Below are 230,686 nucleotides of genomic sequence, written 5' to 3' on the forward strand. Positions count from 1 at the left end.
AAATCACTTGGATAAAATTGGTAAAGATTATCTGAATAATATTTTAAAATATTATTATGGTACTTTAATTATAGTAAGTCATGATAGAGCACTTATAGACCAAATTGCTGACACAATTTGGGATATACAAGAAGATGGCACAATAAGAGTGTTTAAAGGTAATTACACACAGTATCAAAATCAATATGAACAAGAACAGTTAGAACACCAACGTCAATATGAACAGTATATAAGTGAAAAACAAAGATTGTCCCAAGCCAGTAAAGCTAAACGAAATCAAGCGCAACAAATGGGACAAGCATCATCAAAACAAAAAAATAAAAGTATAGCACCAGATCGTTTAAGTGCATCAAAACAAAAAGGCACGGTTGAGAAGGCTGCTCAAAAACAAGCTAAGCATATTGAAAAAAGAATGGAACATTTGGAAGAAGTTGAAAAACCACAAAGTTATCATGAATTCAATTTTCCACAAAAAAAAATTTATGATATCTATAATAATTATCCAATCATTGCACAAAATCTAACATTGATTAAAGGAAGTCAAAAACTGCTAACACAAGTACGTTTCCAAATACCATATGGCAAAAATATAGCACTCGTAGGTGCAAATGGTGTAGGTAAGACAACTTTGCTTGAAGCTATTTACCACCAAAAAGAGGGGATCGATTGTTCTCCTAAAGTGCAAATGGCATACTATCGTCAACTTGCTTATGAAGACATGCGTGACGTTTCATTGTTGCAATATTTAATGGATGAAACGGATTCATCAGAATCATTCAGTAGGGCTATTTTAAATAACTTGGGTTTAAATGAAGCACTTGAGCGTTCTTGTAATGTTTTGAGTGGTGGGGAAAGAACGAAATTATCGTTAGCAGTATTATTTTCAACGAAAGCGAATATGTTAATTTTAGATGAACCAACTAATTTTTTAGACATTAAAACTTTAGAAGCATTAGAAGTGTTTATGAATAAATACCCAGGAATTATCTTATTTACCTCACATGATACAAGATTTGTTGAACATGTGTCAGATAAAAAATGGGAGCTAACAGAACAATTTATTTATGATATAACTTAAAAACTAAAGCCAAAGAAAAATGACTTTTTAAGTCATTCTTTTAAAACAACTGTTTGTATAAGTTGTCCATTTTTAGCACAAAATAACTAGGTCATAGTACTGTTATTTTGTGCTATTTTTTATTTTTAAAGTATTTTTTAGAGCTTTTTTATCATAATTTTTTGAAGGGCAATATCATATATTTAACAATCTAAATTAGTTTCTTCTTTAGAAATACCATTAGGCCCAATGCTATCTGTTAATATACAAATACTAGAACCGCAAATACGCTCTAATTTTATAGTCATAACATTCTTTTCTAAACACTTGATTTTACAAAAATGATATAAATAGTATGCTAAATATAGGTTTCATTAATATCTTAAAATGATAATAAATATGTTAGTAATTTATTTGAATAAGGTGATTTAATATAATTATTTTGTCTTAAACTATCTTAAATTACTATTATGGAGAGATTTCATGTTAACGAATAAAGAAATCAAAATAATTAAAGAAACAGTGCCACTTCTAAAAGACGAGGGACAAAATATTACTTCTATTTTTTATAAAAGGTTATTTGAAGAGCATCCAGAATTGAAAAATGTATTTAACCAAACGAACCAGAAAAAAGGTTTACAATCTTCAGCACTAGCTATGGCTGTTTTAGCTGCAGCTGATAATATTGATGATTTATCTCCAATTGTTCCGGTTATCATGCCAGTGGTCTACAAACATTGTGCGTTACAAGTTCAACCTGAGCATTATCCGATTGTAGGTGAAAATTTAATTTGGGCGATTCAAGAAGTAACTGGATTGACTGATGATAGTGAAATTATTCAAACATGGATTAAAGCTTATCAAGCAATCGCAGACGCATTTATTGGCTTAGAAAAAGAAGTTTATAGCCAAATGGCTTGGGAAGGATTTAAACCGTTTGAAGTCACTGATATTCAAAAAGAAACAGAAATTATTAAATCATTCACGATTCAATCAGAGGATATTGATTTAAGTCAATTCACACCAGGTCAGTATATTACTGTAAATATTTCAAACAAGAAATTACCTTATCAGGCTAAAAGACATTATTCCATTGTAGATGGAAATCGTGATTATTTAACATTTGGTGTAAGAAAAGATTTTACAGAAGAACATGAAGGTGAAGTTTCAACGATTTTACATGACGAAGTTAAAATTGGAGATACATTAGAGTTATCTGCACCAGTAGGTGGTTTTGGTTTAGTAAATAAAGATAAAAAACAATTATTCTTAGGTTCTGGCGTAGGTGTAACACCACTTGTTTCAATGTATAGAGAAGCTGTTGAATCTAATTTATCTGCTACATTTATTCAGGTAACTTCAGATAGCGATAATATTGCTTTTGAAGATACAATTAAATCAATTAACGCAAAATCAGAGAAAAGTATATTCCATGCTCATTTACGTGATGAGGATGGTTATATAGAAAAAAAAGATTTAGAGGCATATCTTGATGATGAAACAGAAATTTATATTTGTGGTGGAAGTTCATTCTTAAATTCAATGATGTTAAATCTACAAGCGCTTGAAATTCCAGAAGAACGTATTCATTTTGAAACATTTGTTCCAAGATTAAGTTTTTCTGTATAAGAATATAATATTTTGAAAATCATATTTGATGATGATTAGAAAAGATTATAAAAAACGTCAATTTCTAATGGAATTGACGTTTTTTTATTATGTTTAGTAATTTTAAAAGTCCTTATAGTTTAAGTAACTGAGTTGCTATATGTTACTACTTTTAGTGTAAATGTATTCGTTTCACATGGAACAATTTTATTAATATTAGATTAATCATTAATAAATTAGAATTTTCTAAAATTTCATTGACTAAACATGAGTGGAATGCTAGGATTAATACAACTCAAATACATATGATTTACTCTTATTTAGAGAGGCGGAGGGACGTGCCCGATGAAGCCCAGCAACCATCGTTTAACGAAATGGTGCTAATTCACAGAAAGTAACAATGATTACTTTCGAAGATAAGAGAAGGTGCATACTTTCTCTTTATTTTATTAAGAGAAAGTATTTTTTTACATAATGAGTGAATTTTATTTTTAGATAAAGTTAAGGAGAGATGTTATGAAAAAGGTCATTAGTTTAACTGTTTTAGTATGTTTTGCTGTAATACTTGTAGCTTGTGGTTCGTCCAAAGATAAAGAGAATAAGAAGATTACAATTGCTACATCACCTGCACCTCATGGTGAAGTTCTGAAACATGCGAAAGAGGAAATGAAGAAAAAAGGTTATGATTTAGAAATTAAAGTTGTTAATGATTATAAAGTACCCAATAAACTCTTAGATAAAGGTGACGTGGACGCAAACTTCTTTCAACATGTGCCTTATTTAAAGGCTGAAAGAGAAGACCATAATTATAATATTGAAGAAGTAGGGAAAGTATTTACGACACCAATGGGTGTATACAGTAAAAAATATAAAGATATCAAAGACATCCCGAATGGTTCTACAATTTATGTTTCTAATAATCCAGCTGAAGAAGGACGTTTCTTATCATTTTTCGTAGATAAAGGGTTAATAAAAATTAAAAAAGGTGTCAAAATTGAAGATGCCAAATTTGAAGATATTGTAGAAAACAAAAAGAATCTCAAGTTTAACAATAAACAAGGGGCAGAATTTTTACCTAAAACTTATAAAAGTAAAGAAGGCGCAGCTGTAATCATGAATTCTAATTACGCGATTGATAATGGTTTAACGCCACACAAAGACGCTATTGCAATAGAAGGTAAATCATCACCATTTGCCAATATTGTTGCAGTTCAAAAAGGTCATAAAGATGATAAAAAATATCAAACATTACTAAAAGTTTTACAATCTGAAGATATGAAAAAGTTTATTAAAAAAGAATATAATGAAGATGTTATACCTTATGAAAAATAAAAACATTGATTTATGAATATAAGTTTTAACAAACAGAGGAGGTATGGTTAGACATGTCTAAGTTAGGAATTGTTGGACTTGGTAGAGTAGGCAGTCAAGTATTGACAGACGTTCAGTATTTGAATTTATTTTCAGAAATTGTATTGATTGATAGCAAAGAAGAAATTGCAAGTGGTGAAGCGCTTGATCATAATCATTCACAAGGACTGTTTAATACCAGTCATGTGAGAATTAAAGCAGGCGCGTACCAAGATTTAGCTGACGCAGATTTTATAGTTATTGCCGCAAGTATACAAACAGATAAAAACGATGGCGACCGAACATTATTGGCACAAGATAACCATGACATTATAAAAAATGTGATGAAGCAAATTGCTGAAGTTACGCAAGAAGCAATTATTATTTTAATTTCTAATCCAGTAGATTCGATGGTATATTTTGCCAATCAAGTCAATTATCCATCGCATAAAATAATTGGGACGGGTACAGCATTAGAAAGTTCAAGATTCAAAACTATTGTCGCTCAGCATTACCAAATTGATCCTAAAAATGTTGAAGCCTTTGTTATTGGTGAACATGGTCAGTATGCAGTGCCTGTATGGAGCAAAGTACGTATTCACGGTATGGAATTATCAGAGTATGAAGCTTTAAGTCAAGTGCCAGCGATTGATAAGGCACATATAACGTCTATTATAAATGAAGTTTCAATGGATGTTTTTTATCAAAAAGGGTGGACCAATGCAGCTATTTCCAAGGTGACGACTGCTTTGATACAAGCGATTGCTTTAAACCAGCGTACAATTATGCCATTAACATCAATCAGTCAGGAATATGGGCTAGATGATGGGGCGTATAGTTTACCAACATTAGTTGACCAATATGGCATTGTCCAAAGGTATCCTATAGCATTGGATGAGCAGGAAGAACAACAGCTAATTGAAGCATATCAATATATCAGACAAACAATTAATATAGCACAAAAATAATTTCCTTTAGTATAGAGATAGAAACATAAGTATCTCGTAGCAAATAAAAAATGGCAATTTCNNAAATTGCCATTTTTTATTTGGTATTCATATTTTTGTTTTATTGGGTTAGTATTATTTTAATATTTAATAACATTCAGACGCTATCCAATTTTCAAACTTATGAGCGTTCAAAACCAATAATTAGTAATTGTGCAAACAAGTTTTAAACACAGATTTTAGGTGTTCATATACAAAACATATTAAATATTGATTTTTGTGAAATATGATCATTAAATGTAATCGAAATGATTTATACATCATTTTATCAAAGGTATCTTAGTGTGACTTCTTGCTTTAATGTGAGGGTATGGCTACAATGTATTTAAATATTAATATTGAATTTAATAAAAATTCAAACGATTAGAAAGCGCGGTGCAATCATGTTGGTAAGACATGCTAAACTCATTAGGTTATTGCTAAATAACAGTAATCATTATCTAAGCGCAGATGAAATAGCAAGTTATTTAAATGTTTCAAATAGAACAGTGAGAAATGATATTAAATACATTAATAACGAAATTATAAATCATTTGATTACAAGTGTTAAAGGTAAAGGGTATAAACTCAATGGTGACCATTACGATGAGGCTGAATTAGAGACATTGGTACATTCGTTTTTAACGAAAGAAAATGAAAAATTAATGAAACTCGGTTACGAATTATTAATGTATCAAAAACCAAATACAATTGATCAAATAGAATCAGAATTTGTGATAACAAAAACGGAAGCTTATGATTATATAAATAGAATAAAAGCTTGGTGTGCGTCTTTTGATATTGATGTTGATGTCATTAAGAAAAAAGGTATTACCATAATAGGTAATGAAATGAATATCAGAAATGCGATATTACATTTAAATCAATTATCTAATAAGGAAAAGACAGTAGAAGCTTTTATACTTAATGAAATACCTCAAGCGCACATTAAATCTATCTGTTTTATTATTAAAAACAGATTAGAACAACATCATCTGTTTACTTCTGATATGCGTATTCAACAATTACTTATTCATTTGATTATTATTATAAAAAGGAAAAAAACAAGCGAAGATTCATGGGTGGTAAATAAAGAGGCAGAAGAAATAGCAATGCAATGTATAGAGGATATCAATCATAAATTAGCTTATGGTTTATCTAAAGATACTGCTAAGTTATTTTCTTTTTTTATTAGCTATTATTTTAATAAATATGATTTGGGAATAGAAACACTCTTTGTCGAAAGCTATGTAGCACGCATGATTAAGCACATGGAAAAAATAGTTGGTATCAATTTTACCCAAGACAATATTTTACGCGAAAATATTCAAGCACACTTTAGTAGAGCGTATTTGCGTATTGCTAAAAATGTATATATCAATAATCCATTAACTGATGAGATTAAAAAATATTATCCTTTTGTTTTTAATGCATTGTATGAAACTGTAAAATACCTGGAGAAAGATTCAAATCTAAACTTAGTAGAAGATGAGATTGCCTTTTTAGCATTACATTTTCAATCGTCCATTGACCGTAATAAAAAAGATGAAATTAATATTGTGATAACTTGTTATTATGGTTTAGGAATATCTAATTTGTTGGAAGTTAAAATTGCGAATTTAGATGATCATATAAATATTGTTGATACTTTAAAATTAGAGCGGATGTCTCATTACAACTTTTCAAATATTGATATGCTGATTACTACGCATCCCATTAATACCAAGGATTTACCAGATACATTACACGTGATAGAGGTATCCCCTTTGCTTTCAGATAATGACATAAAACAAATTAAATCATTTATTCATAGTAAAAGAAATCCTGTGCTAAAACAGGATGAAATATCTGCAATTCAATTTGATGTTCAAAAGATGACAGATGACGTAACTGTAACCCATATTTTTGAAAAAGCACAATCGCTTTTAATGAAACAACATGCCATTACGGAAAGTTATATGAAGAGTGCATTGGAACGTGAAAAATATGCTTCAACATATATAGGGAATGGCATTAGTATGCCACATGGTGACCCTGAAAAGGTGTTGCGTTCACAGGTCATTATATTTAAATGCCCTCATGGGTTACTATGGAAACAAAATAAAGTTAAATTAGTATTCTTTTTAGCAATTGCTAATTCTGAAATTTCAGCAATGAAGAAAATAATACATGTGATCGCTGATTTAAATGAGTATGATGTCGATTATCTTATGACTATGGAAACGCAGCATCTAAAACAATACATTATAAATTTAATCAAAGAATAATTGCCACTAGCAACGGCAATTATTCTTTTTATCTATTTTAGAAAGCGTTTACAATTGAATGTGAGGAGGATGAAATGATGAAAATATTAGCGATTACATCGTGCCCAAATGGTATAGCGCATACTTATATGGCACAAGAAAAGTTAGAACAAGCAGCTCAAGAAATGGGCGTAGATATAAAAGTAGAAACTCAAGGTGGCGTTGGGGCAGAAAATGTTTTAACATCAAAAGAAATTAGGGAAGCGGATGGCATTATCATTGCAGCAGATAGACAAGTAGATTTGTCACGTTTTGATGGGAAATTAATCATAAATGAAAGCGTTCGTGAAGGTATTCATAAACCGAAAGAGTTAATTCAACGTATTATTGATAAAGATGGACATATTCATCATGATCGTAACGGGGATACGAAACAAAAAGATGATGAACAAGAGCAAAAAAGCGGGATGCAAATGGTCTATCAACATTTAATGAATGGTGTATCATTTATGGTACCTTTCATTGTAGTTGGTGGTTTATTGATGGCCATTGCCTTAACTTTAGGTGGTGAAGCTTCATCAAAAGGTTTAGTTATACCAGATGATTCTTTTTGGAAATCTATTGAAAATATTGGTTCTCTAGCATTTAGTTTTATGGTTCCAATATTAGCTGGCTATATCGCAGTTAGCATTGCAGACAAACCTGGTTTAGTACCTGGTATGATCGGTGGTGCAATCGCAGCAGACGGTAGCTTTTATGGAAGTGATGCAGGCGCTGGCTTTTTAGGCGGTATTGTTGCAGGATTTATTGCAGGCTATATTGCAAAATGGATAAAGAATGTTAAGGTACCTAAAGCGATGGCACCTATTATGCCAATCATTATTATTCCAATCATCTCTTCATTGATTGTAGGATTAATTTTTATATTCTTGATTGGCGCACCAATTGCGAGCATTTTCGAAGGTTTAACAACTTGGTTAAAGAGTATGCAAGGGACAAATATTGTTATTTTAGCATTAATTGTTGGTGCAATGATTGCTTTTGATATGGGTGGCCCAGTAAATAAAGTAGCATTTTTATTTGGTTCAGCATTAATCGCAGAAGGTAACTATGCTGTTATGGGAATGGTTGCAGTTGCGGTATGTACGCCCCCTATTGGTTTAGGATTGGCTACATTTATTAATAAGCGTAAGTTTAACAAAGGTGAAATTGAAATGGGTAAAGCATCATTTACTATGGGATTGTTCGGCATTACGGAAGGTGCTATACCATTTGCCGCACAAGATCCGTTAAGAATTATACCATCTAATATGATTGGTGCGATGGTAGCTGCTGTAATTGCTGCAATTGGCGGTGTAGGTGACAGAGTTGCGCACGGTGGTCCAATTGTTGCAGTGCTGGGCGGTATTGATCAAATATTGTGGTTCTTTATAGCAGTAATCATTGGTAGTATCGTTACAATGAGTGTTGTTTTAATCTTAAGAAGACAAACACCATCACTTGCAGTTGATACGAACAATATTGAAATTGGCATGGATCAATCAGAAAATAAAGATGAAACAGCAAAAAATAGTGCATCTAAGACGGATAATCAAGCATTAGAAGAACAAAGTGTATTTAGTGAAAAAGTCATTCATATTTCAGAACAAACTTTATCCAGGGATGAAGCGATAGATCAATTAATAGAAAATTTAAATGAACAAGGTTATATTACAGACCAATCACAATTAAAATCTGATGTCTTAAAGAGGGAGATGGAATCAACAACAGCTATTGGAATGAACGTAGCCATCCCTCATGCAAAATCAGATGCGGTTAAAACACCAATTGTTGCAGTTATGAATAATAAGCAAGGCGTGAAATGGGAAAGTTTAGATGGAACATTACCTCAATTGATATTTTTAATTACTGTACCAAGTGATAGCAGTGACACACATCTTAAATTATTACAAAGATTATCAAGAACTTTGATGGATGATGAGACCAGACAAAATTTAATAAATGCAACAAATAGTAAACAGATTTATAATATATTAAAAGATATTTAAGTGGAGGTATCATACAATGCCATTATTTTTAAAACCTGTATTTCAAGAACGTATATGGGGTGGGACAGCTCTAAAAAGATTTAATTATCATATTCCAAGTGCGTATACAGGAGAATGTTGGGCAATTTCGGCGCATCCAAATGGTACAAATATAATAGAAAATGGAAGGCATCAAGGTAAGACGTTAGAAGAAGTGTGGAATGAGGATAAAGCACTTTTTGGTGTCACAGGGAATGCTAAATTTCCATTGTTAACTAAAATTTTAGATGCAAATGATAAATTATCAGTACAAGTTCATCCAGATAATACCTATGCCCAAAAATATGAAGGTGAATACGGTAAAACAGAGTGTTGGTATATATTAGACGCACAAGAAGATGCTGAAATTATTTACGGTGTTAACGCTAAAAATCAAATTGAACTAAATGATATGATAGACCAACAACAATTTGATGAGTTATTTCATAAAGTTAAAGTGAAAGCCGGAGATTTTTTCTATGTGCCTGCAGGTACAGTACATGCTATCGGTGAAGGTATTTTAATACTAGAAACACAACAATCTTCTGATACAACATACAGAATTTATGATTATGAGCGTACAGACAACAATGGGAACCAACGTGAGTTACACTTAGAACAAAGTAAAGCAGTGATCAACCTTGCTGTTACTTCACCTAATACAACACCCAAACAAGAAATAGTACAAGGGCAAACATATACGAAATTTGTTTCAAATGATTTCTTCACGGTTGAACGTTGGATGATCGATGGTGTGTTAAATTATGAAAAATCAAGCACGTATTGTCTTGTATCCATTGTTGAAGGTAATGGTAATGTAGAAACGAATGATGAAGTGTATAAACTACAAAAAGGAACACATTTTATATTAACGACAGAAGATCATGACATAGCATTTAATGGTAATATGACAATAATCATAAGTTATGTATAATGTTTAAGAGGTGAGATGAATTGATTTGTGCCAAAGCAAATTAATTTAATCTACACCTCTTTTATCTATAATCGAAGCAATAATATGAGTGATGGAGTGTATGGATATGTTGAAAATATGTGCAGATATAGGTGGTACGAAAACCATTGTAGGGCTTATAGACCAAGATTTATCAGTGATAGATAGTCAAAAATTCGAGACAGATGTCAATCATCCAGAGGTAGAATTTACAAAAATTATTAATATAGCGAATGAATTTAGCAAAAAATATAATGATATAGCACAAAGCACGTTAAACATTGCGATGCCAGGACCTTGTGATTATACAGAAGGACTGTTTTTGAATCCGCCTAATCTACAAAAATATATTGGTTTTAACGCTGGTGATTACATAAAGCAGCATAGTGCATTTCAACCACGTTTCGTAAATGATACTGATGCAGCAATATTAGCGGAATATCAATATTTAAAAACAGATGCAGAAGATGTCATATACTTAACAATTAGCACAGGTATAGGCATGGCATATATAAGAAATGGTCAACTCGTTACAGGCGTCGATGGTAATTTTGGAGAAATTGGTCATACTATTATTAAAAATAATAGCGATTATCAATGTCCAGTGTGCCATCAGTTTGGATGTGTTGAAAATGAACTGTCAGGCTTAGCAATCAGTCGTAAAGCGAGCGATATTTTACAAAGAACAGTAAGTACTAGAGAAGCAATCGACATCTATATGAATAAAGAAAATGAAAATATCAATAATATGATGGATGAAGTAGTGTTACTAACACAACAACTGTGTACGAATTTATTTAATATATTTAATGTATATCATATTATTCTTGGTGGTGGTGTTACACAAAGTGCATTACCGTATAAAGAAAACATTGAAGCATATGCACAAAGGCATCATTTAATCCAAAATAAACCATTTCATATTAAAGTAAGTGATTTGGCATCAAATGTGCTAACTGGTCTTTATTATGTAAATGAACAATAAAAAAGTTTGCTGATTTATAAAAATAGCGAGTACCTGAAGTGATTTAATGGAAGTTTCAGATGCTCGCTATTTTTTGATGACTAAAATGATGAAGTGGATTTATAGTCTGTTGCGTTTAATTAAAATATATTTTCGTATGTTTAATGTTTTAGATAATTGATCAGAAAGCAATAGCCCTAAAGCAATAGAACCAGCAATTAAAATCGCTCGTATAAAGGTATTGGTAGCATCTGTGAAATTTAAAGTAACCAATTGCTGTGTCGCTCTAAAAGCGATACTCCCTGGGACAAGTGGAATGATGCCAGGAATCATAAAAAGTACAACGGGCGCTTTGAAAATACGACTCATGATATGTGCAAGTAAACCTAAAGTTAAGCTGCCAAGCAAACTGGAATATATACTATCCATTTCAAAGGATTGTTCTAAAATGTAGCTGACAAAATAGCCCATTGAACCTGCAAATCCAGCTGGAAAAAATAATTTTTTAGGGGCATCGTATATCACATTAAAAAAGTATGATGCGCTAAAGCTACATAAAAAAGTAAATAAAATTGTCATCATGTGACCTCCTAAAAAATTAAGTAAGCAATCGCAATACCTGAACCAATTGCAAAGGCAATAACGAGTGCTTCTAAAAATTTTGCTGTGAACATTAACATATGCCTACTAAACAAGTCTTGTATCGCAGTCGTTATCAGTACACCAGGTACAATTGGCATAACGGATGCAATCATAGCTGGCCCAAAAGATTTATTGACTTGAAACAATTCTGATCCAAATATAACGATAGCACCTAAAATAAATGAACCTACAAACTCAGGTATAAACATAGTTAGTGATTTACTTTGCATATACTCAACGATTAAAAACCCTATGGCACCAGCAATAATCGTAGTAATTGCATCAGACCAAGTACCGCCTTGTAAGTATAAAAAACTTAACGAAATAATACCTGCAGCAATTACTTTTTTCCATAATGGAATACTTAAATTGGATCTATCAATATTTTTCAACGCTTCAAAAGCTTCTTCTATAGAAAGCTGATTTCCTGTGAGTTTACGTGAAATGTTGTTTACTTGAAATATTTTAAGTAAATTTGTACTGTTTTTATCAATGCGTAAAATTCGAGTATCATGCTCTTCACTCAATGAAAAATTGATAAATACATTAATGACATACCCTTGACTATTATAATAGCCCATACAAATGGCTATTCGTCTCATTGTATCTTCAACACGAGAAACTTCTGCGCCAGATGATAATAAAATTTTACCAGCAAGCAGTATCACATTCATCGTTACTTTATCTTTGTAGTTATCCAAAAGCGTACCTCCGACTTGATAAATAATTATCATTATTATCCCAATATTAATATGTAATTTCAAAGAGAATTTATTAAATTTACAGATGTTAAAACAATATGTATAGCTAAAGTTAGTCTTCGGGTTGTCTGAGGTTACCCTTTCGAGGTGTCTAAAAGGTGGATGTTTAGCAAATTGAGGTACAAAGATTTATAGGAGTTAAGTAAGTGAAGTAAGTACATAAAAACATATTGAATTTGTATGCTCATACAAATAGAAATTATGCTGTTGAAGAAAACCAACTGTCTCAACTTCTTTAAACATTTAATTGGCAATTAAAGCCCCACTGCTCATGTTATTTGAGTTAATGGGACTTTGCATAAGCTTTAGTTCAAATGAATATTCACTAATCTACCTTATTAACGGAGTCGACATAATCGTTTTAAATGATTTAGATTTCTGTTTTCTGCACTAAAAGCAATGTATTTATTTTTATAATACTTGTAATCCCTGATCAAGATCTGTAATGATATCTTCAATGTTTTCAGTACCAATCGATAATCTTACTAATTCTGGTAAAACTCCAGATGCTTTTTGTTCTTCAGGTGACAGTTGTAAATGAGTCGTACTAGCAGGATGAATAACTAACGATTTTGAATCGCCTACGTTTGCTAAATGTGAGAATAAATTTAAAGATTCAACAAATTTTGCAATATCTTCAACTGAACCATCTACACCAAAAGTTAAAATTGCACCTTGGCCATTAGGTAAATATTTTTCGGCTAGATCATGATATGCATTACTTTCTAAGCCGGGATAATTCACCCAGGAAATTTTAGGATGTTTCTCTAGATATTGGGCAACTTTAAGTGCATTTTCTGAATGACGTTCTAAACGAAGATGTAATGTTTCTAAACCAATTAAAAATTCATGTACATTAAATGGTGACACAGCAGAACCAAGATCGCGTAATAATTGCACGCGTGCTTTTGTAATATAAGCAGCTTCACCTACATCATTTGCGTATGAAACGCCATGATAACTTGGATCTGGTTCGACTAAACCAGGGAACTTTCCATTATTCCAATTAAATTTACCACTATCGACAATGATACCACCGATGGAAGTACCATGTCCGCCTATAAATTTTGTAGCTGAGTGTATTACAATATCAGCACCATATTCAAATGGACGCAATAAATAAGGAGTTGGGAAAGTATTATCAACAATTAAAGGTATCTCATGTTCATGCGCAATATGAGCAACCTTTTCAATATCCAAGACATCTATTTTTGGGTTACCAATCGTTTCGGCATAAACTGCTTTGGTTTTATCAGTTAAGGCTGCTTTGAAATTTTCGGGATCACTTGGATCAACAAAGTGTACTTTAATACCTAGTTTTTTGAAAGTGACATTAAATAAGTTATAGGTACCACCATAAAGGTTTGAAGATGCTACTATCTCATCGCCACTTTCAACAATATTTAACAAAGCTAAGTGAATCGCAGCTTGTCCAGAAGATGTGGCTAAGGCACCCACACCACCTTCAAGCGCAGCAAGGCGTTCTTCAAAAACATTTTGTGTAGGATTCATAATTCTGGTATATATGTTTCCAGGTTCCTCTAAAGAAAAAAGTTTTCTTGCATGTTCAGTATCATCGAATACGTAACTTGAGGTCTGATAAATTGGTACTGCTCGTGATTTTGAGAATTCATCTACTACTTGACCGGCATGGATTGATAAAGTATCTAAATGCCAATTATTTTGAGACATACATTGTCCCTCCTATATATATTTGAATTTTCTGATAATTAACACTATACAAGAGCAATTTTTTATTTTCAAGTATTCTTACTAAAAAAGTAAGAATTAAGTTTACAGTATAGCAATAATGTATTCCTACTAGTGTTAACAAATAACAAAATTAGTGGGGAAGTTTATAAACAAAGTCTTTTTTTCTTGTTTACGATCATTATTTCCTAGGCAATTTCATCCATATATTAGTAATGTTGATGATGTGTATATTGATCGTGTGTGTCATTCATACTTTCATGAGTTAAAATTTCAGCGTTTTGTTGTTGAAGTTGACTGTAATCTCCATCCGGTAGTTTGCTTTCTAGAACTTCGACTTTAGGATAAATGAATAGGGGGATGAAACCAATTAAACCGTAGATAATGAATGTATACATAAAATTGAACATATCAATGAATAAACCTGCTAATGAAGACCCAATAACTTGTCCAATAGCTAACATTAAAAAGGGAATGCCGATGCCTAAAGAGGCATTTTTAACAAATATTTTAATTCCCCAAACTAAAAGCACACCAGTTAAGAATATATAGCTTAAGCCAAATAATGAAGCTGATATAAATGGTATGATCCAAATTTTTGGCGTGAAAGCAAGGGCAATTGTTGCGAGGGCAAGTGCAATAACACCTAAATTAAATGCATAACGAAGCCCCCGTTTGTCAATAATTGCACCAGATATACCACCTATCATGCCGAATAGCCCTATCAAAATCCAAAATAGTGAAAGTCCAAAATCAGAATAATTACCAGTATTTTGAACAAATGATTTGGAAAACGTCCAAAAAGTTGCAGTTGATACACCTAATAAAATAGATGCAGTCATGATACGTGTGCTGGCTGAAATATCACGAATGTTAAACGAACCTGTATGAATAGTAATATTTTGTTTTAATGATGGAATGATTAGATAGTTCCAAACCAAAACGACAAGTGCCAATATGGCATATATAAAATAAGTTTGTCGCCAATCTATAAAAGTGAACATCGCTGTTATACCAGTAAACATAAGGCCAATACTCGTACCAGAATTAATCCAAGTATTTGCTTTTCCTTGTTCATGCACTTTAATCCATAAAGAAATGGTATAGCCATAGGGCGGTGAAATGAGCCCAGTACTGGCACCTGCAAAGATGACGCCGATGGATAAAATGATTGCACTTGTTGAAATACCTATCCCCAATAAACCTATTAGTACAGAGATTCCTGCTAATATAATCATGCGTTTAGGTCCAATTTTATCAGTTTGTAATGTTGAAAAGACAATTGTAAAACAATAGGATAAATAAAATAATGAGGAAATAATACCAGACTGTGATGCAGACAAATGCAAATCATTGGTCACTTCAGGTAAAAACAAACCAAAACTAAAACGTCCTAAACCATAGGTTGTTGCAATCATGGCTACACCAGGAAATACAAGTTTAGAAAATTTCACTATAAATGTCTCCTTTTTTAGATAGAATGTTCATTCTATTTTGTTTTAAAAAAATACGAGATGAGTATACAAAATAAGATGCTCATGCTCGTTTAAAATTTAAATTTCTTTATGTGCTTCGTTGAGTAATAAATCAGCCATAGTTATAGCATGTGATGTCGCTTTTTTAGAACCTAATAATGCTGTCATTGAAGTTGTACCTTCAAGTAATAATGTAAATTGAATTGCTAAATCTAAACCATTGACGATACCAGCATTATTTGCCAGTTGTTCTAAGTAATTTAATAATTTTTGTTTATGTCCTCTAGCAATATTTTCAATTTCATTATCTGTATTCGCATAATCTTCGATTGCTCTCATAAACATGTCACCCTTGTAAGAATGATCATTAAGCCACTGGCAATGCGCTCTGACAGCAGCAATAAAAGGCTGGTGTGGTTGTTTGTCTACATAAATGTCTAAGTAATGCCAATATCTAGATTCACGCTGCTTTAGCACCGCCTCAACCAAGTTATCTTTGGACTCAAAATGATTATACAAAGTCATAGTTGCTACATTAGCTTCTTGAATAATTTGCTTTAAGCCTATACCACGAAACCCATATTCATAAAATAATCGTTCAGCAGTTGATAATATATCTTGTCGCTTTTGTGACAATCGTCTCACACTTTCTAAATAGAATGACCGTTCTACTTGAAATTAACAGTTAAATAGCAAAATGTCAAAAAGCTATAAAAATAATATGATTTTACATTTAGTATATCAAAGTGTAATATAACAATAAAGTGAGTATTCACTCACTATTAGTGAGGTGAGGTGTAAAGATGATTGAAGTGAATAATTTAAGTAAATCTTTTGGTGATAAACAAGTATTAAAAGATATAAATGTTGCTTTTGAAAAAGGTGAAATCGTCGGTTTAATTGGTCCATCTGGAACTGGTAAAACAACATTAATTCAATGTATGTTAGGTATGGAGCGTATTGATGTAGGTTGGGTAACGATAGATGACGTTGAAATGCCCAATAGAAAAATTTTAGGTGATATTGGATATATGGCTCAAAGTGATGCACTTTATACTGACTTGACGGGGAGAGAAAACTTAGAATTTTTTGGCAGTATATACATAAAAAAAAGAAAAGACATCAAGGAACGTGTGGAAATATGTAGTAATATGGTGAAACTTCAAGAGGCATTAGATAAAAAGGTATCGACATATTCTGGAGGCATGAAACGCAGGTTGTCATTGGCTATTAGTTTTTTACAAGATCCTAAAATATTAATACTAGATGAACCTACCGTTGGTATTGATCCTAAACTTAGACAAGCGGTATGGAAAGATTTGGATGCGGCAAAATCAGAAGGAAAAAGTATTCTTGTCACAACACATGTGTTAGATGAAGCTACACGCTGTGACAGACTATTACTTATGAACCATGGTGAAATTATTGCAATGGGCTCACCGCAAGATATTAAAACCCAGTATCAAGCTGAATCAATTGAAGAAGTGTTTTTGAAAATGGAGGACTAAATATGAATGCATTTTATATTACTAAACGAATTTTCAAACAAACAATCAGAGACATACGTACGTTGATGTTATTGCTAGTAGCACCGTTGTTAATATTAACGCTACTGTATTATATATTTACGGTTTCAGACAACTCAAATGGTGTGAAGGTAGGTGTTCATGATATTCCTGAATCACTGAAACAAGAATTACAATCACAAGACATCACGATTGAAAATTTTAAAAATCATAACAATATAGATGACAAGATAAAAGAAGAAAAATTGACTGGGTTTATACACATGCAAAATCATGAGTTAGAAGTCACTTTTGCTAATGATAATCCAACAGATAAGGGAGTCATGGCTTCTACAAACCAAAAGTGGTTAACCAATCATAATATGAGTCAAATGAAAGAAAATACGAAATCATTAAAAAAAGCATTAGAGCAAGTTCAATCGCAAATACCTGACAATGCTAATACAGGTCAAAGTATGACCGAGAATCGTGAACCGATAAAAATTAATACACATTATTTATATGGGGATAAAGATGCTACATATTTTGATACGATTAATCCAATTTTAATAGGATTTTTCGTCTTCTTCTTCACATTTTTAATTTCTGGCATCGGTTTATTAAAAGAGAGAACCTCAGGAACGCTAGAACGATTATTATCTTCTCCTATTAAGCGAAGCCATATTATTTATGGCTATATTATGGGATATGGTATTTTTAGTGTTATTCAAACGTTTGTAGTAGTTATTTATGCCATATATGTATTAAATATAGCTGTTGAGGGGTCGATTTGGTTAGTTCTAGCTACAACAGTATTAACAGCACTCGTAGCTTTAACGTTTGGCATACTGTTGTCTACTTTTGCATCTTCAGAATTTCAAATGATTCAATTTATACCACTTGTAATCGTACCGCAAGTATTATTTGCTGGTTTAATACCAATATCATCGATGAATATAGGCTTACAATACTTTGCACATTTGATGCCATTATTTTATACCGGACAAGCTATGCAAGATGTAATGATAAAAGGATTTGGTGTGCAGGATATTTATATCAACTTGGGTGTATTATTTGGTATTTTTGTAGTATTACTAATATTGAATATTTTAGGAATGAAGCGTTATAGAAAAGTTTAAATATAGGTGGTATCATACATGAATCGGAATATTAAAGATATCGTGGAAGAAATTGTACCTAAATTAGAGCATTTAACTGAAAAGCAACGTTTAGTGATTGAAAGTGCCCTTATACTTTTTAGTGAAAAAGGTTATAAACAAACAAGTACAAGTGATATTGCTAAGCGGGCAGGTGTTGCTGAAGGTACAGTATATAAACAGTTTAAAAATAAAGAATCATTACTCTATGCAGGCCTGGTGCCAATTATAAAAGATAACATAGCGCCTACTGTAGCAGAGGAGTTCTTAAGTGAATTGAATCGCGCAAGCAACTTGGAATCATTTATAAATACATTTGTTGACAATCGTTCTAAATTTATTTATGAAAATAGAATGCTGTTAAAAGTATTCTTTAATGAAGCGATGACAAGTAAAACATTTCAGTCGGTGTTATTAGAAGTATTTAATAAGCGTTTAGTCTCTCATTTGAAACCAATGATCAATAAGATGATAAGTTGCAATGAAATGCGGCATGTTGAAGCGGAGTTTTTTGTACGTAGTTTAATTGCTCAAACGATCAATTTAAATATTGGTTATTTAATTGATTTGAATTATAAACATGACGATGTGTATGAAAACCATTTATTATTTACAAAGGAAAGTCTTTACAACATGTTTACAGCAAAATAACAAAAAGGGTTATTTAAAATAATGAAAGTAGAACAGAAATGAAAGTTGGATTTCCGTTCTACTTTTATTATTTTCTATTTTCTAGGTATGCCAATAACATGACCTAGTTGTGATGGCGCGTTAAACGGCTTTTGCATATTAAAAGCTGCTTGTATTTTCTCTAGAATAGGTTGTGGGAATGCCATGCTACGACGTGTAACTTTACTAACGCCTATCATGATCACTTCATATGTAGCAATACGCTCATCATTATCGTTGTACATTGTCAGGAATAAATGTACTCTTTTCGCATCATAATCGTAAATATGTACTTTAACGTAAAAGTCATCTTCTAATACGAGTTCTTTTAAAAAGGAAATATGTGCTTCCAAACTAAAAATAGTAATTTCATGTGTTTGTCGATAAGAAACATATAAGTCGACTGATTCGAAAAATCCAACGACGACATCACTGAAAATGGAATAATATTGTGCATCATGCATATGGTTATTGTTATCTATCCAAGATGGTTGCACGGTGTTTTTATAAATGTATTCCTCTGCCACAAAATCACTCCTAAAGTATAAATTTAATAGTAGCCTATATTATTGTAACAACATTAAACATTTTAAGTTAGTAATTTGATTGAAACTATACATAATTCAATATTACTTATTGAAAATGTGGAATTGATAAACGAATTCAAGTAAGTTATCATAAAAATGTAAACGCTTGCATTTCGAATGTTTTGAGTTTATATCTTTATTTATAGATTTAAAATAAAAGGTACAGAAATTTTGAATTCAAACAAATTTCAGTATCGGACTAAGGTTTGGATGGTAAGGATAAAAGGGTACAGGATTAGGGTTCTGTGAAAATAGTATGTTAAATTCACAAACATATTTGAAACTTGCGCATCCTTTGCCAATATCAAAGATGCATGCGAGTGAAGTGATATTATAGGCGTTTGCGAATGCTTATAAATGAAATTCAATGTAACTTTAGCGAAGGGGATTTATATGAAAAGGATATTTTTAATAGGTAGTGCATTCATCGGTATTATCGTGGGTGCAGGTTTTGCTTCAGGGCAAGAAATACTACAGTATTTTACTAGCTTTGGAACGGTGGGCATACTCGCGGGTATTGTTTCTACCGTGTTATTTGCCTATGTAGGTATGATGTTAGTATGGCTAGGCAGTATATTTAAAGCTGAAGGGCATAACGACGTGATACATAAATTGACTGGTGGTACAATGTTTGGCAAAGTCATTGCTTGGTTAGTAGACATTGTGCTCATTATTGCATTATTTGGATTTGGTGTCGTTATGCTTGCAGGTGGAGGTTCAAATTTTGAACAACAATTTGGCATACCTGCTGTGTACGGTACTGCACTTATGGTTATATTAGTACTCGTATTTGGTATGTTACGTGTGGATAATGTTGTTAAAGTAATCGGTAATATTACACCTTTATTGATTATCTGTATTGTTATTGTTGCTATATATTGTTTGTTTACGATGTCAGGTTCGTTTAGCGAATTAGATACATTGGCTAAAAGTCATACATCTGCTGTTCCTCATTGGTTTATCGCAGGTGTGAATTATGTTTCGCTTAATGTAGGATTAGGTGCATCAATGTCAATTGTTATGGGAGGTAATGAGAAAAATAGTAAAGTTGCTGCATGGGGTGGTTTAGCCGGTGGTATTGTCTTAGGGTTAATGATTATGATTAGCCATTTGGCAATTTTTTCTAAGATTGAAACAGTTGGCCACTTACCGTTACCAATGTTGGGACTAGTCAATGATATTTCACCTATTTTAGGCGTGTTTATGTCAATTGTTATTTATTTAATGATTTTTAATACATGTTTAGGTATGTTTTATTCATTAGCTACACGTTTTACTGAAATTGAGACGAAACAATTTAAAATATTTTATACGATATTTACTTTAATTGGTTTTGCAATTAGTTTTGCAGGTTTTACAGATTTAATGACATTTTTCTATCCAGTAATAGGTTATATGGGCATCATTATTATAATCGTATTAATTTATGCACCATTTAAGGTGAGAAGAATAAAAAAACAAGGTAAATCATTACAAGATTTGTAAAACATCATTTAGCAATAACTATATATTTTTTGTAGCGTAAATATTAAGATAAAATGTACGGATAAGAAATAATAACTATTGAAATCCGAAAGGAGCCAATCGCATGGTTTATGTGGCATTAATCGTATTAATTATAGCGATTATATTACTGATTTATTCTATTGCACTGCTAATGGGGAAAGATGGGTCATTATTTAGCTTATTTACGCATGAAGAAAAATCATTAAAAAAAGGTCAAAAGTTAGCGATTTATATTGCGACAATTTTATTGTTAGTCATTAGTATCGTATGGTTACTAAATATTATTTAAAGTAAATGGTATGAAAGTTGTTATAACATTATAAGTTCTTTCAGACTGTCGACAAAGTCTCCGACTTTGTTGGCAGTTTTTTTGTGCACGCTTTCCGCGGTCACTGCCTTAGCCTGTAGTCTTCGGGTAGTGCGCTTACCGCAGGAGTCGGCCTAAATAACTGCCAATATTATACGAAGAACATTATATATATATAAATTAAATAGTGCCGGTAATGGTCTGAAAGACCACTGCTATTTGAAAAACAACTATATAAATAAAAATAAACAAACCCTACGCATTAATTTGCACAGGGTTTGTCTAAGTTCTTTTTATTGAGTATAAATTGTATGTTTCATGCTCTTTGAGGTTGGAATTACTATTTCATAATATACGACATGATTAAGGTTAATATTTTCTTAAGAAATTGACTTCTCTGTCAAAGATATGCTGTGCAACGTACGTTTGAACAGCATTTAAAATGCGCTCGATAATTTGTGTTTTATTTGATAAGATTCGAATGCTGAAACCATGCGTTGGTAATTGCGTAATACCAAAACGACAATTATATAGTTTATGATAATGCTTGATGTAATCATAAACGTCATCTATAAAAGTTTGATTGACTTCAGGATGTATGAAATAGCATGAACCTAAATGTGTATAGTCTTCCATATATCCTAGGCCATCAACTTTATTTTTAGTTGGATCAAGTAACAAATTATCAAATGTTACGAGTTCATTTTCAACATAAATTTCATTAAGTAGATGCATATACGTATATGTGAAGGCTTTATCTTCTTTTGAATAACCGGGTGTCAGTATATCTGTATAGAATAGTGAACCGCTAGCACTCAAATTAAACGTATTATGTTGGAAAAACTTAGCGTTTTCAAAGGCAATAATAGGATCGCCGACATATTCAATATAAGCATTGTCTTTAATTTTAAAACTTTGATATTGTTCGACATGATCATTTAATGTTTTATAGATTTTTGTCGCGCCTTGTGAAGTTAAAGTCACATTTGCATTTTCTTCTGCTGTGAAATCCATTTTGTAACGGTCACCATCTAAATAACCACCACCTACATTTACAATATAAAATGTAGGTATATCTGAGCCGTTTAAGTAGACTGGGCGTATGACTTTTAATGCCTTCTCAAAAAAGATATCACGCGCAACAGATTTTCTACCATTATTAAAAACAGTTAAATCTAATACGCCAGTCCATTTTTGCTGTGCATTTGCCATTAAGCTAAACCTTTAAGAAAGACATCCTGATCTATCCATTCGATAACCTTATCTAAGCCTTCATCTGTTTTAAGATTAGTAAATGCAAATGGTCTTTTGCCTCGGAATGTTTCAGTATCTTCAGCCATACGTTCTAATGAAGCGCCGACATACGGAGCCAAATCAGTCTTGTTAATTACAAAGAAATCAGATTTAATCATGCCTTGTCCGCCTTTGCGAGGGATTTTTTCCCCTTGAGCAACGTCGATAATATATATAGAAAAATCGACTAACTCTGGACTGAAAGTCGCAGCAAGGTTGTCGCCACCAGATTCGATAAAGATTAAATCGATATCTTCATTGCGTTCTTTTAATTCATCGATAGCAGCAAAGTTCATTGAAGCATCTTCACGAATTGCTGTATGTGGGCAGCCACCTGTTTCAACACCGATAATGCGATCTGCAGGTAACACGCCTGAATTAACTAAAATCTTTTCATCTTCTTTTGTATAAATATCGTTGGTAATGACACCTATGCTAAATTCTTTAGATAATTGTTTCACTAATTTTTCAATAAGTTGTGTTTTCCCTGCACCTACAGGGCCACCGACACCTATTTTAACTGTCTCTGTCATTGAAAATGCCCTCCTAAGATATGAATATTCTTACATTTACGTTCTCATGTTCCATCTGGTTGATTTCTAATCCGGGTGCAGTGATACCTAATTGTGACTCTTCTAATGTCATAATATGATTTCTTGTTTCTTTCATAAAGGGAATCATTTCATGGACGATTCTTTGACCAGCAGTTTGTCCTAAAGGAATCGCACGAACTGCGTTTTGTGTTAAACTCGATACATTTTGATATAAATAGTAATCGATAATCATTTCAATATCGACACCTAAATAATGACCAAGCATAGTAAAACAAATCGCCGGATGCAATTTTGCTTTTTTATTTTTGTTTTGCGTTTGATACCACTTTATCCATTCACTATCGTAAAGCTCTGCTGCTAGTTTGACCATACGATTACCCATTTGTTTTGAACCTTGTCTGGTTTCTTTAGGCAGGTTTTGTACAAAAAGTATGCGATCTAAATACAATATTTTTTCAGTGTTATGATGATTTAGTGCATCGTAGACTAAGCGCATCGTTAAGCCGTCAGCAAATGAAAGTTGTTCATTTAAGAATAATTCAAGCCATTGTTTAAAAGATGCTTCATCATGGACAATATCTCTTTGGATATATGTTTCAAGACCGAATGAGTGACTGAAAGCGCCAGTCGGAAATTGAGAATCACAGAATTGGAATAAGCGTAAATGTGCGTGATCAATCATGTGAATGACCTATATGTCTAAATGCTTGGTTTACTTTTCTATCTTCGTGGCTGTAGGGTATGCCTAAGTCTTTCAATAAATCTTCTACGAGATAGTCATATTGTACAAGCATCTCTGTTTCTGTGAATTGTGCTGGCAAGTGTCGATTGCCCAACTGATGAGCAATGTCACCCATTTCTTGTAATGTACGTGGCTTGATAACTAATAAATCTTCTGAATTGACGTCTACAATAATCATATTTGTATCGTCTTGATATAGAATATCACCATATTGTAAATCGATTGGCTGTTTTAAACGAATGCCAATTTCATTACCATGATCTGTTGTAACACGTTGGATACGTTTCACTAAGTCAGAATTTTCAAGATAAACTTTTTCAACATGTTTGTTTTTTTCATTTTGCGCAAGATTTGCAATATTACCTTTAATTTCTTCGATGATCATACTTTATCCTCCTAGAATAAGAAATAACGTTGCGTTAGTGGTAACTCAGTAGCTGGTTCACTTGTTATTTTCTCACCATCGACAAATACTTCATAAGTTTGCGGGTCTACATCTAGTTTAGGTGTAGCGCTATTATTTTTCATATCTGCTTTAGTTAAATTACGAATATTTTTAACTGGTCTTAATTTACGTTTTAAGCCTAAACTTCTGCCAATATCATTTTCATAAGCAGTGGATGAAACAAAAGTGATAGCAGTACTTTGCATATTACCACCTAATTGTCCATACATATTACGATACTTGAGTGGTTCAGAAATTGGAATAGAGCCGTTAGCATCACCGTTGATTGCTGTACTGATCATGCCACCTTTAAGCACTATCTCAGGCTTAACGCCAAAGAACGCTGGGTCCCACATTACAATGTCTGCAAGTTTACCTTCATCAATAGATCCAACATATTCTGAAATACCATGTGTGATTGCAGGATTGATTGTGTACTTCGCAATATAACGTTTGATACGGTTATTATCGTTATATTCACCGTCTCCTTCAAGTGCACCACGTTGTTCTTTCATACGATGAGCCACTTGCCATGTACGTGTGATTACCTCACCAACACGACCCATAGCTTGGGAGTCGGAACTTACCATACTAAATACCCCTAAATCTTGTAATACGTCTTCTGCAGCAATTGTTTCTTTACGAATACGAGAGTCAGCAAAAGCAACATCTTCAGGGATAGAAGCGTTAAGGTGATGTGTGATCATAACCATATCTAAATGTTCATCTATTGTATTGTGTGTGTATGGCAAAGTAGGGTTAGTGGATGATGGCAAAATGTTTGAGTAAGAGGCTGACTTAATTAAGTCGGGTGCGTGCCCGCCACCAGCACCTTCAGTATGGTACATGTGTAATACACGGTCTTTAACTGCTGCCATTGTTTCTTCCATAAATCCAGCTTCGTTTAAAGTATCTGCGTGTAAGGCAACTTGAATATCGTAGTCATCTGCGACTTGTAAAGCGTGATCTAAAGCAGATGGTGTTGCACCCCAGTCTTCATGGACTTTAAGACCAATGACACCTGCATGAATTTGTTCGACGAGGGCAGTGTGGTTAACAGCTTGTCCTTTCCCAGTAAAACCAATGTTTAATGGAATTTGTTCTGCTGCTTCCAACATGCGATGAATATACCAAGGTCCAGGCGTAACAGTTGTTGCTTTTGAGCCTTCAGAAGCTCCAGTACCACCACCGATTAATGTAGTTGTGCCACTTTCTAATGCAACGAGTGATTGCTCTGGGTTGATAAAGTGGACATGTGTATCAATGGCACCAGCAGTTATAATTTTACCTTCTGCAGCAATGACATCAGTCGTTGCACCAATAACGATATCGACATTATCCATAATGTCTGGGTTACCCGCTTTACCAATTTTCATAATATAGCCATTTTTCACACCAATATCTGCTTTGATTACTTTGTCATAATCAAGGATTAGCGCATTAGTAATAACTAAATCTGCAACTTTTTTGTCGTCTCTTGTTACGTTAGGGTTTTGAGCCATACCGTCTCGGATGGATTTACCGCCACCGAAAGTAGCTTCGTCACCATATGTAGCGAAATCTTTTTCGACTTTAGCGAATAGGTTTGTATCACCGAGTCTTACTGAATCACCAATTGTTGGTCCATAAAGACTCGTGTATTGAGATTGCGTCATTTTGAAACTCATCTTTTATACCCACTTTCTTTATTAGCATTATCTTCTGATAAATTGGACTCATCGATAATTTCTGATTCTTTAGTGTAATCATCTGGTTTAAATACACGTGTGTCGTCTATAGGACCATTTATTTTTCCGTGGAAACCAAAAATATTACGATTTCCTTTATATTCTACTAATTGAATTTCTTTTTCATCACCTGGTTCAAAACGAACTGCAGCACCTGCGGGTATATCTAAACGTTTGCCATAAGCGTGTTCACGATTAAAATCTAATGCAGGATTCACTTCGAAAAAGTGAAAGTGAGAACCAACTTGTATAGGCCGATCGCCTGTGTTTTTTACAGTGATGACTGTGGCATGAAGCCCTTTGTTAACATCGATTTCTGTACGTTTAACAATAATTTCACCTGGTTTCATCATGTATCCTCCTTTAGACTATCGGATGATGGACAGTAATTAATTTTGTACCATCAGGGAATGTTGCTTCAATTTCTAAATCAGTTAACATATCTGCAACACCTTCCATGACATCATCTGCGCTTAATATTTGTTTTCCATAACTCATAAGTTCTGCTACTGATTTCCCATCGCGCGCCCCTTCTAACAATTCAAAACTGATGATAGCGGCTGCTTCAGGATAGTTTAATTTTAATCCTCTTTGTTGACGTCTACGTGCTAAATCGGATGCAATGACTAACATTAACTTATCTTGCTCACGTTGTGTAAAATGCACGTTGTTCACTCCTTTTCCAAAACTGTTAAAACCAATACCAATGTGTATGTGTCTACATTTTAATAATAAAGGGTTGCTAGGCTAACTACAAGAATTACACATTAAGGAAAAGTGTGGAAATAGCGAATTTAGTAAAATTTGAAAGGCTTTTAATTATAGGTTGTATGATATAAGATGAATAACGTAAATTTTATAGAAATCAGGTGACATTGTGAATGCGATTCAAATATTATTAAAAAATATCGCACAGGTTTTATTGTTGAACAATGCATGGACAGGTTTATTTATCTTAATAGGTCTATTTATAGGTAGTTGGAAAGTCGGTTTAATGGCCCTCATCGCTAGTTTAACATCACTATTATTAGCTAAATATACAAATTACTCGGACGAAGAGATTAATAGTGGTTTAGCAGGTTTTAATCCAGTATTGACAGCAATTGCATTAACGTTATTTTTAGTACCTGAATGGTATAGCTTATTGATAGTCATCGTTGCAATAATTATAACGATGCCGTTAGGATCTGCATTTAGAGAGTTTTTCAAACCTTTTGGTGTACCTATGTTAACGATGCCATATGTATTTGTAAGCTGGGTTGTTTTATTAATGTCTTTTCAATTCAAGTTTGTAAATGCAGATGTAAAAATATTGCCTAATACAGTCAAAGAAATTACATATTCCGGACATCATATCGATTTTATTAGTGCCTTTTTATCAGGTTTTAGTGAAGTGTTTTTATTAAAAAGTGTTTTAGCAGGTATTTTCATTTTGATTGGGATATTTATTGCTTCAAGAAAAGCAGGACTTTACGCTATGATTGCTAACGTCATTGGCTTTGCAGCTGTTACAGTGCTCGGTGCAAATCATGATCAGATTAATGATGGTTTATTTGGTTATAATGTCATTCTTACAGTTTTAGCGTTAGGTGTGGCATTTAAAACTAGAATTCCGCGATATATTAGTATTGTGCTTGGTGTCTTACTCACGGTAGTTATACACGCAGGCATGATTACATTGCTAACACCATTTGGCTTACCTGTCTTTACCTTACCGTTTATAATTGCTACATGGATTATGTTATTCGCAGGAAATAGTATGCGTGTACAAAAATAAGTAACCTCTGAAGCATGAAGTTTAATTAAATGTACAAACTAAGTATAATAAAAGAGGGTGTGCTTTGTGGATAGATTATTATTTAATAAAAATTGTTGGAAAGAGGTATGTTTATGAAAAAAATCATCACAGTATTAGCTTCTACAGCAGTAATTTTGGCTGGTTGTAGTGGCTCTAGCAGCCAGTCTAAAGGAAAAACTTTAGATATAGAATTACCTTTGAAAACGACATCTATCGCACCATATGAAACAGATGTACCTGTGAAGGTTGGTGCTGCAGAATCATTATTTAAAGCGACAGCAGATGGTAAAGTTCAAAAGTTGCTAGTTAAATCTTACGAACAAACATCACCGACTCAATTAGATTTAACATTAAAAGATAATATTAAATTCCAAAACGGAAAAAAAGTGACAGGTGAAGCAGTTAAAGCCAGCTTGGAGAAAAGCATTCAAAAAAGTGATTTAGTCAAAGGTTCATTGCCAATCAAAGATATCAAAGTGGATGGACAAAAATTGCAAATCACAACTAAAACTGCATATCCTGAACTCATTTCAGAATTAGCTAGTCCATTCTCAGCTATTTATGATACTGAAGCTAAAGGAGATATAAATAAAACCCCTGTAGGCACTGGTCCATATCAAATTAAAGATTATAAGCAATCACAGAAAATTCAATTGGACCGAAATAAAGATTATTGGCAAGGCAAACCAAAACTAGACCACATCAATGTTACATATCAAGAAGACGGCTATGCCCGCACGAGTGATTTAGATTCTGGAAAAGCAGATGTTATTACGGATGTACCTGTTGAAAAAGTTAAATCATTAAAAGAGAGTGATAAGTCGAAAATTTCATCTGTCTCTGGTTTCAGAACTGGATTATTATTATACAATCATACAAGTGATAAAATGACAAAGCAGGTTCGTGAAGCATTAGATAAAGTCATTGATCGTAAGCGTATTGCAGATAACGTTTCAAAAGGTTATGCAACACCTGCAACTGGACCATTTAATAAAAAACTGGACTTTATAAAAAATAAAGATGTGCAAAAACAAGATATTGCTCAAGCTAAAAAAATAATGGAAGATGCAGGTTACAGTGAAGCACATCCATTAAAACTGACGATATCTACGTATAATGGACGTCCAGAATTACCTAAAATTGCACAAGTAATTCAGTCAGATGCTAAAAAAGCTAATATTGATATCCAATTACGTAATGTGGATGACATACAGGGTTATTTAAAAGATAAAGATCAGTGGGATGCCTCACTTTACAGTTTTGGTACAATTCCTAGAGAGGATACGGGTTATTTCTTTAACCAAGCTTACAAACCAAAAGGCGCAATTAATGCAGGTGGCTATGATAATCATAAGGTCACAGCATTAATAGATGAGTTAAATAAAACAGTGAACAAAGAAGAACGTAATAACATTACTAATCAAATCATTGATATTACAAGTGATGACATTGCAAACAGTTATATTTCTTATAACGATAATATCGTTGGAATGAATAATGATGTAGAGAATTTAACTTCAACACCAGAAGGTATTTATCTTATTGACTATAAGGTTGATAAAAAAGAATGATATTAAAACATATACTTTCTAGAATTGGACAAATGATCATTGTATTGTTTGTCCTTTCTACTATCACTTTTATATTAATGAAACTCACGCCTGGAGACCCTGTTGATAAAGTTTTGCACTTAGATGTAGCGAATGTTTCAAGTGAACAAATTGAAGCTACGAAAGAACGATTAGGACTCAATCAATCCCCGGTAGTGCAATATTTTCAATGGTTAGGTCAGATAATACAGTTAAACTTCGGTACAAGTTATCAAACTGGAGAGCCTGTGATTAAAGAATTGATTTTTTACACACCTCCAACGTTAATCATTGCAGTATTAACGATTGTTATCGTATTTCTAGTTGCTATTCCTTTGGGGATATTAGCAGCAAAACGATATCATACATGGATAGATACTTGGATAAGAATATTGACTTCATTTACGGTGAGTGTGCCTTCCTTCTTTTTAGGAACGATATTAATTTATATATTTGCACAACAACTAAATATACTGCCTTCATCAGGTTTAGATTCTATCGCCGGTTATATATTGCCTGTAATCGCATTAAGTATTGGCATGAGTGCATATTATGTAAGGTTAATGCGTTCGACTTTAGTTGAACTATATCAATCTAAAGAAGTAGAAGCGGCTAGACTGAGAGGAATGTCAGAGCACTACATCTTATGGAAAGACTTGTTTAAGCCAGCTATTGTCCCCGTGATTACTGTATTAGGTATGTCTGTTGGTAGTTTGATTGGTGGTACGGTAGTGATTGAAAATTTATTTGGTATACCAGGTCTTGGTCACTTTCTTGTAGATAGTATTAGAGCAAGGGACTATCCAGTAGTACAAGGTGCTGTTATCATGATTGGATTCTTTGTGGTGTTGGCCAATACGATTAGTGATTTGTTACTTTTATGGATCGATCCTAAACGTCGTTTTAACAAAATAAATGACACATTAAAACGTCAGGGCCAGGATGGTGATATTGAATGAGACATAAGAATAAAGGGAATTTTATTTTTTATGTGTTTGGTATTTATGTATTGTTACTCATCGTAGCCCAATTTTTTATTTCAACAGATAGTGCATTAGTGGTACATTTGAATCATACACTAGAGCTTCCTAGTAGCACACATTGGCTAGGTACGGATGATTATGGCCGAGATTTACTAGCAAGAGTGATTGTCGGTGCAAGATATACATTAATCATCAGTTTAATCACTTTGTTGATTACCGTAATAATTGGTGTGCCACTGGGACTTTTAGCAGGTTATAAAAAAGGTCTTGTTGATACGATTATTATGCGTGTTATCGACATAGGATTGAGTATTCCAGAATTTGTGTTAATGATTGCTATGGCAAGCTTCTTTAAACCGAGTATATGGAATTTAGTGATAGCAATTACTATTATCAAATGGATGACTTACACACGACTCACACGTTCAATTGTAAGTGGTGAAATAAGTAAACCATATATTCAAATGGCTAAGCTATTTAATGTACCAAAACATCGCATTATTTTAAAACATTTTTTCCCACAAGTGATGCCTTCTGTGATTGTTTTAATGACCGTAGATTTTGGGAAAATTATACTTTATATTTCTTCGTTATCATTCTTAGGTTTAGGTGCACAGCCACCTTCTCCAGAGTGGGGAGCAATGTTAAATGCAGGTAGAGATTATATCAGTTCATACCCATTGTTATTAATTGTACCCGCATTTTTAATCACATTAACTATTTTATTATTTAATTTAACTGGTGATGCATTGAGAGATAGACTTTTAAAAAGAAAGCGTGATGCTGATGGCTAATAATAACCTTTTAGAAATTACAAACTTAACCATCACAGATATCAATGGTCAAAGACTCGTAGACCATCTTGATTTAACATTACGAAAAAGTAAAGTGAATGTTTTGGTAGGTGAAAGTGGTTCTGGCAAAAGTTTAACTGCAAAAGCACTCGTACAACAAGTTCCTAGTATGTTGACAACACATTTTGATTCATTAGTTTACAAAGGACAATCAATCAATGGTGTAAGCAATTTATTAGGAAAAGAAATTGGTTTTATATCTCAGGATTATACACATAGTTTTAATGATCACACAAAATTAGGTAAGCAATTGCTTGGTATTTATAAAATGCATTATAAGGTAGATAAAACTACAGCTAATAAATTTGTAAAGCAAGCACTTAAATGGGTAGATTTAGATTCAGAAGCAGTGATGACACGTTATAGATTTAATTTATCAGGTGGTCAGCTTGCAAGGGTTCAAATCGCCAGTGTTTTAATGTTAAATCCAAGCGTTATTATTGCCGATGAACCTACAGCGTCATTAGATGCAATCACAGGTTATAATGTGATGCATTTAATCAAGCACTTAGCAGAAGTTCATAAAGTGACCTTATTGATGATTACGCATAATTTATCTCACGTGCTTGATTTTAGTGATTGGATTAGCGTCATTCAACATGGCAAAGTCATAGACTTTAATCATGTTCAAGCATTTAAGGATGGAAATGTAAAACCATACAGTCTTAAATTGTTTGATGCGCGTAGTCAGTTAAGGAAGGATGACATAAATGATTAAGTTGCAAAATATAAACTTTGCTTATAAAAATGCTCCTATTTTAAAAAATATTAATTTAACGATAGTTTCAAATGAAAAAGTTGGCATTGTTGGTGAAAGTGGTTCTGGTAAAACGACGTTGGCTCATGTAATGTTAGGATTATTAACCAATTATCAAGGTCAATATTCAACACAAGGACTAAGTATGCTTCCGATATTTCAACATGCATACGATAGTTTTAATCCCAAATTCAAAATACAAACCGCACTAGAAGAACCAATACGATATTATAAAGATTCACAATCAACAGCAGATATTCGCGCAAATCTTAAATATTTAATGTCATATATGCATTTAGAAGAATCATTATTACAAAAGTTTCCAGACGAGTTAAGTGGTGGACAATTACAACGATTTAACACAATACGTACATTAATGCTAGCACCGGATATGTTAATCTGCGATGAAATAACTGCTAGTTTAGATGTGATAGCTGAACAAAGAATGATAAAAGTTTTGAAAGACTACCATGATCAAACAAACAAAGGCATCATTATGATTTCTCATGATATTGCTTTTTTAAATCAATTTGTTGAGCGAATTGTTGTTATGAAAGATGGAGAAATTGTCGATGATTTTCCGATTGCGTATTTATTTTCTGAAGAACGCCACCATTATACCAAAGCGCTACTTTCTATATATTAAGTTGAGTCATCATTCATGCACAATCAACAATTATTTGTGGTTCGTTCAATATAAATGAAGTATAATATATAATTAAGCTCAGTTTAAATTGTAAACATATGAAAAGGGGATATTTAGGAATGAAAAAATTATTATTACCATTACTTGCACTTATTTTGGTATTAGCAGCATGTGGTAATCAATCTGATAATGAGTCATCAAAAAGCAAGAAAGAAACAAAGACGTATGTTCAAGATTCAGGAGATAAAGTAAAAATACCTAAAAAGCCAAAACGTATTGTCGTACTTGGTGCAACTTATGCAGGTGGTTTAAAACAACTTGATGGGAATATAGTAGGTGTAGCTAACATCGTGGATGATAGCAAAGTATTAAAGGATAAATTTAAAGACGTTAAAAAAGTAGACGCAGAGAATGTGGAAAGTGTCGCAAAGTTAAAACCAGATTTAATTATTACTTATAATACTGATAAAAATTTAAAAAAATTAAATAAAATTGCTCCCACAATTGCTTTTGATTATTTGAAACATGATTACAAAGAGCAACATCAAGAGCTAGGAAAAATAATAGGTAAAGAAAAACAAGCAAATGCCTGGATTGATGAATGGGAGAAAAAGACAAAAAATGACGGTGAAACAATAAAAGAGGCTATTGGTGAAGACACAACTGTTTCAATTATCAAAGATTTTGATAAAAAAGTATATGCACTCGGTAAGACATACGGTCATGGTAGTGAAGTATTGTATGATGCATTTGGCTTAAAAATGCCAGAAAATGTTGAAAAAGCTACTGAGAAAAATGATTTAGCTGATATATCTGAAGAAGAAATTCCAGATATGGCAGGTGATTATGTCGTTACACCAGTCGCTAAAGGAACTCAATTATCTTTTGAAAATAAAGATTTATGGAAAAGTACTGAGGCTGTCAAAAATGGACATACAATTAAAGTAGATGAGGGCATTTATTGGTTAAATGATCCTTACTCTTTAGAATATGAACGTAAAGATTTGAAAGAGCAATTATTGAAAAAGCAATAAGCATAAATCGTGTTAATTTAACAAATTAAAACCATTTTAGTCACTATTAACAGTTGAAACACTAATAGAATTGAACTTATTTTATTAGTATTAATTGTTAGTACACTAAAATGGTTTTTTGTATTATGCTCAAGATAAACAATATTATAATTATATGTTGTTGATGTATAAAAAAAGTGGAAATTGGGAGTATCACGTCTTTAGTTCGACATTTTTATCCTTTAAACTAAAAAGTAGATACCGAAACTTATAGAATATTGAATAATATAGTTTATAAAAGCAACGTATTTATATAGGTAGTCATATGAAAAAAGTGCAACACTTGGAAATAATGTTTTTTGTACAACATCATTTCAGAATTAATTAATAAATGACCTAAAGAAACTTTCAAACGTATGATTAGTGGGGAGATATACAATGAAAAAAGAACAAAAAGTGGATAATTGGATTAAAATGACTAAATATATACATTATATTGAAGCGATGATTGAAAGAAAATTGAAAGAACAATATCATCTAAGTATTAAAGAATTTTATGTATTATATGAAATTTATAAGTCAGAGAATAAAAAATACAAAATCAATGATTTGATTAAAGTGGTTGACTTAAGTCAAAGTGCGATGTCTAGACTTATTGTAAGAATGGAAAATACAGAGACGCCACTTGTATATAGACAAGAATGTGTAGAAGACCAACGCGCCATGTACATTTATCTAACTGGTTGTGGAGAAAAAGTAACTCAGACAGCACTAAATACTTACGATCAATTATTAAAACAAGTTAATTTAAAGAGTATCAGCGCTTTGACAAACATGGATGAGAATGGTTAGAGTCTACCGTAATTGAAAGCTAAAATAAATATTTTGAAGCTTTGTGCTATTGAAATAGAAAATGATAATGTCATGTTTTTAAAAGTGATTTATGTTTTACTATAAGTGTGTAATACATTGAAAAATTTGAAAAGGGAGAGGATGGCTAATGGAAATTAATGCTGCATGGCTCAATTTACCAGTACAAGATTTGGAAGCAAGTGAAAAATTTTATGATACGATAGGATTTACAATCAAAAAACATAAAGACATGATGAATAAAATGCGAGGTATTCAAACGAAAGATGGCCAAATCATTATGCTGATAGAAAAAAAGCAATTTGAAAAAGTTTCTAGACTTTCATCTATAGGTAACAATGAAGCATTAGTATCACTTTCAGTTTCAACAAAACCAGAAGTTGATACGTTAGTTTCCTTGGTTGAACAAGCAGGCGGAAAAGTACTAGAAACAGGCACGGAACATGAGGGGTATTACGGGGCCTTATTTAGTGATATAGATGGTCATTTGTTCAATGTCATTGTGATGTAATGACTTATTATATAACCCATCTTTTAATGATTTGTACAGGAATGGAAGGTGTAACATTTGATAAAAGCAATAGCAGTAGATAAAGACGGTACCTTTTTTAAATCGGATAATACCTATGATGAAGCTTATTTCAATAAAATTTTTGAAAGCATGATGGAAAGAGATATAAAATTTATCATTGCAAGTGGTAACCAATATGCACAATTACGTTCATTTTTTTCAGGTAAGGATCATCAGATAACGTATATAGCTGAAAATGGTGCAGTTACGTATCAAAATAACAAATTAGAAGCAGCTGAATATTTTGATCAACAATTGGTATTTGACGTTTTAAATTTGATTATTAATCATTATCATATTGAAGATATTGTGTTAAGCGGAGTTAAAAGTGCTTATGTATTAGAAGATGTGGGTAATGACTTTTTATCATTTTTATATAAATATTATTTTAATATAACGAAAGTTTCTGACTTTAAAACTATTGAGCAAGATGAATTTGTTAAGATTGCGCTTAGAATTAAAGATCCATTACTTTTAGATGAAGTAATGAAAGGTTTGAAAGCACAATATGGTGAAGAAATAAAGCCAGTTACAAGTGGAAATGATAGTTTGGATTTAATATTACCTAAAGTGAATAAAGGTGTAGCGATTAAAACACTTTTAGATAAATGGGATATACAACCACAAGAATTGCTAGCTTTTGGAGATGCAAATAATGATATAGAAATGTTAGCTTTGACTCCAAATAGTTATGCAATGGCTGAATGTAGTCCTGAAGTGGCTGATGTCGCAAATTACAAAGCGCCTTCCAATGATGAATCAGGTGTGTTACAAGTCATCGAGCGATATTTAAAACAAGATAACGATATTACAAACTAAAATAACGACAAAAACTCATTATTCCTTAATAGAATAATGAGTTTTATTAATGATGTTAAATTATTTTATAATAAGTACAGGAATATTTGCGCTATTAGCGATTTTATGAGTAACATTTCCCAGTACATTTTTTATGTCTGGTTTGGCCCGTTTATTACTCATAACGATGATATCATAGCTATTTTCTTCGATTTCACTTAATATTTCTTGTTTAATGTAGCCAGAACGAAACTTCACTTGAATTTTTAAGCCGAGTGATTCTAATTTTTCAACAAAAGGTGATATTTCATTGCCTTTTTCTTCAGCTAATTCTTCAAAATGTTTGCCACCATAGCGAACCGAAGTTTGTAAATCACCTTCAGGTATAACGTTGAAAATAGTGATTTTTGCATTGTCAACGCCGGTAGTTAAATTTTGTAATTCTTTAGGAACGTTATTAAAAGAATTATCAAAATCATATGCTAATAATATATTTTTATACATTGTAGCGCCCCCTTCGGTAATTGTTTACCCTATATAATAAAAAATCATCATAATTTCACAATTAATATTTTACAATAAATAATTCGATAAGAAAAACTAAAATATTTTACGCATCTAATCCTATGATATCATCGATATGTTTGTATCCATTTCTTAGTAAATATTGTGCAAGCTGTTTGTTCATAGTTTTAGTTAATCCAGGCCCTTCAAATACGAGTGAACTATAAATTTGAACCAGCGATGCACCATGACGTAACATTTTGATGACGTCATTCACTTCGAAAATGCCACCAGTACCAATGATTAAAAACTGACCTTGCGTTTCTTTATAGGCATGTGCAATCAGTTTTAAATTCCGCTTAAATAAAGGTTTTCCACTTAACCCGCCAGTTTCTTTTTGATTAACGGAATGTAATTGTTCACGTTTTTGCGTAGTATTCGCTAAAATGATGCCATCAAACGTTTGTGTTATAGGTTTGAGCATTCGAGACAAACTTTCTGTACTAAGGTCAGATGTTAATTTTATAAAAATAGGTACGTTAAGATCATGTTGTGTTTTATAATTTTGTATAGCAGCACATAATTGAGAAAATTCATTTTTATCATGAAAACTTTGTAGGTTTTCCGTGTTAGGAGAACTGATATTAACGGTGAAGAATGTGACGTCATTTTTAAATGTGTCTATGACTTTTATATAATCTTGGTAACGTGCTTCATATGGCGTTGCTTTATTTACCCCAACATTTAAGCCAATAGGCGTATGGTAACTATATTTTCTTAGATTACTCAACGCCTTGTTCATACCTAAATTATTAAATCCCATACGATTGATTAGCGCGTGGTCTTCTACTAATCGATACATGCGTGGTTTAGGATTGCCAGGCTGTGGTTTAGGTGTTACGCCGCCTAATTCTAACGATCCAAATCCTACTTTATCTAGTGCTTTTGGAACTTCACAAGATTTATCAAATCCCGCAGCTAATCCGATTGGATTTTCAAAATGTATACCTTTGATGCTTTGAGATAATATAGGGTTCCTATAATGAAATAATTTTTCGAGTATTGGCAGCAATTTAGTGTACTTTTGAGGGATTTTAAGGGCATTAATCGTCATACCGTGTGCTTTTTCAGGGTCTAATTGAAATAAAATAGGTTTAATTAACTTATACATGTTGTAATCGCTCCATTTGTTTAAATTAGTAGTAGATGAAAATATATGTCTTTAATAGACTAGCATTTTAGTATTCATATGCCTAGTATAAATAAGAAATATTAATATAACCTTCAAATTATTAGAGAAGACCCTGATTTTGATTAAATTTTAAATAAAACGGTAATAGTACAATGATGTGATGGAATAATGGAGGGATATTTTTATGAAAAAACAATGGCAATCACAATTACCATTAGATAATATACAGTCTATTGCACCAGTAAGCGGTGGAGACGTTAACGAAGCCTATCGCGTAGAAACATCTCAAAAGCCATATTTTTTATTAGTACAACGTCAGAGAAGTAAAGCCTTTTTTGATGCAGAAGTTGCTGGTCTCAATTTGTTTGAAAAAGCTGGAATTACTGCGCCAATAGTCATTGATAGTGGTGAAATCGATGGAGATGCCTATCTTTTGCTAAGTTTTTTAAATGAAGGAAACCAAGGTAGCCAAGCTGAACTTGGAGAATTGGTAGCTAAAATGCATCAACAACAGCAGCCAGATGGCAAGTTTGGTTTTGATTTACCTTATGAAGGCGGTGATGTATCATTCGACAATGATTGGTCTGATAGTTGGACGACCATATTTGTTGAACGTCGTTTAGATCATTTAAAAGATAGATTGGTAGATCAAGGTTTATGGATAGAGGAAGATGTACAAACTTATCATAAAGTGCGGGAAGTAATTGTAACTGCGTTAAGTGACCATACAAGTAAACCCTCATTATTGCACGGTGATTTGTGGGGTGGTAATTATATGTTCTTAGAAAATGGTCAACCTGCATTGTTTGATCCGGCACCACTATATGGTGATAGAGAATTTGATTTAGGTATAACTACTGTGTTTGGTGGCTTTACTCAAACTTTTTATGATTCCTATAATAAGCATTATCCTTTAAGTAAAGGTGCCAATGAACGACTAGAATTTTATCGTTTGTATTTATTAATGGTACATTTACTGAAATTTGGAAGTATGTATGCGGGCAGTGTAGATCGATCCATGGAAAACATATTAAATAATTAAACGTAGAAAAAATGCTTCATTGTTGTTATATAGCTATGTTACACATTGCTTTCATTACAAATATTTCAGCTTAAAATGTGTTAGAAAGCATCAACCCTTTAAAATGAAAAGATAAGTATAAAATATGATAAACAAACTCATTAAAACGTTTCAATTTAATGGTTATATAGAAAACCCGTCAAGTATCATTTACTTGACGGGTTTTTTATTAATCTAAATTTAGTGTGCCCATTTCTTCACGCAATTTATAAACTTTATCAGGTGTAACATCTTCACCTAAAGGATCTACAACTTTTAAAGTAGAAAATGTGTTAACGACTTGGCCGCGAATCATTTGAAGATATTCTTGTCTTAACACGTGTTGCTCTTGTTTTTCTTCTACACTCAAAGTTTGCACTTTTTCTTTGTTTGCTAATTGGTTAATTCTATCTAGTAGTTTCATAAATTTTGTCCTCCTGTAAATGTCGAGGTGGAAAGTGTGGAATAATTTCATTACCGACCTCTGTTAATATTTCTTTATAAGTTCTGTCGTTGGCTATAAACTGCAACATTATATGATTGGTTCCGATACGTTCATACGCTTTTAGGATGTTTAACAAAGTGTTTCTTCCTAGGCGATAACCACCTTTAATCGGCTTTACAAGTTCATTCGGATTAACTGATAAATCAATTACCAAAGGATGCATAAAGGGTTTGAATGTATCGTTTTGATGCCATTGCTGTAATAAAGCTTTTTGTTGTTGGAAAGGTTGAGGATAAAATAACCAACCATCCACATGTGTTTTTAACCAATCAATATGTTGTTTGGCGTATCCTGTTGCGAACATAGGAATATGCTTATGCTTTGGTAATACTTGTAAGCCAGAATCTTCGTACAGTTCAAATAAAGTATTTGACGTTTGTGGTGATGATGATTGCCATAATTCTTTTAAAGATGACACAGCTGATTGAAAATGTTGACTTAGATCGTTTGGATTGATTTTAAAAGTTGGAAATTCAAATTGACGATCTCCAGTAGCAATCCCTAATAACAATCGCTCGTTTGATATTAAATCAAGAGAGGCAGATGCTTTAGCAATATGCACAGGATGACGTAATGTTGCAACAATACTAGATGTTCCGAGAGCGATTTTGGATGTGTTGGCAGCGATGAAAGTTAAAAACACAAACGGATCGTAGTTTGTCGTTACATTACCAAGGTGCGGACTATATAAAGGATTATCTCGCACAAATAAGCTTGTGAATCCAAGTTTTTCAGCATATTGAACTAATGCTATTTGTTGATCAATTGGCAATGCGATATTTTCAGGATCATCAAAGGGTAACATTAATCCTAAGGTTAAATGTTCCTGTTGAAAAGTTCTTTGAAAACCATTGTGTGTTTGAATTGTTGTCACGTCTATCCCTCCTCTTCAATTAAATTAAACAACGACTGTAAACTAAGTAACACTTGTTGTTTAGATAGATTATATGGCATGATTTATTATAATGCAAACAACATGTTTATAAATTCATTGTATAAGCGACAAAGTGAGCAATATGTTGTTTAAATCACATAATTAATGTACTAAGTAATAATTGATTAAAATCTTAAAATTCTGTAAATTTAAAAAGTAATATTTTTTAATAGGAGGTAGGTTTTGTTGAAAAACATATTAGTCGGCATCATTATAGGCACATTATTATTTTTATCAAGCACTATCAATGCTGAAGCACAAGCACAAAATCAAAATGATACTATGAAAAGTTCGCAACAGACTAATGAGAGGAATCAAATAGGTACTGCCACACCAAGAGTCATGCTACCAGGTGAAAATAGACATCAAATTGAAAATACTCAATCTGGTCATTACCAATCCATTGGCTACATAGAAAAAGGAGAAACAATCGCTACTGGTGTGGTTGTTGGTAAAAATACAGTATTGACGAATAAGCATGTAGTAAATAACGGTAATGGAAAGCTATCATTTGCACCTGCTGCTGAAAATGAAAATAGTTTTCCGTATGGTACATTTACAGAAAAAGAAGTGGTAGCCTATCCTGGAGATGCTGACTTAGTACTAGTTCATTTTAATAAAAATGGTGAAGGGCAGTCAGTTGGAGATGTTGTGACACCTGCCACAATTGGTGAAACTAGTACTGTGTCTAGTAATGATCCAATAACAGTTACAGGTTATCCAGGTGACAAACCTTTAGCAACGATGTGGGAAAGTTCGGGTAAAGTCATAAGTAATAATGACAGTATATTAACATATAGTGCCAGCACATTTGGGGGAAACTCAGGCTCGCCTGTCTTTAATGCAAATAATGAATTAATTGGTCTACATTACGGTGGTATAGAAGGAGAAAGCAATAATGCAGTAGCGATTACAGGTGAAGTATTGGAATTTATCAATGATCACAATGTTTAAACATTTATTTTACTTAAATAAATTAAGCCCCTCGTTAAATAAGTTACGATAACTTATTTAACGAGGGGCTATATGAATGATTAAAGCATAACTATTTTCATTGTCCAAACGCATTGTGCGAATTATTTTTGATTTGAAAGTTGGGATGTAATGAAGGGTAATGACTTGTTGATGTATGATTCAGCAGGTAAATTACTCGAATGGAACCAATGTTTAGCGATGCCGTATAATCCCCATGATAGAAAACGTGCACTTGTAGCAAGTGTCTCTCTATCTATATCTTTGTGTTCATCAGACATTAATTTTAAAAAAATATCTTCTAATTCTTCTTTAATTCTTTTCTCGACAATTTCCCCATATGCTTCACTATTTAGACGGCACTCTTCATGAGTATCTTGGATATAACTAGTAATTGTAATAAAACATTGGCACAGTGCTTTTTCATTTAATTCTGTAACCATATTGAGCGATTGATTTAAATTTTTTAAGATTGTTTCAGACAGTGTATATTCCATGATGTCATATTTATCGTAAAAATGAGCATAAAAGGTAGCGCGATTGACAGTGGCACGTTCGGTAATATCTTTAACCGTAATTGATACTAACTTTTTTTCTTTTGCAATTTCACGAAAAGCGTCCATTAATAATTTTTTAGTTCTTATAATACGGGGATCTATATGAGTATGAGTCAATTAATTACACCTCTATATTTGTTATTATCATTAGACAAATTATCTTGCTTTACGAACAAGTTGTCAATTAACATAACTAGCTTTGATTTTATTTCAATTCTATTTTACGATCATTTATTTTACTATTTAAAAAACAATAAATAATGATACCTAATGTGATGATAATAATACCGACAATACTTAACATATTTGGTAACGCTAAGCCTAAAAGTAACATTTCGCCAATTAATGTAAAAACGATTTCCATCGCTTGTGTCGCTTCAACAGCAGCTAACTTAGTTTGGTTATGTTTCACTATATTCGTTGCATAGAAGAATAATGTTGTTGCTATGATACCAGAGAAAATCGCAACTAAAAAAGTTTGCGTGATTTGATTTGAAGAGGGTAGCCCTTGAGTAGCTACTCCAATCAGAAAAATAATCAACCATAATGGTAAGGTGACTAAGGTCATGCCATATATCCGTTCGATCGTATTTAAATCGTTGCCAACAACCACCATCATTTTACGATTGCCTAAAGGGTAACAAAATGCTGCAATCATCAACGGTATGACAGATAATAGGAAAATATGTAATTCTATATTCGAAATGTGCGGAATTTGTACAATGATAACACCTAATATCATAATGCTAGATGTAGCAAGTGAACGCCACGGGATACGTTCTCTCATTTTGATTGTGGATTGTCCTTGTTGTATATATGTGTAGAAAAATGGAGCTGTAAAAAGACCGCAAATAATGGTTAATTGCCATGTCGCAGAAATAAGCCAACCTGGGCTATAATTTGATACAAAAGTTATGGGTACATAAAAAAAGACAAAACCAAGTGAACTCCACAATAACCACCTGAAAAAATTTTGCTTAATATGCAATAAAATAATATGATGACGCCCTTTACGGTTCCAAATAACCATCATTAACAAAAAAGGGAACATAAAAATAAAGCGTAGTGACGCACTAAAAAGCCAACTGCCACCTTTGCTAGACATTGCATGATTTAGTATGAATGTAATAGAAAAAAAGAAAGCAGCTAATATACCAATTAAAATTGCTCGCATTAAAGACCACCTCAAGTTGTGTAATGATACTAACTTACCAGTTTTTTTAAATGCAGCAAACATAATTCATACAAAAAATGTGATATTTCTATAAAATTATGTGAATTTTCGGAAAATAAAAAGCAAAACCACTAGAAAAGTAGTATGATAGGTTTAACAGTAGTAAAAAAAGAAAGCTTAATAAATGAAACAATGCCGTTGTAATTAGAGTAGTGATGCTAAATGATAAAATATTTATTACAAAATAATACTTAGATAAAATTGATTTTATTCATATTTAATATACATAAGACGATTGGAGTGTGTTAAATGACTAAAAAGATAATCATGGATTGTGATCCAGGTCATGATGATGCGATAGCTTTAATTCTAGCAGGTGCGAAATATAGTACACTTGATATATTGGCCGTGACCACTGTAGCAGGAAACCAAGCAGTTGAAAAAAACACCAAAAATGCACTTAATGTATTAGAAGTTATGGGAAGACGAGATATTGAAGTATCTGTAGGTGCTTCGCGTCCACTCATAAAACCTGCTTCCTTCGCTTCGGAAATTCACGGCGATTCGGGATTAGATGGACCTAAATTACCTGAAGTGCCATCGTTGAAACCAACTCAATATCACGCTGCAGATGTAATTATTAAGACATTAAAACAAAGCGCTGATCCTGTAACAATTGTTGCAACAGGTCCACTTACAAATGTTGCGACTGCATTAATCAAAGACCCTAGTATTGCTCAATCAATTGATTCTATTACAATTATGGGAGGTGGCACTTTCGGAAATTGGACGCCTACCGCTGAATTTAATATTTGGGTGGATGCAGAAGCTGCTAAACGAGTATTTGAAAGTGGTATTAACATAAATGTTTTTGGGTTAGATGTGACTCATCAGGTCTTAGCAACAGATGAAGTAATTCAAAGATTTAGTAGCATTGATAATAAAATATCTAAATTTGTTGTTGAACTACTAGAATTTTTCAAATCTACTTATAAAACACATTTTAATATGGATGGGGGTCCTATTCATGATGCGTGTACAATTTTATACTTATTGCAACCTGACTTATTTACTATGCAGCAGACACACATCGACATAGAACATCAAAGTTCGCTCACATACGGTACAATGTCAGTCGACTTAAATAATGTCACAAACAAAGAAAAAAATGCATATTTTGCTACGGCTGTAGATGTTGAACGTGTTTGGACTTTGATGGAACATATGTTAAAAAGTTATAACGTGTAAGCTGAATTATGGATAGCCATTATTCTCTAAATTTTGAAAATATTGATTTGTAACATTTGTAAGAGCTTAGGGATAAGTTTTTTTGAATTCTGTTAATACGATAAAGAAAAGTATGGGATATAAGTATTTGTCACTAAAAATAAACGTCAATTTCTAGCGCAGCAATATAGAAATTGACGTTTTCTTTATGTTAATGATATAAAATTTTCGTGTTTGACTTGAGTAAATCTATATTGCAAAAGTTGTTTTAATATTTTCATTACAGTTATTTAATACGAAAGTATGAGATGATTTTAAGTTGAATAATTAGCAAAATACAGATAAAAGCATTTATTATGATATTAATATCATAATTTAAAAGGTGAATCGGATAGTGAAAAATACATTTAAAACGATATTATTATTAGTTATTGTATTAGTGCCGTTAATACTATTATTAACAAATATAGATACTGTACAACGATATGTAAGAGAAAATTTAGTACAACAAAATGATGGAAATAAAGATAGTGGAAAGACAGATAGAAGCATTTTTAATATAAGTAGAGAGACTGAATCTTTTGGTGATTATAAATATAATGACTTCGACGGTAAACACTATGGCATTGATTATGGCATAGCTAAAAACACGCCAGTAACTGCAGCGACAGATGGTAAAGTAACCAGAACTTTTGAAAATGATTTAGGTGGCAAAGTAGTGCAGATTATGGAAGAAGATGGTGTACATCATCAATGGTATATGCATTTAAATGAATTTAAAGTGGAACCTGGTGAAAAAGTTAAAGCTGGAAAAATCATTGCACTTTCTGGTAATACTGGTTCTCAAACTTCAGGGCCGCATCTACATTTTCAAAGAATGGAAGGTGGTGTTGGAAATGAGTATGCGGAAAACCCTAGAAAATTTATAGAATCGTTACCTAATGGTGAAGAGAGTCTGTATAAGAAATAATTGTTGAGAAAATGTATTATACCATCCACGCTTTATCCTAATAATGCGATGTTACCGTAGTGATAGCGTAACGTAATATAGAATGATTTTAGTTATAATTAAAATATTAAGCTCAACGTATTACGAAGATGATTCGTCTAAAAGTGAGTCAATAGAGTCGTAATTTAATAAATTTTGATGAATTGCTTCCCATAAATAAAACGCCCCATATGAAGCATATGGATGCCATCGTTTTGCACATAGAGAGAGTTGTTTTTTCTTTCAGCGTTTGAAGTTTGATAAAGCCATTGAGCAGCTCTCTGTAACCCCACATCAAAAATAGGCAGTATATTGTCACGCTTTAATGTAAATATTAAAAATATTTCTGATGTCCAACGACCAATACCTTTGACCTGTGTTAAAACTTGTTTTACAGTTTCATCATCTAATTCATGTAAATTAGTAAAATCGAGTTTATTTTGTTCTATATGCACTAGCAAATTTTGAATGTAGTTTATTTTAGTTTTAGAAAGACCTATGTGTTTCATTTGTACTTCAGATAAATTTAACACCGATGCAACAGTCCATTGATTGTGGATTGCTTCCGAAAATCTTTGGAAAATTGCTGAAGCGGCAGTATTTGTAATTTGCTGTCCAATGATAGAACGAATTAACGATTTTAGCGGATTAGGGCGCAGTGTTATTTCTACATTGCCAATTTGTCTTATAAGTTTTGCAAGGGTCTCGTCTTGGAGCATGAGTGTCTGGACAGGTGAATCATTTATGTCGATATGCCATTGAGCCATCATATTCACACCTTATTGTAATAATTGTTGTAGCACAACCGCTTGATTATGTTTTTCATCTTTTGCACCATAAAGCAAAATGACATCTTGTTTACTGTTAGCAACAATATCTTGTAATTCATTAAAAGCTTCTTTTTGATCGTTATTTTCACGCAATTCTTTCTCGTATTTTTCTTTAAATGCAGCGTAAAGTTGAGGATCGTGATTAAACCATTTTCTTAATTCGGATGTTGGTGCAATGTTTTTTAGCCAATGATCTAAATTAGCTTGATCTTTTGAGATTCCTCGTGGCCAAACGCGGTCTACAAGTATGCGTACGCCTTCTTTAAGTGGTTTTTCATAAATACGTTGTATTTGAATAGTCATAAAAAGCTCCTTTACTCTTAATAATTCAATTATTTTTCTATAGCCTAAAACGTAATATTAAAAACATTAGAACTCATATATTTTAACTGAAAGGGTATAGATAAATATAATGTTGAAAAGGAGATTTTAATATGACAAATTTTGATCAAGTTCAACCACCTGAACAATTTAAATATCGCAGTAATGCAGTACTTATTAAAAATTATTATGAATTTACTTGTGATAATCGAATATATTTTAGTCAAACAGCGCACAAAGATTTAGCCAATCAACACTATAAGTTCAATATTGAAATTTTATCTAAAATAAACGATACTGGATTGGCATTAGATTTTAATGAAGTCGATAAAATATATAATAAACAAATCGCAACTTATTTGGATGGTCAACTCGTTAATGAAACATTACCATCTATGAATACAACAGCCGAAAATATTGCCTTTTGGATATGGGAGCAATTTGAGCAACACTTGCCAGAAGAAAACACACTTCAAAAACTAGAATTTTTTGAGAATGCAACGCAAGGTCTCGTATTGACGCGTGAATTAATGGAAGCAAAATAAAATGTTTTTAACAATATGATTTAGCAAACACGACGTGTGTATTGGAACATAACAATTACTTTCGACATTAGCGCTAAATATTATTTTAAAAAGCAATGACATTCTACGGATAGACAAGTTCATTAAAAAGCAATGGACGTCTATCCGTTTTTTTTTTTGTGTAATTTTTGTGTTTAGTGAACATAAGGAATGAATTGGAAATTGTAATGATATGATTAACTGTATTTTTATATAGAATGTACAAAAATAAATATTCTGAAAATTGCGATAATATGGTATATTTTATTTATCACAACATAGGAGGCACACAATGATCAAAGTAAGTCCGAAACAATTTATTAATAATGTATTATCTGGCGTAGCAATTGCAATTGTTGCTGGGCTCATACCTAATGCTATTTTAGGTGAGGTATTTAAACTTTTAGCGCCGAAATATGCCGTTTTTGAATCTTTACTACAGGTTGTTTTAGGTATTCAATTTACAGTTCCGCTATTGGTAGGAGCTTTGATTGCAATGCGCTTTAGTTTAACGCCTTTAGCGACAGCTGTAGTTGCTAGTTCGGCTTTTGTCGGAAGTGGTGTTGCACAATTTAAAGATGGCGTGTGGGTACTTGTCGGCGTGGGAGATTTGATTAATACAATGATAACAGCAGCAGTTGCGGTATTTTTAATATTGGTAATCGGTGAACGCTTTGGTAGTCTGACATTGATTATTTTACCGACAATCGTTGGTGTTATTTCAGGTTTGATTGGTTTGACGTTATTGCCATACATACAATTAATTACGACTGGTATTGGTAACTTAGTTAATACATTTACAGAATTACAACCCATAATTATGTCAATGCTTATTGCACTTGTCTTTAGTTTTATAATTATTTCACCAATTTCTACCGTGGCGACAGCACTAGCCATTGGTATTAGTGGTTTAGCAGCAGGTTCAGCCTCATTAGGCATTGTAGCATGTGAAGGTGTTCTCGTCGCAGGTACGATGAAAATAAACAGATCAGGCGTACCTATTACAATATTTTTGGGTGGTGTTAAAATGATGATTCCCAATATGGTTCGACACCCTATTATTTTATTACCCATCTTCACCAATGCGATTATCACTGGATTTTTTGGCGCGTTGTTAGGTATTGCTGGTACCAAAGAATCTGCTGGTTTTGGTATTATTGGGTTGGTAGGTCCCATCAGCGCATTTAAACATATGGAAGCCCCATTACTACTTAATCTATTATATGTATTTATCGCATTTTTTGTCGTTCCGTTTATGATAGGTTTCTTAATTCATATATTCTATATGAAAGTTTTGAAATTATATGATAAAGAAGTATTTAAGTTCCTAGCATAAAATAAGTGAAGATATAGATTTGCTTATTGTAATATATTAAAAATGCGCATTATCAATATATAAGTAAAAAGATTAAAAAGGCCTCAAATCAAAGGCCTTTTTAATTTTGCACAAAATAATTTGCAAGTATGACCCCAATATATAAAAAATGTATCGAAATATATTGTTACAGTTATGTAACAATAAGGTTGTTTGTAATTTTTCAGACTATATAAAAAATGAAGCAAATCAAGAGATAGCATTCTTTTATATCAATAATTATAAATAATAAAAGCAAAATTGATTATTTGAGAATGTTGTATAAAGCAATTACAAAAGATTGCAATGTTACAAATCAGAACAATTTTTGTAAAGTTTTGTTATGTAAGTGTAATATGATTGATAAAAATATATGGTATATTAACTATGGTCAAAAAACAAAACATAAAATTTAAAGAATTTTAGCAAATACGACAAAAAAATTATCGAAAATATATTTTATTAAAAATTAAATTTGGAGGATTTATTTTATTATGAAAAAATCAATTTTAGCTTCATCATTAGCAGTAGCATTAGGCGTAACAGGATATGCAGCAGCATCTGACAACAATCAAGCTCACGCTTCAGAACAAAACATCGACAAAGCACATTTAGCAGAATTAGCATTAAATGGTTCAGCTGAATTAGATCAAAAACCATTACACGCTGGTGCATATAACTACAATTTTGTACTAGGTGGTAACGAGTTTACTTTTACATCTGACGGTAACACATGGTCATGGGAATACCATGCAGTTGGTGCGCAAGCTTCAACACCTAATACTACACAAGATGTAAGTTCAGAAGTAAGTGTCAACACAAATGAAAAATCAGCAAGTGAAGTACGTTCACAACAATCATATACTGCTCCAGCAGCAGTAGAAGCACCAAAAGCTTCAGCAACTACAAATGTTAAAACAGCACAAACAAGTGCAGCTACGCAAACATATAAAACAGCTCAAGCATCTGCGGCTTCAACTGGTGGATCAGTTAAAGCACAATTCTTAGCTGCTGGTGGATCAGAAGCTATGTGGAATTCAATTGTAATGCCTGAATCAAGTGGTAATCCAAATGCGGTTAACCCAGCAGGATATAGAGGCTTAGGTCAAACTAAGGAATCATGGGGTACTGGTTCAGTAGCTGATCAAACTAAAGGTATGTTAAACTACGCTAAACAACGTTACGGTTCTGAAGCAGCAGCGTTAGAATTCCGTAAAAACCACGGTTGGTGGTAAAATCTATAGCACTGAACGTGTTGTGTTTGGTGATATAGATAAGAGTGACTCGCTTGAGTCACTCTTTTTTTTATATTGACATGTTAGAATATTCTGATAAAATTAATATTAATTTAATTATAAAGTGACTTATCCAGAGAAGTGGAGGGACTTGACCCGTTGAAACTTCAGCAACAGACTTATCTATTATCATAAGTACTGTGCTACATTCAACAAGTGGAATACTTGATAGATAAGTGTCATGTGAGAGCTATATGTCACTTATGAGGCATATAGTTTTTTATTTTAAGGAGGACTTTTAATGGTAATATCAGATCGGTTATCACAAATTCCGGATAGTTACTTTGGTAAAACGATGGGACGTAAAATAGAGCCCGGGCCATTACCGTTGATTAATATGGCCGTAGGTATACCTGATGGCGCAACGCCTAAAGGTATCCTTGATTGCTACGCAGAAGCCATCTATAAACCTGAAAATCAAAAATATGTCGCTTTTCATGGGAAAGAAACATTCAAACAAGCAATCGTCGATTTTTATAAAAGACAATATGATGTTGAATTAGATAAGGATGAAGAAGTCTGTATTCTATATGGTACGAAAAACGGCTTAGTCGCTTTGCCTACATGTATCGTTAATCCGGGTGAAAATGTGCTGCTTCCCGATCCAGGTTATACAGATTATTTAGCAGGTGTATTGTTGGCAGATGCTAAGCCACAACCACTTGTGTTAAAGCCACCTTATTATTTACCACAATGGCATATGATAGATAAAGACGTCTTATTGAATACACGCTTAGTTTATCTAACTTATCCAAATAACCCTACAGGTTCAGTTGCTACAAAAGATGTATTTGATAAAGCAATTGCACAATTTCAAGGCACAAAAACTAAAATTGTTCATGATTTTGCCTACAGTGCATTTGGCTTTGATTATAAAAATCCAAGTATTTTACAATCAAAGGGTGCTAAAGACTTAGCAATAGAAGTGTTTTCTTTATCAAAAGGATATAATATGTCAGGTTTTAGAGTTGGTTTTGCTGTAGGGAATACAGATATGATACAAGCATTGAAAAAATATCAAACACATACGCATGCTGGTATGTTTGGTGCACTGCAAGATGCGGCTACATTTGCTTTAAATTATTATGATGATTTCCTTGTGAGCCAAAATGAAATATTTAAAGTCCGAAGAGATAAGTTTACAGCTAAATTGAATGAAGCAGGTATCCCTTTTGAACCGATGAATGGTGGCATATTTTTATGGTTAAAAACACCTAAACATTATGATGGTGAAACGTTTGAAACATATTTATTAAAAGAAAAGTCCATTTTAGTTGCGCCAGGTATTCCATTTGGTGAACATGGGCAGAACTATGTACGTATTTCATTAGCAGTGGATGATGATAGCTTAATGGAAGCGGCAGAACGCATTCAATCATTAAAACATTTATATGAAGCAGAATAGGAGTGAAATGATCAATGAAAAGCATTAAACTTTTTGGTGTCAGAGAAGAAGATATCCCTTTTATTAATGAATGGTCAGAAAAAAATCAGGTGAAAGTAGATTTAGATAGTGACATATTATCTTTGGAAACAGTAGATCGTGTTGAAGGTTTTGATGGGGTATCGTTGTCACAACAAATTGAATTAGATGAAGTAGTGTATCAGAAATTACATGATTATGGTATTAAGCAAATTGCTCAGAGAAGTGCTGGCTTTGATAGTTATAATCTTGAGTTAGCTAAGCAATATGAACTAGTTATAACCAATGTACCTTCTTATTCTCCGCATTCTATCGCTGAATATACTGTGTCTCAAGCATTAAATTTAATTAGAAATTTTAATGATATACAAAATAAAACTGCAGCATATGATTTTAGATGGCAACCGAGTATTTTGTCACGTTCTATAAAAGATTTAAAAGTTGCAGTTATTGGTACAGGTCGTATTGGTTCTATTGTAGGTAAGATTTTTGCAGAAGGTTTTGGTTCAGAAGTAGTAGCATATGATATTGAACCTCAAGTCTCATGTGAAGCGTATTTAACATATAAAGAAAGTATGAGTGAGGCGATTAAAGATGCAGATATTGTAACTGTACATATTCCAGCGACAAAGGAAAATACATATTTGTTTAATGAGGCAGTATTTACAGAAATGAAAACAGGTGCCGTGTTTATTAATTGTGCGCGCGGTACGATTGTTGATACAAAAGCCCTTATAGATGCATTAAATAGTGGGAAAATAATAGGTGCAGCATTAGATACTTATGAAGGTGAGAAAGGGCTATTCCCAAGTGATCAACGCAATACACAATTAGATGATGCAATATTAATTGAATTGATAGAACGACAAGATGTCATTCTATCTCCACATATTGCTTTTTATACAGATGCAGCTGTAAAAAATCTTATTGTAGATGCGCTAGATGCAACATTAGAGGTAATATATACTGGTGATAGTAAGCTTCGTGTTAATTAAATATGTAATATAAAAATAGGGCTAAGACGTTTGATTTCGTCTCAGCCCTCATTTTTTGAATGTGCAGGTTATTTAGCATCATAGCCTTGATCTTCGATAGCATCTTTCATGCTTGTCATTGTAACTTTATTATCGTCAAAATCAACTTCAACATTACCAGCATCAAGGTTCACATCAGCCGTTGATACGCCATCTAGATTTGTAAGTGCAGATTCTACTGCCTGTTTACAATGATCACAGCTCATGCCATCAACTTTAATTGTTTCTGTTGCCATAGGAATCACCTCCTTAAATCAAGGATGTTTATTATTATTATTATTATTACAAAGTTGCGTTATAATTTCATTCGTTTTAATCTGAGTGAATTTGTTACCACACTTACTGAGCTTAATGCCATTGCTGCGCCAGCTACCCAAGGTGCAAGTAAACCTAAAGCTGCGATAGGAATACCAGCAACGTTATAGCCAAATGCCCAAAATAAGTTTTGTCTGATATTAATTATCGTTGAATTACTAGCTTTGATTGCTTTAGGAATTAATAATAATTCTCCGCCTAAAATTGTAACATCAGCTGCCTCTATTGCTACTTCTGTACCTGTTCCAATAGCAATACCGATATCTGCTTGAACTAGTGCTGGTGCGTCATTAACGCCATCTCCAACCATAGCAACAATTTTATCATTATCTTGAAGTTCTTTGATTTTTGAAGCTTTTTCTTCTGGTAATACTTCTGCAATTACAGCGTCTATACCTACTTGTTTAGCAATTGCTTGTGCTGTTCGCGCGTTATCTCCTGTAAGCATTGTTACGGAAATACCTAATTCGTGCAATTGTTGAATCGCTTCATTGGCAGAATCTTTGACTGTATCGGCGACGGCAATCACACCTTGTAGTGTTTGATTAATAGCAATGAGCATTGCTGTTTTACCTTCGTATTCATATTTGACTAAATTATCTTCATACTTTGAAACATCAATATGAGCATCTTTCATGAATTTACGTGTGCCGACTAATACGTCTTGGTTATGAATCATTGCTTGAATACCGTGTCCTGGCACTGCTTCGAAAGATGCTGTTTCTAATAAATCGATGCCTTTATCCTTTGCATAACTGACGATTGCTTCAGCTAGTGGATGTTCAGAATCTTTTTCTGCACTAGCTAAAAGTTGTAGTGTTTCATCATTACCATCAAAGTCCGTCACAATTGGTTTACCGTTTGTGATAGTTCCTGTTTTATCAAGAACGACTGTATCAATTTGGTGTGTACGTTCTATGTGCTCGCCACCTTTAAATAAAATACCATTTTCAGCAGCCTTGCCAGTACCCACCATAATTGAAGTAGGTGTTGCGAGACCTAATGCACATGGACAAGCTATCACTAATACAGCGATTGCTGCTACAAGTGCAGGTTCGAATTGACCAGTTTGGACAAAAGCAATCCAAATGATAAATGTGAGTATAGCAATACCTACGACAATAGGGACAAAGTAGGCAGAAATCGTATCAGCTAAACGCTGTATAGGTGCTTTTGAACCTTGAGCATCTTCGACTACTTTAATAATAGAAGATAAAGCAGTGTCTTTTCCTACTTTCGTTGCTTCTATTGTAATGGTACCATTTTTATTCATTGTTGATCCTATCACATTATCGTTTAATGTTTTTTCAACAGGGATAGATTCACCAGTTAACATAGATTCGTCTATCGCAGTCATACCTTTGATTACTTGTCCGTCTACTGGTATTTTTTCTCCTGGTTTTACTTGGATATAATCTCCGACAACAACTTCACTTAGTGGCACCATTTGTTCTTTGCCATTTCTGATTATACGTGCTTCTTTTGCTTGTAAACTTAACAATTCGCTTAAAGCATTTGTAGTTTGTGTTTTGGCACGGCTTTCTAAATATTTACCGAATAAGATAAGTGTTATTAATACAGCACTCGTTTCAAAATACAGATGAGGTGTATCATTTGTATGGTTCAACCATTTTATCATTTCATAAATACTATAAAAGAATGCGGCACTCGTACCTAACGCGACTAATACATCCATATTGGCTGAACCATTTCGCAGATTTTTATAAGCACCTACATAGAACTGCCAACCAATAATAAATTGAACAGGTGTAGCTAATATGAATTGAAACCAGGGATTCATTAAGAAACTAGGTAATGGTAGTCCGAATAAATGGATAAACATCGTCAATAGTAAAGGTAAAGAAAGTATGGCTGAAACAATTAATTTGTTTCGCTTTCCTTTTAACTCTTGTGCTTTTCGTGAATTTTTTTCTGAAGGAGCTGCTTTGGTTTTTGCATCATAGCCGATGTTTTGTATTTTTTTTATCAATTCATCTATAGATGTCACTTCTGGATTATAATTAATCGTTGCATTTTCGGTTGTGAGGTTGACGTTTGCTTGTTCAACACCGTCAGTGCGGTTAAGTACTTTTTCAATACGATTTGAACATGCGGCGCAAGTCATACCCATGACATCTAAATCAGCTTTTTCAGTGACAACATCATAACCTGTATCTTTAATTTTTTGAGTTAAAGCATCTAGTGAAGTATTATCTGAATTATATTCAATCGTTGCTTTCTCAGTTGTAACATTGACATTTGCTTTGACATCTTCCATTTTATTTAAATTCTTTTCGATGCGGTTCGCACATGCAGCACAAGTCATACCTGTAATACCTAATGTCGTTTTTTTGTTGTTATCCATCTCAGTGAATGCCTCCTTTTGCTTCATAGATTTATAATGAATCGTTATTTGTATGTCATCTGTTAAATTTAATATACCCCCTGTAGGTATAAAAGTCAATGTGTTTGTTTGGAATAAAATAAGCTAACATCAGTATGTATGTAACAAGTGATGTTAGCTTATGATTTAAATCAAAGTTATATTAGATGCTGCTGATTAACTTTGCTGAGTTCAGAAACAATTTTACGGCTGTCTTTATTAAGATGTTGTACATAAATCATATTGTTTTTCTTTTTATAATTTTCTATCAAGGTATCTACTGCATTAACAGCTGAATCATCCCATAAATGTGCTTGGCTAAAATCGAGATAAATTGTTTTATCGCTTATTTCTAAATCTAATTGGTTCATTAAGGAATCGATAGATACAAAGAAAATTTGACCTTCAATTTTATAATAGATGTGATGATCGCGTTCCTCATATTGAACAGAGACATTGGATATCTTTGTAGCAAAACATAATGCACTGACAATAACGCCAACGATGACGCCGAGTGCTAGGTTACTTGTGAACAATACGATAACTACCGTTAGCATCATCACAAATGCATCAGAACGTGGGGCTTTTTGTATAAATTTAAACGATTGCCAATTAAATGTACCTACAGAAACCATCACCATAATGCCGGCCAAAATTGGCATTGGAATTTCAACAACCCAGTCACCAAAGACCATAATCAAGATGATTAAAAACACACCCGCTGTAAATGTGGAAAGACGTGTGGTTGCACCTGAACGCACATTAATAACCGATTGCCCAATCATAGCACAACCACCCATTGCACCGAAAAAGCCTGTGATAAAGTTTGCGATACCTTGTCCACGAGCTTCTTGGTTTTTGTTACTATAACTATCAGTCGCTTGATCGACGATGCGTGACGTTAATAAACTTTCTACAAGACCTACAATTGCCATTGATATGGAATATGGAAATATAATTTTAAAAGTTTCCATGTTAAATGGTACATCGGGGATTAATAAATGCGGTAAACTTTTTTTGATTTCGCCTAAATCTCCAACTGTTTTAACATCTACACCAGTAACTAAATAGACGATCGTTAATACGATGATAGCAATTAATGGTGCAGGTATACGATTGAACACACGAGGTAATAAATAAATAATTAATAATGTGATGATTACAAATAAATATGTAGGTAATGAAATACCAAAGATATGTTTAAGTTGTGTCATAAATATCATTATAGCTAGTGCATTCACAAACCCAATCATCACAGAGTTTGGAATGAATTTCATCAGTCTACCTATTTTTAATAGACCAAAGATGATTTGAATGATGCCCATTAAAATGGTTGCAGCAAGTAAATATTGTATACCATGATCGCGTACTAATGGCACAATGACTAAAGCGACAGCACCTGTAGCGGCGGATATCATTGCGGGTCTACCTCCAACAAATGAAATGACGACAGCGATGATAAATGATGCATATAAACTGACCATTGGATCTACCCCTGCAATAATAGAGAATGAAATTGCTTCAGGAATTAATGCAAGTGCCACAACAATGCCTGCTAATATATTTGTTCCTGGTGCGGTGAGCCATTCTCTCTTTAATTTATTTAGCATAATTTGTGCTCCTTTATTAAAAGTCAATTTTAATAGTATAGCACATAGCATAAAAAAAGTTTATAGTACTTTATGACAAAAAAATTCAAAAATTATAATTTATTACGAAATAAAAATGTGACAGTTTTGTTATTTGAAATTATGTATTTGTTAGTAAAATCAAACGAGGAAATTAAATAAATTCGCTATGATAAAAATATAAATAAAAGTAAAGTGATTGAAGGAGTGTAATACATGTCTATTCTAAAAGTTGAAGGATTAACGAAAAATTATGGCAATAAACATAGAAAGCAAGAAGTACTAAAAGGTATAGATTTTACAATTGAAAAAGGTGAATTTGTAACAATCATGGGACCATCAGGTTCTGGTAAAACGACATTACTTAATGTGATCAGTTCCATTGATTATATAACGAGTGGTACAGTGGAAATTAATGGTCATCAAATTAATAAAATGAGTAATAAAGCATTAGCAGACTTCCGTAAAAAAGAAATAGGTTTTATTTTCCAAAATTATAGTGTACTTAATACATTAACTGTTAAAGAAAATATTATGTTACCACTATCTATTCAAAAATTATCTAAACAAGAAAAAGAACAAAATTATGACGAAGTTACTCAAGCATTAGGTATTAGTGAATTGGGTCATAAATATCCAAATGAAATATCTGGAGGACAACAACAACGTACTGCTGCAGCAAGAGCTTCAGTACATAAACCAGCTATTATTTTTGCGGATGAACCAACAGGTGCGTTAGATTCAAAAAGTGCACAAGATCTATTGAACCGTTTGGAAGAGTTAAACCAAAAAACAAATGCTACTATCGTTATGGTCACACACGATCCCGTTGCAGCAAGTTATTCAAATCGTGTCATCATGCTGAAAGATGGGGATATACATTCTGAAATATACCAAGGTGAGGATAGCAATCAAGCATTTTATAAAAATATCATTCACATGCAAACTGCCTTAGGTGGTGTGACAAATGAATTTTAATCAAATCGTCATCAAGAATTTAAGGAAAAATATTAGACATTATGCCATGTATTTATTTTCCTTAATTGTCAGTATCGTTTTATACTTTAGTTTTGTAACTTTAAAATACACTGACAGTATTAATAATGAACAATCATTAAAGACAATTCAAAAAGGTTCAGAAATTGGGGCAGTATTTTTATTCTTTATTATTGTTATATTTTTAATGTATGCGAATCAACTTTTTATTAAACGTAGAACAAGTGAATTTGCACTGTATCAATTGATTGGTTTAACAAGAAATAACATCATGAGAATGTTAGTCATTGAGCAAGCGATGATGCTGTTATTAACGAGTGTGATTGGCATGCTTATAGGTATATTTGGTTCGAAATTACTGTTGATGATTGTGCTCAAAGTATTAGACATTAATATGAGCGTATCATTAGCGTTTCAATTGCCAGCTGTAATGCAAACATTGATGCTTATTGTTGTGTCATTTATACTCATACTAATACAAAGTTTTATATTTTTACGTAAACGCAGTATTTTAATGATGATGAATGACAATGCACGCACGGAAGCAACCAAGTCTCAAATTACTGTGATGGAAATTATCTTTGGTGTATTAGGTATTGTGATGATTGGTGTTGGCTATTATATCTCTACAGAAATGTTTGGGAAGTTCATCAATATGATCGTCTATTCGCCATTTATCATTTTATTGTTAACGGTATTAGGTGCATATTTATTTTTCCGCAGTTCTGTTTCACTTATATTTAAAACGTTAAAACGTTCAAAAAGAGGTAACGTGTCAATCACTGATGTAGTGTTTACATCATCTATCATGCATAGAATGAAGAAAAATGCCTTATCATTAACTATTATTGCAACTATTTCAGCAGTAACCGTAACAGTATTATGCTTTGGTGCGATTAGTAAATCAACGATGGATGAAAATACAAAGTTAATGGCACCCCATGATTTAAATTTTACAGATAGTAAACAAGCAAAACAATTTGAAAGTAAATTAAAACAAGCAGATATAGATGTGACAAAAGATTATAAAGAAGTAGTGCGTGGTGACATATTAAAAGATCAAGTATTTCAAAAATCCAATATGGGGCGCATGGATAGCTTATTTGTAACGAGTAACCAATACTTTAACGATAAAGCAGTGACTGGAAATAAAGCGAAATTGATTAATTTAGCAGCCGGTAATGGAATAGTAAAATATGACTTAAATAAAGAGATTCAGTTGAAGAATAGCGATAAAGAAACATTTAAGGTAATTGGTGATAGTAGCAAAGCGACATTTATGAGTGAAATAAGTTATGGCGGTCCCGTATTACTCGTGAGCTCTGACAAATATGAGGAAATTAAACAGGGCAGTAATAAGACAAATAAGCAATATGGTTATGATTTGAAACATCATACGGATTTGACTAAAGCAACGAAAATTGCACAATCGATTGAACCAAGCATCCAATCACAAGGTATGATAAAACAAGAAATGAACGAGAGTGTCGGTATTTTATTATTTGTAACTTCATTTTTAGGTTTAGCATTTTTAGTGGCAGCAGGATGTATCATCTATATTAAACAAATGGACGAAACTGAAGATGAAATACCGAGTTTTCGTATTTTAAGAAAAATTGGTTATACGCATCAAGATATGTTGAAAGGACTAGGCTTAAAAGTTATTTTCAACTTTGGCTTACCTTTAGTTGTATCACTGATGCATGCATATTTTGCAGCAAAAGCTTTTATGGGACTCTATAATGCAACGAGTATGACACCTGTTTATATTGTCATGATTGTATATTCAATTGTGTATTGTATATTTGCAATTATGTCTTTTATACATTCAAGTCGAATAGTAAAACACTCAATTTAAACAATATAAAATTTAATAAATCATTTTAAATAAAATGCTGTGGATTAAGTTATGAACATATGACGTTATTCACAGCATTTTTTAAATATGTTTGTTGTTGTCTATTTGTGGTATGTAGTACACGATAGAATTATTACACATGGGGGTATAATGATGAATTTATCAGAATTTCATAAGCAAATTAAAGGATATACACAAAATAAACAACCAGGTATCCAAAAAGATATGGATCCACAACCTATAACGGAAATGGAAGGATATAAAAGTGGTGGCAAATTAACAGGTAAAGTTGCTCTAATTACTGGTGGTGATTCTGGTATTGGACGTTCTGTAGCGATGTTATTTGCAAAAGAAGGGGCGAACGTTGCCATTGGTTACTATGATGAACATGAGGATGCTCAAAAAGTAGTGGATGATTTGAGAGAGATAGGCGTGAAAGCTAAAGCTTATGCACATGATTTAAAGGTAGTATCAGAATCTCAAAAATTAATTGATCAAGTGGTTAAAGATTTTGATGGCTTAAATATTTTAGTGAATAATGGTGGTGTGCAATTTCCGCAAGATAGTTTTCAAGAAATTACGCCAGAGCAAGTGAAAGAAACGTTTGAAACTAATATTTTTGGCATGATGTTTTTATCTCAAGCAGCAGCGCCTCATTTAAAAAACGGTGATGCCATTATCAATACTACTAGTGTTACCGCTTATAGAGGATCAGCGCATCTCATAGATTATTCAGCAACTAAAGGGGCAATCGTTGCGTTTACGAGATCATTAGCGACGAGTCTGATAGAACAAGGCGTACGCGTAAATGCTGTTGCACCTGGCCCTATATATACACCTTTAATACCTGCTACATTTTCAGATGAAAAAGTAGCACATCAAGGTGGAGAAACACCTATGGGTCGTCGTGGACAACCTGCAGAACTTGCACCATCATACGTATTTTTAGCGTCTTATGCAGATAGTTCTTACATTACAGGACAAGTCATTCATGTAAATGGTGGTGATTATATTACTTCTTAAGCATAGTTGGCATCTTAGCTATGATGGTTTAACGTAATAATATATTTTTCTATAACATTGATTGCAAAGCTTACACCATTAAATTAGTGATGCATGTATGACGTTCTCTCTTTTAACAAAATTGAAAATATGTAATTAGACATTATCATTTGATATTCCATAAAGATATACACTTTGATAGTGCTTTCTAGTTATTTTAATAAAAAACACTTTCATATAAATTCATTTAATAACATGAATTTAATGAAAGTGTTTCGTTATATTTTATAGTGATTGTAAAACCATATGAAAAATGAAAGTAGTTTTGCAATATGTGTAAAGTCTTTTAAAGTTGAGCGTGAATTGTTCATATGATATTTAACATAGAATGTTTTGATCTAGCCATGTTTTGAAAGTTGATAGACTACATGAGCAGATAAATCTAAAAGGCATTCCTTTTATTTATAACTAAGGTATCAAGTTTGATGCATACGTTCTAAACTGCTAAAAGAAATCTGAAGGAATGAAGTCATCGACATTTATATTTTTCAAAGAGTCAAAGTTAACATTTTCAATATTTTGTAGTATTTCTCCTTCTTTAAATTGTTGATAATAATTTGTAGTTTCTGCTACGATATCGTGATCTTGAAATGTTTTTACAACACCTAATATCAAGAGGACAGCTATTGCACCTTTGATGATTGTTTTCATAAGTAATGACTCCTTTTAATGATGATACATATATTATATATGAAAATTCAGAATGTGACATGCGTCCATAGTATTTATATATCATCGTACCTTAGTTGTATACGACGTACTTATGAAAATATATAATCATCGACTGTAATTAGAGACCAAAAGCAATCGGTAACCAGAAATAAACAAATAATGATATGACAATAATAGTGAATAAATTTAATATAAATCCAGCTTTTACCATATCTTTCATTTCTAATTCATCAGAACTGAATACAGCTGCATTTGGTGGTGTTGAAATGGGCAACATGAAAGCGCAAGTCGAAGATACTGCAACGATACCCATAATTATGAAAGGGTCTTGGCTGATAGCTGCAGCAAAACCAATACTGATTGGCATTAACATATTTGATACAGCCGTATTAGACATCACTTCAGTAAGGAATAAGATCCCAGTTGTAAGCACGATAACAATTAAAATGAGGGGTAAAGGTTTTACAACCCCCAGCATACCTCCAAACCATTTTGTTAGACCAGAGTCTTCAAAAGCAGCAGCTAATGAAAGCCCTCCACCAAACAATAGTAAAATCCCCCAAGGGAGCTTGCTCATATCATCCCAAATAAGTAATCCACCTTTGTGAGACTTAGCAGGAATTAAAAATAAGAGCACTGCGCCTGTCATTGAAATAATGGTATCAGATAAGTGGAGACTAGCTGGAAGAAGACTACCACTGATCCATAAGACACTGACAAATAGAAATACAACACCGGTTAATTTTTCTTCTAAACTCATGGGTCCTAAATCACGTAATGCTTTTTTGGCAAAGTCAGAAGAAATTTTATCTGCATCTTCAATTTTAAAGAGCCATTTTGTCATTAACAAGTATAATATGATAAGCAATATAATTGTTAAAGGTAAAGCAAAAATCATCCATTGTGCAAAAGAAACTGTTCTATTTAAGCTTGAAGCAGCGATTGCTGCAAACACTGCATTTGGTACTGAACCAATTAAAGTTGCGAGACCACCAATAGAAGCGGAATAAGCGACTGTAAGTAATAATGCTTTACTGAATTTATGTGCTGACTCTGGTTTTAAAAATTGTGCGCTTTGAATTTCATGTATTAAAGCTAATGCAATAGGTAGCATCATTAAAGCTGTTGCAGCATTAGAAATCCACATCGATATAAATGCTGTTGCAATCATGGTACCTAAAATAATACGATTGCTATTAGATCCCATCATAGCGATAATCGTCATTGCAATACGTTTATGTAAGTCCCATTTTTCAATTGCCAAAGCAATGATGAAACCACCCATATACATAAAGACTATCGGATCAGCATAAGCGCTTGCAGCCACTTGCTCATCTGTTCCACCACTTAAAGGTAATAGAATGAGTGGAATGAGCGACGTTGCTGGAATAGGAATCGCTTCTGTAATCCACCATGTGGCAACAAATAGTGTTACAGCAAGTACAGCCCTAGGAGCGTCATCTAGACCAGTAAGTCCAGGAATAAAATAAAATATCAAGAAAAGCAACGGTCCTAGGATCAAACCAATTTTTTGTTTCATAAAAAATCCCCCTTGTTTGTACCCTTGCATTAGTTAGAATATCAATTTGGAAAAGTAATGACAATTTATTTTTCAGAAAATTGTAAAAAAAGAGTGGTTTATTGTTAGAATAAGTTTAAACTTGTGCATTTGAGATATAAAGGGAGTGATTTTATGATATTGGGTACACTGGTAGGTAAAGATGATACATGGGTATTGTGGGCAATTATTATAGTGTGGGCAACAGTAAGTATCTTTTTAGAACAACGCTATCAATGGGCAAGTACGATATCAGGGGCGATTATTGCACTGGTAGGCGCGATGATACTTTCTAACTTTAAAGTTATACCGACGAGTGCGCCAGTTTATGATACGGTGTGGGATTATATTGTTCCTTTATCTATACCATTACTACTTTTTAGTGCGAATATATTAAAAATTTGGAAAGAAAGTCGACGATTGTTGTTTATTTTTTTAATTGCATCAGTAGGGACCATGATTGGAACAACTGTAGCTTTTATCATATTAAATCATTCAGTACCTTATTTATCTAAAATAGGTGCAATGATGACTGGAAGCTACATTGGTGGTGGCGTAAATTTTGCTGCTTTGAGTTCCAAATTAAAAACACCTGGAGAAATGGTTTCATCCACAGTTGTCGCAGATAATAGTGTAATGGCATTATATTTTCTGCTATTAATTGCGATTCCATCGATACCGTTTATTAAAAAACACTTTAATACACATTATAAAAGTGATCATTCACCAGCATCGCAAGCATCATTTTGGCAACCTAAAAAAATTCAATTATTAGATATTGCATTTTCAATCGCTGCAGCGATCGCAATTGTTGCAATCAGTTTTAAACTTTCTGAATTCATACAACAAGTCGTACCTCAAAGTAATTTGGTCTTAACTATACTTGTGTCATTTTTTGGAGATTTCTATCTTTTGCTTACAACTTTAACGCTTGTCATTGTTGCCATTTGGGGAGATTTCTTTGAAAAATTAGCAGGTGCTTCTGAAATTGGAACATTTTTAATTTATATTTTCTTTGTTGTCATAGGTACACCGGCTTCATTTGTTACGATTGTTAAAACGGCACCGCTGTTATTTATCTTTGTAATGATTATTTTAATATTTAACTTAGGGATAAGCTTGTTGTTAGGCAAGTTGTTAAAATTCAATATAGAAGAGATATTATTAGCAAGTAATGCAACCGCTGGAGGGCCCACTACTGCAGCATTAGCGATAGGTAAAGGTTGGACTGATTTAGTCGGACCTATATTAATTGTAGGCACATTAGGTTATGTGATTGGTAATTATGCTGGAACGTTAATGTACCAATGGCTTTCTTATATCGCTTAGTGAAAAGGCATTTATTTAGAAATATCACGACGAGATGATATAGTTAATCTGATAAATTAGTGAAGACGAGTGAGGGATGAAATTTGAGTGAAAAAGAAAAAATGTTAGCTGGACAATGGTATGATGCAAACTATGATGCAAATTTGGACAAAGAAAGAAATATAGCAAAAGATTTATGCTTTGAATTAAACCAAACTAAACCCAGTAATAAAGAGAGACGCCAAACAATTTTGAAAGCATTGTTACATGCTGAACCACATCACTTAGAATTATTAAGTCCATTTTATGTTGATTATGGTTATAACCTTTTTTTAGGTGAGCAGGTGTTTATTAATCATGACTGTTATTTCATGGATGGTGGTAAAATCTTCGTGGGCAATCATGTATTTATTGGACCGAAATGTGGTTTTTACACTGCGATACATCCCTTAGACTATCAAGTTAGAAACCAAGGATTGGAACAAGCGCTACCAATACATATAGGAGATAATGTTTGGATTGGCGCAAATGTTATAGTTTTACCTGGAGTTACAATTGGTAATGGCACAGTTATTGGCGCTGGAAGTATTGTATCTAAAGATATTCCAGAGAATGTAGTTGCAATAGGTTCACCGGCAAAACCAATAAAAACGATTGATAACAACTAAGCGACTTTATGAGCTTAAATTATATATTGAACTTTTTTAATAGGAGTTAGTAACATGAATCAACGTTTGCAACGGATGATGTTACTGCTCCTTTTTATTTGCTTCAAGATAAATAAAATACTATTGTGTGAAATTTTAAAACAAATTAAATTTGTTTTAAAAAATGTTCCGCGGAGCTTAAATAGAAAATAATAAAATTGTTCGGAATATAATGAAAATTTGTGTTAGAATGTATAAATATGGAAATTGAAAAGTTTATATTTTGTTAATTACAAATAATTTAATATTTATTTGTTGCAAGTAGCTTTAGCATCCATATATAGAAAGGATTGAACTATTTATTTCACAAGTTTAAAGAGTGAGTAGTTCAAAGAAAGAGGAGAATTATTCATGGACATTTTAATAGGAACCTTGTTTTTAATCGTTGTTTTAGTGTTATTTACATTATTTACATATCGTGCTCCTAATGGCATGCGTGCGATGGGAGCATTAGCCAATGCAGCGATAGCAACATTTTTAGTAGAAGCTTTTCATAAATATGTTGGCGGAGATCTATTTGGCATTAAATTTTTAGGAGATCTTGGTGATGCTGCTGGTGGACTAGGCGGCGTGGCAGCTGCTGGTTTAGTTGCTTTAGCAATAGGTGTTTCACCTGTTTATGCTTTGGTTATTGCAGCGGCTTGTGGTGGTTTAGATTTAATACCAGGGTTTGTTGCTGGTTATGCAATTGGTTATTTAATGAAGTTTGCAGAACATAAAGTGCCAGACGGCATAGATTTAATAGTAGGCATTTTGATTATAGCGCCACTAGCAAGGTTAGTAGCTACTGTAATCACGCCATTAGTAAATAATTCATTATTGAAAATTGGAGACATTATCCAAAGTTCCACAGAAATTAACCCGATTATTATGGGGCTTATACTTGGTGGCGTCATTACAGTAGTTGGGACAGCACCATTAAGTTCCATGGCGTTGACTGCATTATTAGGTTTAACCGGAATGCCAATGGCAATTGCGGCAATGGTTTCATTTGCGTCATCTTTCATTAATGGTACGATGTTTAATAAACTAAAACTTGGAGATCGCAAATCTAGAATTGCGGTTTGTATTGAACCATTATCACAAGCAGATGTTGTATCTGCAAATCCAGTGCCCGTTTATACTGCCAACTTTATTGGGGGAGCTTTAGCAGGTGCGGTTATAGCAACATCTGGTATGATTAATGATGCTACAGGTACAGCTACACCGCTCGCAGGTTTCCTTGTTATGTTCGGTTTCAATAACCCGATAAAAATCATTATATATGGTGCTATTGTAGGTATTATAGGTTTAATCGTAGGTTATGTTTGTTCTGTTTGGTTTAAAAATTATCCAGTCGTTTCGAAAGAAGAGATAGAAGCACGATAATACTGAGTAATAGATAAACGATATGAAAGATCAATTTAAAACCATCGTATGTATTTTACACTTAACATAAAGTCAATTATATAAATGAAAAAGTAGCAAAATGGCATCCATCAATATTAAATGGATGCCATTTTGCTGTGTTTTTATTTTTATAACATTAAAAATATGTGTTTAAACAAGTTCAAGTTTATATTAATTACTTAGCTGACTATCTGGGACATCAGTGATAAACATATGTCCAGGTGCATGTGTAATCATCAATTCTGGCTTAGCATCTAACGCAACAGATTGTGGAGTAACTCCACAGCCCCAAAATACAGGGACTTCATTTTCTTTAATCGTGACAGGCTCGCCAAAATCAGGGTTTGTTATGTTTTCGATGCCAATTTCTGATGGATTACCTATATGAATTGGCGTACCGTGAACATTTTTAAAATGGGTTGTAATTTCTGTTGCTTTTATAGCTTGTTGCATGGTCATCGGCCTCATACTTACAGTGATATTTCCTGAGAAATGACCACTTGATGCGGCTGGAATATTTGTTATATACATTGGAACATTGTGCTCTTCTTCAATGTGACGAATTGGTAAACCAGCATCCAACAAAGCATGCTCAAAAGTAAAACTGCAGCCAATCAAAAAACTCACCATGTCATCATTAAATAAATGAGCTATGTCAGTAGGAGACTCCACTAATTCTCCATAACGGTATACTTTATATTGTGCTACTTCATTTGTGATGTTAGCATCTTTACCATAAGTAGGAAAAGAAGTTGATCCTATTTCTGATACATCTAAAAGCGGACATGTCTTAGGATTTCTAAAACAGAATTTTAAAAAATCATATGCATAGGCAGAGGGTAATATGACTACATTGGCTTGGACATAACCTTTAGCCATTCCACTTGTATGACCAGTGAGTTCACCTTTACTTATCATTTTTCTTAAAGTACTCGGGTGTTGGTTTTGTAAATTCATTATGTGTTCATCCCCTTAAATTAGCTTCTTAGATATATTTTAGCAAAAATCAACATATAAGTAGTACAAATTGTTCGGAATATTTAGAAAAAATAAAAACAGACGTAGTATTGAAATCGAAATATCGTTAATTTCAATACTACGCCGCTATCCAGTTGAGATTTTTTAAACACGTATAAACATTAATGATTGAGCTAGTTTGATAATTTCGAACAACATGGTCAATTAATCATCTTTGTCTTTGGTATCTGCATCATGGTTTTTATTTTTCGCAGCATTGTGATTTGATTCATTTTCTTCTACTGAAGCATCAGCATCAGTTTCTAAATCATTTGTTTCACGTTCTTCTAACGGTATAGAATAATCTTTATCATCATTGATGTAAGTCATTTTAAAGTGTTCAGTTGGTTCTCTTCTTAATGCGCGCATTAAAGAAAAAATCATGAGTAATAAAATAATTGAGAATGGTAGACCTGTAACAACAGATGCAGTTTGTAAACTTGTCAAACCGCCTGCAATTGTCATAGAAACAGATATAGCACCAATTAATATCCCCCAAATAATTTTATGTTTGATTTTAGGGTTGGCGATCCCACCAGTTGCCATACCTGCAACAATATGTGTGGTAGAATCAGCGCTCGTGATGATAAATATAAAGATGAGTGCAATTGCTAATGCACTTGTGATGTCAGCGATAGGAAACTTGGATAATAATTCAAAAAGTGCAACAGTATAATCCTTGTCGACAATGTTTGCAATGTTGTCGTTGCCATTTAATGCTATTTTCACTGCTGTACCACCAAATCCAGCTATCCAAGTAAACGAAATTAAAGGTGGGATAATTAATACACCAACGACGAATTCTCTAATCGTTCTTCCACGAGATACCCGAGCTACGAAACCTCCTATAAATGGCGACCATGAAATAACCCATGCCCAATAGAAAACAGTCCATTGTTGTATCCAGCTATTATCGCCAGTATAAGGGCTGATACGTAAACTATATTCAATAAAATGACGTAAATAATCACCTATTGCTAATGTATAAGATTCTAAAATAAATTTAAAATCACCAAAAATAAACATGAAGATAAGTAATATTGCACCTAAGCCAATATTGATATTACTTAACCATTTTACCCCTCTATTTAAGCCAGTAATTGCTGACGTTAAAAAGATACCTACCATTAAAATAGTGATTGATATTTTAGTGACATTATTGTTAGGGACATTAAAGACATGTTGAAGACCTCCACTAATTTGCATAATACCTAAGCCAATAGATGTGGCTATCCCCATTACTGTAGCTATGATTGCTAATACATCTATTATATTTCTATATGGTCGTTTATAAGATTCACCAAATACAGGTTCCATTGCGGTTGAAATAAGACCATCACGTTTTTTTCTAAATTGGAAGTACGCCACTGTTAAACCGGCAATTGCGAAGATAGACCATTGAGAAATACCCCAATGGAAAAAAGTATAGCCCATAGCAACACGAGCGGATTCTGCAGAGGCGTCAGGCGTTTTACCAGGAAATGGCGAATGTAAATAATGGGTTAATGGTTCTGCTACACCCCAAAATACAATGCCGACACCCAAACCTGCAGAAAAGAGCATTCCAATCCAAGACATCATAGAAAATTCAGGCTCTTCATTATCGTCACCCAATTTAAAACGACCGTAACGTGAAATGGCTAAAGCAATTAAAAATATATCTAAAATAAAAATAATTACTAAAAATAGCCACCCAAAACTATTTGCTATATAATCGTAGACTTGTTGTGCATGACTCCCAAAATTTTTAGGGAAAATACCTGCTATTAATGTGATAAGTACAATAATTGCAACAGATATCATATAAACAAGATTTCTATGTTTTTTCTTTCTGGCGTGTGCATTCTTGTCATTCATAATAGTATTAAATCATCCCTTTGTTTTAATTTATATTAAGAAATTACCCTAATGCAATGACACTATTCATTGAAAATTCTGATAAAAATTATTATATTGATTAAGTTGCATGATTCATATTTTTATGGGTATAGAAAATATGAAAATTTATAAATTGCTAAGGAGGTTGCATATGAAACGTACTTTAGAAAAAGTACTAGTTTGGCTAGGAATTTTCATACAATTTGTACTAATTTTTTTAATGGCTATTGCTGCACCATTTTTAAATGATCGAAGTTTTAAGCGTTCATTAATGGACTCTTTTGAAAATCAAGAAGCTATTAGCAATAATTTAACTCAAACAGAAACTTCACAATTGTTAGATCATATAAGCCAATTATTTATTGTTGCTTTAGGTTTAGTTATTGTTACGACAATCTTAGCATTAATTTTTGTATTATTAATTAATAAAATACCAAAAACAGTAGGTGTGATATTTATATTACTTGCTATTGTCAGTGTGTTTACATTAAATATTATTACGGCTTTGTTATGGTTAATTGCAGGTATTATACTGTTAGTTAAAAAACCACATAAACATAATAAAAGAAAAAAAGTACATAAAAATTAAATATTGTTCGTTGTCATGATAAAAATGGTCATTTAACAATGAATTAGATGAACTTAGAAACAATTTTAAATCGTCATCATATGAATCATACACTTTCTTTAAGTTCATAATTATATGTATAAAGAAGTTAAAGAAAGTGTTCTTTTAAAGTAATTTGAGCAATATTGAAAAAAGAGAAGTAAAATCGTTAAAAAGATAGATATAAAATGCGATTTATTTTTACAAAAGTTTTTGTAAGCGATTGCATTTGTTGTGTGATACCTATACAATAAAAATAAGAATGGAAGTTTTCCATTTTAGTTTTCTATTTACAAACTTACATGGGGGTAGAAAAAATGGTTGTCAACTATACAAATGAACCAGGCATTGACTTTACTGATAATAGCAATGTCGAATCATTCAAAGAAGCATTAAAGAAAGTTAAAGGTGAATTAAATCAAAAACTTCCGTTAGTGATTAATGGGGAGAAAATTTTTACTAAGGATACATTTCAATCTATCAATCCTGCAAACACTTCTGAAGTTATTGCTGAAGTATCAAAAGCTACAACAAAAGAAGTAGATAAAGCTTTTGATGCGGCTAATGAAGCTTATAAATCTTGGAAACGATGGACACACAGAGATCGTGCCGAATTTTTAATTAGAGTTGCAGCAATTATTAGACGACGCAAAGAAGAAATATCGGCAGTGATGGTGTATGAAGCTGGTAAACCATGGGACGAAGCAGTTGGTGACGCAGCTGAAGGTATTGATTTCATCGAATATTATGCTAGATCAATGATGGAACTCGCAGATGGTAAACCAGTATTAGATAGAGAAGGAGAACACAATCAATATTTTTATAAACCAATTGGTACTGGGGTAACAATCCCACCATGGAACTTCCCATTTGCAATTATGGCGGGTACTACTTTAGCACCAGTTGTTGCTGGTAATACAGTTCTTTTAAAACCTGCAGAAGATACGCCGTTAACAGCGTATAAATTAATGGAAGTATTAGAAGAAGCAGGTTTACCAAAAGGTGTTGTGAACTTTGTTCCTGGTGATCCAAAAGAAATTGGCGACTATCTTGTTGATAGTGTGCACACGCACTTTGTGACGTTTACAGGTTCACGTGCGACAGGTACACGCATCTTTGAAAGAGCTGCAAAAGTTCAAGAAGGACAACAATTTTTAAAACGTGTTATCGCTGAGATGGGCGGTAAAGATGCGATTGTAGTTGATAAAGATATAGATACAGACTTGGCAGCTGAATCGATTGTTTCATCAGCGTTTGGCTTCTCAGGTCAAAAATGTTCTGCTTGTTCACGCGCAATCGTCCATAAAGATGTATATGATGAAGTTTTAGAAAAAGCTGTTAAACTTACACAAGATTTAACTTTAGGAAATACAGAAAACAACACATACATGGGACCAGTTATAAATCAAAAACAATTTGATAAAATTAAAAATTATATCGAAATTGGTAAAAAAGAAGGTAAGTTAGAACAAGGTGGTGGTACTGATGGTGCTACAGGTTACTTTGTTGAACCTACAATTTTCTCTGGTCTTAAATCAAGCGATCAAATCATGCAAGAAGAAATATTTGGACCTGTTGTTGGTTTTGTAAAAGGAAAAGATTTTAATGAGTTATTAGAAATTGCTAATGACACAGATTATGGATTAACAGGCGCAGTTATTACGAATAACCGTGAAAACTGGATTGAAGCTGTTAAAGAATATGACGTTGGTAACTTATATCTAAATCGTGGTTGTACTGCAGCAGTCGTTGGCTACCATCCTTTCGGTGGCTTTAAAATGTCTGGTACAGATGCAAAAACAGGTAGCCCAGACTATCTATTGCACTTCTTAGAACAAAAAGTTGTTTCAGAAATGTTTTAATTATAAAAAATGACTAGGAAATCATCCTAGTATCAAAAAGCCCGTAAATGAATTTTCTGAAATTCATTTACGGGCTTTTTATATATCATATTGCCTACTTACCATATTTAAGGAACTGCACGGTAAGCAAGTTTAGTTTGCTTAGAATTACTTTGTAATACTCACTTTTCATACTATTGTATTAAATACTTACTAAAAATTAAATTAACGTTGATGCAATTCGTCAAAATTATTGATGTGCTAATTTTTTATTCATCATTAACTTGAATATTAATCATTTTATGAAAAAGTGCATCAATGGCTTGAGGTGACATATTGTTACTATGTTCACGCATCCATTCCATAAAACCATATAAAGTAGCACCGTAAACATAAAATACTAAATCTATTGGAACGCTTTGGTCAACCGTTATCCGATGTTCGTTTGCTTTAATATCATTTTGTAGTATACGAATAAAATGATTCTGAACCGTACGTTCAAATTCTTTATCATCTTCTTGTTTATGCTTTATTTTACTAAAATCGTCAATGTGTGTGACGGATTGATCCAAGCTAGTAAAAGGGTTGTTGATACGTTCTTTAATATCTGTTGAAAAGTAATCTTTGGTTAAGTAGGTCATTAAATAAATAAGTAAATCATATTTATCATAAAAATGCTTATAAAAAGTTGTGCGATGAACCAACGCTTCATTGCAAATTTGATTTACTGAAATAGTTGAAAATGCATATTTTTCTAATAATGCATATAAGCTTTGAGATAGTGCCCGCTTTGTTTTGATTACACGCAAATCTTTTTCATTCATTCTACAATTCTCCTAATCTGTAGTTTAAGTATACGGAATTGCATATTTAGTTCTTTTTTAAATAGGGTAAATCATTATAAGATGTCAATAGAAATAATCTACAGTATATGTATAAACTATAACGTTGTTTAATTAAGGAGGCAATAGTTTGGCAAAATTTTTATACAAATTAGGTTCATTTGTTGCAAAGCACAAATGGTGGAGTGTAGTTGCTTGGGTGATTATTCTTGCAGCAATTATTATACCGCTTACAATAAGTTCGCCTAAATTTGATAATGATATAACAATGAATGGCTTACAGTCATTAGATACGAATGACAAAATAGAAGACGAATTTGGACAAGATAGTGAGAAAGCTCAAATTAGAGTAGTCTTTAAAAGTGATTCAGATAATGGCATAGTGAAGCAAGATATGACTAAAGATATCAAAGATACATTGAAAGATATTAAGGATGATGATGAAGATATTAAAAATATCTCAGATCCTTATGACAATAAACAAATCAGTGAGGACAAATCTACAGCAATCGCTGATATTAATTATGATGTGTCTGCAACGTCATTAAAAGAAAATTCAAAAGATAAAGTGAAAGATCAAGTTGAAAAATTAGAAGATGATCATAACGTACAAGTGGAACTAATGGGTACAGGTATGGAATCTACTGAAGTTGGTGGTTCTTCTGAATTAATCGGAATTATTGTAGCATTTGTTGTACTTCTAATTACGTTTGGTTCGTTTATCGCAGCAGGTATGCCGATTATTAGTGCTTTACTTGGTTTAGGTACTGGCGTAGGCATCATATCATTATTAACCTATGCATTTGATATTCCAAATGTGACTTTAACATTAGCAGTCATGATTGGTTTAGCGGTAGGTATTGATTATGCACTATTTATTTTATTTAGATATCGGCAAATTGTTAAAAGTGAGCCCAATCACATTAAGGCAATAGGTTTAGCAGTAGGTACTGCAGGCAGTGCAGTTATCTTTGCTGGTGTTACAGTTATTATTGCCGTTTGTGGCTTGTCACTTGTTGGTATAGATTTCTTAGCCGTGATGGGCTTTGCTTCTGCAATTAGTGTATTTGTCGCAGTGATTAGTGCATTAACTTTATTACCAGCATTGATCAGTATTTTCCATAAACAAATTCATCCTAAACAAACAAAAACAGAGTTTGCAGGAGATGTAGATACGAAATGGTCTAAATTCGTAGTTGGTAAACCACTTGCAGCAGTACTGATTGGACTTATTATTTTAGTCGTAGCTGCTATACCGATTAATGATATGCGTCTAGGTATACCAGATGATGGTATGAAACCAGCGGATACGACTCAGAAAAAGGCCTATGATATTGTATCTGATAAATTTGGAGAAGGATATAATGGTCAAATTGCAATGCTTGTAAATGTGAAAGATCAAAATGATAATCCTGAAGCGTTGCAAAAAGATTTACAAAGTTTGAGTAAAGATATTAATGATATGGATAATGTGAAGATGGTTGCACCGCCACAATTGAGCAAAAGTAAAGATTATGCATTAGTAGCGGTAATTCCTGATAAAGGTCCAAATGCTAAATCTACTAATGATTTAGTTCATGATTTAAGAGATTATAATGATGATGCTAGAGACAAATATAATTTCAAAACCGAAGTATCTGGACAAAGTGTAATTAATATAGATATGTCGCAAAAACTAAATGAAGCTATTCCATTATTTGCTGGCGTTATCGTAGCATTAGCGTTCGTACTATTAATGGTTGTCTTCCGTTCTATCATTATTCCACTAAAAGCAGTTCTAGGTTTCGTACTTTCTTTAGTGGCAACATTAGGCTTTACTACTTTAGTAATGCAAGAAGGATTTATGTCTGAGCTATTTGGCGTAGATACAACGGGACCATTACTAGCATTCTTACCGGTTATTACAATTGGCTTGCTCTTTGGTCTGGCGATGGATTACGAAGTATTCCTTATGTCCCGTATTCATGAAGAGTATAGTAAAACAGGTAATAATGAACACGCGATAAAAGTAGGTATTAAAGAAAGTGGTCCAGTCGTTGTTGCTGCAGCACTTATTATGTTTAGTGTGTTTATTGCATTCGTCTTCCAAGATGATGTGATGATTAAATCTATGGGATTATCACTTGCCTTTGGTATATTGTTTGATGCATTTATCGTACGTTTATTATTGATTCCTGCATTAACACAATTATTTGGCAAAGCATCTTGGTATATGCCAGCATGGTTAAATCGAATATTACCACATGTAGATATTGAAGGGCATGCTCTACAGGGCGAGATGCCGGCATCTAATTATGCACATATCAATCAGTCTGCAGGTAATGATAGCTATGATCGTACATTTAGCATCCGCAAACAACAAAACGCATATAATGAAGAAAATAATACAATATCTGTGGATCAAAAAACGAAAATGCTATATAACGAAATTGCACAACAAACAACGCAACGCGCATTTTTATATGAAGCTTTAAAATCATATAAAAAAGATTTAACACAGTCGCAAAATGAAAGTGATATATCACCGGCCATTTCAACTCGTGTTGATAACAAAAACGAAAATTCGCTTGGTAGTGAAGATGATGAAATTGTTAAGCTACTAGCGCAACAAAGTGAAAATATTCGTCATTTGAATGAATTAATTGAAAAAACAATTAATAAAAAATAAAAGTTTTAGTATGTAACACACATATTTAAAGCAAAAGACTAATCCGTACAACTGCGGATTAGTCTTAGACTGTCGACAAAGTCTCCGACTTTGTTGGCAGTTTTTTTATGCACGCTTTCCGCGGGCACTACCTTAGACTGTAGTCTTCGGCTAATGCTATTCCCGCAGGAGTCGGCATAAATCACTGACAATATTATAATATATTTGGAGACGTGCTCCTTTATGTCTAAATAACGACAAATTAAAAAACAAAATAGCAAATACACATTTATTTTATTAAAATATATTTTAATAAAGAGGTGTGCTATGGAAAAAATTTATAATATCGAATTTAATCACAACAATAATTCAGTGTTTAATTTTAATGATGGTGTACGTATCGTTCTCGTGTTAAAAAATAAGTTGAAATTCGTCAGTGGGACTAGTATTCATAAATTTCAAGCAGGCGATGTTTTTATTATCAATCATAGAGAGCGCTATCGACTTATAGAAGAGGAAGATACCTTATATACCGCCATTCATTTGAAAGAATCGTATTTAAAGCAATATATTAGTGATTACAATGACAAAATATATATTTTAAATCCACAGACATTGCAAAAAGTTATATACCAACAAATTCTGAATGTTGTGGCTAAGATAGGTATCGTCTATATTCGAAAAGGGAAGTTTTATAGATTATATATGGAACAACTGTTAATTGACTTAATGTTTATGATTGTAAGATATTTGCCAGCTTATGAAAATATAAATCATGAACATGATGTTAATGATCACCGCTTAGATTTTGTATGTAAATATATTGAAAGAAATTTCACCAAACCAATCACGTTAAGTGAGGTGGCTGAGAAGGTGCATTTAAGTCACACATATTTGTCAAAGTTATTTACAAAACATATGGGAATTGGTTTCAATCATTATGTTAATCATATTAGAATTGAACATTGTAAAAACGACTTAGTACAAACAAATGATGCTATTACTCACATTGCCTTGAAAAATGGTTTTAGTAACTCTAATATGCTGCTGAAATATTTTAAATTAGACACCAAATTAACGCCTTCGCAATATAGAAAAAGGTATCAGGTTGGAGATATTGTGGACACTGCCAAAACAACAATTGAATCGGAAAACTATCAAATGTATCTATACTATTTAAATACTTATATCCAACAAACGCTTGGTACTATGATTCAATCTCCTTATAATCAAAAAGTCATTGATATTACGCTGAATTACAATCAAACACACGATTTGTCAGATTATGATCATGTGATTCAAATAGGTAGCCTTGATACATTACTTTTTCAAAGATACAGAAAACAACTGATAGAAGTACAACAATTTTTAGGTTTGGGCCATGTGCTTATCAAAGATCCTATTTTAAAAGGCTATATTGAAAATAAAGTTATTGAAAGTGATGAACTTATTCCTACTATACATCCATATATGAAAGTAGATGAATGCTTAAGTTTTTTATTTGAACATCACATTGGTTTAGGAATTGAAATCGATCCTCCAACATTAACATCACAATTTGTACAATATACAAACGAATTAAGATTTTTATTAGAGCATATTTATAATACAGTGCCGAATAGAAAACAATTTAAATTAGTCATTTACTTGAAGGGTAAAAAAGCCAATGTACTATTAAAAATAATAAGGTTATTTAAAGAATATTTTGAGCATACTCAGATTATACTTAATACGGACATCACTGATGTCAATGAATTGGCAACTGCTAAACAAATTTTGGATAAATCAAGTGAAAATATTAATAGTATAGCGTTTAGTGCAAATCAAAATGATATTATCAATTTCAATTCAATTGAAAGTAAACAGTATGATTTAGCTAAACGACATATCATAGAACAGTACAATAAGATTACTGATGTGTTCAATATAAAGGGGAAAGATGTTTCGGTTGTGTTGCTTAATTGGAACACATTAACAGGTAATACAAGTCTTACAAATGGTGAATATTTTAGAGCAGGTATCATTTTTGAACAGTTGATTGATATAAATCCTCAAATACAAGCAATTGGCTACTGGCTTAATCATGAATTACACCATCAATATAATTCAAATGAGATTACCTCCGAATTAAATGGTATTGATTTATATCATCAATTTGATGGGAAAAGGCCTGCATTTTTTACAAGTATGTTTTTTAAAAAGTTATTTAACCAAGTGCTTTTTAAAAACGAAGACTGCATGGTTGTATGGCAGAGGGACCATTTTCAAATCGTAGTGTGGGATGCAGAACATTATAATCCGTATTATACAACAAATGAACAAACAGATTATTTAAGTCATAAAGAGTACCAACTCAATATATCAAATGCCACCACTGGCTCGTATAAAATAAAGCATTTAACATTAGATAGAAATAATGGTGCACTTTATCAAGTTTGGCAGCAGTACAATACACAACATGGCATGGATACAGAGACAATCAATTATGTTAACAGAATCTCTTACCCTAAGTTAGATGTCAGCGAAGTGGATGTCGTAGATACGATTTCTTATCATTTGAAATTACAAACCAATGCAATACAAATGATTGAATTTAAAAAATACTTTTAATTGTAGTTGTAGAGTGACATAAAAATTGATATATCGCTGTGTCGTATGTTTGGCGATAAAATAATCAGCTTATTCATTTGCAGTTTGGTACAAAATGACAAAAATAATATAGTTCATTTTTGTCATTTAAAACTACAATTGTTATTTAGAAAATAATCGATACTAAAAACCACAATTATTATATATTTTAACAAAATATATCCTACTACTATATTTTATAGAGAGGATAGCAAGTATCATTTATTGAAAATGTCGATAATAAGTACATTTTCCAACTAAACTAATCTTCCCTATTTGTCATTTTAAAAATATTTTAGGAGGATGAACAAATGACTCAACAGGGAAATACGAAGAGTTATCAAGGTGACAACAAATTAATATTAGGTATTGTATTAGGAGTTGTCACTTTTTGGTTATTTGCGCAATCTTTATTAAACGTAGTTCCTACGTTACAACAATCATTTAATAGTAATATTGGCACAATAAGTATTGCTGTTAGTATTACAGCACTATTCTCAGGAATGTTTGTTGTTGGTGCTGGAAGCTTAGCAGATAAAGTAGGGCGTGTGAGAATAACATATATTGGTTTATGGTTAAGTATCATTGGTTCTTTATTGATTATAATTAGTAACCTGCCGATATTGCTCATTATAGGAAGAGTAATTCAAGGTTTATCAGCAGCAGCGATTATGCCCTCAACTTTAGCAATTATGAAGACTTATTTTGAAGGTAAAGATAGACAGCGTGCACTGAGTTATTGGTCGATTGGTTCATGGGGTGGATCAGGATTAGCATCTCTATTCGGTGGTATGGTTTCAACTTTTATTGGTTGGAGATGGATTTTTATTTTATCTATTATTATTGCCTTAGTTGCAATGTTATTAATAAAAGGCACACCGGAAACCAAATCTGATAATACAACAAACTTGAAATTTGATTTTACTGGGTTGATGCTTTTTGTAATTATGATGTTAAGTATTAACGTCGTAATCACTCAAAGTGGTACATTTGGCATGCTTTCACCTATAATAATAGGACTAGTTATTGTATTTATTATCACAACCATAGCTTTTGTAATAGTTGAAAATAAAAAACATAATCCATTAATTGATTTTAAATTATTTAAAAACAAAGCTTATACAGGGGCGACATTATCCAATTTCTTACTAAATGGTGTTGCAGGTGCTTTGCTTGTAGCCAATACATTCGTTCAAAAAGGTATAGGTTTCAACGCATTCCAAACAGGACTTTTATCGATTACATATTTGGTTACTGTATTGTTGATGATTAGAGTCGGTGAAAAAGTTTTACAAAAAGTAGGGGCTAAAAAACCTATGTTGTTAGGTACAACGTTTAATATGGTTGGTATTATTTTAATATCATTTACATTTTTACCTAGTGCGCTATATGTCGTTGTATGTATTATTGGTTATTTACTCTATGGATTAGGTTTAGGTTTTTATGCAACACCTTCTACAGATATGGCGATATCTAATTCTCCTGAAGATAAAGTTGGTGTAGCTTCAGGTATTTATAAAATGGCTTCCTCATTGGGTGGCGCATTTGGTATAGCTTTATCAGGAGCTTTATATGGCGTTGTTACAGAAGCTACAAATGTGAAGTTTGGTGCGATGGCTGGTTTATGGTTAAACGTATTAATGGCATTGCTTTCATTCGTCATTATTCTTCTAGCTGTGCCATCGTTTAAGAAGCAAAATAGAGCATAATTCATTAATACAACGTTGTCATTTGAAAAGTATATAATGGCATTAAGGTATCGTATATTTCATTGGAGGAATGATTATAATGAAACAATTGATTGAAACATTGAAAGAAAAAGAAACACGTATGATAGAAATACGTCGTTACTTACATCAACACCCAGAACTATCTTTTTGTGAGAAAGAAACACCTAAATATATAGAAGCATTTTATGAAGGTAAAGATTGTAAAGTTGAAACGAATGTGGGTCCAAATGGTTTGAAAGTTACTATTGATAGTGGTAAACCAGGCAAGACAATCGCAATTCGTGCTGATTTTGATGCTTTACCAATTCAAGAAGATACAGGCCTAGCATTTGCTTCGAAAAATGATGGTGTCATGCATGCATGTGGGCATGATGCACATACGGCATATATGTTAATTCTTGCAGAAACACTTATTGAAATAAAAGATCAATTTAATGGTAAAGTTGTTGTCATACATCAACCAGCTGAAGAAGTACCTCCTGGTGGTGCACAAGCAATGATTAAAGACGGTGTTTTAGATGGTGTTGATCATGTATTGGGTGTTCATGTCATGAGTCATATGCCTGCAGGTAATATCTATTACAGAGAAGGTAACGTGCAAACTGGACGTGATTTCTTTAAGCTTAAAGTCAATGGTCAAGGTGGTCATGGGTCGTCTCCACATACAGCAAATGATAGTATTGTAGCAGGTGCATACTTTGTGAATGCATTACAGACGATTGTTTCAAGACGATTAAATCCGTTTGAAACGGGTGTTGTTACAATAGGTTCATTTGATGGTAAAGGACAATTCAATGTGATTAAAGATAGTATTGAAATAGAAGGTGACGTACGCGCGTTAACCGATGATACTAAAAATACAATTAAAAAAGAAGTGACACGTTTGTCCGAAGGATTGGAAGCAATGTTTGGTGTCACATGTGAATTAGACTACCATGATGATTATCCAGCCTTGTACAATGATCCTGAATTCACAAAATTTGTTGTAGATACTATACAAGAAGCGGATACTGATGCAATTTCAAGTGTTGAAAGATGTGAGCCACAACCGCCTTCAGAAGATTTTGCTTACTACGCTAAGGCAATTCCTGGCACATTTATTTATGCTGGAGCTGCACCAGAAAACGGTGATATTCATCCGCACCATCATCCTAAATTTAATATCAGTGAAAGTTCAATGCGAGTTTCTGCAGAAGCTGTAGGATTAACAGTATTAAATTATCTTAAATAAAATATTTGTGTTCATTTGTGAATGTTACCATGTGTTTACTGTGGCATACACGAGTTTACAATATTATTTAAAGCCAATTAAAATTTGAGATTAAAAGTGTGCGCATACGGAGTTTATTACATGATAAACCATCTGTATACGCACGTTTTTCGTTGTATGAAAAACAAGCATATATAGAAAAAATAAAACTACGATGAAGACTTTTGAGCTATTTCATTAATACAAAAAAGTACGTATGATAACTAAAGGTTTAATATGAGGTCATTTGGTGTATATGTTAAATGAAAAAAGAAAGGAATGATTACATTGAATGGCGAGAAAAAAATAAATACTTTGTTAGAAGACTATAATAAGCAATTAAAAAAATTATTTAAGTATGATAAAGCAAATGCGCTTGCTTTTGATAATGAAAGTAGAAGTAAAGTTGCAGAACAAAAAGGTGTTTTTGTGATTTTTGAAAATAAAACACCAATATTTGTAGGACAAGCTGGTGGATTTATGACTGGTTTTAAATTTACGCAAAAAGATTTATATGATAAATTAGGACAATTTAATTCAGCTTCAGACACTGGAACTACAAAATTTAGAAAGGCTTATATAGAACATCACGGTTTAGATGAAGCGGAAATGAAAAACATTAAAGCAAATGAAAAAAAGTTAAAGTTTCAATATATTAAAGTTAAAGATAATTTAGCTTTTATCAATATTTTAGAAATTTTAGCATTAGAGTATGCTAAGAAAAATAAAATAAAATTATTTAATTTCTCTAGTTAAAGCGTGGTGTTTTTGAACTGCTAAGAAGGTGGTGATTAAAATGAATGTTAAAACATTTAAGATTCATTTTCAAGAACATGTGATTTTTGTGAAATTGCCCAAAGCATATGATGAAAAGAAAGAAAGTGGCTATCCGCTGATATTAGTGCAAGATGGAGACGCGTTATTTAAAGATGTTGAGCGAGATATTATATTTGTCGGAGTGCTTCCCAACAATAGAAATCAGGAATATAGCCCATGGGGAGCAGTCGTAGATGGGATTAATTATAGAGGGGAAGCAGATGCTTATATTTTATGGATAACTAAGCATTTGCTTCCTTATTTAAGAAAATGTTTTAATATATCTCAAAGAACTGAAGATATCGGTATAGCTGGTGCTTCATTAGGCGGATTACTTTCTTTGTATACATTATTTAAAAGTCCAGAAAGTTTTGGCCGTTATATATTAATATCACCTTCAGTATGGTATCCAGGATTTGTGGCATTTATGAAACAACAAACGATTATTAAAGAGGACAAACAAATTTATTGGTATGTAGGAGAGCTTGAAGGACAGCAACAGCTTAGCATTAAACAAGAAATGTTTGTTCAAACAGAATTAGCTGTAGATATATTAAGTGAATTAATGATTTCTGAGAAGGCATTACTCTATTATACTATCAATAAAAGAGGCCAACACAATGTAACGTACTTCAAAAGATATTTTGCTAAAGCGATCAAAAAATTATTTTGATATTGTCAATTTTAAGAAAAAATTAAGTTTTTTAAATTTAATTATCAGAAAATTCATAATAATTAGAGGGTAACATCCCAATTTTCTATAAAATAGTGATAATATTTTAGGTATATGAATTTTTATAAATTGTATTATAACTCATTATAGTATTCAAATTTATAAAATGATGAACGAATGGATTCATCATTATCATTATTTGAAATAGGGGATGCTTTTATGACAATGAAGACAGAAAAAGTCTCAGGTAGCATGTTGTTAACTGGTATTGTTTTATCTATATTAACATATTGGTTATTTGCTCAATCTTTTTTGAATATTGGGCCTAAAATACAAACTACTTTTGATGCGAGTCCAGATATCGTAAATATTTCAGTGAGTTTAACATCATTTGTGACAGGTGTATTTATGGTAGTGGCTGGGAATATATCAGATAAATTTGGTAAAGTGAAATTAACTAGAATTGCTTTAGTGTTGAGTATTATCGGTTCGCTGATGTTGATTGTTTCTGGAAATATTGTGATGCTACTACTTGGTAGAATTGTACAGGGCTTTTCTGCAGCGATTATCATGCCAGCCACAATATCTATAGTGAATGACTTTTTTGATGGAGATGATAGACAAAAAGCACTCAGTTTTTGGTCAATCGGTGCATTTGGTGGTACTGGCTTATCTTCCTTTTTTGCAGGTGCAATGGCTACATTTATTTTTTGGCAATCCATTTTCATATTATCGATTATATTATCAATCTTGGCTTTAGTTTTATTGCGTGAATTACCAGAAAGTCGCATTAATAAAGCGGAAGCGAGCCCGTTTGATTATATAGGTTTAATTATTTTTATTATTATGATTGGTAGTATTAGCTTTGTAATTACACAGGGTTATAAAATAGGATGGCTAAATGCTGTAACAGTAATGTTATTTGTCATATTTTTAATTTGTATATACATATTTTTTAAAGTAGAACGAGTCAAAAAGGTGCCATTTATTGATTTAGATTTATTTAAAAATAGACCTTATATTGGTGCTGTTTTAGCTAATTTCTTATTAAATACTGGCGTTGGAGTAATTGCCTTATTAAATATGTACGTACAAAGTGGTTTGAAATTAACAGCTTTCCAAGCAGGATTGTTAACATTGCCTTATTTAATTTCGTTATTGCTTGTCATTCGCTTAGGTGAGAAAAGTATAAAAAGATTTGGTGCCAAACGTGCGATGATTATTGGACCAATATTTACTGGTTTAGGTGTATTAATGTTTAGTTTGACATTTTTTGATACTGCTATTTATGTTGTTGTAGCGCTAATTGGCGCTGTGTTTTTTGGTGGTGGTACAGGATTATTTGCTACACCAGCTTTAAGTACAGCGGTTTCCACGACACCACCAGAAAAAGTTGGTGTCGCTTCAGGTATTTTTAAAATGGGCTCTACATTAGGTGGTGCATTTGGTATTGCAATTATGACTTCTATTTTTACTGGTATTATTCAGAGTGGTCAAAACATGCATATTGCTGCAGGTGTAGGCTTCATAGTAGGGACTTGTTTAGTATTATGTGGTGTTTTAGCAAGTGCAATCGTTATACCAACACGGAAAGTTAAATAGTGAAGACATTTCTTTTATTCATAGTTACGTTGAGTCTGGGACATCATTGATTTGTTCCAGGCTCATTTATATTGTCAGTAGATGGGTTAAGTGAAAATTAACGCCACTACTCAATTTATTGAATTAATAGGGCTTATGAATGAACTTCAGCTCAGGTCATCATTTTAAATTTTTTAAATACTAGTCCTCTTTGTTGGTATAGGACGACGAAATTTATTTGCATAAAATTAGATTTTTCTCTTGTCCTTTATCATAAAGCAAGTGAATTGAGTGGTCAGGTGGAAATAAATATATCATGGTAAATTGAGTCCAATGTAGTAATTGCGCTTTTTGGTACGCAGTAACTAAGAAGCTATGTATTTACTTACGAGGGCTTTCTATTATGAAGAAGTATCAAGATCTATTTTACATTAAAATTTAAAAGGATTATGATAATTACAAAATATACTAGAAAGAAGTGATACGATGCACTATAAGACATATTATGAATCACCAATTGGTCGGGTTGCACTAACGTCGGATGGCGAAGCAATTACAGGATTGTGGTTACCTAAACATGATGATTTTGAATCAAATTATGATGAATCGTTAACAGAAGCAGACTTACCAATTTTTGAAAAAGCGATTATTTGGCTTGATAAATATTTTTCTGGAAATAATCCTAAAATAGATTTTGCACTAAAACCTATAGGAACCGAATTCAGGGAGCAAGTTTGGGATGTTTTATTGAAAATACCATATGGAGAGACTGTCACTTATGGTGATATTGCTAAAGAAATAGGTATTAAAAGAAATAAACCAAATATGTCTTCACAAGCAGTGGGTGGTGCTGTTGGTACAAACCCGATTTCTATTATAATTCCATGTCATAGAGTAGTTGGCAAAAACGGTAGTCTTACTGGTTACGGTGGTGGCATTGATACTAAAATTGAGTTATTGAAACTGGAAAAAGTAGATATGCAAACACTTTATAGACCGAAACATAGTACAAAACCGTAAATATAACATAGTTTCCTGACTGAAAATTATTGTAAGTAAATATTATTATTTTATACATTTTGTATTTTTTATCAATAAAATTTCCTAAAAATATAAAGTTGTTTCTCTTACTCAGTGTGTTATCCTATAAAACGTCTTTTTATTATTATTAGAGGGGTGGAAAATTTGGATAATACAAAAAAGTCGTTTTCTAGTGTGTTTATCTATTCGGCACTAGTCGTAGGCTTATTAGTAGTTATTGGAGCTATCTTTCCAGCTAAATTTGGAGAAATTACTGGCGTTATTTCTTCTTGGGTAACAAAAACGTTTGGCTGGTATTATATGTTACTGTATACAGTAATTTTAGGTTTTTGTGTATTTTTAGTCTTCAGCCCTATTGGGAAATTGAAATTAGGTAAACCAACAGATAAACCGGAATTTCACACGGTATCTTGGTTAGCGATGTTATTCAGTGCAGGTATGGGCATAGGTCTCGTATTTTATGGTTCTTCAGAACCGATATCACATTATTTAGCGCCGCCAACAGCAGATCCTGAAACAAAGGAAGCAATGGCACAAGCCTTTAGATCCTCATTTATTGATTATGGATTTCATCCTTGGGCAGTATACGGTGTAGTGGCATTAGGCTTGGCATATTCTCAATTTCGTAAAGGAGAAAATGGCTTAATTTCTAGAACGCTAAGACCAGTGTTGGGTGATAGAGTGGATGGCCCAATTGGTGTCGTAGTAGATGTTTTAGCGGTGTTTGCTACTATTATTGGTGTAGCAGTTTCTTTAGGTGTAGGCGCAATACAAATAAACGGTGGTTTAAATTATTTATTTGGTGTGCCGAATAATGCTGTTGTTCAAGGAATTATTATTGCTGTAGTTACAGTGTTATTTTTATATAGTGCGTGGAGTGGCTTGAGTAAAGGTATCCAATATTTAAGTAATTTAAATATGTTTTTAGCAGCATTATTACTTATTGTTATTTTTATTGTAGGACCAACCGTACTGATATTAAATATGATGACAAGTGGTACTGGTGATTACCTTAATTCACTTATTTTTAATAGTTTAGATGTAGCACCATTAAATGAACAAAAAGCTGAGTGGTTGAAAAGCTGGACAATTTATTATTGGGGCTGGTGGATGAGCTGGAGTCCATTTGTTGGTATATTTATTGCGAGAATCTCTAAAGGTCGTAGTATTCGCGAATTTGTAATTGCCGTATTAGGTGTACCAGTTGTGATTAGTATTATTTGGTTTAGTGCATTTGGTGTAACTGGTATAGACGTAGGGCAATCTCATAGCGAGATATTTAAAATGCCACCAGAAACGCAATTATTCGGTATATTTAACGAGTTGCCATTTGGATTTATACTATCAATTATTGCGTTAGCATTAATCGCTTCATTCTTTATCACTTCTGCAGACTCTGCAACCTTTGTTTTAGGTATGCAAACTGCATATGGTACATTGAATCCGTCAGGATTTATAAAAATTGTTTGGGGACTTGCATTAGCAGCTATCGCGTATGTACTATTATTGGCTGGTGGTGACACTGGATTAGATGCACTGCAATCTGCGGCAATTATTTCAGCATTACCGTTTAGTTTTGTAGTTATCTTAATGATGATTTCCTTATATAAAGATGGAAATGAAGAACGTAAATATTTAGGGTTATCGTTACAACCCAAAAGAGATATTGAAACGCAAGATTTAGACGAAACGAACCGTGGTTAAATCTCATAGGTAATCTAATCATAATGTGTTTAACATAATAAAAGAGGATGGCTTTTATGTAAGTGAATTAAAAGTCATCCTCTTTATTTTATATAAAAAAACCCGTAATTGAATATCAAAAAATTCATTTACGGGCTTGAATATTTGGAATTGTATTTAACCTTCGATTTTAGATAAAGTTTTTTAGATACATATACCATTTTCTATGTCACCAATCATACTAAATGAAGTGAGGTAAGATTAAGTGAATTGAAACTTAATTTAATGTATTATAATTACGAATATGATCACTGATGCTTTCGAGATAGAAAATACCTTTTGTTTCATTTGCTAACTCTATATCATGATCAAATTCAAGGTTGTCGAAACGTTTGAAAAATGTTTCATATGTGTCAACAGAGATTTCTGTACGATGATTTAATAGATCTTTATGTTTTTCTATATCAAGTGCATCTTGATAGCCTTCGACTAATTTACCACTAAAGAATTCACCAACAGAACCTGAACCATAGCTGAACAAACCAATTGTATCACCAGCGTTTAATTCAGTATGTGTTTCTAACAATGAAATTAGACTTAAGTACAATGACCCAGTATAAATATTACCTACATAACGATTGTAATAAGTTGCTGCGTCATACCCTGTAGTTAATCGTTCTTTAGTTTCTGTGTTGATATCTTCTGTTAAGATAGAATCGAGTGCTTTTTTACCCATTTTAGTAAATGGTACGTGGAAACATAATGATTTAAATGTATCTAATGTAGTATTATATCTACGTGCATATTCATTCCAACTTTCTTGGAATGAGTGGATATAGGCATCTTTTGATAATGCACCATCCACTAACGGGTACGGTTGTCCACTTGGACGCCAAAAATCGTATACATCTTCTGTAAATGCGACTGCGTCATCATTTAGTTCAAGAATACGTGGGTTTTGTGTTATCATCATAGCAACTGCACCTGCGCCTTGCGTTGGCTCACCGCCAGATTCTAGACCATAGCGAGCAGTATCACTAGCAATAACTAAAACTTTTTCGTTAGGGCGGCTGGCAATATAATCTTTCGCTAATTGAATAGCAGGCGTAGCAGCGTAACAAGCTTCTTTCATTTCAATACAACGCGCGAATGGTTGAATACCTAATAGATTATGTATTTGAACCGCAGATGCTTTAGCAGAATCTATAGCAGATTCAGTAGCAACAATAACCATACTAATTTGTTTTTTATCATCTTCAGTGATGATTTCTTTGGCAGCATTGGCACCCATAGTTACAATATCTTGGCTCATTGGGCTAACTGCCATTTCATTTTGCCCAATGCCAATAAGAAATTTATTTGGGTCAACTTGACGAGATTCGGCAAGTTTAGCCATGTCTACATAAAAATTTGGAACATAAAAATTGATTTGATCAATACCAACTGTCATAAAGTGTATCGACACCTTTCTTTTAATAAATAAGCAATTGTATCATATCAAATCATATGTATAAAAGACAATTATTTACAATATGCTCAAAAGGAGAATAATAATGAAAAAGATAGCAATCGTAAGTGCCAAGCGGACACCTATAGGAAAATTCAGAGGTAAATTAAGTAATTATACTGCAGTAGAATTAGGTACAAAAACGTTAGAGGCTGCTATGTCAGCCATTAATCTCAAACCTGAAATGATAGAGCAAGTCATTTATGGCAATGTACTTCAGGCTGGAAGTGGCCAAAATCCTGCACGACAAGTTAGTATCAATGCTGGTGTGCCTAATACAACACCTGCGATGACGATTAACGAAGTTTGTGGTTCTGGGTTAAAATCTATCATACTTGGCAAGCAACAAATCCAATTAGGAGAAGCAAAAGTAGTAGCTGTTGGAGGTATTGAAAGTATGACAAATGCGCCCAAAATACTATTTGATGAAGAAGCAACATCAGTTGAAAGTTTTATGCATGACGGCTTAACTGATGCATTTCTAAATGTACCAATGGGTGTTACAGCAGAGAAAATAGCGGAAAAATATAATGTCACACGAGAACAACAAGATGCGTTTGCGAACGATTCACAACATAAAGCAGCGCAAGCTTCAGAAGCAGGTAAATTTGATGATGAAATTGTTACATTAACAGATAATGAAGGCGAATTAATGACGGTAGATGAAGGCATTCGTGGCAATAGTAGTATTGAAAAATTAAGTACTTTAAAAACAATATTTAAAGAAGATGGCACTGTCACAGGTGGGAATGCTTCAAGTATCAATGATGGCGCATCAACAATTATTTTGATGGATGCGGATTATGCAAGGCAAGAAGGCTTTGAAATTATTGCAACATTAGGTGAACACGCGGAAATTGGCTGTGATCCTACCTATATGGGGTACGCGCCGTATCATGCAGTGACGGAATTATTAACAAAATCCAAGAAAGACATGGATGATATTGACGTTGTGGAAATGACAGAAGCATTTGCTGCTCAAAGTATACCGGTTAAAAACAATTTAGAGATACATCCTGATAAGCTTAACTTATATGGTGGTGCCATTGCTTTAGGTCATCCAATAGGTGCAAGTGGTACACGATTGGTGACTACTTTAGTAAATATCTTATCACAAGAAAATAAACGAAACGGGATTGCAACTGCATGTATTGGTGGCGGTTTAGGTATCGCATTATATGTAGAAAAGGGGGATGCCTAATGTTACCTTTAGGTAAAGATTTTCGCCATTTATCACGTGAGGAGAAGTTAGATTGTCTACTTGATTATGGTTGGTTGAATAAAGATAATCACGATATGTTATTAACACATCCTTTAATTCCAGAAGAAATTGCCAACAGTTTAATTGAAAATGTGATTGGTCAAGGTGCGTTGCCTGTCGGGTTACTACCTGAAATTATTGTAGACGACAAATCATATGTTGTTCCAATGATGGTTGAAGAACCCTCTGTTGTTGCAGCTGCAAGCTATGGTGCAAAGTTAGTCAACGAAACAGGTGGGTTTCATGTCGTAGCTAGTGAGCGATTAATGATTGGACAAATTGTTTTTGATAACGTAAAGGATACACAACGTTTATCTCAAAATATTAAAGATCTTGAGCCGAAGATTAAGCAAATTGCAGATGAGTCTTATCCTAGTATTATTGAAAGAGGTGGCGGTTACCGTCGAATTGAAATAGATACTTTTCCAGAAGCGGAATTATTATCGCTCAAAGTATTTGTAGATACAAAAGATGCAATGGGTGCTAACATGTTAAATACAATATTAGAGGGGATTTCTGCATATTTAAAAACGGAACTTGAAGATGTAGATATATTAATGAGTATTCTATCTAATCACGCCACTGCTTCTGTTGTTAAAGTACAAGGTGAGATAGATATTCAATCACTATCCAAAGGTGGACGTGACGGTGCCGAAGTAGCACGTAGAATGGAAAGAGCATCTGTGTTAGCGCAAGTAGATATTCATCGTGCAGCGACGCATAACAAGGGTGTGATGAATGGCATTCACGCAGTTGTCTTAGCTACAGGTAATGATACGCGTGGTGCTGAAGCTAGTGCTCACGCATATGCGAGTAAAGATGGACAGTATCGAGGTATAGCTACTTGGCAATATGATGTAACACGCCAAAAATTAATTGGTACGATTGAGGTGCCAATGACACTGGCAACAGTTGGTGGAGGTACACGTGTCTTACCTATTGCTCGAGCTGCTTTAGATTTAATGAAAGTTGATTCAGCACAAGAACTTGGTCATGTTGTAGCTGCAGTTGGTTTAGCTCAAAACTTTGCAGCATGTCGTGCACTGGTTTCGGAAGGTATTCAAAAAGGTCATATGAGTTTACAATATAAATCATTAGCAATTGTTGTGGGTGCGCAAGGTGATGAAATCGCTAGAGTCGCTGAACTGTTAAAAGAAAAACCGAGCGCAAATGCAGCTATGGCAGAACAGATTCTCAATCAAATTAGAGAAGCATATTAGCGATTGAATTATATTTTTGATAGGTATCATTGAGACTTTAAAATATTTAATATGATTGACGGAGTAATGACTCATTGTTTTCATTACTCCGTCTTTTTGCGCAATAAATGACTTTGAATTAAAATATAAATATTTTATTTTGTGATTTGAGTTCCATATAATATAAATTACAAGCTCGAAAGAAAAGATTAAAAGAAAAGAGGGAGTATGATGGGGAATAATCTACCGGCATTATCATATGATCACAAGAATCATTCTGTGGTGCCAATTTTAGCATCGGAACAAAGTCTACAAACAATAACTGCAGAACCTTGGTTGGAAATTTCAGATGAAGGATTACAATTAGAAGGTTTATGCTTTGATAGAAATGGTGATTTAACACTTTGCGAAGTGTTTGGGGGAACTGTTTTTCATGTGACTTTGCCAGACAAAAAAGTAACTCAGCTTTTTACATCACATAAAGAAAATCCTGCAGCTGTTAAAATCCACAAGGATGGAAGATTATTTGTTTGTTATTTGGGTGACTTTGAGCGTTCAGGCGGCGTGTTTGCAGTTAATGCTGAGGGAGAAGCAGAAGAGACGATTGTGTCAGACATTGACACAGAATATTGTGTAGATGATTTAGTGTTTGATAGTAAAGGTGGATTTTATTTTACTGATTTTAGAGGATACTCTACGAATCTTAAAGGTGGCGTATATTATGTTGCGCCAGATTATAAATCCATAACACCTGTGCTTCAAAATTTAGCTGTTGCCAATGGCGTAGCTTTAAGTACTGACGAAAAAACACTTTGGGTAACTGAAACAAATGCGAACCGATTACATCGTATTGATTTACTAGAAGACGGTGTAACCATTGCACCATTTGGCGCTTCTATACCTTACCATTTTACTGGACACGAAGGGCCAGATTCATGTTGTATAGACAGTGATGATAATTTATACGTAGCAATGTATGGACAGGGCAGAGTATTAGTGTTTAATAAAAAAGGTTATCCTATTGGACAAATTTTAATCCCGGGTCGTGATCAAGGGCATATGCTTCGTTCAACCCATCCAGCATTTATCCCAGGGACGGATCAGTTAGTGATTTGTGCTAATGATATTGAACAAGGCGGAGGTTCTTGGATTTATACGGCGAAAGGCTTTGCAAAAGGTCATCATAGCTATCAATTTCAGTAAATATGCCTCATAAAAATGCTTTAGAGCGCGGATAGAAATCTAATTTTATTAAAATAATTTCGTCATCTCAGCTTGGCAAAGATGACGAATATTGAAGAAAGTATAAAATGATTACCTGAACTTCACTTCATGCATAAGCACTACTAACTCAATTACAGACAATATGAAAAAGTCTAGGACGAAGCAATGTCGTCTAGACTTTTTTAGTATATACCACCTTTGTTAATCGCATTTATATTTTATTGTTGTAAAAATCAAAGAATTTAAATCATTATTTGAAGTTTACAGACAGGAGAGTAAGTCGAGTAATGACGCTGATTTTAAGTATAACAATAAATTAATTGAGATAAAATTCATTAAAAATTTATAAATACACTATTGAAAGCGCATACATTTTTAAGTATGATATAAATTAACAAAGGTAGGTGTTTGTTATTTTAAAGCCAAAAGATAAGCATAACGAAGAAAAACATGATTTAAAGAAGCCACTAGGTGTTACGTCGGCAGTCGTTACATTGTCAATTATGATTATTACGATGTTAATAACTGTGGCTGTATTAGAAAAAGAACCTCATATTCCTCTAATGATTGGTACTGCGGTCGCTATCATTGTGACTATGTTGCATGGATATGAATTTAGTGAAGTAGAAGAAATGATGTACAAGGGCATACGGCATGCTTTGCCAGCGATTGTTATTATTATACTTGTAGGTTTAGTTATTGGCTCATGGATTGGTAGTGGTGTCGTAGCAACAATGATATTTTATGGGCTTCAGTTAATAGACCCTCGTTATTTTTTAGCAGTTGTAGTTATATTATGTGGTGTCGTAGCGTTAGCTATCGGTAGTAGTTGGTCGACAATGGCTACTGTTGGTGTTGCATCAATGGGTATTGGTGTTAGCATGGGTATTTCTCCAGGCATGGTCGCTGGTGCAGTCATTTGTGGTGCTTATTTTGGTGATAAGATGAGCCCATTATCAGATACGACAAATCTTGCTTCAGGATTATCTGGTGTTGAATTATTTGAGCATATTAAACATATGTTCTATACCACAATCCCAGCTGTGATTATTGCGTTAATTGCATTTTTCTTTATTGGTATGCAGTATGGTAATAAAAATTTTGATACGAAGCGTATCGATGCAATTCTTAACACTATGCAAGATAATTTTGTGATTACACCATGGTTGTTGTTAGTACCTTTAGTAGTTATTGTATTAGTAACGTTCAAAGTTCCAGCTATTCCAGCAATTTGTGTCGGCATTATATTTGGATTTTTTGCTCAAATTTTTGTACAAGGTGGAAGCATAACGGAAGCGCTGACTGCTTTGCAAACAGGATATACGATTGAATCAGGTAATAAACTTGTAGATGAACTGTTTAATCGTGGCGGTTTAGAATCAATGTTTTATACGATTTCATTGACTTTAGTAGCGATGACTTTTGGTGGCGTATTGGAATATTCGGGCATGCTATCTGCATTAATTTCGGTGATTTTAAAAGTAGCGAGAACAACTGGTTCATTGATTGCATCAGTGATTATTTCTTGTATCGGCACTAACTTTACATGTTCAGAACAATACATATCTATTATTGTACCTTCTAGAATGTATGCGAGTGCTTTTAAAGACAAAGGCTTACATCCTAAGAACCTATCTAGGGCATTAGAAGATGGTGGAACATTAACTTCAGTATTCGTACCTTGGAATACATGTGGTGTATTTATCGCATCTACGTTAGGCGTATCGGTAATGGAATATGCACCATTTGCTATTGTGAATTATACAGTTCCTATAATTTCAGTTATTTTTGGATTTATTGGGTTTAAAATAATTAAATTAAAAGATTCAGATGAAGGAAATACAGACAATGCTAACTTAGCTTAATTTAGCGGAGTTTATGAAAATCTATCATTTACTATAAAAAGAGGAGAAATCAAGTGTGATATTTGGTTTCTCTTTTTTATAGTGAAAATGAGCATAGAAATTGATTATACATATCAGGATGATTTTTCAATAGTCCTAATCATTTCAATACATTAAATAATGCATAAACTAAAAAGATTGAAAAAATAGTATATAACCGTATACTAGGATATACACATTGAAGTTAAGTATAGAGGAGCACGCATATGGATATTAAACATATGAAGTATTTTGTAGAAGTAGTAAACCAACAAGGTATGACAAATGCATCTAAATCATTGTATATCGCTCAGCCAACGATAAGTAAAGCAATTAAAGACATTGAAAAAGAATTGAATATGCCATTGTTTGATCGAAGCAAACGTCAACTTGTCCTAACGGATGCTGGCTCAGTTTTTTATCATAAAAGTAAAGAAATCTTATCATTATACAAAGATCTGCCTAAAGAAATTAATAGTTTATTAGGTTTAGAAACAGGTCATATTAGCATTGGTTTGTCTGCAGTCATGAATATGAATAAGTTTATTCATATTTTAGGTGAATTCCATCAGCAGTATCCTAATGTAACGTATAACTTAGTGGAAAACGGTGGCAAAATGATTGAACATCAATTAATTAATGATGAAATAGATATAGGAATTACAACATTACCAGTAGACCAATCTATTTTCCATTCCTTGCCATTATATCAAGAAGAGTTGAAATTAGTTTTGAATAAAGAACATCGTCTTGCTCAATATCAACAAGTGAAAATGAGCATGCTAAAAGACGAAGATTTTATACTTTTTAATGAAGATTTTTACTTGAATGATAAGATTATCGAAGCGGCAAAAAATGCAGGTTATATACCTAATACAATATCCAAGATTTCACAATGGAACTTTATTGAAAATCTTTTAAATGCTCATTTAGGTGTAAGTATTTTACCAGAGAATATAGTGGGATTATTAAACAGTGACTTTAAAAATATAACACTTGAGGATCCAGGCATGAGTTGGGAATTAGGTGTGATATGGAAACGAGATAAATATTTAAGTTATGCAACCAGACAATGGATAGATTTTATGAAACAACGTTTATAAAGACGTAGGTTAGTATTCATATTATGTGATAATGAAACAACATTTGAATAAAACGATTGAATCAATTGTGTGTTAATAATAGAAATTTCAACCATAGCGTAGAGTAATTTTAGGTATTGGTGGGAGTAGATTGCGCAATCAAACGGATGTTTTGATTCCAATCCTGTTCCCACTATTTTTAGTTGTAAAAGCTATGCTATGAAATCATTTGAAAAGGACACATAGTAAAATAGTTGATTTGTTTTATTAGCTATAGCTAATTGGAATATGTAAAATCGCTTTCATAGAAAAAAGTAATTGGTATTATGAAAAAACAATATTTTTATTATATTTAATGGCGCGTTATACTTAGTCATGTAATCAACAAAGTAGTTAAAAATAGTCAGCAGTTCAAAAGTAATAAAAAGGGTGATGAGTATTGCAGGTAGCGCTAAAGATAATCAAAATTATGTTTCAAGCATTAATTATTATGGGTATTACTTTTATTGGTAATAAAATTCAAATGATTTTTGATATTCCGATTGCAGGTAGTATCGTTGGATTAATATTATTTTTCTTATTACTACAATTTAAAATTATTCCAACAAAATGGGTAGAAGAAGGCTCTAAATTTTTCTTAGCTACCATGGTATTTTTCTTTGTTCCATCTGTCGTAGGTATTATGGATGTCGCTAATATGATCAATTTTAATTTTATTTTATTCTTTATCATGATTGTTCTAGGCACATGTTGTGTTGCTTTAATTTCAGGGTTTATTGCTGAAAAAATGGTTAAAGCTGAACAATACGGGAATGGTCAAGATTAGATGGTACTTCTAAAAGCATTGTTAATGATTCTACTGACAGTTTTTATGTACGTTGGAGCAAAAAAATTACAGTTTCAATACCGGAGCCCATTTTTAAACCCTGCACTTATATCATCAATTGGAATTATCGTTGTATTATTGTTATTTAACTTAGATTATAAACAATATATGGTCGGTGGAAAGTGGATACACCAACTGTTGAATTGTACAGTGGTAACATTAGCGTATCCACTATATCAAAATCGTCATAAAATATTAGCTAATGGTAAAATTATATTTAGTAGTGTGATTACAGCAGTAATTTTGAACTTTGCATTTGTTTATGTCATATTAAAAATGTTTGGTTATTCAAAAGAAGTTATTGTTACGATGTTACCAAGATCAATTACAGCTGCTGTAGGTATTCAAGTATCTCACCAAATGGGTGGTGTGGATGCAATAGCAGTGTTATTTATCGTAGCAACTGGTTTAATCGGGAGCATTTTAGGTGCGTATTTGATTAAATTTGGAAGATTTAAAACTTCTATTGCAAAAGGTTTAACATTTGGTAACGCATCACATGCTTTTGGTACAGCTCAAGCACTTGATATTGATTTAGAAGCAGGTGCGTTTAGTTCAATTGGTATGATTTTGACTGCATTATTAAGTTCAATCGTTCTCCCGATACTCATAATCTTTTTATATTAAGCGTAGTGTTAAAACACAGTATTAACTATTTTAGGGTAAAAATAAATCGTTAAAGTTTGGAAGGAGCAATTTTTACAATGGCAAAAATTAAAGCAAATGAAGCATTAGTAAAAGCATTACAAGCATGGGAGATAGACCACTTATATGGTATCCCAGGAGATTCTATAGATGCGGTAGTAGATAGTTTAAGAACTGAAAGAGATAATATTGAATTTGTTCATGTACGTCATGAAGAAGTAGCAAGTTTAGCAGCTGCAAGTCATACAAAATTGACTGGTAAAATTGGAGTTGCATTAAGTATCGGTGGTCCAGGTGTCGTTCACTTACTTAATGGTATGTATGATGCGAAAATGGATAATGTTCCTCAACTTATTTTAGCAGGACAAACAGATAGTACAGCTTTAGGAACAAAAGCATTCCAAGAAACAGATATTAGCAAAATGGTAGACGATGTAGCTGTTTATAACCGTCAAATCTCTGAGAATGATAAAGATATATTCGGCATTGTTAATGAAGCAATCCGTACGGCTTATGAGAAAAAAGGTGTTGCAGTCTTAATTCTGCCAAATAACCTATTGACAAACAAAGTGAAAGATACAACAAATACACCAGTGGACACTGCACCACCAGCACGTGTTGCACCAAAACCACGTAGCATTAAAAAAGCCACTAAGCTTATTAATAAAAGTAAACGTCCGGTTATGATTATCGGTACTGGTGCTAAACATGCTAAAGACGAAGTGCAAGAATTTATTGAAGCGGTTAAAATTCCGTCAATCATTACTTTACCTGCTAAAGGTATCTTAGCAGATGCTCACCCATATAATTTGGGTAACTTAGGTAAAATTGGTACTAAAGTGTCTTATCAAACGATTCAAGACGCTGATTTACTAATAATGGTAGGTACAAACTATCCTTATGTTGACTATTTACCTAAGAAAAATATCAAAGCAATTCAAATCGATACAAATCCAGAAAATATTGGACATCGTTTCGACGTGAATGCAGGTATAATTGGTGATAGTAAATTAGCATTGCAACAATTAACAGATAGTGCCAAACACGTGAAAAATCGTGATTTCTTAAATAAAACATTAGAAAGAAAAGCAACTTGGGATTCTTGGATGGATAAAGATAAAGCAGATGAAAGTTCACCAATCCGTCCAGAACGTCTAATGGATGCAATCAACCAAGTGAGAACAGATGACGCGATTTTCTCAATCGATGTCGGTACATCTACTGTATGGTCAACACGTTATTTAGATCTAACAGTGAATAATAAATTCATCGTTTCTAGTTGGTTAGGTACGATGGGCTGTGCATTACCAGGTGCATTAGCAGCAAAACGTGCTTACCCTAACCGTCAAGTAGTGGGTATAGCAGGCGATGGTGCGTTTGAAATGGTAATGCAAGACTTTGCAACAGCAGTACAATATGATTTACCAATGACTATATTTGTTTTAAATAACCAAGAACTATCATTCATTAAATATGAACAACAAGCTGCTGGTGAATTAGAATATGCAATCAACTTCACTGATATAGACTTAGCACAATTTGCGGAAAGTTGTGGTGGCGTTGGTTATACGCTTAAAGATCCTAATAGAATTGATGAAGTTGTAGAAGAAGCAATGGCTCAAGATAGACCAACAATTGTCAACGTTTATGTTGATCCAAATGCTGCACCATTACCTGGTAAAATTGTTAAAGACGAAGCAATTAATTACGGTAAATGGGCATACAGATCTATTACTGAAGATAAAAAATTAGATTTAGATGAAATTCCTCCAATGTCAACAGCTGTTAAACGTTTCTTCTAAGTTGATATAAGTAAAAAATTAGAGACTTTAATTTCTCTGACTAAAAATAAACGCCAATTTCTATTGAAATATTATAGAAATTGGCGTTTTCTTTGCTTTGTGAAGTTTTGCATCACGTTCGTCTTGGATCGAAACCTAATAAATTAAAATGATGTCATAGTGTGCTGAAATCTAGAGGAATGATATGAGCGAGAGACTACAGACTCGAATCATATCTCAGGCAAGCATGCACGTTTAAAATCATAATATTTTAAAAGATATAAAATAGCTGCAACATGAAATGATTAGCTTGAATGGATTTAAGTCAAAATATTTTTCATTTGTACTAAATATCTCCCATCGTGATTTTGTAACGTGCTGACGCCTAGGGAAAAGATATGAACGAGAGACTACAGGCTCGAATCATATCCCCAGGCAAGCATGCACGTTCAAAATCATAATATTTTATGATTTAGTTAAAGATATTTAAAAATAGATTGAAAATTCAGCATAATATCTATAAAGTGTATTATTATAACAGTAATTTATTAAATTGATTGATCAGGTTATTTTTTAGATTATGATTTTTTTCAATTAAAAACCATTTAATGGGGGATATTTAAAATGTTCAAATCAATTTTTAAAAAGATAACATTTAAAACACCACATACATATGCATTGTTATTATTTATCATTGTTGTGGCTAGTTTACTTACATATTTAATACCAGCTGGGGAATATGCACGTGAAAAAAAAGATGGACAAACATTAGTTATATCTGGTTCATATCAAGAAGTGTCACAACATGGCGTTTCGTTTTTTGATATATTTCGAGCAATTCCAGAAGGATTACAGAGTGGCGCTGAAATTGTATTTTACATTTTCTTAGTGGGTGGCGCATTTGGTATTGTCCATAAAACAGGCGCATTTGAAAATGGTGTGAATAAAGCAATGAACACATTAGGATCTTATAAAGTACTAATGATTCCATTGACTATGACGATATTTTCTATATTAGGTTTTTCAATTGGATTAGCAGAAGAAACGATTATCTTTGTTCCTATTGGAATTATTATAGCAAGAACATTAGGATATGATGCGTTGACTGGAGCAGCAATGGTTATACTTGGAGCAGCAAGTGGCTTTATTGGTGGTATGTTAAACCCATTTACTGTAGGTGTTGCACAATCTGTAGCGGAGTTACCATTATTTTCAGGTTGGGGGTTGCGTTCGATTATTTATATCTTTGTCTTGTTGGCAGCTATTACAACAGTGATGATATATGCACGTAAAGTGAAACAAGATATGTCGAAAAGTATTGTATACGAACTGGAAAAAGTTGAAGGACAATCTACGGAAGCGATGGATACGCCACGTTTTACGAAGCGACAGAAAGTTGGTTTACTACTCATTGTTGCAGCGATCGTATTAAATGTGTTTGGTATTTTTAATTATGGTTGGTCCTTTAACGAGATGAGTGCTAACTTCTTATTGGCAGGTTTACTTGCAGGTGTCATAGGAGGATTGGGCGTCAACGGTACATTTGAAGCCATGATAGAAGGTATGAAAGATATTTTGTTTGGCGCAATGATTGTTGGCTTTGCTAAAGGTATTATTGTCATTTTAGAAAATGGCCAAGTAATAGATACCATCGTACATGGTATGACAACCTTGCTTACAGATGTACCTTCCTCGGCAGTTATCATCGCGATGTTTATCTTACAATTCTTTTTGAATTTCTTTATACCATCAGGTTCTGGACAAGCATTAACTACTATGCCATTAATGGTACCAATCTCTGACTTATTACATATCAATAGACAAATTACTGTACTTGCGTTTCAATATGGAGATTCAATCAGTAATGTCTTATTTCCAACTTCTGCAATTTTAATGGGTGCTTTAGCTGTTGGAAAGATATCTTATACTCAGTGGCTTAAATTTGCTTGGAAATTAATTTTAGTATGGGTAATCATATGTTGTATTGGTATGTCTATTGCCTTAATAATAGGTTATTAAGTAATAATTTGCTAAGTCATTTAGCTAACTTGAACTTCATGTTATTAGGAGTAGTCTCAGATATTAAAGTATTAATTAGATATCTGAGGCACTCCTATTTTTTATGTCTAATCATTAAAATGTTGAAATATTCAGAAATTACAAATAAGATATGATATAAGACATAATTAAAGAAGGTGAGACAATGCAATATAGACCGTTTATAGAAATACTGCCGAACGTTTCATTAAGACCACCAGATCTTAAAATGGCTGAATCATTATTTGAAACCATTCAAGAAAATTTTACGCATTTATCACGATTTTTAGATTTCATTACTGAAGATCTCACTGTAGATGCGGAAAAATCATATTTAAAAATGATGATACAACATCAAGCTGAAAGTAAAGGTCAATTATTTCTAATCTATTATGAAGATGAATTGATTGGCACAATAGATTTACATAAAATCGATTTAAAAAATAAAAAAGCAGAAATAGGTTATTGGATGGCGAAAAGATATACAGGTAAGCGAATTGCGACGGAAAGTGTTGTGATTATATGTCATTATGCATTTGAAATTTTAGAATTGAATAAACTTACGATTATTGCAGACGTAAGAAATATTGCTAGTAATAAAGTTGCTAAAAATGCAGGTTTTCATTTTGTCGCAACTGATATTCAGGACATGTATGATGGTGAAAATTATCAAGATATGAATCGATATATTTTATTGAAAAATCATTTTGACTTGGCTGAAAGTCATTAAATGCTAGATTGATTGCCTGTATAGCACATGCTTAACAGTATCCGGTGTGTCCAAGTCACAAGCAATTGTTAGTAAACTTATTGTATTGACTGATATTAGCTATGATATGAAACAGACGAAAAGGATATATAAGGAGGATTACGACTTGATGGCTAGAGGTATTAATCATATTGGTTTAACTGTACCTGATATTGAAATAGCAACGGCTTTCTTTAAAGAGGCTTTAGATGGTCGTATTGCTTATGATAGCCAAACTAAAATGGATGAACCTAGAGGTGGCCAATTTGTTGAACATGTATTGGGATTGGAGAATGGCGCTGAAATTGTTAAAAAGAGAATGATGGTGTTCAATGATGGCCCTAATATAGAGATGTTTGAATTTGTATATGCAAATCAAAAAAGCGCAGTAAATTTACAAGACATAGGTTATACACATATTTCATTTTACGTGGACGACTTTGAAGCATCGCTTAATAAAATCAAACAAGCTGGGGGAGAACCTATCTCTGAACCTCACAGTAATACAAAATATGAAGATACAGCTGGTAATCGTACGGTATATGTTAAAACTCCATGGGGAAGTTTAATTGAGTTGCAAACGATACCAAATGGTTATTATTATCCTAGAGATAGCGAGGCAAGTGTATTTATTCCGGACGTGTAAGAAATATTGACGCAGGAGGTTAAAAATAATGTTAAATAGAAAGTTAGATGTCGCCAACTTACCCACGCCTATTCATAAGTTAGAACACTTAAGTAAACGTTTAGGCAAAGAAATTTATATTAAAAGAGATGATTATACTGGTACTGAAATATCAGGGAATAAAGTAAGAAAGTTAGAGTATACAATACAATATATAATTGATCATGGCTATGATACGATTATTACAACAGGTGCAATCACATCTAATCATGCCAGAGCAACAGCAGCACTATGCGCAAAATATCAAATTGAATGTCATCTCGTGTTAGAAGGTACAATGAAATCTTTTGAAGGTAATTTATTCTTAGATGCTATGCTTGGTGCACATGTACATGTGATTGACGACGATCAGTCTCGAGAAATAGCGATGGCACAATTGAGTCATACACTAGAAAGTAAAAACAAAACACCTTTTATGATACCAACTGGCGCATCAGATTGGATAGGTACGCATGGTTATATCAATGCTTTTGAAGAGGTTATAGAACAAGAGGCTGAATTAGGTTGTCATTTTGACTCTATTAATGTAGCTGTAGGCTCAGGTGGCACATATGCAGGTTTATGGTTTGGTAAACACAGTCACAACCTACCGACAAAGATAATTGGTTATGCAGTCAATGAAAGTGCAGCAGCCTTTAAAAATAAAGTGCAAACAATCATTAATCATTTAGATGAAAACATAGATACATTCGATACAATTACCATTAATGATAGTTATATTGGATTAGGTTATGCACAAGCAACAGATGAAGAATTAGCATTTTATATTGATATTGCACAACAAGAAGGTATTGTTTTAGATCCAACCTACACAGGAAAAGCTTTTAGAGGTATGGTTAAAGAAATTCAAGAAGGAAAATATGATGATCAACAAACAATTTTGTTTATTCATACAGGTGGACTACAAGGTTATACAGAGGAAACTAGAACACGTATTCAACGATTACTGCCAAATTTCAATAATGATTTGTAAATATATTTAGATATGATGATTACGTACACATTTTGTAGTCAAAAGCATATAAATTGCGAAGTATACTATATATGGTGCATAATATTAAACACTTTATAATTAAGGAGGGTGTTCTATATGACTCAAACATTAAGTTCCATGGATGAATATCATTCATTTATTAACAAACATCCGCTCGTAGTCATTCATGTAATGAGAGATAATTGCAGTGTTTGTCATGCGGTATTGCCGCAAATTGAGGACATGTTGCGTGAATTCCCAGACATACCATTAGGTGTGGTTAATCAAAGTAATGTAGAAGAAATAGCTGGTGAATTATCTATCTTTACAGTACCGGTTGATTTGATCTTTCTCAACGGTAAAGAAATGCATCGTCAAGGTAGATTTATTGATATGCAACAAATAGAACACCAATTATCCATAATGTATGAAAGTTTAAAATCATAAATGAATATGAAATAGTTGTGCATTATAAGTAATTAGACATCCTGTTGTTAGTTTATTAACATAAAAGTAATACTAATAATAGGATGTTTCAATTTAAAAACCTTATAATTAAAAGTAAATTGTCTAAAATAAAAATGAGGTAAATTAAATCACAAGTATCATATATAATAAAAATAATGTATGATAAGATTAATCTATTGAATTGAGGAGGAGTATTTATGCGCATAGAAAGAATATGTCCGAATGAAGCTGAAGCGCTGTATACTTGCATGAAAAAGATTGATCAAGAGACACAATACATGCTCTATTTACCTGATGAAAGAAGTTTTAATAAAGATAGACTTGTTGATGATATTAAACACAATTTCTATATTGGTGTTAAAACTGATGAAAATGACATTCTAGGATATTTATCTGTACATATTAGTAGATTAGCGAAAATTAAGCATATCGGTTATATTGTGACCGGTGTGATAAATGAAAAACACCATCAAGGGTTAGCAACAAAGATGTTTCAAGAAACAATAAAATGGGCTGAGCGTAAAGGGTTAAGAAGACTAGAATTAACTGTCATTACAACTAATACTCCGGCAGTTAAATTTTATGAGAAATTAGGATTCAAAATTGAAGGTATCAAACATGAATCTATTTATATGGACCATCATTTTTATGATGAATTATATATGTCAATGATGATAAATCAATCATTTTCAATAGATTCAGCTATACTCGAGAGCTAACTTAATACAAATTAACATTACATCATTTCGTAATGAAATGTACAATACATATTAATAAAATGAGTTAACGATAATTCAACTTCGCTCTAGTTTTGGAGAATTGTATCCAAAAGGCGTTTTATAGCATTTTCTTAAAAGGATTATTTACTATATTTTGATGTGTGAAGCGCACTAGTCACACAACATATTTGAGCATGGTAGGCTTGTGTGAGGTGTTAATGTTTAAGTGTTTATTAAACTTATGGATGGAGCACAATATATAGTTTAGTTTATTGTTGATACTAACCAAGTCACGAAGTAATTGTTCATTGGAGGTAATATGAAATGCTAAAAAGAATATTAACCATTGCAAGTGTTAGTGTGATAGCTTCATATTTATACGCCAAGCTTTTAGAAAAACGTAGTTATAAAAGCTTTTTGTATGAAATAATGATTAGAGCAACAAAGATGAAACAACCATTTGAAAAGAAAGCAAACGCACAAAAAGCGCTTGAATTTGTTAAAGAACAAACACAAGGCGAGTACGAAGGTACGAATTATAACTTTGACAATGCTGTTTACACTAAAAAAATTCACAATGTAACCAATTATATTGTGAATGATAAAGAAGATCGTCAACAAAAAGTAGTGATATACATTCACGGTGGAGCGTGGTTCCAAGATCCACTGCCATATCATTTTGAATATATAGATATGTTGGCAACAGCCTTTGATGCAAAAGTAATAATGCCAATATATCCTAAAATTCCACATGCAACATATAAGGAAACTTTTGAATTACTAGAAGAGATTTATAGACGTGAATTAGAACAAAAGGTGAGTTCAGAGCGTGTTGTTATCATGGGCGATTCGGCTGGAGGCCAAATTACATTATCTTTTGCACAGTATTTAAAAACAGTGAATATGTCACAGCCAAGTGATATTGTGATGATTTCACCAGTACTGGACGGTACATTTAGTCATCCTGAAGTTTACAATTATGAAAAAATTGATCCCATGTTAGGTGTTGAGGGCAGTAAATATTTAATTAGTCTATGGGCTGGTGAACTGTCATTAACGGATTGGAGAGTTTCGCCAATTTACGGATCATTCAATGGATTAGGAAAAATAACCATTTCAATTGGTACAAAAGAAACGCTTTATCCTGACGCGGTTAAATTATCGCAAGTGTTAAATGCTCAAGGTATTCATCATAACTTTATCCCAGGATACCAGCTATTTCATATTCATCCTATCTTCCCAATTCCTGAAAGAGCACAATTTATCAATAAGTTGAAAAAAATTATAGACTGATATAATCATGTTTTAACGCGATAGAGAGTCTGGAACATAAATTTCAGAAAAATAGCACTCAGATGATTTAATTCAATTCATCTGAGTGCTTCTTTTTTATGCAATATTTCGTATTGTTGGCTCGCTTTCTTTGGGGACAGTTTCAGACTGTCTTGTTCCCTCAAGAGTCTCCCCAAAATACGTCACATTATTGAACACGAAAAATGTAGTATAGGTTAGGAAAACAAACGCGTCAAAAGCGAACTTGGCGTTGTATTAATGGCACTTGATATAAGAAAGTAGTAGATCAACGAGCTAACTATAATCAAAATAATAATGAAAAAGACAATTTCTATATTATTTCAATAGAAATTGTCTTTTTTCACTTGTCCAAGAACTTTATGTCCCATGCTCATTTGATTTTATACTATTTTATCAAAATGGTATTTATAATCGATTTACAATCATACTTCGTTTGAATTATTTAAGTAAGTAGAGAAGAAATCTGTAAATAAATCAACAAATGTCAGATATATATCTTTTTCCACGTGTTCATCTACTTGGTGTGCTTGGCTTACAGCCCCAGGGCCATACATGATAAATGAAAAGTTTTCATCTTTGTCTACTAGTAAATCAGACGCGTCGGTAACACCAGGTGAAGCTTCAGTTGGTAATGTAGTATTTAAATATTTTTCTCCCATTTCAACAGCAAGTTCAGCTAATTGGTTTTGTCCTGTAGTATAAACAGGTGGTCTAGACATGTATGTGTCAATATCGATATCCGTTTGTTCAGTTTCGACTTGTTTTAAGATTTCGTTGAAATATGAGATGAACTGTTCGTTATCATGCTCAGGAATCGTACGAATATTAAATTCAGACTCAGCATGTTCAGGAATGGAATTCACCTGATTACCACCGTTGAAAATTGTGGCATTCATAATTGCATTGCCTAATAAATCATTACTTTTAGTGAATTTTTCAAAGCCTTCATCAGCTTTATAAACAAATTTTACTAATGGTGAAATTGCATTGAAACCAAGTTGAGGCATAGAACTGTGTGAAGCCTTGCCACGAGAAGTGACGCGAATATCCATTGATCCTTTATGTGCATAAATAATTCGATCTTGAGAAGGTTCAGCAATCACTAGTGCATCAACATCATTCATATATCCTTTATCTTGAAAAGCTTTTGCGCCTTCACCTACAATTTCTTCACCAGCAGTTGCTAGTAAACGAATTTTTCCGTGTTGTAATAAGTTTTGATCATGAATATCTATCATACTGATTACTAATGCTGCTAAACCTGATTTCATATCAGCTGAGCCACGTCCGTAAAGTTTACCATCAACTTCAGTAAGTTTGAATGGATCATACGTCCATTTACTTTCATCGCCCGCAGAGACAACATCCATATGACCGGAGATACCTAATACTGGACCATCTTTACCGATTTCAGCAACTAAATTTGCGCGACTGTCGTTAATTTTAATGATGTCGGATTTTATGTCATGTTCTGCTAATAACTTTTGCAGATATTCACAAACTTCGATTTCATTGTCATTAACTGATTTAATGCTAATCAAGTCTTCTAATATTTGAATTTTTTCTTGATCAGTAAATTTACTCATAATAAAAACCTCATTTCAGATATAATAAGAAAACTAATATCTTTATTATATCTGAAAATTCAGACGCTTTGAAATTATACCCCTTTGTAAAAAATACATAATAACTAGATTTTGAACAAATTGTCAAAAATAGGTGACAAAAAATTAAACATGGTTTTTAGATGCGTCATTATCTAAAGACCATGTTTTTATAGTGTTATATTGATTGATTGTTGGTTGAGCCATGTGTTTAGATTGCAAATGTTTAGGGATAGAGCGGTTTTCTTGTGTAGATGGTTCAGAAGGTTTTGAAGTATTGTTGGTCTCATCTACATTTTCAATATGTCTTGTATTATCTGTATCAAGTACTGCACCACGCATATCATTACCTTGGAAGCTACCTACTAAAATCATGATTAAATAACCACAAGTTATGAGTGCAACAATAATGAGATAAAGTGAAACAGTTAGCTTTACAGGTTTGCTCATGTCCATCCTCCTAAAGTATCTTTAATTCCTTTCACCCTTAAGATAACATTCGAATTTTAATAATGTGTAAATTTCAAGTAAATATTATATTTCATATTTTCGGCCTTTATTATTAATTGATGAAAAAATTTTTATAATATTTTTTACTTAAATTTTTTTATTGAAGAAAAAGGATTAACGTTGATATGAAAGTATTTCATTTAACCTTTAATATAATTTTACATTGAATGTAAATGTGTATTTACATTCAATTAACAGTTAATTTATAGACTTTATATAAAATCAACAACTACGTGGTAGCATGTCAGTATTGAAAGGTATAAAGATTTGTTTATACACAAAGGCCATTTTTTGTGCTAGATATTTTCACTAGATTAATGATCTTTGCACGCAATTAATAAATACGCAGATGAAAAGAGGGACAGAGTTTGCTACTAATCATAATTTGTATAGGCGTAATTCTATGGCTAGGAATTGTCGAAAAACGAAGACATTCTGACAGATTAGAAAAGATTCCTATACGTATTAATATAAATGGTATTAGAGGTAAATCAACGATTACACGCTTGATTTACAGTATTTTGCGGGAAGATAAATACCGCGTGATTGGTAAAACAACTGGTACAGATGCACGCATGATGTATTGGTTTACACCAAGAGAATATCCTGTATATAGAAAACCTCAAGGTGCAAATATAGGTGAACAACGTGATATCGTCAGAAAAGTTGTGAAGCAAAGAGCTAATGCATTAGTTAATGAGTGTATGGCAGTTAATCCAGACTATCAAATTACATTCCAAAAAGATTTAGTGAAAGCGAATATTGGCGTCATTGTTAATGTAATGGAAGATCATATGGATGTGTTAGGGCCAACGTTAGATGAGGTTGCTCAAGCATTTACAGCAACTATTCCATACAAAGGTCATCTCGTCGTAATGAAAGATGATTATACTAAATTTTTTGCTAAAGTAGCTAAACGGCGTAAAACAAAATTAATTGTTGTTGATAAGGAAGAAGTACCAGAATCATATTTACGAGAATTTGGATATATTGTCTTTCCGGATAATGTAGCAATTGCAATGGGTGTAGCTGAAGCATTAGGCATCGACAGAGATACTGCCTTAAGGGGCATGTTAAATGCACCACCTGATGTAGGTGCTGTAGAAGTTAAATACTTTAATGCAAATAATACAACTAATGTGTATGTGAATGCTTTTGCAGCAAATGAGCCACAGTCTACTAAAGCCATTTTAAATAAAGTAGAGTCATATAATTACCCATATCAAAGAATCGTGATTATCTTAAATTGTCGTTCAGACAGGGTAGATAGAACTCGACAATTTGCAGAGAATTTCATAAAAGATGTACCGTTCGATACATTAATTTGTACCGGAAAAAGTACTCAAATGGTTACGGAAGTAATGAGAGAATTACCTGATAAAAAATATTTGAATTTTGAAGGTAAAAATATAAATGAAGTTGAACGTGCGCTTTATGCAGAATCACACAATGCTTTGATTTTCTGTGTTGGTAATATTCATGGACCAGGAAAAGAAATCGCACAATATATAGAAGGGATACATTAATATGATAGGTTCAGAGTTATATTTTTCATTATTCGTGGGGATTGTTTTAAGCCTCATTTTTGCCGAGAAATTCGGTATTAGTCCTGCTGGATTAGTTGTACCAGGATATCTAGCTCTCATATTTGATCAACCAATCATGCTACTATCTGTACTAATCATTAGTTGCATTACATATTTTATTGTGAACCATGGTATTAGTCGCTTTGTCATTCTCTACGGGCGTAGGAAATTTGCTGCAATGATATTAACTGGAATGGTATTAAAATTTATATTTGACTTAATTTACCCCTTAACCCCGTTTGAGATGGTAGAAATGTCCGGTATTGGTGTCGTAATACCAGGTATCATTGCAAATACTATACAAAAACAAGGTGTTGTAATTACTTTATCTACATGTATGTTACTAACATGTATTACATACATTGTTTTATTCTTTTATAGCTTTATTAATTAGTAAGGAGCAGATATATGAAGCAATCTAAACGATTCTCTATCGATGAGCGTGTTTTGAAATGGACAAAACGCCATAAAAGAAGGAATTCCATATATACCGGCTTGATATTAATTATAGCGTTGATTTTGTTAGTATTTGTGTTGAAGCATCAGGATTTTGAGCCTGTTAAAGCTATGAATAAAGGAAAAGATGAAATTAAACTAACATATCTAGGTAATGTGGAATTAAATAGTCATACGAGAAAAAACAATATTAATGATACCTTTAGCGCCGTTGAAGACATGTTAAAAAACAGTGATTATTCAACAGCAAGTTTAAAACTAACCAAATTTTCAGATGATAGAAAAACAAATATTACTAAAAATTTAGAAAATGTAATGTTTTTAAAAGGTTTAAATATTAAAAGTTTAAATATCATAAATCAAGTCACTGATAATATTACAGCAAGAGATTTTAGTAGAGCTGTTGAAGCACAAAATGGTTATAATTTTTTAACTGGTAATGGTTCTAATCCTATTAACAGTAAAACAGTACAACAAACGGTGAAAGGTAAGAAAGTAGCAAACGTTTCCTTTACAGACGTTGAGTCTGATTACACAGATCCATTGAAAAATACTACGTCCATCAGCTTGGAACCCAATATCTATGTTCCATTAATAAAAAAATTGAAAGAAAAAAATGATTATGTAGTAGTTAATGTGGACTGGGGGATAACTGATGAAAGGTCAGTAACAACAAGACAAAAAAAATATGCACACTCTTTAGTAGATGCGGGTGCTGATGTCATCGTCGGACATAATACAGTTGTTCAGGAAATTGAAAATTATAAAGACGCTAGCATTTTTTATAGTTTAGGTAATGTCACCTCAGAAGGTTTCTTATCAAAGAATAAACAAGGCTTAGCTGTCCAACAAAATTGGAATGGTAAAAATTCTAGGTTTATGATCACCCCAATAAAAACAGTGGGTGGTAAATTGACTAAATCTACACCCAACAAAATTGAAGAAACTAAATTATTAAACAATATAAAAGGTGACAACATTAATCTTAAAAAAGAGAATGGAGGTTATATTTATGAACATTAAAGACCATTGGGTAAGTATTACAATCATTGCAGTTGTATTGATAATATTCTTACTAATTGTATTCGCTAGAGCGAATGAAGGTTTAGACCATTATGAACAAAATGAACTTAAATCTTCACACCATCAATATTTGTCTAAAGGAGCTTAACTATGAGTATTTACAATAAAAAAACGCTCATCGTAATATTACTCCTTACTATTATCATATCCTTCACATTTTATATGATTACAAAAAAGGATAATTATAATAAAGATGATTTATATGAGAATAAAATTGCAGATCATCAACAAGACATATCGGATAAAAATTACGGTGTAGCTTCCAATAATCCGATTGCTACACGTGTTGGAGAGAAAATTTTGCAAGATGGCGGTAATGCAGTTGATGCTTCAATCGGTGTCTCATATGCGCTTGCTGTCACTGAACCACACTCATCAGGTCTAGGTGGTGGAGGTGCAATGCTGGCTTACGATGGTCAAGAAAATGTTGCGCCGAAACAATGGCAATATAAAGATATTTCTTCCTTTAATTACAAACAAAAAGATAAAATCGGTGTGCCAGGTTTCGTTCGAGGTCTTGAAGATGCACATAAAGAAGCGGGGAAAATGGATAGAAAGAAAATCATGAACTATGTTATTCCTTTAGCTGAAGAAGGTTTTGAAGTTGATTCAGAACTAGAAAGAAGTTTGAAACTATATGGTTCGGACGTAGATAGAGATTCACCTTTCTTTGAAGGAGAGCAAACAAAAAGAGAAGGTGATGTCATTAAACAACCAGCTTTAGCTAAAACATTGAAAGGTATTAGAGACAATGGCCCTAATTATTTCTATGATAAAGTTGGTAAAAGTGTCACTAAGCAAACGGATGACAAACTAACAGAAAAAGATTTTCAAAGTTATAAAACGGAGAAAAAAGAGCCAGTGAGTACAGATTACTTAAATAATAAAGTTTATGCGGCTTCAAATCCTTTAGGAGGATCATTGATGCTTCAAGGTTTAGAAATTGACGAAGCTACAAATAATCAAGCAGCTCAAGGTAATCGTCTAGATTATATTACTGGTATATTAAAATCTAGAGATTTAATGTATCGAAATAGGGATATTGTAAATGGACAAGATGAAGATTATGATGAATATCTTTCACAAGATTACTTGTTAGGTAGATTAAATGAAATTAATTTTGAAAGTAATTTTAATACCAATAACATCGATAATACAAGTACAACACACTTTGTAGTAGTTGATAAAAATGGACAATTGACAAGTACAACGAATACATTAGCAAGCTTCTTTGGTTCAGGAAAGTATATGAAAGAAGGGTTCTATATGAATAATTCATTGAGCAACTTCTCTTCTAATCCATCTAGTCCAAATTATGGTGCGAAACACAAGCAACCACGTTCATTTACTTCACCGAGCATCGTAGTTGGTCCTGATTATTATATGGGTATAGGAACGCCAGGTGGTAACAAAATTCCGACTACATTAAATGAGGTGATTATTGATTACTTGCGTAACGATGGTACGCTACAAGAATCTATCAATAAACCGCGTTTTTATAACGATGGAGGCAAAATCTTTTATGAAAATGCTACTGACCAGCAAGATATAGACATTTTCAAAAGTTTAGGTTTTGAAATTGAAGAAAAACGTAATGATCCTAACTTTGGAAGTGTACAAGCTGCGCTTTATAATAAAAATGATAAAACAGTAGAAATCGGTCATGATGTGGGGAATAGATAGTCTGTTTTCAATAAACTCAATAAAAAAGTCCAAGGCATAAATTAATGTCTTGGACTTTTTTTATTGAATTTTAACGGCTGTCATTTATGTACTACGTTTATTGACGAAATTATTATATAACGTACGCACAAAAATGATAACTACAACAATTGCTCCTATATAACCTACAAATGGATATATAATGGATACTAATTCTCCAAAAGGTAATGTACCACAAATTATAAAAATAATACCTAACACAACTGTTACAGGAACGCTAAGTTTTGATGGGAAAATCTTCATAAATTCATTTTTAACTAACCAATACATTGGTGCAGTTGTAGAATAAATCCCTAATAAAATACATACTGAAAATATAAATGCTATAAACGGCGCAATCGTATTACCTAAATAAAGTACAGGAACCTCTAATTCAAATACATGATCAGAATGCACTAATAGCGCAATAATCATTACAATTACTGTTAACATCAACACAGAGCCTCCAACAATTCCAGTAATACCAGCTTCTTTTCTACTATTTGATTGTTGACCAAGTTGTGAAAAGAAGATACTGCCTGCTAAGATGTTGTAACAGAAAAATAATCCGCCAGATTGCCACCAATGTGTTGTTGGTTGTAAATTTTTAGCGCTTTCTGGTAAATAGAGCATATTAGATAAACTACCGATATTTGAGAAGAAAACAATTAAGCAAATACCAATTGTTAAGATGACAATAATCGGTCCAACGGTACCAATAATATCGACTAACTTTTGTAATCCTAAAATAACTGTAATCATTGCGACAATGCCCATACCTAGTACACCGACTAGATTTGGGAGATGGAATTGTTCTGCTACTACAGCTCCTGTACCAGCAATCATGATGACAACAATGCTAAAAATAAAAATAATTGTAAAATATTCAATCAGCGTACCCAAGATGTTGCCGCAATAATACTTAAATATTCTGCCTGGCTGTTTTAATTGAAGATCAAATCCCTTCATCATTAAGGTGGAGCCAAGTAGACAGAATAATAATGCGCTAACTAAAGCTCCGAATATACCATATATGCCAAAGGATGCAAAAAATTGCATAACTTCTTGTCCAGTTGCAAAACCAGAACCTATGAGATAAGCGATGTAAGCACCGCTAAGTTTTATAACATTTGTGAGTTTTATTTGTTGTTGCATCATTGATCCCTCCAATTTTACCAACCTTGACCAGCAATGTCGTAATTGTCTAATTTTCCAGATGCTAAATCTTCAATCGCAGATTCTAAGACATTTAATGCTGTATCAAGTTGGTTATACGTTATGACTAACGGAGGTTGGAAACGGAGTACGTTTCCAGCTACTGCAATAATAACAACACCATTATCAAAACAGCGATTGCAAATTTTTAATGCGGCTTCCGCATCACGTGTCTTATTTTCTTTATCAGAAACGATATCTATCCCGATAGATAACCCTTTACCTCTAACATCTCCAACAGCATCAAATCGTTCGATCCATGAATCCATACGGTTACGTACATACTCACCTTTATCTGTACTCGCTTGAAGTAAATTTTCATCCTCTATCATACCAATTGTAGCTAATGCCGCTTCACAGCTTACTGGATTAGCGCCAGTTGTAAATAAATGTGCTGGTGCTTCTAATGTATCCATTATTTCAGCACGACCTACAATTGCAGACATAGGCAGACCGCCTGCTAACGATTTTCCAAATGTAATCAAATCTGGTTCAATATGATAATGTGAAACTGAACTCCATTCACCAGTACGACCAAGTCCTTGTTGGATATCATCCACTGCTAATAATATGCCGTGAGCTTTACATAAATCTTGTAAAGCTTTAAAGTAACCATCGACTGGTTCCAATAATCCACCATCACCTTGTATCGTTTCAATCACGATACAAGCTACTTCATCAGCAGGTACATATTTTTCAAACATTTCTTTAAGTGGCGCAAGATATTCATCGACAGTGTTAGCGTTTGGACTACCAAACATACCTCTGTATCTATCAGGGAATGGAATATGATAGAATCCTGGTAACATTGGGCCATACTTTTTTCTCATGTTTAAACTTATGGCAGACATCGATAATGACCCATATGTAGAACCGTGATAAGCATTAACGAAACTGATGATATAAGGTCTTCCTGTATACGCTCTTGCAAGTTTAACGATGCCGTCGTTTGCATCTGAACCAGAAAGTCCGAAAAGTACACGTTTTTCATAATCCCCTGGTGCAATTTCACAGAGTTTCTTAGCAAGTTTAACTAAAGGTTCATGATACATATAAGCAGGCGTATAGTGTATGAATTTATCTACTTGTGATTTAATAGCATCTGACACTGGTTGAGGTGCATGTCCTACATTTTGTGAACTAGCACTCGCAAGTAAATCGATATATGTATTGCCATCCATATCAACGAGTGTTGCGCCATAGCCATGAGAAATAGCTAATGGATAGTATTTTATTCTTCCCGGTTTCGCAAAATACTTACTATCTTCATTGATTAATTGTGCAGCTCTCTCCATTTTCTCCATAATTTTCAATCCTCCCATGTATTACTTAATATAAGTCTGTTTAATAGTTATACAAATTAAATACACACCTTTTACTTCATATCCCGTTGTTTAAAGAGAAAGGTGTTATTAAATATTTTTCGTTTACTTCAATAATTTTTAAAAATGAAATGAAGTGGTGATACGTATGAATATACTAAGAAAATTCGGAATTGTAAATATATTCTGAAAATTTAAAGTTGAATAACACTTAAAAAATGTAATATGACACATATAATCTTGAGGAATGGATTGTATGATGACAAAATGTATTATCTTTGCTTTTAGAAATGACGTATTGATTTTTGTGAAAAATAAGAATAAATGAATATCTAAATGTGAAATGGAAAGTTAGTTTTTGAGAAGTTTTTCGTTTATAATATAAATAATAGGAGCTATGCAATACGATGTAATTGATAATTATTTTCAATTATAGTATCTTGAGTCTACAATGATGTTATAGCTTAGTTATGTCTACTTGTAATATTAATATTTATCGTTATGTGTAAAGAGGGAGTTTTAGATGAATAATAGTAAGATAGAAGTTAAAGATTTAATAAATATAGGACTCTTTACGGCAATATATTTTATTTTTATAGCACCTCCTGGCATTTTAGGTATTATACCTATATTCATGTTATTGCTTCCTGCAATGGTTGGTTTAGTAGGTGGCATACCTATTATATTACTGATATCAAAAGTTCGAAAATTTGGTGCATTGACGATATGCGGTACGATTGTAAGTCTTATTTTAGCTATAATGGGGCATCCATGGATTGCGTTGATATTTAGTATACCTGTTATATTAATTGCAGATGGCTTAATGGCCATGAAACACTATAAAAGCTGGAAATACAATTGTTTAGGGTATATTCTCTTTTCCTTTTGGCCTATTGGTACATTTATACCATTTTACTTTATGAGAAATTCATATTTATCTTTTATTCAAGACAAATACGGTATTGAATATCAGAATACTGTCGCCACTTTATTTTCTGTTGAAATGATACCAGTTATTATTATTACTACAATAATTGGTGCATGGATTGGCGTTTATATAGCAAAATTAATTTTAAAAAAACATTTCAAACGTACAGGTATGATTTAAAATGTATAGTCAAACTATCCCACAGACCTATTTATTAAATTTAGACCCAAGAATTAAAATTGCGTTAATCTTGATGATATCACTAGTTGCATTAACAGGTGGCGTTACAGGTGTTGAAGTGTATTTAAGAGCAATAATAATACTTGTTCCAGCATTACTATTATTATGTATTAAGAAATATACAATAGGGTTATTCATTTTGATTTTAACTGTGATAGCGTGGTATGGAGAAGCATTTGTAACGATTGGTGGTAACCAAGTTGCCACATTATTGATTTTTGTACCTTCGGGCATCATAACACGCTTTTTACCTTCACTTGCAATGGGCTATTATATTTTTAAAACTACACAAATTGAAGTGTTAATAACAGGATTAGAACGGATGAAATTATCAAGAAAAATCACGATCCCGATTGCCGTTATGTTTAGGTTTTTGCCAACAATTAGAGAAGAGTCGGCTGCTATAAAGGATGCTATGAAAATGAGAGGTATTTCTTTGAAAATCGCCTTTATACATCCAATACAATATGTTGAATATCGTGTTGTCCCATTACTAAACAGTGTTGTGAAAATTGGTAACGAATTAACAATTGCTTCAATTACACGCGGTTTGAATTTAACGCATAGACGTACATCAATTATTTCCCTTAAAATTCGTTGGTTAGATTGGTTGTTATTAATATTATTACTGTTACTTTGTATCATTTATTATGTAATGTGAGGGTAGAATATGATTCAATTAAAAGATGTGTCTTTTAAATACGAAGAAAGCAAAAGCAAGATATTAAATAATATTAACCTTACTATTGAAGATGGTGAGGTTATTTGTTTAACTGGGACTTCAGGCTGTGGAAAAACTACCTTAACGAGGTTGCTTAATGGTATTATTCCTAACTTTTATAAGGGAGACATAGACGGCCAAATTTTAATAAATCATAAAGATGCACAACAGCAAGATGTTTATGAGTTAACACAACAAAGTGGCTCTGTTTTCCAAAACCCAAGGTCACAATTTTTTTGTTTGAATACGACAAGTGAACTTGCATTTGAACTTGAGAATTATGGTATATCACCCAGTCAGATTATGACACGAATCAAAGAAGCTGCTGAACAATTTAATTTTAAACACCTTTTAGATAGGGACATATTTAATTTGTCAGGTGGCGAAAAACAAATGCTGGCTTGTAGTGCTATTCAAGTATATGGTCATGAATTGATTATTTTAGACAAACCTTCGTCAAATTTAGATTTTAATACCATTTTTAAAATACAACAAATGATCAAAATTTGGAAAAATGAAGGTAAAACAATTATCATTGCCGAACACCGTTTACATTATTTAACTGAAGTAGCAGATCGCTTTATTATAATGAAAGATGGGAAAATAAGTGAAATTTATGAAAACGAACAATTTAATGCTTTATCAAATAAACAATTAGCAACTCTAGGATTAAGAAACATTCATTTAGAACAATTGAATGTAAAAGCTAAACGTAATAATAAATTGGGATACTTAAATTTGCAAAATTATTATTTTAAATATAAAAGAAGACAGAAATTAGCTTTAAATATAGATGATGTCAATATTAGTAAGGGCAAAGTGACAGCGATTATTGGTCATAATGGCTCAGGTAAATCAACATTTGCACGTTGTTTAACAGGTGTCGAGAAAAAATTTAAAGGCTTTATTGATACTGGAGAAAAGAGGATAAAGACACAACAAAGCCTAGTAGATACTTATTTGGTATTTCAAGATGTTAATAATCAATTGTTTGCGAAAAAGGCGGGTTGTCAACTTTTAAAGTTATTTCAAAACCTTTGATAAGCAATTGCTTGATCGCTTCAAAGACGTTGTGATAATCTAATTTGTTTAAATCATCGAAATTAGTGTGAAGTAAAATTAAATTTGGCTTTGAAATTAGCGATAGTATTTTAATTGAAAAATTTGAGCGATTAAATGAAATTAACTTATGTAAATCTTCAAATGTGATAAAAGTACGTGTCACATTAAATTTGTGAGTATACTTCAGTTTATCCAAAACGATTTGATTAGACGAAATATGTTGATTATGAGAAAAGTTATACATTTTGTTGATAATCTTAGTTAAGTTAGATGTGCTTAAAGAAACTTGGTACGGTGAATTCAAATCATTTTTCCTGAATTGATGAATATAGTATTTTGGTGGCATTTTTACATAAAATTTGAAGTTTTTAGAATATGTACTAACGTTAGTGTAACTATATTTTAATGCGACATCGTAAATACTTTGTTCCTTTTCTAATAAATCAAATAGGGATAATGCAATTTTAAGAGAACTTGTATATTGTTTGAAATTCATATTTAATATTTTGGAAAATAAAATAGATATATACGATTGTGATATATAAAAAGCTTTAGACACTTGCTTTGTAGTTAAAGGTTCATGGATATGTTTATGTATGTATTGAGTCAGACGTTGAACTAAAGGATGCTTGGTATACAAAGTTGGTAGATATTGATCATCTAAATGGACTTTTGCTTCTTTAAGTAAAAATTCAATAATATTTGATATATAAAGATGCATGTATTTTCGATTTTGAATGTGATTATGTAATTTTTGCAAAATTAAGTTACGAAATTGTTCTATATATTTAACTTGTTTGATATCAAAAAAGGCGTTAACGATGGATTTATCCTTTTCTATAAATAAAGGGAGTGGTATTTTAAGTTCTATTAGATTTTCAATATCAATATATTGATATAAATCTGCATTATTAATTATACAAGCATGGTCAATGGTTATCATCGATCCATTTAAATTTATTTTACACGACTTATTTATAGGAATTAAGATAATGATTTCATTTATGCATCTCGCTAATTCAGTCATATAATGATTTTTTTATTGATAGAGAACTTATCACAAAGATCACCTTTACTTTATTATGTGACACTCACAATTAAATTATTAACGTTATTGTACAACTGACGCATACAAAATAGTTAGGTTACAAATAAAGTTTATTAAAATGATAGTAAGAATTAATAATTCGTATTTAGAATATAAGGGTAAATTGCAAAATCTTTATTTTGGAAAATAAAACACCCTTTGAAGTAATAAAATGATTAGTGTCCATTCAAATTACGCGATAATGAAAAATTTCCAAAATTTATGATAGCGTTTGCATTTATTATTATAAATATATATAATGAATTTAGCTGACAAGAATATGTCGAAACAAATAACTTAAACGTTTAAGGTGGGGGATATGGTAAAAAACAAACCTACACTTCATGATGTAGCAAAAGTTGCTGATGTATCTATTGCGACCGTTTCTAATGTTTTAAATAACAAAAGTACTGAATTAGGAAAAAAGACGAGGCAAAGAGTATTAGATGCAATTGATAAACTGCACTATGAACCAAACCAATTTGCAAGAAGTTTAAAAACTGGACAATCTAATTTAATTGTTTTCATTGTACCTGATCAAAATCCCTTTTTCACAGAAATACTGACAGAATTAAATAACGAATGTCAAAAACATCAATTACATATAGCTGTTGTGTCGTCAGAGGAAAATGAACTAAAGCAACAAGCCTTAATAGAAACGTTTATCGCACAAAATGTAAGCGCTATTATATTAGTGCCTGTAAAATCTAAATTGAAGTTAAAGAAAGAGTGGAAGCAAACACCTATCTTGACAATAGATAGAAAAATAGATGGCGCAGATTTACCTTCTATAAGCGTAGATAACAAAAAAGCAGCGTTTAATGCAACTCAAAGAATTATTGATAGTACCTGTAAAAATATAGGGTTATTGTTAGCAAATCCTGATATTAGCACAACCTCAGAGAGAAAATTGGGTTATGAACAAGCGTTGAAGAAAAATAATATAAAGTTAGATGAACAAATTATTTATTATAGTAATCAGCAACTGGGCACGGATGCGCAAATTGATAGCGGCTATCATGCGACGAAATCATTAATTAATAAACATGTTCAAGCCATTGTGGCAACTAATCATTTATTGTTATTAGGTGCGTTACAAGCAATAAAAGAGAGTGGCAAAAAAATCTCTAAAGATGTAATTATAATTGGTTTTGATGATAGTTATTGGAATGAAATTTATACTCCGAAATTATCAGTCATTTCACAACCTACAAAAGAGATAGGTCGTGTCGCTGGAGAAATGATCAATCATCTAATTCAAGGGGAAAATGTTTCTTCGGTAGAACTAGATACGAAATTAATTATCCGTGAATCATGTTCATTTGCTGAGGATAAGACATTATGATTAAAACTTGAAAACATATTCTTAATCTAATAGCTGTTGATGCTTGTTATGGTTATATACAGTTGAAAAGCTATAGTTATATAGATTATTTAAGCAAGACGGGTTTTTAAAATCATTTGATTTTAATCCCGTTAACTTAATCACTAAAACTTAAACGTTTAAGTTTATTTTAATCATTTTTTAAATAAGGGGGAAATATTTTGGATAACGTTACAATTTCTAAAGATAGTCCAAAAACATGGATGGGTATTCCGAAAATTATTTTTATTGCACTTATAGCTATATTTATTTTTATGACAGGAGATGGTATTGAACAGGCATTTTTATCAAAAAATATTGTTGATATCGGCTTTTCTAGTGGTCAGGCTTCTTTAGTTTTTACAGTTTATGGTGTGATGGTAGTTGTGGGGTCATGGCTAGCGGCTGTTTTATCTGATGTTTACGGTCCTAGGAAAATAATGGCTTTAGGAACGGTGATATGGCTGATTTTCCATGTGCTTTTTTTACTGTTTGGAATAGGAATGGAGAATTTACCCATGATGTTAGTGTTATACGGTATTAGAGGATTGGGTTATCCTTTGTTTTTATATGGTTTCTTAGTATGGGTGACCTATATTACTGATAAAGCAAGACTAGCCACAGCAATAGGTTGGTTTTGGGCAATGTTCTCAGTAGGTATGGGAGTAATTGGTACTTATTTGCCTAGTTTCACTATTCCATTTATAGGTTTTAATGGAACATTATGGATGTCTTTAATATGGATTTTTATCGGCGGTTTAATCGCATTTATAGTTGTAGGAAAACGCGATGTAAAACCGAATATAACGCTTTCAGTTAAACAAAGATATACTAAAGTATTAAAAGATATCGGCGTCGTGTATAAAAATCCAGACATTATTAAAGTTTTTATCGTACGTATCATCAATCAATTATCATTATTTGGGTTAGTTATTATCTTCCCAGTATTATTTACGGAAACTATTGGTTTTTCAATGCAACAATGGTTATGGACATGGGGGACAATGCATGTGACATGTATCGTTGGAGATGTAGTTTGGGGTATTATCGCTGATAAAATTGGTTGGAAACGCCAAGTAATGTTATTCGGTTGTATTGGTTGTGGCATCACGACATTATTATTCTATTACTTACCAATTCTAAGTGGTGATGTGTTTGCAATCGCAATTTTATGTGCAGTATTATTTGGTATCACTCAATCAGCATTTGTTCCTATTTTTGCGATTTTTACAGCCTTAGAGCCCGATCATATTGGTGCTACACTTTCTTCACATAATCTTGCGGCAGGATTGAGTAATTTTATTGCACCATTAATTGCTACGCTTATTTTACCATTATTTAATGAAGTGGGCGTTGTATGGGCTTTTGCAATTTGTTATTTCGTAGGTGCAGCAATCACTTATTATATTAAAGTTCACCAACCTGGCTTTGGAGACGATAAAGTTAGAACATTAAACACACAAGTTGAAAATTATTAAGAAAGGGAGAGGTAAAGTGGAAAATGTTGTACTTGGTGTAGATTTAGGTACGAGTTCAGTGAAAATTATCGCTGTGAATAAATGTGGTCATGTTATTGAACAGTCAAGTATTCCTTTGAAATTGAGTCAACCATATGCTGGTTATAATGAACAGGATCCTGAATCGTGGGTTGATGCAGTAAAAGAAGGTATAAAAAAATTGATAAATAAAGATGCAATGGCAAATATACGTATTAGCGGTCTTTCATTTTCTGGACAAATGCACGGTTTAGTACCATTGGATAAATCATACAAACCTATTAGAAATGCAATATTATGGAATGACACTAGAACTACTAAACAATGCGAAGAACTAGAAAATAAATTTGGAAAAACGCTTTTAAATAATCCTATACTCGAAGGTTTTACATTACCTAAACTTTTATGGATGAAACAGAATGAGCCGGATTATTGGCAACAATTATCTGTGTTTTTGCTGCCTAAAGATTATGTACGCTATCGATTAACAGGTCATATTGCTATGGAATATAGTGATGCAGCAGGTACGCTTCTCTTCAATCCTAAAACAAATAACTGGGAAAAAGAAATAGGTGATAAGTTGAGCTTTGGTGATATATATCCACCGTTAGTACAGTCGCATAGCTACGTCGGTAACGTTACAGAAATTGTAAAAAATGAACTTAACATTACCGAAGATATTGCTGTTTTTGCAGGTGGCGCAGATAACGCATGTGGTGCACTAGGTTCTGGTGTTATAAAAGAAGGTCAAACGTTATGTAGTATAGGAACTTCAGGTGTGATTTTATCGTGTACTTCAAACAATGAAGTAGATTATGGCCACAATATTCATTTCTTTAAACATGCCATGCCTAATATGTCATATGCAATGGGCGTTACGTTAAGTGCAGGTCATAGTTTAAATTGGTTAAAAGAAATGCTTTTTAAAGCGTATTCTTTTGATGAAATCTTGAATTTTGCTGAGAAATCTACAATTGGAGCAAATGGGTTATTGTTTTCACCATATATTCAAGGAGAGCGGACACCACATGGTGATGCATATATTAGAGGAAGTTTTATTGGCATAAATAGTAATACAGAAGAAGCGGATTTTGCACGAGCTACAGTCGAAGGTATTACTTATTCACTGTATGAATCTATTGTATATATGAGAGAAAACGGTAGGCAAATTGATGAAATTATTTCAATTGGTGGAGGTGCAAAAAACAGATTTTGGTTACAAATGCAAGCCGATATTTTCAATACTCAAGTCACTGCATTGAAATATGAAGAAGGACCAGGTGTAGGTGCAGCGATGCTCGCTGCATATGGTTTAGGCTGGTTCAATACAATGGAAGCTTGTGCTGAAACATTTATAGCATTAGGAGAGACATATAAACCTAATAAAGAAAATCATAAAAAATATAAGCAGTATTTTGAAGTTTATAAGAATATATACGCACAGACAAAAACGATGACAGAGAGCTTATTAAAGATTAATTAACTTTTAGGAGGAATTTAAAATGAGTAATAATATTCCAGAAACAATGAATATTTCAATATTAAATAAACCATTTGAGATGGAACTTAAAGAAGTAGATGTACCTAAGTTAGGACCGACAGATGTTTTAGTAAAAGTGATGGCAGTAGGTGTTTGTGGTTCAGATGTTCATTATTATGAACACGGTCGTGTAGGAGAATTTGTAGTTGAAAAACCACTAATTTTAGGACATGAATGTTCGGGAATTGTTGCTGATATTGGTCCAGAAGTAACACATTTTAAACCTGGAGATAGAGTTGCTATTGAACCTGGTGTTCCATGTGGAGAGTGTGAATACTGTAAATCTGGTAAATATAACTTATGTCCAGACGTTAAGTTTTTAGCCACACCTCCTATTGACGGCGCTTTTAGTCAATATATAAGTCATCCTGAAGGGTTTCTATTTCATATTCCTGATGCGTTATCATATGAAGAAGCAACATTAAATGAACCATTCTCAGTCGGTGTACAAGCATGTAAACGTGCGAACGTTCAACCAGGTTCTACAGTAGTAATTATGGGCATGGGCCCAGTGGGGTTGATGGCTGTCGTAGCAGCAAAAGCTTTTGGAGCTACAAAAATTATCGTGTCAGATCTTGAACGAATAAGATTGGATGAAGCATTAGAACTCGGTGCAACACATGCTATAAATATTAAAGAAGAGGATGTTATAACTCGTATCAATGAAATAACAAATCATAGAGGTGTAGATTATGCTTTTGAAACTGCAGGCAATCCTACTGCACTACAAAATGCATTAGCGGCATTGAACAATGGAGGAACTTTAGCAATAGTTGGCTTGCCTCAACAAGAAAACATTGAATTAAATATACCGTTTATTGCTAATCATGAAATCAATGTTGTAGGTATTTTTAGATATGCTAATACTTATCCAATGGGCATTGAAATGTTATCTTCAACTGCAGCAAATTTAAATACAATGTTTACCGATTCATATGATTTAGAAAATGCACAAGAGGCTATGGAAAGAGCGAGAACAAACAAAAGTGGTTCATTAAAAGTTATGGTTTATCCTAATGGAAAATTAAAGTAAGCGCATTATAAGAAGATCTAAAATCACTGCCTGAAAGTGATTTTAGATCTCTTTTCAAATGAGCAATTTTTGCACATTTGTTGAGAATGCAGTGCGATACCATTTGTGTTAATGGGTGCATAAAGTTTAATTCTGGGAATGGAATATAACTATGATGATAGATGGCAATAAAAGCCTAGAGGTATAGCACGAAACATTCTCTTAGAATATTATATAACTTAAAATGTATTGTTACAATATAAAATTCATAAAAATTAAAATAGTTAGATGATACGCGTTATAAATAAAAAATAGTTACTTTACTGTAATAATATAAAATTGAGCTCTGAATGATTGAATAACAATGATATTTACTTTTCTTTTTGATAAAGTTCAAATGCTTTGTACAGAAATAATAGGAAAGAGATGATTAAAAACAAAGTGAATAAACCATTGAAAATAGGATTGCTAAAAAATTGAAAAATGGTAATAGCGCTCAATGATTCTAAAAATACTGAACCGGTTGTTTGTATTTGTAAGAAGTCAAATGAAAATAAAATTAAAGTAATCATCAACATATAACCTGTGGCGATAAAAAAGAGGTTTAATAAATCTAATAGAAACATTCTTCTCATAACAACCAGCCTCCCTTCTTACTGTTCTATAACCGTTTTGTAGTATAATAAAGCTATAATTAAAAAATTTACAAAAAATTAATAAATGATAGAATGCATCACCTTTCAATGACCTTTATCATTTTACAAAAATGATAAGAAACTGTTTGACTTTGTTGAAACGTGATAAAGAATAGTAAATGTGTGTTTTGAATAGGAGGTTTAAAATGTATAAAGCAATTATTTTTGATGTTTATGGAACACTTTTTGACATGTCCTCTTTAAAAAAAGGTATGACCCAATTTGATGATGAACAAGCAACATCTATTTCTAAACTGTGGAGAAAAACGCAATTAAATCACATGTTTTTAAAACAAATTATGCAACGATATATCCCATTTGATGAATTAACAAAAGAAGCTTTACGTTACACAATGGATGAGCACAAAATAAAATATGATCGAGAAGATATAAATCGTTTGTTTGATGCTTTTTTAAATTTAGAATATTTTCACGAAGTACCTAAAGTACTTGCCCAGCTGAACAGCATGAATATCAATGTAGGCATACTATCCAATGGAAACGATAATATGCTTAGACCATTGATTGATAACTCTGAATTAAGTGAAGATATCAATACGGTTATGAGTGTTAATGAAATTAAGCAATATAAACCAAGCCCTGCAAGTTATGCATTGATTTTGAAATATAATCATTTGAAAAGAGAAGAAATATTGTTTGTTTCTTCTAATTCTTGGGATGTAACTGGAGCAACAAATTTTGGCTTTGATACGGTTTGGGTGAATAGACAAAAAGAACATTTTGATTATAATGGACAGAATCCTACAATAACAGTTAATAATTTAAATGAATTAATTAATTGGTTAGAGATGAAAAAATAAATATTCATGTTCATCCATAATGATTACAAGAAACCAAAAGTCTTAGTGACTTGGATGAAAAGATGGCGTACACGCTCGGATTATCATACATCATATTTCAAGCAAGCATGCTACGTTCAAATTTGTAAGGCGTTAAATCTAAAAGGACGAATCCACTTCATATGGATTCGTCCTTTATTTGAGTATGAGGTTTATATTTTAGCCTTTACTTATTGAGCTCATGGTAGTTACATTATGTGTTTTGTTATTTTATTTAGAAGTATTTAAATATTGTGGTAATAATTGGCTATATAAATCTATAAAAGCTAGATAAGTATCTTTATAAACATATTCATCAACTTGATGTGCTTGGCCAGTTTCGCCTGGACCATACATTACAAATGAAAAACGTTCATCTTTATCCTTCATTAAATATGATGCGTCTGTAGTTGCAGTAGAAGAAGTTACTTCTAGGTTTCTATCAAAATAAGAATCACCTAAAGATTTAGCCAATTTTAAGAATTCATTATCCCCTTTAGTATATACAGGGTCACGATTTACATAAGGATTAACAGTAATATCAGCGTCACTTTCTTGTTTAACTTGATCTTTTATACTGTTAAATAGTGCTTCAAATTTATTATTATCGTAATCTGGTATAGTACGCATATTAAACAATGATTCAGCATAAGCTGGTATTGAGTTGACTTGATCACCACCGGAGATAATTGTTGAATTCATTGTTGGGGTACCGAGTAATTCACTTTTAACATCTACTTTGTTATAAGCTTTGTTTAAATAATGAATAAAATCAACCAAAGGATTAATTGCATTATAACCTAATTCAGGCATTGAGCTGTGTGAAGATTTACCTTTGGATATAACTTGAATATCCATTGTACCTTTATGTGTATAAACAATGCCATCTTGTGAAGGTTCTGCAATTAATAAAGCTTCGACGTCATCCATATAACCTTTTTCATGTAATAAAGCAGCGCCATCACTCGTTACTTCTTCTCCAGCAGTCGCCATAAATCTGATTGTACCTTGATTTAATGTACCAGCTTCTTTAATTTCTATTAAACTAATTGCTAAAGCAGCTAATCCAGATTTCATATCTGCAGCGCCACGTCCATGTAATCTACCTTGATCATCTTCTGTGAGCTTAAATGGATCATAATTCCATAAATTTTCATCACCCGTAGTGACAACATCCATATGTCCTGAAACACCAACAACAGGTTTGCCATCACCAATTTCTGCCACTAAGTTAGCTCTCGTAGTTTCACCTTCAAGTTTTTCAATGTTGGTTTGAATTCCGTATTTATTAAATAAATCCTGTAAATAATGTGCGACATCAAGTTCATTTTCATTCACAGATTGAATTTCAATAATGTCAGATAATATTTTTACACGTTCATCATCTGAAAATACTGACATACAAACACATCCTTTATATATATTGAATACTTTAGTATCTACCACATTATGAAATTTTTAAAACTATAAAAGGTTTTATGGAGAAATTAACGTTGTTAGATAATGAGTTGTGCTATACTTACAATGAATATTTTGATTTAGAAAAAGGAGTATTCGTTACATGAAAAAATGGGGAAGTAGGCTTGTCACACTAATTGGTGTAGCACTCATCATAATAGCGATTTATTTATTTATAAAACCAAAAATTGATAATTACTTTGCACAAAAAGACAATGAAAATAAAATAGAACATTATGACAAACAATCTAAAACCTCTGAAAATGAGAAAGTAGAAATACCTAAAGATAAGACAAAAATGGCAGGATATTTATCAATCCCTGATGCAGATATTAAAACACCTGTTTATCCAGGACCTGCCACGCCCAAACAATTAGATAGAGGCGTAAGTTTTGTGGAATCAAACGAAACATTAGAGGATCAAAATATCGCAATTGCAGGTCATACATTAACGGGTCATTCGGATTATCAGTTTTCTAAGTTACCTGAAACAAAAAAAGGAAGTAAAGTTTATTTTAAAGTTGGAGATGAACGAAGAACGTATAAGATTACTAAAATTTATGATGTGAAACCAGATGAAGTCGAAGTGCTAGATGAACAAGCATCGAATAAGAAGCAGTTAACATTAATTACATGTGATAATTACAATGAGCAAACAGGTGAGTGGGAAGATAGAAAAATATTTGTTGCCGAGGAACTATAGCATACTAAATAAAAAATTATATAAAAACCCATATTCATTAACCATGTAGGAACCATGTATTTGAATACGGGTTTTTTAAATTATTAATTTTCAATTGCTTGAATAAATCTTTTAGTGATTTCTTTAGGGCGTGTAATCGCACCGCCGACGACTGTACAGTGAACATTTAATTCTGTAACTTGTTTAAACATTTCAGGTGTGATGACATTTCCTTCAGCTATGACTTTCGCATGAACATGTGATAGCACATCTTTTAAAAATTGGAAATTATCTTCATACAAAATATGTCCTTTTGTATAACCAGTATAGCCACGAAGGGTAGTTCCTATGTAATCAAAACCTAATTTATCAGCATATTGTGCTTCTTCAAGTGTAGAAATATCAGCCATGATTTCTATATTTGGTGCATGCTGACGTATATATGAAACAAGTTCTTTAAGTGATTCTTTAGGACGAGCTTGCTTTGTGGCATCAAGAGCAATGACTTCACATTTACTTTCTAGTAATTCATCGACTTCTTTACGTGTTGCAGTGATAAAAACATCAGAATTTGCATAATCTCTTTTTACAATACCGATGACAGGTAAATTCACTTCTTGTTTTATAGCAATAATATCTTCTTTAGAATTTGCTCTAATGCCTACAGCCCCACCTTCGTATGCAGCTAAAGCCATTTTTGACATGATAAAAGATGAATGTAATGGCTCATTTTCCAAGGCTTGACATGAGACAATTAATCCTTGTGGTAACATAATTATACACTCCGTAACTTTAGTAGATTTAATAAAATACTTTATTATCTAATAGATTTATATTTTTAATATAACACCAAGAAAATAATAATCAATATATTTCATTGTTATGAAAAACATTTTCATTTATAATATAGCTAATATTGGGATGGGAGGATGCACAAAATGAAATTCGAAAATCGCGTTCAACGTTATCATCATTTATTTACCAAAACAGATAAACAAATCGTAGCATATATTCAAAACAATGACTTTGACGACACATTTTCAACAATTAATTCATTAGCATATGCGATTGGTACTTCACCTGCAACAATCACAAGGTTTAGTAATAAATTAAATTACGAGAACTTTCAAGATTTGAAGTTTAATTTACAGCAAGAAATGTCAGAAAGAGTAATAGAAAATAGTCCATTAATTCAACGTATTCATAAATATCATCAAAATATTATTCAACAAACAGGAGAATTTATTTCTGATGAAAAAATTCAAAGTTTTGTAAACCAAATTATTCGTAGTCGGCAAATTATTTATGCAGGACTTGGTAGTTCTGGATTATCAGCTACTGAATTTTACTATCGTATGATGAGAATGGGGTTGAAAGGGAATGTGTCTACAGATGCACATCAAATGAAAATATTTGCTTCTTTATTATCAACTTCCGATACATTTGTTGCAATTTCAAATAGTGGCGAAACTACAGAGCTTATCGCTGCAGCTAAAGTTGCACATGAACGTGGTGCATATGTCGTAGTGATAACAAATTATGAAGGAAGTCCAATTACAGCGTGTGCGGATTTAGTGCTTATTACTACTGATCAATCTAGAAATAAAGACACCCAATTTATCAATACTCAAATAGCTACATTATTTTTAATAGATATCGTCAGTTACTTATTATTGGACGATACGTATATGCATAATGTATATCAACATACTAAAAAAGTAGTATTAAATGAATAGAATCATTGTGAAAATAAATATTTTTGATTAAAACATAAACGCCAAATTCTATTGGGATAATTTAGAATTTGGCGTTTTTTATAGTTTTGACTTTTAAAACGGAGTAACTTTCATTATTATGACAACAAAATGATGACAAAAACTTTTTAAAATCTAGAGACTGCTCCGTATAGTGCAGCGTGATTCTGTGTACTTGTTGTTTGTATTTGAGCATGACCGTATTGTTCAGGTAAATAACATTCGACTTTTGGTATGATGTATTTTAATAAATTTTGACCTTGTGACGAAACACCGCCACCGATCAGTATTAACCCAGGATCATAAATGATTTGTATTTGAGCGATGCCTTCTGCGATGGAATCACTCCATTGATTGAGTATGGCTAGTGCTAGCGTATCTTGTTGATCTGCTAGTTCAAATAATTTTGGCACATTGTCTTGATGAATAAACCCTTTTTCTAACATGAGTGCTTTTAAGGCAGTTGTTGAGGCACGTTGTTCAAAGGTTTTGTTTGTTTTTCTATCATAAAGCAAATAACCAATTTCATTAGCGCGATTTCTTTCGCCATTGTATAGTTGCGCGTATTTGTTATAAAAAGCGCCACCAATTCCTGTTCCCAGAGTTAAGCAAAAAATATTTTGTGAGCTGTAATCATGGAAAGCCAGTTCTCCTAATAATGCTGCATTGACATCATTAAATACATTCACCTGAGCATTTAACGGTTCAAGCAAAGATTTGAAGTCAGTTCCCTTATAATTGGGAATCGTTGGCCCAGCGTATTCAACTATACCGCGCTGTTCATCTATAACGCCTGCGCTAGAAATACCAACATAAAGTGGGTCGATTTGATAAGATTTCTGCAACATCATTACAAGCTCATAAACTTTATCTCTAATAAACGTATCGATGTTATTTGGGGTAGGTGTTTTGATGTACTCTATAAAATTTAATGATTGATCTACCACAGCAGCCTTAATTTCTGTTCCTCCAATATCAATAGCAATTTTATATTGATGCATATTTGCACCCTCCTTAATTTCTACAAGAAAATCAATATTGAAAAAATTTTTCACGCATATCATTATAAAATGATGCATTTTTTCAAAAAGCTATTGCCACACTCTATGATAGCGTTTACAATTTGAACTGTAAATAGAATAAATAAAAGATATTTTTTAAAGCATTATATGTTTATATAAATGATTAAAAATAATAACTTAAATATATAGATGGAGGGTTATAAAATGGAAGAGAATTTAAAAGGTTTATATGCAGCATTATTAGTACCATTTGATGAGGATGGTCAGGTTAAAGAGGAAGGATTGGCGCAAATTGCACAAAATGCCATTGAAACTGAAGGATTAGATGGACTTTATGTTAATGGCAGCTCAGGCGAAAACTTCTTATTAAATAAAGAGCAAAAGAAACAAGTTTTTAAAGTTGCTAAAGAGGCAGTGAATGAGAATGTAAAATTGATCGCTCAAGTTGGATCATTAGATTTAAATGAAGCAATAGAGCTAGGTAAATATGCTACTGAATTAGGGTATGATGCCATTTCTGCAGTTACACCATTCTATTATCCATTTTCATTTGAAGAAATCAAAGATTACTATTTTGAATTAATTGAAGCGACACAAAATAATTTAATTATTTATGCAATTCCAGATTTAACTGGCGTTAACATTTCTATAGAACAATTTGGTGAATTATTTAATCATGAAAAAGTGGTCGGTGTGAAATATACTGCTCCTAACTTTTTCTTATTAGAACGTATTCGCAAAGCGTATCCAGATAAATTAATACTTTCTGGTTTTGATGAAATGTTAGTACAAGCGGCTATTTCTGGTGTAGATGGCGCAATTGGCTCTACATATAATGTCAATGGTAGACGCGCAAGACAAATTTTTGAAAAAGCTAAAAATGGTCAAATTGATGAAGCTTATCAAATTCAGCATGATACTAACGACATTATTGAAAATGTGCTGTCTATGGGCATTTATTCTACATTGAAAGAAATTTTAGCGACACGTGGTATTGATGGTGGATTACCAAAACGTCCGTTCAAACCTTTCAATGAAAACAACAGAGCTAAATTAGAATCATTAATTAACAAATACGATTTATAGGTTACCGTATAAGGGGATGAATTAAATGGAACAAGTTGGTTTTGGTATATGGAACTGGGTGGCAGTAGTTATTTACCTTTTAGTTATGCTTTTAGTCGGTGCATATTTTACCAAACGCGCAAGCCAAAGTACAGATAGCTTCTTTACGGCTAGTGGTCGTTTGCCTTCATGGGCAGTAGGGTTCTCTATTTATGCCACAACTTTAAGTGCGATAACTTTTATGTCTACGCCAGAAAAGGCTTTTTTGACAGACTGGTTATATATTGCAGGTAATATTGCGATTGTAGCAATTATTCCTTTACTTATATACTTTTATGTACCTTTTTTTAAAAAATTAAAGGTGACGTCTGCTTATGAATATTTAGAGGCGCGTTTTGGACCTAGTATTCGTGTTATCGGTTCATTGTTATTTGTGTTATTCCATATTGGGAGAGTAGCCATTGTTATCTATTTACCTACATTAGCGATAACTTCTGTATCAGATATGAATCCATATATAGTGGCAAGTTTGGTTGGTATTTTGTGTATTCTTTATACATTCCTTGGCGGTTTTGAAGGTGTTGTATGGAGTGATTTCATTCAAGGCGTCATTCTATTAGGTGGCGCAGCAGCAATCATTATTTTAGGTGTAGTCCACATTCAAGGGGGAATGGGGACTGTTGTAAGTGATGCATTAGAACATAAAAAAATCATTAGTGCTGATAACTGGAAATTTAATACTGCAGCCGCGGCAATTCCTATCATCTTTTTAGGGAACATTTTTAACAACTTGCATCAATATACAGCAAGTCAAGATGTGGTACAACGTTATCAAGCATCAGATTCTATATCAGAAACAAAAAAATCTTTATGGACGAATGGGGACTTAGCTTTAATATCGGCGCCGTTATTCTACGGTATGGGAACAATGATGTACTCATTTTATAGTCATGAAAGTGCATTGCCTAAAGGGTTTAATACTTCTTCTGTAGTACCATACTTTATACTTACTGAAATGCCACCATTTGTTGCTGGACTATTAATAGCAGCCATATTTGCAGCGGCACAATCAACCATTTCTTCAAGTTTGAATTCAATTTCGGCTTGTATTTCTGTTGATATTAAGCACAGATTCTTTGGCAAGAAAGATGAAAAAAGTGAAGTTGGATTTGCTAGATGGATAATCATCCTTTCGGGATTATTTGGATTCGGTATGTCTATTTATCTAATTGCAGCAGATTCTAACGACCTTTGGGATTTATTCTTGTTAATTACTGGTTTAGTAGGAGTACCATTGGCTGGTGTATTTGCGGTTGGTATATTCACACGTCGTACCAATACGTTCGGTGTACTGATGGGATTAATATTTGGAATTATTTTTGCTTATATCTTTAACGGAATGGGTGGCGGCAATTCACCATTCTATGTATCTATTATTTCGTTTATAGTAGCATTTATTTTCTCTTATATCATAAGTATTATCGTGCCAGGTAAACCAAAAGATATTACAGGTTTAACAATCTATGATATTAAAGAAAAATCTAATTATGTTTCTATTGTTCGTATGAAAGAAGACAATCAAGAAGGCTAAAGCTTTATAAAGTTAGGTAAAATGAATCGTACATTGAACTGTCATAGAACAGATTTTTTCCAATGTTAAGCTAAGATAATTTTTAGAAAATGAATACGTTATTCAAGGCAGATAGAATCAAGCATATTGCGTATGTGCTTTCTATTCTGCCTATTTTTATTTAAAACTTTAAAAATTAGATTATTCACAACTTAAAGGATATAATTCAATTTATTTATTTTAATTTAGCGATGAATATAGATATAATGAATTACAGATATAAGCAGAGCATTTGAGGGGATGATAAGTATGATAAAAGCAATCGCAGTAGATATGGATGGTACATTTTTAGATTCAAAAAAACAATATGATCAAGAAAGATTTAATCGTATATTTCAACAATTGAAAAATGAAAATATTAAATTTATAGCAGCAAGTGGTAATCAATACGCAAAATTAAAATCTATTTTCGGAGATAAAGCTATGTTTTTTGTTGCTGAAAATGGCGCGGTTATTTATGAAGGCAATACGTTATATGATTACCAAGCATTTGAAAAAGATGTTTTCCGTAATATTGTTAATTATTTAAATATCACCCGTGGTATCAACGAAATAATTGTTTGTGGATTGAAAAGTGCTTACATATTAAAAGACAATGAGCAATCATTTAAAAAAGATGCACATTTTTATTATCGACAATTAAAAGAAATTGAATCCTTACAAAATTTACCAGAAGACGAATATGTAAAAATCGCTTTAAATATAGATAGAGCAACACATCCTACACTTGATAAGGATTTGTCAAAACGCTTTTCACAAGATTTGTCACTTGTATCAAGTGGTCGAGATAGTATCGATATTATCATTCCAGGTATGACCAAAGGAAATGCATTAGCTAGATTATTAAAAAAATGGGGATTAGCGGAAGACGAGCTCATGGCATTTGGAGACGCAAATAATGATTTAGATATGTTGCAATTAGCAACATATAGTTATGTGATGGAAAATTGTGAAGATGAAACATTATTCGAAATTGCAAATTATGTAGCACCATCAAATGATAAGCAAGGTGTTTTATCTATTATTGAAGATCAAGTGCTTAAAATGAATAAGTAATATCTTATATCTTAATTTGGTATTAAGCTTAAACATTTTATTTTAATCCATGTAACAACCTATCCTATACTAAAAGGTATAAGATACAAATGGAAAGGATGGCAAACAAGAAATGAATGATATGCAACAAACAATTATAAACGCGTTTAATTTTAGACATGCAACAAAAAGGTTTGATTCAAATAAAAAGATAAATGAAAGTGAATTTGACACTATCTTAGAAGCGGGTAGACTGTCCCCGAGCTCTCTGGGATTAGAACCTTGGAAATTTATCGTAATACAAAATTCAGAAATTAGAAATAAGTTAAAAGAAATAAGTTGGGGTGCAAAAGGGCAGTTAGATACAGCAAGCCATTTCGTAATTATATTGGCACGTAAAAATGTAACTTCTAAATCACCATTTGTACAACATATGATTCGAGATATTAAGCAATACAGCGAAGATAGTATACCTGCTACGGAAGAAAAATTCGATAATTTCCAAACAAGTTTCCATATTAATGATAATGCACAAACATTGTTGGAATGGGCTAAAAAACAAACATACATTGCATTAGGTAATATGATGACGAGTGCGGCATTATTAAATATTGATTCTTGTCCGATGGAAGGATTTGATTTAGATGCTGTAACGCAATTTTTAATTGATGAAGGCTTGATGGATGAAACACATTTTGCACCATCCGTAATGGTTGCATTTGGTTATAGAGAAACTGAAGCAAAAGAAAAAGTGCGTCAACCTCAATCTCATGTTGTATAATGGGTTGAATAATAAGAACGACCATGACTAAAATATTTAAAGTTCGTACAAAAGAAAACCATGACATTAATGTCTTGACTTAAATAAAAAAACGTCAATTTCTATAATTATAATAGAAATTGACGTTTTTATTATTATAAACTTTAATAGCATGTTGAGTTATTATACTGTGCGTGATGTCTTAGCTTTATACTTTATCAGCTATTAATGACATTTGATTGTGTAAAGTAATATTTAAACCGTCTATTAAAAAAGTTTCTTCAACTTCATTGTTTGGTTTATAAATATCGATGTGGACTAATCCATAGCTGTTATCATTTTCAATTCTCGGTAAGCTGGATTGCCAAGTATTTACTGCAATATGATGGTGATAATATTTAGATGACATAAACAGAGCTTGAGGAAAATCGGAAATATGTTGAAGCCCTAACTTATCAATGTAAAAATGTCTAGCTACTGCTAAGTCAGATGTTTTCAAATGCAAATGCCCAATCTTTGCATTATTTGGTATTTTATCCCAACCTATCTCTGTTCTTTGATTAAGTAAATCAGCTGTATCTACTTGTAACGTATCCATTTTCACTTTGTCATTTTCCCACAACCATTCAGATTCAGGTCTGTCGTAATAAACTTCAATGCCATTTCCTTCTGGATCATTAAGGTATAAAGCTTCACTCACAAGATGGTCACCGCCACCAATCGGAATGTTTGATTGTGAAATATGAAATAAGAAATTAGCTAAATCTACGCGTTCAGGTAGTAGAATTGCTATGTGAAATAAGCCTGCTTCTCTTAAGGAAGGCTGACGTCCCTCTTGAATTTCATTTAATGTAATAGTATGGTCGCTCAAACCAACTTGTAAAATAGCAGAAGTATCATCTTTTGATACAACTTTAAGTCCTAAAATGTGTGAATAGAATTCCAACATTGTTTTTAAATTTTTAACATTTAAGGTGATATTTGTTACTTGAATTGCTGCTTTATCGTGAAAAGTCATCATTTTGCTCCTTTATAGTCAGTTATGATTTATAACTATAAGTTAATATAAAAAGTATACCAAGTCAATTTACTTGTCTCGCTATTTAGAATTACACAACGTTTAAAATCACTACTATATTTACATTTAACAACATGTGGTAATATGTGAACATAAACAATTTGGATGATGAAGTGGGTGAGTGTATGCAAGTCTTTTGGAAATTAGGGTGGTTTTTCAGACAGCATAAAGGTAGTTATATTATAGGTTTGAGCACATTATTTTTGATTGCTGTGATTGAAATTTTACCACCACAGATTATCGGTAAGACGATTGACTATATGGTGGCTAATAAATTAACACCGAAATTATTAATAATTTATCTTTCTATATTAGTGTTGGTCGCGATTTTGACTTATGTATTAAGATATATTTGGAGATTATCGATATTTGGGACAAGTCAAAAACTAGGCCAAACATTAAGAACGTATTTATATAAAAAATATACAGTTATGAGTGCTATCTTTTATCAAAATAGAAGAACTGGTGATTTGATGGCACATGCAACCAATGATATCAGAGCAGTGCAAAATGCTGCAGGCGCAGGGATATTAATGATTGCAGATTCTTTGATAACTGGTGGAACCGTAGTTATCACAATGGCTGTAACAGTAAGCTGGAAATTAACACTGATTGCAATGATACCACTGCCTTTTATGGTGTTGTTAACAAGTTTTTATGGTTCATTACTTAGTAAAGGATTTAAAAAAGCTCAAGCAGCGTTTAGTAGATTGAATGATAAGACACAAGAAAGCGTGGCTGGTATTAAAGTCACTAAGACATTTGGTTATGAGGCTAGTGATCAACAAGATTTTAAAGATTTAAGTGATGATGTAGTAAATAAAAATTTAAAAGTTTCAAAAATTGATGCATTGTTTGACCCAACAATTACATTAGTTATAGGAATGAGTTACTTTTTATCAATTTTATTTGGTGCAAAATTAGTTTTCAATAATACAATCACACTTGGTCAACTGATTACATTTACGACTTATTTAGGCATGCTTGTTTGGCCATTACTAGCACTAGGATTATTTTTTAATATCGTTCAAAGGGCAAAGGCATCTTATGAACGAATTGAAGAAATAGGAAACACCCCTAATGATATAGATACAGATTATAAACTTAATACAAGACCATATGGGGATATTGAATTTAATATTAAACAATTTAATTTCCCGGGAAATTCGGAAGAAGGCATTTATGATGTGCATTTTGAAGTGAGTAAAGGTTCTACTGTTGGCATAGTTGGTAGAACTGGATCAGGGAAAAGCACATTAATTAGATTGTTACTTAGAGAGTTTGATACAAAGGAACCGAATGAAATCAAATATGGTGACCATCCTATTCGAGATTATAATGTACAATATTTAAGAGATCAGTTTGGGTATGTACCACAGGAACACTTTCTATTTTCTACTACCATTCGAAATAATATTGCATTTAGTAATGAAAAAATAGATGACAATCAGATATTTGCAGCAAGTAAAGCAAGTTATATTCATGAGGATATTTTATCTTTCCCTTATCAATATCAAACTGTTGTAGGTGAAAGAGGCGTATCATTGTCAGGCGGACAAAAACAAAGAATATCAATTGCGAGAGCGTTATTAATAAATCCAGAAGTATTAATACTTGATGACTCTCTTTCTGCAGTGGATGCTCAAACCGAAGAAGTGATACTAAACAATTTAGAAAAATTAAGAAAAGGAAAAACGAATATCATTACTGCACATCGGATGAGCGCTGTGAAACAAGCGGATAAAATAATTGTGATGGATCAAGGAACAATTGTTGAAAAAGGTACACATACTACTTTGATGAACCAAAAAGGATGGTATTACGAAACATATCGAGCTCAAGCTTTACAACAAAAGCTCACGCGTAATTTAGATGACTTAACGAAAGGGGACGATACTAATGGCTGAAAAAGTTAATTTAACTGCGAAAGACCAAGCCCAGTCTTTGATTAGGTTATTTAAGTATACGACCCCTTATAAAGGGATTATTGCTTTAGCGTTTTTAACATTAACAATATCTACCATAGCAAGTATGTTAACACCCTATTTGGTAAAGGTATTTATCGATGATTACCTTACGCCACGTATCTTTCCTCAGCAAGCAATGATTTGGCTTATTATAATCTTTATCAGCATTCAAATAATAGGTGCAGTAACAATGTATTTAAGTCAATATCTTTTTCAATATCTTGCTTTTAAAGTGATACAACAATTAAGGATTGACGCTTTTAATAAATTAGGGAAATTGGGAATGAAGTATTTTGATAAGGTGTCAGGCGGCAGTATTGTATCTAGGTTAACAAATGATACAGAGACAATTGTTGATATGATTATAGGCGTTTTTTCAACATTTCTTATAGCTATTTTCATGATGATCTCTAGTTATATTATGATGTTTATTTTAGAGATGAAATTAGCTTTAATTTCATTGGTGTTTTTACCAGTTATCATACTCATACTTGCGAGTTATCGGAAATACTCAGCTGTTTTATTTACAAAGTCGAGACAAAAATTGTCCGATTTAAATACAAAGTTAGCAGAATCTATAGAAGGTATGAAGATAATACAGGCATTTAATCAAGAAAAAAGGTTAAACAAAGAATTCAATCATATCAATGATGAACATTATCAATATATGTTAAAAACAGTGAAACTTGATAGCTTATTATTGAGACCTGCAATAAGTTCACTAGCTATTTTTGCTCTAGTTATGATTTTAGGTTATTTTGGTATCATCAGTTTTACAACAGGTATTACAGCTGGTGTTGTATTTGCATTTGTGCAATATATGGAACGATTTTTTGAACCAATCAACCAAGTAAGTCAAAATTTAAATATTTTACAACAAGCTTTGGTTTCAGCGAGTAGGGTATTTACTTTAATTGACGATGAAACGTATGAGCCTGAACAACAACCTGTGCCATCAAATACAATTGACAAAGGAAAGATTGAATTTAAAGAAGTGAGTTTTAGCTATGATGGTGAGACAGACGTACTTAAAAACATTAATTTTACCGTTAATCCGGGGGAAATGGTAGCGCTTGTTGGTCATACAGGTTCAGGAAAGAGTTCCATCATCAATTTGTTTATGCGTTTTTATGAATTTGAGCGAGGTAGTATTGAAGTGGATGGGCATTCAATTAAAACAATACCGAAACTAGAATTAAAGCAGAAAATAGGACTCGTACTTCAAGATGCATTTATATTTTATGGCACTGTAGCATCTAATATTAAATTGTACCACCCAACGATGACATTTGAACAAGTAAAGAAAGCTGCAGAATTTGTTCATGCACACCATTTTATTGAAAAGTTGTCAGATCAATATCAACATAGAGTAATTGAAAAAGGAAGTTCATTTTCAAGTGGTGAGCGACAATTGATAGCATTTGCAAGAACAATTGCGACCAATCGCAAAATACTTATTTTAGATGAAGCGACAGCAAATATTGATTCTGAAACGGAAGAACAAATACAACAATCTTTGAATACAATGAGAAAAGGAAGAACAACTTTAGCCATTGCGCACAGACTATCTACGATTCAAGATGCTGATAAAATACTTGTATTAAATCATGGAGAAATTGTAGAGCAAGGGACACATGAAACACTAATTCAAAAAAATGGTATTTATTATAATATGTATGTATTGCAAAATGGATAAATCATGTATTTTAGTACAAAAATAATAAAGTGCGCGAATTGCTGTTATTTTAAGGTTTAAATGCAGCTAAACAATCAAAACTAAGGTCTTCAGTCAAAGAACAATTGATGTAGATTCAATTGCTATATTTATAAAAGCGGGTTTGAATTTCATTAGAATAGAATATGGATCCGAAAAATAAAAAGAAAAAAAGAGTCTGGGACATCATTGATTCGTCCCAGACTCATTCATATTTGTGATTTAGCTTGAGCTGTTTATATCCAAATTTATTTTGGAACTTAAAGAAGTTTGTAGGCAAGCAATTAACCTGCATAAACATCTTGGAATTCTGGTTTTTTCTCAATAACTGATTTAGCAAAAGGACATGTCGCAGAGACTTTTAAATTGTTGTCTCGTGCATAGTCAACAACTGATTTTACAAGTTGAGAACCTAAACCTTGGCCACCAAGCTCATCTGGTACGCCTGTATGATCAATAGTTATTTGATTATCACCTTGAGGTTGAAATGTAATCTCTGCTTGTGGATTGTCTTCGTTATCGCCTATATAAAACTTATTCGTACCTTGTTTAATTTCCGCCATTCTAACACCTCCATGTTATTAACGTCATATATATTAAATATCACATTTCACCTTAAGTTAAACAAATATTAAAAATAAGCACGTATTTTAATCATCAATGATGTCATTAAATATTGTCGAATAACAAAAAACCATTGAAAAAATGTGAAAATAAGTTTATAGTTTTAACGGAATAATTTCGATTTGGAGGGGCGTTTTTTGAAAAAAATTATGTTACTTATTCTGACCTGTATATTTATCGTATTGTTAAGTGCATGCGGAAATATAAATTCTGAAAAAAAAGACGTCAGTTCGAATAATAAATTAAAAATATATACGACAGCATTTGCATTCCAAAGTTTTACTGATCAAATCGGGGGCAAATATGTAGATGTTGATTCGATTTATCCCCCCGGTGCTGACATGCATTCTTTTGAACCTACACAAAAAGAAATGATTAATATCGCTAAAAGTGATTTGTTTATCTATTCAAATGAAGAAATGGATCCCGTGGCTAAGAAAATTGCAAGTTCAATTAATAATGATAACTTGAAATTACCTGTTGCTGCACATCTTAGTCACCATGATTTAATTGCAAATCACGAAGAACATGATGAACATGAAAACCATGATGAACATGACAATCACAATCATCATGAAGGTCATGATCATGGGGAACAAGACCCACATGTATGGCTAGATCCTGTGTTGAATAAAAAATTTGCTAAGGTGATTAAAAATGATTTAATCGAGAAGGATCCTAAACACAAAACGTATTACACGCGTAACTACAATCATTTGATCAAAGATATCGACGAAATTGATAATGAGATGAAGCGGATTACACAACATCCTAAACGTGATACAGTCGTAATTTCTCATGACTCTATAGGTTATCTAGCAAATCGCTATCAGTTTAATCAGCGAGGTGTTAGTGGCATGAATAATGAAGAACCTAGTCAACGTGAACTAATGAATATCGTTCAGAATATAGATAAAACTAAACAACCTTATGTATTATATGAACAAAATATCACTTCTAAAGTTACAGATGTTATTCAAAAGGAATCTAATACAACCCCGCTAAAATTTCATAATATGGCAACCTTATCAAAAGAAGAAGTAAAGGATAAACAGATTACTTATCAATCTTTAATGAAAGAAAATATGAAATCATTAAATAGAGCACTTAATCAGTAATTACAATCATATTGATGTCAGGATAACAATATTTTGTACTAAATCCTAAACGTCAGATAACATATTTGATGAAAAATTTCGAACTATCCATATAATGATTAAAGAGATTGGGACATAAATACCAGAAAAATAGCAATCAGATGATTTAATTTAATCCATCTGATTGCTTCTTTTTTATTTAATACTTCATATTGTTGGCTCGCTTTCTTAGAGAACAGCTCAACCTGTAGACTTCAGGTTGTCCTGTTCCCTCAAGCGTCTCGCCAAAATACGTCGCATTTATATGTATTTGTCACGACATGTTAATGAAATCGTTGAAGCAATCTCTGAAAATGTATTCGATGAATTCAAACATCATCGTGGTGTTACATCATATCATCCTAAAATGATATTAAAAATTATGCTATATGCCTACACACAATCCGTATGCTATGGTCGTAAAATAGAAAAACTGCTTAATCATCGTATCCGAATGATGTGGCTGTCACAAAAACAAACACAAAATGAAAAAGGCAATTTCTATATTATTTCGATAGAAATGCCTTTTTAACTTGTCCAAGAACTTAATGTCCCAGACTATTTTATTTTTGTAAAAGAAATTGCTGTTACAGTTTGCTTAACATGCATTTAGTCATTTAAACATGTTGTGTATTTTTAAACATTTAACACTTTTAATCATATCTAATGTAAGACACTGTTGTATTGTAATATTCTTCAAGTCCACGAATACCGTCAGCGCCTCCGAGACCTGATTCTCTCCAACCAGCATGATATCCATTCACAACTTCTTCTGCTTCACAATTTGCATAAACTTCACCAAATTTAAGACGTTCAGTGGCTATCATTACTTCTTTTAAATCTTCTGAAAATATATAAGAAGATAAACCAGCGTTTGTATGATTGGCTTGTTCAATAGTTTCTTCAAAGTCAGAATATTGTACGATAGGTAGTACAGGTCCGAAAATTTCTTCTTTGAAAGCTTCGTCGTCTGGACTTACTTGATCTAAAATCGTTGGTTCATAAAAATAACCGGAACGATCAATTATGTTACCACCTGTAATTAATTTAGCACCGCTATGAATTGCATTTTGAACTTTTTCATCGATGCTATCTAATTGTTTTTGATTGATAATTGCACCGAAATCAGTTTGATCATCAAATGGATCTCCTACATTTAAAGTTTCCATTTTGTCTTTTAGCTTATTAATGAACGTTTCATGGATATCATGGTGTACAAAGATTCGTTCAGGGCAAGTACATACTTGTCCTGCGTTATTAATTCTAGCAGTAACAATGTAATCAACGGCCTTATCTAAATTCGCATTTGGTGTCACTATTACAGGCGCATTGCCGCCGAGTTCAAGATTAACTTTTTTAACCGTTTGAGCACTCTTGGCATAAACAGATTTACCAGCACGCATACTACCTGTAATTGATATTAATTGTATATCTGGATGCTCTGCTAATTGTGTACCGACAGTTTCTCCTTTACCAGGGATAATTTGAATGAGACCTGCAGGGATCGTTGATTGGCGAAACAACTCTGCAATTTTTAGAGTGACTAATGATGTTTCCTCACTTGGTTTAATTACTACAGAACAACCTGTGATTACAGCAGGAATGACTTTTCTCATTAAGACCATGATAGGTGCATTCCATGGAACGATACCTGCAGTTACGCCAATAGGTTTTTTTGTTAATTGTATCGTTTCATTTTCGCGACTATTTTGAATGACTTCACCTTTGCTATTCATACTTTGACTTGTCATATAGTCTATAAAGTGTATTGCCTTGTCTATTTCACCGATTGCAGAAATGAGAGTTTTCCCTTGTTCTTGAACATATAATTTTGCAATTTCATCTTTATGTTCTTCTAATAAAGGGATTAACATTTTCACATGGTCTGCCCGTGTTGGCTGAGGGACTTTTTCCCATTCTAATTGTGCTTGTTTAGATTTTTCCACAGCCGAATTAACTTCATTTTCCGTCGCAAATGTAATTGTGTCTATGATTTCTTCTGTCGCAGGATTAATGACATTCATTGTGTCATTAGACTCACTTTCTACAAATTGATTGTTAATAAATAATTTATTCATTATGACACCTCCACATTATGATATATACCACTTATAAGAGAGAAAGAAACTGGTTGAGAAATAATGTTAAGTACTTTTAATGTTGTTGCCATTTTAATAATAAGTATATTTTTTATACCTTATTTGTTGACTTATGTCTGAAGAGATATTATAATTTATCTCGAATTCGAAATAAATTGGAAGTTGGTGATGCAATGAATCGTACTAAAGAGTCGTTGAATACTTTTATTGGTTTAAATCGAACCGTAGATCATTTAGAACAAATCGTAAGAAATGATATCCAACGTTACGGCTTGAATATAACGGAGTTTGCAGTTTTAGAGTTATTATATAATAAAGGCGACCAGCCGATACAGCGTATTGGTGACAGAGTTTTAATTGCGAGTAGCAGTATCACATATGTCGTTGATAAGTTAGAAGCCAAAGGATATGTAGTAAGAATTCGAAATGTACAAGATAAACGCGTAACCAATGCTTCAATAACTGACGAAGGTCAAGCATTAATGAATGATATATTTCCAGAACATGCGGCTACGTTACAATCAACTTTCTCAATACTTTCAAACGAAGAATTAACAATATTACAACTAGCTTTAAAAAAATTAAGTGCTCAACCTATTAATAAGTCGTAGCACTTAAAAATTTTACTCAAAATTACTTCGAAATCGAGATAAATATAATGAAAAAGGAGTTTTATTATGACAAACAATCAATTATTAGGAATACACCATGTAACAGCAATCACAGATGATGCTGAACGAAATTATAAATTTTTTACTGAAGTATTAGGAATGAGACTTGTTAAAAAGACTGTAAATCAAGATGATATATATACTTATCATACATTCTTTGCAGATGATGTAGGTTCTCCTGGTACTGATATGACATTTTTTGATTTTCCTAATGTTCCCAAAGGGCATTCTGGTACCAATTCAATTACACGTCCGTCATTTCGTGTGCCTGATGATGCAGCGTTAGCATATTATGAACAAAGATTTAATGAATATAATATTAAACATGAAGGCATTCAAACACTATTTGGTAAAAAAGTATTACCATTTGAAGAATCAGATGGACAAAGTTACCAATTAATTTCGGATGAAAATAATAAAGGCGTGGCACCTGGACAACCTTGGAAAGAAGGTCCAGTACCAACAGATAAAGCAATTTATGGTTTAGGTCCGATTGAAATAACAGTTAGTTATTTTGAAGATTTTAAAAAGATTTTAGAAAATATATTTGATATGACAACGATTATAGAGGAAGAAAACGTTGCAGTATTAGAAGTAGGCGAAGGTGGCAATGGAGGTCAAGTATTTTTAAGAAAAGATACAACTGGTCCAGAAGCGAGACAAGGTTATGGAGAGGTGCATCATGTTTCATTCAGATTAAAAGATCATGAGGCAATATCTAAGTGGTTAGAAAAATATGAACAGTATGGTATAGGGAATTCTGGGTTAGTAGACAGATTTTATTTTGAAGCATTATATGCACGTATTGGCCATATTTTGATTGAAGTTTCTACTGACGGCCCTGGATTTATGGGAGATGAGCCATATGAAACATTGGGCGAAAGTCTTGCATTACCACCATTCTTAGAAGAACAACGTGATTATATTGAATCAGAAATACGTCCGTTTGACACAAAACGTTCGCATTAAAAATGAAAGATTGTTTAAACCTTGAAATTACAAAATGAGAAGGTGGTTATTTTATGGAAGATATCAGTCATATTCATCACATTTCGGCGATTGTAGGTAATCCAGAAGAGAATATTCAATTTTATAGAGATATACTCAATTTAAAATTAATTAAGAAAACAGTGAATTTTGATGATCCTTCCACGTATCATCTATATTTTGCAAATGGCAATGTAGATAATGGAACGATACTGACATTTTTTAATTGGCCTAACAATTATAAAGGACGGATAGGTTCTGGTCAGGTTCAACGTATAGCATTTCGGGTGCCTAATGGATCATTGGAACATTGGGAAACACATTTACAATCACATGGGATAGAGACAGTGAGAACACAATTATTTGATAAAGCTACGGTCGAATTTTCAGATATACATGAGTTGCCATTAGCACTTGTGGAAGCCGATGAAGGGCATTCATATGATAATGGAGGAAATATTTTAGGTTTTCATGGTGTTAGCATGTTATCAACTGAGCCACATCAAACAGTACGAACATTGAATGAGGATATGGGTATAGAGCTAGTAAGTGAAAACGATCATCATGTTCACCTAAAAACTAAGGGTGAATGGCAACATCACGTGATAGTTAGAAAAGAGGTAGCCAATGTCCGTGTACGATGGGGCGTCGGTGTAGTACATCATATTGCGTGGTCAGTACCTAATGATGATGCTCACAAAGCTTGGCAAATGAAAATGAAAGACAAAGGCTATCATGTAACTGACATTAAAGATCGTAATTATTTCAATGCTATTTACATGAAAGAACGTGGCGGCATTATTTTTGAGTTTGCTACTGAAGGACCTGGATTCACGATAGATGAACGATTTGAAGATTTGGGTACACATCTTATGTTACCACCACAATATGAAGAACGCAGAGAAGCATTATTGAATTTATTACCACCCATTCGAATATAACTATTTTAAAAGGAGATGATGAATAATGGAACACATCTTTAAAAAAGGTGATTTAAACGGACCAACTTTTATCCTATTGCATGGTACTGGTGGCGATGAAAATGATCTTTTACCTTTAGCGCAAGCGTTAAACCCTAGCTATAATGTATTAAGTGTAAGAGGTGAAGTATCGGAAAATGGTATGAATCGTTTCTTCAAGAGATATGGTGAAGGTCAATATGATGTTGAAGATTTGAAATATAGAACAAACAATTTAATTCAATTTTTAAAAGAAGCGGCTGCAACTTATCATTTTGATTTAGCTAAGGCTGTCCCAGTAGGTTTCTCTAATGGTTCTAATATAGCTATAAGCATGATGTTACACCCTGATATTTCATTTAACAAAGCGTTACTGTATGCACCTTTATATCCTTTAGATTCAATAAATGATAAAGATTTATCTTATACCAAGGTATTATTATCAATGGGTGAAAATGACCCAATTGTTTCTGTTCAGGATAGTCAAAATGTTATTGATATATTTAAACAAAGAGGTGCAACAGTTAAGGAACTATGGGTAAACAGTCATGAACTCACACGAGAAGGTATCATTGCGGGCCAATCATTATTAAAAGATTAACCAATATCAGTTTGCTTAGCGTTTTATATAAAAGGCGTTGCTAACAAAATAGAATACCCCTAGACTCATTCAATATTTTGATCACATCTGATTAAATGAACATAATATTGAAACACTTGTCTAGGGATTTTTATTATGATGAATGAGATTTATAAAAGATGCCTTTAATTAATATAGGTATTAACAAAATAAAACCGAAGAGACCCATTAATGGAAATACTTTTCCAATTAACTCAATAAAGCCAATAAATGTAGTAGCAAATGTAATGATTGCGATAATTATAATTAATATATAATAGTTTTGTTGGTATGGTTCTGTGAAACGAGAAGCAAATGCATACATTAAGCCCACAACCGTATTATAAATAACTAATATCATGATAATTGCCATAAAATGACCAATCACAGGTGAAATATGGTTTGCCAATAATAACGACGGTAATGATACGTTTATTATGTTTGTGAATTCTGTTACCATTCCAAGGTTCAACATTAATAATAAAAACGTTATAATGATGCCACCTAAAATACCGCCCAAATATGTTGCCTTCTCAGATTTCATGCGTCCTCCCATTACAGAAAGAAAACTAAACGCAGCTGCAATTTGTAAACTGCCATAGTTAATTGCATCAAACCACCACCATCTATCTGTCCGATTGCCACTATTGGCGTATTGTGATGCTGAGTTAAAATCAAAGCTTCCAGTAGTGAAATAATAAATAGCAATCAATGAGACAATAATGACTAAAAATGGTGTGACCATGCCTAAAACAGTTATTAAACGGTCGAATTTTAAGAACAAAGTAGCCAATATAATAATTACTAAAATTAAAGCGCTAATGGCATATGGTATACCAAAACTTTCATGAATCGTTGAAACTCCACCAGCTGTCATAATCATTGCTAATGCAAGTAAAAACAGAGTTAATATAATATCAAAAATTGTTGCAATTGTTCGAGGAAGATAATACTTTATGGGCTCGGTATGGCTGTGAGAACGCAATCGATATCCTGTATTTAATACAAGTACACCGGCGATAGTAATGATAAGTCCGGTTATAATAACGCCTAAAACACTGTATCTACCATTACTCGTAAAAAATTGAAAAATTTCTTGTCCAGTTGCAAAGCCAGCGCCCACAACAACACCTACAAACGCAAAAGCGACCGCGATACTTTCTTTTAAATTAGACATATAGTTGGAATCCTTTCTTGCCATTCATATGGTGAACATACTTATTTAATAAACATCACAATGATTTATTTTATCTTAAAAGAAAATAGAAATAAATGGAAAAGTTTATATCGAATATACATATGTATTTTTTGAAAGAACGAAAACGATAATATGGTTGAACAAGTGAAGTGAAAATAATTAAACGGTTAGCATTTAATAAAAATTAGGCTGCTAATTCCCTGTGGAATTTAGGGAGTTAGCAGCCTAGAAAATAGCATTTTTATTAGGTTTACAATTTTAGGGGACGGTGCCCATAAAAATTGACGTTTCTTTTATTTTTATGAAACATAGTAGTGTTTGCTGAGCTATTGTTTTTTGAATTTTAAGTCACACGATAATAGCATCACGTGAATAGCACCTTATGAAAAAGTGATTGATAAAATTAATTGACGAAGCGATCATGCATTAATACTTTTAAAACATCAATTTTTTCTTGTATGTCTTTGCCAGTATTGGTATCACGTATTTTTTTACGTTTTAATTCTTTGTCTACTACACGGCGTATAGAAAGCTCGTCTGCCCCATTCAGTAAGACGTGTTTTTTCGAATTAAAGTGTTGGTGTGCCACAAGCTGCATTCCAAAAGAATTATAGAGTAAAGTATAGCCAGCAATTCCAGTTGTAGATTGGTAGGCTTTTGAAAATCCACCGTCGATAACAATCATTTTTCCTTCCGCTTTGATTGGATTTTCACCATCAATTTCTTTGACTGGTGTATGACCATTGATGATATGTCCTTCTTCTGGGTCTAAACCGAAATCTTTCAACATTTTTTTGCACATATTTACGTCTTCGCGTAAATAATAATAAGGGTTTTTAGTTTCTTTGTGTGCTGATTTATCATTAATATAATAACGTTCAAATGTTGTCATTGCTCTTTTTCCAAATAATGATGAATATTTACCTGTCCATAAATACCAGACGAGATCAGTTGCTAAATCATCATGTATATCTTTATGGTCGAATGCTTCTCTTACAAAGTGTTCAAAATGATCAAGTAAATCTCTGCCATAGCATTTTTCACCATCAATAATCATAGATTCCATTTCGCCATTTTCATCCACAGGTATACAACCATGTATAAGTAGATTGCCATTATAAGGGAGATAAAGTTTGCCTTTTTGCATTAAAAATGTCATATGTCGTTTTAATTTTTCTGATTGTTGTACTGACAATAATAATTTTTCTATTACCTCGTGTTCGTCTTCAGTTAATGCGTTAGGGTTGTTTGGATCGATAGTTTGGAAGCAAGTATTTTCTAAAGTGTAAGTTTTACCATAAAGTGTTGCTGTATTATTTTCATAGTCGATACTCTCTAATACTAAGCGTTCTTCCATTTCAAAATTAGGTCTGCGCTTAATGATAGGCGCTTCCAATTTAAATTGAATGATGGCGATTGCCTGATGGATTTTAGTGATTTGCTCTATTTCAGATTGAGACAGTCCTTCAGCATTTTTAGGTTTGAAAGCGGGATTGTCACCTGAATAATACTTTTCAGCAAGTGTCAATAAAGGACGTAAATTAATACCATAAGCATCTTCTATAATATCTAAATTATCATAACGTGCACAAATTCTGAGTAAATTTGCTAAACAAACTTTAGAACCAGCATAGGCACCAATCCACAAGACATCGTGATTTCCCCATTGCACATCAACGGAAGGATAGTCAATTAAAGTGTCCATGATTTTATCAGGTTCTGGACCACGATCATAAATATCGCCTACAACATGTAAGTGGTTCACTACAAGATGTTGAATTGTAAAGGACAGGCCGATAATCAGGTCATCTGATTGTTCGAGTTCAATAATTTGATTCATTAAAGTTTGATAATACGAATGTTTATTATTATATTTATTACTTTTATATAACAGTTCTTCTATTATAAAAATATAATTTTTAGGTAAAGTTTTGCGTAATTTCGTGCGTGTATATTTAGAAGAAGCATAAGTTATTAATTTGATAAGACGATTAATCGTTGTGATATACCATTCATCTAAACGCTCTTTTGAGGTGAAACTATTTTTAATTAATTTTAATTTTTCCTCTGGATAATATACAAGTGCTGAAAACTCATTTATTTCTTGGCGTGTTAATGTATCTTGAAATATATCACTGATTTTAGATCGAACATTTCCTGAACCATTCCTTAATACATGCTGAAATGCATGGAATTCACCATGTAGGTCACTGACGAAATGTTCCGTGCCTTTAGGAAGTTCTAAAATAGATTCAAGATTTATAATTTCAGTTGCTAATTCCTCTCTGTTATTAAATTGTTGAGATAATAAATCTAAATATTTTTCTTTTACGCTTTTTTCTGTTGCATCATGCATTATTTATGTCACTCCAATTAGGTAGTTTTGTTACTCATTATATTTAGTAAAACGTTTCCATTGTATGTGTAATATTGTAGCATTAATTTTGGGGTGGGTGTCTAGTATTGATTATATTATTTAGACTATATTTTAATTAATATAAATGACTTCATTTTTTTGTCAAAAAAGCGATAAAATTCTTATAAATAATGATGTTACTCAAATACATTAAATCGCATATAAATGTAAATATTGCAGAAAACATACATTTTTTTGAATTTAAAAAATGATTATTTAACCCTGTAATTGTAAAAATACACATATTATTTCAAACGGTAAAAATAGCTTAATAACAATTGTTCAAAGCGTGTTATAGGCGTTTTGAAATACATTTATAAAAATTATTTTTAAAATAGCGGTTTAAAAAATTTTTAACTTTTGTATAATAAGTGCATGTAACAAAATTATATAAAGGGAGTTTATTTTATGTTTACATTGGGAGCATCGTTATCGAGTCAAGTAAATCCAAACTGGCAGACATATATTATGCTTGGTGCTTATTTTGTTGTGTTATTAGTCATTGGATATTACGGCTATAAACAAGCGACAGGTAATATCAGTGAATATATGTTAGGCGGTAGAAGCATAGGACCATATGTTACAGCATTATCAGCTGGGGCCTCGGATATGAGTGGTTGGATGATTATGGGGCTGCCTGGTGAAGTTTATACGACAGGATTATCAGCTGCTTGGTTGGCAATTGGTCTGACAATTGGTGCATACATAAATTATCTCGTTGTGGCTCCACGGTTACGTGTGTATACAGAAAAAGCTGGAGATGCTATAACATTACCTGATTTCTTTAGAAATCGTTTAGATGATCAATCGAATGTGATCAAAATTATATCAGGTGGTATTATTGTCGTGTTCTTTACACTTTATACACATTCCGGAATGGTCGCAGGCGGTAAATTATTTGATAGTGCATTTGGCTTAAACTATCATTTTGGATTATTATTAGTTGCTATTATTGTAATTGCATATACTTTCTTTGGCGGCTATTTAGCCGTGTCCTTAACAGACTTTTTCCAAGGGGTAATCATGTTAATTGCTATGGTAATGGTACCAGTAGTAGCAATGATGCAATTAAGTGGGTTGGATACTTTATCGCAAGCGGCAGATTTGAAACCGACAAACCTTGATTTATTTAAAGGTACAACAGTCATTGGTATCATATCATTCTTTGCTTGGGGCTTAGGTTATTTTGGACAGCCACATATTATTGTACGTTTTATGTCTATTAAATCAGTGAAGCAATTACCGACAGCAAGACGTTTTGGTATAGGTTGGATGGCAATTAGCTTGTTAGGTGCAGTTGGAGTTGGCCTTGTAGGTATTACATTTGTCAATCGCGGTGGAGTAACACTTGAGGATCCAGAAACATTGTTTATATTAATGGGTCAAATATTGTTCCATCCACTTGTTGGTGGTTTCTTACTTGCAGCTATTTTAGCGGCTATTATGAGTACGATTTCGTCACAACTATTGGTGACATCAAGTTCACTAACCGAAGATTTTTATAAATTGTTCCGTGGTGAGGAAGCAGCAAAAAAACATGAAAAAGAATTCGTTTTTGTTGGACGTATGTCAGTTATTTTAGTTGCAATTGTATCAATTATAATTGCATGGTCACCTAATGATACAATTTTGAATCTTGTAGGTAACGCTTGGGCAGGTTTTGGTGCTGCATTTGGACCACTTGTATTAATGAGTTTATATTGGAAAGGTTTAAGTCGTACTGGTGCAGTCAGCGGAATGGTATCAGGTGCAATTGTTGTAATTGTTTGGATTGCGTTTGTTAAACCATTAGGTGAAATTAATGATTTCTTTAATTTATATGAGATTGTTCCAGGATTTTTAACAAGTTTAATTGTTACAATTTTAGTTAGTAAAATGACGAAGAAACCTCAAATTGATATAGAAGGCGATTTAGAAGAAGTTCGTCAAATAGTAAAAGGTAATAATTAATCGTTATCAGTGTAGTTTGATAAAGGGGTAGTATTTTAATTATATAAATATTCAATGAGCACATAAATAATAGAAAATTTTCTGCTCAAAAGTTTAGGGAGAAATTAAAGTTCGTGAAAGGCTAACTTCGAAGGGGGAAGTTAGTCTTTTTTTTATAAAAAAAATCAGACAAAAACCCGTTTGGATTTTGTCTGATTGCTAAGATAGATATAAGTCATATGACCATGTGTTGTAAAAGTTTTCTAACTACTTCAAAGCATACATTTATTGATGTGTGCGGTTTTTTTTGTAGATTCGAATAAAGAGATATATCACAGCTATAGCGATGATGACATACATAATATATGAATAAGTGTGTAAGCCATTCATTAACATATCAAAACTGTTGCTCAACATGCTACCTAAGAAAATGAGTGCAATGTTCCAAATTGTAGTACCTATCAACGAAAGGATGGTAAATACAAAAATATTCATTCTATTAATGCCTGCTGGTATAGTGATTAATACACGTAAAACAGGAATAAAACGACAAACAAAGACTGCAACTGCACCATATTTTTTAAACCATTCATTAGCGCGAGCGATATCTTTTCCTTTGAGTTTGATCCATTTTCCATATTTATCTACAAAACGATATAAACGTGCTTCGGAGACAATGCTACTGATGTAATAAAGTATGATTAAACCGATTAATGATGAAATGGTAGATATGATAAAAAGTAAAGGTATAGATAAATCAGATTTAACTGTCATAAGCCCAGCAAATGTCAAAATAATTTCAGATGGAATAAAAGGTAATATATTTTCTAGTAGGATTAATATTGCGATTGCAGTATAACCCCAAGCATTTATAAAGTTTGTCAGTATTTGTTCCATAGTGATAAATGTTGCTCCTTTTCATAATAAAACGTGATGATATTTTATAATTACTTCTGTATTATAATCTAAATTAATGCTTAATGCATATTTTAAGGTGGCACAAAAGTAATTAAATGATTTATTGCGGTAAAGTCACACTAAACTATATGCCTATGAGGAACATAGTTTAACTAATGTGATAGCTAATACCTAAGATTTTTAAAAGTAGAAATAGAAATGCTCCCAATATTTGTCACATAAACGCTGTATGTTGATCACACGAATTTACAGCGTGTTATAAAAAAATGAAAAAAGTTATTGTAAGCGATTTCATATTGTGGTAATATCTAGAAACACAATAGGTCATATGATGACTAGTGATATAGGGAGAGAGTGTGGGTAAAAAAAATGGAACAAAAAAGAACAAATATAAGATGGTATTTTGCTATTGCGTTTTTTATTATAGGTGTAATTGCTTATATGGATAGATCGAATATTTCAATTATTGCAGGACCTATGATGGAAGATTTACATTTGACAAAAACACAGTTTGGTTTATTAGCATCATTTTTCTCGTTAGGTTATGCGTTGATGCAAGTACCTTCAGGCTTTTTGGCAGAAAAGTTTGGATCTAAAAAAATGTTGACAGTCGCGCTCGTATGGTGGAGTGCTTTCACGATTTTAACTGGTGTTGTTAAAAATCATGGTTTATTGTATGCTGTACGTTTTTTATTTGGTATAGGTGAAGCACCTATGTATCCTTCGAATGCAGTGTTTAACTCATTTTGGTTTGCGAAAGGTGAAAAGGGGCGTGCTTCGAGTGCATTGTTGGCAGGTTCATATTTTGGGCCAGTGATTGCACCTGTAGTTACGATTGCTATCGTTAATATGTTTGGATGGCAAGCTGTATTTTATATTTTTGGTGCTATTGGTATCGTCATTGCATTATTATGGATTATTATTTCAAAAGATTTACCGGAACAACATAAAATGGTTAATGAAGCAGAAAAAAGATATATTATGGAAAATCGTGATATCATTAAAACAGAAAAAAGTAACGCTCCGTGGAATATTTTCCTAAGAAGATTTAGCTTTTATGCATTGGCAGCACAATATTTTGTTGTTCAATTTGTTGTGTCACTATTCTTAATATGGTTACCTACATATCTAACCGAACAATATAATGTTAAATTAACTGATCCTGATATGGCTTGGGCAGCGGGCGCACCTTGGATTGCTATGTTCTTGTTAATATTATGTGGCGGTGCTATCTCTGATAAATTATTACAAAATGGAAAATCAAGATTTGTTGCGAGAGCGTCTATTGCGATTATTGGGTTTGTGGTATTTTGTATCTCATTATTCATGTCAATTCAAACAAACAATTTAGTAACAAATGTGCTATGGCTGTCATTATGTTTAGGCGGAATAGGAATTGCTACAGGAATGAGTTGGGCAGCAGCTACAGATTTAGGACGTAATTTCTCTGGTTCAGTATCTGGATGGATGAATTTATGGGGAAATATCGGTGCATTACTGAGTCCTTTATTAGCAGGTATGATGGTTGATATTGTTGGCTGGACAGTGACGTTAGAATTAGTTATTATCCCAGTAGTATTTGCAATAATTATGTGGTTTTTTGTTAAACCAGATCAACCGCTAATCATTGAAAAAGAAGAACTTTAATATCTCTAAAAATTAGTTTTGCAAAAACGATTATCACAGGAGGTTATACATGATTCTAGTAACTGCAGTAATGAAGATTAAAGTGGAGCATAGAGAAAATTATTTAGCAGAGGTTGAACGTTTAGTCATTGCAGCAAATAAAGAAGAAGGCGCATTATATTATGATCACTTTGAAAATACGAATGAACCTCAAACTTTTGCTTTTATAGAAAAATATAAAGATGAAGCTGCTTTGGAAGCACATAATCAATCTGAACATTTTCAAACATTTTTTAAAGAAATAGAAAATTATTTACTTGAAGCGCCTAAAATAGAAGTTGCTTCAATTAAATAATTATGAAAATAAGCCAATAGAAGATAATCATCTGTGAATAACGCATAAGCGTCCATTTCTAATTCAATTGAATAGAAAAGGACGCTTTCATTTTTTTGAAATATTGTAGCGTAAGGATTGAACTTGTGGGCATCATCTTGGCGAATCGAAGTTTGTGTTTACTTATTTAGTACTTGAATGTATATAATTAGTGAAATCAAAGTTTATTTTTATCATAATTTTAAAATAAGCATATAAGATTGATATCGATAAATATTCAGGGTTCGCATAACACTATGTGAGCACAAAGATATTGAAAAATGCAATTATATTGTATAATAATATGTTGTAAATAATTGTAAAGAGCGAAATATTTAAAATTAATATTGATATAAGGAGAGAAAATATCATGCTATATCAACATGGCACGCTTGGTACTTTGATGGCTGGATTATTAGAAGGCACTATGGAAATGAATGAAATTTTAAAACATGGTGATTTAGGTATCGGCACGTTAACAGGATCAGACGGTGAAGTTATTATATTAGATGGTGTCGCTTATCATGCTGATGCTCATGGTAATTTCAAACAGTTGGATGGTAGTGAAATGACACCTTTTTCTACTGTGACACCATTCAAACCAGATGTAAGCTTTGATGTGAGACACATTACCGATTCTGAAAATTTATTAAATAAAACAAAAAGCCACGCTGCCAGTGAAAATTTATTTTTTGCAGTTAAAATATCTGGGAAATTTGAAAATGTACATGTCAGAATGATGCCAAAGCAAGAAAAGCCATATACTAAATTAATTGAATCTGCTAAACAACAACCTGAATATCATTATGACCAAATTGACGGTACAATAGTAGGTTTTTATGCACCAACACTTTTTCATGGCATAGCTGCTGGAGGTTTCCATTTGCATTTTGTAGATAGAGATAAAACAGTAGGCGGGCATGTTTTAGATTTTGAAATGAATCATGGCGATGTAGAAATAAGCAATATTGAAACACTTGAACAACATTTCCCAGTAAATAACGCAACATTTTTAGAATCTGATATTGATTATTCTACAGTGCATGAAGATATCAAACAATCAGAATAAAAATACGAGTTATAGCAGAATATAGTCATGATTTAACATTTTCATTTAAACGATTTGTAGGAAATGCTCTAGCAGAATTCAATAAAAGTGTTAAAATAGTTTAGTAATCGTTAAATAAAATGTATATGATTTCTCAACCAAAATTTGTGAAATGAACAATTTTACAATTAACTTCCCCATTTGTAGATACATGTATTCGTTAAAGTGAGCTGAAGGATAAATTAAATATCTATAATATTGTATAGCAACAGTGTATTCATATTTAAATCTATGTATAATAAGCTTTTCACAAAATAAAATGACCTTAACGGGGACGGGACTATGAAATCGAAATATAAATTTTAGATTTCTAACACCCGTCTTTTTTATGTTTTGCTATTATTTCATACGCTATATCATTGCTAAAATAAAATGAAAAGGAGATGTGAACCGCCATTGATTAAATATTTAAAGTCACTCACAAAATTTAATGCAATGAAAATCGATGTTGCTAAAGGTATTAGACAGGCTATATTAATGTTTTTGCCTTTAATGATTGGCTATTTAGTCGGTTATTTTTCAATCGGTCTATTAATTTCAACAGGTACGTTAGCACATATTTATGTGTTTGGCGGTACGGCAAAATCTAAACTTCGTACGGTATTCTTTACATCAATCGTATTTGCAATATCGATGATGTTAGGTACGTTGACTGTCAATCAACCAATCATATTTGGAATTTTGTTATTGATTGTAGCAGTAGTACCATATTATGTATTTAGTTCATTAAATATTCCTGGACCTTCGTCAACTTTTTTCATTGTGGCATTCAGTTTGCCAATCAATTTACCAGTTGCTCCAGATGAAGCAATAACAAGAGGTATTGCAGTATTTATTGGAGGTTTATTAGCAACATTTGTAGTAATTGTTGTGATTTTACTTTCAAAAGAATCAGCTGAAGTTAAATCAATTAAAAATGACTATAATATTATAAAACAGTTAGTTTATAATTTTGATGATCCAAAAGCATTTTCAAAAGCATCTCGGTTTGCGGTGACGGCTTTTAGAAATACAGATAACCAGCTCATCACTGCAAGTTCTGCCAAATCTCAAAAGTCACCGCAATTCCAGCGGTTAATCTTGTTACATAATATTGCGCAAGGTATACATTCAGAATTACTGGAATTAAATGAAAAAAATGTGCGCCCTTTACCTCAAGATATTAAATTGATGGTGGACTATGTTATCAATTTAGTATATACGCAAGGTAAGACAAATAAAACATGGACACAACAAGTTGATATTGATGAAGCTTATCAAAAACTTGTAGATAATATATTTAAAGTTGATGCTATTATGAATGCAAATGATGCACAGCTGGAACACGAAGTAGATATACGTGTACCTATTTACGGTCATCGCTTAGTTACAAATTTGACAATAGATTCATTTGTCTTTAGAAATACAATCCGCTATATCGTTATCATGGCAATTGCAATTTTTATCGCATTGATGTTTGATTTTGACAAAGCATATTGGATTCCGCTTAGTACACATACAGTATTATTGGGCTCAACAACATTACACAGCTTTGAACGTGCAGGATCAAGAGGCATTGGTACGATTATTGGTGTGCTTGTACTGTCATTAATATTATTATCTACGCCACCTGTACCTATCGCTATCATACTCCTTGCGGTTGCAGCAGGGGTAACAGAAATGTTTGTAGGTGCAAATTATTCATTTGCAGTTATATTTATCACAATCCAAGTTATATTATTAAATGGCTTAGCATCAAACCATCTTTCAATTTTAATAGCACTTCCAAGAATTATCGATGTGATTGTTGGTATTATTATTGCCGTTATTTTGTTACTTGTAATAGGTAGAAAGACTGCATCTTCAATGTTACCGGGCACGCTTGCCACAGTGGCACGTAATGAAGCGGTGTTATTTCATTACTTGTTTTCAAGCAACAAATACTCATCCAGAGAACGTGATAAAACAAAAATGTTGCATTTAAGTGTCCAACTAAATAATATGAAACAAATATATAACAGTGCGAATGGTGAAGTATTTAGTAATAAAATGGTTATACAATATTATTATCCTAGTATATATGCATTAGAAGAAATTAGCTTTATGCTGACGAGAGCGTTAAGTAATGAGAAACGTTACCATATTGATGATGAAACCATGGGAGAATATTTATTAGTATTTGAAAATATAGCAAAACATTTTGAAATTGGTTCTAATATCAATGTTCAAGAAATTACAACTTTACCACAATACACGCACATTAGAACTTCTTTAATGAGTATTCAACATAATTGTCAAAATGCTAGACAAGCAATTAAATTATCTTATGAATAATACAATATAAGCCAATGTCACGATAGTTAAAATCGATGACATTGGCTTGTTTTATATTTAAATCTTATAATTTAATGTAGTTTTTGTGAAGTCGCTATAAATTTGAAAAATTAATAGTAGCATAATAAATATTTCTACTTTTTATATCTAGTTGGAATCTTGTTGTTTTCTAACTTTTTGTTCTTCTTCTTGTCTTTTTTCCTGTATATCTGCTTGCGCTTTTCTTTGTTGTTGTTCTTGTTGCTGTTGTTCTTTGTGTAATTGCTTGTATCGTTGTTTTTGTCTATATCCATAAGTACTTTCAAGTATGAGTGTTTCATTATTTAGACCAACACCTATTGCACCTGCTACTGTCGAAATTGATGCAGCAAACCAAGCTAAATTTATGTAAGTTATTAAGCTTGCAGATGTCTTAAATTGTAATGCTTGGCCTAAATAGTCCGATGGGAGTACGATTAAACTTGCGACCAAAAAGAGCGAGAATAAGATGACATAATAAATCATAACAGAAACAGTTAAAGTCATCGTTGTAGTTAAGTTATATAAGGTGGTAATCTGCTTATTCGTGCTCTCTTTTTTGGACTCCCATAAATTATGTGCAATAATCATCCAAATCATCATACCAAATATGGCTACAAGCATCATTAATAACAAGCGCCACTCAGAATATACAAAGCTTAAATTCCACATAGTCGTAAAGATAATTCCGAAAGCACCAGTAGTGAATGCAATTGCCACAACATTACTTAAGCTTTTTAACATATTAAATGGGTTATTCGCAAATGTCATGCCACTAACCAGACGAAATATACCTTTTGATCTTGAAGACACATAGTATTGTGTATGTTGAGAGGTAGTATTTTCAAAATAAACAGTTCGAGATTGTAAATTGGTTAAAGGAAACTGTGCATTCATTAGTGGCATTGCATGTTCGTTATTATTACTTTTTTCTGAACGCTTAAATTCATCTATTGCTGTTAAAATAGCCAATATAGAGTTTTGAATTCTTTTTTTAATTGGGCGCCATCCATAAGCAGGGATAGAAATTAAACTAGCACCATTTTGTCTATTGATATCAAAGGCAACTACTTTTTGTTGTTCAATCATCGGTAGGTCAGTGAGTCCGATTGTAAAATGCCAATGATTATGTTCTTGATAATCAGCTATTTTACTAAAAATTTGTTGGATGCTTTCAGCTGAACCAGTTAAAGGATCAATAATTGTATCGATTTCCCATTTAACTGAATGATCATATCGCTCACTAAGAATATTAGGTAACTCAATTTCAAGGTTACGAGCAATTTTTTCAGTTACTCCCGGTGCAGCAATGATACCTATTTTAGCTGTTGTTGTGTTCATTTAATCCCTCCTCGTGATGTGATTGTTTTTCGCCTTCGTAGTAATCAGCTTTAGCATAGGCACTAGAGCTGTCTTCATCTTCTTGTTCCAATGATTTAGATCTATAGTATTGTCTGAAAGAATAAGTCACGCGTTTAATTTTTTCAGCGTTTTCAACAGTGGATCCCATAGCTCCAGCAAGAATACCTAATGATGTAATAAACCAAATTAAATTAATATAGTTTAAAATAGTTGGATGCTTACTGTTTAACGATGTCCAATTTGAAAATAACTCCGGCGGTACAAATAGTATTGTACTTAAAGATAGTAAAATATATAGTACTATAAAATTTAAAAAGGTAATGGTCAATAAGGTTGTAAAAGTCGTAATGTTATAAATAAAGCGATAAAGTTTTTGTGTATTAGCACTAGGTCTTTCCCATAATTTATAAGAATAAATTAACCAACCAACCATGCCTAATACAGAGAGTAGCATCAGTAAAATAAACCGCCAATAACTATAATCTAGACTGATATCCCAAGGTGTAGAAAATATTGCAATATAAGTTCCTGTGGCAAATGAAACAGAAATGATTTTTTTGAAATCAAAAATTGCAGACCAAGGTTCATTGGCAAAAGTCATGCCGCAAATTAAATGGAGCCAACCTAAAAATGTAGATTTGGCGATAATGCGAGATCTATGATTTTCATTATGGTCCTTAGGAATAACTTCTTTAAATTGAGTTAATTTAAAATGTTTAAAGTTTAAAGTGCTTTTGTTTCTACCAGAAGAATGCAAGTATTCAACAATAAATATTAAGCATTGTCTTAATTTCTCTTTTAACTTAACTGTTCCTAACGCTGGTAATGATAAAAGCGCTGTTTTAGTATCAAAATCAATATCATATAATGCACTTTTATTTTTAGAAAAGTTAGGTAAATCCGTAATACAAATTGTATAATCCCAATTTTTTTGCTGTTTCATATTGGATGCAATATCCAAAACTTTATCCATATGTTCTGCAGTCCCAATCATAGATGCAACATGTATGTCGAATTGCCATTCCACGCCATTATCTACATGTTTTGTGAAATCTTTTGGAAGTTCTGAATAAATTTTATTAATTAATTTATGAGGCATATCAGGAGAAGGGATTAATCCAATAGATAGATTCATGTTAGTTAAACCTCCTTTTACTTAACACTGATTCTTACTCATCATTCCCTTTCAATTAAAGAACAAATCATGGTTAACTTAAATAATTATATTATTTTTTGTGAATTTATTTAGTTTGTTAAAGGGAAAAGGTGGTAAAAGAGAATTAATATAAGTTATGAAGATGGAGGTTTTATCACATGCCTTGGACAATGGAAGATTATCCGCAAAGTTGGAAAAATATGGAAAAATTGGAAAGAAAAAAAGCAATCGACATTGGAAATGCGATGCTTAAAGATGGATATCAAGAGGAAAATGCGATTCCAATCGCTACCAAACAAGCTGAAAATTGGTATGAGAATGCGACTGAAGATGAATTGAAAGCGCTAAAAAATAAAAAAATCACGGTACATGAACGTGATCAATCTGCGAACCCACAATTAAATCACAAAGATGTTCATGTCTATTATGAGAATGAAGAATGGAAAATAAAATCTGATGGTGCCAAACAAGCTACAGATAGCTTTGATAAAAAAGCAGATGCTATGAAGCGGGCGCGTAATATTGCTGATAATAGAAGGACTCAAATTATTGAACATAAAATGAATGAATAGCGTAGAAAATCATTGTGAAGACGAAGTTAAAAGTTTTTTATATAAATAAAAAAGTGTCACGCAATTGAAATAGTTGCCTATTCCCTAATGTTAGGCAACTATGGATTTTTGTGAGCTGAAATAACCAAAACCAAAAATGTCATTGCCATCACACAAATAACTTCTGAATCGTGTAATGCATTGTAAATATCTACTGTATTATTTCAAGTATCCTTTTAATTTAGCTATAATGTTTGAAGAGAGAAGAATTATTGGAGGTACGATTTATGTACATTGAACGTAAACCAACGCTGAATATGGATGATTTGAAAGAAGAATTTAAAGAGAGTTTATCTTATATAAATAATTACGAAGAAGCATTCGAAATGGTCATTGATTTTGTTGCTTTAGAGCAACTCTATTCTTCTGCACTAAAAGAAATTAGCACTAAGCTCGATATTTTAGACGATCATTTTCAACAATTATATAAACACAATCCAATTCATCACATGGAACGTCGTGTTAAGGAAATGAGAAGTCTGATTAAAAAATTAGATAGAAAAGGTTACCAAATCAACACAGCATCAGCGAAAACATATATATACGATATTGCAGGTATAAGAGTTATTTGTAATTATATAGATGATATTTATGTCATTGAAGAATTATTGTTAAAACAAGCAGATGTGCAGTTATTAAAAAGAAAAGATTATATTATGAATCCGAAAGATAACGGTTATAGAAGTTTGCATATTGTAGTCTCAATACCAGTATTTTTAGCGAATTCTGTAGAAAAAGTACCAGTAGAAATTCAAATTAGAACAATAGGTATGGATATGTGGGCGAGTTTAGAACACAAAATACGTTACAAAAATAATAAAAATACAGAGGACTATAGAGAAGTTTTAAAACAATGTGCCAATGAAATTACAACTGTTGAAAGTAAAATGCAAAATATTCATTCCGAAATTTTTGATAATTAGAGGCACGAACAAATATCCCGCACTAAAAACGATTGTTACACTTGCTCGTTACGTTAGGTCACCATGTATGATTAACGTCAAGGAGGTTATTTTATGACACTATATCAAACAGGAGAACTAGCTAAACATTGCAATGTAACAGTAAGAACAATTCAGTATTATGATAAGAAAGGATTGTTACAATCGGTACCATCATCAAGTAATGGTAGACGTCTATTTGATGAACAAAGCAAAGTAAATTTAGAAATTATCTTAATATTGAAATCGATGGGATTTTCGTTAAAAGATATAAAAAAGCTATTAACTGAAGACAAAAAATTACAAGCAGTAAAATTCATGTTATATCAAAAGAGATCTGAGATTACTGAAGAAATTGATAAAATGAAGCTTACTGCTTATGAAATCAAACAACTGGAAAACAGTATCAGTGACAATACGCAAGCGCCGATTGAAAAGTTGGTTAACACACATAAATATACCATTCAAAATCAGCGGGGCACGGCGTTATACATGTCGCTACTATATAAATTAAGTCCAGCCATCATAATACAGTATACATCAATCATGGCTAGTATATTACTAAAAAAATGGGTGCCATTTTTAGTAACATTACCTATTTTAGTGGCTTATGCTGGGGTTATGACAAAAGCGATATATCAACGCGTGAATTATTTATGCCCGAATTGTCAACAAATATTCAAACCTAAATTGGCGACGTGGATGTTTGCTACACATACACCTAAAACCAGAAAATTACAATGTCCGTATTGTCATCAAACACATCATTGTGTATCGCGGTAAAAATATAAAACCATTAAAATAAAAAATTTCGGTATGTCTAGTGAAAACTTGGCATGCCGCTTTTTTATGGAATTAAAAGGATATCTATACAATTGCAAGCGCTTGCAATCAAGCGGAATGTATATTACTATACTTGTATACAAGTATATCGATTAAGTGGAGAGGTGAAGTCGGTTGGAATATATTTATCCAGAACAATGGCTTGAAGGTGTTTCTAAAGGTGAAATGATTGCTTCAGAAATACGCTTAAGGATTGTTGATGGGATGATTACACCAGACACATTGTTAACTGAAAACCAAATTGCTCAAGAATTTAATGTGAGTCGTTCTCCAGTAAGAGATGCATTTAAATTATTAAAACAAGATCAGTTAATTCATTTAGAACGTATGGGTGCCTATGTCTTACCTTTTAAAGATAATGAAAAAAAAGAACTGTATGATTTAAGAATTATGTTAGAATCATTCGCTTTTAATAAGATAAAAAAAGATAATCATAAGCAAATAGTTAAAGAAATGCGAAAACAACTAGAAATGATGAAAGTTGCTGTTAAATTTGAAGACGCTGAGGCATTTACAGAACACGACATGAAATTTCATGAAGTGACGATATTAGCTTCAAAACATCAATATTTAAAAACATTTTGGAATAATTTAAGGCCAGTAATGGAAGCGCTTATTTTATTATCTATGCGCAAGCGCATGAATGAAAACCCAGTGGATTTTGAACGAATCCATCATAATCATGAAGTGTTTATCGATGCAGTTGCAGCGCAAAATGCAACAAAACTAAGAGAAGCATTTCATTTGAACTTTGACGATGTTGGCGAAGATATAGATAGTTTTTGGATGAAATAATAACTGTCAAGCAAGAGGTATAAATAGGAGGCAAAACCATGAAATACATGATAGGCGTTGATATAGGTACGACAAGTACGAAAGCTGTGCTTTATGATGAAAAAGGGCAGTTTATTATGAAACATAATATTGGTTATCCTTTGCATACACCAAATGTAGAAGTGTCAGAAGAAAACCCTGATGAGTTATTTGATGCAGTACTGATGACAATTAAATATGTTATGAGAGAAGCGAATATTCATAAAAACGATTTGAAATTAATTTCATTTAGCGCTCAGATGCATAGTTTGATTTCAATGAATGCTAGTCATCAACGATTAACTGAGAATTTGACATGGGCAGATAATCGCGCGACTAAATATGCAGAAATGATTAAAGACAAGTATGACGGTGATGCGATATACAGTAGAACAGGTACACCGATTCATCCAATGTCACCTTTATCTAAAATATTTTGGATGAAACATGAACAACAAGAAATATACAATCAAACAGCGATGTTTGCAGACATTAAAACGTATATTTTTTATCAGTTATTTGAGACATATGTAATTGATCAATCGATGGCTTCATCTACCGGTATGTTCAATCTAGAAAATCTAGACTGGGATCAAGAAGCATTAGCATTGTTAGGTATTCAATCATCTCAATTGCCTGAAATTGTGCCGACAACACATATATTAAAAGGGATGAAACGTCGCTATGCAACTTTAATGGGCATAGACGAAAATACACCAATTGTGGTAGGCGCTAGTGATGGCGTATTGTCAAACCTAGGTGTAAATGCGTTTAAAAAAGGTGAAGTTGCTGTAACAATTGGAACTTCTGGTGCAATAAGAACCGTAATAGATAAGCCACGAACAGATTATAAGGGAAGAATTTTCTGTTATGTTTTGACTGAAGATCATTATGTCATTGGAGGACCAGTGAATAATGGTGGTGTGGTATTACGATGGTTGCGTGATGAATTGTTGGCAAGTGAAGTGGAAACAGCAAAACGTTTGGGCGTTGATCCTTATGATGTACTGACTAAAATTGCTAATCGTGTCAAACCAGGTGCAGATGGGTTGATATTCCATCCGTATTTAGCAGGTGAACGTGCACCATTGTGGAATGCAGACGCAAGAGGCTCATTCTTTGGATTAACCTTAGCTCACCAGAAAGAACATATGATTCGAGCAGCATTAGAAGGCGTGCTATATAACCTTTATACAGTCTATCTCGCACTAATTGAAGTAATGAATGAAACACCGTCAACAATTAAAGCAACGGGTGGTTTTGCTAAGAGTGAAATGTGGCGCCAAATGATGGCGGATATCTTTGATACGGATTTAATCGTCCCAGAGAGTTATGAAAGCTCATGTTTAGGTGCTTGTGTACTTGGTATGAAAGCACTTGGTGAAATTGAAGATTTTTCCATTATTGAAGAGATGGTAGGTACAACAAATCAACACCATCCAAATCCAGATAATGTGAATGTTTATCAAAAACTAATATCAATTTTCATCAATTTAAGTCGTTCTTTAGAAGAGCGCTATGCTGAAATCGCTACGTTTCAGCGTGAACATATGGTTAAAGATAAAGCATAGATACTGTTGATACAAATTGAGTGAATGACAAGCTATAAATAAAAATATGCAATTTTCATTTATAGCTGTATATTCATTCAAGTTAAAAAAATTAAATTTTTAGACATTTAAGTAAGCGTTATCATGATGAAGGTAATACCTTTTGAAATTATGAACGGTTATGCTAAATGTTGAAGGGGAGAACAATTATGTTTGAAACAATTTGGCCGTTAATTACAGTGGTTATAGGTATCGTCGTATTACTATCACTGATTATTTTCTTGAAGTTAAATACATTTATATCATTGATTATTACATCTATTGTCACTGCTATTTTACTAGGTATGCCTTTAGATAAAATTATAGAAACCATTGAAAACGGTATGGGAAGTACTTTAGGTCATATCGCTTTAATTTTTGGCTTAGGTGCGATTTTAGGTAAACTATTGGCAGATGGTGGAGGCGCTACACGTATTGCTGATACACTTATTAAAAAGTTTGGACATAAACATGTCCAATGGGCAATGCTAATTGCAGCCTTTATTGTAGGTATAGCGTTATTCTTTGAAGTAGGATTAGTACTATTAATCCCATTAGTATTTACGATTGCAAAACGTGCTAATGTCTCACAATTAAAACTAGGACTTCCTATGGTTGTAGCACTATCTGTGACTCATGGTTTCTTACCGCCACATCCAGGACCAGTTGTCATTGCTAAAGAACTACAAGCTAATTTAGGTCATGTGTTACTTTACGGTATTATCATAGCCATACCTGTTACTATTATTGCAGGTCCATTATTTAATAAAGTGGCACAAAAGCTTACGCCAACTGCTTATCAACGCGAAGGGGATATATCAGCTTTAGGCGCACAAAAAGAATTTTCAGAGTCTGAAATGCCTGGATTTGGCATCAGTTTACTCACAGCAATTTCACCAGTTATTCTTATGTTACTTTCTACAATTGTTCAGTTAGTGACAGGTAATGAAGAAGCGACGAATGGCTTTGAATCATTCATTTACTTTATTGGTACTGCTGGTACAGCGATGTTAATTGCTGTGCTATTTGCGATTATAACAATGGGTGTAAGACAAGGTAGAAAAAATGCTGAAATCATGGATTCTGTATCAAACGCGATCTATCCTATTGGAATGATGATTTTGATTATAGGTGGTGGCGGTACGTTCAAACAAGTACTTATAGATGGTGGTGTTGGTGACACTATAGCTAAATTGTTTGAAGGCACTGAAATGTCTCCTATATTACTCGCATGGGTAGTTGCAGCTGTTTTAAGAATTGCATTAGGCTCATCTACAGTAGCAGCTATTTCATCAACAGGTATTGTATTACCATTACTACAATCATCAGATGTAAATGTTGCATTAGTAGTATTAGCTATTGGAGCAGGAAGTGTTATCTTGTCTCACGTGAATGATGCAGGTTTCTGGATGTTTAAAGAATACTTTGGATTAACTGTTAAAGAAACATTTCTAACATGGTCATTACTTGAAACGGTTATTTCAGTTTCAGGATTAGTATTCATCCTTATACTAAGTATCTTTGTATAATAAAATAACATAGAAGCATATATATCATTGAGTGTGACTCAATGGCATATGATTATAAAGAGGCTGAGACATAATGGATTCGCCCAACCTCATTTCATATTGTCAGTAGATGGCTTTTAATTATTAATTTTAAAAATATATGTCATTTATATCTATATAATTGTTAGTAAAAGGCTAGCTTAAAGGTAATAATAATAATTCGTTATCAATCATATGTGCAACAAACTGTATGCTTAATAGACAGGTAGATGAAATCAAACGGAATATATTTGATTTCAACTACCTGTCTTTTTTATTTACTACTTAATACAATCAATCAAAATATGAGCTAGCGCTATAATACTTCTTTAAGGTATTTCAACATAACTTATGGATAAAATGATAAAATTAAGTAACTATAATGGTTTTAAGTATTTCATATAACAAATGTAAAGTAATCATAGATATTATGATTGAAATTTTACTTGAGTTGTATATAGTAGATTCAATAAGGGGGTAAAATGATGAAAAGAATATTACTGATTGCTAGTGCTTTTATCGGTGTCATCGTTGGGGCTGGCTTTGCTTCTGGACAAGAAGTGCTGCAATATTTTACTAGTTTTGGTATTTTGGGTACTTTGGGTGCTATCATTACCACGGCATTGTTTGCTTATGTTGGGATGATGTTAGTTTGGTTAGGGAGCAAGTTTGATACAGACTCACACAAAGTAGTTATACATAATATTACTGGTGAATCACTATTTGGAAAATTATTGGGATGGATTATTGATTTAGTCATTATCTTTACTTTGTTTGGTGTTGGTGTAGTGATGATTGCAGGTGCTGGGTCAAATTTAAATCAACAATTCGGCGTACCATCGATCGTTGGTACATTACTAATGACCATACTAATCATACTTGCAGGTATGTTGAAGGTAGAAGGTGTAGTGAAAGTTATTGGTAATATCACGCCATTTTTAATTGTGTTTATATTAATTATTTCGGTTTATAGTTTCATGACTACGAATGTACCTTTTTCAGAATTAAATACAATTTCAGATGCAAAACCTTCAACATTGCCTAATTGGTTTGTTGCAGGCATCAATTATGCTTCGTTTAATACTGCAGTAGGTGCATCAATGGCTATTGTTATGGGGGGAGCAGAAAAAAATTCGAAAGTGGCAGCAATTGGTGGTTTATTAGGTGGTCTGATTTTAGGCGCTATGATTGTGTTAAGTCATTTAGCAATTTTTACACAAATCAATATTGTCGGTAATATGGAAATGCCAATGTTAGGTATTGTAAATCATATATCACCAATCCTAGGTATCATCATGGCACTTGTGATCTTTGGCATGATTTTCAATACAGGGTTGGGCATGTTTTATGCCTTTGCCACACGTTTCACCGTAGTTGATTCTATACGTTTTAAAATATTTTATACGCTTGCAATCCTAGTAGGGCTTTGCTTAAGTTTTGTTGGATTTACGGATCTAGTAGCAATCTTTTATCCTTTAATCGGTTATTTAGGTTTGGTACTTATCTTTGTCCTATTTTATGCACCGTTTAAATTAAAATTCGGTAAGAAACATAAACAATAGATATATGGCCATGAAGCGTCTTGTAGGTCTAAATATATAAAATCTAAAAAACAAATTAAATATTTTTTATTCATTTGATACTCTATTCCTTAATATTTAGATATAATAAAAATATAAGGAATGGGGTGTTTTTTTTATGAAAAATGAAACGCTAGAAATATTGCAAATGCATGCTATACAATTATTAGGTATTCAGTTGGAAGGTTATGATATGGACGACATAAAAGCAATTAGTAACCATATTAAGACACCGTTTATGAATACTACTAGAAAACAATATAAAAATGAGTTAAAACATTTTATTGTGCATATGCAGAGTAACAAAATTTACCATTATAAAAATAGTTTTAATGTTAGCTTTTTGATTTTTAAATTTAAAAAATATAGAAAGATTTATATTATTGGGCCTTATATGGATAAACGACCCAATGAGCGACAATGTAATGAGATGTTACTTAATTTAAATATTAAAATTTCTAAGTTGCCCACATTGAAACAATATTTACTTAAAATTCCGATATGTCATCATGTTAAAGCGCAAAAAATGTGTCGTTTAGCAATTCGTTTTTTGAAGAATAGAAACATCGTCTATGAAACGGTGGATATTGACTTCAGTTTTCATGCAAATGAAGCATTTTTAGCTGATTCTAAGCTTCAAAGTGATTACACACTACAAGAAATAGAGTATAGATATAATTTAGAAAATCAATTGTTGACTGCGGTAGAAAACGGAAATGTTGAAGAAGCATTATCTATTTTAAAAAAGATGAGTTTGTCTGTGACTGGTTTACGTCGAGTGAAGGATGATCTATCAAATGAGCAATATAAAGCATATTTAATCAATACTTTATGCCGCAAAGCTGGAGAAAAAGCTGGTGTGAGTCTCATACATATTGATGAAATATCCGCTAAATATGCTGCGATGATTGATCGGACACTGGATGTAGAAGTACTAGAAGAATTAACGTATGCAATCGTTAAGGAATACGCAGAAAGAGCTATGAAAATAAAAGCGAATGCCTTTAGCCCTAAAGTAAGTAAAGTGATTCAATATATTGAAAGAAACTTAGATAGTAATTTAACGTTAGAAGAGTTAGCGAATTATGTTGATTTGGCACCTAGCTACCTATCAAGAATTTTTAATCAAGAATGTCATCAATCTTTATCTCAATTTATTACATCGTTAAGAATAAAAAAAGGACGTGACTTAATAGCACGGACAAAAATGACTGTAGCGGAAGTTGCAAAATATGTCGGTTTCAGGGAACAGAGTTATTTCGCACAATGCTTTAAAAAGCAATATGGTAAGACACCATTGAAATATCGGACTGAACATAAAGAATTTTATTAGTTGATATAGTATAAAAAATCAGAAAATTAAATATTCAATATAAAAATTGTAAATAAAATTAGGAAAATATCAAAAAAATCATAATATCCTCTAAAATTAATTGAAATATTACCAATTCACATTAAATTTAGACTGAATTTGTGATTTTTAGCTTAATCGTATGTAGTAAAGTATTGTATCAATTTGAACTGGCGTTATTACAGACTTTAGCAATAGTTGAAAAAGAATAACATAAAAGAGAAAAGTGTTTTGTTTTTTAACAACGTTGTTATTTTTTGTTGACTGTTGCTATTATAAAAATATAATAAAAGTAAGAGCTCTATCAAAAGTGTTAAGGGTGTATGCACGTGAAAATAATAAGCGAATCTATTTTATAGGGTAAAAATTTTTATGCATGGAAGAAAACGCTTTCAATTCTATGGATAATGTAATGATTGATGGCCACATTCAATAAAACATACTATGAAACTACAAAGATGAGGTGCACAAATGTTGTTTCGATAGTGGAAAGAGGTAATCCTTATGGTTACAGCCAGATTAAAACCGGCAAATACGAAATTGAAAAAGTTTAATGAAATTGAATCACCGAAATTGAAATTTAAAGAAAAATTAGCTTATGGTTTTGGGGATTTAGGGAACGGATTAATGTTTGATATGGGGCAAATTTATTTATTGCTTTTTTATACAGATATTTTGGGAATTCCCTCTGCTATAGGTGGGCTAGTATTTTTAGTTGCTAAATTTTTCGATGCATTTGTAGACACGGGTGTAGGTACCCTTGTTGATAATCAGAAAAATTTTTCAAAACGAGGCAAATTTAGACCATTTATATTATATGGAAGTATTCCTTTGGCAATATTGACTGTCTTAACCTTTATTTCACCTGATATCAGTGAGACTGGTAAAATTATATGGGCATTTGGAACATATTTACTCTTTAATGCTGCTTATTCTGTCGTTAATATACCTTATGGTTCATTGTCTGCTTCAATGACAATTAATGCAGATGATCGTACGCAACTATCAGTATTCCGTAATTTAGGTTCACAAGGTGCTATGTTTATTTCGGGTATAGTTATTATTCCTTTAGTAAGTTTATTTCCGAATCATGCGATTGGCTATCCGATTGCAGTAGGTATACTTGCAATTGCAGGTGTGACACTACATATGTTGTGCTATAAAGGAGTTAAAGAGCGTCATACAATAGAACGTCCACAAGTAAAAGGTTTGGGACGTAAAGCGTTTTTTAATTTACTGAAAAATAGACCATTTATTATTTTAGCAATTTATACATTGTTAACGATTACTGCTTTATTTTTACAACAAGGTGCACAACTTTACTATTACAAAAATGTACTTGGTTTCGATAATTTAATAGGTATTGTAAGTACATTGAATTTTATTGTTTTAATACCAGCATTATTCCTTACTACTTTCTTAAGTAAAAAAGTAGGTAAAAAAATGACGGCAGTCATAGGCGTAAGTGGTTTTATTATTTTCCAAATCGTAAACTTTTCATTATTTTCAGAGCAAATTATTCCGTTCTTAATCATTAACACGATTGCACAATTATTCTTGGTTATTCCTAATACAGTAACATGGGCATTTATAGCTGATGTTGTAGAATACGGACAATGGCAATCAGGACTTAGATCTGAAGGTATTATTTATGCAAGTTATAGCTTTACTAGAAAAATATCACAAGGCTTAGCAGGTTTTATACCAGGTATGGCATTAACGATTATTGGTTATGTACCTAATGCGGCACAAACGACGGATACAATATTCGGTTTAAAAATATTATTCTTTGTGGTACCCGCAGTCATTTGTTTAATTGCGGTGATACTTTTCTTCTTTGCATACCCATTAACAGATCAGAAACATAAACAAATTGTTAAAGAGTTGGCACTTAGAGAGGAATTATAATTATTTTGTATTTCATTTTATGAGAGGAGCATTTATATGCTATATCCAGTAACAAACGAACAGAGAAGTATTATAGACTTAAACGGTGTTTGGCAATTCAAATTAGAAGAGAACCATGATCAAATCGATGTAACGAAACCTTTAGACACTGATTTAGTTATGGCAGTGCCAGGTTCATATAATGATCAAGGCGTAACTGCTAACATACGAAATCATGTAGGGAACGTATGGTATGAAAGAATGTTTACGATACCTAAAGTACTATCAGATGAACGAATTGTATTGAGATTTGGTTCTGCTACACATAAAGCAACAGTATATATTGATGGTCAAGAAGTCACATCACATCAAGGGGGATTTTTACCTTTTGAAGTGGAATTAGGGCAAAAATTCAGTTCAGGGCAACATCGCTTAACTGTATGTGTAAATAATATATTAGACGAAACGACGTTACCTGTTGGTAATTATAGCGAAACAACGGACAAAGACGGCAATTTGATTAAAAGAAATAAACCTAATTTTGACTTTTTTAATTATGCTGGTTTGCATAGACCTGTAAAAATTTACACAACACCACAAATATTTATTGAAGATATTGAAATTGTTCCGGAGGTTAAAAATGATGTAGCAGACATCAATTATAATATTTCTATCAATGAGTCGGTGGATGATATTTTAGTTAAATTGATAGATGAAGCGGGAGAGGTTGTAGCAGAAACTTCTGGTGCTAATGGTTCTATTAAGATAGAACAGCCTCATTTATGGCAACCACTGAATGCTTATTTGTATCATTTAGAAGTAACGTTAATAGATAATAACCAAGTTGTAGACAGCTATGCTGAACGTTTTGGTGTACGTTCTGTAGAAGTGAAGCAGGGACAATTTTTAATCAATGAACAACCATTTTATTTTAAAGGGTTTGGTAAGCATGAAGATACCTACTATAATGGCCGAGGATTAAACGAAGTAACGAATGTTATGGATTTCAATCTTATTAAATGGATTGGCGGTAACTCATTCAGAACTTCACATTACCCTTATTCTGAAGAAATGATGCGATTGGCAGATGAACAAGGTATTGTTGTCATAGATGAAACAACTGCTGTTGGTGTGCACTTAAACTTTAGTACCATATTATCTGGAGTTGAGGCAAGAAATACATTTAAAGAAATTGGCACGAAAAAAGCACATGAATCCGTAATCAAAGATTTGATTGCTCGAGATAAAAACCATGCATGTGTAGTTATGTGGTCAATAGCTAATGAACCAGCTTCTACTGAAGAAGGCGCAAAAGAATACTTTGAGCCATTAATCAACTTAGCACGTTCTTGCGATCCACAAAACAGACCTGTAACCATCGCAACTATTTTAATGTCACAACCAGATAATTGCCAAGTTCAAGATTTAGTAGATGTATTATGTCTGAACAGATATTATGGTTGGTATACACAAACAGGTGACTTGGAAGCCGCTAAAGAAGCTTTACGAACTGAGTTAGATGGTTGGAGTGAAAAACAGCCGCACAAGCCAATTATGTTTACAGAATATGGTGCAGACACTGTAGCTGGCATGCATTCATTAAATGACGAATTATTTACAGAAGAGTACCAAATTCGTTATTATGAAGCAAATCATGAAGTCATTGATCAATATCCACAATTTATTGGTGAACAGACATGGAATTTTGCAGATTTTGAAACTTCTACCGAGATTATACGTGTTCAAGGAAACAAAAAAGGAATATTCACGCGTGAACGTCGTCCTAAAGCGGTAGCACATTACTTTAAGAAACGTTGGGAAAATATTCCTAATTTTGGTTATAAATCATAATTATATAAGAACAATGACAAGTATATTTACCCTGAAGCCGATACCAAGCTTTAGGGTTATTTTTAATTTATAGAAAGTGATATTAACCTATACCAATATTAATATAAAAATTTTCTTGTAATGGTAAGCGAGTTATATTATAAATTAGTTCCTTTATTTGGCTTAAGGGCAGATATTAAATAAGACGAAAGTGTTTAATGATGCTATTCTAAACATTTCTATTCATTACGATTTTGTATCATGTTAACACCATAACAATGAAGTATGTGAGAGAAAACAAGCTCAACCATGCATCTCCAAGTAAATACATACGATTTAAAACAAAAGCACTGCAAAATAAAAAGGACTAATCCTTATTTGATAAGGATTAGTCCTTTGTTTGAGCATGGGTTTTATAACGATAGATTATATTGTAAAACGTGGTTCATTTATAATTTTGCTTGCCATTTATCTGTCCAAACTAAATCATTATATTGCCCTTTAAATTCACTTTCTCCCATGATTTTATCAATGGTCTGTTTAATTGTTTCTTTATTAGAATGATAAGCGTTTATATAAGCTTTAACCATTGTTGCATCATGCAAATGAGTGGTGAAATTGGTAGAAATAAATACGGTTGGTACTTCATGTACATACCATGGTATTTCATTACTCATGGCAGTACCCCATTTAATACGATAGTTATTTTCTGCAGCATAACCGATAATGTTTGCAAATACTAACGCGGCATCTACTTTTTCACGATATTCTAATGTTTTACCTTTAATACGTGTTGAACCATCATTCAATGTGACATTGAATCCACGTGATTCAAGTTCATTTATAATATCATCTGTGACGTTATTAGCAGATTTATAGATACCATCTTTTTCACCTTCTATCACATAAAGCATAATATTTTTATGTGTTTCAGGTCGGATAGGTAACTGATTTAAAGTGTTTTTCACAAGTGTGATCCCCATATCGGCTGCTTCTGCACGCATTTCTAAATGTTCTGTACAACCGATGATATCTAATGCTTCTTGTGGTTGAATAATTGAACCATCTTCTTGTTTAATGTGTAGATTGAGTTGTGCTTTTAAACCTAAGATACGTCTTACGGCATCATTTAATCTCTCTTCTGTTATGACGCCGTTTTTATAACCATCGAGCATAAATTGGTAATCTTCTTCTAAATCATTAAAGAACAAGAACATATCACAGCCAGATGCAATGGCTAATGGAACATAATCTTCACGACGCATAGAAGCAGTCATACCTAACATATGACTAGCGTCGGTAACGACTAAACCGTTAAAATGCATATCATCTTTTAGTAAATCAGTTATAAGTTCAGAAGAAAGTGTTGCAGGCAAAATGTCTTTATCTTCCAGACTAGGATTTAATTTTTTAGAATAAGCAGGTTGTGCAATATGTCCTGCCATTATCATTTGTACACCACGGTCGATATGATGTTGATAAACTTTACGGAAGCTATCGTCCCATTCTTCGGTAGATAGTTCATTTACGCCGAGCACTAAATGTTGGTCACGTTCTTCCGTACCATCACCGGGGAAATGTTTGATACATGTAATCATATCGCGTTCTGCATTAAAGCCGTCAATAAATGCACTTGAATATTTAATAACTGTTTCAGCATCTGTGCCATATGCACGTGTATTAACGATTGTGTTGCGCCAATTTTTAAGTATATCTACACAAGGATCGAAATTAATATGAACACCTAGTGCGGATGATTCACGTGCTGATACAAGACCAGCATTATATGAAACTTTTGTATCTTGAGCAGCTTCACATTGTGCAGCACTTGCGATATAAGTACCATCTTTACATGCACCATTTCCACCAGAATCACAGTTTGCTGCTACAAGTACGGGAACTTTAGTATGTCTTTGTAAATCATTGAGTAAGTTTTGAACATCTTCTTTGTTCCCACCTTCATATCGTGCGCCTCCAATGTGATAACGTTCAAGTATATCTTTATTAGTTAAGTCTGCATCAAAGAATTTTTTACCACCCTCTAAGGAAAATAAGTTGAAAAATAATTGACCAATTTTTTCTTCGTCTGTTAATTTGCCAAGTGTTTCTTCTACCCATGTTATTTGATTGTCATTTAAATGATATGGTGATGCTGTCAAATCTACTTTAACCATAGTTTATGCCTCTCCTTCAAAATTATTAAAAAATATTTGTTTTAAAGTGTCGTGTGTGTATTGGTTGAATTTACCATTTTTAAACAATTTTAAATATTTATTGTTAAAGTCTAGCCATGATTGATTTTCATGGCCTGCTAATATTGGATAAAAGTACATATTATGCGATTCTGCTGCTTCTAAGTCTCCTTTGGCATCTCCTAACATGATGATGTCTTCTAAATTGTAATATTGTTTTAAGTGCTCTAAACAGTGCTCTTTTGTACCTGCTTCTTGCGCAAACATGCCACTTAAATAGTCTGTTAATTTGTATGTGTTCCATTCATATTCAACTGCTGCCAAATTTGCTGATGACACTATTGCGATATCAGCAAAAGTTGAAGCGTTTTTTAGAGATGCTTGTACATATTTAAATGGTCCAATACTTGGTAAGGTTTTGATAATATCATTCACACGGTGTGACCAAGATAATGCTTTTTGTAATCCAATTTGTTGTGGATAGTTTGATATGGCTTTTTCCAGTGCTGGGTTAGAGAAAGCATCTGTTGTTTGTACCCAATGCTTAATATGTTCATAGCCCTCAATTTGAATGCCTTGTTCAACAAGTTCACTTAACATACGTTCTAACCCTTTAAAGCGATTAATGCCTCTAGTGATTTCATATAAGTTTATATCATTCCAGCGCTTTAATAGCTTGGACTCTATATTTTGTAATTGCCATTCTTCAACAATAGCTGGACCAAACGCACGCTCATGCTTTATAGTCATCGAATCGATGGCACACCCGTCAGAATCAACACAAATTAATTTTTTAAATCTAGGTTTATAAAGTGATAAAGAATCAATCATTTAATCTGTTCCTCTCAAGTTAAATTACAATCTTAATGATTATTTAATTAAAAATATGTGTGCTTTATCATAACCATCGCTTTACTTAGGATTGTATTTTAAGCAAAGTTTACGAATATAATAAAGCGCTTTCTTTATACTATTAAAGTTAGCATTCATAATAGAAAAAAACTAGCACATTTCGTGTAACTTTGTGAGTTTAATCACAAAGTTAATGTTTTATGTCATTTTATTACTAAAATAGTTATTTTATTAATAAAACTATTATCTATTTGATTGAAGTACGTAATCAGAGGTGCGTACGTTCCTTCTTTGGTGTATAACATCTCTGGCATTCGTTTTGTGAATAAAACACCAATATGCTACATAGAAACTAGTGTTTGAGCAAATCCGTCAACGGAATAAAATGTAGCATCGTATTAAAGGTTCGTTTAGTATTCATTGACGAAAATGAGATAAAAATTACAATGAAATAAAATGACGTAGAAAGGACAGGCGCTAATGGATAAATTGCTTACTTTGGAACAATTACATCGTAATTACTTGATAGGAGTAGTGAAAGGATGTACTTGTGAAGATGCTATATTGAAAAGTGAAAAAATGATTGAGAGTGGTATCAAAAATATTGAAATAACATTTAACACGCCTTATGGAGAATTAGCCATAAAAACGTTAACGCAAAAATTTGATAAATCAATTATTGTTGGTGCAGGTGCGATTCAAAATGCTGTAACAGCACGTGTAGCGATTATAAATGGTGCCCGCTATATAGCAACTCCACATTTAGATGTCCAAATAGCGCATATTTGTAATGTATACCAAATACCTTACTTGCCAAGATGCGGTTCGAAAGATGAAATCATACAAGCGATGCAATATGAAGTAGAAGTGATTAAACTGTATCCTGCAAATATATTAGGAGTGAATTTTATGGAAAACATCTATGGAACCATTCCAAATATAAATATAATACCTTATGGTGGCGTGTCATTAGAAAATATAGATCAATGGTATAAAAACGGTGCATTTGCTATTGGGATTGGTAATGCATTAACTAAAGGGGCTCAAAAAAACCAGTTAGATACGATTATTAATCAAACACATGCGTTTGTAGAAAAGCTAAATTCAATGCGTTTGCACTAAAGTGATTAGCTGAAATATTACAGAACTACTTACTATAAACGATTAAGCAAAATATTGAAGAGACAAACAGCTTAAACGTAAAGTTCTCACTGGCCTATGCGGAATATTTAGAAAAGCATTCATTTTTAAAATTAAACAATTTGTCAATCTAAAAATATGTGAAATATATTAAAAAAGGCTAAAAGTGAGTATTTTGTGAAATTAATCACAAAATACTTTAAAATTCTATTACTTTCGATTATGATAAGAGTGTAGAAGATAACAATGCCTAGCGAAAGAAAAAATACGGAGTGATTATTAAATGAGAAAAGTAATTGAAGAAGTCATTTTTTCAAATGAAAGTAGTTATGACATATACACACATACTGGTGTGAATCAAGGCATTATTAATGACATTAAAGATGGATACAGAAGTATTGATTATATAGCTTATATTGACGCAGAAAAACTATACAACTATGGATTAGAAAAAAGCTACTAGTAAGTAATTAATACACTGTATTCATCTAGTAGCATCGAAGTTTGTGCACACATATTTCATCGTGTGTTGTGCATAAAACTTCATGTATATTATTCTCCCTAGTATCACCTTTCATGATTTATTTAGAGCCCTTACAAAGTGGAAAAGCCTATGTTACTGTTCGTCCAGTAATGTGGGCTTTTCTCATCATTATTAAACATATGATTTAAAGTTTTGTTTGATTTCATTATAGTTATAAACAGAGTTATACATGCGCATGCGAATGTGATCTTGTGAAGCATATGAGATACGTAATTGCTTACTTTGGCTCACAAATCTACGAAATTCACGCTCATATCGTTGGCGCTGGTTAAGTGATAGTCCGAGCCATTCTGCTTCATTAAACAATTGTTCAAAACGAAAATCGAAACTTGTGCTATCTATATTATTTCTTAAATTTTTAATTCTTTCATGAAAGTCCATAAGTCATCCTCCTAAATTATAAAAGGTAAGTTAGTTATGTATTATATACCCACTCTATAATTATTTATTGTTTATGACAAGTATGCAAATTCATGAGCTGACTCATTGTTTCAAGATGGAGGGCACATGGTATAATCTGTGTGGATAGGGTATAAAAATATGAAATACGTTTGATGAAAGGAAGATTTGATGGTTAAATTAGAGCACAAAGTTGCAATCGTTACTGGTGCTAGTAGTGGCATTGGTGCTAGCATAGCAGAGGAGCTATCTAGTCATGGTGTACAATTATTATTAGCTGGTCGTGATGAAACACGACTTAAAGATGTTGTAAATCGTATTCGTTCAAATGAATATCAAGCGAAGATTGAATTTTTAACAGCGGATGTGACACAACAACAAGAAGTTGAACGTTTAGTAGCATATGCAAAAGAGCATTTCGGTCGCTTGGATATACTCGTAAATAGTGCCGGCCAAATGATTTCTTCTGCTGTTACTGATGGAGATGTAAAGGCTTGGGAATCAATGATTGATACAAACGTAAAAGGGACACTGTATGGCATTAATGCTGTCATACCAACATTTTTAGATCAATCTAGTGGCCATATTATTAACATTGCTTCTATCTCAGGTTTTGAAGTGACGAAAATGAGTACTATATACAGTGCAACGAAAGCTGCGGTGCACACGATTACGCAAGGATTAGAAAAAGAGTTGGCTAAAACTGGCGTTCGAGTGACAAGCGTTTCACCGGGTATGGTAGATACGCCTTTAAGTGGTCAGAAAGATTGGGGAGAGCGCAAAAAGCTAGAACCCAAAGATATTGCTGAAGCGGTAGTTTATGCATTACAACAACCTTCACATGTAAATGTAAATGAAATTACGGTCAGACCAGTCTGATACGTCCTTCTTATATTTAGTTTAAAATAAAGTTAATGGTAAAGTGAAAATATACTTTGAAAGTAGGCAAAACATGGAGTTTAGATATCTTAAGAAAGGTGATGTAGAAGCGTATCGTTTATTGCGCTTACAGTCTCTACAAACTGATCCTACAGGTTTTGCTTCAACTTATCAACGCGAGATTCATTTGCCTATTGAACGTTTTGAAGATAGGATAGGGATGAATGAAAGACATTTTACAATGGGTGTATTTGATGGTGAAAAATTGATTGGCTATGCAACTTTTTATCGAGAAACTTTAGAGAAAATTAAACACAGAGGTAATTTAGTCGGTGTATATTGCGACCCACAATATAGAAGACGAGGCTTTACACAACAATTAATTCAAAAAATGATAGATATTGTCAGTGAACAAGGTGTAGTTAAAACTATAGGTTTATCGGTACTTGCGGAAAATCTAAGTGCTATTAAATTATATGAAAAATTAGGATTTCAAAGATATGGCACAGAACCTAAGGCACTTTATGATGGCAAACGGTATTATGATGAAGATCTGATGGTGTTATTTTTATAAAAATAAAATGAATCAAACAATTTAGGCTGAAACAGCGATTAGCTGTTTCAGCCTAAATTTTGTTATGTGGCTATAGATTGGTGGAAATATCTTAATATAGAAAATTATTGAATAATCAGTGAGTGCAATTTACCAATCTTTTATATCTGATCTTTCGCCTTTAAAGTTATTAGAAACTTGATGACGTTTTGCCAAAATTGCCTCTATATCTTCAAATTTGATATTCAACGCATGCAAGAGCACAAAGAGATGATACATTAAATCAGCAGTTTCATTTGTTACCTCGTCGCGGTTCGATTTCATAGCACCGATTACAACTTCAAATGCTTCTTCACCAAATTTTTTCGATATTTTTTCTAAACCTTCATTCAATAAATATTGTGTGTATGAATTTTCTTTATTTGACTTAGCACTTGAAGTTACTGTGTCTTCGAGCTGTTGAACATAGAAGGGAACAGTGGTGTTGAAACAGCTCTGGCTTCCAGTATGACAAGTTGGACCATTAGGGATTACATCTATCAATAAGGTGTCTTGATCACAGTCTAGGTGTATGTTTTGAACGGCTTGGGTATGACCAGATGTTTCACCTTTTGTCCATAAGCGGTCTTTAGAACGTGAATAAAAACAAACCATGCCATCAGCTATTGTTTTGTTGTAAGCATCTTCATTCATATAGCCAAGCATAAGCACTTGCTTTGTCTGAACATCTTGCAATATTGCGGGGATAAGCCCTTTACTAAAATCAGGTTGTTGTGTCATCTTATTGGAATACCTCCTTGAGCCATCGTTTGTTTGATTTCATTTACTGTGGTTTCTTTGTCATGAAGTATGCTAGCAGCAAGTCCTGCCGAAACATTCGTTTGTTTGAATAAATCTACAAAATGATCAGGATTGCCGCCGCCACCAGAAGCAATAATAGGGATGTGCACAAGTTGTTCAATCTCATGTAAATGGTTGACGTCAAAGCCTTCTTTCATGCCATCGTGTGTCATGCTCGTTATTAATAGTTCGCCTGCACCTAAAGATTCTACTTCTTGAACCCAATCATAGACACGCTTATTTGTACGTTTTTTTCCCCCATGAGTATAGCAAAAATAATCGTTTAATTCTGTATCATAGTTACTATCTATAGCAATACAAATACATTGGCTTCCAAATTTTTCACTGGCTTCTTGGATAAATGAAGGGTTCTTTAGAGCACTAGAGTTTAGAGACACTTTATCAGCACCATGATTTAGCAACTGCGATATATCATCGATTGTGGAGATACCGCCACCTACAGTAAGTGGAATAAACAATTTTTCAGCAGTTTCCTCAATGACATCTAACATAAGCCCATGGCCAGCTTCAGTGCGGGATATATCTAAAAAGACTAATTCATCTGCGCCTTGTTCATTGTAATAAAGTGCATAATCCACAGGGTTTCCAAGGTCACGTAGTCCTTTAAATTGTATTCCTTTGACAACGCGCCCATCTTTCACATCTAAACAGGGGATAATTCTTTTTTTTATCATGATAATCCCTCCCAAAATGCAGGATTGTGTGCTGCTTTACCAACAATTGCTGCATAAACACCAGATTTTTCTAATTGTTCTAAGTCTTGTTGATGACGAATGCCACCAGAAGCAATGACAGGTTTTTGTGTTGCTTCGACAAGTTGCGTTGTTATTTCAAAGTTTGGACCAGATAAGCGTCCATCTTTCGAAATATCCGTATAGATAATGCCACCCAAAGGTAGTGATTCAATTTGCTGAACGAAATCAAATAAATCTAAATGTGCATCTTGTTCCCAGCCATTTATTTTTATCTCACGCTGATAAGCATCAACCGATAGATATAATTTGTACGGAAATTGATGAGACATTTTGGCCAACCATTCAATATCTTGAATACCTTTAGTCCCAATAATACAATAATCTATGCCATCAGCAAAATATGCATTAATTGTTTCAAGACTACGTATGCCACCACCGACTTCCATCGGTTTGTTGGTCAGGCTTCTCAGTTGCTTGATATAGTCCTTTTCAATAGATGTTTGCTGCTTTGCACCGATTAAATCGACAATATGAATACGTTCTACACATTTAAACTTGTTATAATAAACGACACTATCTTCAGCGCTGCGAGTCATTTTTTCTTCTGAGTCATATTTTCCTTCCGTCAGTCTCACACTCGTTGCATTAATTAAATCAATGGCTGGCCAAATATTAATCATTTAAGAAACCACCTTTCAGAGCTTGATTAAGTATTGCTAAACCATCTTCACCACTTTTTTCTGGATGGAATTGAATGCCTATAAGATTTTTATATTGGACAATTGCAGGAATCAATGTGCCATAATCTGCATACGCAACAACATGTTCTGACATTTCAGCTTGATATGAATGTACAAAATATACATCCTGTGTTAATTCTGTAAGGTTGCTGATTAAATTGTTCCAACCTAAATGGGGCACCGGATAAGATGTTTGGATAGGTATGATATTTCCTGGGAAAAGTTGTAAGCCATCTACATCACCTTCTGCGCTGTGTTCGTATAGCAACTGCATACCTAGGCAAATGCCTATGATTGGTTTATTTGTTATCGTTTTTAAAATGGATTTTAATCCCCGTTTTTCAATCGCTTGCATAGCATCTTTAAAATGACCTACACCAGGTAATATGATGACATCTGCTGCTTTAATATCGTTGGGACTATCCGTTAAAATCGCATTAAAACCTAAACGATTAATCGCACGTTGTATGTTTTTAATGTTCCCTAAACCATAGTCAATCACTGCAATCATTCAATCACGCCCTTAGATGAAGGGGTGATATTCGTGTCATTCGATGCTAGTGCATCTTTAAGCGCTCGAGCAAAAGATTTAAATATACTTTCGATCTCATGATGTGTGTTTCCACCGCGAATTAAGTCAATATGTGTTGTTAGGCGAGAATTGATAACAAGTGCTCTGAAAAATTCCTCTACGAGTTCTGTATCAAACGTACCTACTTTTTCTTTACTGAATTGTGCATTAAATGATAAATAAGGTCGGCCACTAATATCAACGACTGTACGTGCAAGTGTTTCATCCATAGGTATGTAACTAAACCCATAACGCTGAAAGTATTTGCGTTCCTTCACTAAGGATAATAGTAGCTGACCGAGAACAATACCAATATCTTCGGTTACATGATGATCATCTACTTGAACATCTCCATTTGCTTCTATAGATAAGGATAATTGGCTGTGAAAAGTAAAGAGCGTCAACATATGATCCAAAAATCCAACGCCTGTATTGATATTACTTTCACGATGATCATCAGCTAGAGAAATAGTTAATTGTGTTTCAGCTGTATTGCGTGTTTTATTTACTATCATATTGTGACCTCCAATTTTTAATAAGTACAAATAATTGATCTAATTGTTCATCTGTAGCAATAGAGTATCGGACATAGTCAGACATTTCTGGTTCGTCATATAATCTTGGAAGGAAACCATTGGACTTAATATAAGCGCCTAAACTTTGTGCAGCTTCTCCCTTTGTTAACACGAAATTTGTAGCAGAAGGGAAGACTACCATGACATCTGAGACAAGTTCATGAAACATATTTTTAAGTTTGTGAGCAAGCTGTCGTTGTTGCTTTACAAACGCGCGAGTCATTGCTTGATTTTCAAACATATAAATCGCAATATGAAGCGTAATTGTATTCAGAGGATACGGGTGCTCGATGCTTTGGATGAGTTTGATGGTATCTTTAGTGCCAATTAATACACCTAATCTTAGGCCAGCAATGCCAAATGCTTTTGAGAGCGTGCGCATTTGAATAATATGCGGTTGCATCTTAATATCATAAGCTTCACCAAAATCTAAATAAGCTTCATCTATGATAAAGTAGCCACCAAGCGTCTGCATCTTATCCGCGATAGCCATTAAAAATGTCGTACTATATTGTATGCCTGATGGATTATGTGGATTGCTCATAATAAAGAATGCAGGTTGTACTTCATCAATGCGTTTTAAAATCGTCTCTAAATCAAATGTTAAATCTGAATTTGCTGGTACAAATTTAATAGGGCGAGCGACTTGATTGGCATATGCTTGATACATAAAAAAGTCAGGGTCTAGCGTTAAAGCTGGGCCTTCTGGCATGATTAACATTAACTTTTGAATAAGTTCATCAGAACCATTACCTGCAATGACTTGGTCAGGTGAAATATTATGAAAAGCTGCATAAGCTTGTTTGAAGCGTTCATATTCATCATCAGGATAAAGATTGAATGCTGCTTTTTGAATAATTGTAGCGAGTTGTTCATTAGATAATGGTTTAAGTGGACTTTCATTTTTATTAATTCTAATCATTGTGTGGCTCCTTTGTTGTTCGAATTTCTATTGATTTTTCATGATTATACAAACGCTCGATATGTGCTAACTTACGTGCGGATTGTTCAATATTATTAAATGTTTGTTGAGATAAATCGATAACAGAATGTCTCGTTAAGAAATCATTCACTGATAGACCATTGGTGAAACGTGCAGTCTGATTTGTAGGTAAAACATGGCTTGGTCCAGCAACATAATCCCCGATAACTTCTGGAGAATAATGACCCAAGAAGAGCGCGCCTACATATTTCACATGGTTGACATAGTCTTGGGGACATTGTGTTTGTATAGATGCATGTTCCGGTGCAATTTGATTCATCAAATCACAAGCTTCTGTAAAGTTTTCTACTGAAATTAAGAAATGGTTATGTTTCAAACTGGCATCAACAATAGGTTGTCGTTTGATTTGTGTCATTGTGTGTTGGATGTTATTTTCTAATTGTTGTAACAAGTCTTTATCCTCACTGATGACAAATGTTCTAGCGAGTTCATCGTGTTCTGCTTGTGCAAATACATCATACGTAATTGCCTCTATGTCAGCTGTTTGGTCAATAATTAGCGCAATTTCACTCGGACCAGCAATTTGATCAATGCCAACTTGACCAAATAAATATTTTTTAGCATATGCAACATATTGGTTGCCAGGACCAACAATTTTATCCACTTTAGGAATTGTCTCAGTACCATACGCAAGTGCAGCGATACTTTGTGCACCACCAACTTGGTAAACCTGATCAACACCAGCAATATAACAAGCAGCAAGTACAATATCAGGTAGACCTTCAGGTTGAGGTGGCGTAACGGCCACTATATTTTTAACGCCTGCAACTTTGGCAAGTGTTACAGTCATTAACACAGTAGAGGGATAACTAGCTTTTCCACCAGGGACGTAGACACCTACACGCTCTAACGCATGATATAATTCGTAACATTCTGAATGAACTTGTTTATGATCTTGTTTAATAGAAGTTTGATATGCTTTAATCCTGTCATGACTTTGTTCGAGGGCTTCCCGTGTAGATGAGTCAATGCGTTGATAAGCAGTAAATAAGTCTTCTTTAGGTACTTCTAATTGTGATGTTTCTACTTTATCTAATTGTAAATTATATTCTTTTAAAGCAGCATCACCTCGAAATTTCACCTGATCACAAATTTCTTTTACGATTGGATATAAATCTTCATTTAGTGCAGATTGATTCAGGTAGTTATTTAAAAATGTTTCTTTATTTGTAATCAATGAGAGACACCTCCAAAGTTTTAATTAAAACTTCAATTTCAGTTGATTTTTTAAAATATGAGGCTTTATTTGTAATGAGCTTTGCATTGATGTTTTTAATTTGCTCTTTTTCAATTAAGCCATTTGACTTTAAGGTAGTCCCTGTTTGAACGATATCAACAATGCCATCTACCATATCAACCAAACAAGCCAATTCTACTGAACCAGATAGTTTTACAAGCTCAACATCCAAACCTTGTGCTTCAAAATATTGACGTGCTGTTTGTGTATATGAGGTAGCTACTTTTTTAAATTGATAGGCCTCTGGTTTAGCAGCAAGTGAAAAGTGACATTCGCCAAATGGTAAATCTAGTAAGTTGTTAATAAAATAATTGCCTTCTTCTAAAATATCACTACCGACGATTCCAATATCTGCAACGCCTTGTTCAACATATATTGGTACGTCACTACCTTTGACTAAAATAAATTGTATTTCATTAACTGTTATAAGTAATTGACGTTCTCTATGTTCAAGCGCATATGCTATTTCAATTTCTTTTATTTCATTTAGATAATTAATAAAACTTTTAAGTAATCTACCTTTTGCTAATGCGACAGTAAGCATGGTTTTCACTCCTTTTTTATAGTATAAATCCGAGTCCAAAGCCTTCTAATTTCCCTTTGTAAAATCCACCAGTTAGACGCTGAGTTTTATTGTTTTTTAAATGGCATTTCATGAATGATCCTTTGTAATAAGAACGTGGTGGTCTAGGGGTTATATCAAGGTGAATTTCAGTAATATTTTGTGATTTAAACCATTGCTCCCACCGATGTAATGACTGGATAGTACGATGATCATGCGGAAATAAATGGGTTAATAAATCAAGTTGTTCCGTAGTTTTAGTTGTGAGTAACTGTACCACAGGATGTGCAAGTCCTAACTGTGCAGTTAACTCTGAAATATTACGTTCTTGTATAAGGTTTAATATAGTTTGATTTTGTTCGTTAGCAGCTAATAATAAATCTATTAATTGATAATGCCCTAAAATGACAAAGTCGATATCATCATTCAACGTATACTTAATAAAGTTATAAAACGTTTTAAAATCGTTTTGCATATCTGTAATTGTTGGGTTGTAATGTTCGATACCTAACTGAGTGTAGACTTCGTTATTTCTGACGATGGGACCAGTATATGCTAAACGTTGCTGTTCAGGTTGATAGTTACTGTAGTAACGTAATAATTGATCTGTGAAATCATTACGCAAAGCAAAAATATGATGGTCATGTTGCCAAAAACTACGTTCCGTCATTTGTTGTAAATCATCAGGTGTAAGTGATTGCCAAGATAATGATTCTATAAAACTAAAATCAACAAGTTTAAAATCTGCTTGTTGAAAATGTTTTAAAAAAGCTAGTTCTTGTTCTTTATTATTAATAAGTGCTTTCGTATCCATAATATAATGACCATCCTTTATTAAATACTTTGTTTCTCTACCGAACTAAAGTAAATTGATAAAACATACTTTAACACAGTTGATTTTAGAATTCAATAAATATTCAGAAAATAATCTTTGCAAAGTGATTAAAATGGCTTTTATATCATATTTATGTGTATAAAAATAAAACCTAAAATTTTGCTTTAGGTTTTAGATTGAAAATAGTATTAGATGATACCACTTTAAGTCCATTGTATTGATAAAAAATAGCATTACATTCATGTTTAACGTCATCAATTTATATAGCAGATTATATATGATTTGATTTAGAGAAGACGTCGAACAACGCATAAAGTAGGGTGAAACTTTAAATATGAATGATTTAAATATTATCATTCGAGTGCCTGGTCAGATGTGATTCTAAATCGCTTAAGTTTATGATTGTTTGCCTTGAGCCACATACTTTAACATTTCTTCCTTAGGTACCATATTGCCACCAGTTGCCCATACGATATGATTTGCATCGGATAAATTAAAATGGTTTTTATCAGCATGTTCCAACACTGCTTTTAAACCTGCGAAACCAGATGCTGCAGAAGGTTCGACAAAGATACGTTCTTTTTGGCTTAGCTGATATAAATATTGGTACATTTGTTGATCTTCTACAGTAAAAGCACCATATAATAATGAATTCATTATATGACCAACGAGTTTTGAAGGTCTAGCAACAGCAAGACCATCTGCATCAGTACGGCCGTCTAATCCAATATCTGTTACAGCTATTTGGTCATGAAGTTGTGTCATCATACCTAATGTCATGCATGGCGCATGTGTAGGTTCAGCGAATAGACAATACACATGGTCACCAAATACTTGATTTAATCCAAAGGCAACACCACCTGGGCCTCCTCCAACACCACAAGGCAGATATACAAAAAGAGGATGTTGAGCGTCTACTTGTATGCCTTCATTATTAAGTTGTGTTTTTAACCGTAATGCAGCAACAGTATAACCTAAGAATAGATCAGCAGAACCCTCGTCATCTACGAAATGACAAGTAGGATCATTTTCTGCAGCTTTTCGTCCTTCAGCAACTGCGTATTGATAATCGGATTGGTGTTCAACAACTTCAACACCACGTGAACGAAGTAAGTCTTTCTTCCACTGACGCGCGTCACTAGACATATGTACGATGACTTGAAAGCCTAATTGTGCGCTCATAATGCCAATACTTAAACCCAGGTTACCAGTTGAACCGACAGCAACGGTATATTTACGAAAGCACGCTTTATATTTTGGTTCAGATAAAACTTTATAATTATCCGTATATTTTAAACCACATTCTTTTATAGCGATAGATTCAGCTAGTTTTAGAACTTCATATATACCACCTCTTGCTTTGATAGAACCTGAAATAGCAAGATGACTATCACATTTAAGCCATAATTTACCACTTTGTTCAAGTTGTTCAGAGTCAACTAATGATTGTTGCATAAAAGGAATTGCTTTTAGTGGTGATTCAATGAGGCCATGGTCTTTTTCAGTTTCAGGAAAAACATTACGTATATAGCTGCTAAAACGTTCTAGTCTTGTTGCAGCGTCTTCTATATCATCTAATGAAAATGGTAAAGTTTCATCATTACGGAAATTTGGATTTTTCCAAAATATCGGCCTATACTGTTGCATGTCATTGAGTAGGGGAAAGCTACTTTTTAATGTTTCAACATTTATCATAAATGACCACCTCATAAATTAGATTGTATTTAGTCATCATTATAGCAAAATTTGATACTTAAGATGTTATATACCTTATATACAAAAATAATATAGGATTAGAATGGTATGGGTCTATTATATTTAAAAATGGTTACGTCGTTTGAAAACGGCAAAGATGACTAGGATTTAAGGATTACCTGAGCTGTAGCTCATGCATAAAGTCCCACTAACTCAATAAATTGAGAAGTGGGACTTTATCAACGTTTAAACGTATCTTTAAGTTTAGAAAACCATCTATTTTTATGTTGTATTGGTACTTGTTGTGGAATGGTAGAAGCCTCTTTTAATTTTTGGCCAAATGTTATCGCTTCTTTCATTAAATAAGCCTGTGAATTTAATGGTGATAAATTATTATGAATGTAATGGTAATAACCTTGTTGGTCCTGATAACGACCCTTTTGATTATCTGATAATTGTAAATTCATATAATCTAATAAACGTTTAGCAATGTTTTTATCATCGACAGGGAATAAGATCTCGACACGTTTAATCATATTACGTGTCATCGCATCAGCTGAAGAGAGATAGATTTTTTCATCACCATTATTATGGAAATAATAGATACGAGAATGTTCAAGGAAACGGCCAACGATACTTACTACTTCAATATTATCACTGACATCTGGTATACCTGGTTTTAAGCAACAAATACCACGGATAATTAATTTTACTTTTACACCGGCACGAGAAGCTTCAAATAATTTAAGAATAATATCTTTATCTGTTAATGAATTCATCTTCATCATTATTTTTCCATTTCCGTTTTCACGATGTGATATGATTTCTTTATCTATTCGAGCTAAGAATACATCACGTATGTCGTATGGGGCTACAATGAGTTTATTATATTTAGGTTTCAGTGTATATCCACTTAGATAGTTAAAGAAGTTAATAGCGTCTTCTGCTATTTCTTGATTTGTTGTGATAATCCCCATATCTGTGTATAATTTTGCTGTTTTATCGTTATAGTTTCCAGTGCCTAAGTGTACAAACGACGTAAGCTGATGATTGTTTCGTTTGACCACAAGTGAAATTTTACTATGTGTCTTCAGATATGTCATACCATAAATAACATGACAGCCTGCATCTTCTAACATTCTTGCCCAGTGAACATTATTTTCCTCATCAAAACGGGCCTTTAATTCAACAAGAACAGTCACTTGCTTGCCATTTTCTGCAGCAGTTTTCAAACTATTAATTATAGGTGAATCTTTACTTACGCGATATAATGTTTGTTTAATAGCAATCGTGTTCGGATCATTTGCGGCGTCACGAATGAAATCTACAATTGGTTCAAATGATTCATAGGGATGATGGAAGAAAATATCACGTTTTAATGATAGCTTGAAAATGTCTTCATTACCCAAGGATTGAGGTGGCTGTGGTAGATACTTATTATATGTTAAATGTTTTAAACTGTTAGATAAATGGTCTACAAGATCGAATAGCAGTGTTAAATCTAATGGACCATCTACAAAATAAACATCATTATCGTGAACTTCCAACTGATTGATAATCCAAACGACATCTTCATAGGTTGCGTGTCTTCCGTCTATCTCTAAACGTACTGCTGTTCCTCGTTTACGTTCTTTTAAAAAGCGTTCTATTTCAATTAACAAATCTTCGGCACCATCTTCATGGATGGTTAAATCGGCATTACGAGTGATTCTAAAGGTGAAGGTATTTAACACTTCATAGCCAGTGAACAATTCATTAATGTAATATGTGATAATATCTTCCAACATTACAATATATTGAGTTTGACCTTGATTTAATGTATAAAATCTTGGAATTAATGATGGTATTTGTACAATAGCTGAATTAATTGAATCATCTGTATCAATATCTACAAATATATTCAAACTCTTATTGTTTAATTTTGGGAAAGGATGATAAGCATCGATACCTAATGGTGTTAATGTAGGTAGGATGCCCGTTTTAAATTCACGCTCTAACTGTGGTAATAAAGACTCTGGTAAAGATTCAGGTTTTGTCACTTCCACACGATGTTGTTTTAACAGCTCTACTAATTCGTTATAACGTGCATATTGTAAATCTACATACTTTTTATTTTTTATTTTAATTTGCTCAAGTTGTTCTTTCGGTGTGAGTTGCGCTTTGTTTTCAGGTTTATCATAGCCCATTTTAACTTGATCTTGCAGGCCAGCTACGCGCACCATAAAGAATTCATCCAAGTTAGAACTAAATATAGAAATAAATTTTAACTGTTCCAATAAAGGATTATTTTTATCTTCGGTTTCTTGTAATACACGATAGTTAAAATCTAACCAACTGAGCTCTCTATTATTATAATATTGTGGTAAATTTAAATCTCTCTCTCCCAATTTCTTTTGCATAATTCTAATTCCACCTTATTGTAGTCTTGTTAACATATTTTGCTACGTACAATTTATCATATGAATTTTAAGATTTTGTAAAGATGATAGAAAGATTCTCTTTTAAAATTTTCTCGATATGCTTTTTCTGTCTATGAGATTGATATTCTTCAGCAATCGGTTCACCAATGTAACGGACATATAAAGTATATGCGCCATCTTCTTCTTGTAATTCAACACTTTCTACTGGGCTGGTATGTGATATATTTAGCGCATTTACAAATTTGATGATACCGCCTAAAAATTGAACATGGTCCAATTCTTTGCCACGTAACCATTCGGTTTCTTGGCTATAAAATTTTAAAAGTGATTTATTTTTAAAACTTGCTAACATTGCGAGTTTGACGCGATCTTCATGTGGAAAACCATCAATCATTGAATTAGCTATAATGTAATACGTATGTGGTGAACTAGAATCAGCGTCAATAAATCTTCCTAAATAATATAAATATGCGCCTTCCGCAAAAAGTTCTTGTTCTTTTTTAGTAACTTGAATCTTATCTAAATCAATCAGTTGTGACAACAATGATTGAGCCAATTTAACACGTTGTTTTGCACTAGATTCTTCGATGCTATATTCATTTGCCAAATGATATAATGCATCTTTTCTTATATTTTCTTTTTTAAATTCTTGGGGATGACGTTCAGATATCAGCTTCATTATATAGCCTTCACGTAACCCTTTACGTGAGAAAGTGAAGTGGGTTGCATTGATTTGTTCAAATAAAGATTTGAATACAGATACTGCTGGAAGTATGATGTCTATACGATCTCTACTTAATCCATCAATATCTTTTAAGTCATCGCGTGAACTTTTTTTAATGATTTTATATACCTCATCCATATCTTCCTCAGACATCGAATAGTTATGAACACCGCCAATAGGATAGGAATGTTCTGACTGGTGAATGCGTGCAACGTTACGCGCTGATCCACCAATGCCGACTAAAGCGATTTCTTGGTCTTGCAACCATGGCAGTTGTTCGAATTGTTTAGATAAAAATTTTTCCATTGCCTTAATTGCAGATTTATCATTATGATCTTTATCTTCAAAGAACTTTCGCTTTAAAGTTACAACACCGAATGGAAAACTATGAGCCTCGATGATGGTCTTATCTTTGAATAAAGTAACTTCTGTAGAACCACCACCGATATCGATAGAAACACCATTTTCTACATCGGTAGTGTGGGTGATTGCATAAAAACCATAAAAAGCTTCTTCCTGTTCAGGAATAATTTTGATATTGATATTAAGTTCACTTTTAATATGGCTGATAATTTCTTTTTGATTCGTAGATTGTCTAATAGCAGCTGTCGCAACAGGATGTAATTCGTTGACTTCAAATTTATTAGCGACACTTTTAAAGCTGTGTAACGTTGTCGTCAACACCTCGATACCATCCTGGTTCATCGTTAAATCATCTGTTAAATATTGACTTAAGCGTGCTGGTGTTTTGATATTTAAAATTTCATTTAATCCTGTTTTAGCATCGAACTCAAAAATAACTAATCTAATTGTATTTGATCCGATGTCTATTAATCCGATTCGTTCCATAATCTCCTCCTGTACATATGAGGTAAATAGTTATTATAAAGTTTATTTACCCACTTTCATCTTTAATATTACAATAAATAGCATGATTTGTGATATTTCAATTAAATATTGTTCAATCAATGACTGTGTTGTTTATATAGGTTAAAACTTAATCATGTTTATGTCATATTATTTGACGTTTAAAAGTCCTCCTGGGCCTAATGGCCAGCCTAGCAGGTACCATATAATCATGAATATTGGCCATACGATACTCAGAATAATCGTATAAGGCATTAAACTAGATAATAACGAGCCTAACTTCATATTTTTATCATATTTTTGAGCATAAGATAAAAGTAGTGGCAAATAGGGCATCATTGGTGTAATAGGGTTACTAATTGAATCACCGATTCTATACAACATTTGTGTGAATGCAGGATGAAAGCCAACAATCACCAACATTGGAATAAATATAGGAGCAAGTATTCCCCACTTTGCAGATGCACTACCGACTAATAAATTAATAAGCGCGCCTAAAAAAATCACACCTAAAATAAGGACGATTCCGTTTTGACCTTGAAGTACCTCAGCACCTTTTACTGCTACGATCATACCTAAATTACTCCATTCTAAAAATGCCAGTAATTGTGCTGCAAAAAAGACGATAACGATAAAAGATCCCATGGAAGCCATTGAATCAGAGAGCATTTTACCTAAATCTTTCGAACTGTTAAATTCTTTCATTATTATGCCATATACCAAACCAGGCACTAAAAAAATAAGCAAAATAATCAGCCCAACGCCATTGATAATAGGGGAGTCATTCAATAAACTACCAGTTTTAGCATTTCTTAAGAAACTATTTTGTGGTATTGCCATAAGGATAAGTAAAATAAGCGTTGTGATAAAACTTATATTTGCCCAAAACACAGCCTTACTCTCTTTAGACGTTAGACCGTGATTGTCATCATCAATTTTAATATTAGACTGCGTATCATCATATGATCCTAAACGTGGGATGACAAAGCGCATTGTCACCCAATAAACTGCTGGTAATAAAACAGCAACACTAGCTGCAATAAAGTACCAATTCATAGCTACATTAACTGTGATTTTATCAGAAACGATTTTTGTTGCTGGTTCTGTAAAAGCATAAAGCAATGCATCTGACATTCCTATCATGACGTTCGCAGAAAATCCACCAAGTGCTGATGCGTAAGCCATCGCTAACCCAGCAATAGGGTGATATCCTAATTTAATGAAGACCATAGCAGTTAATGGTGGCAAAACAATTGGTGCTGCATCACCAGCAGCATTACCAATAATACCTATGAGTATAATTACTGGTACAATAATTTGTTTCGGTGCTTTATGAACAATTTGTACCATTAATTTATCAAAATAACCTGTTCTTTCAGCTATGCCAACCCCAAGCATCACTGACAATACTAAACCAAGCGCAGGAAACTCAGAGAAGTTTTTGATCGCATCATTTAATATCATAGAAATACCATCTTTGCTTAAAATATTTTTGATAGCAATGGTATTTCCTGTACCAGGATGTTTTACAGTGACGTGAAAAAGTGAAACAATCCACGTAATGATTGCAAGTCCAAGACACATTAGAAAAAACAATATACTTGGATCAGGTAATTTATTTCCAATTTTTTCTACAATGTTCAAGAATTTATTTATCATTGTCGGTTTTTCTCTAATATTCGACGCCATTTTTATTACCTCCCCAATAAGTTATCGAAATTATAACAAACTCATTTTGAAATGAGTATGATAAATTTTGAATTTCTATAGAAAAGCATCTATGAAAGCTTTATATAAAGGTTTTAAAAGTGGTTGAAAAAGGAAATGCATTACAGAGTAATTAAATTAAAAAGAAGAGAAATAAAAGGAGATATGTTATAGATGAAAAGATTAGAAAATAAGATTGCTGTAATAACAGGCGCAAGTACTGGCATTGGATCTGCTTCTGCCCATATATTGGCTGAAGAAGGGGCACATGTTTTAGCTATTGATATTTCCGATTCTGTACATGATACTGTAAAAGCAATCAATCAGACAGGTAATAAAGCATCAGGATATATTGTTGATGTATCAGATGCACATGCAGTCGAAAGGCTGGCACAATCTATTCAAGAAGATTATGAACACATTGATATTTTGTTTAATAATGCTGGTATTGATAATGGTGCTGGACGTATTCATGAATTTCCAATTGATGTGTTTGATAGAATTATGAATGTTGATTTAAGAGGGACATTTCTAATGACTAAATTCTTTTTACCATTAATGATGTCAAACGGTGGCTCCGTCATTAATATGGCGTCATTTTCTGGAAATGCTGCAGATTTAAATCGTTCGGCATATAACGCTGCAAAAGCAGGTATCATCAATTTCACTCGATCAACAGCGATAGAATATGGACGTGAACATATAAGAGCGAATGCAGTCGCACCAGGTACGATAGAAACACCACTTGTAGATAAATTGACGGGTACCAAAGAAGATGAACAAGGGCAAATATTTAGAGAAAATCAGAAGTGGGTTACACCTTTAGGACGCTTGGGAACACCTGATGAAGTAGGTAAACTCATTGCTTTCTTGGCTTCTGATGACAGTTCGTTTATAACAGGTGAAACCATTACAATTGATGGTGGTGTGACGGCATACACTTGGCCGGGAGAAATGTTAAGTGATGCGCGTTGGAAAAACTCTACGGAATAATTCATATTAAGAATGATATAATTTGAAATTAATTGTTATTAAATATCATAAAAAAGCCGTAAACAAAGTGATGTTACTCATGTTTACGGCTTTAATTTTTATATATTTGAGTTGTTTACCAAATGATGTTATCTACTGCATCGTCGTTTAAAGATTTAACGATTTCAGTTACTAAGGCTACGGAATTTTTATAATCATCTGTATGCAATACAGAAACATTTGAATGCATATAACGTAGAGCTACCCCAATAGAAACTGTAGGAACACCTTCATTGGCAACATGAATACTTCCAGCATCTGTACCACCACCAGGCGTAGAATCTAATTGGATATCTATATTATGTTTTTTAGCTACTTTTTTAATATGATTAATAAAACCAACATGACCAACATTTGAAGCATCCATAATAATGACTACAGGTCCTTGTCCAATAGCTGTCTCACTCGTTTGACCAGACATACCTGGTGTGTCATAGGCAACAGCAACATCGACAGCAAGTGCTAAGTCAGGTTTGATCTTATTAGCTGCAACTTTAGCACCACGAAGACCCACTTCTTCTTGTACGTTTGCGCCTGAAACTAAGTTAATATCAATGGATTCTTTTTTTAGGTTGTTTAAAACATCAACAGCAAGTGCACAGCCGTAACGATTATCAAAAGCTTTAGCAGTTAAGTACTTGCTATTTGCCAGTGTTTCAAACTCACTGTATGGTGTGATCATATTGCCGATTTCGATGCCGAATTGTTCAGCCTCTTTCTTACTTTTAACTCCAATATCAATAAACATATCTTTAATTTCTACATTTTTTTTACGTTCTTCCGGTGACAAGGCGTGCGGTGGTTTGGAGCCGATAATACCTCTGATTTTCTTACCTTCATCAGTTGTGACAGTTACTTTTTGAGATAACATCACTTGATTCCACCAACCACCAATCGGTGTGAATTTTAAAAATCCATCTTTATCAATTTGAGTAACCACAAAACCGATTTCATCTAAATGTCCTGCTACCATTAATGTCTTATTACCAGTAGATGTAGTTTTTTTACCGAAAATACCACCCAGATTGTCTTCAACAATTTCATCACTTACCGGTGACAAATAATCACGCATAAGTGTTTTTACTGCTTTTTCATGTCCTGCAATACCGTCAACATTTGTTAATGATTCTAATAATTTGATTGAATTGTTCATGTTATACCCCCTAATAAAAATATTTATATTCATTTTATCATGAACTACTTTATAAACTAATTGATTGAGCTTTGTTTTATTAATTTAATAGATTATATACAGCTGAAGTTTGCATTGAATGATTTAGTAAGACTAAACGTGTGCATTCACTAACTGTCCATGATTCAATATAATTATAAACAAAGTGGAGGGATAGACAATGACAGAAATTAATTATTTAACAATAGGCTCAGAATCAGCACCTATAAAAGTAGAATCATTTATCAATTTCGCTTGTCCGTATTGCAAAAACTACTTTTTCGCTGCAGACACTGTATTAAAGCCATTGATTGATCAAGGGAAAGTTCAACATACAATCAAACATTTTGATAAAACTAAACAAGGATTATTAAAAGGAACTGTAGCAAATATATATTTAAACTACCAACAACCTGAAAAAACTTTAGACATTATTCGTGAATTGTATAATACGCAAGCGCAATGGAAAGTTAACTTTGCGACAATTGAAACAAAAATGGAAGAAGAATATAATCTTGTACCACGTAAAGAAGCTGACGATCGTTCGTTAGCAATCAATGAAGAAGCATTTGAAAGAGGGATTAAAGGCATTCCGACCGTTTTTATTAATGGTAATTCATTTGAATTTAAGCCACTTGAAGATAAACAAGAAACAATAGAAACTAAGCTAACAGAGCAATTGAATAGTTCTATTTAAAAATGGAACTATTGAGAGATAAATATTTGCAAAATGAAGGCGTCGGGGACATCATTGATTCGTTCCAGATGCCTTCATTTTGTCATTATAGGTAATCATTTTATACTTTTTTCAATTCTAGTCCTTATTGTCACGGTGGGGCGACGAAAAAATTTAAAATAAAATTAGATTTCTGTTCAATGTATCTTTCTAGATGTTGTTAAAATTTATTTTTTAACCAAAGATGTTTGTGTGCTTGTCTGCTTTAATATTTGCAGTTAATTATAGTTTAGTAGTTTTAATTTATAATCATGTATGGATTGAATATTACCATCTTTCTTTATGATAATAATATGTTCTTTCGATATCTGAGTCGGGGAGGTTACACCTACAGCGGCAGCAATATTAAATAAACCTTCATGCAAGCTAGTTACAAAATTAGTGACGCGATATTTTTTTTCATCTATAATCAATCCTTTTTCACGCTTTGGATCTGTCGTTGCGACACCTACAGGACATGTGTTCATGTGACATTGTCTACTCATAATACATCCGACACTAATCATCATACCGCGTGCAACATTGACTAAATCAGCACCTAGACCTAATGCAATAGCAATTTTATCAGGTGTTACAAGTTTACCTGATGCAAACACTTTAATTCGATTGCGTATACCATACTTCTCGAGTACACCAGTTAAAATTGGTAAAGCAGTGAATAAAGGCAAACCTAGGCCATCTTGCAATTCTTGAAATGTTGCGCCAGTGCCACCTTCGCCTCCATCAATAGTAATGAAATTCGGAAATTGATTTGTTTCAATCATTGTTTGTGCGAGCGCTTCAACTTCTGATACTTTACTGATTACAATTTTAAATCCAACAGGCTTTTGACCAACTTTTTGTAATTGTGTAACCCAGTTTAATAAATCGGTTGGATCATCAATAGAGTCAAAGCGGTTAGGTGAGTTAATCGTCTTCCAAGGTTCAACATTACGAATGTCAGCTATTTCCTGTGTTACTTTATTACCTTGCATATGACCGCCTCGTGTTTTTGCACCTTGTGCTAATTTGATTTCAAAAGCTTTAACAGCATCTTTATTTGCTAACTCTTGGAAAGCATTGATATCAAATTGCCCTGACGCATCTCGTACACCAAATAAACCGGGCCCTATCTGGAAGATGATATCTGCATTACCTGATAAATGATGTTTTGATAATCCACCTTCACCTGTATTCATCCATGTTCCAGCTTGTCCTAATCCTTTTGATAGCGCCGTAATCGCATGACTCCCTAAAGCGCCATAACTCATTCCTGATTGACCAACCAGTCTTTTAAGTTTGAAAGGATGTTCCAATTCAGAACCCAAAATAATAGCATCTTCATCTGTTAAATAGAATGGATCTATCTCTGTTTTTGTACGGTGTTCATCACGATTAAATAGTCTTTCATTTTCAATTGTATAAATGAATGATGAAATCAACGGTGCCTGTTCAATATGTAATTCTTTAGATTGCAACGGAAACATAGTGTTTTGAATGTAAAAACCATCTTCATAATCTTTTTGTGTACCGAAACTAGTCATTCTCGAATTATATTTCCCAGCTAATACAATATTCGTGAAGTCATTACGAGAAAAAGGTTTACCCTTGGTATCTGCTAAAAATAAATATTGACGTAACTCAGGCCCTATTTTTTCTCCAAAATATCGAATGCGTGCGAGTAATGGATAATTGCGTAAAACACTATGTTGCTTTTGTCGTTTATCTTTAAAAAGTAATACCGCCCCTAAAACAAGTACGCTTATTAAACAAACAACAATGATTACGTTGACGATGAACTGTAAAATAGTCAAAATAGTCATGTAACATTCCCCCTTGATATAGTTATATAATACAACAAATTATACAATTTACAATGCGTTCTATAGTTATGGGGACAGAATGATTTATTCTTTTTTCAAAAAGAAAAGGTAAATCAACTTATAAAAATGATAAAGCATTGTGTTATATTATGGTTAAATAGCTACAAGGAAGGTGACATATGACTGATAAGCCATTAACAACACAACTAACTAAAAAGAATATTTGGCAGCATCAGAAGATTGTTAAAAGGGACTTTTGGTTAATCCCTATTTATATCATTGCCAATTATCTTATACCGCTTATATTAGCGCTGCTTTTAATCGCATCATATGGCATTTTTAACATAGGTAGCAAATATCATTTGAGCGATATGAATATACTGATTTTTGGTGGTGTTATTGCTGAAATATGTATCATATTAAGTTTTTATGGAATGCATATTAAAGAAAATGTTACAGCAATTGCGATCGATAGGTTTAAGGCAGTACGCAAATATATTTTGATTATTTTTATGGTATACATATTTACCCTCGTATTTAATAATTTATATGATTGGCTTATGACTTTGTTACCTAAGTCATTACAGTATAATGAAACGCAAAATCAATTGATTTTAGAAGCGCTGTTTCGAGACAATTGGATGCTCCCGTTTTTATTTTTAGATATTGTTATTTTGACGCCGATTATTGAAGAGTTATTATTTAGACATCTAATCATTCATGAATTAGGTAAGAAAATCACATATGCTGCTGCAAGTGTATTATCTGTCATATTATTTGCAGGTATTCATGTATTAGGGGCTACATCACCATTTGAAATAGGAAGCTATATTTTTATTGCGATTGGATTGGTGTTTGTGTATTTGAAAAGTGGGCGAAACCTAGCTGTATCAATTTCATTGCATGCTTTTAACAATTTTATCTCTTTTATTGCGATTGTATTTTTAAAATAATGTTAGTGTATGATATTTAACGTATGTTTTTGAATAAAACGGTTTAACGAAATAATGACAAGATATTAAATCGTCGTAATAGGGTATAACCTATATATTATTTAGGAGGTTCAAAATGTTAGAGCTCAGAAATGTTTCATATCGGATAGATAACCGACAAATTATTAACAGTATTAATTTGAAAATCAAAGCTGGAGAAACTATTGCGATTGTTGGGCCTTCAGGAAGCGGCAAAAGTACATTGTTACGTTTGATTAATAATTTGATAAGTCCTACAGAAGGAGAACTATATTTTAATAATCAAGCATATGAAAATATTAATCCAGAAAAGTTACGAATGGAAATTAGCTATTTATTACAAGAAAGTGATTTGTTTGATAGTACCATTGGTGATAATTTAGCTTTCCCTGCACAAATAAGAAATGACAAGTTCAATCGTAAAAGAGCCAAATCACTTTTGAAGTCGGTTGGGTTAGGTCATTATAGCTTTGATACGAGCGTAAATCATCTTTCTGGTGGAGAACGTCAACGTGTAACGATAGCGAGACAGTTAATGTATAAACCCAAAGTATTATTGTTAGATGAAGCAACAAGTGCATTAGACGTACATAATAGTGAGAAAATTGAATCTTTAATCTTTAAACTTGCAGATGAAGGTATAACAATTTTATGGATTACACATAGTAATGATCAAAGTATGAGACATTTTCAAAAACGCATTAGAATTGTGGATGGACAGATTGAGAAGGAGGAGGAATTATGATGAGTACCACTGCATTAGTGCTTACTGCGACACTCCTTCTTTTTCCAATCATTGTGTCATACAAAGAAAAGTTGCATATCATTAAAGATTTACTCATTGCAACGTTAAGAGCAGTTGTTCAATTAGTTATTTTAGGTTATTTACTGCATTTTATATTTGATGTAAACCAAACATGGTTGTTGCTTTTATTTGTATTAATCATCATCATCAATGCATCATGGAATACGATAAGTAGAGCTTCACCCGTTATGCATCATGTGTTTTGGATTTCTTTTATCGCAATCTTTATTGGCGTAGCCTTACCATTAGTGGGTATTGTAGTCACGGGCGCAATTGAATTCAAACCTAATGAAGTGATTCCAATTGCAGGGATGCTTGGAAGCAATGGTTTGATTGCAATCAATCTTGCGTATCAGAATTTAGATCGTGAGTTTGTTAAAGAAATGAGTCAAATCGAAGCCAAATTAGCATTAGGTGCAAATCCAAAACGCGCTTCCAAAGGAACAATACGTGAAAGTATCAAAACGGCAATTGTGCCAACGATAGATTCAGTAAAAACGTATGGTATTGTTTCGATACCAGGTATGATGACAGGGTTGATTATCGGTGGTGTAGATCCATTGGAAGCTGTAAAATTTCAGCTATTAGTAGTATTCATTCATACGACAGCCACTATTATGTCAGCGTTGATTGCAACATATTTAAGTTATCGTCAGTTCTTTAATGAACGAGATCAATTAATTGCGCGACATATCCCTAAAGACAATCGCTAAACGTATTTTATACATGCTTGTTATCATGAACATTATTTTAATTTCTATAGTCAAATCTATTTTATGCGAAATTTTAAGCTGAGATTGGCAGGGAACGTGAAGAGGTATCAAAATGGTTTTTGATGCCTCTTCTGTTTCCTGTTTTTTGAAATGAATTTAAGAACATGTATTGCTAAGTATTCATATATATTGACGAATGGTTTATAATGTAGCAGTTATAGAATTTTGAAATCACATAAAAGAGAGGAGGATATTTATGTCAGTCATGCGCATATTTACCTTTATACTAAGTATATTTATTGTTGGAATGGTTGAAATGATGGTTGCTGGTATTATGAATTTGATGAGTAGTGATTTGCATGTTTCTGAAGCAATTATCGGACAATTAGTTACATTATATGCAATTACTTTTGCAATAGCAGGACCTATTTTAGTTAAGTTAACGAATCGTTTTTCACCACGTATGGTTTTATTATGGGCGCTGTTTGCATTTGTTGTAGGCAATATTATTATTGCAATTGCGCCTAATTTTTCTATTTTAGTTATTGGACGTATCTTATCATCTGCAGCTGCAGCTTTAATCGTGGTTAAAATATTAGCTTTAACTGCATTATTAACTGCACCACAACACCGAGGAAAAATGATCGGTATTGTCTATTCTGGCTTTAGCGGTGCAAATGTTTTTGGTGTGCCGATTGGGACAGTGATAGGTGATTTAGTTGGTTGGAGATATACGTTTTTATTTATTGTAATTATTAGTTTGTTCGTAGGCATCTTAATGTATATCTATATTCCAAAACTAAGTGATCATCTGTCATCAAATACTGAGACAGACACAGGATCAAGTCGTTCAAATACTTATTCCAAAGTGTTAAGACCTGTTGAAGTTACAAAATATTTGGGCATCACGTTTTTATTATTAGTAGCCAACTCGGTTACTTTCATTTATATTAATCCTTTAATCCTTTCCGGTGGACATCAATTATCATTTGTTTCAATTGCATTATTAATCAATGGTATTGCAGGAGTAATCGGAACATCAATGGGTGGCTTTTTATCAGATAGACTTACAAGCAAACGTTGGTTGGTCATTGCGACAGCTGTGTTTATTGTTATGATGCTACTGCTTAATATGTTTTTACCAGGAACTGGTTTGTTACTCATGATTATCTTTATCTGGAATATTATGCAATGGAGTACTAATCCAGCTGTGCAAAGTGGCATTATAGAGCATGTTGAAGGTGATACGAGTCAAGTGATGAGTTGGAATATGTCTAGTTTAAACGCAGGTATTGGTATCGGTGGTATTGTAGGTGGATTAGTAGTATCGAACTTAAATGTTTACGCAACTACTTATTTTTCAGCTGCAATTGCATTAGTAGCATTTATTTTAGTGATTAGCCTTAAAAATGTCGCTAAGTACAATAAAGCATAGTGATTTGGAGCATTGGTCAATCATTATGTATGACTCCAAAATAAAGCTATATATAAATGAAAAATGGGAGTGGAACAATGAAATGTATGTAATTTCAGTTCCACTCCCATTATCATTTTTGCGCAAATGTTTTTACTAAATTAACACAGTTCATAAATTAAAATGTTACTACACCGATGAACATAGCGATAATTAACATGACGATGGCAAATCCCCATATCCAAAAGAAAGCATATTTAATATATGTTCCCATATTTGCTTCGGCAAGCCCAATCGCTAACCATAACGCAGGTGAAAATGGGCTGACAAACGTACCGATAATATTTCCAATTAACATTGCATATGCTGTTGATACAGACGATACACCAAACTGACCGGCTGTTTGTTCTACAATAGGTAAGATAGCGAAATAATAAGCATCCGTACTTGTTAATAGATCTAGTGGAACACCGAAGATACCGACAATAATGTGTAAGTATGGTCCAACGGCATTTGGAATAATATGGATAAAGCTTACTGCTATTGCTTCAAGCATACCAGTTTCATTCAATACGCCTAAGAACATACCAGCAGCGATAATTACGGCTGCCATCATAAGTGCGTTTGGCGCATGTGCTTTAAGTCTGCTCATTTGTTCGTCTACATTTGGGAAATTAATAATTAAAGCAATCGCAACACCAATCATAAATGCAAATTCGGGCGGTGCGATATTAGCTAGCATTGCTACAATGATAGCAAGCGTGAGTATGACGTTGATCCAATTAATCCAAGGCTTAGTAACAGCAACGCCACGAATCGGAAATTTAATATCTTGATCTTGTTCATATATTTCAACCAATTTATGTATATCTACGTCTTGTGTATTAGATACTTCTCCTGAATTGATTTTACGTTGTATGATTGCTTTTTCTCGAAAACCCAAAAATACAGCGAATAGTAAAACTAAAACAAAACCGATGATTTGAACTGGTATGACACCATACCATAATTCGTTTACATTTTTAATATTAATCACTGAAGCTGTACGAGCCATAGGGCCACCCCATGGCACCATGTTCATAATCGATGCACTCAGTCCGAGCAATAAAAGTAATAGATAACGATTCATATTTAGCGCCTTATACAAAGGCAATAATGCAGGTATTGATAATAAAAATGTTGTTGCGCCAGCACCATCAAGTTGAGCGAATATTCCGATAATTGCAGTTGCAATACAGACAACTACAACATTACCTCTAGTAAGCAAAATCAAACGTTTTACTAACGGCTTAAATAACCCAGCGTCACTCATGATACCGAAGAATATAATTGCAAATATAAACATGATGACGACGTTGATAACTTGATCTAAACCACTATTAAAAAATTTTACTAAATCACCAATATTGTAACCTAATATTAATGCACCCAAACTTGGTATTAAAATCATACCCACAACTGGACTAATACGTTTAGCAATTAGTAATCCAACAATGGAAATAATAATAATTAACCCCATAATTGTTAGCCAAACACTCTCTTGTTGCATAAAATATCCCCTCCAAGTATTAAAGCGCTTACAAAAAACTGAACAAAAAATTGTTCACACTTCAAAAAATGATTAATTATAAGTGTAACAGAGAAAATAGGCGTGTATAAGTTATATATATAAATAATTATATAATTTTACTTATATTAAATTATAAGTAAAACAAATGTGCTTTTTGAATTGTATTATTATGCTAGTGAAGCGTTTTTTCAGGTGCGTGTAAAAAATGCCAATAAATAATTGTTCTAATTTTAAAAGGGGCTGAAGCAATATTTTAAATTCTGAAGAGCATCAAATCGTTTTATATTTTAGGAAATTAGGATATAACATAATATAAAAGAATGTATAGATTAAATTAAGTAGTTCAGTTTTGGAGTACAAAAAGTGAAAATGTAAACCTAAATGAGTATCAAATTGCAACTGAATTTGATACTCGTTTTTTATTGTTAAATCAACGTTTGTTGTTAATTTACACCACAAAATGTAAGTTAAAATGTATATAAAAATGCGAACGTGAAATAATTATTGTAGGAATGCAAATTGGTGTGTTAAAATGGTTACAATTTACTAAGCAAAAAGGGGTGCATTTTCCTATGCAATTTCTTGAGCCAAAAAATAAGAACGCTAAGTCTGTGGATTGGGAAATATCAGAGCAAGTAAGGGTGATAGTTAAGCAATACGCTGAATATGCAGAGCGTACTGAAAGCGAAGCAGTGGATGAATTCTTATTGAACATTTTAGACGATAAGAAGTTTATTGAATGGATTGCCAACAAGCGAAGTAATAAGCGGATTGTTGAAAAAATGGGTATCAAAGATAGAGTGGGTTGATAGACAATGACCAAGCTTAAAAGATTAGCCACGAAGGAAGATGAAATTGTAGATGTTAAAATTCCGATTTCAAACGAAGAATTAAAAGATAGGGCTAAACAATATGATTTATTAACTCCAAAACGATTTGCAACAAGGTATAACAAAATGTTGTTCTTGCCAACGTCTTTTAAATGGAACGGTTCTGAATATCCCATTCAATATAATTACTGCATCAATCCGTTTTGTTGTAATTTTGGGAAAGAACAGCACAAATTCAAAGATGTAAAAGGGAAACCAAGTCGATATAAAATGACTGGTAGTTCCAAAGATAAAGGTCATAAAGGTATGTACTGCAATGACAATCCTATTGGCAGAGGTGTATCGCAAAACTGTACAGTAACCCCTTTATCTAATTGGTCTGTTGTTGAAGAAATTAAACGCCTTATAGAAATCAATAGCATCCAAGATGTTGAGCCAGATTATCAATTTCATAAAGAAGGCTGCTCGGAAGAAGAATCAACCCCATTCAATGAGCCGAAGCAATTTTACAAAAGGGGGAAAAGTAGGGGCAAATCTCAACGCTATCAATGTAAGGCGTGTAAGAAGTTCACTAATGTTCTACCAAAAAGAGAAGAAACCACTACTTATCACCAACAAAAGAACACCATTCTTCCAATGTTCGCTAAGATGGTTGTTGGAAGGGTTTCAGTCAGTCGTACTTGTGATATTTTAGGAATTGGAGTTGGAACCTACTATCATAAGCTGGAGTGGCTGTATAGGCGTTGTTTGGAGTTTTTAGAACGATATGAGACACAACCCCTTCAAACAAAGAAATTTAACGAGATGTGGCTTAATACGGACAAGATGCACTACTACCTAAATAACGTCCGTAAGAAAGGACAAGGTTCAAAGAAATATACGGGGTTTGAAGACCTTAATATGCAAACGTATATAGTTGTATCTGCTGAGGTCTTATCAAGATATGTGTTCCGTTCTGATGTTGCCTATGATTGGAATGTTTCAATGGATGAATTAAATGAAGATACAAGAAAATTCAAAGAAGACCATCTCAATACTTTTAGTCGTAAAAATGATAGGTTAGATTGGTCTTATTATCCACAAGAACCATCCGCTAACGATAGCGAAAATAGGAATGCTTATCTTCACGAATTAGGGAAAATTACTAATAGGAGTAGATTTGTCGATGGTTTAAATGTTGATGCTCCTTATACTACAACTGCTCACTATTGGTTAATTAAACAAATGGTTAATGCCGACGAATGGCGAATGATTAGTGATGATGACTTCTCTATTAGAAACGCCTTTTATAGAGTATTCACGAAAGAATTAAGGTTGAGCGATGCACATCATTTTATTTGCCAAGTTAACAAGACGAAAAGCAGAAAACAATGCTTAAAAGAATTCGGACAAGCAAAAGCAGAACTGCTCGATTGGGGAGATATCAGAGGATTCAAAACAAAGTTTCTACGGACTTTGGCATCTCATTATCTAACTGAATTACTAACAAGTCATCAATTCCACGAAGAGGCTATTAGTAAAGATGGAGAAAGATATCGCAAATATGCCGATAACCCTATCAAACATCCATTAGCCACTAAGGATAAAGGATTTTATTCAGTTGATTGTAGAACGGATTTATCTGCTCTGGAACCAAACGAAATCGCAAAGATGCTATTAAATGTTAATGACCATTCGACCAATAGCTTTATTCAACAGATAAGACGTTATATATCATCTCTTGAAAGACCATTAACAACAGCTCGTGGTGATAAGAAGAGCTATATTTACGCTAACTTCAATCCGAAGTATGCTCAATTTGCGATTACAATTCTAAGAACTTACTACAACTTTTGTCGCCCTTTTAAATCAGCGGATAAAAAGGTTTTGACACCTGCTCAAAGATTAGGGATTACAGATAAACAATTTGATTGGAAAGATATAATTTATTTCAAATGACAAAAAGAGCTTGGAGTAATCCCAAGCTCTTGTGCTTTATCTTTACTGTTCTTCTTCAATTAACGCACCCGTTAACTCAATAAGTTTTTTCTTTCATATACATGAAAATAGTAGTTATACGGATTTTTATCATTCTTTATCCCTTTTTGGGCAAATACCTCATTCCATTCCTCATAATTCACTTCTGGAAAAAAAGTATCTCCTTCGAATTCATGATGTATTTTTGTGATGTACATTTTCTCAACATAAGGGAAAAACAAATTATAAATCTGTTCTCCTCCGAAAATAAAAATTTCTTCTTCGTTTTTACATAACTCAAAAACATCTTCTATTGAATGAACAATTTCACAACCATTAAAGGTAAACCCCTTATCTCTCGTCAGAATAATATTTCTTCTGTCAGGTAAGGCTCTTCCGATTGATTCAAGGTTCTTCCTACCTAATATTATCGGATGTCCCTTTGTAGTATTTTTAACATATTCCCAGTCCTTGGGAATCCTCCAAGGAATGTCATTCTCTTTGCCAATCACTCTATTCTTATCCATCGCAGCAATCAAAGAAACTTTCATTTATAACACAGCCTTTTTAACTAATTTACCATCTAATTTCTTATTTCTATCAAAAAACCTTTTCTCATTATCCTGCCCGTTAGTTGAATAAGCAATTTTTTCTATAAGTTATATTATCATAATACCACAAAATCACAAATTTTCATTCAATTATCATTTTCAATTGCATTTTATAAATCATTTTGTATGTAATTTGGTATGTAAGTTAAAATGAAAAAAGTAGTCCATTTTGAAGTACATTTTGTCATTTTGTACTCCAAAACTGAACTACTTAAGATTAAATGTATATGTTTATAGTAAAATTAAAATAAAAGGCGGTATGTTATGAGTGAATCAATTAAAAACGATAAAGTAGATGCGTTTATTGAGCGCTTAGATCAATGGCAAGATGCATTTAAAGTACTAAGAAATATAATCAGTCAAACAGAATTAACAGAGGATTATAAATGGATGCATCCATGTTATACTTTGGACAATAAAAATATAGTTATCATTCAAGATTTTAAATATTATTGTGCATTATTATTTGAAAAAGGCGCTATTATGGAAGATCCATATCATACTTTAATTCAACAAACAAAAAATGTTCAAGCTGCTAGACAATTAAGATTTGAAAGTTTAGAAGAAATAGAACAACGTAAAGAGGAAATCGCTTGGTATGTTGAAGAAGCCATTAGAGTAGAAAAATCAGGTAAAAAAGTACCGATGAAAACTACGGAAGATTTCGATATGCCAGAAGAATTGAAAAATAAATTAGAAGCGTCGTCAGAGTTAAAAGAAGCATTTAATAATTTAACACCAGGAAGACAACGTCAGTATATGTTTTATATTGGTGATGCTAAACGTGCTTCAACAAGGGAAAATAGAGTCGAAAAATATATCAATCATATCTTAGAAGGTAAAGGCATGAATGATAAGTAGCCAATTTTAGCTTTAGTGTAACTTAGGATATCAATGACAACAAAAGTGCCTGTGATTATCAAAATCTTTTAAGCGTATTTTCAAAAAACTTGAAACATATTTTTGTTTAACCAAACCTTCGTATTTCTGTAAAAATGGACAAAACGTAGTTTGTAAAAATTATAATAATGTTGCAACTTTATCATTTATCGTTTATAGTTTGCTCGAATATAGATATAGCAGATGAACAAAGTAATATTTTGTAAGAGAAGGTGTAGATATGGCAAGAGTGTCTAAGCGTATTCAACTATTAGAAGCAGCAGCGGCTATCGTAAATGAACAAGGTAGTGAGTATTTAACACTTGATGCAGTTGCTAAAAAAGCTGGTGTTAGTAAAGGCGGTTTACTGTATCATTTTAAAAATAAATTCGCATTGATACAAGGACTTGTGGATCATGCAGATGAGTTGTATCGAAATAATGTGAATGAACATGTTAAAAATGAGTCACAAGAAGTTGGCAAATTATTGCGCGCATTTATTGAAGCTACTAGAGAACACCGTTCAGAAAATGCATCAATTACTTCTGGCATGCTAGCTGCACAGGGTATAAATAGTAATTTATTGTTGCCGCTACAAGATACCTATAAAGATTGGCAAGATAAAATTGAAAATGATGGTATTGATAAAGTCGATGCAACAATTATACGATTAGCAGTGGATGGCTTGTGGTTATCGGAAATATTTGGATTAGATGCATTAGATGAAACAATGAGAGCAAAAGTTTTAGAACGATTAACATCTTACACAGAAAACACGCAAATTGAATTAAGAGATGCATGAAAAAATTAAAATTATAAAAAAATAATTAAATTTCTAATTCGTTGAAAGCGTTGATAATATAGGGATAAGTGATGGTACATCATCACTTATCCCTTTTTTTAGGTGTTTCAAGGGTCGAAACTAAACCGTCCGGTTGGTACACTATCAATTGTGATTAAAACTCTGTTGGAGGTTTATATATGAAAAAAGTTATGCTAACAGCAGCTTTAACAGGTGCTGGAGATACTGTAGAAAAAAATAAAAGTGTTCCTGTAACACCTCAAGAAATTGCAGATTCAGCAATTAAATGTGCAAAGGCAGGCGCTACTGTTGCACACATTCATGCGCGAGACCCAGAAACAGGCGGCATCAGCCATGATGTTGAATTCTTTAAAGAAGCAGTAAGATTAATAAGAGAAGCTGATGAAGATATTATTATTAACATTACTTCAGGTGGTGGCGGAGATTTTATTCCTAACCTTGAAGATCCATATACAGCAGGTGAAGGTTCAGATATGCAAACACCTGAAGAAAGACATGAAGCAATTGGCGCATTATTACCAGAAATGTGCACACTTGATTGTGGTAGTGTGAATATGGGTGACGCTGTTTACTTAAGTCCAGCTGATTGGTTAAGAAAACAAGCGCAATTAGTAAAAGATGCAGGTGTAAAGCCTGAATTAGAATGTTTTGATAGTGGACACATTTCATTTGCAAAACAATTAATTAACGAAGGTCTTATTGAAGGAGAACCAATGTTCCAATTCTGTCTCGGTATCCCATGGGGTGCTGAAAACGATGCAGAGACAATTGAATACTTTAAAACACGTATTCCTGAAAATGCACATTGGTCAGCATTTGGAATTGGAAGAATGCAATTACCAACTGTAGAAGAAGCGGCGAAACGTGGCGGAAATGTCCGTGTAGGTTTAGAAGATAACTTGTATTTATCAAAAGGCGTAAAAGCCTCTAATGAACAACTTGTTGAACGTGCAGTAGAAATATTAAAAGAATTAGATATCGAACCGATGACGCCAGCTGAAGCGCGTGAGCAATATCAACTTAGAGATCCAAAAGGAGGCAAATAATGAAATTTGCAGTTGTAGGTACAGGCGTTATAGGTAGTGGCTGGATTACGCGTATTTTAGCGCATGGGCACGAAGTAATCGCAACAGATCCAAGTGAAGGCGCTTATGAAAGAATGTTAAAACAAGTGAAACAAAATTGGCCATATGCTGAGCAATTAGGTTTAGCAGAGGGCGCGTCTTTAGATAATTTGTCGTTTACGGTAAGTTTAGAAGAAGCTGTTAAAGATGCAGATCATATTCAAGAAAACGTTCCAGAAATTGAAGATCTGAAAGCACAGGTATTAATAGAAATCGATACCTATGCCCGTCAGGATGCCATTATTGGTTCTAGTACTTCTGGTATTATGCCTTCAGAATTACAACAAAATTTAAAACATCCTGAACGTTTAGTTGTTGCACATCCGTTCCATCCTGTATACATTTTACCATTAGTTGAGATTGTGCCTGGTAAACAAACAGCTGAAGCTGTCACAGTAAAAGCAGAAAAAGTATACGAAAGTATTGGTATGGATGTACTACATGTCAGACATGAAATTGAAGGACACATAGCGGATAGATTGATGGAAGCGTTATGGAGAGAATCTCTACACATCGTTAATGAAGGAATAGCGACTACTGAAGAAGTAGATAAAGCATTTACACATGCAGCAGGACTACGCTATGCACAATACGGACCATTTATGACATTCCATCTTGCTGGAGGAGAAGGCGGCATGCGCCATATGTTAAAACAATTTGGTCCAGCATTGAAAAAACCATGGACAAAATTAATTGCGCCTGAATTAACACAGGATTTATATGACAGTGTAGTAAATGGGTGTGAAACAGCTTCCCAAGGACAAACAATGTCAGAACTAGACCAAAAACGTAATGAATTCCTAGTTAAAGTGAAAAAGTTAGCAGAAGCATATTGGCCTGAAGATACTGCATCGATGAAAAAAAGTTCTAAATAAATGGAGGATCATATGTCTCAATTTCAATATCAAACCACGGTTAAAGATATTTGGGTAGATCATAATCAGCACATGAATGATGCTGAGTATAATCGAGTATTTAGTGATGCTACAGATGCGTGGCTGGTATCATTAGGTTTAGATATTAATACAATTAAAAAATTGAATTATACAGTGTTCACTTTAGAAAATCATGTGGTGTATTTAAAAGAAATAAACGTAGATGAACTTATTACTGTCAACGTAAGCTTATATGATTATGATACCAAGCGTTTACATGTTTTTATGACTTTAGTAGATGCTCAAAATAACCGTTGCGCAACATATGAAGTAATGCTTATGGGAATGGACACTACAATAGGAAGACCAGCAGCTTTCCCTGAACAAATAAAAAATGCTATAGATGATTATGCTAAAGTTGGAACGATTCATGAAGCGCCAAAAGAATTAGGTCGATTAATTGGCATAAAACGAAAATAATATTTTTAAAACATTGTTTTGAGCTATTGAATTGATAATTAATTTCAATAGTTTAATTAACAAAACTTGCGGTTATAAATTGTTTATTTTCATTTGTTGAGTTATCTTAATATATAGGATGAAAAAATTAGTCAAAATTGATATTTTTGACCAACACATGAATAAAGTAGGGCTAGTTGTGCTACATGTTTTTACTTATTTTCGGATTTGTATAACATCCACAGTTAGCCCTATATTTATAAATGAAATATTAAATGAAAATACAAATATAGAAAGGAATTAACACATGTTAAGTATAAAAAACTTATCTAAAGTCTATGGTGGAACAAAAAAAGCCGTAGATAATATTTCATTGGAAATCGAATCTGGTGAATTTATTGCATTTATCGGTACAAGTGGGAGTGGGAAGACCACTGCTTTAAGAATGATAAATAGAATGATTGAAGCTACGGAAGGTGAAATTGCAATCAACGGTAAAAATGTTCGCAAAATGAATGCCGTTGAATTACGTAGAAAAATTGGTTATGTGATACAACAAATTGGATTAATGCCTCATATGACAATTAAAGAGAATATAGTCTTAGTACCTAAATTATTAAAATGGTCTGATGAAAAGAAAGAGAAAAAAGCTAAAGAATTGATAAAATTAGTAGATTTACCAGAAGAATACTTAGATAGATATCCTTCACAACTGTCTGGAGGACAGCAACAACGTATTGGTGTTGTGCGTGCTTTAGCAGCTGAACAAGACGTCATTTTAATGGATGAACCATTTGGTGCGCTAGATCCAATTACGAGAGATACATTACAAGATTTAGTTAAAGAACTGCAACAAAAATTAGGTAAAACATTTATTTTTGTCACACATGATATGGATGAAGCGATTAAATTGGCAGATAAAATTTGTATTATGTCTGAAGGAAAAGTCGTTCAATTTGATACACCAGATAATATTTTACGTCATCCTGCAAACGATTTCGTACGTGATTTTATCGGTCAAAACAGATTAATCCAAGATAGACCAAATATGAGAACTGTAAAAGATGCAATGATACGACCAGTAACCGTTCATGCGGATAATTCATTAAATGAAGCGGTTAAAATTATGAGAGATCGACGTGTCGATACATTATTTGTCGTTGGTAATAATGATAGATTACTTGGATATTTAGACATAGAAGATATTAACCAAGGTTTGCGTGCTCATAAAGAACTCATTGATACGATGCAGCGTGATATATACAGAGTAAGAGTAGATAGTAAATTACAAGATACAGTGCGTACCATCTTAAAACGAAATGTAAGAAATGTACCAGTTGTAGATAGTGATGAAGAGACATTGATTGGACTAGTTACGAGAGCAAACTTAGTCGATATCGTTTACGATAGTATTTGGGGCGAATTAGATGAAAATGTCAGTGCACAAAAAAATGCTATTGTTGAGCCCGATAATGTAGGAGCTGATAAGTAATGAAAGACTTTGTAGAGCAGTATGGTGGGCAACTGATATCAAAAACAGTTGAACATTTCTATATCTCAATCATCGCTTTGTTAATTGCTATCGTCATCGCTGTACCATTAGGTATTTTATTATCAAAAATGAAAAGAACATCTAATGTTGTGCTGACCATTGCTGGTGTGTTACAAACGATACCAACATTAGCAGTATTGGCAGTAATGATTCCGATTTTTGGTGTGGGTAAATTACCTGCAATTGTAGCATTATTTATTTATGTATTATTACCAATATTAAACAATACTGTATTAGGTGTACAAAACATAGATGACAACATTAAAGAAGCAGGCACAAGTATGGGTATGACACGCTTTCAATTAATGAAAGATGTGGAATTACCGTTAGCCTTACCGCTTATATTAGGAGGTATTCGTTTATCTTCTGTTTACGTAATTAGTTGGGCAACTTTAGCCAGTTATGTAGGCGCAGGCGGTTTAGGTGACTTTGTATTTAATGGATTAAACTTGTATGACCCACTAATGATTGTAAGTGCAGCAGTATTAGTTACTGCTTTGGCGTTAATCGTAGATTTCTTACTATCACTGGTAGAAAGATGGGCTGTACCTAAGGGATTAAAAGTATCCAGATAATTTGAGGAGGACATTATGAAGAAATTGAAACAATATGCTATTGTGCTTGTGTTGTGTCTGACGGTCTTATCTGGATGTAGTTTACCGGGATTAGGTGGCAACAGTTCAGAACAAGATGTCAAAATCACAGCACTTGCAACAAGTGAATCACAAATTATGTCTCATATGCTGAGACTATTAATAGAACACGATACAAATGGCAAAATTAAGCCAACATTAATTAATAATTTAGGATCGAGTACGATTCAGCACAATGCATTAGTAAATGGTGACGCGAATATGTCAGGTGCTAGGTATAATGGCACAGATTTAACTGGTGCGTTAAATGAAGATCCGATTAAAGACCCTAAAAAAGCTATGAAAGCAACTCAAGATGGTTTCCAAAAAAAATTCGATCAAACGTTCTTTAACTCTTATGGTTTTGCTAACACTTATGCGTTTATGGTCACTAAAGAAACAGCAGAAAAATATAATTTAGAAACTGTATCTGATTTGAAAAAACATCCAGAACTTAAACTTGGTGTAGATAGTTCTTGGCTAAACCGTGAAGGTGACGGTTATCCTGGATTTACAAAAGAATATGGTTTTAAGTTTGATACTATCAGACCAATGCAAATTGGTTTAGTATATGATGCATTAAACTCTAATAATTTAGATGTAGCTGTAGGTTATTCAACAGATGGGCGTATTGCAGCATATGACTTAAAAGTATTAAAAGACGATAAACAGTTTTTCCCACCATATGATGCGAGTGCAGTTGCTACGAATGAATTGTTAGATAAACATCCAGAGTTAAAACCAATCATCAATAAACTAGACAAAAAAGTTTCGACATCTGAAATGCAAAAACTTAATTATCAAGCAGATGGTGAAGGACAAGAACCAGCAGTAGTTGCTGAGAACTTCTTAAAAGAACATAATTATTTTGAAAATGATAAGAAAGGTGGTCAAAGCTAATGGAAGGTAATTTATTACAACAATTAGTAGAATATTATTCAGTCAACTATGGCTACCTTTGGGATTTATTTTTAAAACATTTATTAATGTCTGTTTATGGTGTGTTATTTGCATCTATTGTTGGTATTCCAATTGGTATCCTGATTGCACGATATAGTAAATTTTCTGGCATTATTATTACCATCGCTAATATTATTCAAACCGTTCCAGTTATTGCAATGTTAGCGATACTCATGCTCGTTATGGGATTGGGTACCACTACGGTCGTAGTAACAGTATTTTTATATGCGCTATTACCGATCATAAAAAATACCTATACAGGTATCATGGGTGTTGATGCGAATATTAAAGATGCTGGTAAAGGTATGGGTATGACGCGAAACCAAGTGCTAAGAATGATTGAGTTACCTTTATCACTCTCTGTAATATTGGGTGGATTAAGAATAGCACTTGTTGTTGCAATTGGAGTTGTAGCAGTCGGTTCATTTATTGGTGCACCTACATTAGGTGACATCGTTATCCGAGGTACAAATGCTACAGATGGTACAACATTTATTTTAGCTGGTGCGATTCCAATCGCATTAATTGCTATCATTATTGATGTAGGTTTAAGATTATTGGAAAAACGTTTAGACCCATCGCATAAAGCAGAAAAAAGAAGTAAACAAAAACCACAAAGTATTAATGAATAGAAGGTCGTGAAATCATTGGCATTATTATCGATTAATTATAATTCAAAAACAATAGGTATGCATCATCATTTTATGGTGATTCTTCCAGAAGATGAAAGTTATTTCAAAAAAAGTACGCAACCTAAGCCATTAAAAACGCTTTTATTACTACATGGATTATCCAGTGATGAAACTTCATATATGCGTTATACAAGTATCGAGCGCTATGCGAATGAGCATCAACTTGCAGTTATTATGCCTAATGCAGATCACAGTGGTTATAGTAATATGGTTTTTGGTCATAAGTATTATGACTATGTATTAGAAGTACTTGATTATGCGCATCAAATTTTACCTCTGTCACAAAAGAGAGAAGATAATTTTATCGCAGGTCATTCTATGGGTGGTTATGGAACGATTAAGTTTGCATTAGCTGAAGGACATCGATTTGCTAAAGCTTGTCCCTTATCGGCTGTATTTGATGCTCAGGCGTTTATGGATTATGATTGGTACGATTATTCCGGAGAAGCTATTGCAGGCGTCTCTAAAAACGCAACAGATAATGAACTGGATCCGTATTATTTGGTTGATCAGGCTATTCAACAAGATAAAAAGATACCAGATTTATTAATCATGTGTGGTACAGAAGATGCGCTACATGAAGATAATAAAAAATTCATTAAATATCTAGATGAAAAGCAAATTTCATATTGTTTTGAGGATGGACCTGGTGAGCATGATTATGCTTATTGGGACTTTGCCATTAAACGTGTTATGGACTGGTTAGTTAAAGCATAGTATATGGTAAATAACATCTTTAAATAATGAATAAAATCAGAACGATGAAATCAGTTTAAATATAAAAAGGGCTAATCCACTTGATAGGGATTAGCCCTTTTGTACTGTACTAGGTGATTAATTTGTAATATTGTCGTATTTTTGATGTAGTCATTTGTTTTTGAAAAGCATAGATAACTATAATAAATCTGCTGCTTCGATTTTTTGATTTTTCTATATATACGTTTACTGAGCTGTAGTGCGGTATTCTTCCTCTAATTTTCCTAAATGTCTCAATGTAGGTGTAAGTGCTGCAAAAAAGAATCCTTCTTTTAATTTACGTGCTTGTGGTGCACGTGGAGAGTATGCTCTAGAACCACCGTTGACCATTGAAGCTTGGTTTACTTCTAATAATAGATAACCAGCTTCTTTTTTAATTTTGATCAGTTGGGCAAAATCATCGTCCAGATGATTGTTGTCAATAATATGATAAAATGCGCTTTTAAGTTGTTTATATTGTTGTTCATATGCATTGATATCAAATTCTAAATATTTATTGATGCCATTTTGTGCGTCGGAAAATTTATGAATTAAATCTAACGAATCTCTGATTGAGCCGAGTGCTATAGGAATTTGTAAAGCTACAAATTGTGGTCGAATAGCAGAAGCAAAGCTTTTTGCTTCTTTTGTTATAATTTGTGATTCAGGAATCTCTACGTTATTCATTTCAATAGAAAACGTAGCTGACCCATTGACACCTAAGAAATTTGATTTTTCATCTAAAGTAATACCTTCTTGGTTGGCTTTTACAATAAGCATGACTAATTCATCTGTATCATTTGCCTTAGAAATTGCTCCGAAATAATGATCGGACGCAATATTACTTATTGCAGGCAATTTACCATTAATAATTAATGTATTGTCATTATAATGATGTGATAAATTAAATGATTCCAAATCGTTGAAAGATTTCATAGGGTTAGATAAACCTGTTGCTCCTAAAATTTCTCCATTTAACAACTGTTTTTGTAAAGTTTTATTTAAATGTGGTTGATTTGCGTTTTGTAAATATGTTGAAAAAGCTAATTGGCACCATAAACAAAAGCCTGTAGTTAAACAAGATTTTGAGACTTCCTCAATAACTTCTGAGTTGTTTTTTAAGTCATTTTCAGAAAAATAGCCATCTTTAAATAAACCTTGAATAAATGGTCTTGGGTAATAACTTCCCTCGTCAATTTCAATAACATAGGGATCTAATTCTGTTTCAATACGTTTTTGTAAAGTCATATAAATTACTCCTTTATTCTCCAAATCTAATTAAAATTAATTTTTCTAAATAACTAATAATTCTATCTATAATAAATCCAAAGAGTCCAATAAAGAAAATAGCTGATAATACATCTTCTAAATTTAACATATTGCGTGCATCTACGATTAAAAATCCTAGACCAGATTGGGCTCCAATCATTTCACCTGAAACTAAGAAAATCCAACTTGTTCCCACTGCCATGTGAATACCAGCCATAATATGTTTAAATGAAGCGGGGAATAAGATGTTACGGTACAATGTCCACCCAGTTAAATTCATATTTGATGCTATTTTTAAGTATTGAGGCTCAACATTTCTAACGCCTTTAATCGTACTAAATACGATCGGGAAAAAAGCAGCGATAAAGATGATAGCCATTGCTGGTAAACTTCCAATGCCAAACCATAAAACGACAAATGGTGACCAAGCAATAGGTGAAATAGGTCGTATAAGTTGAAATAATGGTTCTATTGCAGTGTGCAATAAACTACTGCGTCCTAAAAGAAAACCTGTCGGAACACCAATTAAAATTGCGATACTAAATCCAACGAAGAATCGAAACAAACTGATGCCCAAGTGTGTGAATATTTCCCCGGTAATAATAAAATGCCAAATACTCTGTGCTACTAAGATCGGCCCTGGAAGTAGTATAGGTTTATAATTCCCAACCCAAATGACGCATTGCCAAATAAATAAGAAAAGTATGAATGTTAGTATAGGTAAAGTTTGCTTTTTAATTAAATTGACTGACATGCTGCCTATGCCTCCTTATATAGTGTTGGATCAACGAATGATTTATACGATGGTGTTTTAAATAACTGATGTTGGTTGACCAAATGTGTAATTTCTTGATAACCATCTTTTTTAATAGATAAATCTCCATATGATGTCCATTCTGCGGATTGTGTCAATACTTTTTTGTCTTGTTTAAAGTGTTTAGACATAATATCAACGCTTTTTGATTTATCATCCATTTGATATCCAGCTTTTTTATAATCAGCGATAAAACTTTGAGCAACATGTTTTTGATTTTTTATTAGGTCAGTTCTAAGTACTAAAGCACAACAGTATGCATCGGGAATCACTTCATTACCATGTTTTAAAGTTTTTCCACTGCCCAACTTTTCTCCTAATGCGCCGAAAGGTTCAGCCACAGAATATCCAGAGATTCTATGTTCATTAAGTGCAGCTGGCATTTCTGCTGGAGCCATTTCATGATAACTGAATGTTTGATTATTTAAATTTAATTGTTTTCTCATTTCTTCCAATAATAAGTAATGTGTTGAATAACGATGGGGGATAGCAAAACGATATTGACTCCCATTACTAAAGTCATTCACTGTTTCACCTTTTTGTCCCATAATGACATTACCTTCATGATGTCCTAGCGCAACTGCTTTAATATCAGCACCTTTTTGTTTGGATTTCATAGCTAATTCTATCAAAGTTGATGCGCCATCAATCCTTCCGCTATTTAATGCATCCATAAGATCTGGCCAATTATTAAACTTAATTAATTTTAATTTGTAACCATTATGTTTGGCTTGTGCTTTTACTTTTTGAGTCATCATTAAGTTAGCAGAATGTGTAATTGGCAAATAACCAATTTTTAATGTCTTTTGATCTTGACCATGGTTATTATTCTTCTGAACAGATTGATTACTACATGCACTTAATATAAGGATTATAATTATTGGAAAGATGATTATTTTTTTCAATAGTTACAACTCCTTATATGTAATATTCGGGTTCTGCTTGATGATGATTTAATGCGAATTTTTCCATAATGTTATTTCTTAATGTTAATAAATAACTATCATTTCTATTTCTCGGATGTGATTGTTCAATTGAATATTGGCTTATAATATTACAACCATCTCCGAGTAAGATAATGTGGTCAGAAAGATAAATGGCTTCATCGATGTCATGCGTAACTAGAATTATCGTAGCTGTAGAACGTTTTTGGAGTTGTACAAGTTGATCTTGTAATTTATAACGTGTAAAAGCATCAAGTGCGCCTAATGGTTCATCCATCAATATGACTTTTGGTTGATGTACCTGGGCACGACAAAGTGCCACACGTTGTTTCATTCCTCCAGATAATTGCTCAGGAAATGTCTTCCCTTTATGATCTAAATCAACATATTTTAAATAATTATTGATTTCATCATCACTAATTTCATGATTTAATCCTAAACGAATATTGTCATTTATATTTTTCCAAGGTAGTAAATTATGATGTTGAAAAATCATTAAACAATCAGGTGATGGATTTTGCTTTAATTGATCTTCAATTGTAACAGTGCCTGATGAAGGTGTTAAAAAACCGCCTATAATGTTCAACATGGTAGATTTACCACAACCACTTTTACCTAGAAAAGTTATTATTTTGCCTTTTTCAATATTTAAATTGAAATCATCGATTACACGATGGTCTCCAAATTGATGTTGGATGTGATTAATGCGAATCATGACAACACCTCTATTATTCCTATCTATTTAGTAAGTTTTTTTGATAAAAAAAAGAGCGGTAGAAATCTAAAATGTATCATTTGATTTCATATTGCCGCTCCTTGAATAGTCTTAAGGTTATTTATAAGTTTGATCAAATCGTCAGTTCAAATTTGTATGACTGTTTTCATTGATACTTATAAATAACTTTTGCTAACTAAATCTGCGCAATTATAAATTTTAATTATAAAGAAAAGATTTAGTTATAATTTTTCAATATCGTCAATAGGTGTATCTACAGCTTTTCTTGCACGACGAACGGCATCTTCATCAGGTGCATCATATAAGCAGATACATTTTGACATATCTTCACATACATAAGTACGTTGGAATTGAACTTCAGGTACTTCTTCATAGTGGACAGAATTTTTCTTTTTACGCGCTAAATATTGGTCCATTGTAATACCTTCTGGGATATTCCACGTAACTAGGTAATCAACATGTGCATCGCCTTTTTTAACTTCTTCTAAATCTTTACCTACTAAGCGAACTTCTTTAACTAAATTAATATTGATAGATGCATCTTCAAGAAATTGTTTAGCTTCTGTGTCATTGTTAGCTTCTACAATAAAATAGCCGTGTGTTAAGTCTTCTGTTGCTTGAACTTCAATCAATGTTGGTACTTCACCTGTAGTAAGTTTTGCTGCTTTATCTTCTAAGTCTTTTTTAGACTTTGCGAAATCAAGATTATTTGCTTCGAGTAAATATAATGTCATTTAATAGAACCTCCAATGTTAATAATAAATGTATAATACAATAATTCTTATCAAAATACAAGGATATAAAAGTATATTATTTTAATTTTCTGATAATTGTTTAAAATTTTATTCTATGAATAGGACACTTTACAATGAGTTTGAACGGGTGTGTACATTAAATGTATTAGACACAACTGAAGTGAAATAGTAGGGGGAACGAGTAACTAAGTTTTGTAAAACTAAAAAAACGTCAATTTCTATTATAAATATAGAAATTGACGTTTAACATTTAGCTCGACTTGTTTATGTTTCAAGCGTTTTTAGTTTTGAGCTTAGATATTATAGTAAAACTGTTGCTAAAATTGGTGCGACAACGACTACGATAACACCTACGATTACAAGTGAAATAGAGGCCATTGAAGCTTCTGTCTCACCAAATTCTTGTGCGGATGACACTCCTAATGAATGACCACTTGTACCAAGTGCTAGTCCACGAGCAATAGGGTTTGTAATGTTAAATAACTTAATGAGTTTGGAACCTAAAGCATAGATAATGACACCATTTAAGATAACTGCTAGTGATGTTAATTCTTTGATACCACCAATATCAGCTGATACTGGTAATGCAATGGCAGTTGTAGCACCTTGTGGTAACATAGATGCAATGATTTCATTTGAAAATTGGAAAGCATTTGCAATGAAATAGATAAATACCAACGCAGCTGTTGTTCCAAAAGCAATGCCACCAAGTATCTGTTTCCAATATTTCTTAAGTACATCGCGTCGTTTATATAATGGAATTGCAAAACAGATAGTTGCAGGTTCTAAAAAGAAATTGATAATGTCGCCACCGATTTTATAATTGGCATAGTCTATGCCTGTTAATTTTAGGAAAGCAATACCAAAGACCATGCTGACAAATAATGGGGTGAATAAAAAGAAGCCATTTGTCTTCTTGAATAAAATCGTCGCTATGATAAAAGGTATAATTGATAATAAAATTCCGAAATAAGGTGTGTTAATGCCCAAATGATCTATCATAATTTTTCCTCCGCTAACTGATTAGGTTTTCTTTTCTTAGGTATAAATGATTTCGTAATTAGCATTTGTGAGAAAAATCCTGTGCATAGTAATAACAAGATTGTAGAAATGATAATTAGTAATATAATCAGAATAGGACTCTGACTTAATACGCCTAATGAATTAATAACTGATATACCTGCAGGTACAAATAAGAAACCAATATTATTTGTTAGCGTCGTACCAACTTTTTCAACTTCCCCAAGTTTAACAATCCCTGTACATAATGCAATAAATAATAAGACTAGACCTATCACTGATGCTGGCATAGGAATAGGCATAAAACTTTCGATGATATTTGATAAAAGCATGATGATTGCCAACACTAGTACTTGATGAAAAAAGTTATATGTTTTTGAATGGTTTGGCTGTTTCTCAGCTTGTTTTATGTTTGTTTCCATATTGTATTTCCTCCCGAATTAATCTTGAGTTAATTATAATATGAAAACGGTTACTGATAGTCGTTTTAAAGGTGAATTACGAAACGTATATGCTGAGTTGCATTAATTACGACGTGACACTCAAATTAATCCCATATCTTGCTTGAATGTTTTCATATATGAACGACTAACTTGGAATTTTAATGCATTTGTCATAGTGAGTTGGTAGGTATAGTTAAACCAATGTTCAATTGTTTGTATGTGTACTTTATTAACAAGAGTGGCACGGTGAATTCTCATAAACAAAGGGTTTGCAATTTTTTTCTCGTAATGATTAAGTGGCTCAGTTGTATGATAATTTTCTTGTAAGGTATTGATTGTGGTAATACCGTTATTGACAGAAATAGCAATAATATCTTCTAAATTAATGATATGAATACGCTCATCTACTTCAATAGGTAATACCATTTGTGATGTTGGTGCATTATCTTTTTGTGTGTCATTTGGATGCTGAATCACTTCAGTTGCTTGTTTGTAACTGTCATGATCTAGTGCAATTTCAACTTTGTGAATAGCTTGGGCAATACGTTTTTGTTCGAATGGCTTTAAAATATAATCCGTTGCATCTAGTTCAAATGCTTTAACAGCGAAAGTATCATGCGCTGTAGCAAATATAATATGTGGTGGGTTTTGCATTTTATTAATTTTATTAGCTAAATCTAGTCCACTCTCTTCCATTAAATTAATATCTAAAAAGATTACATCATAATGATCATAAAGTAAGAGTTCTAATGTCTCTGAAACATTTTCTGCTTCATTGATTACCTCAAAGGTACGAATTTCATTTAATAAGTAATGTAGTTCGTTACGCGCTAAAGGTTCATCATCTACAATAATTGCTCTCAATGTTTATCTTCCTCTCTTATATAAAATGGAATTATATAACTCACGTTAGTACCGTCTTTGCTAGAATGAATATGCATTTTAGCCGTAATGCCAAACAAGCCTTCTAATCTGTGGTTTAAATTTTCTAATGCGCTACCTGTGCCTAAATCCGAATAAACACGTGTTTTGCCTATGTTATTAATTTTATCATCCGGGATGCCTGAGCCATTATCTTCAACTGATATATATAATCCATCTTCTGTTTTATAAGCAGTTACGATAATACGATTGTTATATTTACGATTTTTAAAGGCATGTTTGATTGCATTTTCTATAAGTATTTGTATCGCAAATGGTGGAACAAGCGCACCATAACATGAGTCTTCAATATTAAATGAAACATCAAAACGATCTGGATAACGTGCTTGTTCAAGTGATAAATAAGCCTCGACTTGTTGTAATTCCTTCTCAAGTGAAATGGTATTATTCCGTGCACCTTGCAAATTTGAACGGAAAAATTGACTGAGTTGTAACAGTAATTTTCTCGCCTTTTCACTATCAATTCTGACTAAGGCAGAAATTGTGTTGATGGCATTGAAAAAGAAGTGTGGATTTACTTGTGCTTGTAGTGATTTGATTTCAGCATCTCTAACCAAAGCACTTTGTGTTTCAGCTTGTCCTAATTCAAGTTGACTAGAAAAAATCTCTGCAAGACCAGAAGCTAATTGTTTATCGGAATGAGAAACATCATGCTTATTTGTAAAATATAGTTTTAAAGTTCCAACAACATCATTCTTAACGCTTAGTGGAACGACAATGGCTGCTTCGAGTGGGCATTCAGGGTGATTACAACCAATATCTTCCCTTGAATATGCTTCTTTTAAAGTACCTGCTTGAATTGCTTGTTTAGAAAGATTAGTAATGATTTGTTTTTGCGCAACATGATGATCACTCGCCGCACCCACATGCGTTAATATATCTTTTCGATTGGTGATAGCTACTGCCGAAACACGCATAAGATTTAAAATAATGGTAGCTGCTTGTTTGGCAGAATGTTCATTTAATCCTGACCGGAAAAATGGTAATGTTTCATTTGCTAGTTGTAGGACATCATGTGTTTGTATTGCGCGTGTTTCTTCTTCTTGCTTAATTGTTGATAATATAATTGATAAAAAAATTGCAGTTCCGATTGAGTTGATTGAAATCATAGGTAAAGCAATGAGTTTAACTAAAGACCAAGCATGCTCTGTATTATCAGAAAAAATTAAGATACAAATCATTTGAATAACTTCTGTAGTACCGCCAATGATCGTACCTTTAACAATAGTAGGATACTGTCGTGCACGCATTGCTCTATAACCAAAATAACCTGATACTAGTGCGATAAATATAGATGAAATTAGATAGATATAAGCATCTGCACCACCAATATAAACACGGTAAATGCCTGAAATCATTGCTACAAAAATAGCAACGAATGGTCCTCCAATTAAACCTGAAACGCCGATAGTAAGCACGCGCGTATTTGCGAGAGAAGCTTCAGGATCTAAATGATTATAGACACTGCCATTAACGACTTCATTACCGTTAATTTGTATGCCTGTAAAGTTTGAAATCATAGAGAAACATCCGAAGATAATGATGAGTTGCCATTGCGAACTTCGTTTATCTCTTTGGTTCATCATTGTTTTAAAATGATTAATATTCATTAATATATAAGCGATAATAATAATAAGACCTACACGTTCTAGTAATAAAATAAATAAATTTAACATCTCATACACCTTTATAGATAATTTGTCTATCTAGTATAATACATATATTTGATAATGCATTAATTATTCTTTTAGAAAGGATTAGAAATTTTAAAAGGTGTCAATATATTTTGTGGAATAATCAAAAAAAGACACTTAATACACTTTGCGTGCTGTTTTTTAGCAATAAATTGAAGTAAATGTTATTTTTATCTTATTGACTTTTTCAAAAAAAAATTTTGAATTTTAAAAAGTCATATTTACTATGTAATCATTATTATAAGGCAAGAGGAAATGTTTTGAAGCTTGAAGCGTTAAATCATTGATAATGATTATAGTTGTTTCACGGGGATTTAGGAGGCAAAATTATATGGAATCAGAACAACCATTTGAAGGAGATAACAGACTTCTTTTAGGTATTTTTTTAAGCGTAATAACATTTTGGTTGTTTGCTCAATCGCTCGTTAATATCGTTCCTGCATTAGAATCATCTTTCTCAGCTAGTTATGGAACAATTAATGTAGCTGTAAGTTTAACCGCACTTTTATGTGGTTTGTTTGTTGTAGGTTCAGGAGGTCTTGCTGATCGGTACGGTAGAGTTAAAATGACTTATATCGGTTTGACTTTAAGCGTTCTCGGATCATTACTTATTATCATCCCGGGATTTGTCCCTTTACTTGTACTTGGGAGAGCAATACAGGGATTATCTGCGGCATGTATCATGCCTTCAACATTAGCAATTATAAATGAATACTATATTGGAAGAAGGCGACAACGCGCGTTAAGTTATTGGTCTATTGGTTCATGGGGTGGTACTGGCATTTGCTCATTCTTCGGTGGTATCATGGCTACATTTGTTGGATGGAGATCTATATTTATTATTTCGATAATGGTAGCTTTAGTGTCTATGTATTTAATAAAACACACACCAGAAACAAAAGCAGTTCAAACTGAGTCATCAAAGCGTGCCAAATTTGATTTTGTAGGGCTAATTATATTAATAGTTGCAATGCTGAGTGTCAATTTAATCATTACACAATCTTCAAATTATGGTTTCTTTTCGCCACTTATTTTGATGTTAATTGTGATATTCATCATTTCAATTATTGTATTTGTATTATTTGAAAACAAAGTTAAAAACCCTTTGATAGATTTTAAACTTTTTAAACACAAAGCATACAGTGGTGCTACAGTTTCAAACTTTTTATTAAATGCTGTAGCAGGGACACTTATTGTTGCGAATACTTATTTTCAATCAGGATTACATTTCACATCGTTTCAATCAGGGATGATGACCATTACTTATTTAATAGCTGTTTTAATCATGATTCGCGTTGGAGAAAAGATTCTTCAGGAGGTAGGTCCTAAAAAACCTATGCTTATTGGTGCAGGACTTAATGCGATAGGTATTCTATTAATCTCTTTCACATTTTTACCAACGACTGTTTATGTTATCAGTTGTGTGTTAGGTTACTTAATTTATGGTGTAGGCTTAGGTATGTATGCAACACCTTCAACAGATACAGCTGTTACTACTGCGCCGGAAGATAAGGTAGGTGTCGCATCAGGCGTATATAAAATGGCATCTTCACTTGGTAACTCATTTGGAGTAGCAATTTCAGGTACAATATTTTCTATTATGTCTACTAGCGCTAATATTCATGTTGGTGCCATGTATGGACTATGGTTTAATGCTGCACTAGCAATCATTGCATTTATATTTGTATGGATATTAGTTCCGAAAAAACAATTCAACAATTAGTATATAGTAATAAGATTTATGAAATTAATAACAAAATGAAATGCATCCTTAATGCCAGGTTAAATCTCTAGCATTGAAGGGTGCATTTTTAAATTGGTCTATAAGTCATAAACCAGAGGAATAAACGCTAATAGTATGAGTAAGTTAGTACGGAATATATAGTGATATTATTGGTTATCATTAGAAAATCATATTATAATTTAGTAAACGCTTACAAGGAGGTTTGGATTGATGCAAACTTTATGGCAAAATGAACAAAACCGTTTAGCTTTACTAAAACAACTTGTAAATCACCAAACAATTACGAATACACAGGGAGAAAAAACATTTCCGAATCTGGTAAAGCAACTGTTATTACAGCTTGATTATTTTAAGACTAACCCTAAGCAAATACAAAAAATATTGACGGATGATGATAAAGAAGCACTAATAGCCTTTTATCATGGTTCTCAATCAGGTAAAACCATTGTACTCGTAAGTCATTATGATACAGTTGGCATATCAGAATTTGGTTTAGCTCATGATTTAGCTTGTAATCCTGACAAATTAGAACAATACTTTTTAGAAAATCAAAACTATTTGGATGAAGGCGCAGTGCAAGACCTACACAGTGGAGACTATTTATTTGGTCGAGGCATCATGGATATGAAAGCAGGTCTCATGCTACATATGTCTTTAATTGAATTAGCATCGATTGAGCAATGGGATATTAATCTTATTTTAGTTACGGTTCCAGACGAGGAAGTAAATTCTTCTGGTATGAGAAAAGCAGTAGAAAAATTAGCGGAATTAAATGCTACTTACGATTTGGATATACAATTACATTTGAATAGTGAACCTACTTTTCAGCAAGCTGCATCGGATGAAAAACATTATATATACTCTGGCTCAATTGGTAAAATCATGCCAGCAGTACTGTGTTATGGAAAAGAAACACATGTTGGCCAACCTCTTGAAGGGATGAGTGCTAACTTTATGATGAGCTATATTACACAAGCAGTAGAGTATAATACACAGTTAAAAGAGTATTTTGAAAATGAATCCACTCCAGTACCTGTTACATTAATGATGAAAGATATTAAAGATACATATGATGTACAAACGCCATTTAAAACTATAGGATTATTTAATTTCTTTTTATTCAATAAAACGCCTAAAGATGTTTTTAGAGAATTTATAAATACAGTCATCACTGCTGTTGATCGTTGTGAATCAGATTGGTTGTCTGTATTAGAGGCAGAGGATTACCAATTTGATAAAAAAATTAATGTTTTGACATATGAGCAACTTAAGCAATACGCCATCAAAAAATATGGTGAGAAAACAATAGTTAATATTATAGATCAAACATTACAAGAAACGCCAGAGTTGCATTTGCAGAATATTCATATTGCCGATAAGTTGATGCAAATATGTAAAAATATTGCTCCTGCTGTAGTGACATTTTTTGCCTCACCTTATTATCCTGCTGTCAATGCTTCATATGACAAACGCGTAGCATCAACTATATCATTAGTGAAACATACATTAAACGAGCAATTTCAACGTAGCAGTGAACAAGTTCATTATTTTAATGGTATCAGTGATACAAGTTATCTAAAGTTTGATGGGGATATGGAACAGATGGCTATATATGAACAAAATACACCTAATTACAATCGAACTTATGTCATTCCTTTTAAGTCAATAAAAACCATCAGTGCACCTACATTGTTGATAGGGCCAATCGGTAAAGACGCACATAAATTGAGTGAGCGATTGCATAAGCAGAGCGCATTAATAGAATTGCCTGTAGTACTAGAAAAAGTTGTTAAATCATATATTTAAAGTAGATAAATAGTTACTACTTGTTAGAGGGTGAGTTATTACGCTATTATGAATTATAAATGTTAAAATAACCTTAATTGAAAAAATGGAGTGTCAAATATGATAGAGGCGTACAAAGAATTTTGGAAAAAATATATAGATTTTCAAAGTAAATCTAATAGATTAGAGTTCTGGACACCAGTACTGATTCATATTGTTAGTATATTTATAGTAGCTATTATTGGTGTTATTGCTTTTATTTCAGGTGCTTTTATTGTTGCTACAATTTTGTCAGTATTGGTTGGGATTTTTGTGTTGGCGATGATTATACCAATGTTTGCTGTAACTTTGCGACGGTTTTATGATGCAGGAAGAAGAAGAACTTCTGCCATTATTCTTATTGCTGTGTCCATTATTGTAAACATTTCATTTGATATGATTCAAATCAATAGTATCGCTATTATACTGAATGTAATTGCATGGATTTGTACGATTATACTAATTATTGAAACATTACTACCTTCTCGTAGTGAAGCGGATGCTAACTTAAAATGGTTATAGCATTTTAAATTCGGATGAACAAATGAGAAATAAATATTTATATGTATAATTTATGGTAGTATCCAAAAGTTTAATGTGATAGTGGAGAAATAAGTTGAGGTTGAATACGCTTGTTTTAATAAAATTAAATCAATATAAAACTTGTTTTTTATTGATTATAAGCCGATATCATTGATAGTCTGAAACATTTTTAGATGTTTCAGACTTTTTTTGTTTATTTTAGAAAATTACAAAAAATATTATCTGAAAATTCATTGTATTAAAAAAAGTAAACCTTTAATATAAAAGAAGAAAGGAGGAGATAACATGGAATGGTTGAAATTGATTGGAATTTTAATTATAGTACTTGGCTTTTTATTCAAGATTGATACGATTGCTGTGATTTTAATCGCTGCTGTAGTGACAGGACTTGTATCAGGTTTGAATTTGTACGTTATTCTTGAAACATTAGGAAAAGCTTTTGTCGATAATCGTTTAGTAACACTTTTTATTTTAACATTACCTATGGTGGGGTTAATTGAGCGATTTGGTTTGAAAAAGCAAGCCTCGAATATGATTGGTAAGGTGAATAAAGTTACGAGTGGGCGATTAATGACCATATATTTATTCATTAGAGAGTTAGCAGGTGTTGCTTCAATACGTATTGGCGGACATCCACAGTTTGTGCGTCCATTGATTAATCCAATGGTACAGGGTGCGTTAAGAACACGTTATAATTTGCAAGAACATGAAGTAGACGAAAAAGATATCGAAAAGATTAAAGCGCAGACTTCTGCGATGGAAAATTATGGTAATTTCTTCGGTCAAAATTTGTT

General features: G+C 32.8%; 207 protein-coding genes, 2 pseudogenes and 2 riboswitches (2 of these 211 cut by a window edge). Of the genes and pseudogenes, 133 read left to right on the forward strand and 76 right to left on the reverse strand.

The genetic code is table 11. The features are described 5' to 3' along the window. The 8 genes from msr(A) to KA856_RS01900 form a co-directional block, all read left to right on the forward strand. On the forward strand, positions 1–1,078 hold the 3' portion of the coding sequence (gene msr(A), locus KA856_RS01865) for an ABC-F type ribosomal protection protein Msr(A) (protein ID WP_210138469.1). Its footprint begins 389 nt before the window's first position; only the last 1,078 of its 1,467 coding nucleotides appear in the window; its start codon lies off the left edge, out of view; its stop codon occupies positions 1,076–1,078. Between the two features lie 462 nt (positions 1,079–1,540). After that, positions 1,541–2,686, forward strand: a complete 1,146-nt coding sequence (locus KA856_RS01870; RefSeq protein WP_210138470.1) for a globin domain-containing protein — start codon at positions 1,541–1,543, stop codon at positions 2,684–2,686. Positions 2,687–2,978: 292 nt separating this feature from the next. Then, a riboswitch (SAM riboswitch) is annotated at positions 2,979–3,088 on the forward strand. A 93-nt stretch (positions 3,089–3,181) separates the two neighbouring features. Next, positions 3,182–3,997 (forward strand): MetQ/NlpA family ABC transporter substrate-binding protein, encoded by an 816-nt coding sequence (locus KA856_RS01875; RefSeq protein ID WP_107385717.1) that lies wholly within the window; start codon positions 3,182–3,184, stop codon positions 3,995–3,997. Between the two features lie 53 nt (positions 3,998–4,050). After that, positions 4,051–4,983: a lactate/malate family dehydrogenase gene (locus KA856_RS01880; RefSeq protein WP_210138471.1), complete on the forward strand. Its 933-nt coding sequence runs from the start codon at positions 4,051–4,053 to the stop codon at positions 4,981–4,983. A gap of 422 nt (positions 4,984–5,405) precedes the next feature. Then, positions 5,406–7,268 carry a BglG family transcription antiterminator gene (locus tag KA856_RS01885; RefSeq protein WP_210138472.1) on the forward strand — a complete coding sequence of 621 codons (1,863 nt, stop codon included), beginning with the start codon at positions 5,406–5,408 and terminating at the stop codon, positions 7,266–7,268. Between the two features lie 77 nt (positions 7,269–7,345). After that, positions 7,346–9,295: a PTS fructose transporter subunit IIABC gene (locus tag KA856_RS01890; protein WP_210138473.1), complete on the forward strand. Its 1,950-nt coding sequence runs from the start codon at positions 7,346–7,348 to the stop codon at positions 9,293–9,295. Between the two features lie 16 nt (positions 9,296–9,311). Then, positions 9,312–10,247, forward strand: coding sequence for a mannose-6-phosphate isomerase, class I (manA, locus tag KA856_RS01895; protein WP_210138474.1), 936 nt, complete (start codon positions 9,312–9,314; stop codon positions 10,245–10,247). Positions 10,248–10,353: 106 nt separating this feature from the next. Then, positions 10,354–11,250 carry an ROK family protein gene (locus KA856_RS01900; RefSeq protein WP_107383551.1) on the forward strand — a complete coding sequence of 299 codons (897 nt, stop codon included), beginning with the start codon at positions 10,354–10,356 and terminating at the stop codon, positions 11,248–11,250. Between the two features lie 99 nt (positions 11,251–11,349). Here the strand turns inward: KA856_RS01900 and KA856_RS01905 are convergent, their stop codons facing one another. The 5 genes from KA856_RS01905 to KA856_RS01925 all read right to left on the reverse strand — a co-directional run bounded on the left by KA856_RS01905 (position 11,350) and on the right by KA856_RS01925 (position 16,453). Continuing rightward, entirely contained in the window at positions 11,350–11,808 is a 459-nt protein-coding gene (locus KA856_RS01905) for a threonine/serine exporter family protein (RefSeq protein WP_046206676.1), read from the reverse strand. 11 nt (positions 11,809–11,819) lie between these two features. Further along, the gene (locus KA856_RS01910) at positions 11,820–12,572 is read right to left on the reverse strand and encodes a threonine/serine exporter family protein (RefSeq protein WP_107383552.1); all 753 of its coding nucleotides are present in this window, start codon (positions 12,570–12,572) and stop codon (positions 11,820–11,822) included. A 471-nt stretch (positions 12,573–13,043) separates the two neighbouring features. Then, on the reverse strand, positions 13,044–14,324 hold the full coding sequence (locus KA856_RS01915) for a homocysteine synthase (RefSeq protein ID WP_107504494.1): 1,281 nt from the start codon (positions 14,322–14,324) through the stop codon (positions 13,044–13,046). A gap of 227 nt (positions 14,325–14,551) precedes the next feature. Next, complete coding sequence (locus KA856_RS01920; protein ID WP_210138475.1) at positions 14,552–15,796, reverse strand: MFS transporter; 1,245 nt, start codon at positions 15,794–15,796, stop codon at positions 14,552–14,554. A 99-nt stretch (positions 15,797–15,895) separates the two neighbouring features. Beyond that, positions 15,896–16,453: a TetR/AcrR family transcriptional regulator gene (locus KA856_RS01925; RefSeq protein ID WP_107385724.1), complete on the reverse strand. Its 558-nt coding sequence runs from the start codon at positions 16,451–16,453 to the stop codon at positions 15,896–15,898. A gap of 167 nt (positions 16,454–16,620) precedes the next feature. On the opposite strand from KA856_RS01925, the gene KA856_RS01930 reads away from it, so the two are divergent. The 3 genes from KA856_RS01930 to KA856_RS01940 are packed head-to-tail and all read left to right on the forward strand — an operon-like array spanning position 16,621 to position 19,130. Further along, on the forward strand, positions 16,621–17,325 hold the full coding sequence (locus KA856_RS01930; RefSeq protein WP_210138476.1) for an ABC transporter ATP-binding protein: 705 nt from the start codon (positions 16,621–16,623) through the stop codon (positions 17,323–17,325). Between the two features lie 2 nt (positions 17,326–17,327). Beyond that, positions 17,328–18,461 (forward strand): ABC transporter permease, encoded by a 1,134-nt coding sequence (locus tag KA856_RS01935; RefSeq protein ID WP_210138477.1) that lies wholly within the window; start codon positions 17,328–17,330, stop codon positions 18,459–18,461. A gap of 18 nt (positions 18,462–18,479) precedes the next feature. Further along, the gene (locus KA856_RS01940; RefSeq protein WP_210138478.1) at positions 18,480–19,130 is read left to right on the forward strand and encodes a TetR/AcrR family transcriptional regulator; all 651 of its coding nucleotides are present in this window, start codon (positions 18,480–18,482) and stop codon (positions 19,128–19,130) included. Between the two features lie 74 nt (positions 19,131–19,204). Here KA856_RS01940 and KA856_RS01945 read toward each other — a convergent pair whose 3' ends face one another. After that, positions 19,205–19,675: a thioesterase family protein gene (locus tag KA856_RS01945; RefSeq protein ID WP_107385728.1), complete on the reverse strand. Its 471-nt coding sequence runs from the start codon at positions 19,673–19,675 to the stop codon at positions 19,205–19,207. A gap of 453 nt (positions 19,676–20,128) precedes the next feature. Between KA856_RS01945 and KA856_RS01950 the strand changes: the two genes are divergently transcribed. Together KA856_RS01950 and KA856_RS01955 are read left to right on the forward strand one after the other, a co-directional pair. Further along, a complete protein-coding gene (locus tag KA856_RS01950; protein WP_019469949.1) occupies positions 20,129–21,220 on the forward strand; it encodes a YkvI family membrane protein in 1,092 nt (363 codons plus the stop codon). 103 nt (positions 21,221–21,323) lie between these two features. Then, positions 21,324–21,530 (forward strand): hypothetical protein, encoded by a 207-nt coding sequence (locus KA856_RS01955; protein ID WP_019469950.1) that lies wholly within the window; start codon positions 21,324–21,326, stop codon positions 21,528–21,530. A 387-nt stretch (positions 21,531–21,917) separates the two neighbouring features. Here the strand turns inward: KA856_RS01955 and KA856_RS01960 are convergent, their stop codons facing one another. From KA856_RS01960 to KA856_RS01990, 7 genes are read right to left on the reverse strand one after another with little or no spacing between them, the layout of a single operon-like run. Continuing rightward, positions 21,918–22,760: an urease accessory protein UreD gene (locus tag KA856_RS01960; protein WP_107383557.1), complete on the reverse strand. Its 843-nt coding sequence runs from the start codon at positions 22,758–22,760 to the stop codon at positions 21,918–21,920. Then, positions 22,760–23,374: an urease accessory protein UreG gene (ureG, locus tag KA856_RS01965; RefSeq protein WP_107385730.1), complete on the reverse strand. Its 615-nt coding sequence runs from the start codon at positions 23,372–23,374 to the stop codon at positions 22,760–22,762. The genes KA856_RS01960 and ureG overlap by 1 nt, the downstream gene beginning before the upstream one ends. Positions 23,375–23,387: 13 nt before the next feature. Then, entirely contained in the window at positions 23,388–24,077 is a 690-nt protein-coding gene (locus tag KA856_RS01970; RefSeq protein WP_107383559.1) for an urease accessory protein UreF, read from the reverse strand. Beyond that, on the reverse strand, positions 24,070–24,522 hold the full coding sequence (gene ureE, locus KA856_RS01975; protein ID WP_107385732.1) for an urease accessory protein UreE: 453 nt from the start codon (positions 24,520–24,522) through the stop codon (positions 24,070–24,072). The genes KA856_RS01970 and ureE overlap by 8 nt, the downstream gene beginning before the upstream one ends. An 11-nt stretch (positions 24,523–24,533) precedes the next feature. After that, on the reverse strand, positions 24,534–26,249 hold the full coding sequence (gene ureC, locus KA856_RS01980; RefSeq protein WP_119535418.1) for an urease subunit alpha: 1,716 nt from the start codon (positions 26,247–26,249) through the stop codon (positions 24,534–24,536). Beyond that, entirely contained in the window at positions 26,246–26,659 is a 414-nt protein-coding gene (locus KA856_RS01985; protein ID WP_107383562.1) for an urease subunit beta, read from the reverse strand. Before KA856_RS01985 ends, ureC begins: the two co-directional genes overlap by 4 nt. Before the next feature lie 13 nt (positions 26,660–26,672). Beyond that, complete coding sequence (locus KA856_RS01990; protein ID WP_019469957.1) at positions 26,673–26,975, reverse strand: urease subunit gamma; 303 nt, start codon at positions 26,973–26,975, stop codon at positions 26,673–26,675. Positions 26,976–27,186: 211 nt separating this feature from the next. Between KA856_RS01990 and yut the strand changes: the two genes are divergently transcribed. From yut to KA856_RS02040, 10 genes are all read left to right on the forward strand, one after another. Then, positions 27,187–28,086: an urea transporter gene (gene yut, locus KA856_RS01995; RefSeq protein ID WP_210138479.1), complete on the forward strand. Its 900-nt coding sequence runs from the start codon at positions 27,187–27,189 to the stop codon at positions 28,084–28,086. Positions 28,087–28,193: 107 nt separating this feature from the next. After that, positions 28,194–29,678 (forward strand): nickel ABC transporter substrate-binding protein, encoded by a 1,485-nt coding sequence (gene nikA, locus KA856_RS02000; protein WP_481906136.1) that lies wholly within the window; start codon positions 28,194–28,196, stop codon positions 29,676–29,678. Next, positions 29,675–30,655, forward strand: a complete 981-nt coding sequence (gene nikB / locus KA856_RS02005) for a nickel ABC transporter permease (RefSeq protein ID WP_119535419.1) — start codon at positions 29,675–29,677, stop codon at positions 30,653–30,655. The genes nikA and nikB overlap by 4 nt, the downstream gene beginning before the upstream one ends. After that, complete coding sequence (gene nikC, locus KA856_RS02010) at positions 30,652–31,473, forward strand: nickel transporter permease (RefSeq protein ID WP_210138481.1); 822 nt, start codon at positions 30,652–30,654, stop codon at positions 31,471–31,473. Before nikB ends, nikC begins: the two co-directional genes overlap by 4 nt. Next, positions 31,466–32,251: an ATP-binding cassette domain-containing protein gene (locus KA856_RS02015; RefSeq protein ID WP_210138482.1), complete on the forward strand. Its 786-nt coding sequence runs from the start codon at positions 31,466–31,468 to the stop codon at positions 32,249–32,251. The genes nikC and KA856_RS02015 overlap by 8 nt, the downstream gene beginning before the upstream one ends. Further along, positions 32,244–32,936: an ABC transporter ATP-binding protein gene (locus tag KA856_RS02020; RefSeq protein ID WP_210138483.1), complete on the forward strand. Its 693-nt coding sequence runs from the start codon at positions 32,244–32,246 to the stop codon at positions 32,934–32,936. Before KA856_RS02015 ends, KA856_RS02020 begins: the two co-directional genes overlap by 8 nt. A gap of 119 nt (positions 32,937–33,055) precedes the next feature. Further along, positions 33,056–33,970 carry an ABC transporter substrate-binding protein gene (locus KA856_RS02025; protein WP_107385739.1) on the forward strand — a complete coding sequence of 305 codons (915 nt, stop codon included), beginning with the start codon at positions 33,056–33,058 and terminating at the stop codon, positions 33,968–33,970. Between the two features lie 417 nt (positions 33,971–34,387). Then, complete coding sequence (locus KA856_RS02030; protein ID WP_119517591.1) at positions 34,388–34,801, forward strand: MarR family winged helix-turn-helix transcriptional regulator; 414 nt, start codon at positions 34,388–34,390, stop codon at positions 34,799–34,801. A 148-nt stretch (positions 34,802–34,949) separates the two neighbouring features. Beyond that, positions 34,950–35,330, forward strand: coding sequence for a VOC family protein (locus KA856_RS02035; RefSeq protein ID WP_107504483.1), 381 nt, complete (start codon positions 34,950–34,952; stop codon positions 35,328–35,330). A 57-nt stretch (positions 35,331–35,387) separates the two neighbouring features. After that, positions 35,388–36,209: a Cof-type HAD-IIB family hydrolase gene (locus tag KA856_RS02040; protein WP_107504482.1), complete on the forward strand. Its 822-nt coding sequence runs from the start codon at positions 35,388–35,390 to the stop codon at positions 36,207–36,209. Between the two features lie 60 nt (positions 36,210–36,269). Here the strand turns inward: KA856_RS02040 and KA856_RS02045 are convergent, their stop codons facing one another. Both KA856_RS02045 and KA856_RS02050 read right to left on the reverse strand, forming a co-directional pair. Next, positions 36,270–36,692, reverse strand: coding sequence for a universal stress protein (locus tag KA856_RS02045; protein WP_107385026.1), 423 nt, complete (start codon positions 36,690–36,692; stop codon positions 36,270–36,272). Between the two features lie 106 nt (positions 36,693–36,798). Beyond that, on the reverse strand, positions 36,799–37,863 hold the full coding sequence (locus tag KA856_RS02050; protein WP_107385744.1) for a quinone-dependent dihydroorotate dehydrogenase: 1,065 nt from the start codon (positions 37,861–37,863) through the stop codon (positions 36,799–36,801). Between the two features lie 205 nt (positions 37,864–38,068). On the opposite strand from KA856_RS02050, the gene KA856_RS02055 reads away from it, so the two are divergent. Further along, positions 38,069–38,926: a fructosamine kinase family protein gene (locus KA856_RS02055; protein ID WP_119517590.1), complete on the forward strand. Its 858-nt coding sequence runs from the start codon at positions 38,069–38,071 to the stop codon at positions 38,924–38,926. 208 nt (positions 38,927–39,134) lie between these two features. Here the strand turns inward: KA856_RS02055 and KA856_RS02060 are convergent, their stop codons facing one another. Both KA856_RS02060 and KA856_RS02065 read right to left on the reverse strand, forming a co-directional pair. Beyond that, positions 39,135–39,368: a DUF896 domain-containing protein gene (locus KA856_RS02060; RefSeq protein ID WP_107385029.1), complete on the reverse strand. Its 234-nt coding sequence runs from the start codon at positions 39,366–39,368 to the stop codon at positions 39,135–39,137. Next, positions 39,352–40,323, reverse strand: coding sequence for an LLM class oxidoreductase (locus KA856_RS02065; RefSeq protein WP_107504479.1), 972 nt, complete (start codon positions 40,321–40,323; stop codon positions 39,352–39,354). The genes KA856_RS02060 and KA856_RS02065 overlap by 17 nt, the downstream gene beginning before the upstream one ends. A 246-nt stretch (positions 40,324–40,569) precedes the next feature. On the opposite strand from KA856_RS02065, the gene KA856_RS02070 reads away from it, so the two are divergent. Continuing rightward, complete coding sequence (locus tag KA856_RS02070; RefSeq protein ID WP_107385747.1) at positions 40,570–41,337, forward strand: trypsin-like serine peptidase; 768 nt, start codon at positions 40,570–40,572, stop codon at positions 41,335–41,337. 122 nt (positions 41,338–41,459) lie between these two features. Here KA856_RS02070 and KA856_RS02075 read toward each other — a convergent pair whose 3' ends face one another. After that, positions 41,460–42,029, reverse strand: coding sequence for a TetR/AcrR family transcriptional regulator (locus tag KA856_RS02075; RefSeq protein WP_107385748.1), 570 nt, complete (start codon positions 42,027–42,029; stop codon positions 41,460–41,462). Positions 42,030–42,117: 88 nt separating this feature from the next. Further along, entirely contained in the window at positions 42,118–43,086 is a 969-nt protein-coding gene (locus tag KA856_RS02080; protein ID WP_107385749.1) for a DMT family transporter, read from the reverse strand. A gap of 309 nt (positions 43,087–43,395) precedes the next feature. On the opposite strand from KA856_RS02080, the gene KA856_RS02085 reads away from it, so the two are divergent. Next, on the forward strand, positions 43,396–44,334 hold the full coding sequence (locus KA856_RS02085) for a nucleoside hydrolase (RefSeq protein ID WP_107504477.1): 939 nt from the start codon (positions 43,396–43,398) through the stop codon (positions 44,332–44,334). 373 nt (positions 44,335–44,707) lie between these two features. Continuing rightward, complete coding sequence (locus KA856_RS02090; RefSeq protein ID WP_107504751.1) at positions 44,708–45,283, forward strand: M23 family metallopeptidase; 576 nt, start codon at positions 44,708–44,710, stop codon at positions 45,281–45,283. A 164-nt stretch (positions 45,284–45,447) separates the two neighbouring features. On the opposite strand, the gene KA856_RS02095 is transcribed toward KA856_RS02090, so the two are convergent. Together KA856_RS02095 and KA856_RS02100 are read right to left on the reverse strand one after the other, a co-directional pair. Beyond that, entirely contained in the window at positions 45,448–46,068 is a 621-nt protein-coding gene (locus KA856_RS02095) for a DNA-3-methyladenine glycosylase family protein (protein WP_245336586.1), read from the reverse strand. A 12-nt stretch (positions 46,069–46,080) separates the two neighbouring features. Then, positions 46,081–46,434: a DUF488 domain-containing protein gene (locus KA856_RS02100; RefSeq protein WP_107385312.1), complete on the reverse strand. Its 354-nt coding sequence runs from the start codon at positions 46,432–46,434 to the stop codon at positions 46,081–46,083. A gap of 131 nt (positions 46,435–46,565) precedes the next feature. Between KA856_RS02100 and KA856_RS02105 the strand changes: the two genes are divergently transcribed. The 5 genes from KA856_RS02105 (at position 46,566) to KA856_RS02125 (ending at position 52,082) form a co-directional block, all read left to right on the forward strand. Further along, positions 46,566–46,997, forward strand: coding sequence for a 6-carboxytetrahydropterin synthase (locus tag KA856_RS02105; protein WP_107385313.1), 432 nt, complete (start codon positions 46,566–46,568; stop codon positions 46,995–46,997). A gap of 310 nt (positions 46,998–47,307) precedes the next feature. Beyond that, the gene (locus tag KA856_RS02110; RefSeq protein WP_107386658.1) at positions 47,308–48,351 is read left to right on the forward strand and encodes a PTS sugar transporter subunit IIC; all 1,044 of its coding nucleotides are present in this window, start codon (positions 47,308–47,310) and stop codon (positions 48,349–48,351) included. 512 nt (positions 48,352–48,863) lie between these two features. Then, complete coding sequence (locus KA856_RS02115; protein ID WP_107386263.1) at positions 48,864–49,604, forward strand: aggregation-promoting factor C-terminal-like domain-containing protein; 741 nt, start codon at positions 48,864–48,866, stop codon at positions 49,602–49,604. A gap of 126 nt (positions 49,605–49,730) precedes the next feature. Beyond that, positions 49,731–49,843: riboswitch (SAM riboswitch) on the forward strand. A 62-nt stretch (positions 49,844–49,905) separates the two neighbouring features. Next, positions 49,906–51,069 carry an aminotransferase class I/II-fold pyridoxal phosphate-dependent enzyme gene (locus tag KA856_RS02120; protein ID WP_210138484.1) on the forward strand — a complete coding sequence of 388 codons (1,164 nt, stop codon included), beginning with the start codon at positions 49,906–49,908 and terminating at the stop codon, positions 51,067–51,069. 14 nt (positions 51,070–51,083) lie between these two features. Next, positions 51,084–52,082, forward strand: coding sequence for a D-lactate dehydrogenase (locus KA856_RS02125; protein ID WP_210138485.1), 999 nt, complete (start codon positions 51,084–51,086; stop codon positions 52,080–52,082). Between the two features lie 68 nt (positions 52,083–52,150). Here the strand turns inward: KA856_RS02125 and copZ are convergent, their stop codons facing one another. The 3 genes from copZ to KA856_RS02140 all read right to left on the reverse strand — a co-directional run bounded on the left by copZ (position 52,151) and on the right by KA856_RS02140 (position 56,429). Further along, a complete protein-coding gene (copZ, locus tag KA856_RS02130; protein WP_107384339.1) occupies positions 52,151–52,357 on the reverse strand; it encodes a copper chaperone CopZ in 207 nt (68 codons plus the stop codon). Positions 52,358–52,416: 59 nt separating this feature from the next. Further along, positions 52,417–54,801 carry a heavy metal translocating P-type ATPase gene (locus KA856_RS02135; RefSeq protein ID WP_119535427.1) on the reverse strand — a complete coding sequence of 795 codons (2,385 nt, stop codon included), beginning with the start codon at positions 54,799–54,801 and terminating at the stop codon, positions 52,417–52,419. 176 nt (positions 54,802–54,977) lie between these two features. Further along, entirely contained in the window at positions 54,978–56,429 is a 1,452-nt protein-coding gene (locus KA856_RS02140) for a SulP family inorganic anion transporter (protein WP_119535428.1), read from the reverse strand. A 234-nt stretch (positions 56,430–56,663) separates the two neighbouring features. Between KA856_RS02140 and KA856_RS02145 the strand changes: the two genes are divergently transcribed. From KA856_RS02145 to KA856_RS02155, 3 genes are all read left to right on the forward strand, one after another. Next, positions 56,664–57,425: an ABC transporter ATP-binding protein gene (locus tag KA856_RS02145; RefSeq protein WP_107384336.1), complete on the forward strand. Its 762-nt coding sequence runs from the start codon at positions 56,664–56,666 to the stop codon at positions 57,423–57,425. Further along, positions 57,415–59,301, forward strand: coding sequence for an FtsX-like permease family protein (locus KA856_RS02150; RefSeq protein ID WP_107386267.1), 1,887 nt, complete (start codon positions 57,415–57,417; stop codon positions 59,299–59,301). The genes KA856_RS02145 and KA856_RS02150 overlap by 11 nt, the downstream gene beginning before the upstream one ends. 153 nt (positions 59,302–59,454) lie before the next feature. Then, positions 59,455–60,324: an SDR family oxidoreductase gene (locus KA856_RS02155; protein WP_107386268.1), complete on the forward strand. Its 870-nt coding sequence runs from the start codon at positions 59,455–59,457 to the stop codon at positions 60,322–60,324. A gap of 483 nt (positions 60,325–60,807) precedes the next feature. Here the strand turns inward: KA856_RS02155 and KA856_RS02160 are convergent, their stop codons facing one another. Together KA856_RS02160 and KA856_RS02165 are read right to left on the reverse strand one after the other, a co-directional pair. Then, on the reverse strand, positions 60,808–61,014 hold the full coding sequence (locus KA856_RS02160; protein WP_019469992.1) for a hypothetical protein: 207 nt from the start codon (positions 61,012–61,014) through the stop codon (positions 60,808–60,810). Between the two features lie 139 nt (positions 61,015–61,153). Further along, positions 61,154–62,575 carry an SLC13 family permease gene (locus KA856_RS02165; RefSeq protein WP_107386269.1) on the reverse strand — a complete coding sequence of 474 codons (1,422 nt, stop codon included), beginning with the start codon at positions 62,573–62,575 and terminating at the stop codon, positions 61,154–61,156. Between the two features lie 153 nt (positions 62,576–62,728). Here KA856_RS02165 and KA856_RS02170 point away from each other — a divergent pair, with 153 nt between their 5' ends. From KA856_RS02170 to KA856_RS02180, 3 genes are all read left to right on the forward strand, one after another. Then, positions 62,729–63,922, forward strand: coding sequence for a DUF819 family protein (locus KA856_RS02170; protein WP_210138486.1), 1,194 nt, complete (start codon positions 62,729–62,731; stop codon positions 63,920–63,922). An 83-nt stretch (positions 63,923–64,005) separates the two neighbouring features. Beyond that, a complete protein-coding gene (locus KA856_RS02175; protein WP_107384332.1) occupies positions 64,006–64,569 on the forward strand; it encodes a sugar O-acetyltransferase in 564 nt (187 codons plus the stop codon). Positions 64,570–64,959: 390 nt separating this feature from the next. Then, complete coding sequence (locus KA856_RS02180; protein ID WP_019469996.1) at positions 64,960–65,976, forward strand: PTS sugar transporter subunit IIC; 1,017 nt, start codon at positions 64,960–64,962, stop codon at positions 65,974–65,976. A 192-nt stretch (positions 65,977–66,168) separates the two neighbouring features. Here KA856_RS02180 and KA856_RS02185 read toward each other — a convergent pair whose 3' ends face one another. Beyond that, complete coding sequence (locus KA856_RS02185) at positions 66,169–66,954, reverse strand: putative hydro-lyase (protein ID WP_107384331.1); 786 nt, start codon at positions 66,952–66,954, stop codon at positions 66,169–66,171. A gap of 225 nt (positions 66,955–67,179) precedes the next feature. Further along, entirely contained in the window at positions 67,180–68,871 is a 1,692-nt protein-coding gene (locus tag KA856_RS02190; RefSeq protein ID WP_107384330.1) for a BCCT family transporter, read from the reverse strand. Between the two features lie 172 nt (positions 68,872–69,043). On the opposite strand from KA856_RS02190, the gene KA856_RS02195 reads away from it, so the two are divergent. Further along, positions 69,044–69,481: a DUF4064 domain-containing protein gene (locus KA856_RS02195; RefSeq protein WP_107504760.1), complete on the forward strand. Its 438-nt coding sequence runs from the start codon at positions 69,044–69,046 to the stop codon at positions 69,479–69,481. A gap of 335 nt (positions 69,482–69,816) precedes the next feature. Beyond that, the gene (gene pruA / locus KA856_RS02200; protein ID WP_019470000.1) at positions 69,817–71,361 is read left to right on the forward strand and encodes an L-glutamate gamma-semialdehyde dehydrogenase; all 1,545 of its coding nucleotides are present in this window, start codon (positions 69,817–69,819) and stop codon (positions 71,359–71,361) included. A gap of 248 nt (positions 71,362–71,609) precedes the next feature. Here the strand turns inward: pruA and KA856_RS02205 are convergent, their stop codons facing one another. Beyond that, positions 71,610–72,164, reverse strand: a complete 555-nt coding sequence (locus KA856_RS02205; RefSeq protein ID WP_107384328.1) for a TetR/AcrR family transcriptional regulator — start codon at positions 72,162–72,164, stop codon at positions 71,610–71,612. Between the two features lie 148 nt (positions 72,165–72,312). Here KA856_RS02205 and KA856_RS02210 point away from each other — a divergent pair, with 148 nt between their 5' ends. The 9 genes from KA856_RS02210 (at position 72,313) to KA856_RS02250 (ending at position 86,251) form a co-directional block, all read left to right on the forward strand. Continuing rightward, a complete protein-coding gene (locus KA856_RS02210) occupies positions 72,313–74,850 on the forward strand; it encodes an MMPL family transporter (RefSeq protein WP_119517630.1) in 2,538 nt (845 codons plus the stop codon). A gap of 306 nt (positions 74,851–75,156) precedes the next feature. Further along, positions 75,157–77,439 carry a transcriptional regulator AryK gene (gene aryK, locus KA856_RS02215; RefSeq protein WP_210129323.1) on the forward strand — a complete coding sequence of 761 codons (2,283 nt, stop codon included), beginning with the start codon at positions 75,157–75,159 and terminating at the stop codon, positions 77,437–77,439. Positions 77,440–77,768: 329 nt separating this feature from the next. Then, complete coding sequence (locus KA856_RS02220) at positions 77,769–79,166, forward strand: MFS transporter (RefSeq protein WP_107383982.1); 1,398 nt, start codon at positions 77,769–77,771, stop codon at positions 79,164–79,166. 76 nt (positions 79,167–79,242) lie between these two features. After that, positions 79,243–80,418 carry a M20 family metallopeptidase gene (locus KA856_RS02225; RefSeq protein WP_107384012.1) on the forward strand — a complete coding sequence of 392 codons (1,176 nt, stop codon included), beginning with the start codon at positions 79,243–79,245 and terminating at the stop codon, positions 80,416–80,418. Between the two features lie 306 nt (positions 80,419–80,724). After that, complete coding sequence (locus tag KA856_RS02230; protein ID WP_107383983.1) at positions 80,725–81,192, forward strand: hypothetical protein; 468 nt, start codon at positions 80,725–80,727, stop codon at positions 81,190–81,192. A gap of 40 nt (positions 81,193–81,232) precedes the next feature. Beyond that, positions 81,233–81,925, forward strand: coding sequence for an alpha/beta hydrolase (locus KA856_RS02235; RefSeq protein WP_107383984.1), 693 nt, complete (start codon positions 81,233–81,235; stop codon positions 81,923–81,925). Between the two features lie 225 nt (positions 81,926–82,150). Continuing rightward, positions 82,151–83,527: an MFS transporter gene (locus KA856_RS02240; protein WP_432576171.1), complete on the forward strand. Its 1,377-nt coding sequence runs from the start codon at positions 82,151–82,153 to the stop codon at positions 83,525–83,527. A 465-nt stretch (positions 83,528–83,992) separates the two neighbouring features. Continuing rightward, positions 83,993–84,526 (forward strand): methylated-DNA--[protein]-cysteine S-methyltransferase, encoded by a 534-nt coding sequence (locus KA856_RS02245; RefSeq protein ID WP_107383986.1) that lies wholly within the window; start codon positions 83,993–83,995, stop codon positions 84,524–84,526. 165 nt (positions 84,527–84,691) lie between these two features. Next, positions 84,692–86,251, forward strand: coding sequence for a BCCT family transporter (locus KA856_RS02250; protein ID WP_107383987.1), 1,560 nt, complete (start codon positions 84,692–84,694; stop codon positions 86,249–86,251). 256 nt (positions 86,252–86,507) lie between these two features. On the opposite strand, the gene KA856_RS02255 is transcribed toward KA856_RS02250, so the two are convergent. Continuing rightward, positions 86,508–87,680, reverse strand: coding sequence for a hydroxymethylglutaryl-CoA synthase (locus KA856_RS02255; protein ID WP_107383988.1), 1,173 nt, complete (start codon positions 87,678–87,680; stop codon positions 86,508–86,510). Positions 87,681–87,783: 103 nt separating this feature from the next. Between KA856_RS02255 and KA856_RS02260 the strand changes: the two genes are divergently transcribed. The 16 genes and pseudogenes from KA856_RS02260 to KA856_RS13830 form a co-directional block, all read left to right on the forward strand. Beyond that, on the forward strand, positions 87,784–88,938 hold the full coding sequence (locus KA856_RS02260; RefSeq protein ID WP_107385986.1) for a thiolase family protein: 1,155 nt from the start codon (positions 87,784–87,786) through the stop codon (positions 88,936–88,938). Beyond that, a complete protein-coding gene (locus KA856_RS02265; protein WP_107383990.1) occupies positions 88,938–90,218 on the forward strand; it encodes a hydroxymethylglutaryl-CoA reductase, degradative in 1,281 nt (426 codons plus the stop codon). The genes KA856_RS02260 and KA856_RS02265 overlap by 1 nt, the downstream gene beginning before the upstream one ends. A 207-nt stretch (positions 90,219–90,425) precedes the next feature. Continuing rightward, positions 90,426–91,400, forward strand: a complete 975-nt coding sequence (locus KA856_RS02270) for an SMP-30/gluconolactonase/LRE family protein (RefSeq protein ID WP_107383991.1) — start codon at positions 90,426–90,428, stop codon at positions 91,398–91,400. Positions 91,401–91,825: 425 nt separating this feature from the next. Then, positions 91,826–93,286: a Na+/H+ antiporter NhaC gene (nhaC, locus tag KA856_RS02275; protein WP_107383992.1), complete on the forward strand. Its 1,461-nt coding sequence runs from the start codon at positions 91,826–91,828 to the stop codon at positions 93,284–93,286. Positions 93,287–93,531: 245 nt separating this feature from the next. Further along, entirely contained in the window at positions 93,532–94,407 is an 876-nt protein-coding gene (gene cidR / locus KA856_RS02280) for a cidABC operon transcriptional activator CidR (RefSeq protein ID WP_107383993.1), read from the forward strand. Between the two features lie 418 nt (positions 94,408–94,825). Beyond that, complete coding sequence (locus KA856_RS02285; protein ID WP_019470016.1) at positions 94,826–95,212, forward strand: CidA/LrgA family protein; 387 nt, start codon at positions 94,826–94,828, stop codon at positions 95,210–95,212. Then, positions 95,213–95,899, forward strand: coding sequence for an LrgB family protein (locus KA856_RS02290; protein ID WP_107383994.1), 687 nt, complete (start codon positions 95,213–95,215; stop codon positions 95,897–95,899). Between the two features lie 77 nt (positions 95,900–95,976). Further along, positions 95,977–97,719, forward strand: a complete 1,743-nt coding sequence (locus tag KA856_RS02295; protein WP_107383995.1) for a pyruvate oxidase — start codon at positions 95,977–95,979, stop codon at positions 97,717–97,719. A gap of 603 nt (positions 97,720–98,322) precedes the next feature. Further along, positions 98,323–99,717, forward strand: a complete 1,395-nt coding sequence (locus tag KA856_RS02300) for a YfcC family protein (RefSeq protein ID WP_107385989.1) — start codon at positions 98,323–98,325, stop codon at positions 99,715–99,717. A gap of 184 nt (positions 99,718–99,901) precedes the next feature. After that, positions 99,902–100,465 carry a GNAT family N-acetyltransferase gene (locus tag KA856_RS02305; RefSeq protein WP_210138487.1) on the forward strand — a complete coding sequence of 188 codons (564 nt, stop codon included), beginning with the start codon at positions 99,902–99,904 and terminating at the stop codon, positions 100,463–100,465. 148 nt (positions 100,466–100,613) lie between these two features. After that, a complete protein-coding gene (locus KA856_RS02310; RefSeq protein WP_107385991.1) occupies positions 100,614–101,129 on the forward strand; it encodes a VOC family protein in 516 nt (171 codons plus the stop codon). Positions 101,130–101,157: 28 nt separating this feature from the next. Next, positions 101,158–102,141, forward strand: a complete 984-nt coding sequence (locus KA856_RS02315) for a D-cysteine desulfhydrase family protein (RefSeq protein ID WP_107383999.1) — start codon at positions 101,158–101,160, stop codon at positions 102,139–102,141. Positions 102,142–102,258: 117 nt separating this feature from the next. Then, positions 102,259–102,588, forward strand: a complete 330-nt coding sequence (locus KA856_RS02320) for a thioredoxin family protein (protein ID WP_107384000.1) — start codon at positions 102,259–102,261, stop codon at positions 102,586–102,588. A 218-nt stretch (positions 102,589–102,806) separates the two neighbouring features. Next, positions 102,807–103,328: a GNAT family N-acetyltransferase gene (locus KA856_RS02325; protein WP_107384001.1), complete on the forward strand. Its 522-nt coding sequence runs from the start codon at positions 102,807–102,809 to the stop codon at positions 103,326–103,328. Positions 103,329–103,652: 324 nt separating this feature from the next. Further along, a complete protein-coding gene (locus KA856_RS02330; protein WP_107505102.1) occupies positions 103,653–104,621 on the forward strand; it encodes an alpha/beta hydrolase fold domain-containing protein in 969 nt (322 codons plus the stop codon). Positions 104,622–104,849: 228 nt separating this feature from the next. Further along, positions 104,850–105,079 (forward strand): annotated as a pseudogene (locus tag KA856_RS13830) (hypothetical protein); the annotation flags it as partial. Here KA856_RS13830 and KA856_RS02335 read toward each other — a convergent pair. Both KA856_RS02335 and KA856_RS02340 read right to left on the reverse strand, forming a co-directional pair. After that, positions 105,065–106,228, reverse strand: coding sequence for an ArgE/DapE family deacylase (locus tag KA856_RS02335; protein ID WP_107385993.1), 1,164 nt, complete (start codon positions 106,226–106,228; stop codon positions 105,065–105,067). The pseudogene KA856_RS13830 and the gene KA856_RS02335 sit on opposite strands and share 15 nt — an antisense overlap. A gap of 144 nt (positions 106,229–106,372) precedes the next feature. Next, positions 106,373–106,696 (reverse strand): hypothetical protein, encoded by a 324-nt coding sequence (locus KA856_RS02340; RefSeq protein WP_107385994.1) that lies wholly within the window; start codon positions 106,694–106,696, stop codon positions 106,373–106,375. Between the two features lie 428 nt (positions 106,697–107,124). Between KA856_RS02340 and pgsB the strand changes: the two genes are divergently transcribed. The 5 genes from pgsB to KA856_RS02365 are packed head-to-tail and all read left to right on the forward strand — an operon-like array spanning position 107,125 to position 111,564. Further along, positions 107,125–108,282 (forward strand): poly-gamma-glutamate synthase PgsB, encoded by a 1,158-nt coding sequence (pgsB, locus tag KA856_RS02345; protein ID WP_019470028.1) that lies wholly within the window; start codon positions 107,125–107,127, stop codon positions 108,280–108,282. Position 108,283: 1 nt separating this feature from the next. After that, positions 108,284–108,736, forward strand: a complete 453-nt coding sequence (gene pgsC / locus KA856_RS02350) for a poly-gamma-glutamate biosynthesis protein PgsC (protein WP_046206761.1) — start codon at positions 108,284–108,286, stop codon at positions 108,734–108,736. 14 nt (positions 108,737–108,750) lie between these two features. Then, positions 108,751–109,821 (forward strand): CapA family protein, encoded by a 1,071-nt coding sequence (locus KA856_RS02355; RefSeq protein ID WP_107384006.1) that lies wholly within the window; start codon positions 108,751–108,753, stop codon positions 109,819–109,821. Beyond that, positions 109,811–109,969 (forward strand): hypothetical protein, encoded by a 159-nt coding sequence (locus KA856_RS02360; protein WP_182467335.1) that lies wholly within the window; start codon positions 109,811–109,813, stop codon positions 109,967–109,969. The genes KA856_RS02355 and KA856_RS02360 overlap by 11 nt, the downstream gene beginning before the upstream one ends. Positions 109,970–109,971: 2 nt before the next feature. Further along, positions 109,972–111,564: a gamma-glutamyltransferase gene (locus KA856_RS02365; RefSeq protein ID WP_107384007.1), complete on the forward strand. Its 1,593-nt coding sequence runs from the start codon at positions 109,972–109,974 to the stop codon at positions 111,562–111,564. 84 nt (positions 111,565–111,648) lie between these two features. On the opposite strand, the gene KA856_RS02370 is transcribed toward KA856_RS02365, so the two are convergent. Together KA856_RS02370 and KA856_RS02375 are read right to left on the reverse strand one after the other, a co-directional pair. Continuing rightward, a complete protein-coding gene (locus tag KA856_RS02370; protein ID WP_107384008.1) occupies positions 111,649–112,737 on the reverse strand; it encodes a YkvI family membrane protein in 1,089 nt (362 codons plus the stop codon). A 17-nt stretch (positions 112,738–112,754) separates the two neighbouring features. Next, a complete protein-coding gene (locus KA856_RS02375; RefSeq protein ID WP_107384013.1) occupies positions 112,755–114,092 on the reverse strand; it encodes an aspartate aminotransferase family protein in 1,338 nt (445 codons plus the stop codon). A gap of 550 nt (positions 114,093–114,642) precedes the next feature. On the opposite strand from KA856_RS02375, the gene KA856_RS02380 reads away from it, so the two are divergent. Genes KA856_RS02380 through KA856_RS02390 form a run of 3 tightly spaced genes read left to right on the forward strand, consistent with a single transcriptional unit; the run spans position 114,643 to position 117,049 of the window. Next, positions 114,643–115,227, forward strand: coding sequence for an MptD family putative ECF transporter S component (locus KA856_RS02380; protein WP_107385996.1), 585 nt, complete (start codon positions 114,643–114,645; stop codon positions 115,225–115,227). Between the two features lies 1 nt (position 115,228). Further along, a complete protein-coding gene (locus tag KA856_RS02385) occupies positions 115,229–115,948 on the forward strand; it encodes an energy-coupling factor transporter transmembrane component T (protein WP_107384010.1) in 720 nt (239 codons plus the stop codon). Between the two features lie 9 nt (positions 115,949–115,957). Then, positions 115,958–117,049 carry an ABC transporter ATP-binding protein gene (locus KA856_RS02390; RefSeq protein ID WP_245336588.1) on the forward strand — a complete coding sequence of 364 codons (1,092 nt, stop codon included), beginning with the start codon at positions 115,958–115,960 and terminating at the stop codon, positions 117,047–117,049. On the opposite strand, the gene KA856_RS02395 is transcribed toward KA856_RS02390, so the two are convergent. Further along, positions 116,985–118,013 (reverse strand): helix-turn-helix domain-containing protein, encoded by a 1,029-nt coding sequence (locus tag KA856_RS02395; RefSeq protein ID WP_210129319.1) that lies wholly within the window; start codon positions 118,011–118,013, stop codon positions 116,985–116,987. The genes KA856_RS02390 and KA856_RS02395 overlap by 65 nt on opposite strands. Positions 118,014–118,476: 463 nt before the next feature. Here KA856_RS02395 and KA856_RS02400 point away from each other — a divergent pair, with 463 nt between their 5' ends. From KA856_RS02400 to KA856_RS02415, 4 genes are all read left to right on the forward strand, one after another. After that, on the forward strand, positions 118,477–119,502 hold the full coding sequence (locus KA856_RS02400; protein WP_210129318.1) for a LacI family DNA-binding transcriptional regulator: 1,026 nt from the start codon (positions 118,477–118,479) through the stop codon (positions 119,500–119,502). 200 nt (positions 119,503–119,702) lie between these two features. Further along, the gene (locus KA856_RS02405; protein ID WP_224395352.1) at positions 119,703–120,998 is read left to right on the forward strand and encodes an MFS transporter; all 1,296 of its coding nucleotides are present in this window, start codon (positions 119,703–119,705) and stop codon (positions 120,996–120,998) included. A gap of 16 nt (positions 120,999–121,014) precedes the next feature. Further along, positions 121,015–122,499, forward strand: coding sequence for a xylulokinase (gene xylB / locus KA856_RS02410; protein WP_183076638.1), 1,485 nt, complete (start codon positions 121,015–121,017; stop codon positions 122,497–122,499). A 19-nt stretch (positions 122,500–122,518) separates the two neighbouring features. Continuing rightward, positions 122,519–123,589 (forward strand): NAD(P)-dependent alcohol dehydrogenase, encoded by a 1,071-nt coding sequence (locus KA856_RS02415; RefSeq protein ID WP_107505078.1) that lies wholly within the window; start codon positions 122,519–122,521, stop codon positions 123,587–123,589. A gap of 350 nt (positions 123,590–123,939) precedes the next feature. On the opposite strand, the gene KA856_RS02420 is transcribed toward KA856_RS02415, so the two are convergent. Beyond that, positions 123,940–124,203 (reverse strand): hypothetical protein, encoded by a 264-nt coding sequence (locus KA856_RS02420; RefSeq protein WP_107384230.1) that lies wholly within the window; start codon positions 124,201–124,203, stop codon positions 123,940–123,942. Between the two features lie 206 nt (positions 124,204–124,409). On the opposite strand from KA856_RS02420, the gene KA856_RS02425 reads away from it, so the two are divergent. Continuing rightward, positions 124,410–125,084: a haloacid dehalogenase type II gene (locus KA856_RS02425; RefSeq protein WP_107384229.1), complete on the forward strand. Its 675-nt coding sequence runs from the start codon at positions 124,410–124,412 to the stop codon at positions 125,082–125,084. Positions 125,085–125,333: 249 nt separating this feature from the next. On the opposite strand, the gene KA856_RS02430 is transcribed toward KA856_RS02425, so the two are convergent. Next, positions 125,334–126,503, reverse strand: a complete 1,170-nt coding sequence (locus tag KA856_RS02430; protein WP_107384228.1) for an ArgE/DapE family deacylase — start codon at positions 126,501–126,503, stop codon at positions 125,334–125,336. Positions 126,504–126,663: 160 nt separating this feature from the next. Between KA856_RS02430 and srtA the strand changes: the two genes are divergently transcribed. Continuing rightward, the gene (srtA, locus tag KA856_RS02435; protein WP_107384227.1) at positions 126,664–127,263 is read left to right on the forward strand and encodes a class A sortase SrtA; all 600 of its coding nucleotides are present in this window, start codon (positions 126,664–126,666) and stop codon (positions 127,261–127,263) included. Between the two features lie 83 nt (positions 127,264–127,346). Here the strand turns inward: srtA and KA856_RS02440 are convergent, their stop codons facing one another. Further along, positions 127,347–128,015, reverse strand: a complete 669-nt coding sequence (locus tag KA856_RS02440; RefSeq protein WP_107384226.1) for an N-acetylmannosamine-6-phosphate 2-epimerase — start codon at positions 128,013–128,015, stop codon at positions 127,347–127,349. Positions 128,016–128,180: 165 nt separating this feature from the next. Here KA856_RS02440 and KA856_RS02445 point away from each other — a divergent pair, with 165 nt between their 5' ends. Continuing rightward, the gene (locus KA856_RS02445; protein ID WP_107384225.1) at positions 128,181–128,978 is read left to right on the forward strand and encodes a MurR/RpiR family transcriptional regulator; all 798 of its coding nucleotides are present in this window, start codon (positions 128,181–128,183) and stop codon (positions 128,976–128,978) included. A 146-nt stretch (positions 128,979–129,124) separates the two neighbouring features. Here KA856_RS02445 and KA856_RS02450 read toward each other — a convergent pair whose 3' ends face one another. After that, positions 129,125–129,997, reverse strand: a complete 873-nt coding sequence (locus KA856_RS02450; protein WP_107384224.1) for an ROK family protein — start codon at positions 129,995–129,997, stop codon at positions 129,125–129,127. 225 nt (positions 129,998–130,222) lie between these two features. Between KA856_RS02450 and KA856_RS02455 the strand changes: the two genes are divergently transcribed. From KA856_RS02455 to KA856_RS02470, 4 genes are all read left to right on the forward strand, one after another. After that, positions 130,223–131,104, forward strand: a complete 882-nt coding sequence (locus KA856_RS02455; RefSeq protein WP_107386187.1) for an N-acetylneuraminate lyase — start codon at positions 130,223–130,225, stop codon at positions 131,102–131,104. A gap of 25 nt (positions 131,105–131,129) precedes the next feature. Further along, positions 131,130–132,674 (forward strand): sodium:solute symporter family protein, encoded by a 1,545-nt coding sequence (locus tag KA856_RS02460; protein WP_210138488.1) that lies wholly within the window; start codon positions 131,130–131,132, stop codon positions 132,672–132,674. Between the two features lie 288 nt (positions 132,675–132,962). After that, complete coding sequence (locus KA856_RS02465; protein WP_107386189.1) at positions 132,963–133,769, forward strand: Cof-type HAD-IIB family hydrolase; 807 nt, start codon at positions 132,963–132,965, stop codon at positions 133,767–133,769. 112 nt (positions 133,770–133,881) lie between these two features. Beyond that, positions 133,882–134,529 (forward strand): NAD(P)H-dependent oxidoreductase, encoded by a 648-nt coding sequence (locus tag KA856_RS02470; protein ID WP_210138489.1) that lies wholly within the window; start codon positions 133,882–133,884, stop codon positions 134,527–134,529. A gap of 187 nt (positions 134,530–134,716) precedes the next feature. Here the strand turns inward: KA856_RS02470 and KA856_RS02475 are convergent, their stop codons facing one another. Next, entirely contained in the window at positions 134,717–135,526 is an 810-nt protein-coding gene (locus KA856_RS02475) for a VOC family protein (protein WP_182474464.1), read from the reverse strand. 185 nt (positions 135,527–135,711) lie between these two features. Here KA856_RS02475 and KA856_RS02480 point away from each other — a divergent pair, with 185 nt between their 5' ends. Together KA856_RS02480 and KA856_RS02485 are read left to right on the forward strand one after the other, a co-directional pair. Beyond that, positions 135,712–137,493: an ABC transporter ATP-binding protein gene (locus KA856_RS02480; RefSeq protein ID WP_107504917.1), complete on the forward strand. Its 1,782-nt coding sequence runs from the start codon at positions 135,712–135,714 to the stop codon at positions 137,491–137,493. Further along, positions 137,486–139,249, forward strand: coding sequence for an ABC transporter ATP-binding protein (locus tag KA856_RS02485; RefSeq protein ID WP_107384217.1), 1,764 nt, complete (start codon positions 137,486–137,488; stop codon positions 139,247–139,249). Before KA856_RS02480 ends, KA856_RS02485 begins: the two co-directional genes overlap by 8 nt. Positions 139,250–139,551: 302 nt before the next feature. On the opposite strand, the gene KA856_RS02490 is transcribed toward KA856_RS02485, so the two are convergent. Further along, complete coding sequence (locus KA856_RS02490) at positions 139,552–139,830, reverse strand: GNAT family N-acetyltransferase (RefSeq protein ID WP_107384216.1); 279 nt, start codon at positions 139,828–139,830, stop codon at positions 139,552–139,554. Positions 139,831–140,028: 198 nt separating this feature from the next. Here KA856_RS02490 and KA856_RS02495 point away from each other — a divergent pair, with 198 nt between their 5' ends. Next, positions 140,029–141,009 (forward strand): metal ABC transporter solute-binding protein, Zn/Mn family, encoded by a 981-nt coding sequence (locus KA856_RS02495; RefSeq protein ID WP_210138490.1) that lies wholly within the window; start codon positions 140,029–140,031, stop codon positions 141,007–141,009. Positions 141,010–141,298: 289 nt separating this feature from the next. Beyond that, positions 141,299–141,520: pseudogene (locus tag KA856_RS02500) on the forward strand (transposase); the annotation flags it as partial. A gap of 160 nt (positions 141,521–141,680) precedes the next feature. Here the strand turns inward: KA856_RS02500 and aldA are convergent. Further along, positions 141,681–143,108 carry an aldehyde dehydrogenase gene (gene aldA / locus KA856_RS02505; protein ID WP_181187391.1) on the reverse strand — a complete coding sequence of 476 codons (1,428 nt, stop codon included), beginning with the start codon at positions 143,106–143,108 and terminating at the stop codon, positions 141,681–141,683. 191 nt (positions 143,109–143,299) lie between these two features. On the opposite strand from aldA, the gene KA856_RS02510 reads away from it, so the two are divergent. The 4 genes from KA856_RS02510 (at position 143,300) to mhqD (ending at position 146,344) form a co-directional block, all read left to right on the forward strand. Beyond that, positions 143,300–143,737 (forward strand): MarR family winged helix-turn-helix transcriptional regulator, encoded by a 438-nt coding sequence (locus tag KA856_RS02510; RefSeq protein ID WP_107384233.1) that lies wholly within the window; start codon positions 143,300–143,302, stop codon positions 143,735–143,737. Positions 143,738–143,803: 66 nt separating this feature from the next. Further along, on the forward strand, positions 143,804–144,766 hold the full coding sequence (mhqE, locus tag KA856_RS02515) for a ring-cleaving dioxygenase MhqE (protein WP_107384214.1): 963 nt from the start codon (positions 143,804–143,806) through the stop codon (positions 144,764–144,766). Positions 144,767–144,819: 53 nt separating this feature from the next. After that, positions 144,820–145,725, forward strand: coding sequence for a VOC family protein (locus KA856_RS02520; RefSeq protein WP_107384213.1), 906 nt, complete (start codon positions 144,820–144,822; stop codon positions 145,723–145,725). Positions 145,726–145,750: 25 nt separating this feature from the next. Continuing rightward, complete coding sequence (mhqD, locus tag KA856_RS02525; RefSeq protein ID WP_107384212.1) at positions 145,751–146,344, forward strand: methylhydroquinone degradation carboxylesterase MhqD; 594 nt, start codon at positions 145,751–145,753, stop codon at positions 146,342–146,344. Between the two features lie 133 nt (positions 146,345–146,477). Here the strand turns inward: mhqD and KA856_RS02530 are convergent, their stop codons facing one another. Together KA856_RS02530 and KA856_RS02535 are read right to left on the reverse strand one after the other, a co-directional pair. Further along, positions 146,478–147,539, reverse strand: coding sequence for a YkvI family membrane protein (locus KA856_RS02530; protein WP_107384211.1), 1,062 nt, complete (start codon positions 147,537–147,539; stop codon positions 146,478–146,480). Positions 147,540–147,963: 424 nt separating this feature from the next. Beyond that, the gene (locus KA856_RS02535; protein WP_181187354.1) at positions 147,964–149,916 is read right to left on the reverse strand and encodes a fructose-1,6-bisphosphatase; all 1,953 of its coding nucleotides are present in this window, start codon (positions 149,914–149,916) and stop codon (positions 147,964–147,966) included. A 468-nt stretch (positions 149,917–150,384) separates the two neighbouring features. Between KA856_RS02535 and putP the strand changes: the two genes are divergently transcribed. Then, positions 150,385–151,926 carry a sodium/proline symporter PutP gene (gene putP, locus KA856_RS02540; RefSeq protein ID WP_210138491.1) on the forward strand — a complete coding sequence of 514 codons (1,542 nt, stop codon included), beginning with the start codon at positions 150,385–150,387 and terminating at the stop codon, positions 151,924–151,926. A gap of 264 nt (positions 151,927–152,190) precedes the next feature. Here the strand turns inward: putP and uptA are convergent, their stop codons facing one another. Then, positions 152,191–152,802 carry an undecaprenyl phosphate transporter UptA gene (gene uptA / locus KA856_RS02545; RefSeq protein ID WP_107385963.1) on the reverse strand — a complete coding sequence of 204 codons (612 nt, stop codon included), beginning with the start codon at positions 152,800–152,802 and terminating at the stop codon, positions 152,191–152,193. Between the two features lie 390 nt (positions 152,803–153,192). On the opposite strand from uptA, the gene KA856_RS02550 reads away from it, so the two are divergent. The 4 genes from KA856_RS02550 to KA856_RS02565 all read left to right on the forward strand — a co-directional run bounded on the left by KA856_RS02550 (position 153,193) and on the right by KA856_RS02565 (position 158,243). Beyond that, positions 153,193–154,470, forward strand: coding sequence for a pyruvate MFS transporter (locus tag KA856_RS02550; protein ID WP_107384258.1), 1,278 nt, complete (start codon positions 153,193–153,195; stop codon positions 154,468–154,470). A 49-nt stretch (positions 154,471–154,519) separates the two neighbouring features. After that, positions 154,520–154,804 carry a putative quinol monooxygenase gene (locus KA856_RS02555; protein ID WP_107384259.1) on the forward strand — a complete coding sequence of 95 codons (285 nt, stop codon included), beginning with the start codon at positions 154,520–154,522 and terminating at the stop codon, positions 154,802–154,804. 388 nt (positions 154,805–155,192) lie between these two features. Next, positions 155,193–155,891: an acetolactate decarboxylase gene (gene budA / locus KA856_RS02560; RefSeq protein ID WP_107384260.1), complete on the forward strand. Its 699-nt coding sequence runs from the start codon at positions 155,193–155,195 to the stop codon at positions 155,889–155,891. 435 nt (positions 155,892–156,326) lie between these two features. Next, complete coding sequence (locus KA856_RS02565) at positions 156,327–158,243, forward strand: FUSC family protein (RefSeq protein ID WP_107385962.1); 1,917 nt, start codon at positions 156,327–156,329, stop codon at positions 158,241–158,243. 147 nt (positions 158,244–158,390) lie between these two features. Here KA856_RS02565 and KA856_RS02570 read toward each other — a convergent pair whose 3' ends face one another. Together KA856_RS02570 and KA856_RS02575 are read right to left on the reverse strand one after the other, a co-directional pair. Continuing rightward, positions 158,391–159,602 carry a 5,10-methylene-tetrahydrofolate dehydrogenase gene (locus tag KA856_RS02570; protein WP_210138492.1) on the reverse strand — a complete coding sequence of 404 codons (1,212 nt, stop codon included), beginning with the start codon at positions 159,600–159,602 and terminating at the stop codon, positions 158,391–158,393. Beyond that, positions 159,583–160,758: a hypothetical protein gene (locus KA856_RS02575; RefSeq protein WP_107384263.1), complete on the reverse strand. Its 1,176-nt coding sequence runs from the start codon at positions 160,756–160,758 to the stop codon at positions 159,583–159,585. Before KA856_RS02575 ends, KA856_RS02570 begins: the two co-directional genes overlap by 20 nt. Positions 160,759–160,937: 179 nt before the next feature. Here KA856_RS02575 and KA856_RS02580 point away from each other — a divergent pair, with 179 nt between their 5' ends. The 10 genes from KA856_RS02580 to uidA all read left to right on the forward strand — a co-directional run bounded on the left by KA856_RS02580 (position 160,938) and on the right by uidA (position 173,792). Continuing rightward, positions 160,938–161,351: a DUF2188 domain-containing protein gene (locus KA856_RS02580; protein WP_107384264.1), complete on the forward strand. Its 414-nt coding sequence runs from the start codon at positions 160,938–160,940 to the stop codon at positions 161,349–161,351. Between the two features lie 266 nt (positions 161,352–161,617). Beyond that, entirely contained in the window at positions 161,618–162,313 is a 696-nt protein-coding gene (locus tag KA856_RS02585; RefSeq protein WP_107384265.1) for a GTP pyrophosphokinase, read from the forward strand. Positions 162,314–162,406: 93 nt separating this feature from the next. Beyond that, entirely contained in the window at positions 162,407–163,114 is a 708-nt protein-coding gene (locus KA856_RS02590; protein ID WP_107384266.1) for a MerR family transcriptional regulator, read from the forward strand. A gap of 174 nt (positions 163,115–163,288) precedes the next feature. Beyond that, entirely contained in the window at positions 163,289–163,969 is a 681-nt protein-coding gene (locus KA856_RS02595) for a GntR family transcriptional regulator (protein WP_107384267.1), read from the forward strand. 38 nt (positions 163,970–164,007) lie between these two features. Then, complete coding sequence (gene gntK / locus KA856_RS02600) at positions 164,008–165,558, forward strand: gluconokinase (protein WP_107385957.1); 1,551 nt, start codon at positions 164,008–164,010, stop codon at positions 165,556–165,558. Positions 165,559–165,746: 188 nt separating this feature from the next. Beyond that, positions 165,747–167,105, forward strand: coding sequence for a gluconate:H+ symporter (locus KA856_RS02605; RefSeq protein WP_107384269.1), 1,359 nt, complete (start codon positions 165,747–165,749; stop codon positions 167,103–167,105). A gap of 503 nt (positions 167,106–167,608) precedes the next feature. Next, positions 167,609–168,685: a YkvI family membrane protein gene (locus tag KA856_RS02610; RefSeq protein WP_107384270.1), complete on the forward strand. Its 1,077-nt coding sequence runs from the start codon at positions 167,609–167,611 to the stop codon at positions 168,683–168,685. Positions 168,686–168,821: 136 nt separating this feature from the next. Further along, on the forward strand, positions 168,822–170,036 hold the full coding sequence (locus KA856_RS02615) for a helix-turn-helix domain-containing protein (RefSeq protein ID WP_107385956.1): 1,215 nt from the start codon (positions 168,822–168,824) through the stop codon (positions 170,034–170,036). Between the two features lie 522 nt (positions 170,037–170,558). Further along, complete coding sequence (locus KA856_RS02620) at positions 170,559–171,962, forward strand: MFS transporter (protein WP_210129312.1); 1,404 nt, start codon at positions 170,559–170,561, stop codon at positions 171,960–171,962. 36 nt (positions 171,963–171,998) lie between these two features. Beyond that, a complete protein-coding gene (gene uidA / locus KA856_RS02625) occupies positions 171,999–173,792 on the forward strand; it encodes a beta-glucuronidase (RefSeq protein ID WP_210138493.1) in 1,794 nt (597 codons plus the stop codon). Between the two features lie 428 nt (positions 173,793–174,220). Here uidA and KA856_RS02630 read toward each other — a convergent pair whose 3' ends face one another. Both KA856_RS02630 and KA856_RS02635 read right to left on the reverse strand, forming a co-directional pair. Next, positions 174,221–175,945 carry a glycoside hydrolase family 3 protein gene (locus KA856_RS02630; protein ID WP_107385954.1) on the reverse strand — a complete coding sequence of 575 codons (1,725 nt, stop codon included), beginning with the start codon at positions 175,943–175,945 and terminating at the stop codon, positions 174,221–174,223. A 3-nt stretch (positions 175,946–175,948) separates the two neighbouring features. Continuing rightward, a complete protein-coding gene (locus tag KA856_RS02635) occupies positions 175,949–176,794 on the reverse strand; it encodes an HAD family hydrolase (protein WP_107384274.1) in 846 nt (281 codons plus the stop codon). Positions 176,795–177,295: 501 nt separating this feature from the next. Between KA856_RS02635 and KA856_RS02640 the strand changes: the two genes are divergently transcribed. Continuing rightward, positions 177,296–177,937 carry a beta/alpha barrel domain-containing protein gene (locus tag KA856_RS02640; RefSeq protein ID WP_107384275.1) on the forward strand — a complete coding sequence of 214 codons (642 nt, stop codon included), beginning with the start codon at positions 177,296–177,298 and terminating at the stop codon, positions 177,935–177,937. A 301-nt stretch (positions 177,938–178,238) separates the two neighbouring features. After that, a complete protein-coding gene (locus KA856_RS02645; protein ID WP_107384276.1) occupies positions 178,239–178,418 on the forward strand; it encodes a hypothetical protein in 180 nt (59 codons plus the stop codon). Between the two features lie 192 nt (positions 178,419–178,610). Here KA856_RS02645 and KA856_RS02650 read toward each other — a convergent pair whose 3' ends face one another. Next, positions 178,611–178,880, reverse strand: a complete 270-nt coding sequence (locus KA856_RS02650) for a DUF1413 domain-containing protein (protein WP_107384277.1) — start codon at positions 178,878–178,880, stop codon at positions 178,611–178,613. Between the two features lie 189 nt (positions 178,881–179,069). Here KA856_RS02650 and KA856_RS02655 point away from each other — a divergent pair, with 189 nt between their 5' ends. Further along, on the forward strand, positions 179,070–179,777 hold the full coding sequence (locus KA856_RS02655; RefSeq protein ID WP_107384278.1) for an SDR family oxidoreductase: 708 nt from the start codon (positions 179,070–179,072) through the stop codon (positions 179,775–179,777). A 73-nt stretch (positions 179,778–179,850) separates the two neighbouring features. Next, positions 179,851–180,351, forward strand: coding sequence for a GNAT family N-acetyltransferase (locus tag KA856_RS02660; RefSeq protein WP_107384279.1), 501 nt, complete (start codon positions 179,851–179,853; stop codon positions 180,349–180,351). Positions 180,352–180,480: 129 nt separating this feature from the next. Here the strand turns inward: KA856_RS02660 and hisIE are convergent, their stop codons facing one another. From hisIE to KA856_RS02725, 13 genes are all read right to left on the reverse strand, one after another. Continuing rightward, a complete protein-coding gene (hisIE, locus tag KA856_RS02665) occupies positions 180,481–181,110 on the reverse strand; it encodes a bifunctional phosphoribosyl-AMP cyclohydrolase/phosphoribosyl-ATP diphosphatase HisIE (protein WP_107384116.1) in 630 nt (209 codons plus the stop codon). Continuing rightward, positions 181,107–181,865 (reverse strand): imidazole glycerol phosphate synthase subunit HisF, encoded by a 759-nt coding sequence (gene hisF, locus KA856_RS02670; RefSeq protein ID WP_107385952.1) that lies wholly within the window; start codon positions 181,863–181,865, stop codon positions 181,107–181,109. Before hisF ends, hisIE begins: the two co-directional genes overlap by 4 nt. Further along, complete coding sequence (gene hisA / locus KA856_RS02675; RefSeq protein WP_107384114.1) at positions 181,862–182,566, reverse strand: 1-(5-phosphoribosyl)-5-((5-phosphoribosylamino)methylideneamino)imidazole-4-carboxamide isomerase; 705 nt, start codon at positions 182,564–182,566, stop codon at positions 181,862–181,864. The genes hisF and hisA overlap by 4 nt, the downstream gene beginning before the upstream one ends. Further along, positions 182,559–183,137, reverse strand: coding sequence for an imidazole glycerol phosphate synthase subunit HisH (gene hisH / locus KA856_RS02680; protein WP_107384113.1), 579 nt, complete (start codon positions 183,135–183,137; stop codon positions 182,559–182,561). Before hisH ends, hisA begins: the two co-directional genes overlap by 8 nt. Then, entirely contained in the window at positions 183,134–183,712 is a 579-nt protein-coding gene (gene hisB / locus KA856_RS02685) for an imidazoleglycerol-phosphate dehydratase HisB (RefSeq protein WP_107384112.1), read from the reverse strand. The genes hisH and hisB overlap by 4 nt, the downstream gene beginning before the upstream one ends. Continuing rightward, positions 183,699–184,694, reverse strand: a complete 996-nt coding sequence (locus KA856_RS02690; protein ID WP_107384111.1) for a pyridoxal phosphate-dependent aminotransferase — start codon at positions 184,692–184,694, stop codon at positions 183,699–183,701. The genes hisB and KA856_RS02690 overlap by 14 nt, the downstream gene beginning before the upstream one ends. Beyond that, positions 184,687–185,949 (reverse strand): histidinol dehydrogenase, encoded by a 1,263-nt coding sequence (gene hisD / locus KA856_RS02695; RefSeq protein WP_233422628.1) that lies wholly within the window; start codon positions 185,947–185,949, stop codon positions 184,687–184,689. Before hisD ends, KA856_RS02690 begins: the two co-directional genes overlap by 8 nt. Next, entirely contained in the window at positions 185,939–186,556 is a 618-nt protein-coding gene (gene hisG / locus KA856_RS02700; RefSeq protein ID WP_210138494.1) for an ATP phosphoribosyltransferase, read from the reverse strand. The genes hisD and hisG overlap by 11 nt, the downstream gene beginning before the upstream one ends. Positions 186,557–186,572: 16 nt before the next feature. Further along, a complete protein-coding gene (locus KA856_RS02705; protein WP_107384108.1) occupies positions 186,573–187,388 on the reverse strand; it encodes an ATP phosphoribosyltransferase regulatory subunit in 816 nt (271 codons plus the stop codon). 417 nt (positions 187,389–187,805) lie between these two features. After that, positions 187,806–189,104, reverse strand: coding sequence for a D-serine ammonia-lyase (locus KA856_RS02710; protein WP_107384107.1), 1,299 nt, complete (start codon positions 189,102–189,104; stop codon positions 187,806–187,808). Between the two features lie 239 nt (positions 189,105–189,343). Next, positions 189,344–191,503 (reverse strand): RNA degradosome polyphosphate kinase, encoded by a 2,160-nt coding sequence (locus KA856_RS02715; RefSeq protein WP_210129311.1) that lies wholly within the window; start codon positions 191,501–191,503, stop codon positions 189,344–189,346. A 67-nt stretch (positions 191,504–191,570) separates the two neighbouring features. After that, a complete protein-coding gene (gene ppx / locus KA856_RS02720) occupies positions 191,571–193,100 on the reverse strand; it encodes an exopolyphosphatase (protein ID WP_182478551.1) in 1,530 nt (509 codons plus the stop codon). Between the two features lie 165 nt (positions 193,101–193,265). After that, complete coding sequence (locus KA856_RS02725; protein WP_210138495.1) at positions 193,266–194,804, reverse strand: AbgT family transporter; 1,539 nt, start codon at positions 194,802–194,804, stop codon at positions 193,266–193,268. 192 nt (positions 194,805–194,996) lie between these two features. On the opposite strand from KA856_RS02725, the gene KA856_RS02730 reads away from it, so the two are divergent. Further along, positions 194,997–195,815, forward strand: a complete 819-nt coding sequence (locus tag KA856_RS02730; RefSeq protein ID WP_107384103.1) for an SDR family oxidoreductase — start codon at positions 194,997–194,999, stop codon at positions 195,813–195,815. Positions 195,816–195,930: 115 nt separating this feature from the next. Here the strand turns inward: KA856_RS02730 and KA856_RS02735 are convergent, their stop codons facing one another. Continuing rightward, positions 195,931–197,007, reverse strand: a complete 1,077-nt coding sequence (locus KA856_RS02735; protein WP_107384102.1) for a M42 family metallopeptidase — start codon at positions 197,005–197,007, stop codon at positions 195,931–195,933. A gap of 199 nt (positions 197,008–197,206) precedes the next feature. Here KA856_RS02735 and KA856_RS02740 point away from each other — a divergent pair, with 199 nt between their 5' ends. Further along, complete coding sequence (locus KA856_RS02740) at positions 197,207–197,722, forward strand: thioredoxin domain-containing protein (protein ID WP_107384101.1); 516 nt, start codon at positions 197,207–197,209, stop codon at positions 197,720–197,722. A gap of 257 nt (positions 197,723–197,979) precedes the next feature. Here KA856_RS02740 and KA856_RS02745 read toward each other — a convergent pair whose 3' ends face one another. Then, complete coding sequence (locus KA856_RS02745; RefSeq protein ID WP_107384100.1) at positions 197,980–199,563, reverse strand: FMN-binding glutamate synthase family protein; 1,584 nt, start codon at positions 199,561–199,563, stop codon at positions 197,980–197,982. A 179-nt stretch (positions 199,564–199,742) separates the two neighbouring features. Here KA856_RS02745 and KA856_RS02750 point away from each other — a divergent pair, with 179 nt between their 5' ends. The 4 genes from KA856_RS02750 to KA856_RS02765 all read left to right on the forward strand — a co-directional run bounded on the left by KA856_RS02750 (position 199,743) and on the right by KA856_RS02765 (position 203,487). Beyond that, a complete protein-coding gene (locus tag KA856_RS02750; protein WP_107384099.1) occupies positions 199,743–200,516 on the forward strand; it encodes a CPBP family intramembrane glutamic endopeptidase in 774 nt (257 codons plus the stop codon). Positions 200,517–200,631: 115 nt separating this feature from the next. Then, positions 200,632–201,279 (forward strand): ABC transporter ATP-binding protein, encoded by a 648-nt coding sequence (locus KA856_RS02755; RefSeq protein WP_107384098.1) that lies wholly within the window; start codon positions 200,632–200,634, stop codon positions 201,277–201,279. Beyond that, complete coding sequence (locus tag KA856_RS02760; protein ID WP_107384117.1) at positions 201,279–202,052, forward strand: ABC transporter permease; 774 nt, start codon at positions 201,279–201,281, stop codon at positions 202,050–202,052. Before KA856_RS02755 ends, KA856_RS02760 begins: the two co-directional genes overlap by 1 nt. A gap of 256 nt (positions 202,053–202,308) precedes the next feature. Then, positions 202,309–203,487, forward strand: a complete 1,179-nt coding sequence (locus tag KA856_RS02765; protein WP_107384097.1) for an MFS transporter — start codon at positions 202,309–202,311, stop codon at positions 203,485–203,487. 157 nt (positions 203,488–203,644) lie between these two features. On the opposite strand, the gene KA856_RS02770 is transcribed toward KA856_RS02765, so the two are convergent. After that, positions 203,645–205,015, reverse strand: coding sequence for a CitMHS family transporter (locus tag KA856_RS02770; protein WP_107384096.1), 1,371 nt, complete (start codon positions 205,013–205,015; stop codon positions 203,645–203,647). Between the two features lie 593 nt (positions 205,016–205,608). On the opposite strand from KA856_RS02770, the gene KA856_RS02775 reads away from it, so the two are divergent. Together KA856_RS02775 and KA856_RS02780 are read left to right on the forward strand one after the other, a co-directional pair. After that, the gene (locus KA856_RS02775; protein WP_001159903.1) at positions 205,609–205,845 is read left to right on the forward strand and encodes a hypothetical protein; all 237 of its coding nucleotides are present in this window, start codon (positions 205,609–205,611) and stop codon (positions 205,843–205,845) included. A gap of 6 nt (positions 205,846–205,851) precedes the next feature. Then, complete coding sequence (locus KA856_RS02780; RefSeq protein WP_210138496.1) at positions 205,852–207,804, forward strand: insertion element protein; 1,953 nt, start codon at positions 205,852–205,854, stop codon at positions 207,802–207,804. Positions 207,805–207,875: 71 nt separating this feature from the next. Here KA856_RS02780 and dfrG read toward each other — a convergent pair whose 3' ends face one another. Beyond that, the gene (dfrG, locus tag KA856_RS02785; protein WP_000868795.1) at positions 207,876–208,373 is read right to left on the reverse strand and encodes a trimethoprim-resistant dihydrofolate reductase DfrG; all 498 of its coding nucleotides are present in this window, start codon (positions 208,371–208,373) and stop codon (positions 207,876–207,878) included. A 324-nt stretch (positions 208,374–208,697) separates the two neighbouring features. On the opposite strand from dfrG, the gene KA856_RS02790 reads away from it, so the two are divergent. The 10 genes from KA856_RS02790 to KA856_RS02835 all read left to right on the forward strand — a co-directional run bounded on the left by KA856_RS02790 (position 208,698) and on the right by KA856_RS02835 (position 217,146). After that, a complete protein-coding gene (locus KA856_RS02790; protein WP_107384095.1) occupies positions 208,698–209,294 on the forward strand; it encodes a YdeI/OmpD-associated family protein in 597 nt (198 codons plus the stop codon). Between the two features lie 259 nt (positions 209,295–209,553). Next, the gene (locus KA856_RS02795; protein ID WP_107384094.1) at positions 209,554–210,114 is read left to right on the forward strand and encodes a TetR/AcrR family transcriptional regulator; all 561 of its coding nucleotides are present in this window, start codon (positions 209,554–209,556) and stop codon (positions 210,112–210,114) included. A gap of 179 nt (positions 210,115–210,293) precedes the next feature. Beyond that, complete coding sequence (locus KA856_RS02800; protein ID WP_107384093.1) at positions 210,294–211,181, forward strand: beta-keto acid cleavage family enzyme; 888 nt, start codon at positions 210,294–210,296, stop codon at positions 211,179–211,181. Further along, a complete protein-coding gene (locus tag KA856_RS02805; protein WP_107384092.1) occupies positions 211,181–212,134 on the forward strand; it encodes a 3-hydroxyacyl-CoA dehydrogenase NAD-binding domain-containing protein in 954 nt (317 codons plus the stop codon). Before KA856_RS02800 ends, KA856_RS02805 begins: the two co-directional genes overlap by 1 nt. A 12-nt stretch (positions 212,135–212,146) precedes the next feature. Continuing rightward, positions 212,147–212,614: a thioesterase family protein gene (locus KA856_RS02810; protein ID WP_107384091.1), complete on the forward strand. Its 468-nt coding sequence runs from the start codon at positions 212,147–212,149 to the stop codon at positions 212,612–212,614. Between the two features lie 286 nt (positions 212,615–212,900). After that, entirely contained in the window at positions 212,901–214,085 is a 1,185-nt protein-coding gene (locus tag KA856_RS02815) for a betaine/proline/choline family ABC transporter ATP-binding protein (protein ID WP_107384090.1), read from the forward strand. Beyond that, positions 214,085–214,720: an ABC transporter permease gene (locus KA856_RS02820; protein ID WP_107386342.1), complete on the forward strand. Its 636-nt coding sequence runs from the start codon at positions 214,085–214,087 to the stop codon at positions 214,718–214,720. Before KA856_RS02815 ends, KA856_RS02820 begins: the two co-directional genes overlap by 1 nt. Before the next feature lie 15 nt (positions 214,721–214,735). Beyond that, entirely contained in the window at positions 214,736–215,677 is a 942-nt protein-coding gene (locus tag KA856_RS02825; RefSeq protein WP_107386343.1) for an osmoprotectant ABC transporter substrate-binding protein, read from the forward strand. Beyond that, positions 215,677–216,369 carry an ABC transporter permease gene (locus KA856_RS02830; RefSeq protein WP_107384087.1) on the forward strand — a complete coding sequence of 231 codons (693 nt, stop codon included), beginning with the start codon at positions 215,677–215,679 and terminating at the stop codon, positions 216,367–216,369. The genes KA856_RS02825 and KA856_RS02830 overlap by 1 nt, the downstream gene beginning before the upstream one ends. Positions 216,370–216,384: 15 nt before the next feature. Further along, positions 216,385–217,146, forward strand: a complete 762-nt coding sequence (locus KA856_RS02835) for an alpha/beta hydrolase (RefSeq protein ID WP_107384086.1) — start codon at positions 216,385–216,387, stop codon at positions 217,144–217,146. 225 nt (positions 217,147–217,371) lie between these two features. On the opposite strand, the gene KA856_RS02840 is transcribed toward KA856_RS02835, so the two are convergent. From KA856_RS02840 to KA856_RS02880, 9 genes are all read right to left on the reverse strand, one after another. Then, entirely contained in the window at positions 217,372–218,412 is a 1,041-nt protein-coding gene (locus KA856_RS02840; RefSeq protein WP_107384085.1) for an acyl-CoA dehydrogenase family protein, read from the reverse strand. Between the two features lie 13 nt (positions 218,413–218,425). Further along, on the reverse strand, positions 218,426–219,187 hold the full coding sequence (locus KA856_RS02845) for an ABC transporter permease (protein ID WP_107384084.1): 762 nt from the start codon (positions 219,185–219,187) through the stop codon (positions 218,426–218,428). Positions 219,188–219,192: 5 nt separating this feature from the next. Beyond that, on the reverse strand, positions 219,193–220,152 hold the full coding sequence (locus KA856_RS02850; RefSeq protein ID WP_107384083.1) for an ABC transporter substrate-binding protein: 960 nt from the start codon (positions 220,150–220,152) through the stop codon (positions 219,193–219,195). A 13-nt stretch (positions 220,153–220,165) separates the two neighbouring features. Then, positions 220,166–220,906 carry an ABC transporter ATP-binding protein gene (locus KA856_RS02855; RefSeq protein WP_107384082.1) on the reverse strand — a complete coding sequence of 247 codons (741 nt, stop codon included), beginning with the start codon at positions 220,904–220,906 and terminating at the stop codon, positions 220,166–220,168. Between the two features lie 242 nt (positions 220,907–221,148). Continuing rightward, positions 221,149–221,661, reverse strand: a complete 513-nt coding sequence (locus KA856_RS02860; RefSeq protein ID WP_107384788.1) for a DUF4242 domain-containing protein — start codon at positions 221,659–221,661, stop codon at positions 221,149–221,151. 321 nt (positions 221,662–221,982) lie between these two features. Next, positions 221,983–222,684: an antiholin-like protein LrgB gene (gene lrgB, locus KA856_RS02865; RefSeq protein ID WP_107384789.1), complete on the reverse strand. Its 702-nt coding sequence runs from the start codon at positions 222,682–222,684 to the stop codon at positions 221,983–221,985. Then, positions 222,681–223,124 (reverse strand): antiholin-like murein hydrolase modulator LrgA, encoded by a 444-nt coding sequence (gene lrgA, locus KA856_RS02870; RefSeq protein WP_107384790.1) that lies wholly within the window; start codon positions 223,122–223,124, stop codon positions 222,681–222,683. The genes lrgB and lrgA overlap by 4 nt, the downstream gene beginning before the upstream one ends. A gap of 120 nt (positions 223,125–223,244) precedes the next feature. Beyond that, positions 223,245–224,009 (reverse strand): response regulator transcription factor LytR, encoded by a 765-nt coding sequence (locus KA856_RS02875; RefSeq protein ID WP_107384791.1) that lies wholly within the window; start codon positions 224,007–224,009, stop codon positions 223,245–223,247. Further along, positions 224,006–225,763 carry a sensor histidine kinase gene (locus KA856_RS02880; protein ID WP_107384792.1) on the reverse strand — a complete coding sequence of 586 codons (1,758 nt, stop codon included), beginning with the start codon at positions 225,761–225,763 and terminating at the stop codon, positions 224,006–224,008. The genes KA856_RS02875 and KA856_RS02880 overlap by 4 nt, the downstream gene beginning before the upstream one ends. Before the next feature lie 349 nt (positions 225,764–226,112). Here KA856_RS02880 and KA856_RS02885 point away from each other — a divergent pair, with 349 nt between their 5' ends. The 4 genes from KA856_RS02885 to KA856_RS02900 form a co-directional block, all read left to right on the forward strand. Continuing rightward, complete coding sequence (locus KA856_RS02885; RefSeq protein WP_107386345.1) at positions 226,113–227,504, forward strand: MFS transporter; 1,392 nt, start codon at positions 226,113–226,115, stop codon at positions 227,502–227,504. A 231-nt stretch (positions 227,505–227,735) separates the two neighbouring features. Further along, positions 227,736–229,331 (forward strand): M20/M25/M40 family metallo-hydrolase, encoded by a 1,596-nt coding sequence (locus tag KA856_RS02890; protein WP_181187366.1) that lies wholly within the window; start codon positions 227,736–227,738, stop codon positions 229,329–229,331. 99 nt (positions 229,332–229,430) lie between these two features. Next, the gene (locus KA856_RS02895) at positions 229,431–229,871 is read left to right on the forward strand and encodes a DUF805 domain-containing protein (protein ID WP_107384795.1); all 441 of its coding nucleotides are present in this window, start codon (positions 229,431–229,433) and stop codon (positions 229,869–229,871) included. Positions 229,872–230,177: 306 nt separating this feature from the next. Next, on the forward strand, positions 230,178–230,686 hold the 5' portion of the coding sequence (locus KA856_RS02900; protein WP_107384796.1) for a DUF969 domain-containing protein. The gene runs 196 nt beyond the window's last position; the window shows 509 of its 705 coding nt (coding positions 1–509); the start codon lies at positions 230,178–230,180; its stop codon lies off the right edge, out of view.

The sequence above is a fragment of the Staphylococcus sp. GDB9P120P genome, assembly GCF_017893435.1.
In the GTDB taxonomy this organism is placed as follows: Bacteria; Bacillota; Bacilli; order Staphylococcales; family Staphylococcaceae; genus Staphylococcus; species Staphylococcus cohnii.

Excerpts from the sequence above, each read along its gene's own strand:
- KA856_RS02465 (WP_107386189.1), top strand. The coding sequence starts at position 132,963 with ATGATAAAAGCAATCGCAGTAGATATGGATGGTACATTTTTAGATTCA.
- KA856_RS02265 (WP_107383990.1), top strand. The coding sequence starts at position 88,938 with ATGTTACCTTTAGGTAAAGATTTTCGCCATTTATCACGTGAGGAGAAG.
- KA856_RS02650 (WP_107384277.1), bottom strand. The coding sequence starts at position 178,880 with ATGGACTTTCATGAAAGAATTAAAAATTTAAGAAATAATATAGATAGC.
- KA856_RS02290 (WP_107383994.1), top strand. The coding sequence starts at position 95,213 with ATGGTACTTCTAAAAGCATTGTTAATGATTCTACTGACAGTTTTTATG.
- KA856_RS02080 (WP_107385749.1), bottom strand. The coding sequence starts at position 43,086 with ATGCGAGCAATTTTAATTGGTATATTAGCTGCTTTCTTTTTTTCTATT.
- KA856_RS01970 (WP_107383559.1), bottom strand. The coding sequence starts at position 24,077 with ATGATTGATCACGCACATTTACGCTTATTCCAATTCTGTGATTCTCAA.
- KA856_RS02115 (WP_107386263.1), top strand. The coding sequence starts at position 48,864 with ATGAAAAAATCAATTTTAGCTTCATCATTAGCAGTAGCATTAGGCGTA.
- KA856_RS02470 (WP_210138489.1), top strand. The coding sequence starts at position 133,882 with ATGAATGATATGCAACAAACAATTATAAACGCGTTTAATTTTAGACAT.
- copZ (WP_107384339.1), bottom strand. The coding sequence starts at position 52,357 with ATGGCAACAGAAACAATTAAAGTTGATGGCATGAGCTGTGATCATTGT.
- KA856_RS02020 (WP_210138483.1), top strand. The coding sequence starts at position 32,244 with ATGATTAAGTTGCAAAATATAAACTTTGCTTATAAAAATGCTCCTATT.
- KA856_RS02220 (WP_107383982.1), top strand. The coding sequence starts at position 77,769 with ATGACTCAACAGGGAAATACGAAGAGTTATCAAGGTGACAACAAATTA.
- KA856_RS02030 (WP_119517591.1), top strand. The coding sequence starts at position 34,388 with ATGAAAAAAGAACAAAAAGTGGATAATTGGATTAAAATGACTAAATAT.
- KA856_RS02330 (WP_107505102.1), top strand. The coding sequence starts at position 103,653 with ATGCTAAAAAGAATATTAACCATTGCAAGTGTTAGTGTGATAGCTTCA.
- KA856_RS02150 (WP_107386267.1), top strand. The coding sequence starts at position 57,415 with ATGAATTTTAATCAAATCGTCATCAAGAATTTAAGGAAAAATATTAGA.
- KA856_RS02455 (WP_107386187.1), top strand. The coding sequence starts at position 130,223 with ATGGAAGAGAATTTAAAAGGTTTATATGCAGCATTATTAGTACCATTT.
- gntK (WP_107385957.1), top strand. The coding sequence starts at position 164,008 with ATGAAATACATGATAGGCGTTGATATAGGTACGACAAGTACGAAAGCT.
- KA856_RS02805 (WP_107384092.1), top strand. The coding sequence starts at position 211,181 with ATGAAATTTGCAGTTGTAGGTACAGGCGTTATAGGTAGTGGCTGGATT.
- KA856_RS02425 (WP_107384229.1), top strand. The coding sequence starts at position 124,410 with ATGTATAAAGCAATTATTTTTGATGTTTATGGAACACTTTTTGACATG.
- KA856_RS02750 (WP_107384099.1), top strand. The coding sequence starts at position 199,743 with ATGACTGATAAGCCATTAACAACACAACTAACTAAAAAGAATATTTGG.
- KA856_RS02260 (WP_107385986.1), top strand. The coding sequence starts at position 87,784 with ATGAAAAAGATAGCAATCGTAAGTGCCAAGCGGACACCTATAGGAAAA.
- KA856_RS02360 (WP_182467335.1), top strand. The coding sequence starts at position 109,811 with ATGAACATTAAAGACCATTGGGTAAGTATTACAATCATTGCAGTTGTA.
- KA856_RS02180 (WP_019469996.1), top strand. The coding sequence starts at position 64,960 with ATGGACATTTTAATAGGAACCTTGTTTTTAATCGTTGTTTTAGTGTTA.
- KA856_RS02895 (WP_107384795.1), top strand. The coding sequence starts at position 229,431 with ATGATAGAGGCGTACAAAGAATTTTGGAAAAAATATATAGATTTTCAA.
- hisG (WP_210138494.1), bottom strand. The coding sequence starts at position 186,556 with ATGCTTACTGTCGCATTAGCAAAAGGTAGATTACTTAAAAGTTTTATT.
- KA856_RS02055 (WP_119517590.1), top strand. The coding sequence starts at position 38,069 with ATGAAAAAACAATGGCAATCACAATTACCATTAGATAATATACAGTCT.
- putP (WP_210138491.1), top strand. The coding sequence starts at position 150,385 with ATGTTTACATTGGGAGCATCGTTATCGAGTCAAGTAAATCCAAACTGG.
- pgsC (WP_046206761.1), top strand. The coding sequence starts at position 108,284 with ATGATAGGTTCAGAGTTATATTTTTCATTATTCGTGGGGATTGTTTTA.
- KA856_RS02305 (WP_210138487.1), top strand. The coding sequence starts at position 99,902 with ATGCAATATAGACCGTTTATAGAAATACTGCCGAACGTTTCATTAAGA.
- uptA (WP_107385963.1), bottom strand. The coding sequence starts at position 152,802 with ATGGAACAAATACTGACAAACTTTATAAATGCTTGGGGTTATACTGCA.
- KA856_RS02145 (WP_107384336.1), top strand. The coding sequence starts at position 56,664 with ATGTCTATTCTAAAAGTTGAAGGATTAACGAAAAATTATGGCAATAAA.
- KA856_RS02195 (WP_107504760.1), top strand. The coding sequence starts at position 69,044 with ATGAAACGTACTTTAGAAAAAGTACTAGTTTGGCTAGGAATTTTCATA.
- KA856_RS02615 (WP_107385956.1), top strand. The coding sequence starts at position 168,822 with ATGAAAAATGAAACGCTAGAAATATTGCAAATGCATGCTATACAATTA.
- KA856_RS02340 (WP_107385994.1), bottom strand. The coding sequence starts at position 106,696 with ATGAGCAAACCTGTAAAGCTAACTGTTTCACTTTATCTCATTATTGTT.
- KA856_RS02780 (WP_210138496.1), top strand. The coding sequence starts at position 205,852 with ATGACCAAGCTTAAAAGATTAGCCACGAAGGAAGATGAAATTGTAGAT.
- KA856_RS01950 (WP_019469949.1), top strand. The coding sequence starts at position 20,129 with ATGAAAAGGATATTTTTAATAGGTAGTGCATTCATCGGTATTATCGTG.
- KA856_RS02660 (WP_107384279.1), top strand. The coding sequence starts at position 179,851 with ATGGAGTTTAGATATCTTAAGAAAGGTGATGTAGAAGCGTATCGTTTA.
- dfrG (WP_000868795.1), bottom strand. The coding sequence starts at position 208,373 with ATGAAAGTTTCTTTGATTGCTGCGATGGATAAGAATAGAGTGATTGGC.
- KA856_RS02320 (WP_107384000.1), top strand. The coding sequence starts at position 102,259 with ATGACTCAAACATTAAGTTCCATGGATGAATATCATTCATTTATTAAC.
- KA856_RS02415 (WP_107505078.1), top strand. The coding sequence starts at position 122,519 with ATGAGTAATAATATTCCAGAAACAATGAATATTTCAATATTAAATAAA.
- KA856_RS02400 (WP_210129318.1), top strand. The coding sequence starts at position 118,477 with ATGGTAAAAAACAAACCTACACTTCATGATGTAGCAAAAGTTGCTGAT.
- KA856_RS01875 (WP_107385717.1), top strand. The coding sequence starts at position 3,182 with ATGAAAAAGGTCATTAGTTTAACTGTTTTAGTATGTTTTGCTGTAATA.
- hisB (WP_107384112.1), bottom strand. The coding sequence starts at position 183,712 with ATGATAGTAAATAAAACACGCAATACAGCTGAAACACAATTAACTATT.
- KA856_RS02790 (WP_107384095.1), top strand. The coding sequence starts at position 208,698 with ATGAGTGAATCAATTAAAAACGATAAAGTAGATGCGTTTATTGAGCGC.
- KA856_RS02385 (WP_107384010.1), top strand. The coding sequence starts at position 115,229 with ATGTATAGTCAAACTATCCCACAGACCTATTTATTAAATTTAGACCCA.
- KA856_RS02100 (WP_107385312.1), bottom strand. The coding sequence starts at position 46,434 with ATGACTATTCAAATACAACGTATTTATGAAAAACCACTTAAAGAAGGC.
- lrgB (WP_107384789.1), bottom strand. The coding sequence starts at position 222,684 with ATGATAGATCATTTGGGCATTAACACACCTTATTTCGGAATTTTATTA.
- KA856_RS02800 (WP_107384093.1), top strand. The coding sequence starts at position 210,294 with ATGAAAAAAGTTATGCTAACAGCAGCTTTAACAGGTGCTGGAGATACT.
- KA856_RS02205 (WP_107384328.1), bottom strand. The coding sequence starts at position 72,164 with ATGAATGAAAAAGATTTGCGTGTAATCAAAACAAAGCGGGCACTATCT.
- KA856_RS02135 (WP_119535427.1), bottom strand. The coding sequence starts at position 54,801 with ATGGATAACAACAAAAAAACGACATTAGGTATTACAGGTATGACTTGT.
- budA (WP_107384260.1), top strand. The coding sequence starts at position 155,193 with ATGCTATATCAACATGGCACGCTTGGTACTTTGATGGCTGGATTATTA.
- KA856_RS02485 (WP_107384217.1), top strand. The coding sequence starts at position 137,486 with ATGGCTGAAAAAGTTAATTTAACTGCGAAAGACCAAGCCCAGTCTTTG.
- KA856_RS02735 (WP_107384102.1), bottom strand. The coding sequence starts at position 197,007 with ATGAACAATTCAATCAAATTATTAGAATCATTAACAAATGTTGACGGT.
- KA856_RS02645 (WP_107384276.1), top strand. The coding sequence starts at position 178,239 with ATGAGAAAAGTAATTGAAGAAGTCATTTTTTCAAATGAAAGTAGTTAT.
- KA856_RS02085 (WP_107504477.1), top strand. The coding sequence starts at position 43,396 with ATGACTAAAAAGATAATCATGGATTGTGATCCAGGTCATGATGATGCG.
- KA856_RS02240 (WP_432576171.1), top strand. The coding sequence starts at position 82,151 with ATGAAGACAGAAAAAGTCTCAGGTAGCATGTTGTTAACTGGTATTGTT.
- KA856_RS02450 (WP_107384224.1), bottom strand. The coding sequence starts at position 129,997 with ATGCATCAATATAAAATTGCTATTGATATTGGAGGAACAGAAATTAAG.
- KA856_RS02270 (WP_107383991.1), top strand. The coding sequence starts at position 90,426 with ATGATGGGGAATAATCTACCGGCATTATCATATGATCACAAGAATCAT.
- KA856_RS02880 (WP_107384792.1), bottom strand. The coding sequence starts at position 225,763 with ATGTTAAATTTATTTATTTTATTACTAGAACGTGTAGGTCTTATTATT.
- KA856_RS02740 (WP_107384101.1), top strand. The coding sequence starts at position 197,207 with ATGACAGAAATTAATTATTTAACAATAGGCTCAGAATCAGCACCTATA.
- hisA (WP_107384114.1), bottom strand. The coding sequence starts at position 182,566 with ATGATTAATATTTGGCCAGCCATTGATTTAATTAATGCAACGAGTGTG.
- KA856_RS02375 (WP_107384013.1), bottom strand. The coding sequence starts at position 114,092 with ATGGAGAGAGCTGCACAATTAATCAATGAAGATAGTAAGTATTTTGCG.
- hisIE (WP_107384116.1), bottom strand. The coding sequence starts at position 181,110 with ATGACACAACAACCTGATTTTAGTAAAGGGCTTATCCCCGCAATATTG.
- KA856_RS02365 (WP_107384007.1), top strand. The coding sequence starts at position 109,972 with ATGAGTATTTACAATAAAAAAACGCTCATCGTAATATTACTCCTTACT.
- KA856_RS02795 (WP_107384094.1), top strand. The coding sequence starts at position 209,554 with ATGGCAAGAGTGTCTAAGCGTATTCAACTATTAGAAGCAGCAGCGGCT.
- KA856_RS02590 (WP_107384266.1), top strand. The coding sequence starts at position 162,407 with ATGACACTATATCAAACAGGAGAACTAGCTAAACATTGCAATGTAACA.
- KA856_RS02860 (WP_107384788.1), bottom strand. The coding sequence starts at position 221,661 with ATGACATTATATTTACTCGAAGCAAATAATCTTGATTTCGCAAAGTCT.
- KA856_RS02840 (WP_107384085.1), bottom strand. The coding sequence starts at position 218,412 with ATGACTTTACAAAAACGTATTGAAACAGAATTAGATCCCTATGTTATT.
- KA856_RS01900 (WP_107383551.1), top strand. The coding sequence starts at position 10,354 with ATGTTGAAAATATGTGCAGATATAGGTGGTACGAAAACCATTGTAGGG.
- KA856_RS02045 (WP_107385026.1), bottom strand. The coding sequence starts at position 36,692 with ATGTATAAAAATATATTATTAGCATATGATTTTGATAATTCTTTTAAT.
- KA856_RS02140 (WP_119535428.1), bottom strand. The coding sequence starts at position 56,429 with ATGCTAAATAAATTAAAGAGAGAATGGCTCACCGCACCAGGAACAAAT.
- KA856_RS02190 (WP_107384330.1), bottom strand. The coding sequence starts at position 68,871 with ATGAATGACAAGAATGCACACGCCAGAAAGAAAAAACATAGAAATCTT.
- KA856_RS02160 (WP_019469992.1), bottom strand. The coding sequence starts at position 61,014 with ATGAAAACAATCATCAAAGGTGCAATAGCTGTCCTCTTGATATTAGGT.
- KA856_RS02705 (WP_107384108.1), bottom strand. The coding sequence starts at position 187,388 with ATGGATACGAAAGCACTTATTAATAATAAAGAACAAGAACTAGCTTTT.
- KA856_RS01930 (WP_210138476.1), top strand. The coding sequence starts at position 16,621 with ATGATTGAAGTGAATAATTTAAGTAAATCTTTTGGTGATAAACAAGTA.
- KA856_RS02295 (WP_107383995.1), top strand. The coding sequence starts at position 95,977 with ATGGCAAAAATTAAAGCAAATGAAGCATTAGTAAAAGCATTACAAGCA.
- KA856_RS02770 (WP_107384096.1), bottom strand. The coding sequence starts at position 205,015 with ATGCAACAAGAGAGTGTTTGGCTAACAATTATGGGGTTAATTATTATT.
- KA856_RS02760 (WP_107384117.1), top strand. The coding sequence starts at position 201,279 with ATGAGTACCACTGCATTAGTGCTTACTGCGACACTCCTTCTTTTTCCA.
- KA856_RS02610 (WP_107384270.1), top strand. The coding sequence starts at position 167,609 with ATGAAAAGAATATTACTGATTGCTAGTGCTTTTATCGGTGTCATCGTT.
- KA856_RS02105 (WP_107385313.1), top strand. The coding sequence starts at position 46,566 with ATGACAAATTTTGATCAAGTTCAACCACCTGAACAATTTAAATATCGC.
- KA856_RS02325 (WP_107384001.1), top strand. The coding sequence starts at position 102,807 with ATGCGCATAGAAAGAATATGTCCGAATGAAGCTGAAGCGCTGTATACT.
- KA856_RS02535 (WP_181187354.1), bottom strand. The coding sequence starts at position 149,916 with ATGCATGATGCAACAGAAAAAAGCGTAAAAGAAAAATATTTAGATTTA.
- KA856_RS02155 (WP_107386268.1), top strand. The coding sequence starts at position 59,455 with ATGAATTTATCAGAATTTCATAAGCAAATTAAAGGATATACACAAAAT.
- KA856_RS01915 (WP_107504494.1), bottom strand. The coding sequence starts at position 14,324 with ATGTCTCAAAATAATTGGCATTTAGATACTTTATCAATCCATGCCGGT.
- KA856_RS02575 (WP_107384263.1), bottom strand. The coding sequence starts at position 160,758 with ATGAATCTATCTATTGGATTAATCCCTTCTCCTGATATGCCTCATAAA.
- KA856_RS02585 (WP_107384265.1), top strand. The coding sequence starts at position 161,618 with ATGTACATTGAACGTAAACCAACGCTGAATATGGATGATTTGAAAGAA.
- KA856_RS01985 (WP_107383562.1), bottom strand. The coding sequence starts at position 26,659 with ATGAAACCAGGTGAAATTATTGTTAAACGTACAGAAATCGATGTTAAC.
- manA (WP_210138474.1), top strand. The coding sequence starts at position 9,312 with ATGCCATTATTTTTAAAACCTGTATTTCAAGAACGTATATGGGGTGGG.
- KA856_RS02445 (WP_107384225.1), top strand. The coding sequence starts at position 128,181 with ATGAAATTCGAAAATCGCGTTCAACGTTATCATCATTTATTTACCAAA.
- KA856_RS02300 (WP_107385989.1), top strand. The coding sequence starts at position 98,323 with ATGTTCAAATCAATTTTTAAAAAGATAACATTTAAAACACCACATACA.
- KA856_RS02640 (WP_107384275.1), top strand. The coding sequence starts at position 177,296 with ATGGATAAATTGCTTACTTTGGAACAATTACATCGTAATTACTTGATA.
- KA856_RS02570 (WP_210138492.1), bottom strand. The coding sequence starts at position 159,602 with ATGAACACAACAACAGCTAAAATAGGTATCATTGCTGCACCGGGAGTA.
- KA856_RS02655 (WP_107384278.1), top strand. The coding sequence starts at position 179,070 with ATGGTTAAATTAGAGCACAAAGTTGCAATCGTTACTGGTGCTAGTAGT.
- KA856_RS02245 (WP_107383986.1), top strand. The coding sequence starts at position 83,993 with ATGCACTATAAGACATATTATGAATCACCAATTGGTCGGGTTGCACTA.
- KA856_RS01880 (WP_210138471.1), top strand. The coding sequence starts at position 4,051 with ATGTCTAAGTTAGGAATTGTTGGACTTGGTAGAGTAGGCAGTCAAGTA.
- KA856_RS02530 (WP_107384211.1), bottom strand. The coding sequence starts at position 147,539 with ATGTCTAATTTAAAAGAAAGTATCGCGGTCGCTTTTGCGTTTGTAGGT.
- KA856_RS02315 (WP_107383999.1), top strand. The coding sequence starts at position 101,158 with ATGTTAAATAGAAAGTTAGATGTCGCCAACTTACCCACGCCTATTCAT.
- KA856_RS02520 (WP_107384213.1), top strand. The coding sequence starts at position 144,820 with ATGGAAGATATCAGTCATATTCATCACATTTCGGCGATTGTAGGTAAT.
- KA856_RS02125 (WP_210138485.1), top strand. The coding sequence starts at position 51,084 with ATGAAAAGCATTAAACTTTTTGGTGTCAGAGAAGAAGATATCCCTTTT.
- KA856_RS02480 (WP_107504917.1), top strand. The coding sequence starts at position 135,712 with ATGCAAGTCTTTTGGAAATTAGGGTGGTTTTTCAGACAGCATAAAGGT.
- KA856_RS02035 (WP_107504483.1), top strand. The coding sequence starts at position 34,950 with ATGGAAATTAATGCTGCATGGCTCAATTTACCAGTACAAGATTTGGAA.
- KA856_RS02475 (WP_182474464.1), bottom strand. The coding sequence starts at position 135,526 with ATGACTTTTCACGATAAAGCAGCAATTCAAGTAACAAATATCACCTTA.
- KA856_RS02110 (WP_107386658.1), top strand. The coding sequence starts at position 47,308 with ATGATCAAAGTAAGTCCGAAACAATTTATTAATAATGTATTATCTGGC.
- KA856_RS02815 (WP_107384090.1), top strand. The coding sequence starts at position 212,901 with ATGTTAAGTATAAAAAACTTATCTAAAGTCTATGGTGGAACAAAAAAA.
- aryK (WP_210129323.1), top strand. The coding sequence starts at position 75,157 with ATGGAAAAAATTTATAATATCGAATTTAATCACAACAATAATTCAGTG.
- KA856_RS02255 (WP_107383988.1), bottom strand. The coding sequence starts at position 87,680 with ATGACAGTTGGTATTGATCAAATCAATTTTTATGTTCCAAATTTTTAT.
- ureG (WP_107385730.1), bottom strand. The coding sequence starts at position 23,374 with ATGACAGAGACAGTTAAAATAGGTGTCGGTGGCCCTGTAGGTGCAGGG.
- KA856_RS02830 (WP_107384087.1), top strand. The coding sequence starts at position 215,677 with ATGGAAGGTAATTTATTACAACAATTAGTAGAATATTATTCAGTCAAC.
- hisF (WP_107385952.1), bottom strand. The coding sequence starts at position 181,865 with ATGATAAAAAAAAGAATTATCCCCTGTTTAGATGTGAAAGATGGGCGC.
- KA856_RS02555 (WP_107384259.1), top strand. The coding sequence starts at position 154,520 with ATGATTCTAGTAACTGCAGTAATGAAGATTAAAGTGGAGCATAGAGAA.
- KA856_RS02025 (WP_107385739.1), top strand. The coding sequence starts at position 33,056 with ATGAAAAAATTATTATTACCATTACTTGCACTTATTTTGGTATTAGCA.
- KA856_RS02630 (WP_107385954.1), bottom strand. The coding sequence starts at position 175,945 with ATGGTTAAAGTAGATTTGACAGCATCACCATATCATTTAAATGACAAT.
- KA856_RS02335 (WP_107385993.1), bottom strand. The coding sequence starts at position 106,228 with ATGAGTAAATTTACTGATCAAGAAAAAATTCAAATATTAGAAGACTTG.
- KA856_RS02120 (WP_210138484.1), top strand. The coding sequence starts at position 49,906 with ATGGTAATATCAGATCGGTTATCACAAATTCCGGATAGTTACTTTGGT.
- nikA (WP_481906136.1), top strand. The coding sequence starts at position 28,194 with ATGTTTATGAAAAAAATCATCACAGTATTAGCTTCTACAGCAGTAATT.
- KA856_RS02580 (WP_107384264.1), top strand. The coding sequence starts at position 160,938 with ATGCCTTGGACAATGGAAGATTATCCGCAAAGTTGGAAAAATATGGAA.
- KA856_RS02765 (WP_107384097.1), top strand. The coding sequence starts at position 202,309 with ATGTCAGTCATGCGCATATTTACCTTTATACTAAGTATATTTATTGTT.
- KA856_RS02605 (WP_107384269.1), top strand. The coding sequence starts at position 165,747 with ATGTTTGAAACAATTTGGCCGTTAATTACAGTGGTTATAGGTATCGTC.
- KA856_RS02745 (WP_107384100.1), bottom strand. The coding sequence starts at position 199,563 with ATGACTATTTTGACTATTTTACAGTTCATCGTCAACGTAATCATTGTT.
- KA856_RS02185 (WP_107384331.1), bottom strand. The coding sequence starts at position 66,954 with ATGAATTTACAAAACCAACACCCGAGTACTTTAAGAAAAATGATAAGT.
- KA856_RS01935 (WP_210138477.1), top strand. The coding sequence starts at position 17,328 with ATGAATGCATTTTATATTACTAAACGAATTTTCAAACAAACAATCAGA.
- KA856_RS02810 (WP_107384091.1), top strand. The coding sequence starts at position 212,147 with ATGTCTCAATTTCAATATCAAACCACGGTTAAAGATATTTGGGTAGAT.
- KA856_RS02235 (WP_107383984.1), top strand. The coding sequence starts at position 81,233 with ATGAATGTTAAAACATTTAAGATTCATTTTCAAGAACATGTGATTTTT.
- KA856_RS02855 (WP_107384082.1), bottom strand. The coding sequence starts at position 220,906 with ATGATTCGCATTAATCACATCCAACATCAATTTGGAGACCATCGTGTA.
- ureC (WP_119535418.1), bottom strand. The coding sequence starts at position 26,249 with ATGAGTTTCAAAATGACGCAATCTCAATACACGAGTCTTTATGGACCA.
- KA856_RS02370 (WP_107384008.1), bottom strand. The coding sequence starts at position 112,737 with ATGCAACAACAAATAAAACTCACAAATGTTATAAAACTTAGCGGTGCT.
- KA856_RS02380 (WP_107385996.1), top strand. The coding sequence starts at position 114,643 with ATGAATAATAGTAAGATAGAAGTTAAAGATTTAATAAATATAGGACTC.
- pruA (WP_019470000.1), top strand. The coding sequence starts at position 69,817 with ATGGTTGTCAACTATACAAATGAACCAGGCATTGACTTTACTGATAAT.
- KA856_RS01960 (WP_107383557.1), bottom strand. The coding sequence starts at position 22,760 with ATGGCAAATGCACAGCAAAAATGGACTGGCGTATTAGATTTAACTGTT.
- KA856_RS02620 (WP_210129312.1), top strand. The coding sequence starts at position 170,559 with ATGGTTACAGCCAGATTAAAACCGGCAAATACGAAATTGAAAAAGTTT.
- KA856_RS01905 (WP_046206676.1), bottom strand. The coding sequence starts at position 11,808 with ATGACAATTTTATTTACTTTTTTATGTAGCTTTAGCGCATCATACTTT.
- KA856_RS02395 (WP_210129319.1), bottom strand. The coding sequence starts at position 118,013 with ATGATAACCATTGACCATGCTTGTATAATTAATAATGCAGATTTATAT.
- KA856_RS02060 (WP_107385029.1), bottom strand. The coding sequence starts at position 39,368 with ATGAAACTACTAGATAGAATTAACCAATTAGCAAACAAAGAAAAAGTG.
- KA856_RS01890 (WP_210138473.1), top strand. The coding sequence starts at position 7,346 with ATGAAAATATTAGCGATTACATCGTGCCCAAATGGTATAGCGCATACT.
- KA856_RS02355 (WP_107384006.1), top strand. The coding sequence starts at position 108,751 with ATGAAGCAATCTAAACGATTCTCTATCGATGAGCGTGTTTTGAAATGG.
- mhqE (WP_107384214.1), top strand. The coding sequence starts at position 143,804 with ATGACAAACAATCAATTATTAGGAATACACCATGTAACAGCAATCACA.
- KA856_RS02690 (WP_107384111.1), bottom strand. The coding sequence starts at position 184,694 with ATGATTAGAATTAATAAAAATGAAAGTCCACTTAAACCATTATCTAAT.
- lrgA (WP_107384790.1), bottom strand. The coding sequence starts at position 223,124 with ATGGAAACAAACATAAAACAAGCTGAGAAACAGCCAAACCATTCAAAA.
- KA856_RS02885 (WP_107386345.1), top strand. The coding sequence starts at position 226,113 with ATGGAATCAGAACAACCATTTGAAGGAGATAACAGACTTCTTTTAGGT.
- KA856_RS02845 (WP_107384084.1), bottom strand. The coding sequence starts at position 219,187 with ATGTCAGTCAATTTAATTAAAAAGCAAACTTTACCTATACTAACATTC.
- KA856_RS02050 (WP_107385744.1), bottom strand. The coding sequence starts at position 37,863 with ATGTATAAGTTAATTAAACCTATTTTATTTCAATTAGACCCTGAAAAA.
- KA856_RS02730 (WP_107384103.1), top strand. The coding sequence starts at position 194,997 with ATGAAAAGATTAGAAAATAAGATTGCTGTAATAACAGGCGCAAGTACT.
- hisH (WP_107384113.1), bottom strand. The coding sequence starts at position 183,137 with ATGATTGCAGTGATTGACTATGGTTTAGGGAACATTAAAAACATACAA.
- mhqD (WP_107384212.1), top strand. The coding sequence starts at position 145,751 with ATGGAACACATCTTTAAAAAAGGTGATTTAAACGGACCAACTTTTATC.
- KA856_RS02725 (WP_210138495.1), bottom strand. The coding sequence starts at position 194,804 with ATGGCGTCGAATATTAGAGAAAAACCGACAATGATAAATAAATTCTTG.
- KA856_RS02890 (WP_181187366.1), top strand. The coding sequence starts at position 227,736 with ATGCAAACTTTATGGCAAAATGAACAAAACCGTTTAGCTTTACTAAAA.
- KA856_RS02550 (WP_107384258.1), top strand. The coding sequence starts at position 153,193 with ATGGAACAAAAAAGAACAAATATAAGATGGTATTTTGCTATTGCGTTT.
- nikB (WP_119535419.1), top strand. The coding sequence starts at position 29,675 with ATGATATTAAAACATATACTTTCTAGAATTGGACAAATGATCATTGTA.
- KA856_RS01955 (WP_019469950.1), top strand. The coding sequence starts at position 21,324 with ATGGTTTATGTGGCATTAATCGTATTAATTATAGCGATTATATTACTG.
- nikC (WP_210138481.1), top strand. The coding sequence starts at position 30,652 with ATGAGACATAAGAATAAAGGGAATTTTATTTTTTATGTGTTTGGTATT.
- KA856_RS02825 (WP_107386343.1), top strand. The coding sequence starts at position 214,736 with ATGAAGAAATTGAAACAATATGCTATTGTGCTTGTGTTGTGTCTGACG.
- KA856_RS02710 (WP_107384107.1), bottom strand. The coding sequence starts at position 189,104 with ATGATAAATGTTGAAACATTAAAAAGTAGCTTTCCCCTACTCAATGAC.
- KA856_RS02820 (WP_107386342.1), top strand. The coding sequence starts at position 214,085 with ATGAAAGACTTTGTAGAGCAGTATGGTGGGCAACTGATATCAAAAACA.
- KA856_RS02635 (WP_107384274.1), bottom strand. The coding sequence starts at position 176,794 with ATGATTGATTCTTTATCACTTTATAAACCTAGATTTAAAAAATTAATT.
- KA856_RS02490 (WP_107384216.1), bottom strand. The coding sequence starts at position 139,830 with ATGGCGGAAATTAAACAAGGTACGAATAAGTTTTATATAGGCGATAAC.
- KA856_RS02430 (WP_107384228.1), bottom strand. The coding sequence starts at position 126,503 with ATGTCAGTATTTTCAGATGATGAACGTGTAAAAATATTATCTGACATT.
- KA856_RS02420 (WP_107384230.1), bottom strand. The coding sequence starts at position 124,203 with ATGAGAAGAATGTTTCTATTAGATTTATTAAACCTCTTTTTTATCGCC.
- ureE (WP_107385732.1), bottom strand. The coding sequence starts at position 24,522 with ATGATCATCGAAGAAATTAAAGGTAATATTGCAAATCTTGCGCAAAAT.
- srtA (WP_107384227.1), top strand. The coding sequence starts at position 126,664 with ATGAAAAAATGGGGAAGTAGGCTTGTCACACTAATTGGTGTAGCACTC.
- KA856_RS02015 (WP_210138482.1), top strand. The coding sequence starts at position 31,466 with ATGGCTAATAATAACCTTTTAGAAATTACAAACTTAACCATCACAGAT.
- KA856_RS02715 (WP_210129311.1), bottom strand. The coding sequence starts at position 191,503 with ATGCAAAAGAAATTGGGAGAGAGAGATTTAAATTTACCACAATATTAT.
- uidA (WP_210138493.1), top strand. The coding sequence starts at position 171,999 with ATGCTATATCCAGTAACAAACGAACAGAGAAGTATTATAGACTTAAAC.
- KA856_RS01940 (WP_210138478.1), top strand. The coding sequence starts at position 18,480 with ATGAATCGGAATATTAAAGATATCGTGGAAGAAATTGTACCTAAATTA.
- cidR (WP_107383993.1), top strand. The coding sequence starts at position 93,532 with ATGGATATTAAACATATGAAGTATTTTGTAGAAGTAGTAAACCAACAA.
- KA856_RS01870 (WP_210138470.1), top strand. The coding sequence starts at position 1,541 with ATGTTAACGAATAAAGAAATCAAAATAATTAAAGAAACAGTGCCACTT.
- KA856_RS02095 (WP_245336586.1), bottom strand. The coding sequence starts at position 46,068 with ATGGCTCAATGGCATATCGACATAAATGATTCACCTGTCCAGACACTC.
- KA856_RS02390 (WP_245336588.1), top strand. The coding sequence starts at position 115,958 with ATGATTCAATTAAAAGATGTGTCTTTTAAATACGAAGAAAGCAAAAGC.
- KA856_RS02310 (WP_107385991.1), top strand. The coding sequence starts at position 100,614 with ATGGCTAGAGGTATTAATCATATTGGTTTAACTGTACCTGATATTGAA.
- KA856_RS02440 (WP_107384226.1), bottom strand. The coding sequence starts at position 128,015 with ATGTTACCACAAGGATTAATTGTCTCATGTCAAGCCTTGGAAAATGAG.
- KA856_RS02460 (WP_210138488.1), top strand. The coding sequence starts at position 131,130 with ATGGAACAAGTTGGTTTTGGTATATGGAACTGGGTGGCAGTAGTTATT.
- KA856_RS02775 (WP_001159903.1), top strand. The coding sequence starts at position 205,609 with ATGCAATTTCTTGAGCCAAAAAATAAGAACGCTAAGTCTGTGGATTGG.
- KA856_RS02165 (WP_107386269.1), bottom strand. The coding sequence starts at position 62,575 with ATGAAACAAAAAATTGGTTTGATCCTAGGACCGTTGCTTTTCTTGATA.
- KA856_RS02510 (WP_107384233.1), top strand. The coding sequence starts at position 143,300 with ATGAATCGTACTAAAGAGTCGTTGAATACTTTTATTGGTTTAAATCGA.
- KA856_RS01885 (WP_210138472.1), top strand. The coding sequence starts at position 5,406 with ATGTTGGTAAGACATGCTAAACTCATTAGGTTATTGCTAAATAACAGT.
- KA856_RS02755 (WP_107384098.1), top strand. The coding sequence starts at position 200,632 with ATGTTAGAGCTCAGAAATGTTTCATATCGGATAGATAACCGACAAATT.
- KA856_RS02170 (WP_210138486.1), top strand. The coding sequence starts at position 62,729 with ATGATATTGGGTACACTGGTAGGTAAAGATGATACATGGGTATTGTGG.